At 54.8% G+C, this 167,774-nt stretch carries 144 protein-coding genes and 2 tRNA genes (1 of these 146 only partly in view); 62 read left to right on the top strand and 84 right to left on the bottom strand.

All coding sequences use genetic code 11. The features are described from left to right. Positions 1 to 93: 93 nt before the first annotated feature. The 4 genes from ACQKLP_RS21725 to ACQKLP_RS21710 form a co-directional block, all read right to left on the bottom strand. Positions 94 to 1,092 (bottom strand): DUF2167 domain-containing protein, encoded by a 999-nt coding sequence (locus ACQKLP_RS21725; RefSeq protein ID WP_427325058.1) that lies wholly within the window; start codon positions 1,090 to 1,092, stop codon positions 94 to 96. Between the two features lie 31 nt (positions 1,093 to 1,123). Continuing rightward, complete coding sequence (locus ACQKLP_RS21720) at positions 1,124 to 1,564, bottom strand: hemerythrin domain-containing protein (protein WP_427325057.1); 441 nt, start codon at positions 1,562 to 1,564, stop codon at positions 1,124 to 1,126. Continuing rightward, complete coding sequence (locus ACQKLP_RS21715) at positions 1,564 to 2,850, bottom strand: prolipoprotein diacylglyceryl transferase (RefSeq protein ID WP_427325056.1); 1,287 nt, start codon at positions 2,848 to 2,850, stop codon at positions 1,564 to 1,566. The genes ACQKLP_RS21720 and ACQKLP_RS21715 overlap by 1 nt, the downstream gene beginning before the upstream one ends. A gap of 144 nt (positions 2,851 to 2,994) precedes the next feature. Continuing rightward, the gene (locus ACQKLP_RS21710) at positions 2,995 to 3,408 is read right to left on the bottom strand and encodes a BrxA/BrxB family bacilliredoxin (RefSeq protein WP_126248878.1); all 414 of its coding nucleotides are present in this window, start codon (positions 3,406 to 3,408) and stop codon (positions 2,995 to 2,997) included. 219 nt (positions 3,409 to 3,627) lie between these two features. Here ACQKLP_RS21710 and ACQKLP_RS21705 point away from each other — a divergent pair, with 219 nt between their 5' ends. Then, positions 3,628 to 4,068, top strand: coding sequence for an Hsp20/alpha crystallin family protein (locus tag ACQKLP_RS21705; RefSeq protein WP_341840543.1), 441 nt, complete (start codon positions 3,628 to 3,630; stop codon positions 4,066 to 4,068). Positions 4,069 to 4,357: 289 nt separating this feature from the next. Then, entirely contained in the window at positions 4,358 to 5,089 is a 732-nt protein-coding gene (locus ACQKLP_RS21700; protein WP_427325055.1) for a hypothetical protein, read from the top strand. On the opposite strand, the gene ACQKLP_RS21695 is transcribed toward ACQKLP_RS21700, so the two are convergent. The 3 genes from ACQKLP_RS21695 to ACQKLP_RS21685 all read right to left on the bottom strand — a co-directional run bounded on the left by ACQKLP_RS21695 (position 5,090) and on the right by ACQKLP_RS21685 (position 8,386). Continuing rightward, a complete protein-coding gene (locus tag ACQKLP_RS21695) occupies positions 5,090 to 5,512 on the bottom strand; it encodes a nuclear transport factor 2 family protein (RefSeq protein ID WP_427325054.1) in 423 nt (140 codons plus the stop codon). A 527-nt stretch (positions 5,513 to 6,039) separates the two neighbouring features. Continuing rightward, entirely contained in the window at positions 6,040 to 7,440 is a 1,401-nt protein-coding gene (locus tag ACQKLP_RS21690; RefSeq protein WP_341840546.1) for an arginine decarboxylase, read from the bottom strand. A gap of 316 nt (positions 7,441 to 7,756) precedes the next feature. Next, positions 7,757 to 8,386, bottom strand: coding sequence for a WbqC family protein (locus tag ACQKLP_RS21685; protein WP_427325052.1), 630 nt, complete (start codon positions 8,384 to 8,386; stop codon positions 7,757 to 7,759). 329 nt (positions 8,387 to 8,715) lie between these two features. On the opposite strand from ACQKLP_RS21685, the gene ACQKLP_RS21680 reads away from it, so the two are divergent. After that, a complete protein-coding gene (locus tag ACQKLP_RS21680) occupies positions 8,716 to 9,171 on the top strand; it encodes an LEA type 2 family protein (RefSeq protein WP_427325051.1) in 456 nt (151 codons plus the stop codon). Between the two features lie 813 nt (positions 9,172 to 9,984). After that, the gene (locus ACQKLP_RS21675) at positions 9,985 to 10,497 is read left to right on the top strand and encodes a hypothetical protein (protein WP_427325050.1); all 513 of its coding nucleotides are present in this window, start codon (positions 9,985 to 9,987) and stop codon (positions 10,495 to 10,497) included. A gap of 8 nt (positions 10,498 to 10,505) precedes the next feature. Here the strand turns inward: ACQKLP_RS21675 and ACQKLP_RS21670 are convergent, their stop codons facing one another. Then, on the bottom strand, positions 10,506 to 10,880 hold the full coding sequence (locus tag ACQKLP_RS21670) for a heavy-metal-associated domain-containing protein (protein ID WP_341840549.1): 375 nt from the start codon (positions 10,878 to 10,880) through the stop codon (positions 10,506 to 10,508). 54 nt (positions 10,881 to 10,934) lie between these two features. Then, positions 10,935 to 11,570, bottom strand: a complete 636-nt coding sequence (gene pyrE, locus ACQKLP_RS21665) for an orotate phosphoribosyltransferase (protein ID WP_427325049.1) — start codon at positions 11,568 to 11,570, stop codon at positions 10,935 to 10,937. 47 nt (positions 11,571 to 11,617) lie between these two features. Here pyrE and ACQKLP_RS21660 point away from each other — a divergent pair, with 47 nt between their 5' ends. Beyond that, complete coding sequence (locus tag ACQKLP_RS21660) at positions 11,618 to 12,253, top strand: NUDIX hydrolase (protein ID WP_427325048.1); 636 nt, start codon at positions 11,618 to 11,620, stop codon at positions 12,251 to 12,253. Next, the gene (locus ACQKLP_RS21655) at positions 12,250 to 12,969 is read left to right on the top strand and encodes a class I SAM-dependent methyltransferase (protein WP_427325047.1); all 720 of its coding nucleotides are present in this window, start codon (positions 12,250 to 12,252) and stop codon (positions 12,967 to 12,969) included. The genes ACQKLP_RS21660 and ACQKLP_RS21655 overlap by 4 nt, the downstream gene beginning before the upstream one ends. Here ACQKLP_RS21655 and ACQKLP_RS21650 read toward each other — a convergent pair whose 3' ends face one another. From ACQKLP_RS21650 to ACQKLP_RS21635, 4 genes are read right to left on the bottom strand one after another with little or no spacing between them, the layout of a single operon-like run. After that, positions 12,970 to 13,410: a hotdog fold thioesterase gene (locus ACQKLP_RS21650; protein ID WP_427325046.1), complete on the bottom strand. Its 441-nt coding sequence runs from the start codon at positions 13,408 to 13,410 to the stop codon at positions 12,970 to 12,972. A gap of 13 nt (positions 13,411 to 13,423) precedes the next feature. Further along, positions 13,424 to 13,906, bottom strand: a complete 483-nt coding sequence (coaD, locus tag ACQKLP_RS21645) for a pantetheine-phosphate adenylyltransferase (RefSeq protein WP_427325044.1) — start codon at positions 13,904 to 13,906, stop codon at positions 13,424 to 13,426. Between the two features lie 10 nt (positions 13,907 to 13,916). After that, a complete protein-coding gene (locus ACQKLP_RS21640) occupies positions 13,917 to 14,480 on the bottom strand; it encodes an RsmD family RNA methyltransferase (protein WP_427325043.1) in 564 nt (187 codons plus the stop codon). Further along, positions 14,471 to 15,367 (bottom strand): DUF3822 family protein, encoded by an 897-nt coding sequence (locus ACQKLP_RS21635; RefSeq protein WP_427325042.1) that lies wholly within the window; start codon positions 15,365 to 15,367, stop codon positions 14,471 to 14,473. Before ACQKLP_RS21635 ends, ACQKLP_RS21640 begins: the two co-directional genes overlap by 10 nt. Positions 15,368 to 15,512: 145 nt before the next feature. Between ACQKLP_RS21635 and ACQKLP_RS21630 the strand changes: the two genes are divergently transcribed. Then, a complete protein-coding gene (locus ACQKLP_RS21630; RefSeq protein WP_427325041.1) occupies positions 15,513 to 16,847 on the top strand; it encodes an MATE family efflux transporter in 1,335 nt (444 codons plus the stop codon). Between the two features lie 5 nt (positions 16,848 to 16,852). On the opposite strand, the gene ACQKLP_RS21625 is transcribed toward ACQKLP_RS21630, so the two are convergent. The 5 genes from ACQKLP_RS21625 to ACQKLP_RS21605 form a co-directional block, all read right to left on the bottom strand. Further along, positions 16,853 to 17,608 carry a hypothetical protein gene (locus ACQKLP_RS21625; protein ID WP_427325040.1) on the bottom strand — a complete coding sequence of 252 codons (756 nt, stop codon included), beginning with the start codon at positions 17,606 to 17,608 and terminating at the stop codon, positions 16,853 to 16,855. 108 nt (positions 17,609 to 17,716) lie between these two features. Then, positions 17,717 to 18,067: a dihydroneopterin aldolase gene (locus tag ACQKLP_RS21620; protein ID WP_427325039.1), complete on the bottom strand. Its 351-nt coding sequence runs from the start codon at positions 18,065 to 18,067 to the stop codon at positions 17,717 to 17,719. A gap of 56 nt (positions 18,068 to 18,123) precedes the next feature. Further along, positions 18,124 to 19,071: a thioredoxin-disulfide reductase gene (gene trxB / locus ACQKLP_RS21615; protein WP_427325038.1), complete on the bottom strand. Its 948-nt coding sequence runs from the start codon at positions 19,069 to 19,071 to the stop codon at positions 18,124 to 18,126. 44 nt (positions 19,072 to 19,115) lie between these two features. Beyond that, on the bottom strand, positions 19,116 to 19,940 hold the full coding sequence (locus ACQKLP_RS21610; protein ID WP_427325037.1) for a DUF4249 family protein: 825 nt from the start codon (positions 19,938 to 19,940) through the stop codon (positions 19,116 to 19,118). Between the two features lie 162 nt (positions 19,941 to 20,102). Next, the gene (locus ACQKLP_RS21605) at positions 20,103 to 20,960 is read right to left on the bottom strand and encodes a sigma-70 family RNA polymerase sigma factor (protein ID WP_109698810.1); all 858 of its coding nucleotides are present in this window, start codon (positions 20,958 to 20,960) and stop codon (positions 20,103 to 20,105) included. 392 nt (positions 20,961 to 21,352) lie between these two features. On the opposite strand from ACQKLP_RS21605, the gene ACQKLP_RS21600 reads away from it, so the two are divergent. Beyond that, the gene (locus tag ACQKLP_RS21600) at positions 21,353 to 22,369 is read left to right on the top strand and encodes a threonine aldolase family protein (protein ID WP_427325036.1); all 1,017 of its coding nucleotides are present in this window, start codon (positions 21,353 to 21,355) and stop codon (positions 22,367 to 22,369) included. A 74-nt stretch (positions 22,370 to 22,443) separates the two neighbouring features. On the opposite strand, the gene ACQKLP_RS21595 is transcribed toward ACQKLP_RS21600, so the two are convergent. From ACQKLP_RS21595 to ACQKLP_RS21560, 8 genes are all read right to left on the bottom strand, one after another. Beyond that, complete coding sequence (locus ACQKLP_RS21595; RefSeq protein ID WP_427325035.1) at positions 22,444 to 22,965, bottom strand: hypothetical protein; 522 nt, start codon at positions 22,963 to 22,965, stop codon at positions 22,444 to 22,446. Between the two features lie 244 nt (positions 22,966 to 23,209). Next, a complete protein-coding gene (locus tag ACQKLP_RS21590; protein WP_427325034.1) occupies positions 23,210 to 24,571 on the bottom strand; it encodes a TlpA family protein disulfide reductase in 1,362 nt (453 codons plus the stop codon). An 80-nt stretch (positions 24,572 to 24,651) separates the two neighbouring features. Then, complete coding sequence (locus tag ACQKLP_RS21585; RefSeq protein ID WP_427325032.1) at positions 24,652 to 26,166, bottom strand: PKD-like family lipoprotein; 1,515 nt, start codon at positions 26,164 to 26,166, stop codon at positions 24,652 to 24,654. Positions 26,167 to 26,175: 9 nt separating this feature from the next. Further along, entirely contained in the window at positions 26,176 to 26,940 is a 765-nt protein-coding gene (locus tag ACQKLP_RS21580) for a DUF4843 domain-containing protein (RefSeq protein WP_427325031.1), read from the bottom strand. Positions 26,941 to 26,959: 19 nt separating this feature from the next. Then, on the bottom strand, positions 26,960 to 28,453 hold the full coding sequence (locus ACQKLP_RS21575; protein ID WP_427325030.1) for a RagB/SusD family nutrient uptake outer membrane protein: 1,494 nt from the start codon (positions 28,451 to 28,453) through the stop codon (positions 26,960 to 26,962). A 21-nt stretch (positions 28,454 to 28,474) separates the two neighbouring features. Beyond that, a complete protein-coding gene (locus ACQKLP_RS21570) occupies positions 28,475 to 31,783 on the bottom strand; it encodes a SusC/RagA family TonB-linked outer membrane protein (RefSeq protein WP_427325029.1) in 3,309 nt (1,102 codons plus the stop codon). Between the two features lie 239 nt (positions 31,784 to 32,022). After that, positions 32,023 to 33,156, bottom strand: a complete 1,134-nt coding sequence (locus ACQKLP_RS21565; RefSeq protein WP_427325028.1) for a FecR family protein — start codon at positions 33,154 to 33,156, stop codon at positions 32,023 to 32,025. Positions 33,157 to 33,217: 61 nt separating this feature from the next. Beyond that, positions 33,218 to 33,778 (bottom strand): RNA polymerase sigma-70 factor, encoded by a 561-nt coding sequence (locus ACQKLP_RS21560; protein WP_427325066.1) that lies wholly within the window; start codon positions 33,776 to 33,778, stop codon positions 33,218 to 33,220. A 210-nt stretch (positions 33,779 to 33,988) separates the two neighbouring features. Here ACQKLP_RS21560 and ACQKLP_RS21555 point away from each other — a divergent pair, with 210 nt between their 5' ends. Together ACQKLP_RS21555 and ACQKLP_RS21550 are read left to right on the top strand one after the other, a co-directional pair. Continuing rightward, positions 33,989 to 36,625, top strand: coding sequence for a valine--tRNA ligase (locus ACQKLP_RS21555; RefSeq protein ID WP_427325027.1), 2,637 nt, complete (start codon positions 33,989 to 33,991; stop codon positions 36,623 to 36,625). Positions 36,626 to 36,677: 52 nt separating this feature from the next. Continuing rightward, the gene (locus ACQKLP_RS21550) at positions 36,678 to 37,175 is read left to right on the top strand and encodes a hypothetical protein (protein ID WP_427325026.1); all 498 of its coding nucleotides are present in this window, start codon (positions 36,678 to 36,680) and stop codon (positions 37,173 to 37,175) included. On the opposite strand, the gene ACQKLP_RS21545 is transcribed toward ACQKLP_RS21550, so the two are convergent. Beyond that, complete coding sequence (locus ACQKLP_RS21545) at positions 37,172 to 38,224, bottom strand: AI-2E family transporter (protein WP_427325025.1); 1,053 nt, start codon at positions 38,222 to 38,224, stop codon at positions 37,172 to 37,174. The genes ACQKLP_RS21550 and ACQKLP_RS21545 overlap by 4 nt on opposite strands. Positions 38,225 to 38,234: 10 nt before the next feature. After that, on the bottom strand, positions 38,235 to 41,060 hold the full coding sequence (locus tag ACQKLP_RS21540) for a hypothetical protein (RefSeq protein WP_427325024.1): 2,826 nt from the start codon (positions 41,058 to 41,060) through the stop codon (positions 38,235 to 38,237). A gap of 132 nt (positions 41,061 to 41,192) precedes the next feature. On the opposite strand from ACQKLP_RS21540, the gene ACQKLP_RS21535 reads away from it, so the two are divergent. Further along, positions 41,193 to 41,537, top strand: coding sequence for a HesB/IscA family protein (locus ACQKLP_RS21535; RefSeq protein ID WP_423737932.1), 345 nt, complete (start codon positions 41,193 to 41,195; stop codon positions 41,535 to 41,537). Positions 41,538 to 41,856: 319 nt separating this feature from the next. On the opposite strand, the gene secDF is transcribed toward ACQKLP_RS21535, so the two are convergent. Further along, positions 41,857 to 45,003, bottom strand: a complete 3,147-nt coding sequence (gene secDF / locus ACQKLP_RS21530; protein WP_427325023.1) for a protein translocase subunit SecDF — start codon at positions 45,001 to 45,003, stop codon at positions 41,857 to 41,859. Between the two features lie 224 nt (positions 45,004 to 45,227). Here secDF and ACQKLP_RS21525 point away from each other — a divergent pair, with 224 nt between their 5' ends. The 3 genes from ACQKLP_RS21525 to ACQKLP_RS21515 all read left to right on the top strand — a co-directional run bounded on the left by ACQKLP_RS21525 (position 45,228) and on the right by ACQKLP_RS21515 (position 48,495). Next, positions 45,228 to 46,442 (top strand): serine hydrolase, encoded by a 1,215-nt coding sequence (locus ACQKLP_RS21525; RefSeq protein WP_427325022.1) that lies wholly within the window; start codon positions 45,228 to 45,230, stop codon positions 46,440 to 46,442. Between the two features lie 31 nt (positions 46,443 to 46,473). Continuing rightward, a complete protein-coding gene (locus tag ACQKLP_RS21520) occupies positions 46,474 to 47,181 on the top strand; it encodes a DUF4397 domain-containing protein (protein WP_427325020.1) in 708 nt (235 codons plus the stop codon). 123 nt (positions 47,182 to 47,304) lie between these two features. Further along, a complete protein-coding gene (locus ACQKLP_RS21515; protein WP_427325019.1) occupies positions 47,305 to 48,495 on the top strand; it encodes a pyridoxal phosphate-dependent aminotransferase in 1,191 nt (396 codons plus the stop codon). Between the two features lie 75 nt (positions 48,496 to 48,570). Here the strand turns inward: ACQKLP_RS21515 and ACQKLP_RS21510 are convergent, their stop codons facing one another. Both ACQKLP_RS21510 and ACQKLP_RS21505 read right to left on the bottom strand, forming a co-directional pair. Further along, complete coding sequence (locus tag ACQKLP_RS21510; RefSeq protein WP_427325018.1) at positions 48,571 to 49,287, bottom strand: LytR/AlgR family response regulator transcription factor; 717 nt, start codon at positions 49,285 to 49,287, stop codon at positions 48,571 to 48,573. Further along, the gene (locus ACQKLP_RS21505) at positions 49,284 to 50,306 is read right to left on the bottom strand and encodes a sensor histidine kinase (RefSeq protein WP_427325017.1); all 1,023 of its coding nucleotides are present in this window, start codon (positions 50,304 to 50,306) and stop codon (positions 49,284 to 49,286) included. Before ACQKLP_RS21505 ends, ACQKLP_RS21510 begins: the two co-directional genes overlap by 4 nt. A 212-nt stretch (positions 50,307 to 50,518) precedes the next feature. On the opposite strand from ACQKLP_RS21505, the gene ACQKLP_RS21500 reads away from it, so the two are divergent. Continuing rightward, positions 50,519 to 50,971 carry a hypothetical protein gene (locus ACQKLP_RS21500; protein WP_427325016.1) on the top strand — a complete coding sequence of 151 codons (453 nt, stop codon included), beginning with the start codon at positions 50,519 to 50,521 and terminating at the stop codon, positions 50,969 to 50,971. Positions 50,972 to 51,012: 41 nt separating this feature from the next. Here ACQKLP_RS21500 and ACQKLP_RS21495 read toward each other — a convergent pair whose 3' ends face one another. The 5 genes from ACQKLP_RS21495 to nusB all read right to left on the bottom strand — a co-directional run bounded on the left by ACQKLP_RS21495 (position 51,013) and on the right by nusB (position 54,107). Then, entirely contained in the window at positions 51,013 to 51,675 is a 663-nt protein-coding gene (locus tag ACQKLP_RS21495) for a hypothetical protein (RefSeq protein WP_427325015.1), read from the bottom strand. A 24-nt stretch (positions 51,676 to 51,699) separates the two neighbouring features. Then, positions 51,700 to 52,287: a dephospho-CoA kinase gene (coaE, locus tag ACQKLP_RS21490; RefSeq protein ID WP_427325014.1), complete on the bottom strand. Its 588-nt coding sequence runs from the start codon at positions 52,285 to 52,287 to the stop codon at positions 51,700 to 51,702. A 71-nt stretch (positions 52,288 to 52,358) separates the two neighbouring features. After that, complete coding sequence (gene yajC / locus ACQKLP_RS21485; RefSeq protein WP_427325013.1) at positions 52,359 to 52,718, bottom strand: preprotein translocase subunit YajC; 360 nt, start codon at positions 52,716 to 52,718, stop codon at positions 52,359 to 52,361. 36 nt (positions 52,719 to 52,754) lie between these two features. Next, positions 52,755 to 53,204: a DUF1573 domain-containing protein gene (locus tag ACQKLP_RS21480; protein ID WP_427325012.1), complete on the bottom strand. Its 450-nt coding sequence runs from the start codon at positions 53,202 to 53,204 to the stop codon at positions 52,755 to 52,757. A gap of 6 nt (positions 53,205 to 53,210) precedes the next feature. Beyond that, entirely contained in the window at positions 53,211 to 54,107 is an 897-nt protein-coding gene (gene nusB / locus ACQKLP_RS21475) for a transcription antitermination factor NusB (protein WP_427325011.1), read from the bottom strand. A 321-nt stretch (positions 54,108 to 54,428) separates the two neighbouring features. Between nusB and ACQKLP_RS21470 the strand changes: the two genes are divergently transcribed. From ACQKLP_RS21470 to ACQKLP_RS21425, 10 genes are all read left to right on the top strand, one after another. Then, positions 54,429 to 54,713, top strand: a complete 285-nt coding sequence (locus ACQKLP_RS21470; RefSeq protein ID WP_126248948.1) for a co-chaperone GroES — start codon at positions 54,429 to 54,431, stop codon at positions 54,711 to 54,713. Positions 54,714 to 54,761: 48 nt separating this feature from the next. Further along, on the top strand, positions 54,762 to 56,399 hold the full coding sequence (gene groL / locus ACQKLP_RS21465) for a chaperonin GroEL (protein ID WP_427325010.1): 1,638 nt from the start codon (positions 54,762 to 54,764) through the stop codon (positions 56,397 to 56,399). 115 nt (positions 56,400 to 56,514) lie between these two features. Further along, a complete protein-coding gene (locus tag ACQKLP_RS21460; protein ID WP_427325009.1) occupies positions 56,515 to 57,042 on the top strand; it encodes an FKBP-type peptidyl-prolyl cis-trans isomerase in 528 nt (175 codons plus the stop codon). 12 nt (positions 57,043 to 57,054) lie between these two features. Further along, positions 57,055 to 57,555, top strand: a complete 501-nt coding sequence (locus tag ACQKLP_RS21455; RefSeq protein WP_341840590.1) for an FKBP-type peptidyl-prolyl cis-trans isomerase — start codon at positions 57,055 to 57,057, stop codon at positions 57,553 to 57,555. Between the two features lie 138 nt (positions 57,556 to 57,693). Beyond that, positions 57,694 to 58,269 carry an RNA polymerase sigma factor gene (locus ACQKLP_RS21450; protein WP_427325007.1) on the top strand — a complete coding sequence of 192 codons (576 nt, stop codon included), beginning with the start codon at positions 57,694 to 57,696 and terminating at the stop codon, positions 58,267 to 58,269. Between the two features lie 51 nt (positions 58,270 to 58,320). Continuing rightward, positions 58,321 to 59,277, top strand: a complete 957-nt coding sequence (locus ACQKLP_RS21445) for a FecR family protein (protein WP_427325006.1) — start codon at positions 58,321 to 58,323, stop codon at positions 59,275 to 59,277. A 243-nt stretch (positions 59,278 to 59,520) separates the two neighbouring features. After that, positions 59,521 to 63,015, top strand: a complete 3,495-nt coding sequence (locus ACQKLP_RS21440) for a SusC/RagA family TonB-linked outer membrane protein (RefSeq protein ID WP_427325005.1) — start codon at positions 59,521 to 59,523, stop codon at positions 63,013 to 63,015. A gap of 11 nt (positions 63,016 to 63,026) precedes the next feature. After that, positions 63,027 to 64,421 carry a SusD/RagB family nutrient-binding outer membrane lipoprotein gene (locus ACQKLP_RS21435; RefSeq protein ID WP_427325003.1) on the top strand — a complete coding sequence of 465 codons (1,395 nt, stop codon included), beginning with the start codon at positions 63,027 to 63,029 and terminating at the stop codon, positions 64,419 to 64,421. A gap of 113 nt (positions 64,422 to 64,534) precedes the next feature. Continuing rightward, positions 64,535 to 65,965, top strand: a complete 1,431-nt coding sequence (locus ACQKLP_RS21430) for an L-serine ammonia-lyase (protein WP_427325001.1) — start codon at positions 64,535 to 64,537, stop codon at positions 65,963 to 65,965. A 63-nt stretch (positions 65,966 to 66,028) separates the two neighbouring features. Continuing rightward, positions 66,029 to 66,574 (top strand): hypothetical protein, encoded by a 546-nt coding sequence (locus tag ACQKLP_RS21425; RefSeq protein WP_427325000.1) that lies wholly within the window; start codon positions 66,029 to 66,031, stop codon positions 66,572 to 66,574. A 65-nt stretch (positions 66,575 to 66,639) separates the two neighbouring features. Here the strand turns inward: ACQKLP_RS21425 and ACQKLP_RS21420 are convergent, their stop codons facing one another. Beyond that, on the bottom strand, positions 66,640 to 67,542 hold the full coding sequence (locus tag ACQKLP_RS21420; RefSeq protein ID WP_427324999.1) for a peptidoglycan DD-metalloendopeptidase family protein: 903 nt from the start codon (positions 67,540 to 67,542) through the stop codon (positions 66,640 to 66,642). Positions 67,543 to 67,596: 54 nt separating this feature from the next. On the opposite strand from ACQKLP_RS21420, the gene ACQKLP_RS21415 reads away from it, so the two are divergent. Together ACQKLP_RS21415 and ACQKLP_RS21410 are read left to right on the top strand one after the other, a co-directional pair. Then, the gene (locus ACQKLP_RS21415; protein WP_427324998.1) at positions 67,597 to 69,150 is read left to right on the top strand and encodes an acyl-CoA mutase large subunit family protein; all 1,554 of its coding nucleotides are present in this window, start codon (positions 67,597 to 67,599) and stop codon (positions 69,148 to 69,150) included. A gap of 32 nt (positions 69,151 to 69,182) precedes the next feature. Further along, positions 69,183 to 70,088 carry a methyltransferase domain-containing protein gene (locus ACQKLP_RS21410; protein WP_427324997.1) on the top strand — a complete coding sequence of 302 codons (906 nt, stop codon included), beginning with the start codon at positions 69,183 to 69,185 and terminating at the stop codon, positions 70,086 to 70,088. Positions 70,089 to 70,166: 78 nt separating this feature from the next. On the opposite strand, the gene ACQKLP_RS21405 is transcribed toward ACQKLP_RS21410, so the two are convergent. The 13 genes from ACQKLP_RS21405 to ACQKLP_RS21345 form a co-directional block, all read right to left on the bottom strand. After that, positions 70,167 to 71,303 carry a redoxin domain-containing protein gene (locus tag ACQKLP_RS21405; protein ID WP_427324996.1) on the bottom strand — a complete coding sequence of 379 codons (1,137 nt, stop codon included), beginning with the start codon at positions 71,301 to 71,303 and terminating at the stop codon, positions 70,167 to 70,169. A gap of 22 nt (positions 71,304 to 71,325) precedes the next feature. Beyond that, a complete protein-coding gene (locus ACQKLP_RS21400) occupies positions 71,326 to 72,846 on the bottom strand; it encodes a RagB/SusD family nutrient uptake outer membrane protein (RefSeq protein WP_427324995.1) in 1,521 nt (506 codons plus the stop codon). A 10-nt stretch (positions 72,847 to 72,856) separates the two neighbouring features. After that, the gene (locus tag ACQKLP_RS21395; RefSeq protein ID WP_427324994.1) at positions 72,857 to 76,309 is read right to left on the bottom strand and encodes a SusC/RagA family TonB-linked outer membrane protein; all 3,453 of its coding nucleotides are present in this window, start codon (positions 76,307 to 76,309) and stop codon (positions 72,857 to 72,859) included. A 206-nt stretch (positions 76,310 to 76,515) separates the two neighbouring features. Continuing rightward, entirely contained in the window at positions 76,516 to 77,676 is a 1,161-nt protein-coding gene (locus ACQKLP_RS21390; RefSeq protein WP_427324993.1) for a FecR family protein, read from the bottom strand. Between the two features lie 112 nt (positions 77,677 to 77,788). Further along, positions 77,789 to 78,376 carry an RNA polymerase sigma factor gene (locus ACQKLP_RS21385; protein WP_427324992.1) on the bottom strand — a complete coding sequence of 196 codons (588 nt, stop codon included), beginning with the start codon at positions 78,374 to 78,376 and terminating at the stop codon, positions 77,789 to 77,791. Positions 78,377 to 78,499: 123 nt separating this feature from the next. Beyond that, positions 78,500 to 80,704, bottom strand: a complete 2,205-nt coding sequence (locus ACQKLP_RS21380) for a S46 family peptidase (RefSeq protein WP_427324991.1) — start codon at positions 80,702 to 80,704, stop codon at positions 78,500 to 78,502. 105 nt (positions 80,705 to 80,809) lie between these two features. Next, on the bottom strand, positions 80,810 to 82,216 hold the full coding sequence (lpdA, locus tag ACQKLP_RS21375; protein WP_427324990.1) for a dihydrolipoyl dehydrogenase: 1,407 nt from the start codon (positions 82,214 to 82,216) through the stop codon (positions 80,810 to 80,812). 161 nt (positions 82,217 to 82,377) lie between these two features. Then, positions 82,378 to 83,037, bottom strand: a complete 660-nt coding sequence (locus ACQKLP_RS21370) for a LolA family protein (RefSeq protein WP_423737909.1) — start codon at positions 83,035 to 83,037, stop codon at positions 82,378 to 82,380. 101 nt (positions 83,038 to 83,138) lie between these two features. Beyond that, a complete protein-coding gene (locus ACQKLP_RS21365; RefSeq protein ID WP_427324989.1) occupies positions 83,139 to 85,769 on the bottom strand; it encodes a DNA translocase FtsK 4TM domain-containing protein in 2,631 nt (876 codons plus the stop codon). 42 nt (positions 85,770 to 85,811) lie between these two features. Further along, positions 85,812 to 86,903 (bottom strand): alpha/beta hydrolase, encoded by a 1,092-nt coding sequence (locus ACQKLP_RS21360; protein ID WP_427324988.1) that lies wholly within the window; start codon positions 86,901 to 86,903, stop codon positions 85,812 to 85,814. Positions 86,904 to 87,113: 210 nt separating this feature from the next. Further along, positions 87,114 to 87,500 (bottom strand): DUF423 domain-containing protein, encoded by a 387-nt coding sequence (locus tag ACQKLP_RS21355; RefSeq protein ID WP_427324987.1) that lies wholly within the window; start codon positions 87,498 to 87,500, stop codon positions 87,114 to 87,116. Then, entirely contained in the window at positions 87,493 to 87,999 is a 507-nt protein-coding gene (locus tag ACQKLP_RS21350; RefSeq protein WP_427324986.1) for a shikimate kinase, read from the bottom strand. Before ACQKLP_RS21350 ends, ACQKLP_RS21355 begins: the two co-directional genes overlap by 8 nt. Beyond that, on the bottom strand, positions 87,996 to 88,637 hold the full coding sequence (locus ACQKLP_RS21345; RefSeq protein WP_427324985.1) for a 4'-phosphopantetheinyl transferase family protein: 642 nt from the start codon (positions 88,635 to 88,637) through the stop codon (positions 87,996 to 87,998). Before ACQKLP_RS21345 ends, ACQKLP_RS21350 begins: the two co-directional genes overlap by 4 nt. A 67-nt stretch (positions 88,638 to 88,704) precedes the next feature. Here ACQKLP_RS21345 and dcd point away from each other — a divergent pair, with 67 nt between their 5' ends. Further along, positions 88,705 to 89,241 carry a dCTP deaminase gene (gene dcd / locus ACQKLP_RS21340; RefSeq protein ID WP_341840612.1) on the top strand — a complete coding sequence of 179 codons (537 nt, stop codon included), beginning with the start codon at positions 88,705 to 88,707 and terminating at the stop codon, positions 89,239 to 89,241. Between the two features lie 87 nt (positions 89,242 to 89,328). Here the strand turns inward: dcd and ACQKLP_RS21335 are convergent, their stop codons facing one another. From ACQKLP_RS21335 to ACQKLP_RS21325, 3 genes are all read right to left on the bottom strand, one after another. Further along, positions 89,329 to 90,561 carry a serine hydrolase domain-containing protein gene (locus ACQKLP_RS21335; RefSeq protein ID WP_427324983.1) on the bottom strand — a complete coding sequence of 411 codons (1,233 nt, stop codon included), beginning with the start codon at positions 90,559 to 90,561 and terminating at the stop codon, positions 89,329 to 89,331. Between the two features lie 124 nt (positions 90,562 to 90,685). Further along, positions 90,686 to 91,915 carry a TlpA disulfide reductase family protein gene (locus tag ACQKLP_RS21330; RefSeq protein WP_427324982.1) on the bottom strand — a complete coding sequence of 410 codons (1,230 nt, stop codon included), beginning with the start codon at positions 91,913 to 91,915 and terminating at the stop codon, positions 90,686 to 90,688. A 10-nt stretch (positions 91,916 to 91,925) separates the two neighbouring features. Continuing rightward, on the bottom strand, positions 91,926 to 92,597 hold the full coding sequence (locus tag ACQKLP_RS21325; protein ID WP_427324981.1) for a YggS family pyridoxal phosphate-dependent enzyme: 672 nt from the start codon (positions 92,595 to 92,597) through the stop codon (positions 91,926 to 91,928). Positions 92,598 to 92,801: 204 nt separating this feature from the next. On the opposite strand from ACQKLP_RS21325, the gene ACQKLP_RS21320 reads away from it, so the two are divergent. The 3 genes from ACQKLP_RS21320 to ACQKLP_RS21310 all read left to right on the top strand — a co-directional run bounded on the left by ACQKLP_RS21320 (position 92,802) and on the right by ACQKLP_RS21310 (position 96,141). Beyond that, positions 92,802 to 93,941 carry an acyl-CoA dehydrogenase gene (locus ACQKLP_RS21320; protein ID WP_427324980.1) on the top strand — a complete coding sequence of 380 codons (1,140 nt, stop codon included), beginning with the start codon at positions 92,802 to 92,804 and terminating at the stop codon, positions 93,939 to 93,941. 34 nt (positions 93,942 to 93,975) lie between these two features. Further along, positions 93,976 to 94,923, top strand: coding sequence for an arginase (locus tag ACQKLP_RS21315; RefSeq protein ID WP_126249084.1), 948 nt, complete (start codon positions 93,976 to 93,978; stop codon positions 94,921 to 94,923). 414 nt (positions 94,924 to 95,337) lie between these two features. Next, positions 95,338 to 96,141, top strand: a complete 804-nt coding sequence (locus ACQKLP_RS21310) for a hypothetical protein (RefSeq protein ID WP_427324979.1) — start codon at positions 95,338 to 95,340, stop codon at positions 96,139 to 96,141. Positions 96,142 to 96,157: 16 nt separating this feature from the next. Here ACQKLP_RS21310 and ACQKLP_RS21305 read toward each other — a convergent pair whose 3' ends face one another. Beyond that, a complete protein-coding gene (locus ACQKLP_RS21305; protein WP_427324978.1) occupies positions 96,158 to 97,237 on the bottom strand; it encodes a DUF3810 domain-containing protein in 1,080 nt (359 codons plus the stop codon). Positions 97,238 to 97,260: 23 nt separating this feature from the next. Between ACQKLP_RS21305 and ACQKLP_RS21300 the strand changes: the two genes are divergently transcribed. Next, the gene (locus tag ACQKLP_RS21300; protein ID WP_427324977.1) at positions 97,261 to 98,148 is read left to right on the top strand and encodes a fructosamine kinase family protein; all 888 of its coding nucleotides are present in this window, start codon (positions 97,261 to 97,263) and stop codon (positions 98,146 to 98,148) included. Here the strand turns inward: ACQKLP_RS21300 and ACQKLP_RS21295 are convergent. Next, positions 98,145 to 100,580 carry a PAS domain S-box protein gene (locus ACQKLP_RS21295; protein ID WP_427324976.1) on the bottom strand — a complete coding sequence of 812 codons (2,436 nt, stop codon included), beginning with the start codon at positions 100,578 to 100,580 and terminating at the stop codon, positions 98,145 to 98,147. The genes ACQKLP_RS21300 and ACQKLP_RS21295 overlap by 4 nt on opposite strands. A gap of 232 nt (positions 100,581 to 100,812) precedes the next feature. On the opposite strand from ACQKLP_RS21295, the gene ACQKLP_RS21290 reads away from it, so the two are divergent. The 3 genes from ACQKLP_RS21290 to plsX are packed head-to-tail and all read left to right on the top strand — an operon-like array spanning position 100,813 to position 102,578. After that, positions 100,813 to 101,352, top strand: a complete 540-nt coding sequence (locus ACQKLP_RS21290; RefSeq protein ID WP_341840623.1) for a DUF177 domain-containing protein — start codon at positions 100,813 to 100,815, stop codon at positions 101,350 to 101,352. 33 nt (positions 101,353 to 101,385) lie between these two features. After that, positions 101,386 to 101,580: a 50S ribosomal protein L32 gene (rpmF, locus tag ACQKLP_RS21285; RefSeq protein ID WP_109698752.1), complete on the top strand. Its 195-nt coding sequence runs from the start codon at positions 101,386 to 101,388 to the stop codon at positions 101,578 to 101,580. Positions 101,581 to 101,627: 47 nt separating this feature from the next. Next, positions 101,628 to 102,578 (top strand): phosphate acyltransferase PlsX, encoded by a 951-nt coding sequence (gene plsX / locus ACQKLP_RS21280; RefSeq protein ID WP_427324975.1) that lies wholly within the window; start codon positions 101,628 to 101,630, stop codon positions 102,576 to 102,578. 81 nt (positions 102,579 to 102,659) lie between these two features. Here the strand turns inward: plsX and ACQKLP_RS21275 are convergent, their stop codons facing one another. Genes ACQKLP_RS21275 through mazG form a run of 3 tightly spaced genes read right to left on the bottom strand, consistent with a single transcriptional unit; the run spans position 102,660 to position 107,778 of the window. Next, positions 102,660 to 103,187, bottom strand: a complete 528-nt coding sequence (locus tag ACQKLP_RS21275; RefSeq protein WP_427324974.1) for a hypothetical protein — start codon at positions 103,185 to 103,187, stop codon at positions 102,660 to 102,662. A 50-nt stretch (positions 103,188 to 103,237) separates the two neighbouring features. Continuing rightward, entirely contained in the window at positions 103,238 to 107,008 is a 3,771-nt protein-coding gene (locus ACQKLP_RS21270; RefSeq protein WP_427324973.1) for an ATP-binding protein, read from the bottom strand. A 5-nt stretch (positions 107,009 to 107,013) separates the two neighbouring features. Then, positions 107,014 to 107,778, bottom strand: coding sequence for a nucleoside triphosphate pyrophosphohydrolase (gene mazG, locus ACQKLP_RS21265; RefSeq protein ID WP_427324971.1), 765 nt, complete (start codon positions 107,776 to 107,778; stop codon positions 107,014 to 107,016). A 158-nt stretch (positions 107,779 to 107,936) separates the two neighbouring features. Between mazG and ACQKLP_RS21260 the strand changes: the two genes are divergently transcribed. Next, positions 107,937 to 110,180 (top strand): Tex family protein, encoded by a 2,244-nt coding sequence (locus tag ACQKLP_RS21260; protein ID WP_427324970.1) that lies wholly within the window; start codon positions 107,937 to 107,939, stop codon positions 110,178 to 110,180. A 48-nt stretch (positions 110,181 to 110,228) separates the two neighbouring features. Here the strand turns inward: ACQKLP_RS21260 and ACQKLP_RS21255 are convergent, their stop codons facing one another. The 5 genes from ACQKLP_RS21255 to ACQKLP_RS21235 form a co-directional block, all read right to left on the bottom strand. Further along, positions 110,229 to 110,744 (bottom strand): hypothetical protein, encoded by a 516-nt coding sequence (locus ACQKLP_RS21255; protein WP_427324969.1) that lies wholly within the window; start codon positions 110,742 to 110,744, stop codon positions 110,229 to 110,231. A gap of 10 nt (positions 110,745 to 110,754) precedes the next feature. Then, a complete protein-coding gene (can, locus tag ACQKLP_RS21250; protein ID WP_427324968.1) occupies positions 110,755 to 111,384 on the bottom strand; it encodes a carbonate dehydratase in 630 nt (209 codons plus the stop codon). 21 nt (positions 111,385 to 111,405) lie between these two features. Further along, positions 111,406 to 112,185, bottom strand: a complete 780-nt coding sequence (locus tag ACQKLP_RS21245; protein WP_427324967.1) for an enoyl-CoA hydratase-related protein — start codon at positions 112,183 to 112,185, stop codon at positions 111,406 to 111,408. A 21-nt stretch (positions 112,186 to 112,206) separates the two neighbouring features. Continuing rightward, on the bottom strand, positions 112,207 to 113,127 hold the full coding sequence (locus tag ACQKLP_RS21240) for a DUF3667 domain-containing protein (protein WP_427324966.1): 921 nt from the start codon (positions 113,125 to 113,127) through the stop codon (positions 112,207 to 112,209). Positions 113,128 to 113,296: 169 nt separating this feature from the next. Continuing rightward, a complete protein-coding gene (locus tag ACQKLP_RS21235; RefSeq protein WP_427324965.1) occupies positions 113,297 to 114,301 on the bottom strand; it encodes a DUF3667 domain-containing protein in 1,005 nt (334 codons plus the stop codon). Between the two features lie 117 nt (positions 114,302 to 114,418). Between ACQKLP_RS21235 and ACQKLP_RS21230 the strand changes: the two genes are divergently transcribed. The 5 genes from ACQKLP_RS21230 (at position 114,419) to ACQKLP_RS21210 (ending at position 117,982) form a co-directional block, all read left to right on the top strand. Further along, the gene (locus tag ACQKLP_RS21230) at positions 114,419 to 115,249 is read left to right on the top strand and encodes a hypothetical protein (RefSeq protein WP_427324964.1); all 831 of its coding nucleotides are present in this window, start codon (positions 114,419 to 114,421) and stop codon (positions 115,247 to 115,249) included. A gap of 75 nt (positions 115,250 to 115,324) precedes the next feature. Next, positions 115,325 to 115,397, top strand: a tRNA-Gly gene (locus tag ACQKLP_RS21225). Between the two features lie 92 nt (positions 115,398 to 115,489). Then, positions 115,490 to 115,578, top strand: a tRNA-Leu gene (locus ACQKLP_RS21220). 746 nt (positions 115,579 to 116,324) lie between these two features. Then, positions 116,325 to 117,137 (top strand): HipA family kinase, encoded by an 813-nt coding sequence (locus ACQKLP_RS21215; protein WP_427324963.1) that lies wholly within the window; start codon positions 116,325 to 116,327, stop codon positions 117,135 to 117,137. Next, positions 117,134 to 117,982 carry a DUF3037 domain-containing protein gene (locus ACQKLP_RS21210; protein ID WP_427324962.1) on the top strand — a complete coding sequence of 283 codons (849 nt, stop codon included), beginning with the start codon at positions 117,134 to 117,136 and terminating at the stop codon, positions 117,980 to 117,982. The genes ACQKLP_RS21215 and ACQKLP_RS21210 overlap by 4 nt, the downstream gene beginning before the upstream one ends. A 181-nt stretch (positions 117,983 to 118,163) precedes the next feature. Here the strand turns inward: ACQKLP_RS21210 and ACQKLP_RS21205 are convergent, their stop codons facing one another. Beyond that, positions 118,164 to 118,622, bottom strand: coding sequence for a GIY-YIG nuclease family protein (locus ACQKLP_RS21205; protein WP_427324961.1), 459 nt, complete (start codon positions 118,620 to 118,622; stop codon positions 118,164 to 118,166). Between the two features lie 368 nt (positions 118,623 to 118,990). On the opposite strand from ACQKLP_RS21205, the gene ACQKLP_RS21200 reads away from it, so the two are divergent. Continuing rightward, a complete protein-coding gene (locus ACQKLP_RS21200) occupies positions 118,991 to 119,515 on the top strand; it encodes a Crp/Fnr family transcriptional regulator (RefSeq protein WP_427324960.1) in 525 nt (174 codons plus the stop codon). Here the strand turns inward: ACQKLP_RS21200 and ACQKLP_RS21195 are convergent. Continuing rightward, the gene (locus ACQKLP_RS21195; protein ID WP_427324959.1) at positions 119,512 to 121,005 is read right to left on the bottom strand and encodes a hypothetical protein; all 1,494 of its coding nucleotides are present in this window, start codon (positions 121,003 to 121,005) and stop codon (positions 119,512 to 119,514) included. The genes ACQKLP_RS21200 and ACQKLP_RS21195 overlap by 4 nt on opposite strands. Before the next feature lie 94 nt (positions 121,006 to 121,099). On the opposite strand from ACQKLP_RS21195, the gene ACQKLP_RS21190 reads away from it, so the two are divergent. The 5 genes from ACQKLP_RS21190 to ACQKLP_RS21170 all read left to right on the top strand — a co-directional run bounded on the left by ACQKLP_RS21190 (position 121,100) and on the right by ACQKLP_RS21170 (position 126,429). Continuing rightward, complete coding sequence (locus ACQKLP_RS21190; protein ID WP_427324958.1) at positions 121,100 to 122,449, top strand: hypothetical protein; 1,350 nt, start codon at positions 121,100 to 121,102, stop codon at positions 122,447 to 122,449. An 11-nt stretch (positions 122,450 to 122,460) separates the two neighbouring features. Then, positions 122,461 to 122,760, top strand: a complete 300-nt coding sequence (locus tag ACQKLP_RS21185) for a hypothetical protein (RefSeq protein WP_427324957.1) — start codon at positions 122,461 to 122,463, stop codon at positions 122,758 to 122,760. A gap of 18 nt (positions 122,761 to 122,778) precedes the next feature. Continuing rightward, positions 122,779 to 123,360 (top strand): hypothetical protein, encoded by a 582-nt coding sequence (locus ACQKLP_RS21180; RefSeq protein WP_427324956.1) that lies wholly within the window; start codon positions 122,779 to 122,781, stop codon positions 123,358 to 123,360. Between the two features lie 11 nt (positions 123,361 to 123,371). After that, positions 123,372 to 125,126, top strand: a complete 1,755-nt coding sequence (locus ACQKLP_RS21175; protein WP_427324955.1) for an O-antigen ligase family protein — start codon at positions 123,372 to 123,374, stop codon at positions 125,124 to 125,126. Positions 125,127 to 125,232: 106 nt separating this feature from the next. Then, positions 125,233 to 126,429 (top strand): cytochrome-c peroxidase, encoded by a 1,197-nt coding sequence (locus ACQKLP_RS21170; RefSeq protein WP_427324953.1) that lies wholly within the window; start codon positions 125,233 to 125,235, stop codon positions 126,427 to 126,429. Positions 126,430 to 126,440: 11 nt separating this feature from the next. On the opposite strand, the gene ACQKLP_RS21165 is transcribed toward ACQKLP_RS21170, so the two are convergent. From ACQKLP_RS21165 to ACQKLP_RS21145, 5 genes are all read right to left on the bottom strand, one after another. Continuing rightward, the gene (locus ACQKLP_RS21165) at positions 126,441 to 127,451 is read right to left on the bottom strand and encodes a redoxin domain-containing protein (protein WP_427324952.1); all 1,011 of its coding nucleotides are present in this window, start codon (positions 127,449 to 127,451) and stop codon (positions 126,441 to 126,443) included. Between the two features lie 158 nt (positions 127,452 to 127,609). Then, positions 127,610 to 128,704: an acyltransferase family protein gene (locus ACQKLP_RS21160; protein WP_427324951.1), complete on the bottom strand. Its 1,095-nt coding sequence runs from the start codon at positions 128,702 to 128,704 to the stop codon at positions 127,610 to 127,612. Positions 128,705 to 128,805: 101 nt separating this feature from the next. Beyond that, positions 128,806 to 129,339, bottom strand: coding sequence for a GNAT family N-acetyltransferase (locus ACQKLP_RS21155; RefSeq protein WP_427324950.1), 534 nt, complete (start codon positions 129,337 to 129,339; stop codon positions 128,806 to 128,808). A gap of 34 nt (positions 129,340 to 129,373) precedes the next feature. Beyond that, on the bottom strand, positions 129,374 to 129,784 hold the full coding sequence (locus tag ACQKLP_RS21150; RefSeq protein ID WP_427324949.1) for a DUF3592 domain-containing protein: 411 nt from the start codon (positions 129,782 to 129,784) through the stop codon (positions 129,374 to 129,376). Then, the gene (locus ACQKLP_RS21145) at positions 129,781 to 130,218 is read right to left on the bottom strand and encodes a DUF3592 domain-containing protein (RefSeq protein WP_427324948.1); all 438 of its coding nucleotides are present in this window, start codon (positions 130,216 to 130,218) and stop codon (positions 129,781 to 129,783) included. The genes ACQKLP_RS21150 and ACQKLP_RS21145 overlap by 4 nt, the downstream gene beginning before the upstream one ends. A gap of 194 nt (positions 130,219 to 130,412) precedes the next feature. Here ACQKLP_RS21145 and ACQKLP_RS21140 point away from each other — a divergent pair, with 194 nt between their 5' ends. Both ACQKLP_RS21140 and ACQKLP_RS21135 read left to right on the top strand, forming a co-directional pair. Beyond that, positions 130,413 to 130,811: a VOC family protein gene (locus ACQKLP_RS21140; protein WP_427324947.1), complete on the top strand. Its 399-nt coding sequence runs from the start codon at positions 130,413 to 130,415 to the stop codon at positions 130,809 to 130,811. Then, on the top strand, positions 130,808 to 131,938 hold the full coding sequence (locus ACQKLP_RS21135; protein WP_427324946.1) for an epoxide hydrolase family protein: 1,131 nt from the start codon (positions 130,808 to 130,810) through the stop codon (positions 131,936 to 131,938). The genes ACQKLP_RS21140 and ACQKLP_RS21135 overlap by 4 nt, the downstream gene beginning before the upstream one ends. A 3-nt stretch (positions 131,939 to 131,941) precedes the next feature. Here the strand turns inward: ACQKLP_RS21135 and ACQKLP_RS21130 are convergent, their stop codons facing one another. Further along, positions 131,942 to 134,407, bottom strand: a complete 2,466-nt coding sequence (locus ACQKLP_RS21130) for a TonB-dependent receptor domain-containing protein (RefSeq protein ID WP_427324945.1) — start codon at positions 134,405 to 134,407, stop codon at positions 131,942 to 131,944. Between the two features lie 178 nt (positions 134,408 to 134,585). Continuing rightward, positions 134,586 to 135,035 (bottom strand): SRPBCC family protein, encoded by a 450-nt coding sequence (locus tag ACQKLP_RS21125; RefSeq protein ID WP_427324944.1) that lies wholly within the window; start codon positions 135,033 to 135,035, stop codon positions 134,586 to 134,588. A gap of 248 nt (positions 135,036 to 135,283) precedes the next feature. On the opposite strand from ACQKLP_RS21125, the gene ACQKLP_RS21120 reads away from it, so the two are divergent. Beyond that, positions 135,284 to 136,117 carry a maleylpyruvate isomerase family mycothiol-dependent enzyme gene (locus tag ACQKLP_RS21120; protein ID WP_427324943.1) on the top strand — a complete coding sequence of 278 codons (834 nt, stop codon included), beginning with the start codon at positions 135,284 to 135,286 and terminating at the stop codon, positions 136,115 to 136,117. A gap of 5 nt (positions 136,118 to 136,122) precedes the next feature. Here ACQKLP_RS21120 and ACQKLP_RS21115 read toward each other — a convergent pair whose 3' ends face one another. Genes ACQKLP_RS21115 through ACQKLP_RS21105 form a run of 3 tightly spaced genes read right to left on the bottom strand, consistent with a single transcriptional unit; the run spans position 136,123 to position 139,277 of the window. Continuing rightward, complete coding sequence (locus tag ACQKLP_RS21115) at positions 136,123 to 137,043, bottom strand: gliding motility-associated C-terminal domain-containing protein (protein ID WP_427324942.1); 921 nt, start codon at positions 137,041 to 137,043, stop codon at positions 136,123 to 136,125. 22 nt (positions 137,044 to 137,065) lie between these two features. After that, positions 137,066 to 137,926: a hypothetical protein gene (locus ACQKLP_RS21110; RefSeq protein WP_427324941.1), complete on the bottom strand. Its 861-nt coding sequence runs from the start codon at positions 137,924 to 137,926 to the stop codon at positions 137,066 to 137,068. Positions 137,927 to 137,930: 4 nt separating this feature from the next. Beyond that, positions 137,931 to 139,277 (bottom strand): immunoglobulin domain-containing protein, encoded by a 1,347-nt coding sequence (locus tag ACQKLP_RS21105; RefSeq protein WP_427324940.1) that lies wholly within the window; start codon positions 139,275 to 139,277, stop codon positions 137,931 to 137,933. A 365-nt stretch (positions 139,278 to 139,642) separates the two neighbouring features. Between ACQKLP_RS21105 and ACQKLP_RS21100 the strand changes: the two genes are divergently transcribed. From ACQKLP_RS21100 to ACQKLP_RS21075, 6 genes are all read left to right on the top strand, one after another. Continuing rightward, a complete protein-coding gene (locus ACQKLP_RS21100; protein WP_427324939.1) occupies positions 139,643 to 140,230 on the top strand; it encodes an RNA polymerase sigma factor in 588 nt (195 codons plus the stop codon). Positions 140,231 to 140,319: 89 nt separating this feature from the next. Beyond that, on the top strand, positions 140,320 to 141,315 hold the full coding sequence (locus ACQKLP_RS21095) for a FecR family protein (RefSeq protein ID WP_427324938.1): 996 nt from the start codon (positions 140,320 to 140,322) through the stop codon (positions 141,313 to 141,315). Positions 141,316 to 141,357: 42 nt separating this feature from the next. Then, positions 141,358 to 144,849 (top strand): SusC/RagA family TonB-linked outer membrane protein, encoded by a 3,492-nt coding sequence (locus ACQKLP_RS21090; protein ID WP_427324937.1) that lies wholly within the window; start codon positions 141,358 to 141,360, stop codon positions 144,847 to 144,849. A gap of 12 nt (positions 144,850 to 144,861) precedes the next feature. Then, positions 144,862 to 146,244: a RagB/SusD family nutrient uptake outer membrane protein gene (locus ACQKLP_RS21085; RefSeq protein ID WP_427324936.1), complete on the top strand. Its 1,383-nt coding sequence runs from the start codon at positions 144,862 to 144,864 to the stop codon at positions 146,242 to 146,244. A gap of 48 nt (positions 146,245 to 146,292) precedes the next feature. Beyond that, positions 146,293 to 147,354 (top strand): TlpA family protein disulfide reductase, encoded by a 1,062-nt coding sequence (locus ACQKLP_RS21080; RefSeq protein ID WP_427324935.1) that lies wholly within the window; start codon positions 146,293 to 146,295, stop codon positions 147,352 to 147,354. Continuing rightward, positions 147,354 to 148,598 (top strand): amidohydrolase family protein, encoded by a 1,245-nt coding sequence (locus ACQKLP_RS21075; protein ID WP_427324934.1) that lies wholly within the window; start codon positions 147,354 to 147,356, stop codon positions 148,596 to 148,598. The genes ACQKLP_RS21080 and ACQKLP_RS21075 overlap by 1 nt, the downstream gene beginning before the upstream one ends. A gap of 64 nt (positions 148,599 to 148,662) precedes the next feature. On the opposite strand, the gene ACQKLP_RS21070 is transcribed toward ACQKLP_RS21075, so the two are convergent. The 6 genes from ACQKLP_RS21070 to ACQKLP_RS21045 form a co-directional block, all read right to left on the bottom strand. Continuing rightward, positions 148,663 to 150,654: an FAD-dependent oxidoreductase gene (locus tag ACQKLP_RS21070; protein ID WP_427324933.1), complete on the bottom strand. Its 1,992-nt coding sequence runs from the start codon at positions 150,652 to 150,654 to the stop codon at positions 148,663 to 148,665. Positions 150,655 to 150,669: 15 nt separating this feature from the next. Continuing rightward, positions 150,670 to 152,115: a RagB/SusD family nutrient uptake outer membrane protein gene (locus tag ACQKLP_RS21065; RefSeq protein ID WP_427324932.1), complete on the bottom strand. Its 1,446-nt coding sequence runs from the start codon at positions 152,113 to 152,115 to the stop codon at positions 150,670 to 150,672. Positions 152,116 to 152,142: 27 nt separating this feature from the next. Then, positions 152,143 to 155,406, bottom strand: a complete 3,264-nt coding sequence (locus tag ACQKLP_RS21060; protein ID WP_427324931.1) for a TonB-dependent receptor — start codon at positions 155,404 to 155,406, stop codon at positions 152,143 to 152,145. Between the two features lie 279 nt (positions 155,407 to 155,685). After that, positions 155,686 to 156,849, bottom strand: a complete 1,164-nt coding sequence (locus ACQKLP_RS21055) for a FecR family protein (RefSeq protein ID WP_427324930.1) — start codon at positions 156,847 to 156,849, stop codon at positions 155,686 to 155,688. An 88-nt stretch (positions 156,850 to 156,937) separates the two neighbouring features. Further along, positions 156,938 to 157,534: an RNA polymerase sigma factor gene (locus tag ACQKLP_RS21050; RefSeq protein WP_427324928.1), complete on the bottom strand. Its 597-nt coding sequence runs from the start codon at positions 157,532 to 157,534 to the stop codon at positions 156,938 to 156,940. Between the two features lie 139 nt (positions 157,535 to 157,673). Further along, entirely contained in the window at positions 157,674 to 158,489 is an 816-nt protein-coding gene (locus ACQKLP_RS21045) for a class I SAM-dependent methyltransferase (protein WP_427324927.1), read from the bottom strand. Between the two features lie 195 nt (positions 158,490 to 158,684). Between ACQKLP_RS21045 and ACQKLP_RS21040 the strand changes: the two genes are divergently transcribed. Together ACQKLP_RS21040 and ACQKLP_RS21035 are read left to right on the top strand one after the other, a co-directional pair. Next, positions 158,685 to 159,560, top strand: coding sequence for a helix-turn-helix domain-containing protein (locus ACQKLP_RS21040; protein WP_427324926.1), 876 nt, complete (start codon positions 158,685 to 158,687; stop codon positions 159,558 to 159,560). Between the two features lie 37 nt (positions 159,561 to 159,597). Continuing rightward, entirely contained in the window at positions 159,598 to 160,602 is a 1,005-nt protein-coding gene (locus ACQKLP_RS21035; RefSeq protein ID WP_427324925.1) for a hypothetical protein, read from the top strand. A 36-nt stretch (positions 160,603 to 160,638) separates the two neighbouring features. Here the strand turns inward: ACQKLP_RS21035 and ACQKLP_RS21030 are convergent, their stop codons facing one another. Beyond that, complete coding sequence (locus ACQKLP_RS21030) at positions 160,639 to 161,502, bottom strand: sugar phosphate isomerase/epimerase family protein (protein WP_427324924.1); 864 nt, start codon at positions 161,500 to 161,502, stop codon at positions 160,639 to 160,641. 315 nt (positions 161,503 to 161,817) lie between these two features. Here ACQKLP_RS21030 and ACQKLP_RS21025 point away from each other — a divergent pair, with 315 nt between their 5' ends. From ACQKLP_RS21025 to ACQKLP_RS21010, 4 genes are all read left to right on the top strand, one after another. Continuing rightward, positions 161,818 to 162,594, top strand: coding sequence for an alpha/beta fold hydrolase (locus tag ACQKLP_RS21025; protein WP_427324923.1), 777 nt, complete (start codon positions 161,818 to 161,820; stop codon positions 162,592 to 162,594). A gap of 220 nt (positions 162,595 to 162,814) precedes the next feature. After that, the gene (locus ACQKLP_RS21020) at positions 162,815 to 164,974 is read left to right on the top strand and encodes a sigma-54 interaction domain-containing protein (protein WP_427324922.1); all 2,160 of its coding nucleotides are present in this window, start codon (positions 162,815 to 162,817) and stop codon (positions 164,972 to 164,974) included. A gap of 251 nt (positions 164,975 to 165,225) precedes the next feature. Continuing rightward, positions 165,226 to 165,981, top strand: a complete 756-nt coding sequence (locus ACQKLP_RS21015) for an SDR family oxidoreductase (RefSeq protein WP_427324921.1) — start codon at positions 165,226 to 165,228, stop codon at positions 165,979 to 165,981. Between the two features lie 235 nt (positions 165,982 to 166,216). After that, positions 166,217 to 166,576, top strand: a complete 360-nt coding sequence (locus ACQKLP_RS21010) for a YciI family protein (RefSeq protein ID WP_427324920.1) — start codon at positions 166,217 to 166,219, stop codon at positions 166,574 to 166,576. Positions 166,577 to 166,648: 72 nt separating this feature from the next. Here ACQKLP_RS21010 and ACQKLP_RS21005 read toward each other — a convergent pair whose 3' ends face one another. Beyond that, positions 166,649 to 167,428 (bottom strand): succinate dehydrogenase cytochrome b subunit, encoded by a 780-nt coding sequence (locus tag ACQKLP_RS21005; protein ID WP_427324919.1) that lies wholly within the window; start codon positions 167,426 to 167,428, stop codon positions 166,649 to 166,651. Between the two features lie 27 nt (positions 167,429 to 167,455). Beyond that, positions 167,456 to 167,774 carry the end of an NAD(P)/FAD-dependent oxidoreductase gene (locus ACQKLP_RS21000; RefSeq protein ID WP_427324918.1) on the bottom strand. It continues 962 nt past the right edge of the window, so the window shows 319 of its 1,281 coding nt (coding positions 963-1,281); its start codon lies off the right edge, out of view — the gene reads right to left on this strand; its stop codon occupies positions 167,456 to 167,458.

The following is a 167,774-nucleotide window of genomic DNA, read 5'->3' as shown; positions in this document are numbered from 1 at the left end:
GTACCTGGATGCGCCGCAAAGCCACCGCGTGCTCGAAGAGCTGTGGGGAACCCCGGCGCCGCGCGCTTCATTATATATTACGTACCTCCCTGATCAGGATTTCTGCACTTCTTCTCCCTGCGGTTGCTCCGCCAACTCCGGCGCCGCTTCCGTCGCCACTTCTTCTTCCTTCCTCCGGCGGCCCCTGATCCATTTCCACAAACCGGCACCGGCGGCAATCAGCCCCATCACGATCAGTTTCCCGAATTTCGCCAGGATGGCGAAGAACCCAACCTTAGCCAGCACCTTTCCTGCTACCAGGCCACCCACCGTCCAGGCGGCCACTTCATCCACCTTCGGATCGAAATCCGCATAGGCATGGCCGCTTTCAAATGTGGCGGATTTCAAAATCCCGGGGATGTTTTTCTTGATCTCCGGCAACTGGTCCATCGTTCCGATGGCGCTCATCACCAGCACGCCCTTACGACCCAGGATGCGCAAATGGTAGTTGAGCGTACGCTTCTCCGCGTCGCTCGCCTGCAGCTCCATGGCCCAATGCAACGTTTTCGTATTCGAATCGTAGAAAGGCGCCGCCGCCCATCCGATGGTACTGATCGTCTGCAATCCCTGCTCCTTGCGCAGCTTGTTGGACGCTTCGTCGTCTTCCTTCATGCCCTTGAGCACGTCGTCATAGTCCATCTTGTCGGCATCCTCGTCTTTCACATATCCCATTCCGTCGAAACTGATATCGAACGCCCAGGAAGCATCGTCCAGCGGACCGTACTGCTCGGGGAAGATCATGCCCATGGTTTCGCCTTCGAGGTTTCCCCACAGCTCTTCGAGCACGCGGTGGCTTTGCGGCGCATCCAGGTACTTGAAACCTTTCGGCACCTCAAGGGTAACCCCGTGCGACAAGGTGATCTTACCGGTTTGGTACTTGAAGGTTTTGTGGACGGAATCGCGGTATTGCTGCACGGCGGCGGCAATTTCCGCTTCGGAGGCTTCGTCCGTTTGCTCCTGCCCTTCGCCGGCTCGTGGACCGCTCGTGTCCAGCTGCGCGAATGCAGTCGAGAATGTGGCCATACATGCGGCCACCAGGGTAACAGTTCTCATGGTATGAGGGATTTTGATTTGGTTTTGATCTTTATTCTTCTTTCCCTTCGTCCAGCCGCAGGTTGGCGATGACGTCAGGCAATAATTCCTGCATTTTTTCGAAAACGGTCCGTTCTTCTTTGCGGATATGCGCTTCCAGCGCCCTGGCCAGCTGGTCCATCCCTTCCACCAGATCGCTGCTGTCTACCAACGCGCTGTACATCCCGGAAATAATGCGGTGCTCTTCGGCCAGTTCGTCGATCATCACGTCCAGCTCCGGTACGGATCCGCGGCATTGCTCGAACAGGTGATCTTCTTTCTGGATATGCGGCACCATCGTTTCCTGGAATACTTTGACCATGTACTTCATCTTCGACGCAGCATCGAGCGGGAACCCCTCGTACGGCGCCGCATCTTTCTTGAGATAGCGGCACACGAAAAGGAGTGTTTTATGCTCGTGCGACAGCGGTATGAGTTTCGGATGGCGTTGCATTATGCAGGATTTTTGGAGGTGGGCGCCGTTTTACGGGCGTACCAGATCAGTGCGGCGCCACCGATCACCAGCAAGCTGGAAATCAGCTCCGCCTGTGTGGGGTGGAAGCCGAAAATGTCGTATTTGGTGTTGACGCGGATCTTTTCCACGAAAAATCTTTCCAGTCCGTTCAGAATGAGATAGATACCGAAGATCACGCCGGGTGTGGTCACCTTCTTACGGATGCCCATGAGCACGAGGAAGAACGCACCGCAGACGATGATCTCGTATAACGGTGTCGGGAACACGCCAACCGGTAGCGCGCTGCAATACTCCCCTTCGCAACCGGGCAGCCGAACGCCGTCGTTCACGACGTTGTGGGGATAGTTATAGGCCACGAACCAGTCGGGCAGGAAGCCCAGTGCCGCGGGTTTCGGATAATATTTGTGGGGCACGTGCTCGATGGAGCCGAAGTGCCGGCTGAAGTATTCGGTTTCGCGCTCCATCACCTGCTGGTATTGCGCCGGCGCCACCTGCTCGATCTGGCCGGCGGCATTGGTAATGTAGGCGCTGTTGTTGATGCCCCAGTCGCCGTCGCCGGAAAACTGGCAACCCATCCTCCCGATCGCATAAGCGAGCATGAGGGCGGGCCCGGCACTGTCTACCAGGTGTTTCCAGTTGATCTGTTTTTTGGCGGCGTAGCGGATGATGACATAAGCCGCTACGATGAGCCCTCCGTAAAAGGTGAGCCCGCTGGCGGAAAACAACGACCCCCAGGGATCGGCGGTGAATTCGCTCCAGTTTTCCAGGTTGTGGAAGATCTTGGCGCCGATGAGGCCGGCCACCGCCGCCTGGATGGTGAAGTCGGGAACGCGCTGGTGCGGCCAGACTTTCACTTTTACCTGCCGCGGCGTGGGCAGTGCCTTTTTCTTCTTCGTATAATATTTATAATACGCCATCCCGGCGGCTACGAGAAGCCCTCCGACGAGACTGCCCTGGGCCGACAACAGGTACTCCCTGAAATCGCCGATTTTGCCGAAAGCGCCGAAAAATTTGAAACCGATGATGAAACCGATGACTGCACTAACGAGCAGATCGGCCACGGATGCGGGCTTGCCTTCGATGATGGTTTCGTCTACCGGTTGCAGCAACCCGAGCTTTTCACGCCGGCGCAATTCCGACGTAAGCACCCAGGCAGCAGCCAGGAAGGCCAGCGCCACGAAGAAACCAAAGGTCTGAACGATTTTAAGTTTGGGCAGCTCTACCCCAAAAAGATCCCTGAACGCGTAATATAAGTTAGGATACATAGGCGAAAAAAAAATGGTGATCTGAATTTTCCTATGAACAAAGCCGAATCAGTCAGTCGGAAAATCAAACCACCAAGTTACATTGCAAATATGAATTTCCCATTAACCGGCTTAAAAAACCATGTAACGGGAAGCAACAAACGATTAGCAGTACTCGTCAAAAGCAGCCACCAGGTTGGTTGCGATCATTTGGGCGGAACGGCCCTCGATCATGTGGCGCTCAATGAAGTGTACGAGCTGACCGTCTTTGAAAAGCGCGATGGAAGGCGATGACGGGGGGTAAGGCAACAGGTGCGTGCGGATCTGCTGAACGGCGGCACTGTCGAACCCGGCGAAGGAGGTCGTCAGTCTATCCGGCTTCTTCTCGCTGGCGGCAACGGCCATCAGTACGCCCGGACGGGCGGTACCGGCGGAGCATCCGCAAACGGAATTGATCACCACCAGGGTGGTACCTTCCTGTTTCAATGTTTCTTCCACTTTCTCGGGAGAAAGCATTTCCTGAAATCCATTATCTGTTAATTCTGCCTTCATCGGCATCACGAGTTCCGCAGGGTACATATATTTTAGTTTTGTACAAAGGTAATATTATATCGAGATACTTCAATTAGTTCATTATTTTTGTCATTTTGTCCGGAAACAACAAACCAATTTGACATTTTGTCCGGTAAATTCGCCAAAAACTGGCTTTTTAACCGATTTCCGGCATTGGTATCCCATTTGATCTGTAGGAAGCGTAACCGTAAAACAAAATGGTTTAACGCATAAAAGATAATAAGTATGACACTCGTAAAATTCAATCAGCCCGCTAAAACCTTCCATGGTCTTGTAGACGAACTGTTCAATGGTAAATTCCTGAACAGGGATTTTGCCACCTCCGATTTCTACGGCGCATCTTACGCCCCGGTGAACATCTCCGAAACGAAAGATGGCTATGCTTTGGAAATCGTAGCCCCCGGCTTCGCCAAGGAAGACTTGAAAATCAAGGTCGACGGCCCTACGCTGACGATCAGCGCCGAAAAGAAAGCCGAAACCAAAGACGAAAACGAAAAACACCTTCGCCGCGAGTTCAGCTTCCGCTCCTTCTCCCGCTCCTTTACGCTGGATGAGAAAGTGGACGCTTCCAAAATCAACGCGAAATACGATAACGGCGTCCTGCATCTGACCCTGCCTAAAAAAGAGGCCGCACAGGAAACCGTAAAAGAAATTATAGTTGCATAAGGGTTAGGAATAGTTGCGATTTGTTGTGATTTGAATTCATAATACAAATACAACAGTAAAGAGGGCCGCCTTGTCTAAGGCGGCCCTTCGTTTTTAACGGCTCCGAAACTCCCACAAAAGTTCCATTCCCCGGCGCGGAAATCCTATTACCTTGTGTATGAGCTATTTATTGGAATATCCCCTTTTTATGTCAGCAAATAAGAGCAGCAAACCTACATTGTATACTGCCATTTACAACGCTGTGTGCGGAATGGTCACGGGAAAGCTTATACGCAAATCGGCCTGCGCCTTGGAACATGCGCGCATCTCGATGGTTTTCGACTACATTTTCTTCTACACCCTGATGCTGCTGCCCATTATGGCGGCACTGGTATTCCTGCAAGACCTGCCCAATCTCATCATCACCACCTCGTTCCTGCTCGCGTTCCTGTTCTGTGGAGGGCTCATGTATTCCGGCGCGCCATATACGATGGTGGGCATCATGGCGGCTTTGAGCACCTTGCTCATCCCCATGGCCTGCTCGTTCATGAACGATATGGACCTATCCCCCATTTATGCTATCCCCTGGCTCATGGCCTGCATGCTCGGATATTTCATTCTGCCCCTGCGCGCTTCGCTGTCCATCATGGCGGTCCTTTTCGCATACCTGGGCGTGGTGGCCTGGATGAAGCTGGATAATTTCCGCGTCAGCTTCCCGCCAACCTATTCGGCGCTGGACCGCTATATCGCCACGCCATTCCTCATGCTGGGGTACTTGCTGATCATCCTGCGGGTATGGGGCGTGTATTTCCGGAACATTTTCCGCCTGGAGCGGGAGCAGACGCTGCAGAAGCAACAGGAGTTCTCGGCGCTGGTGAACCAGAACCTCATCAAGCAGTTCCTGCTCGTTAAAGGCCTAAGCCGCTCGGGGAAGATCGATTTCATGGAAGGGAATACCGATCTGATCGACGCCCGTTTCAGCGAGATCGAGAAACAGTGCGAATCCGCCATCCAGTTCCTCGGCCAGCAACCGGAGCCCTGATCAGGGACAGTTTTCTTTCCGGCGGGTATCTACCAGGTAAAGGACCTTCCATCCACCGGCGGATTTATACAGCTGGAAGCTGTTCACCCCGCAATGACTGTACTTTTCACCCAGGTAAAACTTGTAGGGCGTCCATACGCTGGCCATCGGCCCATCCACCAAAACCTGCCCAAACTCGATCCGCTCATCCCACACGTCCGTGTGAGGCTTTCCTACAGCTGTTATAAAGTCCTGCGCGGGCATCGTATGCACCTTTATCTCCCCTGTTTTGGACGCTGCAACGGTCTGCATCAGGGCCGCATCATGGAAAACAGCCTTTACCAACGCGCTGTCGCCCCGCTTCATCCCTTCAAACAGTTGCCTGACAACGCTTTTTACGGCTTCGGCGTCTGAATCCTGCGCCGAGCTTCGATAAGAACACATTATTAAAATTATCAAGGGGACAATTCGCCGGAACGGCATGGGATTGTTTTTTGATTGTTGGCACATGTATTTTGAGGTTTTAAAAACGGCTGTAACGAAAAAATTGTAAAAAAGTTGTTAAAAGATACAACTAAGTGGTATTTGCGGCAGCAAGAACGGTTCCTATTTTTGATAATAATAAATCCATCGTAACCTATTGCCTCTATACTGAAATGTTCCAATTCCCGCATACCTTGAAATGTCCCTTTTACCTTATGCCATGAATATTCCATTTCATCCCTAACGCTATGAATGTTGGATCAATCTATCCTATGAAATTATAGGCTCTCCTCCTGGAGAGCCTATTTTTATGGTGTTATCCGTTTTAACGAAAGGCGGAAAGAGCGGCTATCGGTCACTTAAATTACGAACCGGGTACGGCTTGGCCGGGCCCAAAATGGACGAGCGGTCGAATTCCGGGGAGGGCATAAAAAACGAAACCCCTCGGAGAACCGAGGGGTTTTTAAGTGGATTACTAACCCATATTTTTAATAACCCAAAATTTTCAGCATGCTTTGAGCGGTTTGCTCTTTCGCGTATAGCCAATCTTTTAATTGTCCGTTTTTGTCGTGCCCGACGATCACGTGCTTGGGCGACGGGATGAGGCAGTGCTTGATGCCGCCGTACCCGCTCAGCTGGTCCTGGTACGCCCCGGTGTGGAAAAAACCGATGTACAGCGGTTCCTGTTCGCCGGTCAGCTTCGGGAGGAACACGGCGTTGATGTGTTCTTCCGAGGTGTAGAAATCGTACCCATCGCAGGTGAGCCCGCCGAGGTGCACTTCCTGGTACTCCTGGTCCCATTTGTTAATGGGCAGCATGAGGAACTTCTCCCCGATGCCCCAGGTGTCTGGCAGGGTCGTGATGAAAGAGCTGTCGATCATGTACCAGGCTTCACGGTCGTTCTGCATTTTCTCGCCGAGCACGGAGTAGATCACTGCCCCGCTTTCGCCTACCGTGAAGGAACCGAATTCCGTATAGATGTCCGGCACCGGTACTTTGTTCTTTTTGCAAACGCTCTTGATGTTGGCTACGATCTCGTTTACGATGTAAGCGTAATCATAGTCGAACCCGAGGGAGTGCTTGATCGGGAAGCCGCCGCCGAGGTTGATGCTTTCCAGTTCCGGACAGATCTTCTTCAGCTGGCAATAGAGGTTCAACACTTTGTTGAACTGGCTCCAATAAAATATATCGTCTTTGATGCCCTTGTTCATAAAGAAGTGGAGCATCTTCAGTTCGAACTTCGGATTTCCTTTCAGCTTGTCCACGTAATATTCGAGGATGTCGCTTTTGGCGATGCCGAGGCGGGAGGTGTAAAAATCAAAGGTGGGCTCTTCCTCGGCGGCGATACGGATACCCAGTTTAACGGGATCTTTGGTCCGCACGAATTTGGAATAGTCCTCCAGTTCCTCCTTGTTGTCGAGCACCGGGATCACGTTTTTGAAACCGGAGTTGATCAGCTTGGCGATGGCCCGGGTATAGGTCTTTGTTTTATACCCGTTGCAGATCACGAAGGTTTCCTTGTTGATCTTCTTACGTTCATAGAGCTTGTTAATAATGTCTATGTCGTAAGCGAACGACGTTTCGATGTGGACGTTCTGCCGGAGCACCTCGTCCATGATGAACGAAAAGTGAGAACTTTTGGTACAGTAGCAATAGTAATAATTGCCATCATACTTGTTCTTCTTTATCGCATCCTGGAACATCTTTTTCGCCCTGCTTACCTGCATCCCGATCTTGGGAAGATAGGTCAGTTTGAAAGGGGTGCCGTATTTGTCGATCAGCGCCCGCATGTCCAGCCCGTTGAAAAACAGGTTATTCTCCTTCACATCGAATCCTTCCTGAGGGAACTCGAAGGTCTGGTTAACCAGGTCCGTGTAGGTGTTGTTCATTTAAATCTGTGAATGAATTTCTAAGGTCAAAAAATTAATACACAATAAATGAGCTGGAAACTTCTGGTTTTAAGTTGAAACAAGTCACAACACACCTACGTAAGTCGTTCCCCAGCAAAATCGGATGCAAATCTACTATTTTGTTCCAATGGATTCCCAAAAAATTTCGATCTTTTTTACGAATGGGGAATAACATTGTTATTATACTGTACAGCAATCACTTATACTATATTACATAAAGTATTTAATTAGCTGGGAGCAGCTTTTCCGGCGCGGGAGGCCCGGGGTTGACATTTCTTTTACAATCCCTTCATAATCATTTCAGTAACTCCAAACCCCTTTTCCCTTCACAGAATAACAGATCGAGGATGCTAAGGTTCGGCAAAAAGCCGGTCCTTTCCCCAAAAACCTGGGTGTATTCGACGGGATTTTCCGGGACCTGGCCGGGGACCATTTTATCGCGGAAGTCCAGGATGGTGGTATCATTATTATAGTCCTTCTCAAAAGCGTCCGTCATTTCCACGAGAGGCGCAAACCCGAGGGCGCGGTTGGCGAACTCGAAGCAGGCCAGGTTCCAGTCGAGCAGATATTCAAATTCCTTTTCATATAACATTTCCAGTTCCGGCTCGAAATATTCGAACCATGGGGAACGGCGGTAAGCGGAGGTGAGGGTTTTCCAATGGAGTTGCTGCCAGGGCTCGAGGTTGGAAATGCGAACGTCTTTCATGACGGTCCGCTGGTTTTTTCCTTTCACGAGCGGAACACTCAAAAGGATCATTCCGTTGGGCCCGGCGATGTAGCAACGATTACGAAAACTGACCTTCTGATAGTGCTCCATGCGCTCAAAACGCACTTTTTCGCATTCAATTAAAGTTTTATAGAAGCTGATAGGCGGAAAATATTGACTTTCAATGAGTAATATTTTGCTTTTCTGCTGTTCTGCCATACTGTCTATTTTAATTTTCCGGTGATGTAAATCCACATGAAATGGGCGGTTACAATTAAATAAAAAGCTTTTGTTAATACACTTCAACTTCTTGATTAACAGCTCATAGAATTTTAATAAATATGCTATTAATATTAGCAATCGCTCAATTCACGTAAAATGTTAAAAGTCAACAAAAATACTAAAGATATTAGTCTAAAAAATCGCTGATTTTTGACTGATTTTATTTAAAGTAAAATTTCAAGTAGACGGGCCGCTCCCAGCCCGGTTTTTAACTTAATTTTTGGAGGGATTTGTCGTAGGTTTGGTGGAAATTTTCAAACGCCGTCATGAAGCAGGTAACCTGGTATTTTATGATCCTTCTCGTTTGGGGTGGGGTCAGCGCATGTGGAAAAATGAAGGACCTGGAGTTTATCCGGGTCGCGAGTTTCGATATGGAAAATCTGAGCTTTTCGAAAAGCACGGTCAAAATCGAACTGGCCTATTACAACCCGAACAATTTTTCGCTCCGGTTGAAAGATGCCGAATTCGACGTTTTTCTGGACGACACGAAAGTTGGCCATTCTTTACAGGACACCTTAATTGACATCCCGGCGCGCGATACTTTTTATTTTCCGGTAAAGCTCCAGGTCGAAATGGGGAATGTTTTCAAGAACATGCTCGGCGTTTTGGCGAACAAGGAGGTAACTATTAAAGCCGCCGGAAATTGCAAAGTCGGCAAAAAAGGGGTGTATCTTCCCTTCCCGATCCGCTGCGAAACGAAACAGAAACTCGACTTTTTCTGATGGAACAACTGAATTTTTGGGACCAGCTTATTTCGGTTTTTGCGCCGGCCGTTCAATTTCTCGCGACGTGGTTTTTCGGATTTTGACGCTTTTTTTTTCAAATTCCGGCATCTGGCATCCAGCGTATTTTACACCTGATTTTTATATTTCGACAATTCGAACTACAGTAATTAAAGCCATCCTTTCCGGGTGGCTTTTTTGTTTTCCGTGCGATTTTATGATATCGCTGCCAGCTTTTCCGGCACCCTGTCCACCGGATTTCGTCCTTGGTTTTACCGGTTTAAGCGCCGGGAAAGCGGTCTATCCCACCCTGAAAAACCCATTTTCCGATCCCAAAATCCAATGGTCATGACGTCAAAAATGAGTTTTTCAACGCCCATTTTCTCATCATAATTACCCGATTTTCTGTCTTTCAACGACGCCTAGACCGTCGAAACCAATTCGGAAATGCCAATTTTATTATTCGGATGACGGATCGATCGGCCGTCGAAAACCCGTCTGCCCGACTTCAAAAACCTGCCGGAAATCGTTGATTTGGGACACTGCTTTGAAGAAGGTAAAATTGTACTTTTCGAGGATCGGGGTATTTTGAAGGCTGCTCTTCCCCTATCGATCGGGCTCACTTTTTTTGCACAGGAATTGAGGTGCAGGGGGATTTGTGCCACACAAAAGCGGCTATCCGAATCAATCCTATTCGCCGTTTTTGAGGGTCAAAATTGGGCAATACCAGGAAATTCCAGGTCGATCTCCGGAGGTTGGCGACCTAAAAAACCACCGAACGCAGTCAATCAATTTCGGTATTTTGCCTGGATCATGAACCAGTCTTTCGCCCAGCTGATCCGAAATTTACCCGTCACAATCGCGTTTTCTTTACTGATGATTTGGTGTATTGCCGGCCCGGTGGAATTCAATCTTACCATCTATTTGCCGATCAAACTGCTGATCATTCTCGTCATTTTTATCGTATCCGTCCCCCTAATTGACGCGCTCGTCCGGAAAAAATATACTGTAAATGACGCAGCTTTCATCCGCGCGCGACCATTAAAATGGCCTTTTTCCCTCCGCCGGGAGCGCCGGTTCTATGAAGTATCCACTCCTTTCCGACTCAAAATCGCCAGTAAAATTGGGTTGAAAAACCGCCCGACCGCATCCAAAATCCGCTTTTACCGGAGCTTTTTAGGTATTTATAGACCCTTTGATTTCCTATCCTCCGGCTTCAGATTAATGATTATTCTCACATCAGAATCATCCTTCACCTTTTGCCCTGACTCCGCCGGGCACAAAAAAAACCGCTCCGGCAAGCCGGAGCGGTCGAATTCGGTATAATTATATAACTAGTGTTTCTTCTGGACAGGGCCTCCACCGTCTTCCGGTTTCTTGCAGCACTTGGGCAGGTCGTTGTAGGAATCCGCATTGGCTGTCACATCGTCCGCATCGTACCCAACGTTCGCAATGGCGGTCTTGATGTTCTCGATATTGGTGCGGTCGGTAAAATACTTCACCGTCGCTTCCTTCTTCTTCACGTCCACCACCATGGATTTTACCCCCTCTTCTTTCAGGAAATACCGCTGGATCGCGTCTTTGCACATATTGCACTGAACGGAAGGCACCTTGATCTTCGCCGTTACCAGCGTTCCTTTCTTCGCCTGGGCCATCGCGGAACCAGTCACAGCCAGCAGCAGCACCAGCATCATTTTAATGATACGCATAGGATGAATAGTTTTTAATCGCTCACAATATACGATTTCATCGCAATATATCGGCTATTTCCCCCACACATCGGGAGCCGTGCGCCAGGCTTGCAATGTAGCCTGTTCGTCGGGGCCCACCTGGCCTTTTTCCACCGCCAGTTCGATCAGGGCGGCGTAGTTGCTCAGGGAACGGAAGGGAACATTCGCCGATTCGAAAGCCTTCACGGCGATATCGAACCCGTAATTGAAGATAGACACCATCCCGATCACTTCGCCTCCCGCTGCGCGGATCGCCTGCACGGCTTCCAGGCTGCTTTTGCCGGTGGAAATCAGGTCTTCCACCACCACAACCGGCTGGCCCGGCTGCAACACCCCTTCGATCTGGTTGCCCATCCCATGCTCTTTCGGCTTGGAACGCACATAGATGAACGGCAGTTTCAGCTGATCGGCCACCATGGCGCCATGCGGGATGCCCGCCGTTGCCACGCCCGCGATCACCGCGGCTTCCGGCCATGTCTCGAACACTACGTTGCAAAGCTCGGACTTAATATAATCCCTGACATACGGATAAGACAATACTTTGCGGTTATCGCAATAAATCGGGGATTTCCAACCCGAAGCCCAGGTGAAAGGCTGGGCAGGGCTCAGTTTTACGGCTTGTATCTGTAACAGTTTCTCTGCTACCTGTTTTTCGCTGATATTGTTCATAACGGCGCAAAAGTACGATGAATAATGCAAAGGATTATTTTTGCGGCATGGAAACACCGATACATATATATATTAATGAACGCCCGCTCCTGATCGCCGGCCTCCATACACCGCTCCCCGCCGAATTTACAGGCGCCACCACGCTTTTCGATCCGCCCGCGGCCGAAATCGCCCAAACCATCGCCCTGCTGGAAAAGAACCAGCTCCCGGCCGTCGTGTTCCGCACCGGCGAAGCCGATGCCCTTCTCGAACAGGTCAAAAGCCATTTTACGGTACTCGTGGCAGCGGGTGGCCTGGTCACCAACGAAGCGGGAGACATCCTCCTCATGTTCCGCCGCGGCAAGTGGGACCTTCCCAAAGGTAAACAGGACGACGGCGAAACCCTCGAAGCCTGTGCCCTTCGCGAAGTCCAGGAAGAAACAGGGCTTTCGAACGTCACTCTCGGCCGCCTCATCACCGAAACCTACCATTATTATTCCCTCAAAGGAAAAAACATACTCAAGCACAGCTACTGGTACCGCATGCACTTCTTCGGCACGGAGCTCACCGTTCCCCAGATCGAGGAAGACATTATGGACATCCAGTGGATCAAGCCGGAGCACATCGCCCGGTACATGCCCTACTCTTACCAAAACATCGTGGACGTGCTCACCAAAGCCGGCTACACCGCCCAACCCTCATGAGCGCCCGGTCCCACTACGAAAACCACCTCGCCGCGTTCTACGCCTGGATGTCGGGGAATTTCGAAACGAAGCAACAGGAGCAGCAGGACTGGTTTTCCGGCCACGGCGTGCACCCGCGCGGCAACAAGGTGGCCATCGACCTGGGGGCCGGTCACGGCCTGCAGTCGGTTTCCCTGGCGAAGCTGGGGTTCACGGTGTTTGCCGTCGATTTTAACCAGCACCTGTTGTCTGAACTGAACGCCCGGGCCAAAGGGCTCCCTATCCGCACGGTGCTGGCCGACCTGAAAAATGTGCCGCAATACGCCACGGAAGCCGAGCTCATCACCTGTATGGGCGATACGCTCACGCACCTGGACAGTACCGAAACCGTCCGGGACCTTATCCGGCAATGGTCTGCGCTGTTACCGGCCGGCGGGCGCATTGCCCTGTCGTTCCGCGACCTCACGGAAGAACTCTTCGGCGAACAGCGGTTCATTCCGGTTAAAGCAGACGATCAGCGGATCCACACCTGCTTCCTGGAATACGGACCGGGATTTGTGCGGGTGTACGACCAATTGCTGGAAAAGCAGCACGGGGAATGGGTACAGAAAGTGAGCAGTTACCGGAAACTGCGTATGGGAGCGGATTTGGTGAAGGAAATGCTCGCAGGTGCGGGATTCCGCGTCGTGCAGCACGACGTCATCGCCAGGATGCAGTACCTGCTGGCGGAAAAATAATTACGCTTCTTTTCTTTTGGCCAGCACGGCTACGGTCAGCCGGCTTACGCAGACCAGCTTGTGATGGTCGTCGGTAATGCGGATGTCCCACACATGCGTGGCGGAGCCGATATGCAGCGGTGTGGCGATGGCGTGCACATACCCTTCGCGGACGCCGCGGACGTGGTTGGCATTGATCTCCAGGCCTACGCAAATCTGTTTTTCGGGATCGATGATCAGCGCGGAAGCCACGCTGCCCACCGTTTCCGCGAGCGCGGCCGATGCGCCGCCGTGCAGCAACCCGTACGGTTGCACCGTGCGATGGTCTACTGGCATCATTGCGCGCAGGTAATTCGGGCCAATCTCGGTAAACTCCATCCCTACCCAGGCGCCCATGGTATTGCGACCGTTCTCGTTCAGTTGGTCCAGGGAAATGTCCAGCGAAAACCAGATGGGTTTCATAGCCAAAGTTTTATTAAGAAAGTTTGGAATATTGGAGGGAAGACGACACCTCTTTCGGCAGGAACTGTGCCGCATCGCCGCCGTTCCGGATCACGTCGCGCACGAGGGTGCTGGCGATGGTCGAGAATTCGGGGGAGCAGGTCAGGAAGATGGTTTCCACTTCGTGGTCCATTTTGCGGTTGATGTCGGCGATCGCTTTTTCGTATTCGAAATCGGCTACGTACCGGATGCCGCGGAGGATGAACCGGGCGCCGATCTGTTTGCAGAAATTCACGGTCAGTCCTTCGTACGACGTCACTTCCACCGTTGGCTGGTCTTTATAAATCTCGCGCAGCCATTCCACGCGCTGTTCCACCGAAAACATGGGCACTTTGCCGGAATTGACGCCGATGCCGATCACGAGCTTATCGAAAAGCGGCAGGGCACGATCGATGATATCGGTATGGCCGAGCGTTACGGGATCGAAGGTACCGGGGAAAAGACAGATTCTTTGCATATGGTTTACGTTAATCGGCGGAAGGGGTTTTCAGTTCCTCCCGGTTGATGAAAATAGTAAAGATCGTGGTGCCATAGTGCCGTTCCGCGCGGAAATAGGGATAATGACGGAAATCGTTCCTGCGGGTATGTTCCAGCACGAACCATCCTTCTTCCTTCAGCATGCCTTTTTCAAAAACGAGCGTCGGCAACGCTTCCATGTTGCCCAGTTCGTAGGGCGGGTCGGCGAAAATGAAATCGAACGGGGCGCCGCCTTGCTGGAGGTATTTGAAAGCGTCCATCTTCACGATTTGCGTGCTTACGTCCAGCTGACCGGCTGTTTTGGCGATGAAACCCGCCATGGTATTGTCTTTCTCCACCACCGTCAGGTTCGTGGCCCCGCGGGAGGCCAGTTCGAACGTGATGCTGCCCGTGCCGCCGAAAAGTTCGAGGCAGCGCAGCCCGGTGATGTCGAGATTGTTTTCGATGATATTGAAAAGGCCGCCCTTCGCGATGTCGGTAGTGGGCCGTGTATGCGGCATGTTGGCAGGCGGATGGATGCGGCGCCCGCCCAGTGCGCCACCGATTATACGCATAACGCCAGGGCGTAAAGATTAAAGAATTGATGAGACGGCATGTCTACCATCTTCGGAATGTAGAGGAACCCGTCGGGCCGGTAAACCCATTCGATGCGCGGCAGGAACCGGCTGAGCTCGATGAAAACCTGTGAATCTTTCGTGAGCGACCCGCCGATCTTGATGCGCGACTTCAGCTCGCTGAGGCCCAGCTGCCGGAGGCTGTTCACGATATAATACACGATATCGAGGCCGCCACGGTGGGCGTATTGGTGCTGCATGAGCAATTGTCCGCCGGCGAAAATGGTCAGGGTAAACTGTTGCGCCTGCACTTCGGCATAGGCGATGCCTTCCGGCGCGGTGTGGTCCGCATCCTGGCGATAAGCCTTTAGCAAGGCGGTGTTGGCATGCGCCACATCGTCTGTCGAAAACTCCTTGCGCAGGAACCCCAGCATATCCTTATCCACCGAAAACACGTTCACCAGGCCCATATCCGGCAGTTCATCGGCCAGTACCGCGTCCTGCGTTTTGTGGGGCAGCGCGGCCTGGAGATAATCCTTCCGCAGCTGCTGCTGGTAAAACTCCCGCGGCACGAGGGTATTCTCTGCCGAGGAGAAAGCGAGCAGCACTTTCTTGAAAGCGGTGAAAAGCAGCCTGTCGGCGTCGAAGATCTGTTCGATCATTTCGAGGTCGGCCATGGCAACGGTCCTGGGCTGGTAGCTGTAGCTCTTCAGGGCCAGGAACTTGCGCTGCAGGGGCGCGAGCACGGCATAGCTGAATGTGCCGGAACCGATCATCACCAGCAGGGTGCAGGTGGTGAGGTCCGTTTCCAGCAGCGTCGCGTCGTCTATCGCGTAGGTGGGTTGTATGGTATATGCCACGGGCATGATCTGTCTGTTATTCCGCACAATAATAGTTAAAAATGTTGAGAACCACGGCCGCCGGGGCCTGCAAGATGACCCGCGGAGGCCCCGGAGGAATCGTTTTCGTCATTAATTCCTTGCCGCCGCATCCCAAACCGTTATTTTTGCCGGGTTTTTACGGTTTAACTATATGCAAGTCGAAGTAACGAACAGGCAGATCATCAAGATCGCCGGCCCCATATGTCTTTCCCTGATCCTGCCGCAGATCAATCACCTCACCAATGCCGCCTTCCTGGGGCACCTGGGCGAGTTCCCCATCGCGGTGAACGGCATCGCGGGGATTTATACGCTCGTCATCTACATGATCTCCTACGGGATCACGAACGGGATGCAGGTGATGTTTGCCCGGCGGACGGGCGAGCAGAACATCGCGGGCATGGGGCCCATTTTCAGCAACGGGCTGGTCCTGTCCATGGGCATGTCGCTCCTCGGTATCCTCATCACGGAAACCCTCGCCCCCGCGTTCTTCCGCGCTTCGCTGCACGACCCGCACATAATCGAGGCGGCGTCGGAGTTCACGCGCATCCGGATCTGGGGGCTCCCTTTCCTCATGCTCATGCGGCTTTGCACTTCTTTATATATCGGTACCGGCAACACGAAGCTGCTGGTGATCATTTCCCTTTTCCAGGAAGTCACCAATATCGTGTTCGACTACGGGCTTATTTTCGGTAAACTGGGCCTCCCCGCGCTGGGGCTCAATGGCGCGGCCTACGCCTCCATCCTGGCGGAGATCGCGGGTTTCGCAGCGGCCTGGGTGCTGCTCCTCATCGGTAAGTTCAATGTCAGATACGAGCTGTTCGCCCGCCTGCGGCCCACCTGGAGCGGTTGCCGGAGCATCCTGGTGATTTCCGCGCCGCTGGTCGTGCAATACCTGTTCAGCATCGGCAGCTGGCTGATCTTCTTCATATTCATCGAGCACCTCGGGCAGCGCCCCCTGGCCATTTCCAATATGATGCGGAGTATTTTCGGGCTGTTCGGGATTTTCACCTGGGCGTTCGGTTCCACCTGCAACACCATGGTTTCCAACCTGATCGGCCAGGGCCGGGAAAACGAGGTCATGACCATGGTCAAAAAGATCGCGAAGCTGTCCGTCCTCTGTTCCATCGCCATCTGCATCATTATCAGCATTTTCCCCACGCTTTGGCTGCGGATCTATACGACAGACGTTTCCCTCATGACCGAGGCCCTTCCGTCCATGTACGTGTGCATGGTGGTGATGATCCTCGCGTCCGTGACCGCCGTGGTGTTCAACGGCGTAACGGGAACGGGCGATACGCGGATCAACCTCGGCATCGAGATCATTGCCGTGATCGCATACCTCACGTATTGCGTGGTGGTCATAGAAAAGATGCACAGCCAGCTGCACTGGGCCTGGTTTGCGGAGTTCGTCTACTGGACGTCGATGGGCTCGCTGGCCTGGCTGTACCTGAAAAGCGGGCGGTGGAAAGGTAAAAAGCTGGCGTAGGGCCGTTATTGCATACTGTCGAGGAGCTTTTTGCACTCGGCTTTGTAGCCGGAATCGTCCTGGTAAATGGGCCGGAGGCGCATGGCTTTATTGAGGATTTCCATGGCCTGGGTTTCCTGGTTGTTCTGCCGGAAAGCGATGGCCAGGTCGAGGTAGTTGAGGATGAAGCCCGGCGTAAGCTGCCGGCATTTCTCGTAATTGGCGATCGCGTCTTCCAGCGTAGCGGCCGGCATTCCGCCGAAAAGCACCTTGGCGGCGGCTTTTTCGATGGAACTGAGGTTATAGATATCGAAATTCCATTTACCGAGCAGGTGGAAGGCTTCGCCGTAATCAGGCTTGAACTTGATGGCCAGGTCTACGTACTTCTTCACTTCCCTGGCGGCGGCCACTTTCTCCTTGGCGCCGGAAATCTGCGCGATGCGTGCCCAGGCAAGGGCCATGGCGTAGTTGGATTCGGGGTTCTCGACGTCCACCTTCATGGCTTCGTAAGCGAATATCTTCGCGTTGTTGAACCATTCCATTTTGGCGGATTTATCTTTCTGGCGGGCGCCTTCGCGGCTGCAGATGAGGCTGCTCTGGTTGAGGGCGGTCACGTTGCCGGGGTCTGCCTGGAGGATGTCTTTATATTGTTGCAGCGCCTCGGTCTCCTTCATTTGCAGGGTGAGCTGTTTGGCCTGGGCGAGCGATTCCTCGACCGTTTGGCTGAACGAAGCGAGCGCCAGCAGGGAGGCGCAACACAGTAAAAAGGTTTTCTTAAGCATAGGAACGAATTGAATTTAACAGGTCCCCAAAAATAAGGATTTTCCCAGCCCGGCCGCATGGTGGACATGGTTTCTACACGGGCGGCCGGAAATATAACGTTGCCGGCCTCAGTATTGTTTCTCCAAAGCCACGCAGGAGTAAGCCAGGTCTCCTCCGAACGGGGGCGCCTGCTTCCGCAGCGTCACCTTCGAATAGCTGATGACCGGAAAACGCGCCTTCACTTTCACGGAAATATCATGCACCACCTGTTCCAGCAACTGCTGCGGTACTTCCATCACTGCCTTCGAAATGGAAAACAGCGCTTCATAGTTCACGGATTCACCCAGCTGCGAAGGGTGTTCCGGCTCGGGCAACTGCACGAGCACGTCCAGCACGAAATGATTGCCGATGATGCGTTCCTGTTCGTAAAACCCGTGATGGGCGAAGAAACGGACGCTCTCCAACGCAATGGTCAGCATATGAAAAGATTAAAAGGAAAGGGCCGACGTTCCATCGGCCCTTTCGTATGTAAGATTTAGTGTCCTTTTGCGGAAAGGTAACGCTCGGCATCGAGCGCGGCCATACAACCGCTGCCGGCGGCCGTTACGGCCTGGCGGTAGTTCTTGTCCTGCACGTCTCCGCAAGCGAAAACGCCTTCCACGCTGGTTTTGGTGGTGCCGGGGATCGTTTTGATGTATCCCTGCTCGTCCATGTCCAGCTGGCCGTTGAAGATGCCGGAGTTCGGCTGGTGGCCGATGGCCACGAAGAACGCGCTCACGGGGATCGTTTTCTCTTCTTTGGTCTGGGTATTGAGGATGCGAACGCCTTCCACTTTATTTTCGCCTACCACTTCGAGGGTTTCGGAATTCCAGTATACCATGATGTTGGAGGTTTTGAGGACGCGGTCCTGCATTACCTTCGACGCTCTCATTTCGTGACGGCGCACGAGCATGTGTACATTGGAGCAGATTTTGGAAAGATAGAGGGCTTCTTCGGCAGCGGTGTCTCCCGCGCCAACGATAGCTGCTTCCTTACCGCGGAAGAAGAACCCGTCGCACACGGCGCAGGCGGAAACGCCGCTACCGTTGAGTCGCTGTTCGGACGGCAGGCCCAGCCATTTGGCGGAGGCGCCGGTGGCTATGATGATCGCATCGGCGGTGATGGTCTTTTCTTCATCGATGACAACCTTGTAGGGCTGCGACGAAAAATCTACGGAAGTGGCCATGCCATAGCGGATATCGGCTCCCATGCGGGCGGCCTGTTTTTCGAAGTCCACCATCATTTCCGGGCCCTGGATACCTTCGGGGTAACCGGGATAGTTTTCCACTTCCGTGGTGATGGTGAGCTGGCCTCCGGGCTGGATGCCCTGGTAAAGGACGGGCTTCAGGTTCGCTCTGGCGGCATAGATGGCTGCGGTGTACCCTGCGGGGCCGGAGCCGATGATCAGGACATGTGCATGTTCCTGGTTAGTGTTGTTTTCCATGCTGTTGTTTTCTGCTTGTTGGTTTGGTTTGGTTTTGATTTCGATTATTTAGGGATAATGATCCTTTCATATGTTACGCTGTAGCCACCCCAGTACCCTTTGGCGTTGGAGACGTTCCCCTTGGCGCGGGCCCCCGGCCCGAGGGGGTCTGCCCCTTTGGCCCAGGCTGCGCCTGCGCTGCGCCAGAAGTCGTACGTGTTGTGGTCTACGTTACAGAATTTCAGCCACACGGTGTCCCCTTTCGCCAGGGCGCCTTGCGGGGCGCCGCTCCTGTCCATCCCTTCTCCCAGCTGCACTTCGATGGTGCCTTTGCCAAGGGTTTCGGACGACAGCGGGTGCATGCCCGGCAGGTAATCCCCTCCGTTGCGGGCGGTGAAGTACCGGGCGTACCCGGTGGCGCTGCCGGTGAGGCGGGCCTTCAGTCCTGCTGGTCCCCACCAGGCCGAATCGAGCCGGAGGCGGACGGCGGGGATGGTGGTCATGGCGCTGAGGGTTTTTCCTTCCGAACGGATCGTCAAGGTATAACTTTTACCGTTTTCCCCGCGAAAAGCGTGTTGCCATTGCGCGGTGTCTACGGTATATACCCAGAACGGCCGGCCGGCGGCGTCCGTCAACCGGTATTCCCGCAGCGTTTGCGACTGCGGGCCGTTGGAGACGGAGATGACGGCGCCGTGCACCCATTCCCCGGCGGCCGGCGTTCCCGCGAAATAGGCGGGGTCGGCGCTGAGCATGACCATGGGGTACCCGTTTTCTTCGATGATGCCTTCCACGACGGGGAGGTTTTCTTCGGTTGACTGTCCTTTCTGTTCCTTTTCACAAGCCGATCCCATCAGATAGAGGAGGACCAGTGTAAAAGATGCCTTTCGCATAAGATTGCAAAAATAAAGGGTTGGGAGGAGAATTACGAATAGGGAAGGTATGAAAGGCATCTATGGGCCTATAACCGTTCTCTATGGGGTATAAAAAAAGCATCCCGCCGTTTCATAGGCGGGATGCTTTTATCCCAGAATCAATTAATTAATAGGTGTCGATTATCCCAAGTAGGATTTCAGTGCGCCGCTGTAGCGGGCTTTTTGGAGGCGTTTGATGGCCCTTTCCTTGATTTGGCGGATACGTTCCTTCGTCAAATCATACTTCTGTCCTATTTGTTCGATCGTTGCGCCGTTTTCGCCATCCAGACCAAAGTAAGCGTTCACGATTTCCGCTTCGCGGGGGCTCAGGGACTTGAGCACGCGGCGGATTTCTTCCCGGAGCGAATCCTGCATCACATCATCATCCGTCACGTCGCCACCTTCCAGGAGGTCGCCCATGGCTACGTCTTCCGCTTCGTGTACCGGAGCGTCGAGAGACATGTGGCGGGTATTGCTCTGGAAGATATTGTTGATCTCCGACTCGGACATTTCCAGGATTTCGGCGAGCTCTTCGGTAGAAGGTTCGCGTTCGTTTTCCTGTTCGAATGCCATGTAAGCTTTATTCGCTTTGTTGTAAGTGCCGATTTTATTCTGCGGCAGGCGGACCAGACGGCCTTGCTCTGCCAAAGCCTGCAGGATGGACTGGCGGATCCACCATACGGCGTAAGAGATGAATTTGAAACCCTTGGTTTCGTCGAACCGTTGTGCCGCTTTGATCAACCCTAAATTGCCTTCATTAATGAGGTCGCTAAGGCTTAAGCCCTGGTGCTGATATTGTTTGGCGACGGATACAACGAACCGGAGGTTCCCGGTCGTCAATCTTTCGAGAGCGCGCTGGTCCCCCATTTTAATACGTTGGGCCAGTATCGTCTCTTCCTCTGGAGTTAACAAAGGGATCTTCGAGATTTCCTGGAGGTATTTTTCTACCGCCTGCGAATCACGATTGGTGATCTGGGTGGCAATTTTAAGTTGCCTCATATGACTAAAAGTATTGGTTTACGAATATTATACTAACAAGCCGAAAGATAATTTTGTTGTAACATTTAAATGGTATATCTTACACGGTTGCGAAATTAGCCTGCAAAGATCGTGCTAATCCCCCACTCTTCCAAATATCACTGATATGGTTTTGATCTTGGGTTACGGACCGGGGTAAGATGCCTGTTACGCATTCATTGTCAATGATCGGGCACATTGTCATAACGGCATTTCTGCTTGTTCACTATAACAAAGTACATTGTATAAACGGATTTTAATAGCTTTTTAGTCGCTATTTTCAAGGCTTTATGCAAATTTTAACAATTGAAAAATATCTCAATTCAAATTAATATTCTCTCTAATTTATTCATCTTCTCATTGCAATTTTTTCAATGGATTTCAGAAGCGACACATTCACACAACCCACCCCTCCCATGCTGGAGGCCATGCTGAAAGCCCCCACGGGCGACGATGTTTTCGGAGAAGACCCTTCCGTCCGCGAATTGGAAGCCAGGATGTCAGCCCTTTTTGGCATGGAGGCAGCCCTTTACTGCCCTTCCGGCACCATGAGCAACCAGATCGCCATCAAAGTGCACACCCGGCCCGGCGATGAAGTCATCTGCTCTTCCCTCGCCCACGTCTATATCTACGAAGGTGGCGGCATCGCCTTCAACTCCGGCGCCCAGGCCCGCCCCATCGAAGGCGACCGCGGCATGATCTCCGCCGCCGATGTGGCAGCGGCCGTCAATCCGACAGACGATGACCACAAGGCCACCACCTCCCTCGTTTGCCTCGAAAACACCTCCAACCGCGGCGGCGGATGCTGCTACGACTGGGACGAGATCCTCCGCATCCGCGAAACCTGTAACCAGCACAACCTCCGCCTTCACCTCGACGGCGCCCGCCTGTTCAACGCCCTCCTCGCCACCGGCCAACCGGCGGCGGATTACGGGCGTACGTTCGACAGTATCTCCGTTTGCCTCAACAAAGGCCTCGGCTGCCCCATCGGGTCCGTTCTGCTGGGATCGAAAGATTTCATCCGCGAAGCCAAACGCGTCCGCAAGAAACTCGGCGGCGGCATGCGGCAGGCCGGGTACATGGCCGCAACCGGCATCTATGCGCTCGATCATCATATCGACCGCCTCGCCGAAGACCACGCACACGCCAAAACCATCGCGGCGGCATTGCTGGAACAGTCGTTCGTCGGGCATATGCTCCCCGTGGAAACGAACATCCTCATTTTCGACGTGCATGGCGACTGGACGCCCGTCAAGTTCCGCGATTACCTCGCCAAACACGGCATCCGCGTCATGGCCATCTCTCCCACCCAGCTACGCATCGTCACCCACCTCGGCATCACCGCCGATATGGTGAAGCATACCGTGGAAGTGATCCGGTCGATGTCGTGATGCACGGATAATAAGAAGACAATCGGAACGGCCGGCCGGGTGAACCCTGGCCGGCCGTTCGCGTGTTAAATTTTTTATAACGCTGCGATGCCGTAATAGCGCAACACTGCGGCATAATCGCTGTAATCCACCGGCGCAGCCTGGCGCGCGTTCGTGAAGGTATTTCCCGGCACCAGAAAGACGCGGACCTTCCGGAATTTCACGGGCGTTACGTAAGGCGCGCCTGCGGGCGTCATGAGGCGGATGGCCAACGTGTATGCCGATGGCGAAGCGGCCGACTGATAGATCAGGAAACGCGTTTCGTAAGTGGCCCCGGAACCTACGCCGGGCATGGGATACCAGGCGCTTTCCAGCTCCGCTTCGGGATTGTAGTACACGAGGATCAAACTGGAATCCACTTTCCCGCGGGATACGTTGAGCGTTAGGTTGAGCGCGGTGGTTACGGTTTGCGGCCCGAAATTGAACACCGAAACGTCGGCGTTGCCGTCTTTCCCGTTGTCGCCCTTAGGGCCGGGATCACCTTTTTTGGAACATGCGGTCAGCAATACGAATACAAGGGGTAACAAGGTGCGGAATGTAATTGGAAACTGCTTCATAATCGGTTATATATGTGTTTTTGTGTGCGCTGGGGGTAAACATTTCGGGACCGGGACTGCACGGAATTCGGGGATCGGGCGCAAAGATATCGTGTATCTGCATCCACCGGCTACCAGAATGAAAACCGGCGCGATTTATTTCATTTGCGGCGTTGAAATCGGAATAGCCGGAAATCATTGATAAAAAAAGCGGCGCCAAAATTAGCGCCGCTGTCTGGTCTGTCATTTCAATCAAAATCTTCTATTATTTCGCTTTTGCCGTTTCCAGCAGCAGTTGCTTCAGCTCGGGCGTTGAAGGGCGCGGCGCGTCTACCGTTACGATAGCGCCCTGTTTGTCAAACACGAGGAACCTGGGGATGCCGGTGATCCTGTAATAATCGGTGAACTCTTTCCAGCCGCCGGCAAACAGTTGAATGCCGCCTAGCTCCTCCTTCTTCACGAAATCTTCCCATTTCTGCTTATCCTTTTCCACGTCCACCGAAATGCTCACGATCTGGATATCCGTATTGCCATGCAATTCCTCTTCCAGCTTTTTGAGGTGAGGGATCTCCGCCTTGCAGGGGCCACACCAGGTAGCCCAGGTGTCGATCAATACCACTTTACCTTTCAGGCTTTCCATGGTCACGGTTTTACCGTTGATGTCGGGATAGGAGAAGTTGAAGGATCTGGCGCCCTTCGCGAAAGAGGCCAATCCCATTTCCGCGCGTTTATACCGCGCTTTCAGCGAGTCGGTGACCAGCAGGTGCTGATAAGGCTTCATGGCATCGATGAGCGCAGACTGGTCGCGGTAACCACCGAGGCCGTTTACGAGGAAAAATCCCTTCAGCGTATCGTTCTCCAGTCCTTTCATCATTTCATCCTTGCCCGGTTTTACGCCTGTTCCCATAAGCCGGTACATGGAGTAGGCGTTCATCCGGCGGAGGCCGTCGCCCAGCTGGAGCACGCGGGTATCCGCATATTTGCCGGGTTGAACGATCTGGTGGTAATAGGCAGGATAATCTTCCTTTTTCGGATGTTTGGTGCGGGGCATGAATAGGAAGTTGACAGCCGCCGCGTCTACGTCATTTACTACGAGGTAGCGCATCAGCTCGTCGAACCGCTTGTTGCCGCTGCTTTTCATGGATTTGCGGAAAGCTTCGAACTTCGGGATGAAGGATTCGAAGATGGGAAAGAAATCTTCATAAGTGCCGCGGTACTGGATGCCGCTCCACGACGGGATGGCGATATCGTCGTACACGTTTTGCCAGGCCATGAGGGCCTGGTTTTCTTTGGAGCCCCCGCGCACGGCGGCTTTCGGTCCTTTAATGTCCATCTCGATGGTGGACGCGCCCTTCACGTAAATGCGATGGCTGAGGTTGTTCACGTTCGCGTTGTCGGACACGTAATAAAACCCTTCTTCCGGATCGGCCACGGCGAATGCGAAAGTTCCTGCGGCGGAGGTTTTCACGGTGGCCACCTGTGCCATGGCGCCGTCTTCCGCGCGGAAGAGGTACATGGTCTTAGGGTCTTTGGCGTCCGTAACGCCCTGGATGTAAGTAGTGGGCGGGATGGCGGCGAAGCCGTGCAGGGAAGCGGCCATCGCAGCCAGGAGGCATATTTTCTTCATGATCGTACTTTAAAAAGAGTGCAGGCTTTGCGGCCTGCACCTTCGTGGATTTTATATGACTGGTTTCTGATGCTGCTGCATTACAGGTTGTTGGCGCGCGTCCTGAAAGCGATGCCCACCGGTTCGGCGAACCCGCCATGCGCGATGGTGGGCGTCACCTGCGGCGTGGCGCCCTGGTTGTTGGTCTTGAAGAACCGCAGGGTACCGCCCGTCTCGGGTTTCGCCGGGTTGAAAGTGGCCACCAGCAGGCTGCCGCGGTAAGGCTGGTACATCGGTACTTTGTCTGTCACGTTTTCCGGGAAATACATGTACGTGATCCTTTCCCCGAAATCCTGTACCAGCTGTTCCCGGTTGGCATCTGGCAGATATGCGTAGAGCTTGCTGCCGTTGCTGTAGTAAAGGGTAGCGTGAGTAGGATCGGTGGCGATGTATTTCGCCGCCGCGAAATCGGCGCCTACGTTCATCTTCTGGAAAATCGGCTGGTTGCCGGTTGCGATGTCGAACATGGAATACCAGTAATCCCCGGCAGCGTTTTTGAACACCGCGAAGGTATTGCCGCCGTATGCGTTGCGGCTCATCCAGACGAGGTCCATCTTCACATCGCTGAAGTCGAACTTCGCGGAAGAGGATGTAACGAGCAGGCTGGCGTAGTTTTCCTTGCCGGTAGACGTAATGCCGACGCGGGCGAAGCGGCGTTTCTGGGTGTCGAACATGAGCAGGTAGTCGGAATACAATGTTTTCACGAAGCTGAAATGCTTGCTGGGCTTGAAGGGGAAGGGCTCGTCCTTCACGTGGTTCGACGGAGCGTTCAGGATAAACAGGGCAGTATTGGTATAGATGTAGATGTCGTCGTTGAGGTACATCGCGTAGCTCCATTGCAACGACCAGAACGCTTCCGGCGCGAATTTCTCCGGCAGCTTGCCGAAGCAGAGGAAGGAAAGCGCCTTGTTGGCAGACCATTTCAGGGTATTCCGCTCCAGCGAGTTGGTGCCGGTGGTGGTAGAAATGAAGAACTGGTAATCGGCGTTCTTGCTGGCGGTATGCATGCCCAGGGGCTTGCCGATAGGCCGGGGATAATCCGAATTGAAGGCGGTGAGCACATCGGCATACAGCTTTGTCGAATCGGGATTGGAGCCGTTGAACGCGAGGAGATCGAGCCGGGAGGAATCGCCCAGCGCACCCAGCACGAAGAACCCTTCATAAGCGGCGGTGGTCACGGTCAGTTTGAACTTCTTTTCGAACCCGACCTTCGTCTGCTTATCGGTCACATAAAAAACCGCTTTGTAAACGCCTACGTTGAGATTGTCTACCGGTTTGTTGAAATTGCGCGTGTTATTGATGGTCTGCACGTTCGTCGGCGTCAGCTCCACCACCCATTTGTAGGCATAGCGCGCGGTATCGGAACCATCGCCCGCGTCTTGCGTGAAATTGATCTCGGGCCGCAGTTTCAGCGTGTCGCCGAGTTTGGTGAATACTTCTTCGGGCAGCGTGATCGCGGCTTCGTTGATCGGTTTATAGTCGTAATTCCCTTTGTCTTTCATGCACGCGCTTCCCAGAACGGCGGCTGCGGCGGTAAGGAAAATATATTGCTTCATGTTGATGAATTACTGGTTAGCGATAAAGGACCCCATGGTCATTTTAGACCCGTCTTCTTCGAAAACAGGCGTTCCGGCGGCATCCATGTCTTGCAGGTAACGGTGCATGGCGTTGGCGCCCGACGTCACGAAATTGATGTTGGAAGTGGGGCCGTACGGCGGGTTGAAATCCGCTTCGAAATTGAACCCGAACAGGTCGGTCATCAGTCTTGCCTTTTTCGCGGTGAATACCCCGAAATATGCGTCCAGCCACCTTACCGGCTGAATGGCGCGGGCGGTCACGAACACGCGGAAAACATGGAACGGGATGATCCGGTTGTCTACTTTCCGGCTGGCCATATCGGTCTGGAAATACTGGTTCGGCACCAGTTTCAGGCGCATCAGGAGGTTATTCGTTTTCATATCTTCCGTACGGAACAGTTTAACGAACAGCGTATCGTTGAGCGAGTTGGCCCGGATCACGGCGGATGCGATGCTCATATGCTTGCCGAATTCCGCGGTGGAACCGGTATCCGCGATGACGTCGAACGCCCGGTCGACCGGTTGCGCCTTTCCCGCTACGCTTACCGGGATGGGCAGGACCACGGTATCGCCCTTCACGTACATGAACGTAAAGTTGATGGAATCGAACGGTGCCGGTTCCCTGCCGGTTGTTCCACGCGCGCTTTTGAAGTAAATGGTATTGCCTTCGTCGTAATGCACGAGCGGCGATTTCTCGCAAGCTGCCAGCATCGTGGCCACGGCCACCGGTAACAGGTATAATAATTTTTTCATTATGCTGATGGATTGAAGGTTATTGGTAATAGCTTTCACTTTCCGGCAGAGGCACCACGTACTGCGTGCGGGTCATCGTCTGGAGGTTGGCCGTGCCGGTCGATCCCGTGCCGCTGGCTTTGAGGATGCGCGCGGTGTTGGTGCGCTTGTAGTAGAAGAACAATTGTCCTTCCCCATACATTTCCTTCGCATACTCCTTCTGGATTTCCGTCTGGCGGTTGGTCGTCAGCGGATCTTCGGTAAGCCCCCGCGCACGGCGCACCGTGTTCAGCAGCTGGAACCCGGTAGCATCGTCGGGCGCGCATTCCGCAGCGATGTAGTAGATCTCGCTTTTGCGCAACATCGGCATCCGGAAACGGAACTGCACGTTCACGCCATCCACGTTATTGAATTTGCGAAGGGTTTTATACCCGAAAGTGGCGCCGGGCGGCACGTCCCACCAGCTGAAGTTCCGCAGCGTGGAAAACCGGTAGTCCGTCTGCACCTTACCTTCGTAGGTATTGTTGAGGCGGGTGGTATTGGGCGCCCACATCACGTCCGATTTTACATCGCCCCCGTACAGCTTTCTCGACCAATCGTACAGATTCGGCACGTTCAGCGAAAAGATCACTTCGCGGCTGAAAGTCCTGTCGATGGGATTGGCGGCCGTATCAGCGTTCATCCAGGGGAATTCGCCGTCCATTTTGCCGATGAGCTCCGTAGCCACTTCATACGCCGCTGTTTTCGCGTTGCGGTACAGCAGCGCGCGGGCCTTGAGGGCTTTGGCGGCGTACCAGTTCATGCGCAGGTTGCGCATGCGGGTATAGTCCAGCCCATCGTTGAGAATCTTGTCCTGCTTGCCGGTAGTCAGCACCGGGTCTGCGCCGAGATGCGCGATGGCGCGGTCGATATCGGTCAGCACGCTGTCCATCACTTCGGTGGCGGGCATGACGGGCTTTACGTTGGGCGTGGCGGTGGTATAATACGGAACGGAAAGCGCCGTGCTGTCTGTGAGGTAAATGGGACCGAAGACGCGCAGCATATCGAACTGGATCATGGCACGCAGCCCGTACAGTTCCCCGCGGTACAGCTTTTCTTCCGCCGCATCGAGCACGTTGGGATATTTGTCGAGATTGACGAGGAACATGTTGATGTTCAGCACCGTCCTGTAAGCCTGGGTCCAGGCGTTCAGCATCTGCTCTTTCAGTGTCGGGTTGGCGTAGTCATAGTTTGCGTAAGGCAGCGCGGGCGTGCCGTTGGAAACGCCGGCCGGGCCGCCGCCGGTATTGAGGATACTGCCGGAATACAGCTGCCCCAGCGCATCGATGGCCGTCATGGTCATGTATTCGCCGTAGAGCGATTTCGCGGCCACGTTGCTGTAGATGCCATTAAGGGAGTTGCGGATGTTGTCGGGATTGGTGAACACCTTGTCTTCCAGTACGCGGTCGTTCGGCTCCACGTCTACCCACTTTTTGCAGGAGGAGAAGAGGGCCAGTGCGCCGAGTACGTATATGCTGATGAATGTTTTTTTCATGTTGATGTAGCTTTTTCTCGTTTAGAAACTGGCGTTAACAGAGAGTGAACCGGAGCGGGTGAACGGGTATTCCGTACCTCTTTCGGCCCTGATGGTGGACCAGCGCACGAATTCGTTCATGTAAGCGTTGACGCGCAGGTTTTTCAGGCCGAGTTTGCTGATCCATTTTGCCTGGCTGAACTCGTAGCCTACGCTGATGGATTCGCCGGAAAACGTATTTTCCTTTTGCACGAAACGGGACGTCACGTACGTCTGGATCGTTGATCCGCCCAATTCGCCGAAGCTCCGGAAATCCGCGATATCGCCGGGTTTCTGCCAGCGGTCGTACAGCGCGCGGCGGTCCTGGTTCAGGTATACGCCTTCCGCATCGATGTTTTCCACTTTATCGAACAGCGCGGTATTGATGGTTTGTCCGCCGAGGCGATAACGGAAGTTCACGGAGAAGCTGAACCCTTCGTACATGAAGCCCGTTCCTACCACACCTTCCACGGCGGGCCTGGAGGAGCCTACCTTCCGGAGGTCTTTCGCGTCATAGATAATGGTCCGGTCGCCATTGAGCTTCAGGAACACTTCCTTTCCGCTGCCGGGATCGATGCCCATGGAGCGCACAGACCAGAGGTCATATTGACTGTACCCGTCCTGGTAGCGGCGGAACTGCGATTCGAGGAGGGAATCGCTGGCGAACTTGCTGTTTTCCTGCTCGAGGGAGTTCCCCAGGCCGGCGAACTTGCTGTTCTGCCAGATGCCGTTCAGCGTCACGATCCAGGATGCGCGGCGTTTTACGTCAGACCAGGGCGTGATGCGCGCGGTCACTTCCACGCCGGAGTTGCGCAGGCCGCCCATATTGATGTTATAGGTTTTGTAACCGGTGGAGGGCGGCATGGTCAGCGGCACTACCATATCGTCCGTATACTTCTTGAAATAGTTCACTGTGGCGTTGATCCGCGATTTGAAGAGCGACAGGTCGAAGCCCATGTTGGTGTTGGTGGTGATGGGCCACATCAGGTCGGGGTTGCCCACGGTGCCCAGCTCGAGCGATTGCCCCATGGCCACATTGTACAGCGCCGCGTAGGTGTACACCGAAGTGGAGCCGAGGCCGGTGTAGCTTTGGTTACTGTTGGTACCCGCGTTGATAAAGAGTTTCAGGCGGTTGATGACGGGGATCGCACGCATGAAGGGCTCGTTGTGGAGGTTCCAGCCCGCACCCAGCGACCAGAACGCATGTTCAGACTGGTTGGAGCCGAATGAAGTGGAAGCGTCGTACCGGAACGATGCGTCCGCCAGGAACCGGTTCTGCCAGGTATAGTTACCGGAAGCGATGCCGGAAGCCGAACGGAAAACGGCGTCTACATAGGCCGGCAATTTCTTCTCGGTATCGTAGCTCGTCCCTGTGCCCGGATTGCCGTTGCTGCCAAAGGGGAAGCCCCGCACGATAGTGGTGAGCCCGTTCGTTTTGGATTCCGTAGCGTCTCCGCGAAGGTTGAACGACACCTGGTGCCCGCCGCGGAGGATTTTACCGTAGTTCAGCGTGAGGTAGCTCTGCCAGGAGGTTTTGCTGGATTCCTTCGAAGTAAAACGGCCTTTCAGGTCGTTGACCATCTGCTCGAACTCCGCGTTCCTCGGGTCTTTGAAGCTTTCATCGTTGCTGTTGTCTACCGTAAAGCTCACACCGGCGATCGCCTGGAGCCCGTCGGCGATGTTATACTGGACGGCCAGGTTGTCGGTAAAGATCTGCTGCTTGCCCATGCTGTAACTGCGCAGGGTAGCGTCGTACAGCGGGTTGCGGACGTTATTGGTCGCCTTCCGCCCGTCTGAGGTCATTTCCAGGAACTTCGAAACATTGCCCTTCTCGTCATACATTTTGTAGTACGGGTTGGTATGCGCGAAATCCTTGAAATTATAGGGCGATTCGTCCGATTTCACACCGGTGAAGAATGCCTTGTTCGAGATATTGAATTTGCCTTTGCGGTAAATCAGGTCGAGGTTCACGCCGTAGGTGTTACGGCCGGAACCTTTCATCACGCCTTCGTTGCGGCGATAGTTGGCACCAATGCCGTAGCGCACAACATCGTCCCCACCGTCTGCATATACGGAATGGCGCTGGGAGAACGCGTTTTTCAGCGGCGCTTTCAGCCAGTAGGTATTAACACCCTGCGCCACGAGGCCCATGCGGCGGTTGTACATACTGTCCAGCTCGAGCTGGGTGGGGTTGCCGAGATAAGCCTTGTACCGGCCCGCGAGGCGCTCGAACTCCAGTTTCTCTGCCGCGTTCATGAGGTTGTAATCGCGCAGGTCGGGAGAATCGAAAGTAAGGTCGGAGGTATAGGAAAGGCGCATCTGGCCGGGCGTAGGCTTGCGGGTTTCGATCACCACCACGCCGTTGGCGGCTTTGGCACCGTAAATGGCGGTGGAAGCGGCGTCTTTCAACAGGGTGATGCTGGCCACGCGGTTGATGTCGAGGTCCACTACCTGTTGCAGCGTCACTTCGAAACCGTCGAGGATGAATAAAGGCTGGTTGGGATCGATGCCCAGTTGGGAGTTGAAGGAGGAGATACCGGTCTGGCCGCGTACTTCCACCTGCGGACGGGCATTCGGATTGGAGCCGAAAGCGTTGTTGGGCACCACGTTGAACGAGGGGTCCAGCGTGCGGAGGGATTTCACCACATCCTGGTTACCGACGGATTTCAATTGTTCGCCGGTGAAGGTGGCGGTAGCGCCCGTAAAGCTTTCCTTTTTACGGTTGAACAGACCGGTGGTGATCACCACTTCCTCGATCTGCTGCGACATGCGCTCCAGCTGAATATTCAGCTTCGCGCCCTTCACCGCCATTTCCTTCTGTTTGAAGCCGATCATCCGGACGATGAGGGATCCGTCTTCCGGAACGTTCTTCAGGACGTAATTCCCTTTTTCGTCGGTGTACGTGGCGTTCTGCGTGCCTTTCACGACAACAACGGCGCCTTCCACGGGCTGGCCTTTATCGTCTGTCACGCGGCCGCTCACGTCGGTGTTTTGCGGTGCCTGGGCGGTAGCTTTGCGAATGGGCGCGGCTTTCACGACGATGTACTGCCCCTGGCGCGACCAGGTAAGGGGTTGATCTTCGAAACTGGCGTTCATCGCCTGTTCCAGCGGAGCATTGCTCACGTTCAGCGTTACCGGTTTGGCGGCCTGGAGCTCCGTTTTCGTGTACACGAAGCTAATGCCGGTCTGTTGCTGCACCTTTCGGAAAATCAGTTCCAGCGGTGCGTTTTTTTCCGCCAATGTGACGTTCTGCGCCATCAGCGCAACGCTCCCCTGCAAGCATAAAAGCAGGGTGATCCAAAATCCTTTCATGTGCGTTTTGAGTTGGTTGATTAAAAAAGTTCACCCGTGCGCCGCATCACACATGCAGCGCCCCGTCTCCCGTTCCCGGGAGAAAAAATTCGTCCTTCCTGTTACATGAACCGGCTGATGCGGTTAGAAAAATGTTGTACCTGTTCCCCCCTCTGCGATGCTATTGTCCCCGAATGTCTCTAAAGTCCTTGTTCTGTCTGAATGATATATATGTCGCTAGTCCGATTTTCCCGATTCAATTATGGCTTCACCGTCACGCGCTTTCCGTTGACCATGAAATGCACGCGGTTGGTCATTTCCAGCAGCTTCAGAATGTCTTCCAGCTGCGCATCCCTGGGGATGTCCGCCACGAAGAGGTGCTGAATATCGCCCTGGTATTCCGTTTCTATATCGTACCAGCGTTCGAGCTGGCGCATAATGGTTTTAATGTCTGTGCCGCGGAAGCGGAAATAGCCGTCTTTCCACGCCGTGGCGGCTTCCAGGTCGGCATCGTGAATGGTCACGTTCCCGTCGTTTCCTGCAACGGCCTGTTGGGAAGGCCGCAGGATAACGGGGTTGCCGCCTGCGCTGAATTGCACCTTGCCGGAAACGAGGGTGGCTACGATGCGGGGGTCGGTTGTATAGGCGGATATGTTGAAAGCCGTGCCCAGCACGCGAATGGCGGCTTTGTCGTTCACGCTCACCACGAATGGCTGCGCTTCGCTGGCTTTTACTTCGAAATAGGCTTCGCCGGACACGGTCACTTTTCTTTCGTTTTCCGTAAACCGGGCGGGGTAGCGGATGGAGGATGCGGCGTTCAGCCAGACTTTCGTACCGTCCGACAAGGTGAGGCGGAATTTGCCGCCGGCCGGGGTTTTGAGGGTGTTGTAAACGGGCTCACCGCTGGCGGCGCCTTCGTCGTTATAGGTCAGCGCATCGCCTCCTGCGGCCAGCAACGCTCCGCCCTGGCTGGGGGGCAATGTACCGGCGGAATCGCCCAGTACTACCACTTGTCCGTTGGCGAGGGTAAGGGTAGCCACGTCCCTGGCGGGCTGTGGCGCGGGCAACTGCTTCACGCGGGTGGCCAGCTGGGGCTTTTCGGGCTGGAGCATCCACCAGGCCGCACCGGAAAGCAGGATAACGGCTGCCGCAGCGGCGGCGCGGCGCACCCAGAGGCGGCGAACCGGCGTGGTTTTCAGCGGTGCGATACCCGCGTTCTCAAACACCTTCGCCAGCATCTGCACGCGCATGGCTTCGTCTTCCTCCGCGTCGGGAACGGGGGCCGGTTGCTGCTGCATACTGTTGTAATAGGCGTCCAGCAGGCGCTTTTCTGCGTCTGTGGCGGTGCCGTCCAGGTAGCGGTCGATCAGTGTGGCTAAGGTTTGCTTGTTCATCGCTATGTACTTTAGTACCACTCATGCGGCGGTACCCTACGGTTGATAAAAAAAATTTTCCTCAGGGGACGATGGTGAACATGGCGTCGCGGAGGCGGGTGCGAAGCACTTTCAGGGTGGCGGTCATTTTCTTTTCCACCGTTTTCACGGAAATCTCCATTTTCACAGCGATTTCCCGGTAAGGGAGCTTTTCTTCCCGGCTCAGGAGGAAGATCCGCCGCGCATCTGCCGGCAGCGAAGCCAGGATCTCGCGCACGAGCCCGTCCAGCTCCTTGAAAAGCAACGGCTGCTCGTCGAGCAGTTCGGAAGAGGTTTCCATCAAACGGTCGTAAAAACGCTCGTCGATCTTCTGGTCGCGGATGGCTTTGAAAACCTGGAAACGGATGGCCTGCTGCAGCCAGGCGTTGGGATAAGCGATCTCCAGCTCGTGCCGGCGCACCCAGAGCTGGGTGAAAACGTCCTGCACGAGGTCGCGGCTCACATCGTCGCGGCGGAGAATGTTCAGTGCGGTAAGGTAAAGGTTACGGTAATGACGGTTGAAGAGTGCGGTAAATGCTGCCGCATCGTTGGCTTTGATGCCCAGCATCAAATCATGGTCGGTATTTTGCGCATAACTCGTCATTTTCAACAAAAACGCCACAAGTTACCTTGTTATTCGACGTATAATGCGTATTATTTTGCAGATTTCCGGTACTTTTTTCACAAAATACGCGTTCCAACACCTATCTTGAAAAGAAAATCGGCCGATCCGGGCAAATATGCCCCTGAAATTCGGAATACATCCGATATTCAATATTTTTGCATGCCTAAAACGACATAGCCTGATAATCTGATGGAACTATCGAAGAATTATATGCCTGCTTCGGCAGAAGACAAATGGTACCAATACTGGATGGACAAACAGTATTTCCGTTCCGTACCGGACGGCCGTCCTCCTTTTACGATCGTGATCCCCCCGCCGAACGTGACCGGGGTATTGCACATGGGCCATACCCTGAACGAAACCGTGCAGGACATTCTTACCCGCCACGCCCGCATGAGCGGTTTCAACGCCTGCTGGGTGCCGGGTTCCGACCACGCGTCCATCGCCACTGAAACCAAGGTGGTGAACATGCTGAAGGAAGAGAAAGGTATCGAGAAAAGCCAGCTCACCCGCCAGGAATTCCTCAAACATGCTTATGAGTGGAAGGAAAAATATGGCGGCATCATTTATCACCAGATCCGCAAACTGGGCTGTTCGGTAGACTGGGACCGGGTGACCTTCACCATGGACCAGCACTATTACGACGCGGTGATCAAGGTGTTCGTAGACCTCTACGGCAAAGGACTTATCTATCGCGGTGCGAGGATGATCAACTGGGACCCCAAGGCCAAAACCGCCCTTTCCGACGAGGAAGTGGAATATAAAGAGATCAACGGCAAGCTGTACCACGTGAAATACGCCGTGGTGAACGCCGCCGGCGAAGCTACCGGAGAATTCATCACCATCGCCACCCAGCGCCCGGAAACCATCATGGGCGATACCGCGATCTGCGTAAACCCGGACGATGCGCGTTATGCCCATCTGAAAGGCCACTTCGCCGTGGTGCCCCTGGTTAACCGCAAAGTGCCCGTGATCTTCGACGAATACGTAGACAAGGAATTCGGTACCGGCGCCCTCAAAGTGACGCCCGCTCACGATATCAACGACTACAACCTCGGCCTGAAACATAACCTCGAAGTGGTGGATACCCTCAATGACGATGGTACCCTTTCCGCCGCGGCACAGGTATTCGTAGGCGAAGACCGCTTCCGCGCCCGTAAGAAAGTGGTGGCGGCGCTCCACGAACAAGGCCTCCTCGTAAAAGAGCAGGAATACACCACCCGCCTGGGTTACAGCCAGCGCAACCCGGACACCGTCGTGGAACCGAAGATCTCCACGCAGTGGTTCGTGAAAATGTCCGAGCTCGCCAAACCCGCACTGGATGCGGTTGTGAGCGGAGAAGTGCGCATCCATCCCGGAGACCGCTTCCTCGCTACCTACAAATACTGGATGGAGAACGTGAAAGACTGGTGTATTTCCCGCCAGCTCTGGTGGGGCCAGCAAATCCCCGCCTGGTACGACGAGCAGGGCCAGTTCGTAGTAGCCGAAACGCTCGAAGCGGCGCTCGGAAAATACGAAGCCACCTACGGCAGTCGCCCCGCAACGCTGCGCCAGGACGAAGATTGCCTCGATACCTGGTTCTCTTCCTGGCTCTGGCCCATGGAAGTGTTCAACGGCATCAGCGATCCCGGGAACGACGACATCAACTACTATTACCCCACTTCCGTACTGGTGACGGGGCAGGATATCATTTTCTTCTGGGTGGCCCGCATGATCATGGCCGGCCTGGAATACAAGCAGGAGAAACCCTTCTCCGACGTGTATTTCACGGGCATGGTGCGCGATAAGCTCGGGCGCAAAATGTCCAAATCACTGGGCAACTCCCCCGATCTGCTCGATCTCATCGAACGCTTCGGGGCGGATGCCGTACGTTTCGGCATCATGATCGCTTCGCCGGCGGGGAACGACCTGCTGTTCGACGATTCCAGCTGCGAGCAGGGCCGCTTCTTCAACAACAAGATGTGGAACGCGCTGAAGCTCGTAAAAATGTGGACGCCGTCGGAAAACACCGGCGCGCCCGTTCCCGAATTCGCCGTGGAATGGATGGAAAGCCGGCTCAACGAAGCGCATGCCGAAGTGGAGAAGCTCATCAAGGACTTCCGCCTGAGCGAGGCGCTGAAAGTATTGTACAGCCTCATCTGGGACGATTTCTGCTCCTGGTACCTCGAGTGGATCAAGCCCGGATTCGAACAGCCGATCGATAAAGGCGTGTACGACAAAACCATCACGTACTTCGAGCAGCTCCTGCAGCTCCTCCACCCCTTCATGCCGTTCGTGACCGAAGAAATCTACCACCTGCTGCGCGACCGCTCCGCGGGCGACGACGTGGTGATCAAACAGTTCCAGGCCCCCGGCAGCGTGAACGCCGACCTGCTGAAAGAAGGCACCCTGGCGCAGGAGGTGATCACCACCATCCGTGACGCGCGCAACAAACAACAGCTGAAACCGAAGGATACGATCAAACTGTTCGTGGAAACGCAGGACAGAAAAGCTTTCCAGCGGATCGAAAGCATCCTCGCCAAACAGCTCAACGCAGATGAATTCGGTTACACTGCCGAAGCCATCGCCGGCGCTGCGGCCATCGTGGTGGGGACCGACAAGTTCTACATGGTAACGGAAAAAGAAGTGGACCCTGTAGCGCAGAAAGCCCAACTGCTCAAAGACCTCGCCTACCAGCAAGGTTTCCTCGCGGGTGTGGAGAAGAAACTGCAGAACGAAAAATTCGTGGCCAACGCCAAACCGGAAGCCGTGGAATCCGAGCGCAAAAAGCTCGCCGATTGCCAGGCCCGCATCCAGGCCATCGAAGAAAGTCTCAAACTGTTATAATATTCAGGATCGTCCGGCGTTTACATAGCCGGACGATCCTTTTTTTTGCCCTATGACGAAGCAATTGCTGCTCACGCTTGCACTGTTCACCGGAATCTCGGCCACCGCGGCCGCGCAATCCAAACCGAAGCCGCCGGCCAAACCGGCGAAGCCCGCTGCTGCCACCACTTCGGCTGCCGATAAAAAACTGCGTTTCCGGACCACCTGGGGCATCTATCTCTGCGATTCCATTCCCCGCCCGGAAGTCCTGAAAATATTGGATTCCGCGCTTGTGGTGCGCGATCAGAAAAACAATAAATTCCCCGTCGTTTCTTTTGATTTTCTTTATGAAGCGAAAGAAGCGTATCTCAACGATACCACCAGCCAGGTCGCGTTTTACACGGAAACCACCGGCGATTCCTTTACGGGCGACCGCCTCTCCGACCTCTGGAGCAACCGCCTGAAGGAAACCGTCCAGAAAGGCGAATCCCTCATCTTCTCCAACATCGTTATCAAATACACGGAAGACAAATTCTACCGCGTACCGGAGCTCCGCATCACCGTCCGCTAGTCTTCGTTCCCCATGATCATGCCCCAGGGGCGCATGTTCGGGATTTTGTCGAACACCACTTTCAGCAATGCCATCGCCGGAATGGAAATGAACATTCCCGCGATCCCCCAGATCATACTGCCGATAAACACGCCCAACAGCGTCACCATGGCGTTGATAGACACCTTCGACCCCACGATCCTCGGCAGCAGCACGTTCGCATCCAGCAAATGGATCCCGAACATGAGGGCCGCGGCCCAGAACGCCTGTCCAGCCGTGCCCGTCGTCAATGTCACCAACACCGTCACCAAAATCGTCAACACCATCCCCACGTATGGTATGATGTTGAAAATAGCGCCCAATGTGCCCAGCAGCACGGCATATTTCACACCGAGGCACAGCAGCGCCACGATGTACAGCGTAGCTACCACGAGCATTTCGATGAACAATCCTACCACATAGCTTTTCACCACCACGCGGCTGTGCGCGATCACTTCCCGCACTTCGCCGGCGAATTCCGCACGGAACAGGCGCAGCAAAAACTGCACGAGCAGCCGGCGGTAATACAGGAGGAAAAAAGTATACAGGGGAATGAAAACGAGGAAGATGAGGACGGAAGAAACCGACGTCACGGCGTTCACCACCAGCTGTGACAGCGAAGCGATGCTCTTGGCGGCGTTTTCGTTGATCCAGGCGATCTGCTGGTCGGAATCCACCTTGAATTTATCGTCGACCCAGATGGTCAGATCGTTGGCCATCACCATGAGCCGTTTTTCAAGCATGGGCAGGTCGGAAACGAAGGTGGAAGTTTGCCAGGAAATGAAGTACAGCATCCCCGCCATGAAAAACACGAAAATGAGGACGGACAGTCCGGCAGCCGCTCCCCTGGGCAGTTTCAGCTTCTCCAGCCCCTGCGCCAGCGGCAGCAGCAATATCGCGAAGAGGAAACCGAAAGCCACCGGCGCCAGGATGTCTTTCGTCGTCCGCAGGATCACGACGATAAGGACGAGGCTGAGCAAAACATGGCTCAGTTTCATGTAGAAAGGCGGCTTGACGAAAGGTTGACGCATGTACGTTTTTTTAGTATGAAAAGAGTTGCTGCAAGGGAACGATCAACTCGAAACGCCCTTTCCGCGAAGGATCGCCGGGATTGTCGTTGAACAGGTGACTGTAGCGCATCCCGAACGTGAAAGGCAGCACATTCCCGATTTTGGTATCGAAGAAAAGTTCCCCGCCGGCCGATGCATAAGTAACGTGGCGGCGGTTCCGAAAGTTGAATGCAGTCATGAAGTCGTGGAAAACGTTGGCCCTGACCCGCGAAAAATACAGCAGGTTGGCGAATCCCCAATCCGGGTACACCAGCGGGAAATGATAGTTCGACCCCACTTTGAAAACATGTTGGAAAAACGGCTTGCTATATCCCCGCGCATAGCTGAAAGGGTCGCTGAACGCGTACCGCAGGCTCGTGTCCTTCTGCAGATATGACAGTTGCACCACGATGTTGTGCGAATTCCGGAAACCGGGGAAATACAGGTCGGCCCGCCCGAAAAACTGTTCGGCCGGAATGTTGTTCACCGATTTGCTGTACCGCATGGCGACCGACTGCCCGAAATGCGAGTAGATCTGCTGCAGGGCCTTCATCCGCTGGTTCGAGAAGCTGAAGCCGAGATCGAGGTACTGGAGGTTGTTGTCGCGGAACTGGTACTTGCTGTTGCCGGCCCGGGTGCGTCTTACCTGGTGGAAATCCGCGCTGAGCGTGAGGCCGCGGTAGAATTTCCCGGAGCTGAGGCGCAGGGGCAGGCTCATGCCGCCGTACCAGTCCAGCTCGTTCCACCGCACCTGGATGGTATCGTTGATGTTGACGTACCGGTCTGATTTGTAATCGCCGCCGGCGCGAAGAACGGGGAACCATCCGGCCCAGGCTACCTGCCCGCCTACCGACGGACTGCTCTCATTGCGGTTATATCCGGCGCCGATGCGGGTTTGGAGCGTCCCGAGCACGTTTTCCCCCAGGAGGTACCATCCATAGTCCGGATCGTCGATCACCGGAAGCCAGCTGTGAAAATTGAATAAACGGTGCCCTTTGGCGTATTTCCGGACGTTTCTCCCTTCATCCCTTACCTCGGCCAGCAGATTGCCGCCCTCCCCGAAATCGGGCTGTAACCATGGTTTTTGGAGATCGGCCGCGGGGTCGATGGGTTCCCCGGCATTGAGGGGCATGGAGAGGAGCTTGAAGCCGCTGGCGGTGAATTCGCTGAAAACGAACTTCCCGTCTGCCACGGCCAGATGATGCACACCGTTGGCGCGGTGCGAATGGCGGCGGACGGTGCCTCCGCCCAGGGGTACGCTGTAAATATCGTCGACGTCGGCAAAGGCGGCCGTAAAATAGACCGTATCGCCCTGGACCACCGGTATGCCGATGGCTTTCATGGAAAAGGGAACGAGCGTTTCCGTGTTCCCGCCGGCTACGGGCTGTTTAACGATGGCCATACGGCCGGTGCTGTCGCGCACGGCGGTAACGATCCACTGATCGTCGTCCGTGAATTTCGGGTAGGTGTAATACCAGTTTTCGGGGTTGGGCAGGCGTTGCATGACCTGGCCCGTTCCGGCATCGAGGATTTCGAGGCTGTAACGCTGTTCCGGGGTAAGCGCGGCTACCACTACGGATTTCAGGTTATGTGAAAGGTCTGGCGAAAAGCAGCGGCGCTCATGTTTCAGGACATGCCGGTTATGGAGGGAACCAGGCTTGTAAATCACCACTACCGAACGCTCGTCGGCCCCCCAGCGGGCGCTGTAGCGGCTTTCGGTCCAGAGCAGGTGCCCGCTCCGGTAGCTGAAAAAATTATCGAAACCCGCCCCGGGAGCCGTCATCCGGAACGCGCGGGGCCGGTCGCCCCCATAAATATTGTAAAATGCGGGAATGGTTTGATAGGAATTGTGGAGCACCACGAGCCCGCCTTTCCCGTCTGGATAAACGTACCTGAAATTCTCCACCCCGTTGTTTTTGGTGAGATGGGTGACGTTCGGGTTGAGCGTATCCGCGGGCTCGGCCTGCGGACTGTCCCAGTTTTGGCGGTAATGATCGTAAGAAGCGCGGAAGAAAGCGGCGGCGTTCTTGCCGGTGCGGCGTTTGAGGCTTTGGGAGAAAGGATAAAATACCCCGCGGAAGCGGACCGCATCGTCCGTTACGTCTTTCCAGAAATCGCGCCCATGCTGCAAACGGCCGTAGCTGGTCATGAGGTAGCCCGTTTCATAATGATCGGGCATGTACCGGCGGTAGGAACCATTCCTGACCTGCATGTAGGTGTAATCCTTTCCGGCGAGCGACAGCGCCCGGAACCCGTCGAAAAACGCCGGGAGCCGGCCCCTGCCCTGCTCGCTCATCGCCGTTTCGGCCACTACGGCATCGCCTTCCCAGAACCAGTTCGGTACGGCGATATTGGTGATGGCGGCCTGACCAAGTTCCCCGAAAACATAATATCCTGCCTTGCTGATGCCTTTGCGGAAATTGTTGTTCTGGACGACGTGGCGGTATTCGTGCAACGCCAGCTGATCGGCCCAGTTGAGCGAACCGAGGTCGGAGGAGTTGGGCGGCGGCGTGAGGTAAAACACGGAGCGGAAGGGCCCCAGCTGCACGAAACCATTGCTCTGCATCGTTTCATGCTGCAATACGATACTGACCTTCCGCACCGCAGGCCCCAGCGTTCCGGTGTGCGACCGGGCGATATGGTGGATGACGTCGGCCACCCGCTTCCCCTGGGTTTCCAGGCCGGCGGGGAAAATCACGCGGACCGTATCCGAATCTACCTGCCGCCATTTCAGGGACGGCCGGTTGCCACCGAACTGCTGTGCGCCCGCCGAGTGGGCAAGGGATATGGCCAGGGCCAGGCATAGAAAGTAACGCATATGTAAAAGCGGGTTGAGCACCGCGCAACAAATTACATACAAATTTCAGATAATAGCGTTGCGGGGATGACTTCAACGTGACAACGCTTTTTACCCATTTTTCCGTATTTTTGTATTCAAATTTTTCGATAAATGGACACAATCACACAAGCACCTATAAAATTGACCGGCGGGGCCGTAAAAGAATTGAAAAGGCTCATGGCCGAAGACGGATTCGATTCCGCGCAGTACCTGCGCGTGGGCGTGAAGGGCGGCGGATGTTCCGGCCTTTCGTACATCCTCGGTTTCGATGCCAAAATGGATGGCGACGATACGTATGAGATCGAAGGTATCCCGGTGGTAATGAAGAAAGCCCACGGGCTGTACCTGCTCGGCATCGAGATCGATTTCGCGCATGGCCTCGAAGCGCGCGGGTTCACTTTCAACAACCCGAACGCTTCCTCCAGCTGCGGCTGCGGCACTTCCTTCGCCGTATAACGAGGTGCAGAACTTTTTAACAGGTGATCAATGAAGCATGGCTTTGTTGGTCACCTTTTTTTATGCGCCCCTCTCCCGGGGAAATCAACATCCATCTTAAACAGCAAGCTGTAAACGATTATCAGTATTTTCTGACGATTTGTGTAGACCTATAGCACCATCCACTATAGATACAGTACTGCTACAGTAAGGATATAGTAGGGATACCGTACTGTAACCGTACTAAGTGGGCTCCAACAAGGCCCGCTACCATCTTAAAAAGAAAAAGGGTGACCAGGTTCCTGGTCACCCTTTTCGAGTATGTTGGATATTATCCGGCTTATTTACCGCGCACTAACGGGGGCGCTTTTTCAATCACAACGGACTCACGCTCCTGGGAGAGGGTGTTCTTCTTGTCGAAGTCTACCAGGATGGGGGCCGCTACGAAGATGGAAGAGTAGGTACCGGTCAGTACGCCGATGAGCATCGCGAATGCGAAACCACGGGTCACCTCGCCACCGAAGATGAAGAGGATGAGGATGGTGAGGAATACCGTCACGGAAGTCATGATGGTACGGCTCAGGGTTTCGTTGATCGCGCGGTTGATAACGACCTTGGTTTCCAGCCCCTTCGTGTTACGGAAGGTTTCACGGATACGGTCGAACACGATCACGGTATCGTTCATCGAGAAGCCGATCACCGTCAGGATGGCCGCGATGAAGTGCTGGTCGATCTCCAGTGCGAAGGGCACGAAGCCACGGCAGAAGGAGAACACGGCCAGGGTCACGAGTACGTCGTGCAGCAGCGAGAAAATGGTACCGATAGAGTATTGCCATTTGCTGAAGCGCAGCAGGATGTACAGGAAGATCACGATGATGGAAAGCACGGTCGCTTTCACCGCACCCTGACGAAGGTCGTCGGAGATGGTCGGTGCCACGGTCTGCGAGCCCACGAGGTATTTAGACTCGAAGGTAGCCTGGTCGGGCTTGCTGTCGTAGAACGCCTGCAGGCCCTGGTGCAGTTTCACCAGCGCGTCTTTCGCCGCTTCGTCGGAATTCTCCTCGATGCGGTAAGGCGTCGTGATGTTCAGCTGGTTGTTTTCACCGATGGTTTTCACAAAAGTCTCGGACTCGTATACTTTATTCAGCGCTTCGTGAACCGCGGTACGCTCGATCGGTTTATCGAAACGAACGGTATAGCTGCGGCCGCCGCTGAAGTCCACACCATGGTCGAAACCATTGATGAAGGAACCTACTCCCAGGATCATGACGATCGCGGAGATCACATAAGCGATCTTGCGTTTGCCAACGAAATCGAAGCTGGCGTGCTTGAAGATCCTGCGGCTGAGGGGGGTGAAGTATTCGAAGTGGCGTTTGCGCTTCATCCAGAAGTCCGTCACCATGCGGGATACGAGGATACCGCAGAACAGGGACAGGATCAGACCGATGATCTGGGTGGTGGCGAAGCCAAGCACGGGGCCCAGACCGAAGTAGAACAGGATGATAGCGGTGAGCAGCGAGGTCACGTGACCGTCGAGCACCGGTGCGTAGGAACGTTTGTAACCGTCCTCAACCGCCTGTGCATAGGTTTTGCCCTTGCTCAGCTCATCCTTGATACGTTCGAATATAATTACGTTGGTGTCTACCGCCATACCGATCGTCAGTACCAGACCTGCGATACCCGGCATGGTCAGCGTTGCACCGAGCGACGCGAGGATACCAAAGGTGAACAGGAGGTTGAGGACCAGGGCGATGTTGGCCACCCATCCGCCGGTGTTGTAATACACGAGCATGAGGATGAAGATCACCGCGAAGGAGATGATGAAGGATTTGGCACCTGCCGCGATGGATTCCTGACCGAGGGTCGGGCCTACCACCTGCTCCTGCACGATTTTGGCGGGGGCGGGCATACGGCCGGAAACCAGGATATTGGCAAGGTCCTGCGCTTCTTCCAGCGTGAAGCTGCCGCTGATGGAGGAGATACCGTTGGGGATCTCGGTGCGGATGGAAGGAGCGGTGTATACTACGTTATCGAGCACTACGGCCACGTAGTTGAAAGTTCTCGGATCGTCGGGGTTGGCGGGCTTCAGCGAGCGGGTCAGGTTGCGCCAGTCGCGGGTACCTACTGCATCCATGGTCATGGATACTTCGGGCGCGTGGTTGTCCTGTCCGAAATCGGCTTTGGCGGCAATCACCCTTTCACCCGTGATTTTCGCTTTCGGGTTGGAGGGGTTCACGCGAACGCCGTACACCTGCAGCGGCTGGCTGCGGTCTTCTTTGTTTGCGGGACCGTAGAGGAAAACGAGGTCTTTCGGCAAAGCGGCTTTCACGGCCGGCATTTCCAGGTATTTGCGGAAAATGGCGGTATCGGAAGCGGAGATGAAGCCGAGGGTAGAGCTGGGGATGATACCTTCCGTCTGCGTGGCATTGGGGCGGAACACCGCGAAGAGCGGGTTTTCCTTCATGGCCTGTTGCTGCAGGAGGGCGGCGGAGTCGTTACCGGCTTTGGCAACGTCTTTAGACAGCATGCTGCTCAGGGAAGCAGTGTCGCCGGCGGCGGGTTTCGCTGCGGCCACGGCTGTGGAGTCGGTCGCTTTGGTGGTATCAACAACAGGTGCATTGCCCTGGGCTTTGCGGATGGCCTCGTTCATGGGGGTCAGCACGGTCATGTAGAACTCGTCGCTGTTTTTGTAGGTTTCCCGGAACTCGAGGTTGGCGCTGGCCTGGAGGTATTGACGTACGCGGTCTGCATCGTCCACACCCGCCAGTTCCACGGAAATGATGCCGCGGTTCTCGTCGAGGTTGATGGTGGGAGACGCTACGCCGAATTTGTCGATACGGTTTTGCAGTACCTTATACGTATTCTTGATGGCTGCTTTGGCTTCCGTGCGGATTACGTTCAGCACTTCGTCGTTGCTGGAGTTGAACGTAACGTTTTTCAGCTGGGCGTTGGCGAACACGGCCGACAGTTTGCCGTTCGGGTTCTTTTCCTTGTACGCTTCGCCGAACAGGGTCACGAAATCGGACTGGCTGTTCTTCTTGCGCTCGCGGGCTGTGGCGATGGCTGCGTTGAGGGCAGGATCGTTGGGGTTGCCGGCCAGGGCGCGGACAACGTCTTCCACGCTCACTTCCAGTACCACGTTCATACCTCCTTGCAGGTCGAGGCCCAGGTTGAGCTGCTTTTCTTTAGCCTTGATGTAGCTGGTGTTCCAGGGGAATCCCGCAATCTGCTTGCCACTGGCGCTATCCAGCTTTTGGTCCACACGATCTTTGATCAGGTCGTTCAGCGTATCCCCGTAAAGTGCCTGAAGCTCTTTGTTACCGGGATATTTCGTTTCGGCGGAGGGATTTTGGCGGGCAACGTCAGCTGCGGCCTCAGCCTTCATCTTCTTCTCAAAGTTCCGCACCACGAACGTGAAGGACAACTGATACAAAGAAATAAGGATCAGGGCGGCAGTAAAAAATCTAACCAGTCCTTTTAGTTGCATTTTCTTTTCGGATTATTAATACTAATTTTTAAAGAGTTGCAAAGATAGAATTTAAATTGATATATTAAAGCCCCGTCCAAAACAGCCATAAAATCACTATCTGGTTGGTTTTGAGCGGGATTTCGCATTTAAATTTAAACGCTATGCAGCAACGGATTTTGTTGGCGTCTGCAATATTGGTTTTTTTTGCGAACTGCCAAACTTACCGGGGAAGAAATTTCCATATGAGACATTCCAGCCCAGACAAATACCTGGATTCCCTGCTGGCGGCCAACTCGGCCCGCCTGGGGCCTGCTTTCGCCGATCCGGCCGCTTTCCGGGTGGAGATTTTCTATACGCGGATCGACCGGGACGCCCGGAACCGCCCCCATCTCACGGAGCACCACTGGCCCCAGGCCCCCTCCTCCTACTTCTATCCCGCCTCCACCGTAAAGCTTCCCGCCGCCCTCCTCACCCTCGAAACCCTCCACCGGCTGGGCATCCCCCGGGATGCGGACATGCTCACCGATTCCCTCCCCGGTATCTCGGGCGCCACCCTGACAGACTCCTCCTCGCCCACCGGGAAGCCATCCGCAGAACATTATATCAAAAAAATATTCCTCGTCAGCGATAACGACGCTTTCAACCGGCTTTACGAATTCCTCGGCCAGGAAGCCCTCAACGCCGGCCTCCACCAAAAAGGATACCCCGATTCCCGCATCATCCACCGCCTCAGCATGCCCCTCACGCCCGAAGCCAACCGCCAGACCAACGGCGCCCGCTTCCTCCGGAACGGGAAATTGCTGTACGCCCAACCGCCGCGGAATTACGAAGGCCCCGTTCCGGGGACCCCGCCCCGCGGGCCCGAACAGGCCGGGAATGCGCATTACGCGGGCGACAGCCTCATAGCGGCGCCGTTCGACTTCTCCCGGAAGAACCGCCTGCGCCTGGGAGACCTCCACCACATCCTTCAAAGCATAATTTTTCCGGAAACTGTAACATCCCGTGAGCGATTTCGTTTAACGGAGGACGACTACCGGTTTTTATACCGGTATATGTCGCGCCTCCCGACGGAAAGCGAAGGGAACGATCCGAAATTCGACACGGGGGAGTTTCACCGTAATTATACCAAATACCTCATGGGCGGGGCCGACAGCAGCATACGGCTGCCGCCGGGGTTGCGGATATTCAATAAATCAGGCTGGGCATATGGCTTTCTGACAGATGTCGCGTATTTTGCGGACTTTGCCAACAACATAGAATTCCTGCTGTCTGCCAGGGTGTATGCGAATACGGACGGCATTATCGGAGACGATACTTACGATTACGAAACCATCGGCAAACCGTTCCTCCGCGAACTGGGCGCCATTATTTATGAAACGGAACTGAATCGGGAAAGAAAATACGATCCGGACCTGCAACGTTATCAAGAGGGAAAAACAAGACTTCATATACCGTAACAAATCAATGATCATAAAAACCAAAGAGCGCATGGTAACCAAAATGAGCCGTTTATGGACACTGGCGGCAATGACCGTAGCTGTGACAGGATTCACCTCCTGCCTGAAAAACTCGAACCCGGAACCGCAAAAGCCCGAGACCTTCATCGCTTTTGTGAATTCACTGGCCACTCCGTACGGGATGGACATCTTTATGGACGGTACTAAAATCACCAACGAAAAGATCGAATACGGGATCGCCACCGGCACCCGTTTCAACCCGAAAAACTACAAGTTCGATTTCAAGAAATTTGGTTCGGACAGCATGCTGTCTACCATCACCGCAGTTTTCGATACATCCCAGTTCACTTCGCTTTTTGTTTACGGCACACAGGCTGCAGGCGCAGAAGTGCTCCGCATCCGGGAAGACTGGTCTAACCGCTCCACCGAAAAAGCGAACATCCGCTTCTTCAACTTCGTGCCCGAATCCGGCCAGGTAGACGTGTTCTTAGGCACCACCAAGGTATTCTCCAGCCGTAGCTACGAAGACTTCCTGTCTCCCTACAACACGACCTGGACGGCTACCGAACTGGGGCAGCACACCATCACCGTGAAAACGCCCGCAGGTGCGGAACTGGCAAAGCTGGACGCAGCCAACCTCAGCGCGCGCGGCGGGTTCTACAACATCTATTACCAGGGCGTGAAAGATTCCACCAGCGGCAATCTGAAGCCGAGAGTGAAATTCACGCCGTATCAGTAACCAGCTGATCCATACACGTTTTTTACAGCATTCCGGGACTGGGTTCCCGGAATGTTTTTTTTATGCCTCCCCTCTCGTTTTTTTGCTGTAGGTTTGCCGCGGTCAACCCAAAAAATAGTACCCATGCAACTAGCAGAAAGATTAACGCGGATATCCGTTCCGCAAACCATCAGAATGGCCAAACTCAGCCGGGAACTGAAAGCCCAGGGCATTGACATTGTGGACCTCAGCATCGGGGAGCCCGATTTCGATACGCCGGAACACATCCGCGAGGCCGCCAAAAAAGCCATCGACGAAGGGTATACCCACTATACCCCCGTGGCCGGGTACCTCGACCTCAAGCAGGCCGTGGCCCACAAGCTCCAGCGCGATAATGGCCTGGAATACACCGCAGACCAGATCGTGGTGTCTACCGGCGCCAAGCAATCCATCGCCAACGCCGTGCTCAGCATCGTGAACCCCGGCGATGAAGTGATCATCCCCACGCCTTACTGGGTCACCTATTCGGAACTGGTGAAACTCTGCCAGGGCGTCGTGAAATTCGTGCCCTGCGGCATCGAGAACAATTACAAGATCACGCCGCAGCAGCTGGAAGCCGCCATCACGCCCAAGACCAAACTGTTCATGTTCTCTTCCCCCTGCAACCCCACCGGCTCCGTGTACTCGCACGACGAACTGGCAGGCCTGGCGGCAGTATTCGAAAAACATCCCCAGATCTTCATCATTTCAGACGAGATCTACGAATACATCAACTACGTGGCGCCGCATACCAGCATCGCTACTTTCGGCACGCTGAAAAACCGGACGGTGATCATCAACGGCCTCAGTAAAGGCTTTGCGATGACCGGCTGGCGCCTCGGCTACCTGGCCGCCCCCACCGAGATCGCCAAAGCGGCAGACATGGTGCAGAGCCAGTTCACCTCCGCCACCTGCTCCATCACCCAACGCTGCGCCATTACGGCCCTCCGCGGCCCGCTCGATACGGCGCAGGACATGGTGAAAGCCTTCGGCGAACGCCGGGCATTCATCTTCGACGCCCTCAAAAACATCCCCGGCCTGCACGTCAACCTGCCGGACGGCGCTTTCTACATGTTCCCCAACGTCAGCGGTTTCTTCGGGAAGCAATACGAAGGCGAGCGCATCGAGAATGCGGACGATCTCTGCATGTTCCTCCTCCATAAAGCCAACGTGTCCGTAGTTTCCGGCGCGGCTTTCGAACAGCCGCAATGCATCCGTATTTCGTACGCTACCAGCCTCGACCGTATCCGGGAAGGCATGAAGCGGATGAAGGAATGGCTGGCCAAACTGCAATAAAATTCTTTAAGCAGAAAAAGGGTGTCTCAAAAGTACTTGAGGCGCCCTTTTTATTGTTTAAATACGATTTGTGTGTCATAATGACATTTTAGCAATCACGTCCGCCAGTTGATCCTTATATCCGGAACTGACAGGCAATTCCCTGCTGCCGAGGATAGCCCGCCCGTCCGTTATTTTGTCGACATGATGGATATTAATGATGTATGAATTATGTATGCGGACAAAAAATGCGGGCAACCGGGCTTCCAATTGTTTCATCCGTTTGTAAATCATTGCGGTACCTTCCCTGTGCACCACCGTTACGTATTCCTTGAATGCCTCGAAATAAAGAATCTGGCTGTACTGCATTTTTAACAGGGTTTTGCCGGATTTAATAAAGATGATACCTGCCTGATCTGTACTGTTTTCTGGCATTGCCGCGGTTTTTACCGGCAGCAGCAGCTCCCTCGCTTTTTCAGCTGCCTGCATGAACCGTTTGAACGTGATCGGCTTTAGCAGGTAATCCAGCGCATTGTAGTCATATCCTTCCAGCGCGTATGCGGAAAAAGCGGTGGTAAATATAACCCGCTGGGCTTTGGGCAGCATGGCGGCCAGTTCCATTCCCGATAGTTGCGGCATATGGATATCCAAAAAAATCAGGTCTACCTGATGCGAATCCAGAAATGACATGACCTCAAACGCATCGTAACAGACCTGCCGCAATTCAAGGAAGGGCACTTTCCGGATATGGTCTTCCAGCAATTTTACGGCATTGGGCTCGTCGTCGGCAATGAGGCAACTGATTTTATTCATAGCGGAATCATTAAATGTACTGAATAATAATCTCCCGTTTCCATGGCTGTGAGCCGGAAGCTGCTGCCATACAGCAATTGCAGCCTTGCCCGGAGGTTCTTCAGGCCGCTACCGGCCCGATCGGGAAACCTTTCATTCATCAAACGGTTGCGCACGTTTATCTCCAGACTGGCGGGCAGTACCTGGATGTGTAGTTCCAGGAGATTGTTGTCGCTACGTTTATTGACGCCATGTTTAAACACGTTTTCTATCAATGGGATCATGAGCATGGGAGGGATTTTTATCTGTCCGGGTTCGCCATCGACCCGGATGTTGGTCTGGAGCGGCCGGTGCATCCGCATTTTTTCCAGGTCGATGTAATCGAGGATAAATTGAATATCCGTTTTCAACCTGATTGCCTTTTTATGCGCCTGATCCACGAAATAACGCATGATATTCGAAAGTTTCGCGAGCAGCTCCGCCGTTTCCGGCGATTGCCGCTGGGCCACGAAATAAATATTGTTGAGGGTGTTGAACAAAAAATGCGGTTGTACCTGGGCCTTCAGTAAGTCGCGTTCCACTTCCGCAGTGTACTGCCGCAGCCGTTCCTGTTCCTTCCTTACCGTAAAATAATCCATCGCGAGCCTGAAAATGACGCTGAAAAGATAAGTGGTGAGAGAAGACACTGCGAAAAGCGTGTACAACTGGATGGGCGTACTCTGGTCCTTTGCATCGGGCAGCAGCAGGCGCAGCATATGATATCGGGCCGTAACCCTGATGAAACAAACCAGGGTCAGCAACGCCAGCACAGCGAGAGCATATGCCACCTTCCGCCCTTTATGCAACAGGCGGGGCATGAGCCACAAGGCGTTTCCATAGATAATAGCCGCCGCGCAAAGGAGATTGATGCCGGCTGAATATGCCGCCCAAACAGGATCGGCCGTCTGCAGATAGGAGCTGAAAGTCGTCAATGCAACGATCAGCCATACTGCCAGCTGTGCCTGCAGGAGCGTAATGTCCCTCCCGAATATTTTGATCATCCCGCCAAATTTAACAAGAAAGCGGCTTGGGTACACGGCGGTTTCAACACATGGCCTGTTTTCGTCAACGGATGGATCGTTGAAGCTCTTCCCCAAAGGGTTAAAAATACAGCGGCACCTGTTGAATCGGCTTCCGGCACGGATAGAAGTCATCTAATTTTCCGGCGGAAACCAACATATTTCATCCCAAAATTTTGCAAATGATAAAAAACATGATGAAAGCAAGCCTGCTACTTGCAGCTATCACCGTTATGGCGGGAGCATGCTCCAAAGACGACAAGCCCGGAGATCCGCCAGGACCGTCCGGCGGCAAGAGCATGAAGTTGACCATCACCACTACCGGTCTGCAGGCCGGCGACCATCTGACCATGAACGTGGCTGGCTCCACCATCTCCGGCACCGCTAAAACGCTGTACAAACTCAATAACATTACGCAGGAGAACCAGCCCGCCTTTAATGTGGATCAGGCAAAACTGGCGGCCGGCCCGGTGGTCATCGAATCGGTGGTCCCCTTGTTTGTTACGTCCGTTTCGGTGGGGGGATTCAGTGCCCCGGGGCATAGTTTCACCGTAAAAATAACACCTGTTATCGACGGAAAGGAGCAGGCGGCGGTCTCTAAGGCTTTCACGACCCAGGCTTCTTCACAAACCTACCGGTTTGAATAAGCCAGGCGTCGAAGCCGTTGCAGCGGGACCATACAGATCCGTCATTGGTGATGCTGATGAAGGGTATCTTTCTGGTTTGATGCAGGTAATGTGTCCAGATACTCTTTATAACGCCGCTTGACGTAGATCCCCAGCTCGTAGGCCGTTCCGGAAGTCAGGAGCTCCGCCGGCGGGCGCGTCTTGTCCACGAACGCGTCGAGGCTGTCGCCCCGCAAGGGAATGAACCGTGCCACGGCTTCCGGGCTGTAGTACTTCCGGAAAAACCCTTCCTGCTGCACCACGGTGATGCGCCGCCGGAAAGCCTCATTGCGGTTGTTCTTCCCGAAAGATAGCAAGTCTGCCATCGCTCCAATATCGAGCCCTATGCCGGCCACCTGGTGCTTGCGCCCGTCTGCCCCTACAACCGTATTACCCGGCTTTGTCTTGTCGAACTGGAAAACATTGCCCAACCTGGGCTGTTGCACACCGCGCAACAGGCGCTCCATTTCCAGCGAATCCTTCCCATAATTCGTCCCTCTTTTCGTGAACGTCTTCAGTTGGATGCGCCGCATGGAATCGGCGGTGCGCGCGGGCACCGTGTCCGTCAAACTTAATTGCGGACGTACATACCCGGTATACGGGAATGCCGGCTTTTTCGGCGCTTCCTGTGCGGAAACCGCGGTGCAGTACATGGCGCCGCAAAGCGTTATCAGGCGGGGATTCATGCCCCGAAGCTAACGGATGCCGTTCTAAGAAAAAGTTAAAAAAGTTTCGTGCAGGGCCAGCACCTGCGGGATGACCAGTTGCTGTTCGTCGTTATATACCACATAATCGGCCAGTTTCCGCTTGATCTGCTCGTCGAGCTGCTTGTGCATCCGGGCGATCACCGCGTTGCGGTCGGTACTGTCGCGCTGCATGACGCGTTTGATGCGGAGGGCTTCCGGGGCGTACACGGTGATGACTTTATCGACGTGGTGGAAAGATTCGGTTTCGAACATGAGGGCGGCTTCCTTAATGACATAGGGGGCGTTCTGCTGCCGGGCCCAGGTTTCGGAATCGCGGATGGTGGCGGGGTGGACGAGGGAGTTGAGGACATCGAGCTCCTCCTTGTCGTGGAACACGATATCGGCGATGTGCTTGCGGTTGAGGGAGCCGTCGGGGAAATACGCCGCGTCGCCGAAATGGCGGCGGATCTGTTCGGCGAGCTGTTTATCGCGGACCATGATGTCTTTGGCGGCTTCGTCGGCATAAAAAACAGGGATGCCGAGAAGGGCGAAGATCTTCGCCACGGTGGTTTTTCCGGAGCCGATGCCGCCGGTGATTCCGATGATGCGCATGAAAAGCAAAATAATAAAAAAAGAGAAGGCGGGAAGCCTTCTCCTGTGATGTTTCCGTAAAGACCGGAAAATTATTTGGCAGCGTCGGCAGGTTTGTTCTGCGCGTTGGTGTATTCCATGCTGATGGCGGAACGCTCCATGGTGAAGAAGGTGCCGGGGCTCACTTCTACCTGAAGGGTGCCGTTGTCGTTGATTTTCTTCACTTTACCGTGGATACCGGCGATAGAAACTATTTTATCGCCTTCACGGAGGCTGTCGATGAACGTTTTCTGCGCTTTTGCCTTTTTAGTTTGCGGGCGGATCATGAAGAGCCACATAACGAGGATCATGCCACCGAAGAAGATCATGCTGCCCCAGCCGCCCATGCCGCCGCCCTGTGCGCCGCCGGCGGGGGGCGTCATCAGGAATACGTTTGTTAAGAAGTTGTACATCTGTATGTGTTTATTTGATTTGAACGGTTAAAGTTACTATTTCTTTGCCACGATCTCCGCTGTAATGCGCGGGCCGGTGTTGGCGGCGGGTTCCGTGTTGGCTTCGATGAAGATTTCCTTTTCGGTGTACCCTTCCGGGCGGCCTTTGGAATCGAATTTCACCTGGATGTATGCGGAATCGCCGGGGCGGATGGGCGCTTTCGGCCATTCGGGGATGGTGCATCCGCAGGAGGCCTCGGCGCGGGTGATCAGCAGGTCGCTGCCGCCGATGTTCTTGAACTTGAAGGAATATTCGACCACTTCGCCGGCCACGATCTTGCCGAAATGATGCACGGTTTTCTCGAAAGAGATGACGGGCTTGGCGCCTGACGGGGTGTTTTTAACCACGGTCGGGCTGTCGGCCGGCGCTTTGCTGCCGCTTTGGCTGTTGTTACAGGCGCCGAGCGCGAGCACGGCGGCGAAAAAGACGGGAAAGGTCGCTTTCATGGTCGTTTATTTACGGTTACGGTCCGTTTTCTCGATCAGGTTAGCCTGGGTGAGATCTTTGAGGATATTATCGAGGATGCCGTTGACGAACTGCCCGCTTTGCGGCGTGGAGTAGGCTTTGGCCAGGTCGATATATTCGTTGATGGTCACTTTCGTGGGAATGGTGGGGAAATAGAGGAACTCGCAGACGCCCATTTCCATCAGCAGCATGTCTACCGCGGCGATGCGCTCGGGGTCCCAGTTCTGGAGCTTGGGCCGGATGAGCTCCAGGCAGTGGTCCTTTTTATTGAGGACGGTGCTGAGGAGATCGCGGGCGTATTCCAGTTTTTCGCGGCTGATGAGCTGGAGGAAATTGAAAAGCTGGGGCTTGGAGAGGTAGTTGCCTACCAGGATGCCCATCATGTCTGCATCATCGCCCCAGTGGAGGAAATTGTCTTCCATGTGCTGGATGAACAGTTCGTTTTTCTCCAGTATATCGGAAAAAATGAATTCCACGATGTGTTTTTCGGAGGCTTTATCGCGCGAGGGGGTGGCGATATATGTTTTATAGGCTTCCGTTTCGGTGAGCTGGTTGTAGAGCTTGCGGGTGAGATCGGTGTCTTCCAGGCGGCGGAGCTTCCAGGTGTCCATGTTCACGAGGAACCCTTTGTCGTTGAGCACCTGGAACACGAAATCGTTCCCTGCCACCTTGGTGTTCACGGCGAGGTCTTCGGCGCTGGGCAGGTGCTTGGAGGCCCGCTGCTGCGCGTCCGTCTCCGCATACTGGGCCACGCGGGCCATAGAGTACAGGAGATAGGTGAATACCTGGCACGTCTGGTCCAGTTTCTCATTCAGCAAACTCATGGCAGTGCCCGGTTTCACCGTTTCCTGCTCCATGGTGTCCATGGCATACAGAGTTTGCATTACTTTTACCCGGATATTTCTTCTACTGATCATGTGTACGCTTAGGAAAATGGCCGCAAATCTACTGTTTTACAGCGACTTTATAAAAAATACTTCCGGCCGCCCTCCCCGGGCTGCCGCAAACTGCCATCTGCGGGCGGCTGACAGGCCAAAAATGAAAAAATGTCATTTTCTGGCGGTGCCGTTTGAAAATAAGTATCTTTGGAACCTGAAAATTTGACCCGAAATCCGTTTGGCACAATCTCTGTCAGGAGAACAACCGCCGGATTTCCCGGCAAACCGGATCATTTATAAACTCATCTTTTTAAAAATAGAATCAAAATGGCTAAAAGCAAATTGAGTATCAAACCTCTGGCAGACAGGGTGATCGTAAAACCCGCAGCAGCTGAAGAAAAAACCGCAGGTGGCATCATCATCCCCGACACGGCTAAAGAAAAACCGCAACGCGGAACGGTGGTAGCAGCCGGCCCCGGTAAAAAAGATGAACCCGTGAGCGTGAAAGTAGGTGACACCGTGCTGTACGGCAAGTACTCCGGTACCGAAATCAGCCTCGAAGGAGAAGACTACTTGATCATGCGCGAATCCGACATCCTGGCTGTGGTTTAATCCAGCCCTGAATTTTAACCTTCACGACCAAAGAAAATTTATACGACTATGGCAAAGCAAATATTCTTTAATACCGACGCCCGCAACAAAATGAAGAAAGGCGTCGACACCCTGGCAAACGCGGTTAAGGTAACCCTCGGCCCCAAAGGCCGTAACGTAGTGATCGAAAAGAAATTCGGCGCTCCCGGCGTAACCAAGGACGGTGTTACGGTAGCTAAAGAAATCGAACTGGAAGACCCCATCGAGAACATGGGCGCTCAAATGGTGAAGGAAGTTGCTTCCAAAACCGCTGACATCGCCGGCGACGGTACCACTACCGCCACCGTGCTGGCCCAGGCCATCATCGGCGAAGGCCTCAAAAACGTAGCTGCAGGCGCTAACCCCATGGACCTGAAACGCGGTATCGACAAAGCCGTGAAAGCCGTGGTGGAAAACCTGAAAAAACAATCCGAAAAAGTTGGCAACGACAATAAAAAGATCGAACAGGTAGCTGCTATCTCCGCTAACAACGACAGCGAGATCGGTAAACTGATCGCCGAAGCCATGCGCAAAGTGACCAAAGACGGCGTTATCACCGTTGAGGAAGCGAAAGGCACCGAAACCACCGTAGAAGTGGTAGAAGGTATGCAGTTCGACCGTGGTTACCTCTCCCCCTACTTCATCACCAACAGCGAAAAAATGCAGGCCGAGCTGCAGAATCCCTACATCCTGATCTACGACAAGAAGATCAGCACCATGAAGGACATCCTGCACATCCTTGAGAAAGTGGCCCAGCAAGGCGCTCCCCTCGTGATCATCTCCGAAGACCTCGAAGGTGAAGCACTGGCTACCCTGGTGGTAAACAAACTCCGTGGCACCCTGAAAGTAGCCGCCGTGAAAGCCCCCGGCTTCGGCGACCGCCGCAAGGAAATGCTGCAGGACATCGCTACCCTCACCGCAGGTGTAGTCATCTCCGAAGAGCAGGGTTACAAACTGGAAAACGCCGACCTGACTTACCTCGGCCGCGCTGAATCCGTAACCATCGATAAAGACAACACCACCGTTGTAGGCGGTAAAGGCAAAAAAACCGACATCCAGGCCCGCATCAACCAGATCAAGTCCCAGATCGAGGTAACTACCTCCGACTACGATCGTGAGAAACTGCAGGAACGCCTGGCCAAACTGAGCGGCGGCGTAGCCGTGCTCTACGTTGGCGCTGCCACCGAAGTGGAGATGAAAGAGAAGAAAGACCGTGTAGACGACGCCCTGCACGCAACCCGCGCTGCCGTTGAAGAAGGCATCGTTGCAGGTGGCGGTGTAGCGTTCATCCGCGCGATCGAAGGCCTCGACAAAATCAAAGGCGAGAACGAAGATGAAATGACCGGTATCGCTATCGTTAAACGCGCGATCGAGGAGCCCCTCCGCCAGATCACCGCTAACGCTGGTATCGAAGGTTCCATCGTGGTACAGAAAGTAAAAGAAGGTAAAGGCGACTTCGGTTTCAACGCCCGCACCGAAACTTACGAGAAAATGCTGGCCGCCGGTGTAATCGACCCCACGAAGGTTTCCCGCATCGCCCTGGAAAACGCCGCATCCATCGCTGGTATGCTGCTGACCACCGAATGCGTGATCGCCGACAAACCCGAACCGAAATCCGCTGCTCCCGCAATGCCGGGCGGTGGTCATGGCATGGGCATGGATTACTAATCCAACCCGTTCCGAAATATTCCCATCCCGTCCCCGCGCTTTTGCCGGGACGGGATTTTTGTATATTGTAACATTCCGGCCCCCGGCGCCGTTAAAGGTTAAAATCGCGTAACCGATGCTGTTGATTAAAGGATTACGATTCCGAAATGTGCTGACCGCCCTGTGCCTCGTGGCGCTGGCTGGAGCGATGGCGGGCTGCGCCAAAGAATCGCTCGAAAGCCAGTCCAGATTCGCGGACGACGTTTCCAGGGACATGGAAACCGTACGTACCTGGCTCATCCAGCATAAAAAAGATTCCGGCACCGTGCTCCACCCGAGCGGGATCATTTACAAGATCATCGACCCGGGAGACCGTTCGGATACCATCGACCTGGAAGAAATTCCGGTGGTGACATTCACCCGCCGGCTGTTCCCGACCGAGCAGATCGTGGAAGCCGCCCCCCTCCCTACTTCGTTCGACAATCGCAAATTGAAAGATCATATTCCCGGCTGGCGCATCGGTCTTCCCCTTATCTCGAAAGGCGGCCGCATCCTCATGTATATCCCGGCCCGGCTGGCATTCGCCAACATCGGCATCCCCGGCAGGATCCCGCCGAATTCCATCCTCATCTGCGACGTCACCTTAATCGATATCAGAAAATAACCATTCAACAGTATGAAGAAAATTTACCTTGGCCTGATCGCCCTGGCCGGCATCACCCTGGCCGTAGCCTGCAAGAAAGATAAAGACGACCAACCGCCTTACGACTATGATAAACAGGCCGCCATCGATGAACAGACCATCAAGGATTATATCGCCAAAAACAACCTGACCGGCTTTCAGCGCGATACGACCGGGGTATACTGGAAAGTGCTGCAGAATGGCGAAGGCGGGGATACCATCAAGCTGACCGACCGTTTCAACATCTCCTACAAAGGCTGGCTGCTGAACGGCACCCGGTTCGATTCCGCCAACACCACCACCTTCGACGACGTGCGCCTCGGCACCACCGGCCTCATTCCCGGTTTCAAAGTGGGCTTGCAGAAAACGACCAAAAAAGGGAAAGTGCTGTATTTCATTCCCTCCGTGCTGGGATACCGCAATGCCGACCGCGGGACCATTCCGCCGAACAGCGTGCTGAAGTTCGAAGTAACGCTGAACAACTATTACTATTGATCCGGTAAGAATTCCCCTTAAACATATCATGCCCGCCCGGTTACGACCGGAGCGGGCATTTTTCATTCCGCAGAAATTGTAGTACATTTAGAAGGACCACTATCTAACGCTTTTTTTCCGGTACTATTCCCCGTCGGCATGCAACGATCGCCCGTTCATATCGCCCCTTCCGTAATGCAGGAGCACAGGTTCCTGGAGGTTTTCCGTGACCAGGAGGCCCGCCTCTTCGCGCTCGCCCTGCGCATGACGAAATCCGCCGAATTTGCGCAAGACCTCGTGCAGGAAACTTTCCTCAAACTCTGGGAACACCGCGAACAAATGCCCGACATCCGCAACATGGACGCCTGGCTCTACCGCGTGATGGAAAACAGGCTGATGGACTTCCTCCGCAAAGCCGCGGCCGACGAACGTTTACGGGAGCGGATCTGGAGCGCCCTGGCACAGGAGCCCCCTTCCCCCGCCACCATCACCGAAGCCCGGGAATACCATGCCCTCGTTTCCAAAGCCATCGATCAGCTTCCACCCCAACGACGGCTGATCTACCGCCTCAACCGCGAAGAAGGCATGAGTTACCTCGAGATCGCCGATGAACTGAAAATCTCCCGCCACACCGTCAAAAACCAGCTTTCCTCCGCCCTCCAGGCCATCCGCGCCTTTCTCGTCAAAACCACCGGGCCGCTTTCTGTTCTCCTGACTTTTTTTTATTTCCGATAGGAACATTTCCCCGCTGCTCCGTCTTCCTTTGATACACACCCCATTCTACGTATGGAAGAACGGATACATTACCTTTTTAAACGCTATCGCGACAACGCCTGTACCCGGCAGGAATATGAAGAATTCTTCGCCCTGCTGCAACAGGCAGACCACGACGAGGCCGTTCGCCAACTGATCCGGCAAGCCTGGAACAGCGACGAAGAACTGCCGCACGCCGAAACGTACGTCAACCGCCGCGGGCGCCTCGTGCACCCCGCCGGCCGGCAGCTGCGGCTCGTGAAAATGGCCGTGGCAGCGGCGCTCGTGGCAACTGTGACCACCGCCGCCTGGCTGCTGTACCCGCGCTCCGGCAACTCGGGCCCAGCGGCCATGACCGGGCAACAGACGGCCCGCAAGGAAACCCGGCAGCTGTCCCTCCCCGACGGCACCCAGGTTTGGCTCAATACCGCCAGCACACTGCGATACGCGGAAGACTTCGGGCGAAAGGCCCGCACCGTCTATCTTTCAGGTGAAGCCTATTTCGATGTGGCGCATAATGGCGAACTGCCGTTCATCATCCACACCGGTAATATTTCCACCACCGTGCTCGGAACGGCTTTCAACATCCGCGCATATCCCGGCCAGGCAGACGTGATCGTGGCCGTGAGCAGCGGGAAGGTAAAAGTGCAGTACGGGAAAGAAAAATCGGCCACGCTCACCGGCGGACAACTCGTGAAAGTACGGCCGGAATTCATCCATGACGATGCGCCAAGAAGCATCGCCACGAAAGACGCCGCTCCCTGGAAAGACGGCAACATGCTGTACGACGGAGAAAAGCTGGCCGACATCATCAGCGACCTCGAACGCACCTACGACGTGCGCATCCGGCTGGCACGGCCGGCTTTGGGGGAAGAACCGGTATCTACCGAGTTCCGGCGCGACGTTGGCGCGGAAGCGGCCTTGAAAATACTGTGCAAATTGACGGATAGCCGGCTCACGCTGGCAGATGGGACCTATTTAATTCATTAACCAAAATCTGAAACGATGACAAAAAGCTACAAGCGATTGTCAGGCTAGCGCCAGAAAATGCGGAGAGCCGCTCCGATTGCGACCCGGCTGCGGCTCCTCCTGCTTTTCAATAATCCCTATTCGGTAATTATTAAACAATTCAAAGCTATGAATTTGTATGTAGAAAACTGCATTTTCATCGACCCCTGCTTGGAAAAAAGACAGCCCCCAAAACCCGGGCCGTCTCGTCTCAACTGGTTGATTATGAGAATATCCATCCTGGCCATCTTATTGACTTTCAACGGAATCCTCGTTGCGGCCGACGGCGCGGGGCAGGATATCCGGAAAGTCATCGTTTCCGTAGACCTGAACAACGTTTCGCTCCGCCAGGCGCTGCGCGAGATCGGGTCTTTGGCCGACTGCTCCTTCACCTACAAAACCCGCGACCTCGAAGGCTATGGCAACGTCACGTACCGCGCGGACGGCATTCCCGTCGGCAAGTTGCTCGACGCACTGTTGCTGCCCAAGGGTTTGCGGTATGAACAGCTGGACGACCACATCGTTATCAAGAAAATCCCCCCGGGCAACGCCATCGAAGCCATTCCTGCGGAAGCTCCCGAATTCGACGGCGGCATCCGCGGTATCGTGCGCACTCCAGACGGGCGGCCCCTGCCCTTTGCCACCGTGCAGATCGCAGGCACCTCGCAGGGCACCGTGGCCGACGACGAAGGCAGGTACAGCATCGGCGGGCTCAAATCCGGGACTTACACGCTCAACGCCAGCGCCATCGGGCATAAAGCGCAAACCGTCACCGTTACCGTAACGGACGGGTTCACCGTCGCCGATTTTACCATGGAAGCCAACGACAGCCAACTGTCTGAAGTAGTGGTGACCGCCCTGGGCATCAAGCGCGACGAGCGGTCGCTCGGCTACGCGCGCCAGGGCGTGAAGGGCGAGAACCTCACTTTCACTAAAGAACAGAACGTGCTGGGATCGCTCGCGGGCAAGATCGCGGGGGTGCAGGTGACCGGGGCCTCCGGCGCCAGCATGGGCGGCACGCAGAAAATAAAGATCCGCGGCGTCAACTCGCTATCGGGCGCCGACCAGCCGCTCATCGTGATCGACGGTACACCGATCTCCAACGCCAACTTCGCGGATTTTGACGGAGCCGATTACGGGAACCTGGCGCAAGACATCAATCCCGAAGACGTGGAAAGCGTGGAAGTGCTCAAAGGCCCCGCGGCATCGGCGTTGTACGGCATCCGTGGCCAATATGGCGTGATCATGATCACCACCCGCAAAGGCAGCAAAGGGCCCAAGAAAGTGAACGTGACGCTCAATTCCGCCTTCTCCATGGAAAAGGCCGGCAACTTCATGCCCATGCAAAACATCTACGGCGCCGGCAATTCGCAGACCTGGAAAACGAACGCGGCCGGTGAAAAAGTCGTGCAAATGGACTGGGATGAAAGCTGGGGAACGAAGATGGACGGAACGCCCGCCCGCCAGGTGTTCAGCTACTACCCCATGGACCCCGATTACGGCAAACTGACGCCGTTCGTGGCCCATCCGGACAATGTAAAAGATTACTACGAAACCGGCTATACGTTCAACAATGGCGTGAGCGTGACCGGCGGCAATCAGAATACCGCCTTCCGCCTTAGCTACAACAATACCAGCATCGGCGGCATCGAGCCGAATACCTGGCTGAAGCGGAACAACCTCGGGTTCAGCGGCTCGCTGGACCTGTTGCCCAACCTCACCGTGACCACCAACCTGAACTACGCCACCAACCAGGCGCAGCGCCCGAAACAGGGATCGGAAGACGGCGCGAGGTTTATGGTACAGTGGTTCCAGCGGAACATGGACATGCGCCGGCTGAAAGCTTACAAATACCCCGACGGCCGCATGCTGGGTTGGAGCATCGCCGTACCAACGGCCGCCAATCCCGAACCCTCGCTCACCAACTGGAACAACCCGTATTTCCTGGCGTATGAAAGTCCTGCCAACGACGGCCGCGACCGCTTCTTCGGCGACGTGGGGCTGACGTACGAGATCATTCCCGGCCTGAAGCTCAGCGGATTTGCGCGGGGCGACATGTTCACGCAGAACATCCAGACGCGGCACGGGTTCGGGGGGATAGGCGATCCGTTTTACTCGATCGGCAAATACCAGAACACGGAAATGAACTACGAATTCCTGGCGCAATATTCCAGGAACTGGAACGATTTTTCGCTGAACGCCAACTTGGGCGCGAACAGCTACCGGCGCCAATACAGCTATATGTACGGCGAAACGGTGGGCGGGTTAACGAGCCCGGACTGGTTCAACCTCGAAGCGTCCAAAGACAGGCCGGTGATCGAGAACTATTACAGCGAGAAAAAGATCCGGAGCATGTACGGCCTCGTTTCTTTCGGGTATAAAAACCGTTACTTCCTGGAAGCCACGCTCCGCAACGATAATTCTTCCACCCTCATCCAGGACAACAATTCCTACTGGTACCCTTCCGTTTCCGCGAGCTACGTGTTCAGCGACGACCTGAAATGGAAACCGCTTTCCTACGGAAAGCTGCGCCTCAGCTATGCGCAGGCCGGCAGCGATCTCAACGTGTACGAGACCAGCAACAACTTCGGCGTGGGAACGATCTACACGTTGCCCGACAAATCGGTGGTGAACACCCTCTACGTCCGCGACCGGCTCATCAACCCGAAAATCGAGCCATCGTTCGCGCATTCGTACGAAGCAGGTGTTGACCTGAAATTCCTCAACAACAGGATCGGCCTGGATTTCACATGGTACCTCCAGAAAAACGTCAACCAGATCATCAACCTGCCCCTTTCCAGCACCGGCGGGTTTGCGACCACGATCATCAACGCGGGGCTCATCCGGAACAAGGGCTTCGAAGTAGCGCTGAGCGCAACGCCGGTCGTAACCAAAAACTTCACCTGGCAAACCGTCTTCAACCTGAACCGCAACCGGAATATGGTAGTGGAGCTCGCGCCGGGACAAAACGTTTTTCCGCTGGACAATACGCGGTACTCGCAGGTGGACAGCTACCTGAACTCCTATGTGGGCGAGCCTTTCGGCAGCCTGATAGGGAAAGCTTACCAGCGGGATTCCGCGACGGGCAAGATTTTGCTCGGCGATAACAACATGCCTCTGTACACCTCGGCCACGCACAACTTCGGTTCCGTATTGCCCGACATGACGGGCGGATGGCAGAATACGTTCAAGATCGGGAAGTTTGACGTGGGCGCAATGATCGACTGGCAGAAGGGCGGGCAGTTTTTCAGCCGCACCTGGATGCTGGCCCACAAAACCGGGATCGCTCCGGCCACCGCCGAAATCAACGACAGGGGCAAAAACGTGCGCGACCCGGTATCTGAAGGCGGCGGGGTAAAAGTGAGCGGTATTTCCGCTACCACCAAACAACCCGTGGAAGCTTATGTGGAGGCCAGGGCCTACTGGCGGAACGTGATGGGCACGCATGTGTATGAAGAATGGCTGGAAGACGCGACCTACGTGAAATTGCGCGAAGTGCGGATAGGCTATACGTTCAGCAAAATGATGCTCGGCCGGTTGCCTGTTCAGAGCATCAACCTCGCCTTCATCGCACGGAACCCGGCCATGATTTATCAAAAAGCCCCCAAAGGCCTGGATCCTTCCGAGCTTTCGACCGGCGCCACGTCTATCAGCTGGCGCGAAAGCGGGCAGGCCAACACCGTGCGCTCTTATGGTATGAACCTTATTGTGAACTTTTAATGCCGACCGTCATGCGAAACATCCAAATACTGCTTTTATCCGCCCTCGCGCTGGCCGGCTGCAACAAATTCGGGGACATCAACGTAAACCCCAACCTGCCGTCCAAAGCCTCCAACACGCAGCTCATCGCCAATGCCCAGCTGGCGCTACCACTGACGCAGGAAGTGCCGCAGGGCGAGTTCCTCGCGCAATTCCTCATGGAAACGCAATATGTGAACCTTTCGCTCTACACCGAGCCGTCTGCCAGCTTCTATACATTGTACCACGATCCGCTCATGAACCTGGAGCGCGTGCTCACCAAACCGGAACAGCTGCCCGACGATGGGCCCATGGCCAACCAGCTGGCCGTGGCCAAAGTATTGAAAGCGTATTATTTCTGGCATATCACCGACCGCTGGGGCGACGTCCCCTACAGCCAGGCGCTCAAGGGAGAAACCGACAACACGCCGGAATACGACAGCCAGGAATCTATCTATACCGCGCTCCTGGCGCTGCTCACACAGGCTTCCGGAGAATTCGTGGCGGGCGATATCACGAACGACGTCATCTATGAAGGCGACATCGCCCGGTGGAAAAAACTTTCCAATTCGATCCGCCTGCTGATGGCATTGCGCATGTCCGAGGTAAATCCGCAAAAGGCCCGCGATGAATTCGGGAAAGCCCTGGCAGCCGGCGTTATGGAAGAAAACGACGACAATTTCGTGTTCCATAACCTGCCCGAAGCCAACAACGAAAGCTTTTGGTACGACCAGTGGACGCGGCAGCGCCGGCAGTGGTGGTCGCCCTCCGAACTGCTCGTCAACACCCTCAAGGCGCCCAATGACCCGCGGTTAGGTATTTACGCCACGGCCAATGCGGACGCGGGTGTCTATGTCGGATTGCCCTACGGCAGCCTCGATGGCGCTACGCTCTCCAAATGGTCGCTCCTGGGAACGGCCGTGCGCGAGCAGGACGCCCCCGTTTACCTCGTCACCTATGCGCAGGTGCTGTTCGCACTCGCGGAAGGCGCCAAACGCGGATGGATCGCGGGGAGCGACGCCAAGGCGAAGGAATACTACGACCAGGCGGTCACGCAGTCGATTTTACAATGGACGGGCAGCACTACAGGCGCTGCGGCGGTGATCGCACACCCGAGTGTAGCCTACGATGCGGCAAACGGCCTCCGGTCGATCGCCACCCAGCGCTGGGTGCACCTGTTCATGCACGGCTTCGAAGCCTGGGCCGAATGGCGGCGCACGGGATTCCCCACGCTTGTTAAAGTGGACGGGAAAGACGTGCCCACACGACAGGCCTACCCTTCAGACGAATCATTCAATAACGGCGATAATTACCGCGCTGCCATCACCCGGCAATTTGCCGCCGCGGGCGACAGCCAGTACGGAAAAGTCTGGTGGGACAAGAACTGAGGCTTACAACAAAAAAAACGGAAACGCCATACGGGAACACGCGCTGCCAGCTTTGGCGGCGCGTTCCTTTTTGTGCCTTCAAACCCTTAACTTTGAAGGCTAAACCTGATATTGTGCCACACGAGTGCATTTCCGTATTTGACATATTCAAGATCGGCGTAGGCCCGTCCAGCTCCCATACGCTGGGCCCCTGGCGCGCCGCCATGCGTTTCCTCGACGAAATGAAGACACAGGGCAAACTGGATGACATCCGCAAATTGACGGTGCTCCTGTACGGCTCCCTTGCCAAAACCGGGCATGGCCACGGTACGGACATCGCCGTGCTGCTGGGGCTTTCCGGAGACGATCCCGTTACTTTCGACGTAAACCAGATCGATCCCAAGATCGACGGCATCCGCCGTAACCGGCAGTTGCACCTTCATGGAGACCGGTTTATCGACTTCGATCCCGTTACCGACATCGCATTTCTCTACGAAGAATCCCTCCCGTACCATCCCAACGCTTTGACCTTTCTCGTCACCCTGCAAAACGGCGAGCAGCTGGCGGCCACGTATTACTCGATCGGCGGCGGTTTTGTGGTGAAGGAAGGGGAAAACGGCGGGGGAAGCGGCAGCAGCGTAGACCTGCCTTTCCCCATCGATACCGCGCGGCAATTGCTGCAATGGTGCATCAAAACCGGTTTTTCCATTTCCGAACTGGTGATGGAAAACGAGCACGCCTGGCGTAGCGAGGCGGAAACGAAAGCCGGCGTCATGAAGATCTGGGAAGTGATGCGCGACTGCATCTACCGCGGCTGCCACACTACCGGCGAACTGCCCGGCGGCCTGAAAGTGGGGCGCAGGGCGGCGGCGCTGAATACGCGGCTGCTCGGGGGGCGAACGTACAACGACTATCATTCCTGGGTGGAGGCGATCCGCGCGGGCGGACAGCATTTTTCCTATACGCTCGACTGGGTGAGCTGTTTTGCCCTGGCCGTGAACGAGGAAAACGCTTCTTTCGGCCGGGTGGTGACCGCACCTACCAACGGCGCTGCAGGCGTGATCCCCGCGGTACTGCAATATTATATCACCTTTTGCGACGGTCTCCACGAAGAGCGCATCCTGCAATTCCTGCTGTGCGCGTCGGAGATCGGGAGCATTTTCAAGAAACGGGCGACCATTTCTGCCGCCATGGGCGGATGCCAGGCGGAAATCGGGGTATCGTCGGCCATGGCGGCTGCCGCGCTCACGGAATGCCTCGGCGGATCGCAGCGGCAGGTACTGATGGCGGCGGAAATCGCCATGGAGCACCATCTCGGCCTTACCTGCGACCCCATCGGCGGGCTCGTACAGGTGCCCTGCATCGAGCGGAACACCATGGGGGCCATCAAGGCCATTACCGCCAGCCAGCTGGCCCTGCAAAGCAACCCCGAACTGGCGAAAGTGTCGCTGGACGCGGTGGTGAAAACCATGTGGGACACGGCGCTGGACATGAATTCCAAGTACAAGGAAACCTCCGATGGCGGGCTGGCGGTCAATATTCCCATCAGTTTGCCGGAATGTTAACGGAAGAATCCTTTACAAATAACAAATTCCTATTATATTTGTAATTCTAAACGTCACCCGATTATGCCGACAAGTAAGGAATTGTTATTTATTTTGATCATCGCCGGTGCGGTGGTGCTCCTGGTATGGACCATTAAAGATCTCGTGAAGAAGGGGGAAAAGCAGGATAAGGAGGGGAAGGAAGACAAGAAAGCGGAGCCGAAGGGCGAGAAATCGTCGGATATCGTGCTGCCGTTGCAGTTGCAGGCGTACGAGCGCATGATCCTTTTCGTGGAGCGCATTGCGCCGCAGAACCTTATCGGCCGTGTGAACCAGCCGGGTTTTACGGTGCTCGACATGCAGATCGGCCTGGTTTCGAACATCAAGTCGGAATTCGATCATAACGTGTCGCAGCAGATATACGTGGCGCCCCTGGCCTGGGAAGCGGTTAAAACCGTGAAGGAACAAACCATTTCCATCATCAACCAGCTGGCCCTGAAACTGCCGCCGGACGCGCCTTCCATCGAGCTGAACAAGCAGATCCTCGAGCTGTTCATGCAACAGCCGGAATCGCCTTCAGACATCGCTGCGGAGATCATCAACTCGGAAGCGCGAAAACTGATGAAATAGTTACGGAAGATATGTGATCCATAAAAAAAACGGCCCTGCGATGCGGGGCCGTTTTTTTTTATATCTCAGGTGTGTTTTTTCCGGATCATTTCGTTGAGCAGATAACCGTGCCCGTTAAAGTGGATATACAGCGGTTCGGACGCGTACCAGGGCTTTCCTGCCTCTTTCCGGTGCACCTGGATATGGAGGTGCGGTTCCGTACTGAAACCGGAATTGCCGACGCAGCCCAGCGGTTCGCCCGTTTTCACTTCGTCCCCTTCCTTTACCAGTACGCTGCCCTGCCGGAGGTGCCCCATGAAAACGTAATACCCGCCTGCGTCGATGAGCACCATGTTCGTGTTTTTAGGGCCGCGCTTCATGTTGGGCGGGATGTTGTCGGGATCGTCGCCATTGGCGCGGATGACGCGGCCGGAGCAGGGCGCATAGACCGTATCGCCGAAGATGGCGTAATCTTCCAGGTTTTTGGAAAACACTTTGCTGGCGCGGTTTCCCCAGTTGTTGAGCCGCACGATGTCCATTGCGTAAATAGCCCCGCGCAGGCTGAAATGGAATACGTTCGACGGTAATCCCTTCCCGCCCTGCAACACGAAATAGCGGCCTTTCTGCAGGGGAAAATCAAGCTCCACGGTGCGCGGCGTGCCGGTGGTACCGGTAAAATACAGGACCACGGCGAGGGTCAGCACCACGAACATCGTTAACCGGAAAAACGGTGAACGCGCGGGCTTGACAGGGTTACGGCGGAAGAGGGACCATCCGGTGACACACACGTATAATCCCCCGAAAATATATTTAAGGTAAATGCTCCCGTACACCCAGGTGCCGTAGAGGTATACGAATGCCGCCAGCGAAAGGGAAAACAGGATGGTGTAAAGCGCGTCGGGGAAGGGCAGCCGTGCGCCGCGGCGCATCATCAGCAAGCTCAGCAACGCCATTCCAATGGTGAGAAACAACAACAAATAAGGAATCATGGCCAGTCAACAAAATTTCCCGCAATTTATCGTTTTTAACCTAACATTGTGAATATGGAAAAGCCAATCAAGACCGATTCGGGGATCGAAATCCGGCCGTTATATGCCACGCCGGTACCGATGGACGAGCTGCCGGGCCGCTTCCCCTTCACCCGGGGCATCCACGCCACCATGTACCGCGATAAACTCTGGACCATGCGCCAGTACGCGGGTTTCAGCACAGCCGAGGAATCCAACAAAAGATATCATTTCCTGCTCAGCCAGGGCGTAATGGGGCTCAGCGTCGCGTTCGACCTGCCCACGCAGATCGGCTACGATTCCGACCACGCCATGGCGGAAGGGGAAGTAGGAAAAGTAGGCGTTGCCATCGATTCGCTGGAAGATATGGAAACGCTTTTCGCCGGCATCGAACTGGAGAAAGTCTCCACGTCCATGACCATCAACGCCACGGCGTTCATCCTTCTTGCGTTCTACATCGCCCTGGCGAAGAAACAGGGGGCCGACCTGTCGAAGATTTCCGGTACCATTCAGAACGATATCCTCAAGGAATACGCCGCCCGCGGCACTTTCATCTATCCGCCGCAGCCGTCCATGCGGCTGATCACCGATATTTTCGATTATTGCAGCCGGGAAGTGCCGAAATGGAATACCATTTCCATCAGCGGCTACCATATCCGCGAAGCGGGCGCCAACGCCGTGCAGGAGCTGGCTTTCACGCTTTCCAACGGCAAGGCTTATCTGAAAGCCGCGCTGGAAAAGGGGCTCGACATTAATGTGTTCGCCAAGCGCCTCAGCTTTTTCTTCAACGCGCATAACCATCTGTTCGAAGAAGTCGCCAAGTTCCGCGCGGCGCGCAACATGTGGGCGCATATCACCCAAAACCTCGGCGCCACCGATCCCAAAGCGCAAATGCTGCGCTTCCATACCCAGACCGGCGGCTCCACCCTCACCGCGCAGCAACCGCACAACAACATCGTGCGCGTGGCCGTGCAAACCCTCGCCGCCACGCTCGGCGGCACGCAGTCGCTGCACACCAACGGCTACGACGAAGCCATTTCCCTCCCCACGGAATCCGCCGCCCGCATCGCTTTGCGTACACAGCAGATCATCGGTTACGAAAGCGGTATCGCCGACACGGTAGACCCGCTGGCCGGTTCGTATTACGTGGAGGCGTTGACGAAGGAAGTGGAGGAACGCGCCTGGGAACTCGTTCATAAGATCGACGCCATGGGCGGTTCCGTGAGCGCCATCGAGCAGGGGTTCATCCAGGACGAGATCGCCAGAAGCGCCTATCAATACCAGCAGGAAATCGAGAATAACGAAAAGATCATCGTCGGCGTGAACAAATTCACCGTGGAAGAAGCCTCAGATACCGAGGTATTCCGGATCGACGACAGCATCCGCAAGCTCCAGTCCGAAAAGCTGGCCTCCCTCCGCGCCCGCCGCAACAACGAAAAGGTGAAATCCTTGCTGGCGGCCATTTCGGAGCGGGCGAAAACGACCGAAAACCTCATGCCGCTCGTAGTGGAAGCCGTGGAACATTACTGTACCCTCGGCGAGATCGCCGATACGCTCCGGAACGTTTGGGGAGAATACAAGGGGATATAATTTTGTTATCTTGCAGCCAGTTTTCTAACCACATGAATCGGATCGACTACCAGCAATGCCCGGTTTGCCAATCGGACCGCATCAGCTACAAGCTGACGGCAAAAGACTATACCGTATCTCAGGAAAAATTCGATATCTGGGAATGCGCCGCCTGCACGGCCCGCTTCACACAGCACATTCCTCCTATCGAAGCCATCGGCGCGTATTACCAATCGGCCGAATACATTTCGCATTCGGATACCCGTGAAGGGCTTATCAACAGGATGTACCACAGCGTCCGCAAGATCACCATGCGCTCCAAGCAGAATTGGGTGAAAACGGCGGCCGGCGTGAAATCCGGTAACCTGCTCGATATCGGCAGCGGCAGCGGCGCGTTCCTGCACCATATGCAACTGCTGGGCTGGAACGTGACCGGCCTGGAGCCGGACGCCGGCGCGCGGGAAACTGCCCAAAAACTGTACGGCCTCGATACGCGCCCGGTACACGAATTGTTCGAGCTCGGGGAAGGACAGTTCGATTGCATCACGATGTGGCATGTGCTCGAGCATGTGCACGACCTCCAGGGTTACCTGGAGCGGATCCGGAAGCTCCTGAAGCCCGGAGGCGCCCTGCTCATCGCCGTTCCCAACTACACCAGCACCGATGCCCGCCTCTATGGCGAGTTTTGGGCGGCATACGATGTGCCCCGCCACCTGTACCACTTCTCCCCCGTTTCCATGGACGTGCTCATGCAGCGCCACGGATTTTCCATCCGGCAAAAGTACCCCATGGTGTTTGACGCGTTTTATGTAAGCCTGCTCAGTCAGAAATACAAAACGGGGAAAGACGGCCTGATCGCCGGCGCGTGGAAAGGCTTCCGCTCCTACTGGAAAGCCTGGCGGCATGTGAACAAATGCAGCTCGATCGTGTACGAGATCAAGCCTGCCGAAGCATCCTGACCACACTTCAAATGACATAGAAAAAGCCCGTCCGGTTTTACCGGGACGGGCTTTTTCGTATATCGCTTACCGTTATACCTAGTTCAGGACTTCCGCCAGTTTTTTCTCCAGCGCCTCGCCACGAAGGTTCTTCGCGATGATTTTGCCTTGCGGGTCTATCAGGAAGTTCTGCGGGATGCCGCGGATGCCGTAGAGGCGCGCCACTTCATTGTCCCAGAATTTGAGGTCGCTCACCTGCGTCCAGGTCAGCTTGTCGTCTGCGATCGCTTTCAGCCATTTGTCTTTGGCGTTGGGCTGGTCGAGGGAAACGCCGAGCACGGTAAAGTTCTTGTCTTTGTACTTTTCGTACGCCGCTACCACGTGGGGGTTCTCGGCGCGGCAGGGGCCGCACCAGGAGGCCCAGAAATCGATCAGGGTGTATTTGCCGCGGAAGTCGGCCAGTTTCACCGGCTTGCCTTCGGTATCGTTCTGGGTGAATTCGGGTGCCTGTGCGCCAACGGCGGTCTTTTTCCAGCCATCGATCGTTTTGGCGAAATTTTTACCGTTTTCGGAAGACTGGACCGCGGGGGCGAGGGATTTGTAATATCCTTCGATCTCGTCTACATTATCGGGCAGGGAGCCGGCGAATTGCTGCAGCACGTCGATGGCGATGGGCGATTTCGTATTCGCTTTGATGAACACCAGCTGGGCTGCCTTTTCTTCTTTGCGGATGGCATCGTATTTGGCGTTCATATCCTTCTGAAAATCAGCACCTTTCCGGGTTTCAGGGCTTGCATCGCTCCATTCCTTGTTTACCACTTCGTATTTATCTTTCGCGAATTTGGTAGCCTGCTGATAGCGGGAGAAATCGGCATTGAGCGGGCCGCCTTTCACGGTAGCTTCTTCGAGGCCTTTGGCGCTTTTAACGGACACGTCCCCTTTTTCGAGGTACAGGTTGATCATGTCGTATTTCATGGCTATGGCTTTGCCCGGAACGGGGATCGCGCGTACCACGAGCGTGCCGCGAACGGCGGAGGGAACGGTGCCCTTGAACGAGAAAGCACCGTTGGTCAGCTCAGACGAATCGGTGACGTTGGTGGCGCCTTTACGGTAATAAAGGTACGCCCGTGAAGCTTCTGCGGGGTTTTCGATCTGCCCCTTGATCTGGAACGGGATATCCTGTGCCAGCATCGTCAGCGGCAGCAGCATACCTGCGAGGGTGAGGGTTTGTTTCATATTGAATGTGCGGTTTTAGTTGTCAAAACGTTCTGTTGTCCAGCGGTACGTTCCAATGCGGATTATACTGCAAAATGGTATTGGCGATGTTCATGATGAAAAAATCGGAATCGATGGCGGCTTCGAAGGTTTCCGTTCCGACTTGGTGGACGATCTTCGTTTTCTGCCAGGGTTTTCCGGCGTCGAGCACGAGGCGCTTCAGGTCCAGGAACCGTTTGATCCCACTGGCGGGCAACTCCCTGCGGCGCTCCTTCAGTACTTCGGCGATCACATCGTCTTGCGCACCCACGCCCAAAGGCGGCGTTCCCGTCTTGTAACGGTATTTACGGAGCAGGTTCAGATCGGCAACGGCTTCGGCCAGCTTGCCCGTCCGCGCATAAGCTTCCGCGCGCATCAGCAACACTTCCGGATAGGTGAAACCCGACGTCAACTGTGTCTTCGACCCGCGGTAAAACTGTACCCGCTGGCCGTCATCGTAATTTACGCCATTATACGATGTTTTGTACCCGGGAGCGGTAAGAAAGTAGTAAGTATACCGCAAATCCGTCTGGGCATCGAAAAGCCCGATGAACTCGGCAGACGGGTAGCTGGACGAAGAGCGCCCCGCTCCCCTGTCTTCCGACCGGTACAGCAGCATTTCCCGGTTATTGTTGGCATCCAGGAAGTTATCCTGCGCTTTGATGGTACTGCTGAGGATGTTGCCGGGGTTCGTCCAGCTGAAACCATTGTAATCGTAGATCACCCGGTCTGGCCCGCCATTGGCCGTGGCGCCCGTCCATGCGAGATTGGCGTAATGCGCCACGCTGTCGTACCGGCGGGTGAACAGGTGATAATACGCGAGCATGGCCTGCACGGCGGTTTTGTTGGCACGCGTGGGCCAGTTGGTGGCGGCCGGCGCATCGGGGAGCGCGGCATGCAGGTCTTTGGCGGCCAGCTTGAACACCTCCTCCTGCGTCGACAAATCCACCATCGGCGCATTGATGTCCGCATTCGTGAGATACGGGATCGTACGGGTGTTGTTGGCCGTTCCGGGTTTATAAACCGGGCCGTACACGAGGTTATGCAGGAAATACTGGAACCCTCTTCCCGCGCGTGCCTGCGCCAGCACGGCGCGGGCATATGGCAGGTCTTCGTTGCTGATGGACTTCAATCCACCGATACCGTCGATGATATTGTTGTAATACGCCGCCGCGCGATAGGTGCCCCAATCCCAGAAATAATCCGAAGTATTGGGGTTGCGGTACGGCTTGCGGAAGGTGTACGCGTAAAAACGGTCGATATTGGGATGGTTATTGGCCTTGTACGCCACTTTGGCGATCCCTTCAGACAGTTCGAGGTTATCGTTCAGATACCCGATCATACTGCCCCCGTTGTTATCGAGGAAAATGTACTGGGCCGTGCCGGTATTGTCGAGCAACTTGTCGAAATCAGCCACCTCGGAAGGGATCAGCTTCCCTTTGGGTTTTACGTCGAGGAATTTGTTGCAGGAAGTAAGGGCGCATCCTGCGGCGACGATCGTTATGATAGAACGTAATTTTGGCATGCTGTCGGTTTTAAAGGGTGAACATGATACCCACATACAATTCGGGGCGCAATGGCAGGGTGGTATATCCCTGTTCGGTAAATGCGCCCGTTCCGCCGGAAGTGTTGATATCGGAAATCTCCGGATCGCGGCGGTCGCTGTTGGCGGTGATCATCACCAGGTTGCGCGACTGGAAATACAGCTTGCTGTCTTTGATGCCCGCGCGTTTCAATAACTGCTTCGGCAGTGTGTAGCTCAGCGTCACATCGCGCAGCTTGAGGAAGTTGGCGCTTTCCACCAGCACATCGCTGTACGGGAAATAGAACATATCCATGTTCCAGGACGTGAGTTTCGGATAGATGGTATGCGCTTCGTCGCCGGGTTTGCGCCAGCGCTCGGCTACGTGTTTGTTAATGTAGTTGGAACCGGAGAACGCGTCTTTCCGCAGCACGTTGCCGGTGCGGGCGATGATCATGAAAGACAGGTCGAACTGGCGGTAGCTGAGGGTGTTCGTCATGCTCATGACGTACGGCGGCCGGAGGGTGCCTGCGTACACGAGATCGCCGACTTTCGCGTTCCCGCCGCCGGTCAGTTTCCCTTCCGCATCGTAGAACTGCGCCACGCCGTTATTGTCGAGCCCGGCATAGCGATAGGCGTACAGCGCGTCGAGCGGGTCGCCTTCCTTGCGGATAGCGCCGTTCGTGAGGCTGGAGGGATAAATGTAATTCACGTTGTATTCCTTCACCGTATTCTTGTTATACGCGAAAATGACCTGCGCGTTCCACACGAAATCCTTCCGCTTCAGCACATCCGATTCCAGCGAAACCTCGATGCCCTGGTTCAATATCTTGCCGGCGTTCTTGATCTGGCTGGTGAACCCTTTCGTGGGGTCCATCGCGTCGGAGGCCAGCACGTCCGTACTGAATTTGCGGTAATAGTCGAGCGTCATCCGCAGGCGGTTACGAAATACCGCTACGTCCGTCCCCAGGTTCAACACGTTCGTTTTTTCCCAACGCAGGCTGTTGTTCGGCGGGGAAGTAATGGAGTAGTTGATATCACCCACAACGGAAGAAAACGAGCCGGGCGTCACGATGAGGAACGGCCCGCTTTTGAGGGATATGTTCCCGTTGATACCGTAAGAGCCGCGGATATTGAGCTTGTCGATCCAGGCAACGTCGAAGAATTTCTCTTTCGCCAGCTTGTAGGTGCCGCCCACGCTCCACAGGGGCTTGTACCGGAACTTGGGATCGGTGCCGAAGAAATTCGTCTGGTCGAGCCGGATGCTGCCGCTTACGATAAAGCGGCTGTCGTATTCGTAGGAGCCGTTGGCGTACCAGCTTACGAACCGGTTGTCGTTAAAGGCGTATGAGCCGATAGTGGCCGATGGACGGCCGCTTCCGAGCATATCGCTGTTGTACACGCCGGCATTGTAATCGGCATGGTTGAAGGTATTGAAGGTGCCCGCCTGGTCGTTGTACCCGAAGCGCGTGGGATAGGCGTTGTTATCGGTCACGGTTTGACTGATCTCCATCCCCGCGATGGCCGCCACGTAATGTTTCAGCCCGAGGTTGCGGTTGAAGCCCAGTTGGCCGCGCAGCATGTAGTATTGCGACATCCCCCGCGATTCGTTGACCATTCCGCCATCCGGAATATAATGTTTGGCCGGGTTGGCGACGGACGTGGCATCGTTGAAACCGATCCGCATGCGATAGGAATTCTTGTCGTAAACAGACCGGCTGTTGGTATACGATCTCGACCAGTTGCCGCCCAGTTCCGCCGTCAGCCCGTCGGTGATGGTAGCCTGGATGTTGCCGCCGAAACGGGCCAGGAGGGATTGTGTGCGGGTGGTTTCGAGGGTAAGGTCTTCGAGGGGATTATAATACGCTGGTTTCAGGCCGGGGAAAGTGGCATACCGCTCGTCGCGCCGGATGTTGCGGGTGAAGAGCCGCGCCGGGTCGCCGTTTTCGTCTACCACCGCGCTGTACGGCTGCACGAGCGAAGTGGACGTGAACGCCAGCAAGTCTGACCACTGCCGTACCGGCGATTTGGAGGTGGCGTAATTGATGTTCGTGAACAGGCTCACACCGATGTTTTTGACCGGCCGCCAGTCGTTCTTGAAATCGAGGATCATGCGGTCGTCGCTGCTGCCTACGGTGTTACCCTGGTTGGAAATGTAGCGCAGGGCCGCGTTGAGCGAGTTTTTATCGCTGCCGCCGGAGAGGGAGATATTATGTTGCTGGCTGAACTGGTGACGGAAGTATTCCTTCTGCAGCATTTCGCCGGTGTTGGTATTGCGCAGCGTCTGCAGGCGGTCTTCGACCTGTTTGTCGGTCAACCAGCCCTGATTTTTGGCCAGCAGCAGGTAGTTGACTTCGGTGAAGGAGCCGTATGCGTTATAGCTGTTGAGATACGAGTTGGGGTCCTGGTTGAAGAGGTCCGTTTCCGCATCGATGTAATCGGCGGCCGAAGCGCGGTTGAGGTAGGAAACTTCCGGCCGGAGCGTGATGCCGGTGGAACCACGGTACTGTACGCGCATGGTGCCGGGGCGGCCTTTCCGGGTGGTGATCACGATCACGCCGTTGCTCGACCGGGCGCCGTAAATAGACGCGGCCACGGCATCTTTCAGCACGGTAATGCTTTCGATGTTGTCGATGTTGATGCTCTCGAGGTCTCCCTGCGTAGGGTAACCGTCTACCACCAGCAGGGGCTTGGTTTCGGCATTGATGGTAGATACCCCGCGGATTTCCACATTCCCTTCTTTGGTCACCACCACGCCCGCGGCCTGCCCTTCCAGTGCGGCCCTGAGATCGGGCCGGAGCTTGGCTTCCAGCCGGGTGGGGGAAATGAAGGAAAAGGAACCGGTGGCCCTTTCCGCGGAAATGCTCTGGTAGCCGGTGTTCACGACCTGTACCGCTTCTAGCTTGCTGGGAACGGCTTCCAGGCGCAACGTAACGGCCGATCGCCCGCCCAGCGCCACTTCCTGCCGGGTAAACCCGATAGAGGAGAAGACGAGCACGGCATTCGGGGATACGTCAGTCAACGAGAACTCACCGTTTTCGTTGGTTTGCGTTCCCCGGTCGGAACCTTTTACCTTGACGGATACCCCGGGCAAAGGCGCCCCGTTCACGTCCGTCACACGGCCATTCACGGTAATAAACTGTACTTCCGCGGGCGTTGCGGGGTATAACCGCGGCATCGCCAGGAGGATGATCGTTTTGTCTTCGATAGCGAACCGCAGGCCCTGGGGCTCCAGCACGTCTTCCAGCACCTCCTGTACAGACGCGGCCCGGGCACTGTAAGTTACGGGCACGGTGCGTTGCAGCAGGTTGCTGTTATAAAAAACGATGTAGCCGGACTGTCGCTGGATAGCTTTGAAAACCTCCGTCAGCGGTGCATTACGGACGGTCAGCGTCACTTTTTGAGAGCTGGCGGCGGCGCTTACATGCAGGAAGCCGATCAATAAAAGACTGGTTGATAATTTCATAGCTCTCCACAAAACTTTGTGTTGGTACAAAGCATCAAAAAAAAGCATAGATTTGACTTTGGTGATAAAAATTGGTTAGCGTCAATTGTATCGCCCCCGGCCGGTCATGTTAGCGCATCACCGGCCTTTTTATATCGGGCAAATGGTTGGTGTCGGGAATTACATTTGGTCGATAAGCATTTCGTTTTTTATAGTTAAAAAATGATTTATTGAATAACGGTGATGACCCGTCCCTCCACTTTGAATTTCACCTGGTAGCGTTCCAGGATCTTCAATACGCTGGTGAGGGGAAGGCTCCGTTGCATGCCGCCGCCAAAGCGCAGATCGGCTGCATCGGTTTCGTATTTTACTTTCACGTCGTACCACCTTTCCAGTTCTTTCATGACGGTTTTGATGCCGGCATCGCTGAAGCTGAAATACCCGTTCTTCCATGCCACGGCCTGTTCCACGTCTGCCGGCGAAATGCGGATGCGCCCGTTCTGGCTCACCGCCTGCTGGCCGGGGCCCAGCTGTTGCCGGTTCACGGTTACCGCGCCTTCCAGCAGGGTTACCGTCTGCGAGGGCTCCCCTTCGTAGGCCGACACGTTGAAGTGCGTGCCGGTCACTTTCACGTCCGTTCCTCCCGCAGCCTTTACCACAAAAGGCTTCGAGGCATTCCTGGCCACTTCGAAATACGCTTCGCCCGTCAGTTCCACCACCCTTTCGCTGTCTAAAAACGCAGTGGGAAATCTCAGCACGCTGGCCGCATTCAGCCAAACGGCCGTACCGTCGGGCAGGGTGAGCCGGAACTGGCCACCGCGGGGCGTTGTGAGCGTGTTCCAGGCAAAAACTTTGTTCGACCCTTCGTCTTCATACGCCACTTCGCCGCTCTGCGTCTTGCTGATACGCGTGCCGCCCTGTTGCGCGAGTTGCCCGTCTGCAGCCGTATCCAGCACTATCACCTGGCCATTGGCCAGCATGAGCGAGGCGTGATTGCCGCCCGGCGGGACATCGTTTTTATATCGCCCGTCCATCGAAACCGCCGCCGGCGGCAGTTTCTCGCGTTGCAGCCCGAAATATTGCCATCCTGCAACCGCCAGCAATCCTGTTACCACAGCCGCTACCGCCCATTTCTTCCAGCTGCGCCGCATTGGCACCACCGGAGCGCCCCCATCGGCATCCAGGATCCGCTGCCGCACGGCCTCCCAGCGTTCAGGATCGTACTCCCCGCCGCCGGCCGATGCGTTCATCATATCGGTCAGCAGCGCTATGAAAAGAGCTTCATTTCCTTCATCCTGCAACAACGCGTGGAGTTCCTCCGTTTCCGCCGCAGACATGCGGCCATGGAGATGCAGACCAAGTAAATGCCTCAGTTTATCTTCCTGCATAAATTCGTAAGTTCATTTTGTGGAATAGTGCCAGTCGCCCGGGGCTTACAACCCCTCCGTTATATAAGAATCCGCCGCAAAAGAAAAGGACCTATCCTTCCCAAAAAAAATTTCAACGGCAGAGAAACAGCAGCAGCGGAATGATCCGCCCATGCTTCGCCAGGTACGCTCTCACATCCTTCAAAGCCAATACCAGCGTATTTTTCACGGAATTCGGGGAAAGCCCCAGTTCAGCCGCGATCTCCGGGATCTTCATGCCCAGTTGCCTGCTCATCGTAAACACGCGCCTGCGCTGCCCCGGCATTTTCGATACCGCCTCGCCGATGAGCCTGGAGGTTTCGCGCATCGTCAGCTCCGCCTGCAGGCTGTCATCGCCCTCCTCCTCCCCCACTGCCGCGCCCGCGCGCAGCCGCATTTGCCGCGCTTCCTTCCGCATCCATGTATAGCATTCGTTGGCCACTACCTTGTAAAGCCAGGCTTTCGGCTGTTCTACTTCCGGCAGTTTATCACGGCTGAGCCACACGCGCAGAAACGAAGCCTGCACCACTTCCTCGGCGGCGGCCTGCTGCTTTACCATGCGGAGTATGAACGGGAGGAGCGCCGAAACGGTGGTACGGAACAGTATGCCGAATGCTTCTTCGTCTCCTTCACTGATCCGGTTAAACAGTTGGTTGATGTTAATAGGCGAAAGTTGGTCCATGTATGCGCTGTGTCGTCCGGTTAAGTGCTGTTGGATAAAAGTACTGAAAATGAAGTATGTTTTTCCGCAGCTGCAAAAAAAAGCCGGTCTTCGCAGACCGGCTTTCCTTCCCGAATGTATGCGTTACGCCGCCTTCCTGCGAACGGGCACAACTTTCGATTTCTTCGGATGCACGAGTTTCATTTCTTCCACCAGGTGCGTGGCCCCGGCGAATTTGTCGACTACGAAAAGTACGTAGCGAATGTCTACCATGATGTTGCGGCAGATAGACGCGTCGTAGTTGATGTCGCTCATCGTGCCTTCCCAGGTGCGGTCGAAGTTCAGGCCGATGAGGTTGCCGTGCGCGTCCAGGGCGGGACTGCCGGAATTGCCGCCGGTGGTATGGTTGGAGGCGATGAAGCACACCGGCATTTTGCCGTTTTGTCCATATTGTCCGTAGTCCTTACTGGCGTGGAGCTGGCGGAGTTTCTCCGGAACGTCGAACTCGTAATCGCCCGGTTTGTATTTTTCCATGACGCCGTCGAGCGTGGTCATGAAATCATATTCCACGGCGTCGCGGGGAGCATAGCCGCCCACTTTGCCGTAGGTAAGGCGCAGGGTGCTGTTGGCGTCGGGATAGAAGCGCCGGTCTTTCAGCACATCCATCTGCGCCTGCATGTAGCGGCGCTGGAGGCGGTTGATGTCTGACTGGATGGCGTCGTGCGGTTTGCTGACCAGTTCGGCATAGCCGTTTCGCAGGCCGATGAGGAGCCTGGTGGCAGGGTCTTTCCAGATATCGGTGGCCACGGTGGCGTAGGGCCGGTCGAGGAATGCTTTCAGCGCGTCGTAGCTGGTGAGCGCCGATTTGCCGAAGATATTGTCTGCCGTGGTTTTGCCGTCTTTATTCGTTTCCATCCAGATCTGGTAACCTTCGCCGCCGATCTTGTTGGAGGGCACTTCCTTGAAATACAGGTCCAGCAAAGCCGTGGTCACGTCTTTGTCTACCGCGGTGCTGTAGTTTTTGAAAGTGGGCTCGGTGGAAGCGAGGAATTTGTCGCGCAGCGCGGGATATTCGGCTTCGCCTTTCGCACGGACGTCCTGCATGAGGTTCACGACGTTGTTGGCCATGTTGAGGATTTCCGTGTTGCGGACGAGCTCGGTATAATAATCGCGGGCCACGGCATAGGGTGCCAGGTCGTCGTACAGTTTGTTGAGCGAATCCAGCAATCCGCCGTATTCCTTGCGCAGCGCGGGATTGGCCTGTACGCCTTCGGTGAAGCGCTTTTCATACGCCAGTTTCCGCTGGATGCCCCCGGTCTGCTGCACGCCCTGCATCTCGCCGATCCATTTTTTCCAGGCGTTGGCCATAGACGCCTGTTTGGCGGCATATTGAATCTTGATCTGGCTGTCTTTGCGCATATACCCGTCGATCACCTTGAGCGCCGCATCGCGCATGCCAACGCGCGCAGGGTCCTGCCCTTCCACGGTCAGCTGCATGGCGCGGGAAGGCAGGTATTCGTTGGTGCGGCCGGGGAAGCCGAACACCATGGTGAAATCGTTTTCCGCTACACCGTCCAGCGAAATGGGCAGGAAGTGTTTGGGCTGCAGGGGCACGTTTTCCAGGCTGTATTCGGCGGGTTTATTGTCTTTCCCCGCATAAACGCGGAACATGGAGAAGTCGCCCGTATGGCGGGGCCACATCCAGTTATCGGTATCGGCGCCGAATTTGCCGATGGAAGACGGCGGTGTGCCTACGAGGCGGACGTCTTTATAGGTTTCGGTCACGAAGAGGAAATATTGGTTGGCTTCGAAGAAGGGCTTGATGAGCACTTCCTGCCAGGATTCCTTTTTCGCGGAAGACTTGATGGCTGCGAGGTTTTTGTCGATGGCCGACTGCCGGCCGCGCTCGTCGAGTTCTCCGCCCACGCCGGCGAGGGCTTGTTTGGTTACGTCTTCGATGCGGACGATGAAGGTGGCGGTGAGCCCGGGATTGGGGAGCTCTTCGCGCTGTGTGCGCGCCCAGAAGCCCCTGTCGAGGTAGTTATTTTCGAGCGTGGTGTGTTTCTGGATGGCGTCGTACCCGCAATGGTGATTGGTGAGGAGGAGGCCTTTGGAGGAGATGATCTCGCCGGTGCAGAAACCGCCGAAGCTCACGATGGCATCTTTCAAACTGCCCTTATTCACGTTGTAAATATCGGACGCGTTGATTTTCAACCCCATTCCCTTCATTTCTTTCTCGTTCAGCGAGCCCAGCAGGTGGGGGAGCCACATCCCTTCCGTAGCGGAAGCGGAGATATGGGTGGCGATAAATGCCCCCAGCAGCAGGTATAGCTTAAAAGTTTGCCGCATAAGTTTGATTTGGTGAAACAAAGCGGCAATTTAAGGAAAGCGCGCAACATGAAAAAAGGGCGTCCCGATGAACCGGGACGCCCTTCCATATGCGGTAATAAACTATTACAGGTGGATGGCTTCGCCATAAGCCGCCTCGATGGCATCTTTAACCGCCTCGGCCATGGTCGGGTGCGGGTGGATGCTGTTGAGCACTTCCTGGTAAGTGGTTTCCAGGGTGCGGGCGGTAACGGTCTGCACGATGGCTTCCGTCACGTTCGCACCGATCATGTGGGTGCCCAGCCATTCGCCGTATTTGGCGTCGAAGATCACTTTTACGAAACCTTCGGTAGCGCCGGCGCCAACGGCCTTGCCGGAAGCGGTGTAGGGGAATTTGCCCACTTTCACTTCATAACCGGCTTCTTTCGCCGCTTTCTCGGTATACCCTACGGAAGCGATCTCAGGCGCGCAATAGGTACATCCCGGAACGTTGTTGTAGTCGACAACCGCGGGTTTGTGGCTGTATTTCTTTTCGTTGTAGGCGATGGCTTCCACGCAGATGATCGCTTCGCGGGAAGCAACGTGCGCGAGGGCCTGGCCGGGAACGATGTCGCCGATAGCGTAAACGCCGGCAACGTTGGTGGCGTAGTATTTATCGACCAGTACCTTGCCCTTGTCGGTTTTAACGCCGAGGGTTTCGAGGCCGATGTTTTCGATGTTGGAAGTGATACCCACGGCGCTCAGCACAACGTCTGCTTCGAGGGTCACTTCGCCGGAAGCGGTTTTCACCTTGGCTTTTACGCCGGTTTTGGTAGCTTCAACGGCTTCTACGGAAGAGTTGGTCATCACGTCGATGCCTTTCTTCTTGTAGATTTTCTCCAGTTCCTTGGAGATATCTTCGTCTTCAACCGGCACGATGCGCGGCATGAATTCAACGATGGTCACTTTGGTGCCCATGGTAGCATAGAAGTAAGCGAATTCCACGCCGATGGCGCCGGAGCCTACTACGATCATGCTTTTGGGCTGAGCGGGGAGGTTCATGGCCTCGCGGTAGCCAATCACGGTTTTGCCGTCGATCTTCAGGTTCGGCAGCTCGCGGGAGCGGGCACCGGTGGCGAGGATGATATGTTTGGCTTCGTGAACGGCGGTTTTACCATCTTTGTCGGTTACTTCCACCTGTCCTTTCGCTTTCAGTTTACCGTTGCCGAGGAGCACGTCGATCTTGTTCTTCTTCATGAGGAACTGAACGCCTTTGCTCATTTTATCGGCCGCGCCGCGGGAACGTTTGATCACCGCGGGGAAATCAGCTTTCGCATCGCCTACGGTCACGCCGTAATCTTTGGAATGCTGGATATATTCCATTACCTGTGCAGATTTCAACAATGCCTTGGTTGGGATACATCCCCAGTTCAAACAGATACCGCCCAAATTCTCCCGTTCTACTATCGCTGTTTTAAAACCCAGTTGAGAAGCCCGGATAGCCGCCACGTATCCACCGGGACCGCTACCAATTACGATTACGTCGTATGCCATATTGCTTGATTTTTAAAATAAACGTGGCAAATGTAGTAAAAAAAAGGAAAGTTACCCATGATATCCGCCCAGACATGACAATGCCGGGATACTCGGCCCAACGGCCATAAAAAAGGGCCCCCTTGCGCAGGGGGCCCTTTTCATATCTTCCGTAGCCGTAATTACCTGAGGTCCACCACCTCAACACCGGGATGCTTCTTGGCGTCGAAGGTGAACATATCGTCGGTCACCGCGCCATTGGGCTGGAAACTGTTGATCTCGTAAGTATAACGGTTGCCGTTTTTCTCGAACACTTTCATGCGCGCCAGCGTCTGCGTCTTCTTGTCCACATCGATCAGCACTTTGAAGAAAGGCTTCGATTTGTCGGTCGGGGTAAGCTCGATATTCTGCAGCACTTTCCCTTTCTCGCTGGTTTCGCCGTTCAGTTTGTACAGGAAATCCTTGTCGTAGAAGTTGGTGAAGATCTTCGCCGGCGTCATGCCCTGGCTGCTTTGGTCCACATTATTGATGGTCACCTCGTTCACGTCTTTGGCGTAGGTCCAGGAAGTCTTGTTGTCGCTGATGATCTCCTGGTCGCCCATCACCACCTTATATTTCGTGCCTTTTACGTACACCGAGCCCTTTTTGGAGTCGGACACGCTGTTATTGGCACCTTCCACTTTCAAAACGAAATTGGCGATAACAGATTTGAGGGACTTGAACTTCTTGCTCACGTTGTCGAGCACCACCTTGGCCTTCGGATCGCTTTTGCCCGTCTGTGCCATGGCGCCGCCCATCAGTCCGCAAAGGACCAGCCCCGTAAATACCGTTTTCTTGATCATTCTGTTCATTTTAAGTTTATTCTCAGGTAAGATAGACAAATGTTATGCCGACACGTTTAAATCCTCCTGTTAAAGAAATGCAAAATTATTACAAAATATGCTTATAACATACTATTCAGGATCTCTTCGAGGTCGGCTTCCGTTTTCACGTTCACTTCCCTGGCCTTGCTGCCCATGTTGGGCCCCACGATCCCGGCGGCTTCCAGCTGGTCCATGAGCCGGCCCGCCCTGTTATAGCCCAGTTTCATGCGGCGTTGCAGCAAAGACGTGGACCCCTGCTGGTTTTGCACGATCACGCGGGCAGCTTCCTCAAACAGCGGGTCCCGGTCGGCCAGGCTGAAATCCTTCCCTTCCATGTCTTTCTCGTCGATATATTCCGGCAGCAGGAACGCATCCGGGTAGCCGCGCTGTTCGCCGATGAATTCGGCCACAGACTCCACTTCCGGCGTATCCACGAAGGCGCACTGGAGGCGCACCACCTCGCCGTTGAAGGAAATGAGCATGTCCCCCTGGCCGATCAGCTGCTCCGCACCGCCGGTATCGAGGATGGTGCGGGAGTCGATCTTCGAGGAAACCTTGAACGCGATACGCGCCGGGAAGTTGGCTTTGATGGTACCGGTAATGATATTGACGGACGGGCGCTGCGTGGCGATGATCAGGTGGATGCCCACGGCACGCGCCAACTGGGCCAACCGCGCGATCGGCATTTCCACTTCCTTGCCGGCCGTCATGATCAGGTCGGCGAACTCGTCGATCACCAGTACGATGAATGGCAGGTAGCGATGCCCTTTCTGCGGATTGAGGCGGCGTTGGGTAAACTTGGCGTTGTACTCGCGGATATTGCGCGTACCTGCTTCTTTCAGCAGGTCGTACCGCAAATCCATCTCGATACAAAGCGCATTGAGCGTATGCACCACCTTTTTGGTATCGGTGATGATGGCGTCTTCCTCACCCGGCAGCTTCGCGAGGAAGTGCTTCTCGATGAGCTTGTACAGGCTCAGCTCCACTTTCTTCGGGTCTACCAGCACGAATTTCAGCTGGGAAGGATGTTTTTTGTACAGCAGGGAAACGAGCAGGGTATTGATACCCACCGACTTACCTTGCCCGGTAGCGCCCGCCATGAGCAGGTGGGGCATTTTGGCGAGGTCGGCGATGAAATTCTCGTTATCGATCTTTTTACCGATGGCGATGGGCAGGTCCATCTGGCTATGCTGGAATTTATCGGACGCGAGCATGTTGCGGAGCGAAACGATAGTTTTCTTCACGTTCGGCACCTCGATACCGATGGTACCGCGGCCCGGGATGGGCGCGATGATACGGATACCGAGCGCGGAAAGGCTCAGTGCGATGTCGTCTTCCAGGTTTTTGATCCGGGAGATGCGCACGCCGGCCGCCGGTACGATTTCGTACAGGGTAACGGTGGGGCCCACGGTGGCGCTGATCTTCTGGATGGAAATATCGTAGTTCTTGAGGGTGTCGATGATCTGGTTCTTGTTCTTTTCCAGCTCCGACGCGTCTTGCACGATCTTGTCCGACCCGTGGTTTTCCAGCAGGTCGAGCGCGGGGTATTTATAGTCGCGCAGGTCTAGCGTGGGCTCGTAAGGGTCAACTGGCACCGCTTCGCGGACGGGCACGATCTCTTCCACTTCCTCGTCTGTCGGGTCTTCATACACCGGTTTGATCTCGAAGGCTACGTCTTCCACCACCCTGGGTTTGCGGGGGGCAGGCGGCGGGATGTCGAGCGGGATGGGTGCGGGCTCCGGATCGGGCAACGGTTGCGGCGGCGGCGCATCGTCGTGGATGGTGAGCTTCAGCTCTTCCAGCGCCAGGTCTTCTTCCGGTTCGGGCATGGCGAACGGCGGAGGGGTGGTGGCGAAGGGGGCCGTTTCTTCCCTTTCGATCAGCTGTAACGCCGGATCGAACGCTTCTTCTTCCTCTTCTTTGAAAACGGGCGGGGCATCGCCTTTCAGGCCGTTGTAGCGGTCGTTGATGGAAGGCGCGTTCCGCAGGTCTTCCACTTCCCCTTCATCTTCCGCCTCTTCTTCCGCATAGGCCGGCATGACCGGTTTGGCGGCTTTGGCCTGTTTTTCGGGCCATTTGAAATCGAGGTTGAATTTCCAGATGAGCCAGCAGATGCCTGCGGTGATGAGCAGCAGGCCGGTGCCGGTTTTCCCGAGGAAACCGCTCACCCATTTATTCAGCGCGTCGCCCATGGCGCCGCCCCAGGGGAAGGCCGATTTACCGGAAAGGAAAGCGAACGTCATGCTGAGGAAAAGCAATCCGAAGATGATGTATTTCACATTCCGCCAGAAGCGGAAAACCCTCCGCCCCACGATGAAATTGATGCCTACGATAAAGAAAAAGTAGGTGAACAGGTACGACGCCACGCCGAACCCTTTATAGAAAAACCAGTGCGACGTAAATGCGCCCAGCCTTCCCAGCAGGTTGTCTACATCCACATCGTCGCGGAAAAGCACGGAGGAGGAATAGCGGAATACCTTGTCCTGGTCTTCTTCCCAGGTGAAGAGATAAGACGTGAACGCGATGAAACAATAAAGGGCCAGCAGCAGGAAAACGGCGCCCAGCACTTTGTGGGTCCGCTCGTCCTTCACCAGTTCCCGCACTTTCACTTCCGGCTCCTTGTCGGGCTTGAGCACGTCGGGATTGGGGGCCGGGGCCTCTTTCTTCTTTTTTGGTTCTTTCTTCTCTGATTTCAGTTTGTTACCTGCCATAATCGAATTCAAAATTAAACTATAGCCGGGCAATCGCGGAAATTATTTCCGCAGGCCGGTTTGAAGCCGTATCCAGTTGGATATTTCGCTGAGCACGGCTGGTGATATGGTTTCCGTCAGCCGTCCGTATTCCTGGACCTGACAGCTTTTACATGTTTGGAAAAGATGGTTGAGCCCGGGCATTTCGCGGACATCCGCATTTTTAATGCCGTTCTTCCATCCCGGAAGATGAACGCTGCTGATTACCTGCACGTCTTTATCGCCGTTGAGCGCCAGCACCGGACATTTCACTTTGGCAAAATAGGGTTTTGGATCGAAACGGACGATGGAAAGGTATTCAGGGGTCAGATATTGTGATGAAACCTGTTGGATGAACGTCCCTTCCTGCATGTTTTTCCGGATATTCGGGTTGTCGTCGTATTGCGCTTTGGCGTTGCTGCGGATGCGGGCCCTCAGTGCAGCGGTGTCCTTTTCCTGTAAAATGGCGTCCATCATCCTGCGCTGGTAGCCCAGCTGTTGTTGCAGGATGGAATCGCCGACCTGGAATTGCGTGAGGATCGCTTCGGTCTGGCTCATGATCAGCTCGTCTCCCCCGACGCCGGGCCCCGCCATGGAAACGAGGAACTTTACCGCGGGGTTTTCCGCGGCCAGTATCACTCCGATGGCCCCGCCTTCGCTGTGCCCGATCACCCCGATCTTTTTCACATCCACGTCCGCCCTGCCTTTCAAATATTCCAGCGCGGCGGCGGCGTCTCTTGTAAACTCCGCGATGCCGCTGCCTTTCATACTGCCGGTGCTCTCCCCTACCCCGCGATCGTCGTACCGCAACACGGCGATACCGTTGCGGGTCAGGTAATCGGCGATGACAAGGAAAGTTTTATGACCGAACAAGTTGCTGTTCCGGTCTTGCGGGCCGCTGCCGGAAATGAGGACCACGGCCGGGTACTTCCCTGGCTCGAACGGGCGGGTGAAACTGCCCGCCAGCGAAAGACTGTCTTTCCGGTTGGGGAAATACACGTTTTCGGCGTGATAGGGATATTTGGGCTTGGGTTCCTGGGGGCGCTCCTGCCCGTAGGCTGCCGAAGCCGCTACCAGCAAGGCCAGCACGAAATGGAGTTTGTGCAAGATCGACATGTGTGAATGATTTGCAGGTTTGTTGGACGCGGGTCCTTATGCAAAATATATGCAGGAATTGTGAATCCAGCAAAATGATGTGACCGGGAGGGGATTTCCGGACGCCCGCGGGTTGCCGGGCGCCCGGGCCGTGGCACGGCAAAAGCCGCGTCCCTGTTGGCAAGTCGCATATTTTCATAGGCCCCGATTCCGGGAAACGACTAAAAAAGATTATTTCTTAAGAATTCCCACCAGCAGGCAAACCCACCCGGCGATGAAGAGCAGTCCGCCCACGGGCGTGATGGCGCCGATGCCGCGGAGCCCTACGGTTTCGGTGGCTTTCAGCAACGTGAGCACGTACAGCGAGCCCGAGAACAGGAGGATGCCCCCGAGGAAGAGGCGCCCGGCCCATACGAGTTGGGGCGACGGTACATGGGCGTAGAGGATGCCTACGGCCAGCAGTGCGAACACGTGGTAGAACTGGTAGGTGACGCCGGTCTGGAACGTGCTCACGGTTTCGGGCGGCACGAGTTCCTTGAGCTTGTGCGCGCCGAATGCGCCGAGGACCACGGAGAGGGCGCCGAGGGCGGCGGCCCAGACTAAAAACGATTTATGCATGGTGGATCAGTTTGTCAAAAGTCTCCAAAGTTATCTCATCGTCACTGATGATCACCTGACTTTGCTCATAATAGGGCTGGCGTTCCAGTAATTTTTTCTCGGTGAAAGCGGCCAGGTCTTCCGGCGTAAGGTCCTGGATGAGGGGGCGCTTGTGCTGTTTCCGCTGGAGGCGCTCTACCATAACGGCAACGGAAGGATTGAGCCAGATCGTTTTACCGGCTTCGTTCATGAAATCCATGGTGTCGGAGAAACAGGGCGTTCCGCCGCCGCAGGAGATGAGGAAGCTGTCGTTATCAAACGCCAGTTCGCGCAGCAGCCTGCTTTCCAGCTCGCGGAAATAGGTTTCGCCTTTGGTGTTGAAGATATCGGCGACCGGCATGCCTTCGTACTCCACGATCACATCGTCGAGGTCGAAGAACGGCAGGTTCCAGTGGGCGGCGAGCTGCTTGCCCCAATAGGATTTTCCGGCTCCCATAAAACCCAGGAGAAAAATTTTCATGGCTCGTTCGGTTGTTTGTTTTCGCCGGCCGTCCAGGCGAGGCATAGGTTATTGTCGATGATATATTGCATGTTCAGGCAGGCCATCCTGTCTTCCTTGAGGAAATCGCAGACGAGCATGCCCGTTTGCTGCAGGGGGAAAGCCTGGAGTTGCATATTGGCTTTGAAATCGAGCCCGCCGAGGCCGTACCATTTGTAAACGGCTTCCTTGGCCGACCAGCAAACGGTCTGGTGCTCCAGTTTCCGGATGCCGGAGATGAACTGCTGTTCGCGCTCGGCGAGGAATTTGTGGGCTACCCGCCCGATTTTGGGCTGTACGTTTTCGATATCGATGCCCACATGCTCGCGGGTGCTCACGATAGCGGCGGCAAAATCGCCGCAATGCGAGATGGAAAAATAATAAGGATTTCCCGGAATATACGGTTTTCTGCTGTCGAGCACCCTTATTTCATGCACGGGCAGGTCGGGGAACAGTTCCACGAGCAGGTAACGCCCCGCAAAATGCTGGAGGCGCTTGTGCGGATGGTGAACGCCGGGGTCGATGTTCACCCTTTCCCTGAAAAACCCTTCTTCTTCACCAATTTTCCACACTCCCAGCCGGGTGGCGGGATCGATTTGTATCGTTCGTATTAAAGCCATAAATTCGCCGCTTAAACGCGAATTTAACGGGAATTAAGCAACCGGCCTAACCTAAACACCATCACGCATGATCTTGTCTGACAAAAGAATTCTGGAGGAAATTGAAAAGGGCACCATCGTGATCAGCCCTTACGACCGGAAATACCTCGGTACCAACTCGTACGACGTGCACCTGGGCAAATACCTGGCCACGTACGCAGACCGGGTGCTGGACGCCCGCCGGCACAACGAGATCGTGCATTTCGAGATCCCCGACGAAGGTTTCGTGCTGCAGCCCAACACCCTCTACCTGGGCGTTACCCTCGAATACACGGAAACCCACGCCCATGTGCCCTTCCTGGAAGGCAAAAGCAGCACCGGCCGCCTGGGGATCGATATCCATGCCACCGCCGGCAAAGGCGATGTAGGCTTCTGCAACACCTGGACGCTGGAGATCTCCTGCGCCCAACCCGTCCGGATCTACCACGGCATGCCTATCGGACAGCTCATTTATTTCGTGGTGGAAGGCCAGATCGAAACGCTTTACAATAAAAAAGGCAACGCCAAATACAACGGCCGCACCGTCCGCCCCGTCGAATCCATGATGTGGAAGAACGAATTCTAAGCCGGAACGATATTGCCAAAACGGGCTGCACCCTTCGGGGATGCAGCCCGTTTTATTTACGTCCGGCAGGCATTCGGTGTACTGCAACTATTCCAGCGCCCCGTACGCCAGCACCCTGAATTTCCGCACGAACTCGCCGTACCAGGCGTACGGGCTCACGTTCGTGAACACCATCATCACGATCCCTTCTTTCGGGTCGATGGTATATTCGGAACAGTAAGCGCCGCCCCAGGTGAGGGAACCGGGTGTAGCCTGGTCGCCATAGCGCGTGTCTTCCGTAATGATCTGCAGGCCCAGCCCGAACTTGTCGTTCCTGTCCCACACAAAACTGTTCCCGATCTGGTTCCGGCCCATGAGCTCAACCGTTTTGCGCGACAGCAGCCGCACATGATTGAAGCTTCCGCCGTTCAGCACCAGCTGGCAAAGCTTCGCGTAATCCGCTACCGTGCTTACCAGTCCGGCGCCGCCGAGATATAAGGTTTGTTTCCCGGCGATGGGAAACGTCCGGTTGGAAACGCTGCCGTGGAGGGTCAGCGGCGCATCCATCTCCCCTTTGGCGTACATTTCCACCAGTCTGCCCGCCTTTTCTTTCGGCAGGTAGAAATAAGTATCGTTCATCCCGAGGGGCCTGAAGATCCGTTCGTGGAAAAAATCTTTCAGGCTCTTGCCGGAAATCACTTCCACGATCCTTCCCGCCACGTCCGTATTGTACCCGTATGTGAACTGCTCACCTGGATCGTGCGTCAGCGGGCGTTTCGCCACCTGTTTGATCAACTCCTCCGTCGTCAGCCCGTTCAGATCGCTGAGATAAACGTTCGGCTCCTTGACGGTGGGGTGCTGGTAGGGAATCCCCGCGGAATGCGACAGCAGATGCCGGATCGTAGGGGGCGTTTTCGGCGGACGGGTGCCGCCGTTGCCGTCAAGCACCTGCACGTCTTTGAATTCCGGGAGGAATTTGGCGATGGGATCGTCCAGGAAAAGGCGCCCTTCTTCGTACAGCATGAGCACGGCGACGGTGGTTACCAGCTTGGTTTGCGACGCGATGCGGAAGATATCGTCCGTCCGCGCCGGGGTTTTCTTTTCGAGATTACTGAACCCGAACGCTTTGTTATGCACGATCTGCCCTTTCCGGGCGATGAAGGTGACGGCGTTGGGCGCCAGCCCGCGGGCAACGGCGGCTTCGAAAAAGCTGTCGATCCGATGGAGGCGCTCCGCCGAAAACCCGGCAGCCGCGGGCGTGGTGGCGTTGCGGAAAGTTTGCTGCGCGGAAAGCGGTACGGTCATCATCACCGCTCCCAGCAAGACAAGGAAAGATTTCATAAACGTGTATGCTTGTACTTTAAGCGTGAAATATAGGCAGAAAAGCACATTTTTCCGACTGCTCCGGCACAAAAAAACCGGGCGCCCCATGCGCCCGGTCCTCCTTTTATTCGTTTGGTTTGCATCAATCCAACAACCTGTCCATCAATGCATTGAATTCCCTTTTATAGGTTTCGTAGTGCTCTCCCGTACCCGGGCCGTTAAACCCGGTATGCACTTCCACCACCTTGCCGCTCCGGTCGAGGTAAATGGTGGTCGGGAAGCCTTTCAGCCCCGTCAGTTGCGGCAGCGTCTTCTCCGTTTTCTGCGGATCGGCAGGCGTTACGCCGGTAATGAGCACGGGCCAGGTGACGTCGAACCGCTTTGCGAAACCTTCCGCGGCCTTCTTCGATTTCTCGAAATCGGTGGTGCGCTCATACGCCAGCATCACGATTTCCACGCCCCTGTCCTTGTTCTTTTTATACCATTCGCTCAGGTACGCGGTTTCGTCCATGCAATTGGGGCACCACGATCCCGAAACCTGAACGATCACGGCTTTGTTCCTGAAACGCTCGTCCTGGATGGATACGGGCTTGCCGTCGAGATCAGGGAATTTGAAGTCGAGCTTGGTGCCGGGCATTTTCACGGTATTGAGCGTGGTAGCGTCCTGCAGGCGGGCCGAGCTGTCTTTCCGCGCGCTGAACTGCTGCTTGGCAGTGATGCCTGCCAGGAAGCGGCCGCCACTGAGCGTGGAGTCGTTTTCGATATGCGCGGTAAACAGGTAGGCGTGCGAGCCGTCGAACGTCGAAAGTTTAAGGGAATCCCCGTCCACCACGCCCTGGAGATAACGGTAATCGCCAGACGGAGTGAGGAACGTGCCGGTTACCTGGCTGCCCTGCTGCGAGAATTCGCCGATGGCGAAAGAACTGTCTTTCCCCGGCTCATCGTAAAACCAGGTGGGCCAGCGGCCGGAAATGTTGCGGGTAGCGGGTTTCGTAACCGCGAACCGGTCGGATTTGCCGGGCTGCGCATAGAAATCGATGTCTACGTCCTTATCTGCAAGGTGGCGGATCCATTTCCCTTTCAGGCTGCCGTTGAGGTATACCGCGGCTTTGAATTCCGAATCGAAGAACGGCATGCGGATGAAAACGGAATCGCCTTCCATGTTCACTTCATCTACCCGCATCCTTTCGCCGGCATTGGTGACGTAAATGATCTGCGAACCGGCGCTGTCGGCCACCTCGAAGTTGAATACGATCTGTCCGCCGTCTGCGCGGTTCAGCTGCGCCTGCCAGGGGCCTTTGGTGAGGCCCGCCTGCCGGGTGGGCGTGCAGGCGCTGAACGCAACGGCGGCTATCAATAAGGTCCTTTTCATGTTGTTGTTTTTATGCATAATTCCTGGCGCCGAAGAGCAGGCTGCCGATGCGGACGAGCGTGCTGCCTTCTTCCAGGGCTATTTCGAAATCTCCGCTCATGCCCATAGACAGTTCGCGGAAGGTGTCCGTTCCTTTGAAAAACCGGTCTGCCACCGCCACCTGCAATGCTTTCAGCTGGCGGAACTCGCGGCGTACCTGGGCGAGGTCGTCGGTATTGCTCGCCATGCCCATGAGCCCGGCGATGCGCACGTTGGGCAAGCCGGCGGCGTTTTCCAGCAGGGCGTTCAGCTCCGCTTCGTTCAACCCGAACTTCGTTTCCTCGGTAGCGATATGCACCTGGAGCAGGCAATCGATCACCCGGCCGTTTTTGGCGGCCTGCTTATTGATCTCCTGGAGCAGTTTAAGGCTGTCGACCCCGTGCACCATGCTCACGAACGGAGCGATGTATTTCACCTTGTTGGATTGAAGATGGCCGATGAAATGCCATTGAATGTCTTTGGGGAGAAGGCCTTCCTTTTCCACCATTTCCTGCACGTAATTTTCGCCGAATATCCGCTGGCCGGCATCATAAAGGGCCTGGATAGATCCGGCAGGTTTGGTTTTTGATACGGCTACCAGCTGTGCGTGAAAGGGTTGGAGCTTTTCCTGCACCTGGCGGTAGTTGGTTAGATTCACTGCCATCATCCTACAAAAATAATAGACTTTTCTGACATGCAGACAAGTTGGTTTAGGATTTCCCCAATAAACGGGGGGAGTTTCTGTTAAAATATTCAACGATTCGGGGGAAAATCGGGATGGCTTTTAATTCTGCTGCACTGATTTTTTTGAATGCCTAATTTAAAATAGGTTTGTAAACACCTATCAACTATCAAAAATTCAATTGACATGCATTTTCAGTTAACGGAAGAACATCTGATGATACAGAAAGCGGCGAGGGACTTTGCGGTGAATGAATTGCTGCCGGGCGTGATCGAGCGCGACGAGCAGCAGAAATTCCCGGCGGAGCAGGTCAAAAAGTTGGGTGAGCTTGGGTTTCTGGGCATGATGGTGAGCCCCGAATATGGTGGTGCCGGGCTGGACACGGTTTCGTACGTGCTGGCGATGGAAGAGATTTCGAAAATCGACGCGAGCGCTTCCGTGGTGATGAGCGTGAACAACTCCCTGGTTTGCTGGGGACTGGAAACTTTCGGAACGGAAGAACAGAAAAGGAAATACCTCGTGCCGCTGGCCAAAGGCGAGATCATCGGCGCATTTTTGCTCAGCGAGCCGGAAGCGGGGTCTGACGCCACATCGCAGCGGACCATCGGGGAAGACAAAGGCGATCATTACCTGGTGAACGGTACCAAGAACTGGATCACCAACGCCAATTCGGCCAGCGTATACCTCGTGATGGTGCAAACGCATCCGGAGCTGGGCAGCAAAGGCATCAACTGCCTCATCGTAGAAAAAAATACGCCCGGCATTTCGCTCGGCGCGAAGGAAAATAAACTCGGCATCCGCGGAAGCGATACGCATAGCGTGATGTTCCAGGACGTGAAGGTGCCGAAAGAAAACCGGATCGGGGAAGACGGTTTCGGGTTCAAGTTCGCCATGAAGACGCTCGGCGGCGGCCGTATCGGCATTGCTTCCCAGGCTTTGGGGATCGCCAGCGGCGCGTTCGAACTGGCCCTGAAATACAGTAAGGAAAGGAAAGCCTTCGGCAAGGAGATCTCCCAGCACCAGGCCATACAGTTCAAACTGGCAGACATGGCCACCAAGATCGAAGCCGCCCGCCTCCTCTGCCTCCGCGCAGCATGGGAAAAGGATAACCATCTCGACTATACCCTCAGCGGCTCCATGGCCAAAGTGTTCGCCTCAGAAACCGCCATGTGGGTAGCCACAGAGGCAGTACAGGTACACGGCGGTTACGGTTACGTGAAAGAATACCACGTAGAGCGCCTCATGCGCGACGCGAAAATTACACAGATCTATGAAGGCACGTCTGAAGTACAGCGCATCGTGATCGGCAGGACCATCCTCGGCTGATTGCCCGCTTCAGCGGCCCACACCAAAACAATGTATGAAAAACATCAAGATCATTGAAGTCAAATCCGAAATCGGCGCAGGCACACGCGGCGCCAGCCTGGGAGTAGACGCGATCAAGATTGCAGCACTCGATTTCATGAGCAATTTTTTCGTCCACTTCCCCACGGAAGAAATCGAGACGGAAAATAAATTACTGTTCGAACCGATCGAATCCCCCTACGCCAAGCGCATCAAAGGCACCATCAACATGTATGAACGGGTCAGCAAATCCGTTTGCGATACCGTGAAGGCAAACTGGTTCCCCGTTGTGCTCTCCGGCGATCACAGCACCGCCGGCGCCACCATCGCCGGCCTCAAGCTCGCAAGGCCCAAAGCCAAACTGGGCGTGATCTGGATCGATGCGCACGCCGATCTTCACACCCCTTACACCACGCCTTCGGGCAACATGCACGGCATGCCGCTCGCCGCTTCCATCGCGGAAGATAATATCGAGAATAAAGTGCATGAAGTAGACGACAACACCGTGAAACTCTGGGGCGCGCTGAAAAACATCGGCAAAATCGCCCCGAAAGTACTCCCGGAAGATATCGTTTTCATCTCCCTGCGCGATTACGAAAAGGAAGAAGATCACCTCATCCGCAAATACGGCATGAAAGTGATCACCACCAACGAAGTACGCCGCAAAGGCGCCGAAGCCGTGGCCAGGAGCGTGTTCCGCTATCTCCACGACTGCGAGTACATCTATGTTTCGTTTGATGTGGACAGCCTCGACGCCTCCATCTCCCGCGGCACCGGCACCCCCGTGAGCAACGGCCTCCGCGAGCGAGAAGCCGAAGACCTTATTTCCAAATTCATGCAGCACCGCAAGATCTGCTGCTTCGAGATCACGGAAGTAAATCCCACCCTCGACCGCGAAAACCTCATGGCCGAAATCGCTTTCAACATCCTCCAGCGCAGCGTGAACGTGCTGATGATGAACTGATACCCCGGCGGCGGCGATAGCACCATCGCCGCCCCTTCATTCCTGCAACCACATAGCAGTCAGTCTTATATCGTCCCCCGAATAAATTTTAAATAGCCATAAATCCCCATCACGGCTATTGTTTTAAGATGATTTTATCTATATTCGCTAAGCTCTTTTTCAGGAAGCCAGTACAATGTTTGAATACAATAGCCCGGCCCATTATAACATCTTACTGAAGATTTAGCGTAGAAGACAAGACCCCAAGCCACTTCCTGTTAACCCGTCATCACACCTCCCTGTTACCGCATACCTCTACACTGTAGTCATTAACCTTCAAAAGTTTTCTATGAACGCAACTTCACTGATGCTTGCATGCCTGTTCACGCATGCCGAATTCGGATTTCCCTGTAAGTAACCCTTAAAACAATGCATATGAAACCACTCATCCCTAACCCGATCTGTTTACTGATCATCGCCACCAGTCTTTGGCTCACTGGTTGCCACCGGTACAACGAAATGTATCCCGTGATCCGCGGTTGCAAAATCGTGAAGATGAAAGGGGGCCTGAACAACGGCGATTCGCTCGTCTTTTCCTACAACCAGAAAGGCGATCCCAAAAGCATCATCCGCGGCTCCGTAGGCACGGGCGCGCCCAACCACTTTTTCGGATATGACAGTAAAGGCAGGATGACAGATTTCTATGGCGTCTATGAAGCGCCCAATCCCTATTTCGAAATCTGGCACCGGTATCATTTCGATACGAAAAACCGGATCGTCACCGACACCACTTATTCGTTCGGCTACATCGGCCCCGGCATCCCGGTGCCGCCGCCGCATGCGGAAGCATTGTATGTCGGCAATGTTTCGACGTATACATACGACAGCAGGAACCGGATCATCAAATCCACGGACTTCTATGGCCTCGCCACATTCGTCACGGCGTATTACACGTACAACAGCGCAGGGAATCTTGAAAAGATCGTACGGGAATCGAACGGTACCAGCTCCACGGAAACTTTTACCTACGACAACAAGGCCAACCTGCGCGGCACGCATCCCGCCTGGCAGTTCCTGGACAGGGATTACAGCGTGAACAATTCCATTTCCGTGCAATCGTACAACCAATTCGGGTTGCCGGTGGAAGCTGATTTCAGCAGGCATGGCTACAACGGTAATTTCGCGACCATACCGATCACTGCCACCACGATCACGTACGATTGCCGGCACGGCCATTGAAGCGGCGCTCCGCCGTTCACTTGATATGGTAATACGACATGAGCCAGCCTACCACTTCACTGTAGCTCCGGATGCCGTGGCGCTGATTGTTGGCTTTGAGGTAGGAATCATAGAAGACGGCGGAGTAATCGTCTATCGGGCCTTCGAACTGTTTGTAAAAATCCATGATCCGCTGCGCGTCCGCCCGTATGCCGGGATGCGTCCTGTTCCATACGAGGCGCGACAGCGGCGGGTCTCGCCGTGCCAGTCGCCGTATGGTATACAGCAGCATTTCGAAATTCGCGGCGTACCGGAACCGCGGGTCGGGATACCGGCTTGCGGCCAGGTACCCTACGAAGTTGGCGTCTTCTTCCGGCGCAAAACCCACCTGGTGGGCGATCTCGTGGCAGGTCACGAACGGCACCTGGAACGCCGGGACCGTCACATTTACCTGGGCTTCGTTGGTGAAGGGGTTCAGGTAGCCTGTTACCCCGAGATAATTCAGGTATTTCCCGAACATGGACCTTTTCACGGAGGGCGGGGCGTACCGCAGTTCCGGCAAGTCTTTTGACAGCAGGTCATACGCCTTTGCCGCGTCGGCGAACACATGGCTCGGCAGGGTGTCTGGCGGAGCGGGCAGTGCGTCCAGTTCCGCGCGGTCGCGGTTGGTGAGGCGAACGAGCGTATCGGCCAGGAGGTACAGGTCGGCTTTCGTGTACGGCTGCACGGAGAAGCCGAGGTCTTTCACCATGCTGGAGCGCTGATAATGAGCGCCCCAGAACAGCAGGAAGGTGAAATACAGCCAGCAGAGGGAGGCCGCGGCTTTGAGGAGCCCGTATCCCAACGCTTTCCACTGGCCGGTAAATAGCCGCCAGATCGTCGTTAGCAAAAAAATAATGCCGATTATAACCCAAACGCAGTAAATTACATCGCCTATGCTGCCCGTGAATCGACCGAACAATTTTCTTAACAGGGTACTCATGAAATCGTACCACCTATGAAAGTAGATCCCTGCCAGCCACCCGTCCGAAGAGACCGCCCAGCTCAGCAGGACGATGCACGTCAGTCCAACGGCTATTGATATCAGTGGTTTTCCGAACCGGTATTCTTTTTCCATTTTTAGTGTAAGCAGAAAGGAACATGTTAGACTTTAGCATTCAACAGGAACTTGAAAAGTCCCTCACCAGGCACCTGCAACTATCCGTGAAATTACAGATTATTCACGCAGAGCGGATACACGGGGGAGACATCAACGAAACTTTTCGCATGGATACGTCGCAGGGCCGGTATTTCCTCAAGCTGAACGATGCGGTAAAACACCCTGAAATGTTTGCGCGGGAATTGTGCGGACTGGAAGAATTGCGCCAGGCGGAAGTGATTTCCGTTCCCCGCCCCGTTTGCAGCGGCACCGTCGGCAACCGTGCTTTCCTGGTCACTGAATACGTAGAGAAGGGCGCCGCGGCGCCGGATTTCTGGGAAAATTTCGCGGCTTCGGTGGCGAGGCTCCACCAGCAGACAAGCCCCTGGTTCGGGCTGCCTGCTTCCAATTACATCGGCTCCATCAAGCAATACAACACCCCTTATTCGAACTGGGCCGTTTTTTACGCCATGAACCGGCTCCTGCCCCTGGCGAAAATGGCGTACGATTCGCACCGGCTCGACAGCTCCCTCATGCAACGGCTGGAAAGCGTTTGCCGCCGGCTGCCGGAGCTGTTCCCCGAAGAGCCGCCCGCATTGCTGCACGGCGATCTCTGGAGCGGCAACTTCCTCGTGTCTTCCGGCGGCCGCGCCTGCATCTTCGACCCGGCCGTTTATTACGGGCACCGGGAGATGGACATGGCTATGACACGCCTGTTCGGCGGGTTCGATACCCGATTCTACTATACTTACCAGGCCATCCATCCGCTGGAGCAGGGCTGGCAGGAACGGTTGCCGCTTTGCCAGTTGTACCCGCTGCTGGTGCATCTCAACCTTTTCGGCGGAAGTTATTATTCCGACGTGAAAGATGCGCTGGAGCAGTTCAACTAGATCTGGCCGCCGCGGGCCATGAAGGCCTGCATGTTCTGCAATTCTTTTTCGATGATGGGGAAGAAACCGTTTACCTCTTCCACGATCTCGCCCAGCAAGGCGGGCAGGGTATCGAGGTTTTCGTTGTTGCGCAGGAGGTTTTCCATGGTTTCCAGTTTGGTGGTGATCCAGGTCAGCCCTACCATGGAGAAGTTGGGCTTGATTTTGTGCACCTGGAACCGGAGCGTGTCCCAATCGCCCGCATCCGCCACTTTCCTGATCTTTGCGAGTTCTTCACGAATGGTGAGCACGTATATGTCGAACAGGTCGATGGCATACCCGATGTTGCTTTCGTACAGCGTATTCAGGTATTTTACGTCCAGAGACGGGTTGAATTCGTATCCGCTTATATTTTGCACTTCCATAATGATTTCGGTTTCGTCTTCGTTCAGGTACTTGTTGAGCACCTGCAATAACTGGTCTGGCGTATAGGGCTTGGTCAGGATCTCCGTGATGCCGATGTTCCGTGCCAACGCCAGCGTGCTCGGCATGGCGGTGGCCGTGGTGGCGATCACGGGCGTGGCCACGTTGGGCCGCGTTTCGTCTTCCCGGATCTTGCGCGCCAGCTCAAAGCCGTCCATCCCCGGTATCCGGATGTCCATCAGCACGAGGTCGAACTGCCGCGACTCCAGGAAATACAGCGCGTCCGGGCCGTTGGTGGCCAGTTGGTGGTTGATCTTGTATTTTTCGAGCAGGCTGAGGATGTACTTGAGGTTCATGGGATTATCTTCCACCACCAGCACCCTGGCCTGCCCGAAATCGATCCGGGCGTATTTGTTTTCCGCGTCCTGCCCGCCGGGCCTCGCCAATGGCCGCCGGGTGTCGATGAACGGGAGCGTAAAGGTAAAACAAGTGTTGTATTCTCCTCCCTTGTCCACCGAAATGCGCCCGCCCTGGAGCTCTACCAGCTGTTTGGCGATGGCCAGGCCGAGGCCGGTGCCGCCATATCGCTCGCGGATGTCTTTCTCCGCCTGTTTGTAGTTCTGGAAGATGAGCTCGAGCTTGTCTGCCTGGATGCCGATCCCCGTGTCACAAACCTGGAACCGGAGCCAGAGTGCGTTGCCCTGGACGTCTTCCAGCTGCACTTTGATGGCAATTTCTCCCTCTTTCGTGAATTTTTCCGCATTACCTAACAAATTCATGAGGATCTGGTTCAACAGCATGTCGTCCCCGATCAGCAGGGAATCGATGCGCTTGTCCAGCTCCAGGGTCACCTGGATGGGCCGTTGTCCCAGTTTCATCTGGAAGGTATGTTTCATGCTCTGTACGAGCTCGCGGAGGTCGAATTCCCGGGGATGCACTTCCTGTTTCCCGGCTTCGATCTTCGAAATGTCGAGGATGTCGGTGATGAGGCCGTGGAGGATGCCGGAGGAATGCTTGAGTATCTTGATGTATTCCTTCTGTTCGTCGTTAAGCGCCGTTTCTTCCAGGAGGTGGGCCATGCCGATGATGGCGTTGAGGGGCGTCCTGATTTCGTGGCTCATGTTGGCGAGGAACTCCTTTTGGGTCCGCTGCGCTTCTTCGGCGGCCTGTTTGGCCAATTCCAGCTCGCGCTGCAGTTGTTTCTGGGGGGTAATGTCCATATGAATGCCCACTCCGCCGACGGCTTTCCCGTCGCGGTCGTAAATGTTCCCCGAGCTGGCGATGACCCATTTGCGGGAGCCATCCTTCAGCACGATTTCCATATCATATAATAAGGCCACTTTCTTTTCTACCCGGTAGCGCCGCAGGTTGCGGGCATATTCCCGGTTTTCTTCGGGCACAAAGATGTCTGTGATGTTATAACCGATCAGTTCCTCTTCGCTGTATCCGGAAAGGCGGCAAAAGCTGTCGTACACCTTTACGATATTGCCTTCGAGGTCGGTTTCGCAGAGGGCGGCGTTGAGGTTGTCGAGGATGACGCGGTATTTCTCGTCTACGCGGCGTAGCTCTTCATCGGCGTGGCGGTGGCGGGTTACGTCTACGATCTGCCAGATGCTGCCGGCGAAACGGGGGCCGTCGTACACGGGGATGTAGCTGATTTCGTAGATTTTGCCGTTGCGGAAGGGGAGCTCCCACCCGAAATAGGGTTTCCGCTTCTTCCGTAACTCTTTCATTTTCAACTCAAACGAGTCAGCATCATAGACTTGCGGCGTAAAATAGGCGATCATGCCCCGGAATGTCTGGTCGAGTTGGTTACCTTTGTACTTCCCGGCCTGGAAAACGTCCATGAACTGGTCGTTCCCCCAGACGAAGCGGTGGCGTTCATCGGTGACGAGTACGCCGGCGTTGGTGCTGCGGAGGAATACGGCGATGGAAAGTGCGAATATGGAGGGGGTATCCCCGATGTTGGGCGGGGCAATGGTAAGTGAGTTCGGTGGCTGTTTCCGGCCTATTCTGCCTTTTTGTGACATATCATCCGGGGAATAGGGGGAACTGTAGGATTTCATAAGGCATTTGCAAAAAATGTTGATGCGCGCGCAAATGAAGTTAGTAAAATTTGACGCAACTAGCTAACTGTAAATATCTGATATTTTTATATAATTTGATATATAAAAAGGGCTTGTGCATCAACAAAAGTATGAAATTTTTGCTTTTGGAAATATTTGTTTACCTTTGCATCCCTCTAAAAGGGAGGATTTTGATATGAAGCATCTCCGCGAATTTGACATAGCATTTGTAGGTCTGACGCCAGGGGTGCATACATTCCAATATCAGATCGACGACAGTTTTTTCGAGAAGCTGGGTGCTGAGCCGGACTTTTCGAATTGTCACGCCACGGTCAACCTTCAATTGGACAAGAAAGCGGGATTTTTCCTGCTGAAGTTTGAAGTGGGGGGTAAATTGACGGTGACTTGCGACAGATGCGGACAGCCATTCGAGCTCCAGCTCTGGGACGATTTCAACCAGGTGATCAAGCTGGTGGACAACCCGGAAGAGATGAACGCGGACGAAGATCCGGACGTGACTTATATCAGCCGTACGGAAAGCCATTTGAACGTGGCCGACTTCATTTACGAGTTCATCAACCTGGCCATTCCCATGCAGCGCATCCATCCGGATGATGCCAGCGGGAAAAGCGGGTGCGATCCGAAAGTCCTCGAGATGTTGGAAAAAATGAAACAACAGGGCGATCAGCAGACCAACCCGATCTGGAAAGGATTGGAAAAGTTCAGAGATAATTAACAACTACGTATTCAATTTTAAAAATTAAATAAGATGCCGAATCCTAAACGCAGACATTCGCAACAAAGATCAGCTAAGAGAAGAACTCATTACAAGGCATTTGCTGAAACTTTAAGCACCGACAGCGCTACCGGCGAAGTGCACCTGAGACACCGTGCTCATTGGGTAGAGAACAAACTGTTCTACAAAGGAAAAGTTGTTTTGGAAAAACAAGCTGCTGCTAAATAATAATTTTTACTAATTTTACCCCCGAGCACACAGACAAAACACAGTTCATGAGAATCGGGCTTGATATGATGGGTGGCGACTATGCCCCCGCAGAAGCAGTAAAAGGAGTTAAGTTATTTTTAAGCAAAGCATCTGACGCACATCTGATGTTGATTGGTGATGAGCAGGCCTTAACACCCCTCCTCGCAGAAGCAGCGTTAGACCAGTCAAGATATACCGTTGTTCATTCATCCCAGGTAATCGGGATGAATGAACATCCTACCAAGGCGCTGAAAGAAAAGCCGCATTCTTCCATCTCCATCGGCTTTCATCTCCTTCAAAACAAAAAGATTGACGCTTTCATCAGCGCCGGCAACACCGGGGCCATGATGGTAGGCGCCATTTATTCCATTAAGGTCATCGAAGGTATCCAACGGCCCACCATCTCCACCATCCTTCCCCGGGAAGACGGTTCTACCGGCCTCCTGCTGGATGTGGGCATCAACGCCGATTGCAAACCCGAGAACCTCGTTCAGTTCGCCATCCTCGGATCGCTGTATTCCAAATACATCCTGGGGAAAGACAAACCGAAAGTAGGCCTCCTCAACCTCGGTGAAGAAGAAGGCAAGGGCAACCTCCTCGCGCAGGCTACCTATCCCCTCCTCAAGGAAAATCCCCTCATCAATTTCGTCGGCAACGTAGAAGGCCGCGATGTCTTCAAAAACACCGCAGACGTGATCGTTTGCGAAGGTTTCACCGGCAACGTGGTCCTCAAACTGGCAGAATCGTTCCATGACATCGCCGTAAGGCGCAATATCAAGGACGAATACCTCGAACGTTTCGACTTCGAGCAATATGGCGGTACGCCCGTTCTCGGCGTGTCTGAGCCCGTTATCATCGGCCACGGCATCTCCGGCGAACGCGCTTTCTCCAACATGATCGTGCTCGCAGAACAGATGATCCAGACCAAACTGCTGGAAAAAATCCGCGAAAGCTTCGTGGTTACGCCGGAAGCGTAGTTTACGCCCGCAACAAGACACAAAAAATATTCGAAGGGCCGCCCGGTGGGTAGGCCCTTTTTGTTTTTCCGGCGCCCCCGCTCACCTCCTGAACATCGGCAACGGACGCAGCGGGTGCCGCAGGAAGTGCCGCAACGCCCTCCTCAGCAGGAACCCATGGAAGCCCAGCAACGGATATGCCCTCACCAGGGCCGCCAGCACGGGTTTCGGGATACCGAACGTCTTCAGTTGCAGGGAAACGTCTATCCAGTCCGCCCGCCTGAAAATCTCGACCGAAGGCCAGCGGACAGTTGGATACCGGCTCACTTTGTGGTGCCAGAGGATCATGGCTTCCACTTCATCCGCCATCGCCCCCAGCCCGTGTTCCAGCAAATAACTGCGGCTCTCCCGCACCGAAGGCGGCAGGTAATCGAACGTACCGGCCGTCCAGATTCCGATGTCGTGGAACGCCGCGGCGATAGCGTATTGCCGTTCCCGGGCGGGATCGGCGTCCAGCTGGCGGCACGCCAGGTACACCCGGTGCGCATGGTTGCGGTAACGGTCGTAATCCTTGCCCAGCGGGGCGCGGTAAATTCCCAAAATTTCTTCTATCAGGGGATGTGGGCGCATACTGCAAGGTAAACCCGTTCCCTGCAGGGAATGTTGTACGGATGCGGGGATTATGCGTACGGAAGGTTTTGCTGGTCGGCCACCAAAGGCAGCCTTACGAAGAAAGTGGTGCCCATGCCCGGGGAAGTCCTGAACCAGATCTCGCCCCCGGCCTGCTCCACGATGTTCTTGCTCATGGCCAGGCCCAGCCCCGTGCCCGAAGATTTGGTCGTGAAGTTGGGCACGAAGATCTTTTCCTGCGCTTCCGCCGTGATGCCGGCACCGTTGTCGATCACCTCCACCACCACCCAATGCGGCCCTTCTTCCTTCATGCTGATGGCTACATGGCCCTCCTGCCCTTCCGGGATGGCCTGGATGGCGTTTTGCAGCAGGTTCGTAAATACGCGGTTGATCTGCGTTTTATCGGCGTCGATGAGGTAAGGTTTGTCCTGCCGGCCGAAGTAAATATGGCATTCCGGGCTGCTCATGTACAGCGATGTGAGGGATTGCAGCACTTCGCTGAGCGAGAACACTTCGTTGTTCACTTTCGTGATATGGGCGAACGCCGCGAAGTCGGACGCAATGTTGCTCAGGTGCTCGATCTGTTCTACCAGCGTGTTGGCCACGTTCCGCGAAAGCGCCTTTACATCGGGCGAATCGTTGGCGATGGCGCGTTGCAGGTACTGGATGCTGAGCTTCATGGGCGTGAGCGGGTTCTTGATCTCGTGGGCCACCTGCCTGGCCATTTCGCGCCAGGCGCCCTCCCGCTCGCTTTTGGCCAGCATGGCGGCGCTCACTTCCAGCTTCTGCACCATCTTGTTGTATTCGTTCACCAGCAGCCCGATCTCGTCGTTATTATCCCAGCTGATGGCTTCGTTATGCTGGCCGAGGTTCACGCTGCGCAGTTTTTCGGTAATGAGGGAGAAGGATTTGGTGATGGTATTGGAGATCAGCAGCACGAGGATGCCCGCCATCAAAAAGATAAATGCATTGATCGTGATCAGCGCCACCAGGAAAGTGGAGATCTGCTGCCGCAATTCGTTTTCCGTGGCGAAGTAGGGCACGTTCAGATACGCGAACACTTCTCCCTGGCTGCGCATGGGCACATAGCTGCTGATGTACCGCATCCGCCCGATCTTTTCCTCCTGGATGAACTGTATCCGGCTGCGCTGCGCGAGCTCGTAATACGCCATGGGATTGATCCCCGGGCTCAATAACCCCTTCTCGATCATCAACGGCTGCGTAGTGAGCTGGAGCCGCCCTCCCGTATCGTAAATATTGATGTCTACATTATGTTCCCGCGCAATATCGCCCACGGCGACCGATAACCGGGAAGAGAAAATGGAATCGTAGATCATGCCCATTTCGTCGAACTGACGATGGTTGTAAAACACTTCCTCCATGTCTTTCCCGATGCTCTGCACCGTTTCGCTGAGCTTCTGCGCATTCTCCGCCCGGTACCGGTTGATGAAAAACAGGATGGTAGCGAGCCCCAGCGCCAGGAACGAAAACGCAACGGCGAAGATGATCGTAGTCTGCACTTTGGTACGGATGCTGAGATTGAGCATCGCCCTGAGGCTGGCAACCTGCAGCCGCGCCCTCACCAGCAGATCCACCAGGCTGTAAATCGCGATGATCAGCAAAAAGAGGCAGAACATATAAGCGAACAGCGTGATGAACTCCAGGAAAATCCGGGTTTTCTTCACCACCATCACCAGCTTGTCTTTCGACGCTTTGTAATACAGCAGCGAATACCCGCCGTCATCCTCATACACCACATCCGTAACGGGCGTTTCCGCGGCACCGAGACGGGTCTTGAACGGAAAACTGCCGTGATTGGTGACCAGCAGCATCTTGTCGTACACCGCCCAGGAATACTGGTCGGTATTCTCCTGCCCGTCGAGGCGGTTACCGTCGATGAGCAGTTCCGGGTACAGCCTGTCCTGCTGCGCGATCTCGGGCTCCGAGCGGACTTCGAAGAAAAGGTATCCCATCGGCCCTTCTCCACCGATATATTCTTTTTTCCCGATGTAGCTGTAATCGCGGAAACTGCGCTCGTCGTAATAAAGGTCTTCTCCCAACACATGCGAAAGGGTGTTGCCCATGATGCGGTTCTGCAGATCGTTGAACGGCACGCCTTCGTTGTTGTAGAGGATTTCGCCTTCGGCGTCGTAGGTATAGAAAAGAACGTTGAAGCGGTTTAAATACCGTGCGAAGTATTTCTCGCGCAGCAAGGCATCGAGCTTGCGGCGGCCTTCGCGGGTAGGCTGGCGGAAGAACGCCTGTGCGTCGGGGTCCCTGGCGAGCCGGTCGCCCGCGTCGTTGAGCAGCGTTTCCATATACGGATCGCGCTGTTTGGACAGGTTTTCGGCGACGCGCAAGCGTGTGCCCAGCTCTTTCTGGTTGTTGTAATAAACGAGCACCGCCGAGGTGGTGACGGTCATCATGAGCATCCACATAATGAACGGCAGCGATGCGGAAGCGTTGCTGAAGCGGTTCTCCAGCCAGTCGAGGATGGCCACATAAGCCAGCAGCCAGAGCATCAGCACTACCGACGCGCTGAAATCGGGCAGGTTGTAGCGGAACGCGAGCCAGATGAGGCCCACCAGCGCCAGGGAAATGTATTTCGTTTTATACTGGAAATCGGTGAGCTGGTTAAGCAGATAGTTGACGATCTGGGAGAAGAACAGGAAGCTGATGGCGATGAAACCGAGGCTCATGCTGCCGATCACGCTGTATTCGTTGAGGGAGAAGAAGTTGGTTACGTCGTACGAGATCTTGGAGTCGATCACCAGGCTCCGGATGAGATCGAGGAGGAATTGCCCGGCGATGAACATGCCCAGGCCCGCGGCGCCGATGATCACCCATCCCTGCCACTTTTTCCGCAGCACGGGCGGGTGGATGGTGCGCACGTGCTGGCGGAAGAAGAGGATGAGCCAGAACGTGAACAATACGTTGAGGGAAAGGTCGCCCAGGGATTTGAACACATCGTCTTTCGCGTAGATCGTGGGCTGGAAGAGGTTCAGCGTGCCCAGGTCTATGGGGAAGGGATATAAATACGTAAGTATCCGGAACGACAGCACGACCACGAACAGGAAGAGGAACCCGTAGATGGGCGTGAGCTTGCGCGCCATGAGGGAGGCGAAGAGATTGATGAAGATGAACACGCAGATGACGCCCAAAGTGAGCAGCAGCACGCTCGCCAGGCTGGGAGCGGCTTCCGTCTTGTTGGGGTCGTAATGGAGGAAGAACAGGATGTTCTTGTCCATATCTGCCACGGGAAGGCCGGGCGGTTTGGGCTGAATGGTGTATTCCGGGCCGATGGCGGGCCTTCCGTAGAACGATGCGCCGAGGTAATCGTTGTTGATGGCGTATTCCTCTTTGACGGGAAGCAGCCCTACCAGCCATTTCCCCGGGGCCACGCGGTAGTTGAGGACCACGTACCAGCCGTTGGCCATTTTGCGGAAGCTCGCCCCGGGTCGGGTGGCTTCTGGGGCGGGGGGCTCCACGGTGTTGGTGCTCCAGAAAACGAGTTGCATCCGTGTATCGGCGGAGTCGTAGGCGAACAGGTGGTAGCTTTCGCCGTAGGTCTGTTCGAGGGTTTGGCGGCTGTAATCGCCGCGGAAGAGGCTGTTGACGATGGCCGTGTCTGCCGTCAGTTCCCGGAAATCGGACTGCCGGCTGCGGATATCGCTTTCCAGGCTGCGCTGGACGCCGTGGGGGGACGAATAGTAGCTCCAGTAGTTATTGAACAGGAACGCGAAAGTGAACAGCCAGGCCGCGATGATGAGCAGGTAGCCGTTCCGCAGGAAGAATAGCCGTATTTCCTTGATATCCAGCATGTCTGTTATTCGCCTTCCTTGATTTTATTCCAGAGGCCGTCCATTTCGGCGAGGTCCATATCGGTGAGTTTCCGGCCCTGAGCGCCGGCCATTTCCTCCATGCCGCGGAACCGGCGGATGAATTTCTTGTTCGTGCGCTCCAGGGCGTTTTCGGCGTCGATCCCCAGGAAGCGGCTGTAATTGACCAGGGCGAACATCAGGTCGCCGAATTCGGCTTCCATGCGGTCTTTATCGTTGGCTTCCACGGTTTCCATGAGCTCGGTGGTTTCTTCTTCCACCTTTGCCCAGACCTGTTCGCGGTTTTCCCATTCGAAGCCCACCTGGCGGGCCTTGTCCTGCAGCCGCATCGCCTTCACGAGCGCGGGCAGGCTGCGGGGAACGCCGCTGAGCACGGATTCCTTCCCTTCCCGCATCTTCAGCTTTTCCCAGTTCTGCTTCACTTCGTCCTCATTTTCCACTTTCACGTCCCCGTAAATATGCGGATGGCGGGCGATGAGCTTCTCGCAAACGCCGTTGATGACGTCGGTGATATTGAATTGCTGCTTTTCGGCACCGATTTTGGCGTAAAACACGATATGGAGGAGCAGGTCGCCCAATTCCTCCTTAATGCCTTTATAGTCTTCGTCGGTGATGGCATCGGCCAGTTCATACAGTTCTTCGATAGACAGCTGCCGCAATGTCAGCATGGTCTGCTTCCTGTCCCACGGGCATTTCTCCCGCAGGTCGTCCATAATCTGCAATAATCTGTTAAAAGCTTGGTCCGGCTGCATAATTTTAAATATGAATGTTCCGCTGCTAAGAAACGGAAAAATAATGGAAAATACGGATTTGGGGGCTGGCGGGGGGCGATGGTGTTAATTTCTTTTTCTTGGTTGAACAGGCAATTTCTTTAGATTTGCGGCCTTAGAAAAATCACAAAACGTAAGATATGAATCCGAAACACGTGGCGCTCATTTCTGCCGAACTGAACATTTCGATGGGGCAGGCTGAGAAAACCATGCTCCTTCTTTCAGAGGGCTCGACCGTTCCCTTCATCAGCCGTTACCGGAAAGAGCAGACGGGCAGTCTGGACGAGGTGCAGATCGGAAAGATAGAGGATCTTGGCAAACGCTACCAGGAAGTGGACGACCGCCGGGCCACCATTCTCAAGACCATCGCCGAGCAGGGCAAACTGACGCCGGAACTGGAGGAGAAGATCAATGCCACCTGGATGCTCGCGGAGCTGGAAGACATCTATCTCCCCTATAAACCCAAGCGCAAGACCCGCGCCACCCAGGCTATCGAGAAAGGCCTGGAGCCCCTGGCGGAAATCCTCCTGCTGCAGGAAAACGGCGACACCGAAGAGGCCGCCAAAGCCTTCCTCAACGAGCAGGTAGCCAGCACGGAAGAGGCGCTCAAAGGCGCGCGCGACATCATCGCCGAAAGGATCAACGAAAACGCAGAGCTGCGCGACAAACTCCGCAAGCTCTTCACCCATACCGCCAAGTTCAGCTCCAAAGTGATCGAGGGCAAGGAAACGGAAGGCGTGAAATACAAGGACTACTTCGAATTCAACGAAGAACTGACCTCCATCCCCTCCCACCGTGTGCTCGCCATCCTCCGCGCCGAGGCCGAAGGCATCCTGTTCGGCAGCATCGCGCCGGATGAGGAAGAGGCCAAAGGCATCGTGCACAAGCAGTTCGTGACCGGCAACGGCCCCGCTTCGCAGCAGGTAGCCAAAGCGGCAGACGATGCGTACAAACGCCTCCTCCGCCCCTCGCTGGAAAACGAATCCCGCTCCGGCGCCAAGGAAAAGGCCGATACCGAAGCGATCGAAGTGTTCGCCGAGAACCTCCGCCAGCTGCTCCTCGCCGCGCCGCTCGGCCCCAAAGCCGTGATCGCCGTAGACCCGGGGTACCGCACCGGCTGTAAAACCGTTGCGCTCGACAACCAGGGCAACCTCCTCGATAACGACGTCATCTTCCCCCTCGAGAAAAACTACAAATCCGAAGCGGCCGAACAGCTGCTGAAGAGCTGGGTAAAGAAATACGACGCCGCCGCCATCGCCGTAGGCAATGGTACCGCAGGCCGCGAAACCGAAGAATTCATCAAAAAAATCGATTTCGGTAAGAAAGTGAACGTATTCATGGTGAACGAAAGCGGCGCATCCGTGTACTCCGCTTCCGAAGTAGCCCGCGAAGAATTCCCCGACCACGACGTTACCGTCCGCGGCGCCGTATCCATCGGCCGCAGGCTCATCGATCCCCTCGCCGAACTGGTGAAGATCGACCCGAAAGCCATCGGCGTAGGGCAATACCAGCACGACGTTAACCAGAGCCACCTGAAACAAAGCCTCGACCGCGTGGTAGTGAGCTGCGTGAACAACGTGGGCGTGAACCTCAACACCGCGTCCAAACACCTGCTCGCCTATATCTCCGGCCTCGGCCCTTCCCTGGCGGAAAACATCGTGAAATACCGTAAAGAGAACGGCGCTTTCAAAAACCGCCAGGAACTGAAGAAAGTGAGCCGCCTGGGCGATAAAGCCTTCGAACAGTGCGCCGGCTTCCTCCGCATCGAAAACGGCGACAACCCGCTCGATAACTCGGCCGTTCACCCCGAACGCTACGCCCTCGTGGAAGCCATCGCCGCCAAACAGCAATGCACCGTGGCGGAACTGATCGGGAAAGACGATCTCCGCAAAAAGATCAACGTCAAGGAATTCATCACCGAAGAAGTAGGCCAGCTGACCGTGGAAGACATCCTCAAGGAGCTTGCCAAGCCCAGCCGCGACCCCCGCGACGAGATCGCCATCTTCGAATACGCAGAAGGCATCAAATCGATGGACGACGTGAAGCCCGGCATGACGCTCCCCGGCGTGGTGACCAACATCACCGCCTTTGGCGCCTTCGTAGACATCGGCGTGAAACAGGACGGCCTGGTGCATATTTCGCACCTCAGCAACAAGTTCATCAGCAACCCCAACGAAGCCGTGAAACTCAACCAGAAGGTAACGGTAACGGTACTGGAGGTAGACATCGCGCGCAAACGCATCTCGCTGTCCATGAAAGACAGCAGCGCCCCCCAGCAGGGCGGTGGCGGCGGACAGCGGCGCGAACAACGCAAACCCGCGAAGGAAGAGCCGTTGAACGATTTCCAGGCCAAACTGGCGGCGCTGAAAACCAAATTCAAGTAATCCAATCGAAATAAAAAAAGCCCGGTAACGATCGTTACCGGGCTTTTTTTATGGTGCTGATTCGAATTTCATCATCCATTGCAGCAGCTTTTCCGGGTAGGCGGAATCGCCTCTTTCCCCGTACAGCTTCACCACCTTGTTCCGCGCTATGCCGACGTAGATCACGTCTTTCTTCATATCGATGGCGATCGCGGCTTCTTCTATGGTGCAGTTATGCGGTTGGCAACCTTCATTGAACAGCACGCTGTTTTCGACTTCGATGGGCGGCGTAGTGCCGTAGCGGACCACAAAATCCTTTTCCTCCGCTCCCAGCATCGCTTTCAGGCGGTCCTTCAACGGCTGTTTCAGCAGCAGCTTTACGTCTGCCGCATATTTCCCGTTGTATTGCTCGAACGATTTCCAGGACTCCACCAGCGCGGGGATCACGGCGGTGTCCGTGAGGGTGATCATCGTATCGGTGGGCGTCATGACCACGGAATCGGGCGCGTGCGCGCCGCTCTTTTCCGGTTGTTGCGACTGGCAGGCGGCCACGAGGGTTACGGCCAGGAGAAATCCGTACTTCATATGCTGCGCTTTAGAGGTGGTACTCGTACAGCGGATCAATATGCGTGCCGGGGTCCATGTCGAACACGGGATTGATGAGCCCGTCTTTCAACCCATACACCCAACCATGCAGGTAAGGCCTTTTATGTTTGTGCCATGCTTCCTGGACGGTGATCGTTTTGGCGAGGTTCATCACCTGCTCTTTCACGTTCAGTTCGATGAGGCGGTCTACCTGCTGATCGGCATCTTCCAGCGCGTCGATCTCGTCTTTATTGAAACGGTATACGTCTTTGATATGCTTCAGCCAGGGATTGATGATGCCGAGGTTCTGGTTGCCCATGGCCGCTTTTACCCCGCCGCAGCCATAGTGGCCTACTACGAGGATATGTTCCACTTCCAGCACTTTCACGGCGTATTCGAGCACGGTGAGGAGGTTCATGTCGGTATGCACGACCATATTGGCGACATTACGGTGCACGAAGATCTCGCCCGGCTCGGTATTAGTGATCCGGTCTGCCGGTACACGGCTGTCGGAACAACCGATCCAGAGGAACTTGGGGGCTTGCTGGTCTTGCAGGCGCTTGAAAAAATCCTTGTCCTGCTCTACCATCCTGGCGGCCCATTCCCGGTTGTTTTTCAGTAATTCTTCAAATGGTTGCATACTCGTTTGATTTTTATATGGTTATTTGCCTGTGAACACGGGCTCTCTTTTTTCCATGAAAGCCTTCATGCCCTCTTTCTGGTCTTCCGACGCGAAGAGGAGGTAAAAATTCTTCCTTTCGAAATGCAGGCCTTCTTCCAGGGTGCTGTCGAACGCGCGGAGCACGGATTCCTTGGCCATTTTCACGGCCAGCGGACTTTGCTTCGCCACTTCGGCTGCGAGGCGGAAGGCTTCTTCCAGGTACAGTTCTACCGGTGCGATGCGGTTGATGAGGCCGGCTTGCAGGGCTTCCGTCGCCGAGATGAACTTTCCCGTCAGTACCATTTCCATCGCCAGTGCTTTGCCAACAGCGCGGGTGAGGCGCTGTGTGCCGCCGGCGCCGGGCATCACGCCGATTTTTATTTCCGGCTGGCCGAATTTCGCCGATTCGCTGGCTACGATCATATCGCAGAGCATGGCCAGTTCGCAACCGCCTCCCAGCGCAAAGCCGCTGACGGCGGCGATGATGGGCGTGCGTACTTTCTTGATGCCGTCCCAGATGGTAAACTGGTCCACATTATACATATCGATCGCCGAGCGGCCGGCCATTTGCTTGATATCGGCCCCTGCGGCGAAGGCTTTTTCGTTGCCGCCGAGCACGATACAGCGGACGTTTTCGTCGGCATCCAGCTGCTGGAGCGCATCGCGCAGTTCCTGCATGAGCTGGAGGTTGAGCGCGTTCAGTTCTTTCGGCCGGTTCAATTGCACGTACGCGATATGTGGCCGCTCCTGCGGCGAAACGATGATGAATTCGGGGGTCATTGGTGTATGATTTTGAGCTGATTATGTAATTGCTAAAATAAAGAAAAGGAATAACAATAACACGATCGCCGAGCCTAAAGCATATGCTATCAGCACACCAATAGATTTGACCAGCGCCTTACCGAAGGAAACCTGGTAGGTGTTGCGGAGCGATAATACGAGGTAAATGAAGATGAGCAACACCAGCCATTCGTAATAATCGAACCCGTGGAAGGGCATTCCGATCAGCATGGCGAGGATCCCCAGCATGAACACGAACGTGTGCATGTGGATGGAGAAGATGGCGTGATCGCCGTAGACGAGGTCTTTGCGGCGGAAAAACCAGCCCAGCAACAGCGCGAAGAACGGCAGCAGCAGAAAGAACATTTTGGGATAGCTGTGGAGGAATTTATCCTGGATCGCATATCCTACGTTGACGCCGTATTTGTCGCGCAACTGGAGGAACCGGATGATGGTCTTTCGTTTGAACCAGTTATCGCGTTGCTCTTTGGTGAATGTGCTTTGGAGGGAATCGTATACATGGGCAGCGTTGTCCAGCGAATCCTGTCCGATCAGCGCGAGCGCATTCGCGTCCGCAAAAGCCTTCGCCGTGTCTTCCGGCGCTATTTTACCGGAATCGAGCCTGCCACGGATCTTTTCCGCGGTATTGACCAGGCCGCCAAATACGGCTTTCTGGGTCGATTTTTCATGCGAATTCTCCCGGGCGTACGGATCGTGATGGCTGGTGGTCATCGCCGCGAGCAGGAAGAACACGAATGAAGTGAAAACATACAGGCGGATGGGGTTCACGAACGTCTGCCGCTTCCCTGCGATATATTCCTTCGTTACCTTTCCGGGGTAAAAGAAGAGATATTTCAGCGTGAGGAGGAGCTTGGAATCATAATGCGTGATGTCCTGGAAAAAATGGCCCACCAGGTGCCCGAACGACTCCTTGGTATCCACGTTTTCTTGGCCGCAATGGCCACAAAATCGGTCCGGCACTTCGTGCCCGCAGTTGAGACAGGTTTTGTCCTGCCGAAGGTGTTGTGTTTTCACGTGTAAGCTGAGACAGGTTAAGGCGGGGTCAAAGATAGACAAAATGACCATTCCCTGATACCTTTCCCTTCCGCCCCTACGAAATCACGAACATCAGGACGATAAAGGCGAGCCCTACGAGCGCCGTGCCGATGGCGTACGCCGCCACGATCCCCAGCGATTTCCAGAAGGCCGTCGAAAGGCGGACCTGGTAAGCGTTGCGCAGCGCGAAAACGAAATACGCGTACACCGGCAGGACCATCCATGCGTACAGCGAATCATTGTGGATGAGCAGGTTCAGCAGGATGCCGATAATGCCGAACTGGAAAATAAAAGTGTGGAAATGGATGGAAAAAATAGCGTGGCTGGCATACATCCAGCCTTTGCGGGAAAAGAACCATTTCAGCAGCAGCGCAAAGAACGGCAGCAGCAGGAACATGAGCTTGGGATAATGATGGACGAGCTTGTCTTCCAGCACATTATCCATATTTCCCCCATACCGGTCGCGCATCTGGAGCACGCGCGTCTGCATCTTCCGCTCCCACCAGGGCTCCCGGAGCTGCGGCGGCAGCGACTGCTGGACGGAGTCGTACAGATGGGCGGAATTGCGGATGGATTCGTCGCCCATGATGCGGAGGATCTCGGCCTGTGTGCGCACCTTGAACGTGTCCTTTGCCGGCACTTTCCCCTCTTCGATCGATTTGGACAGCCTTTGCGACACCTGGTACATCGAGTCCAGTTTCCGCTTCTGTTCCACTTCCATGGTGCGCTCGTAGGGATTATCGTGCTGCCCCGTGAGCCCCATCATGAGGAAGAAAACGAAGGACGTGAAAACGTAGAGCCGGATGGGGTTGACGTACGTCAGCCTTTTGCCCGCCATGTATTCCCGCGTGAGCAGGCCGGGGTAGAAAAAGAGGAATTTAAGGGTGAGGAGGAATTTGGAGTCGTAGTGCGTGATGTCCTGGAAAAAATGGCTGACCAGGTGCCCGAAAGACTCCTGGGTTTCCACGTTTTCCTGGCCACAATGGCCGCAGAAACGGTCCGGCACGGGGTGGCCGCAGTTGAGGCAGGTCTTATCCTGCCGGAGGTGTTGCGTTTTCACGATAGGGTTGAAGTCAGGTTAAGTATGTTAAATATAACCAATTTGATTTTATCTGCCCGACATACGTTTTGCAAAGCCGCGAACGTTTGTACATTTGCGAACACTGACAATCGAGATATGCGCATCCTTACTACCATATGCCTTACCCTTGCCCTCGGCGCCGCCCGCGGGCAGCATTATTACCAGGACGTCATCAGCACGGGCCAGACAGCTGCCACCATGGCGCAGTTCAAAGCCAACAAGGTGACGGGCCAGATCGTCCGCTCGCTGGATGCCAACCAGGAAACCGACAACGATTTCATCTGCGTGCGTACCACGCAGCCCCCTTATCAGAAGCTCAAAGCCGTGACCCAGAGCCGCAACAGCGGCCGGTCGGTGCTGACGAGCACCTTTGCCGGCAACGGCCGTCTGACGCGGACGGTAGACAGTACCGACAATGCCATTACCACCGTTCAATACCGCTATACGGAACAGGGGCTCCTGGCCGAAGTGGAGTCGGGCGTTCGCGGGCGGGAAGACAAGTACCGCATGCAGGAGCGCCATCGCTATGAATACGATTCCACCGGCAGGTTGCAGCGGATGGTGCTGAAGAAAGGCGGGCCCGATTCGGTGATCGTGATGTTTAAAACGGACAGTGCGGGACGGGTAACGGAGGAAATGGAGCCCGGCCGCCAGCGCATCTATTACAACTACGACGCGGCAGGCCGGTTGACGGATGTGCTGCGCTATTATCCTTCCCGCAAAAGGATGTTGCCCGATTATACTTTCGAATATGGCGCCGATGGAAAACTGGCGGCGATGACGGTGGTGACGGTAGAGACGGGCGACTACCTCATCTGGAAATACGCGTACGACGCGAAGGGATTGCCGTTGCGTGAAGACTGCTATGGCAAAGGGTTAGAGCTGCTCGGGCGGATCGCGTACAAATATGAATTCGCAGAAAATTGAAAAAAGATTTTGCAGAATTAAAACAATTCCTATCTTTGCAATCCCAACGAAAAAAGTTCTTATAAAAATAATCAAGCGGAAGTAGCTCATTTGGTAGAGCACGACCTTGCCAAGGTCGGGGTGGCCGGTTCGAGCCCGGTCTTCCGCTCAGAAATCAGAAGTTCCAAACTGTTGCAAAGCGGTTTGGAATTTTTGTTTACAGATATTTGTGGATGTTTCTTTACATTTACAAATGAGGATACCCGGGTGGTGGAATTGGTAGACACGCCGGACTTAAAATCCTGTTCGCTGCAAGGCGAGTACGGGTTCGACCCCCGTCCCGGGTACCATCGGGGATAACCTCCTCAAGATTTTCGGGTTGCTCTATATCGGGGCAACCCGTTTCTTTTGTTTTCTGGTAATTATCTATTAGCGCGGGATGCCCCCGAAAGTTCTACATCGATGTCCACCAAAAGTGATCCAAGTTGGAACTCCACTTATATAACTTATAATTCCCTCGAATATCTCATTTATCGTAACTAGTTTTTAATTTAGTGAGTAAGCGAACTGCTTTTCTTTTTATGCCGTTATATCTCCACTAGATGCATACGGTTTCCCTTTCTGGGCTTGAAGGTCTATATCGTGGTAGGACAAATTGGAAAACCTTTTTTTTATATGTGATCAGTTCGATTTTAATATCTATACAGTGTTCTTCCAGCTTGACTAATCTCTATTGTATGTCTGCCAGTTCAGTTTGATTCACGTTTAATACGGTGGCCCCGTGCTACAGGGCTTCCCATATTTCCTGTTCACTGACTTCAATAATGGCCTGTTGTACTTGCGGCGAGAAGAAAAGATCGTTCAGAGTGGCATAGAATACATAATGCCAGGATAACAAAGTAAGTTACTAACTAAAGCGATTTCGATTACTCATAGTCAACAATAAACTCAAAAACGCAAATCTCTGATAGTCAATTGTAAATATTCATTAACTTCTAAAACATTATTGAGAACCGAATGATAATTATTTTATCTTTGCAAACTCTTAATTTGGCTTTTTTATTCGGATTATTTTTCATATATTAATACAATATAAATGCCCAAAATTACTGATGATTCCTTTTATCTACCTGAAATCTATCCAACAAACTTTAATGATAATCTGAATAATAGTGCGAATAAACCAATCCTAATAAGCGGCTTAGATAAAAGGACTGGAGATAGAGATGATTATGTAGTTAAGTTAAGGGCAGCCGAAAGGATGCAGGGGTTTGCTTTTATGCGAGAACTATTAGGATCATTTATAGCATTACAATTAGATATCAATACTTTCCATCCTGCAATTATTGATATTTCTACCGAATTTTTAAGCCTCCTGATTGGCAATGATGCATATGGCGTTGCTCAAAAAAGTATAGGTTACAATTTTGGCACCAAATATGAAAAAGCTGGTTTCGTACCGATATTAACTCAACCTTTGAATCAGAGTCAACTTAATCATGCCCAAAACATATTTCTGTTTGATTTGTTAATTCAAAATAATGACAGAACGGATTTAAAACCTAATATGCTAACAAATGGGACGGAGATTATGGTTTTTGATCACGAACTAGCATTTGGATTTATCTATGACATTTTTCCTGGCAAACCTGGAACATTTAGGGAAAGTGACCGAAAATGGATTAATAACCATTGTTTACTCAAACTTATTTCTGGAAAAGGCTACGATTTTGAAAGTTTTGAAACAAAGCTTGAATCAATTGATGAGGATTTCTGGAATAAGGCATGGGAGTTGATACCAAATGAATGGCGAGACGGAGATAACTTCATCAAGATAAAAGACTATATTTCAGCTACAATAACAAACAAGAAAGAATTTACGGAAGAATTAAAATTAATAATGTCATGATAACCTATCAATATCAAGTCTTACGTTTTATGCCAGATAGGGTAAATGGTGAGTTTATCAATCTTGGCATAATTGTTTTTGAGCCAATTGAAAAACAGCTTTCAAGTAAATTCATAATTAAGGGTTCTCGTGCCTCTTCGCTTTTCCCCAATATTAACTCTCGTTTTTTGTCAAAAACTCTCAAAACTTTACAAGTAGAAGCTAGCAATATTTCCAAAAGTTTAAGAACTGAATTGGTATTTTCTGAAATTATCCAACTCGACGAAATTACTCGAAAAATACTACCTAAGGACGATAGTTCACTATTCTTTACTGAAACAAAAAAAGGGTTTGATTTAAGTATCGAAAAGGCATGTAACGAGTTATTCAAAAGGTTCATTTTACAGAATGAAGATGACGATATCAAGGATTCAATTTCCGACAAAGAAGTGTGGAGTAAAATGTATCGTGAGTATTTCGACAGCATGGGAATTTCATCGCATTTACACTCACATACTATCAAAACTAGCAATGACGAACTTGAATTTGAAAAGGCATGGAAAAATGGGAAATGGAATTTCTTTGAATCTGTTTCTTTTAACTTAACACGAACTGACACAATAAAAAATAAAGTATACAAGTGGGTTGGTAAAATTGACGAATTGAAAACTTCCAAGGAACCTGTTACACTTTATATTCTTAGTGCAATTCCAGAATCAAATAAAGAGATCAAGAATTTCATTTTTGAAAAGCTTGGAAAATATCATGATAAAAAAACTGAGGTTGAATTGGTTACTCTTCAAAACCTCCCGAAAGTAGCCTTAAAAATAAAGAAGGAAATAGAAGCTCATAATTCCAAAAATTGATAGCCAAGTAATCAACTTTATCATATTGTCAGCTATACTAGCTAGAAAATTTCTTTTGTTGACACCTACATTCAAAAGATAATTAAGGTAAGTTAATTGAACTATAGCCTGCGATAGTTCAATTAACTATTTGATGGCCACTTGAACCATTTTATCCATCCCAGAATAATTTCGCTTAACTTCAAGATAATACATTCATGTATTTTTTGAATACTTGATTTGACGACCTGTTAGTTTTAGTAAATTCTATTACATGCTTTATAATTTTCTTAGTCCCCTTAATATTAAGTAGAACATGCCCTTCTAAAGTTGCAGCTTTGATAAGTTGAGATTCCAAAATATCAAGTCTTTTATCAGCCTTGCCTTCCATTTCACAAAACATAAGCATTTTACTTCCCTTTAGAAAATTACTCATCCCTACCATAAGCGGCACATTACGCAAGAATTGCTGCTCTACCCTTTTCTTAAGATTCTGAGCCTTGCCAATATACATTATACGAATATTATTGCCATGTTGGTTGTAGAAGAAATAACAACCCGGCTTTCCCGGGATCTTATCGGTATCTGCCCAATATATGCGATTCTCCTTCAAATTGGACTTCAATTTCATGGGAGTTCCCCAACTTGCTTTAATTTTCATAGTTCCATGGGATTATCTGAATCACACCTAATTTAATAAATATTATTGATTTTAAGCCTCTTATTGATTCGACATCTTTGTTTACAATATAATTGCTCTCTTGTTTACGATTACAGCAACTGCTAACACAGCTTCTTTAATTAAAAAATTTTATAAAATATATAATAATAAATCTCTTACTCGACCCCACAATAAAAACGAAAAGGCTTCCGCGAGGAGGCCTTTGTTGTTTCCCCCACACAATCACCACCTTCACATCGCCCCTCACCTCCCATCCACACCAAAAACGAAAATTTATTCCTAATTTAGTTGAAACCCGACCCGATATGTATGATAAGCTATTTCCGTTGTTGAATAGCATACACCCCATGTCCCCCGAACTCGAGCAGCACCTGAAGTTAATCCTCGTCACAAAAGAGGTCCCGAAAAAAACGACGCTGCTCAAACGGGGACAAGTATGCGAACACGTTTATTTTATCGAAAGCGGCATGCTCCACTGCTTCTACGAAAAAAACAGTGAAAAAATCACGTCCTGGTTCATGAAAGAAAACGACGTGATCATCTCCGCCAAAAGTTTCTATATGCAAACCCCCAGCGAAGAATCCATCGTAGCATTGGAAGACACCCTCGTCCATGGCATCACCTACCAGCAACTGCAAGACATCTACAGCAAACACCTGGAATTTAACGTGATCGGCCGCGTCCTCACCACCAAATATTACATCCAAAGCGAAGAACGACTCTACTCCCTCCGCAAAGAACGCGCACGCGACCGATACCTCTCACTGCTGGAAACGCAGCCAGACATCATCCGCCGCGCCCCGCTCAAACACGTTGCCTCCTATCTCGGCATCAACATGGAAACGCTCAGCCGCATCCGTTCCAGTATCTAATACCAGACCTGCGTGTTGTTCCGGTACGCGAATATCCGCTCCAACCGCCTGGGGCCGCCCGTTTCCACCAGCCGGTACAGGCCGCCCGACGGCACATTCCGGAATTCAATGACGGAATCCCGCGAACAGGACTTTTCGGCGACTTCGTGCCAGTTATTGTCTTCCCCCAGCGCAAGCAACGTGTATTTCCCCTGCTTGCGGACCCACTGCTCGCTGCCGGTATTCAGTTTTCCTAGGACCATCGTTTGTATCGCCTGCGGATCGGGACGGGGCTGCACCGTTCTGCCCGCGGAGTCCAGGACGAATATCCCGCCGCTGAATTGCAGCGCATCCGTGAAAGTAGCCAGGCGATAAACGATGTCGCGCCCCATGTCGGGAAATGTCACCTGGCCATTGCGCACCGGCGCCCAATACACGGGCACCCATTCCCCATAGTCGAACACGCAGATATACGCGATACCCGCACTGGTATTGCCGATGGGCAGGGTAACATCCCCGACGGGATTATGCTCCTTCGTTACATCGACCCACTGATCATTACGGAGAAAATCCAGCAGAAAATCCTTCTCCTGCACATGCGGCTTGATCTGCCGGCTCCAGCTGCCGTGATTACGGAATGTAAGCCGGAAGACCTTCGCGGCCCTGTCGAACCGCCGGCCCGGCCCCGGTGTCATTTTCCGTTCTTCGTTGTTCCAGTAAACATCGCCGGCATGGCTGCCGTTTTTGCTTCCCCAGAAAGGCACGATGTCCACGGTGGCGGGGATGCCGGTGCTGCGCAATGCATAAGCGTTAAAGAAGGAGCCCTTTTTACATCCGCCTTCCCCGGTCAGCAGCAACTCTTTGTAGGAAGGGTCTTCCGTGATCCGGATGCGGTCTGGCCCATACCTGAACCAGCGGGACGCGGTGTTCACGATGAGGTCGTAATAAAATTCCTTGCTGCTGGTCAGGAACTTGTCGCCCGGCGATTTGCGGTTCTTTTCCTCCCAGGCCTTCACGAGGGAATCGGCTTTTTGCCGCAAAGACGCGCGCCAGTTGTCCGGGAAATCCTGGTGGACCTTGTAAGGCAACAGATAATCGAGGAATACCTCTTTCGGGATATCCTGGTTCCAGGGATACCGCTTCCATTCGGCCACTGCAGCATCGATCTCGCTTTCGAGGAATTCGGGACGGATGAAGGCCGCATCTTTTTCCGGGATACCGCCGGCTTCCAGTTGCCGGTCCTGCAAAAATGATAAAAGACTTTCCACGTTGTGAAAGGAATCTATGGGGTAATGGGTGGGTTTTCCGCTGGAAGCGTCTATGATCGCAGGCTGGTCCGACCATTGGCCGGGCATCTCCCGGAGCAGGTAATGCAGGGCTTCCAGCTTCAGCGAATCCGCCGGGTTGGCCGAGTAGCGTTTTTCGAGGGAGCGTACGTCCGGCGAACCGTTGCGCCGGCCGCAAGCCATGCATGAAAACAACAGTAGCAAACAAACAGGGAAGTATTTCATGATATGAATGTAATCGTTACCCGGCCGTTGAAATATTGATTTTTATCAAATATTTCAACCCCTTCCCGACTATACTTTTGCCAAAACCTCAATTATGAAGAAATTTGTATTGTTACCATTAATCGCACTCGTACTGGTCACCTACTTCGCCTGTACAAAGAACGAAGCCCCGTTCACCCCCGAATCCTTTAAAGACCCGTTCGTAAGCGAAGCGGCGAATTTCCTGAGGGGGCAGGTTTCCGCGTCGGAGTTCGAATCGTTGGACCTCCAGGGTTATTCCCTCATGAAAAAGAATGAAACAGAAGTGATCGGCGTACGCTTCAATGTGAAAGGGAAAGACGGCAAGCAGTTCGCCGTAGTCGGCAAAACCGCCACGGGCCTTACCGGCAACTGGGTGGATGTATCCGAACTGAATGCAAGCGCCAGCAAAAACGGTACGCTCGCTACCCGTTCCTTTTCCGGGGACAAACGCTCGGACGTTTCCTTCACGGAAGGCCGCGTTACAAAAGTCAACAGCACCGTCAACGGAAAATCGAAAACGACCGTATTGCGGTACGGTCCCAATGGCGAACGCCTGAAAACATCCACCGGCGCGAGGATTTCCGGTCCGGATTCCGAAGAAGGGATTTGGCTCCCGGAAGTAACGGTAGTCGGGTACTACAACAATTACTCCGTAAGCTATTTCAGCCTGTTCTATTACTTCAACCAAAACCCGTCTTACACCTACACCTATCAAACTACCGATCCCTATATCTACGGATATGGCGGCGGCGGTGGCGGCGGCAGTTCTTCCGCAGTAGTGGAACTGGCTCCCGTGGAAATCCTCAGCGGCCCCAGCATTGATCTCAACAAACGTATCAACTGCTTCGGCAACGTGCCCACCAACGCCAGCACCACCTATTCCATGACCGTCTATACCGACATCCCGGAAGACGGCAATCCCAGCACCGTGCTCTATGGCACCAATCCCGGCCATGCGTTCGTAACGCTGACGAAAACCAACGGCTCCACAACCGTCAGCCAGACCTTCGGCTTCTATCCCGCAAACGGCCTCAAAAGCATCACCTTCGATAACGTGACCAGCAAAATCGTGAACGACGCCTCGCACGAATACAATGCGAAGATCACCATCCCCAGTATGACCGAGGCGCAATTCAACAACGCCACGTCTACGGCATTGACAAAATCCGCTAATTCATATGATCTGAATGATTATAATTGCACAGACTACGCCGTCGATATTTTCAACTCCGTATCGGTCCCCGGTTTCAGCCCGCTGAGCATCCCCGACCATGTGGCACCGGCAGGTGTCAATTACAAAACAACGCCCGGCGGATTGTACAAGGCGCTGAACCAGCTGAAAACGGCCGGCGGCTCCATGGCCCCGTACATTACGGTGGGTGTGGACGCCAATGGCGGAACAAGCGGCGGAGAGTGTAACTAAATAAAACGCTTGTGAAGAAAGGACTACGGATATTCATGATCCATTTGGGGATTTTCGGGGTGTATTTCGCGGCAACGTCGTTGAAGTTCATCTTCGAAAAATCCCCAAACCCTACCGGGCATGGCCTGCTCATGGCAGGCTGCATGCTCGTCCATTTCGTTGCGGGAACGATGTGGATCGCGGCGCGCCGCAAAACCTTATCCCGACCGGCCATCATCGTCCATTTTTGTGCGCTGACCCTGCCCATGGTCTTGTTCATCGTGTTCAGCCCGGCTGTTTATGGTTGGCTATGGGAATGGAGAGGCAATTGATCACCTAATTTTCAAACTATGAAAACACCCAACAAATTCCTCATCGCCTGTATCCTGTTGATGACCGCCGGAAAGGCGGCGATGGCGCAGATCCGGTTCGAAGGGTATAGCCAGGATGACGCGAAAGCCCCCATCCACCAGTTGTACCGCTTCCTGAAAGACGCGCCTACAGATCTCCGGCTGCCCGAAGAAAACCTCCAGCCCTCCAAAGCGCCGCTGTACGACAAGGTGCTCGCATCTTATTTCGACAATGCCGCCATGGCCCGGAAACTCGGCGAAAGAGATGTAGACGTACGGATCCAGTACCAGGCGCTGTACGGCATCGATAAAAGCATCGACCAGGTGCCGGCAGATTCTGTGTTCGCCATGCCGGCCGGGTATTACTACGACCGTTACCCGAAAAACAAACCGGCCGATCAGGCCGACTGGGCCCAACGTTACGTGGTAGGTTATATCATCGACGGTAAACATTATCCGATGCTGGACGTTTGCCTCGCCGGCAACCAGCGCTTCGCCTATATCATGCCTTACATCTACTTCGACCGCGAGAAAGGCAAAGTTGTCGAGGAATTCGCCCTCCGCCACCGGAAGCCATCCTAATACTCCCGAAATTGAACCGGAAACTGATCGCAGCCCTGGAATTGGGATACGTTGCCAGTGTATTTATGCTCTGCATGTTTTATGCTTTGTATAAATACACTTTTTCTTTCAACTACCAGCAGATACCGGAGGGCGGGCATTACCTCGCGCTGCCGGTCATCGCCGGTTTAACGGCTTTATTCGCAGTTTATAAGGCGGTCAGGCATGCGAGACCGGAATACGTGACCGTGGATGGCCTTGTGATGTTAGTGCTCGTTGTTTCCGAGGTGCTGATTGTAACCGGTAGCGGATGGTATAACCTGCATAACGAAGTTTGGGTCAACACTTTTTGCGCGTTGTCGGTTTACCTGTTGCTCAGGCTCGGTGGACAATCCGCATTTCGCAAAGTCATCGTTCCCATCATCCTCCTGTTTTTCCTCATCGAGTTAAGTTTTGGATACACTTTGCTGTTCACCCACTTTGGCTCCGGGCGTTTGCCCCTGCTGATCACGGGGCACCTGGAAAATTCGGGGATGTACGCCATTTACCTGGTGCTGCATTTCCCGCTCGTCCACTATTGGGTATCCGCCAACATAAAAAACGGGCAGGCAAAATGGGGGATACAGGCGGTGGTCATTGCCGCAGCGGGAGTACTGGTATTGATCGTACAGTCGCGGGCGGCGATGATCGGTGCGGCATGTTATGGTATCCTGCTGATGATGGATGTCCCCTTTTGCCGGAAGCACAGGAAGAGGATCTTGTTGGCAGGTGTCGTGGTGCTGCTCTTACTCGCAGCAGGGCTCATTTTCCTGAAGCCGGGCTCCGCTTTCGGGCGGTTTATCATCTGGAAAATCTCTTTGGGGCACTGGCAGGAATATATCTGGACGGGAATCGGATATGGCCGGTTTCCCGTTGCTTATCCATCGTGGCAGATTAGTTATTTCGAATCGCTGCCCGTGCCGGCGATATCGGAAGTATTGTCGGCGGATGAGGTGTATGTCGCCTATAACGAGCCGTTGCAATGGCTGACGGAAACCGGGCTGCCGGGGCTCGCGGTACTGTTGTATGGTATTTGGCGCCTGATATCCCGTCAACACGAACAGCAGGCGCTGCTTCCCCGCCAATTGCAATCCACACTGCTGATCCTGCTGGTGATGAGCCTGTTCTCCTATCCCCTGCATGTGAACGCGATCCTTGTATTGGTATCGGCGATCATGGCCGGTCTCGCCCCGCTTACATTCCGGAGATGCAATTTGCCGGGCTTGCGATGGGGGAAATTCGGCCTGGCCGCCTTGCTGCCGGCGGTAACGATCGTTTCCACAAACACCTACCGGGTTGTGAAACATTGGAATGGTTTGCAGGAAGATGTCATGATTACTGAAAAAGAACGTGTTGCCGCCTACGACCGGCTTTACCCGGCGTTGACATACAACCCGCATTTCCTGCTCGACTATGGCATCCTGCTACTCTCCCAACAGGATGAAAGGGCGGTGGAAATATTGGAGGAAAGTAAAAGCAGACTGATCACTGTCGCCGTGCTGAACGCCCTGACGCAGGCATATGAAAGCCGAGGGAACATGCAAGCAGCCATCTCCAACGCTGCCGCATTGGCCTATTTCGTGCCTTATAAGTTTACTTACCGGAAAAACCTGATGGACTTGTATCTCAAAGCCGGTTTCCCCGAAAAAGCCCGCGAAACGGCCAGGTGGATCGTTGCCATGCCAGTCAAAAAAGACGATGAAACGGTGGTGAATATCAAAAGGATCGCGGGCTCCCTGCTGGAGTGACCTGATCAGCTATATCCCGGCTACCTGCCAGTTTTCCACTCCCGAAAATAAAAGATATTTTCCTCGTTATTTATTATCTTGACCGCTACAAACTGATAAGCAACCTATGCGCCCAGGCCCCCGTTATGCCATTATGCTGCTCGCCGGCGTTGTAACCGTCAACGCCTGCCATTCGCCCGACAAACCCGCCGGCCAAACCGCCGTGGCCGAAAAACGAGCGCTCCCCGGCCTGGGGACCATCGATGCGCTGCCGCTCTCCTACCGCTCGCCCGCCGACAACCCGTCCACCACCGAAAAAGTGGAGCTGGGCAGGCTCCTGTTCTACGATCCCGTACTTTCAGGCGGCAAAGACGTGGCCTGTGCCACCTGCCATCATCCAGATTTCGGGTATGCGGAAAGCATCGACCTGTCGATCGGCGTCAACGGGAACGGGCTGGGAGAAAAACGGCGCTTCAGGGATGGCAACCACATCCCTTTCACGAAACGCAATTCCCAATCGCTCCTCAATACGGCCTTCAACGGCATCGGGCCCGACGGGAAATATACGCCGGAAGAAGCCCCCATGTTCTGGGACCTCCGCGCAAAAGGCCTCGAAGAACAGGCCGCCATGCCGGTAAAGACTTTTGAAGAAATGCGCGGGCATGATTTCAGTGAAGATCAGATTGCGGAAGAAGTGATACAGCGCATCAACGGGATCCCTCGATACCGGCGGCTTTTCAAAACGGCGTTCCCCGAAAGCAAAGACATCACGCTCACCGACATCACCAAAGCCCTCGGCGCATTCCAGCGATCGCTGACGGCCGTGAATTCACGGTTCGACCAGTACATGCGCGGCGACCGCACAGCGCTTTCCCAACGCGAAGTGGAAGGTATGCAGCTCTTTATCCAATCCGGCTGCGCCCGCTGTCATAGCGGGCCCATGCTTTCAGACTTCAAGCCCCATGTACTGGGCGCTCCCGACAACGAAAAACTGCCGGCACCCGATTCCGGGTTTCAACGCAGCTATGGTTTCCGTACGCCCACGCTCCGCAACCTCCGGTTCACCCGGCCTTACCTGCATAGCGGAAAGCTGCAGACCCTCAACGAAGTGCTGTTTTTCTACGAAGACCTCCACGGCAAACCGTTGCGTAACCCGCAGGTAGACCGCTCACAGCTCGATCCATTGGCCGCGGCGGTGCGGTTGGAGTTCAAAGACATTAATACTATCGTGGAATTCCTCAATACGCTGAACGATCCCAACTACGACAAAAAGGTGCCCGCGTCCGTGCCAAGCGGGCTGCCGGTGGGCGGGAACATCCAATAAAGAAGCGCGCTCTACAATGCGTTCAGGTACCGCATCATCAAATCATGATGCTGCTCCGAATATCCGCTGATGATTTCCAGGATAAGGCCGTCTTTCCCGATCAGGAACGCACGCGGCAAGCCCTGGATGTTGTACGCAATCGCTACAGGACCGTACATCCCCGAAAGTGCTGATACATTTATCCAGCTGATCCCGTCGGTTTTTGATGCGTTGTCCCAATCTTCCCGCTTCGTATCGAGGTTGTAAGAGAATATCTCGAAGCCCTTTGCTTTGTAGGCTTGATACAGGCTTTGCAATTGCTTGTTGCTCTGGCGGCAGGGGCCGCACCATCCGGCCCAGAAGTCCAGCAGCACCAGTTTGCCTTTCAAATCACTTAAGCGCACGCTTTTCCCATCCAGCGTTTTCCCGGTAATTTCGGGGGCTTTCATGCCTGTTTTGAGGGTATGGGTAGATGCGAAATTCTTCAGCACCTCACCATTGCCGCTCTTGCCGATGCTTTCGGGAAATCTTTTCAGCGCAAGCCGGATACTGTCTTTGGACATGGCATTCCGCAGGAAGTAAAGCTCCTGCATCAGAGGATAAGAAGGTTCCAGCGAAAAGACCTGCCGGATGCGGATCTGCTTGATGGAGTCCGACAAAGCTGCAACACGGGCGATCAACACCGTCCTTCTCTCCTCCTGCTTTTCCTTTTCCACGCCGGCGAACAAGGCCTCTTCCCGGGCATACAAAGGGCTCAGCACATCGTCGATCACCTTTGCCTGCGCATTTACTTTTGAATGAAAAACGGCCCCTTTCGCCAAATCCGAAATATCTCCGGAGAATCTGATATGGCCGCTTTCTATCCAGATAGACCGGTATTGCCATGCTTTTGTGCGGATCCTGAAGACCGTGGGTTCGCCGATCTCCCCTTTAAAATGCACCACCCCGTTTTGTATACGGGCCGAATCCAGGAATGGCGCCTTGCCCAGGCTCGCGAGGTAAAAAACAGTTCCTTCTTCGAACCCGGTCAGATTTCCGGTCAACTCAAACTTTTGCAATTTGGATTGCGCCGAAACGCAACACGGAACAAACAGGAGGAGCAGGAAGTATTTGAGCATCAGGAGGTATTTCGGAATAAGTTACTCAAAAAACTACAATAATGCATGCAGTAAAATGGCCTTAATAAGTTTACGGCCGATGATTACAGACGCGCGAGGCGTGCCTTGCGCCGGTCGTTCAAATATTTCCTCACAGGGATATCGTAGTACCGCATCACGAAATAAGCAAACGCGACCAGCAACAGCACACTACCAACGATGATCATCGCCAGCTGCGCCCCTTCGGGCTTGTGTTCCGTGTAATAATTCCCGAACATCCACAATGCGGCGTAGTGCGTCATGTACAGCGGGTACGAGATCTTCCCGGAAAAATCGCACAGCTTTTGCAGGCCCGGTTGCAACTTCGCGCCAGCGCCCAGCGCCACCAGCAACGGGAAGTAAAACAGCACCACCAGTGCTTCGGACAGCCAGTTCCACGAAGAGAAAGGCATGAGAAATGCCAGCGACAGCAGGATGGACAAGCCCGCGAATCCCAGCCTGTTTTTGATGATCCAGTTGGAGCGGTAAATGAGGAGTCCCGCCAAAAAGGAATACGATATCCGCGCGCAACCGTCCCAGAACGTGGGGCCGCTCCAGCCGCCCAGCAAATTGCCGGCACGGAAGCTGACCCAGCAAATCCCCGCCGCGGCGATTACTGTCAAAATGATGATGTACACGCGCTTGAGCCGGCATAATACGAATGCGTACACGATATTGGCAACATATTCCCAAAACAGCGACCAGGAAGGCGCGTTGAAACTGAAAAGGTTAAAACCGCGGTCGGCGATCACCGGCAGCGGGACCATGAGCATCGAACAGATAAATACCATAGCGATCAAACCGGTATCGTAGGTTTCGGGATGACCGCCGAACGGATCGAACAGAAACGCCAGCAAACCCAGTACAGACCCTAATATCACGAGCGGATGCAAGCGGATGATCCTTGATTTGAAGAATTCGGATATGCCCATTTTGGCGATGCGGCCGTCGTACGCATACCCGATCACGAAGCCGGACAAACAGAAGAAGAAATCCACTGCCAGGAACCCGTGCCCGATAAAGTTCTGCGCCGGATCTGTGAATACCCATTCCATGAAATGGAAAATCACAACGGCCAGGGAGGCGATGCCGCGAAGACCGTCGAGAATCACGAAATGCGGCCTGGTTTGCAGTATGGTGGTGGTTTTGCTGGTATCCATTTCCGTTCGTACGCCGCCTGGTTTGGCTTACATGCATGGGCGGGGGCTGCCAAATTATCTAAAAATTGCTACCATCGCAAGTTGGGCGGGAGGAAATAGCTTCAAAGGCGGATGATCATGTGAATGTCTTTCGGTTCCCTGCTGAAAAGGGCCTCGTCCGGCTTCCCGGCAAGTGCGCTCCCGTTACGGCGGTAAAACGAAACCGCAGAGCGGGTTTCGGTGGACGAAACATACAAATACGCAGCGCCCCGCTTCCGCGCTTCGCCGGCCAGCCGTTCGAGTATCTGCGTACCGATCCCCTGCCGCCGGTATCCCCGCGAAACATACATCAGCTCCACAGCCAACTGGTTGCCGGCCTCCCCGATCCACGTGTGCCCCAGCACGCCGAACCCCACCAGCACACCGTTGCTGAAGGCGCCGGCAGCGAACCCGCCTGCATCGAGCGTAGCCATGTACCGCTCCTGCAGTTCACGGAGCGCATCCGCGTCCCAGGAGGCGCAGTCGATATAGGTTTCCCTGGCCGTCAATTCACCGTTTTGCATCTCGTACAGCAAGTCTATGACCTCCGATCGGTCGATCTGCGCCAGCAGCGGAGCTTGCGCGGCAGTCATGATTTCGTGGGAAATGGGAGCCATGGTCCGGTGTTTTATCCAAAGGTAAGGAGGTATATCATCCCCCAAAATATCCGCGCAGCAAAAAATACCCCCCGCCAACAACCAGCAGGTCCACCGCCACGGCCATCAATCCCAACGGCCAGCCGAACACCCGCCAGTACCGCAGGAACGTCACGGATTCCGGATGGGCAGGATCGAAAATAAACATCGCTTTCTCCCCTACTTCCCAATTGGCGGGCGAAGATGAAGTGCCATGCCGGTAAGTGATCGTTCCCTGCGCCCGCGTGGGTATCTCGAAAACCGGGTAATACAGGTTGCCGTCCGCATCCTCGAGCTCAGCAACGCGGACAACCGTTCCCTCCGCCCGCTCGCCGGACCTCACAAAACGGAGGCTTTGCTTCAAAGCCGCCACGGCTGCGATCAACAGCAAAATTCCCACGATCACGAATATGGAATAAACGATCATCTTTCCCGGTTTGATTGCATTTGAAAATTATCCGATCGCCGGGCCCGGAACAACGGCCGCAGCCAGAAATACCCTATCCCGAAAATGAGCAACGGCAAAGCGATCACCAGGTACAGCAGCGCCCAGTTGAACAACCAGAAATATTGCAGCATTTTCGCGGATTGCGGATCGGCAGGGTCGTACAGGAAAATGGCCTCCTCCCCGATCGCCCAGGCCGAAGGATTGCTGGCCGCCGCATGGTGATAGCGGACCGGCGCGTCCCCGCCCGTTTTCAAGGTGAACACCGGCGAAAATGCGCCATCAATTTCTTCCAGGGAAGTGACGGTACCGGTAGTCCGCTGGCCACGGCCGATGAAATCGAGGGACCGCTTTAATTGGTAAAACGACACGAGCAGTAGTATAATGCCGGTTAACAGGTAAATTTTGTACAGCATAATCAGCAGGTTCGTGCATCGCCCAGACAGTTACCCGCCTTGCGACACCGGTGGTTTTTCATTTCAGGACCGTTATCAAATATAATGCTGTTGCGCGAAACCTCCGGAAAAACGTTATTTTTAATATGGAATAAACGGCTGTATGCCGCCATCAGCCTTCAACGGGACCATTTCAACATCCAAATGCCATTGCTATGAAAACACAGTTATCCACGTTTCTCACTTTCCAGGATAATAACGCCGAAGCGGCCATGAACTTCTACATCAGCCTGTTTGCCGACTCGAAGGTTATCGACATCCATCGGTACGGGAAGGAAGGGCCGGGGAAAGAAGGGTCTGTCATGACCGCTTCGTTCGAGCTTAACGGGAAAGCCTTCCGTTGCAGCGACAGCTTCGTCAAGCACAACTGGAACTTTACGCCCGCAATTTCCATTTGGGTCGATTGTAAAGATGAAAACGAACTGACGACCCTTTTCACGAAGCTCTCCGAAAACGGGTCGGTTTACATGCCCTTGAACAATTACGGGTTCAGCCGTCAGTTTGGCTGGGTCGGCGACCGGTTCGGGGTTACCTGGCAATTAAATCTTGCATGATGGCACAACCTTATCCAATCAATATTCCGCCTGCCGTGCTGGAAGACCTGAAATCCCGGCTGGCGAAAACGATTTGGCCGGGAGAACTGGCGGATGCGGGCTGGCAATACGGTGCGAGCGAAGCTTTCCTCCGGTATCTCTGTCAATATTGGCAGCATGAATTCGATTGGGAAAAACAGGAGGCATATTTACGTACTTTTTCCCATTTCAAAACCACGATAGCAGATTCCGGCATTCACTTCATCCATCAGAAAGGAGCCGGGAAAAACAGCTTACCGGTTTTGCTGATCCACGGTTTTCCCGATTCGTTCGTACGGTTCCTGAAAATCATCCCGCTGCTGACCAGCGCCGATGCCGACGGGTTTTCGTTCGACGTGGTGGTGCCTTCCATTCCCGGGTTCGGATTTTCCGACAAGCCCGTCGAACCCGGCATGCACCCGGAGCGGATCGCCGGATTGTTCGCGAAACTGATGGCGGAAGAGCTGGGATATACGAGCTTCCTCGTCCATGGCGGCGATTGGGGCAGTACTATCACAGAACAGATCGCGCTGAAGCATCCGCAGCTGTTGAAGGGGATCCACCTCACCGATGTGCCCTTCCGTCATTTGCTGAATATGCCACAGGAGCAGCTGAGCCCGGCCGAAACCGATTACCTTTCCCGCGGGAAGCAATGGCAGCAGCAGGAAGGCGCGTATGCGGCCATTCAGAGCACCAAGCCGCAATCCCTCGCATACGGGATGACCGATTCTCCGGCGGGCCTGGCGGCGTGGATCATCGAGAAATTCCAGTCCTGGAGCGACTGTAACGGCAACCTGGAAAACAGTTTTACGAAAGACGAGCTGTTGACCAATCTTACCATTTACTGGGCTACGCAAACGATCCCTTCTGCGCTCGGGATATACTACCAGGCCATGCATGCGCCGCCATCTCCCTTCCGGAAAATCGACATCCCCACAGCGATGGCCATTTTCCCGAAAGACCTCGTGCCCGCGCCACGCGAATACGCGGAAAAGGTCTTCGCCATCGAACAATGGACGCAAATGCCTGCAGGCGGGCACTTCACCGCCATGGAGCAGCCGGAACTGCTGGCGGATGACCTTCGGAAATTTGCAAAAACGCTACGATAAATTTTAGAATTCTTTATCCCCGATCTCGCTGGCCGGCAGTTTGGATTTGCCGCTCAACCGGTTGAGGTTATACCCGAGATGGATGAGGAACACGTCTGTTTCGTAAATATAACTCGTGGTGGTATAAAAATCCCGGCCGCTTGTGGTGATCCGCTGGCGCTGGGTTTTCCGCATGCCAAGATCGATGTTCTGCCACTGCAGCGTTGCGGAGAAACGGCCGTCGAAGAACGACTTTTTAAGTGAGGCGTTGGGCACCAGGAACCGCGAATCCTCGCCTTGCGCCGTGGGCCTGACAGACAGGTAGTTGATATTGGCCTGCATGCTCCATCCGTCGCCCAGTTTGAAATTGGAATTCGTATTGATGGAATATACCCAGTCTTTATTGTTGACGGAGGAAGTAATGCCCAGGATCGTGAGATCGCCTTTGATCTTGTAGTTATACACGTTTCCGCCGATGTACAGGCTCCACCATTTTACCGGCTCCAGGTTCGCACCCGCTTCCAGCCCGAAAACAGTAGCCGCTTCGGCATTGGTAAATACCCGGTTCAGAATGGTATCGGCGTATACGCTGTTGACCCGTTGGATGGGATTCTTAATGTGCTGGTAATACAACGTCCCGAATAACGAGCCTTTCTTGAAATTGTGCACCGCTCCCAGCTCCACAAGGTCGATAAACGAAGGCAACAGGTCGGGATCTCCCTGTTCAAGGGTTTCGGAATGCTCCCGTTCCGGGATGGGGTTCAGTTCATAGTTGTTCGTACGCTGGATCCGTTTACTGTAACCGGCCTTGACCTTCCAATCCTTGTTGATGGCGTATAACAGGCTGGCAGAAGGGAAAAGGTTGGAGAGGTCGAGCCGGTGCGGCGCCGGGTCGTAAGACAGCCACACCGTTCTGTCGGCATATTCATATCGCAGTCCGCCCTGGTATTCCAGTTTTTCCCGCTTTCCCGAATATTGCGCGTATACTGAATGGATCCGGTTGGCGGCGGAAGCGGAGCCGCGGAAGCGATCGGCATCCGGTTGGGATGTGGCGGGCGTTACGAAGTAACCGAACGTTCCTTCCTGCGTGTCGTGCCGGAACTGGTATCCGCTTTCGAGTTTACCTTTTCCGATAGGGATCGCATGATCGAGTTTGAGCCGGTACCCTTTGATAGGGTTTTCATATGGATTGTACACTTCCTGCAAAACTTCGCCGGTTTCCGGGTATGCCAGGTTTTTGTTGCGTGTATTGCCGTAGAGCCGGGCATTTTCGAATAAAGCGGAAGCCGAAAGGGTGGATTTGTTCCGGAACGTATGCGTATAATCTAAATTTCCCAGGAAAAAATTCCCGTACCGGGTCTGAAGGTTCGAATTGAAATACGTGGTTTCCCGCACCAGTTCCCCATTGCCGATCTGGGACGCGGAATTATGGTACAGGATATCCGCCAAACGGGCCTGGTACCGTTTCCCGACGAAAACGCCAGCCGAAACGGTATTGGCCGAATCCGGCGAAAATGTGGCGGATGCGCGGCCTGCATAGTTGTATTTGTCGAAGCTCCGTTCTCCGTTCGACGGGAAATGGGTAAGCGTTCCGGTTGTAAAATTTTTTGTATAGACATCCCCTTCCCGGTAACCCGCATTATCGTTCCTGGTGTAGTTACCGCCTGCAGATACGTCCCATTTCCCTTTTTTGAAATTTACGGTGAGGTCGCCGCCGAAACGCTTCGGTTTTTCCTTATTGCCATGATCGCCCGTACTGGGCAACCCGCCCATAAGGTTCGCAGCCATGGAAAGCCCGTCGGTAGCGCCCTTTTTCGTCGTGATATTGATGATGCCGCCCTTCCCGTCCGGGTCATACTTTGCCGATGGCGCGGTGACCAGCTCGATGTGCTCAATGGCATTGGCAGGAAGCTGGCTCAGCACGGTACGGGCGTCTGTCACCACCGGTTTCCCGTTGATAAGCACCAAAAAATTCGAGGAACCGCGTACACTGATGCCGCCTTCGCCATCCATCGAAACGGAAGGGAGGTTCTTCATGACGTCCATGGCGTTGCCGCCTTTCGCCGCTTCGAACTGTCCTGCACGGTACACCTGCTTGTCGATCCGGTTGATGGCGTTCTGCTGCGTGCCTGTTACGTTCACCTGGTTCAACATGGCGCTTCCGGGGTCCATCAACAGAACGCCCAGGTCTACCCGCTGGCCTGCCGATACGCTGACGTTGCCCACGAAACGGGTTGTGTATCCCATGAACAATATCCGGAGATAGTAATTGCCCGGAGCGAGTTTTTCCAGCACGAAAATCCCTTTCGCATCCGTGAGGCTGCCGGCCACCAGGGAGGAGTCGCTGTTCCTGAACAAAGAAACGCTGGCATATTCCAGCGGCCGGTTGCCGGATTTGTCGTTGACGGTCCCGGTAATGGAAGCTTTTTGCGCCCAAACGGCTTGCGTGGCCAACAGTAAAATGGAAAGGAAAATAAATCTGCAGTTCATCCCGATGTGTATAAATCGCCGACAAGGTAATGATCTCCCTCCAAATTACAGATAGGCCGCAACCGGCAATGGCGGAAAGTTCCGCCGCCGGTGCTTCCCGCCACGGGAAAACTTCAGCAATAAAAAAAGCGGAAAAACATCGCTGTCATTCCGCTTATCCGCCGACCGTCTTTCCGGATCAAGCGTCCGGGATCTCGGGCTCTACGAGGCGGGTCAGTTTATCGAGCGACTCCTGCCAGCCGAGGTAGCAGAATTCCACGGGGATGGCTGCGGGAATGCCTTCCTGTTTGATATTGATTTCCGTACCGGCCACGGTTTTCTTCAGCACCACAGTAGTGACCATTTCGCCGGGCAGGTTGGGATCATCGAACTGATCGGTGTATTTCAGCAATTCGTTCGGCTTGATTTCCAGGTACTTGCCGCCGAAGGAATGGCTGTTCCCCGTTGAGAAATTGTGGAAAGACATCCGGAAGGTGCCGCCTGTTTCGGCTTTCATTTCGTGCACGGTGCAAAGGAAACCATACGGGGGCAGCCAGGAAGCGATGGCCCGTTCGTCGGTGAATGCGCGGAAAACTTTCTCCGGCGTGGTTTTCAGCATGCGGTGTAATGTTACGGTATTGCCTGACATACATTCGTTTTTTGGTCCCTACTCTTTTGGCTTTTCGGTGCCGCCCGTTTTTTACAGTGGTGGCTGCTCCACTTACCATACAAAATTGGTGGTAAAAACCGACTTCCGCAGTGGCAGGATGCGACAAAACCGGGGTAAATTGCGACTGCGGCGAAATGCTCCCCAATTGCCGTAATTCCCGGAAATTCGTTAGTTTCCCGTTGCCCTCCCGGGCATTTCATCCGGAAACACAGCTCAATCATCCAACAATGTCTATCCAACAACCCGTCTACGTAGCACACCTGTTGCCCGTGCTCGATACCAAACTTTCTGAATTACTGCGGTCGCTCACGCCAGACGAATGGCAGGCGCAAACGGTGGCGAAATTGTGGAAGGTGAAAGACGTGGCGGCGCACCTGTTAGACAGTAACATCCGTATCTTATCCATTTTGCGGGACGGGTATTTCGGAGAACAGGCCAACATTCCATCCCGGCAAGACCTCCTCGATTTCCTGAACGGGCTGAACGCGGATTGGGTGAAGGCGATGAAGCGCGTAAGCCCGTCCATGCTGATATTTCTACTGGAAACGACCGGAAAACCCTTCTGCGACTATCTCCAGCAACTGCCGCCCTCCGGGCCGTCGCTCCTGAGCGTGGAATGGGCGGGCGAAACCGAAAGTAAGAACTGGATGGAAATTGCGCGGGAATACACCGAAAAATGGCTCCACCAGCAGCAGATCCGCGATGCGGTGCACAAGCCCGGCCTCATGACCCGGGAACTTTTCCATCCGTTCATCGATATTTTCATGCTGGCGCTGCCCCATACTTTCCGCAACACACCGGCCGAAACCGGTACCGTCGTACAACTGACGATTTCTTCCGACATCGGCGGCAGCTGGCACCTGCTCCGCATTGCAGATAAATGGGTGCTATCCGATCCCCCTTCCGGAACGCCTGCAACTACCATCACCATCGATCCCGATACGGCCTGGAAGCTGTTCTCGAAAAGCCTCCGCCCCGGCGATGTGCACGGCAAAGTCGGGATCACCGGTGATCCGGCGCTGGGTGAAACCGCCCTGTCTATGGTCTCCGTCATGGCCTGACAACCTTATCGCAGCACCGTAACATTCCCTTTGAACAGGTGCCATTCTCCCGCAGCATCGCGCACCCGCAGAACGTACACGTACGTGCCCACTTCCTGCCCCTGCGCATCCCACCGCTGCTGGTAATTCTTTTGCGTGAACACGACGTTCCCCCAGCGGTTGAACACCGTCAACTCATTGTCTGGGTACCGTTCCAGGCCGATGATACGGAAACGGTCGTTATGCCCGTCGCCATTGGCTGTAAAAGCGGTGGGGATGAACAGCGGCATCACCTGGAGCAGGTGCGTGGCGCGGTTGTTGGCGGGCACGCTGTCTGGCTGCGATGCCGTTACCGTAGCCGTATTCTCGATCGGGCCGGTTTTGCCGGCTTTCGCCAGGATGGTGAGCGTCGCGCTTTCGCGTGCGGGCAGGATGGGGATTTCCCAGATTACCTGGTGCCGGCCGGATTGGTAGGACGCGGTCCCTTTGGCGGGCGGCTGCAGCCTGTCGAACGACAGCGCCGCGGGCAGGGCGTCTGTAACAATGATACCCGTGGCGGTGGCGGGACCGTTGTTGGTGACGGTGAGCAGGTATGCAACGTTTTGTCCGCCCAGCAACTGGCGTGCATCGGCCGATTTGCTGATGGACATGTCCGTCCCCTGCTGCCGCGGCCCGGTGGGCCCGGTGAGGACCACGGGGTCAGAGGGGTCGGAGGCGCAGGCATCCGGGCCATTGAAAGCCACGACGGTGTAGGTGCCTGGCTCAACGGTCGTATGCGCGACACCGTTAGCTCCCGCAATGGGGAGCCCATTCCGGTACCATTGGTATCGCGTGGCACCGGAAGCGGCAGCGATGAGCCTGGCGGGCCTGTCCGGGTCTACGGGCCTTGTCGGCGGACCGGATTGTGCCATGGCTACGGCTGCGCTCCCGGTGAGGAAAGCGGTCAATATGCGGGATTTCCGCCGCATGTTACTCGATGCTGATCGTCGGTTTGCCGGCTTTCTTGTATTCTTTCACGACAACGGTGTTGGTGCTGGTGCCGCTGTACAATGCAGGCGCAGTATAGGTGCAGGCGGTTTTGGCAGCATAATTCACGTCGAGCGCAACGGAATAGGTTTCCGCGTGGCCCGGGTTGGCCGCGGCGGTGAGCGTATAGCTGTCTGCGTTCCCGACGGTGGTTTTAACGCTGGAAGCGTCCACTTTAGACCAGCTGTACTGCAGCTCGAAATCGTCTATGGTCAGCGCCGGCAGTTGGGTACCGGTGATGGTGCGCGGCGTGGCGTCGAATGCTACGACGCTGGTAAAAACGAAGGCATTGGGGCCAGTGGGGGCGCCATTCTCGGAGCAATAGCTTACGCCTTCCGCATCCGTTTTATTGACGCGGGGCGTCACTTTCAGCGGCGGCAAAACATACACCGTGAAATAGGTAGGGTCGGCCTCGCAACCCGTGGCCGCGCCGATGGTGGCCGATACCCGGTAGATATGCCACCCGGGAGACGCATTGGTAACGTTGGCCTTGTTCGGCGCACTGCCTGCGGTCATGGGCTGGAAGGTGGTACCGTCGGTATTCATTTCTTCCCAGGTGTAATTCGTGTACGGCAGGTTGTTTTCCGGATCGGTGGTCGTAGACGCCAGTGTGAACGTGGACGACCCGGTGCAGAACAGGGTGCTTCCATTATCGGTGGACGTCCCCTGCAGATAATTGCCGCCGTTTTTGAATAGCCCGGCCGGCGTCGAGATCTTGGTTTGCGCTGCGGCGTTGTTCGCCATGAGGAAGCATCCTGCGAAAATCAGGCATGTCCATGTAAAGTTGCGGAGTTGTGTGCTCATATGATCAGGGATTGTTTTGAATAGTTAATGCAGGCGATGCGGCTTTCGGCATTACGTTCACCGTTGCCGATGCCTGCGTTTCGGAATTCGTGCAGCCGGTACGCTGCGCTTCCACGTAGAAAGTGTAATTACCGGGCGTAGTGATTACCGGCGTGACGCTGTTGCCCGTACCGATAAAGGTGGTGCCGTTGTACCAGCGGTACGTGGCGCAGGATTCCGGCGAATTCACCGACAAGGAAATGCCTGACACCTGCGTGATGCAAACGGGATTGGGCCCGGCGGAACCGTTGAGCGTAAAGGCGACAGAAGGTTGCGGGGCAACGCGGGTAACGTCGAGCAGTTTGAGGGTGAGCAGCACGCCGGCAACGGCGCTGAGCTTGATCTCCACCCGGTCGAACGATCCGGCGATGGCGGCGGTGAGGATGTTGACGGGGCTCCCCGGCGCCAGGAGCCGCAGCTGCAGCCCGGTGGCCGCGCTGGTGATGGGCGACCCTACGGGCGTGCTGCCCAGGTAAGGCTGGATGCTGAAATTCCCCAGCAGCAACAGGTCGAGCAGGGAGCCGCCCTGCCTTTCGATCATGATGCGGACGGAGTCTCCCGGCACCGAAGCCGCATTGAAAACGACGGTCTCGTAAACGCTGCCGGCGGCGTTCACGCCCATATTGAGCACCGCGGCGCTGGTAAGGTCCGCATCCACGGCGTTCCATTCATTCGTCACGGAACCGACGCCTACGATATTGAGCGCCGGGATCACGCCGCTTAATACATCCACAACGCCGTTGCAGGCGATTGAATTATTGGTGTTTTTATAGTAATAGGCTTCGTAGACTTTCATGCTGTAGGCCACGCCGATGCCGTTCACGGTGATCACGACCCCATCGAAATTCTGGCTGGGAACGAAAGACAGTTCCATCGTGGCGGTACCGTTGACGAGGCCGAGGAGTTGCGGGTCGTCTAGTTTTTCCGTGGCGATATTGACTTTGGTGCCACCTGGCCCGTTGTAATATCCCTGGATGGTGAAACTGGGCAACAGGGCGAGAAAGCCGCTGAATGTGGACACTTTCAGGTAAACGCGCGTGCCTCCGTTTACCTTCTGCTGGAAACCCAGCCATTGTTTGGCAGGGGTCAGCAATCCCGCCGTAAGGGTGGACGAGGTGGTGACGTCCCCGCCAACAGCGTCGGTTTCATTGGTTACGTTGCCCGACTTTTCGGATGAACTGGCATATTGCCGGACCTGCCGGGTGCATTGCGCACGGGCCATCGCCGGCCAGGCGAGCCAGATGAGCAGCAATATTTTGCCCAGGAAATGTGAAGCGCGGAGAAAATATGATTTCGAAGGATACGGCCTCATAGGCGGGATACGGCTGCGCGGGGATTATAGCGCCCGCTGTCATACGAAATAACCGATTATACCGCTGCGGGGATGTCGTGAATGGAGAATGAACAAAGATGGATGAAGGATATGCAAAATGAACAAAATGAACAAGATAAGTTTTTAGCCATTAACAAATCATTCCATTCAAATTATGCGTGATTGATTTTTTCAATTAATTAATATTTATCATGTTCATTCCTGGCGTAAGAAAACCTCCGTTCCGGCGGCCATAACTATGATCCGGGGCCATCGTGCCGATGTTATCGGATACACTTTCTCACCTGCGGAATATGGCGAAAAGTGTTGCCTCCCCCTTTTCCGGACACGAAATTCCCTATCTTGTGGGGAAACAAACAGACCAGCAGACCAAAGTCTTATCCTTGCATATGTTCGATGAGCGCCACATCTGGGCCAGGTTTTGCGAAGGGGAAAAAGCAGCCTTCCGGGAATTGTACGACCATTTTTACACGCGGATGTTCGTGTGGGGATGTAAATGGTTGAAAGGGGAAGAGGCCTTTGTCAGGGATACGTTGCATGATTTCTTCATTTATCTCTGGGAACGGCGCACCCGTCTATCCCAACCCGCCAATCTCCCCGCCTACCTGCTCACGTCCTTCAAACGCCGTTTGACCGAAGGGTGGGAAAAGGAATTGCAGTCTTCCGGGCTCGACAACCTGGCCGATCAGTCCGGATCCGATATAACCGAAGCGGAAACGTTCTCCGCGCAGTTCGCCCTCGTGCAGGCGGCATTGGCCAACCTTTCGCCAGCGCAGCGCGAGGTGATCGAAATGCGGTACCTCGCCGGCATGAGCCCCGAACAGATCGCCGCCCGTAAAAACACCAGTCTCCGCACGGTGTACAACCTCATGCACCGGGGCATCACCCAGCTCCGCCGCCAGGTGGGCAGCCAGCATTTGTTCTTCCTCTGACCCCATCTTCCATCCACCGAAAAAAAAAATTTTCGAACCGCGTGGTAAATCCGTCCCGGTTTTGCCTCTGTCTTGTCAAAAGAGGCTCCATGGGGGAATTTACGGCTGCAAAACTGGCCACGCTACCATCTTTCATCAACTACTGCCACGGTACCGACCGCGCCGATGCCGCGTATTGGGAACGCTATCTCGGGGAACATCCCGAAAAAGCGCCCATGATCGCCGAAGCCCGCGAGCTGGTCAACATCGGCAGCTGGATGGTGCGTGGTGAAAAAGAAAAATCAGCCGCCCTCGACCGGCTCGATGCCTACCTGGGCACACCGGTTGTTGCACGCAGTCGCCGGCGTTACCTCCCCTATGCCGCAGCGGCCGCATCCGTGGCAGCCCTCATCGCCGCGGCGATTTTCCTCAACCGGCCCAAACACGCGCCCATCGCGCCCGTCATCGAAACCGCCGCGCAGAACGCCCGCAAGAACCTTGTATTGCCGGACAGCAGCGTTGTGCTGCTGGAACATGGCGCGTTGGTGGAACTGGAAAATGGCTACGGCAACCATCGCCGCCTCATACGGCTGGAAGGCACCGCCTATTTCAAAGTGGCCGAAGATCCCCGCAAGCCCTTCAGCGTATTGGCGGGAAAATACCTGATCACTGCACTGGGCACGTCGTTCCGCGTGAGCATCCGGCCAGACAGTTTGCAGGTCTTGCTGGAAGAGGGTAAAGTGAAAGTGGAATATGTTGCCGGTAAAAAACCGGAGCTCATCGCCGTGCTCGGTCCATCCGACCGGCTCGATCTCCGCCCGGGCGCCACCGCAGCGCCGCAGCGCGGCACATTCCGGGCAGCCGAGCTCCACACCTGGAAAGCAGAAGAAATCGTATTCGACAATACGCCGCTCACCGAGGCCGTCCGCCAGCTGGAAGCGGTATATAATATCCGGATAGCGTTGCAGGATTTCGACCCGAACAAGGAGACCTTCTCGGGGAGGTTCCGCAATGACCGGCTGACCGAAGTGCTAGAAGTGCTTTGCTTTACATTAAACAAACGATATGAGATAAACGGGGATTCTACCGAGATCATTATTCATTAATCAACCAACATAGCAAGCGTTATGCAATGTATTCGCCGACTGTTGTCTTCACGGACGACGCTACTCTTTATTGCCCTTACCTTACCGGGCCAGCTGCTGCCTACGCAGGTGCTGCACGCCCGCCAGCAGGAAACGGCCGGTTTCCGGAAGGAACCCGTCGAGAAAGTTTTCAAAACTTTGGGCGCCCGGTACAAGGTCCGCTTCTTCTATTCCGGTTCCGTGGCCGCGAAGAACGCCATCATTTCCATGCCGCAAAACACCCGCAGCCTTGAAGAAGCGCTGCAGTACCTGACGGAACATTATGATTTCCTTTTCCGGCAGCAGGACAATATGATCAGTGTGAGCCTGAAAAGCGCCCGCTCGCTGGACCCCGTGTACCAGGAGCGCGTAGTGAAAGGACGCGTGGGCCTGCTCGATGGCGACCGGATCATATATGCCCCAGGCGTCACCGTTCGCGAAAGCGGCACCACCAGCGCCACCATCACCGATGAAAAGGGATATTTCAATCTCAAACTGAAAGGCAACTCGTCGCAGCTCATCATCAGCTATCTCGGATACGAGACCAGCCAACAGGAAGCAGGCGCCAACACTATGCTCAACGTGACGCTGAAGCCCGCTGCCCAGGCCATCCGCGAAGTGGTGATCTCCACCGGCTACCAATCCCTCGCGAAGAAAAACACCACCGGCGCTTATTCCTCCCTTTCCCCGCAGGAGATCGAGCGCAGGAGCAGCCAGTCGCTCAACCAGATCCTGGAAGGCAGCATCCCCGGACTTACGCTGGCCACACGGTACACCGGCCTGGCACGCGACCGCCAGTCGGCCGGCGTGGACCTGCAGATGCGCGGCGGCAGCGCCATCGCCGTGGAAAGGAACCAGCCGCTGATCGTGGTGGACGGGTTCCCGGTGAACCAATTGCCCGATAACATGAACGACGTGGAAAAGATCGACGTGCTCAAAGACGCGGCAGCCGCGGCTATCTGGGGCGCGCGCGCTTCCAATGGCGTGATCGTGATAACGACCAGGCGTGGCAAAGACGGGAAAGTCCGCATCAACTACGCCGCCAACACCTACTTCACCCAGCGGCCCGACTTCTCGAAGCTGCATCGCGCTTCCGCGACAGATGTCCTGGATTACGACAAGGAATTGTACGATAAAGGGTATGTTTTCCCGGCGATGTTCGCGGGCGGCACCAACGGCTATTCCCCGTCTTTCGACCTGCTCCTCCGCCTCGACGCCGGTGATATCAGCCAGTCTGACTACGCCCGCATGCGCGACTCCCTGGGCGGCATTTCCAACCAAAGCCAGATCCGCGACGGGCTCACCCGCACCGGCATCCGGCAGAACCATTACCTTTCGTTTTCCGGCGGTAGCGACCGGTATCGTTATATGATCTCTGGATCGTACGACAATAACAAATCGAACTTCATCGGCAACAAGGAAGAGCTCTTCCAGCTCAACGCCCGCAACGATATCGAAGTAACCCGCAACTTCAGCGTGAACGTAGACATCAACGCCATTTCCGGCAGTTCGAAAGCCGCCGGGGCTTCCAATTTCGATGTCCAGCAATTGCCGCCATACCAGTTGCTGCGCGACGAACAGGGCAATTACATCCGCGAATACATCTCGTTCAATAAAGGCTCCAACGACGAGATCGTAAAAATGGGGTATCTCGACAACGGCAGAAACCTCATCGAAGAATCGCTGCTGGCCGATAACCTGACCAAAAAATTCGGCATCCGCGCGAAAGCGGGCGCGGTATGGAAAATCTGGAAAGGCCTGACGGTCAATTCGAGCTTCCTGTACGACCGGTTGAAATCCAGCACCAGGAAGATCACCGATAAAGACGCCTATGCCGCCCGTTCCTACATCAACCGCTACGCCAACGTGGAAAACGGGAAGGTGATTTTCAATATCCCTGTCGGCAACATGCTCGACCAGTCGGAAACCTCCTACAACAACTGGGCGTGGCGCTCACAACTGAACTATTCCACGCTGATCGATTCCAAACACTTCATCAGCGCGATCGCCGGTTTCGAAATGAAGAAAAACGTCACCGACGGGTTCAGCTTCCGGAAATTCGGGTACGACGACGAGCTGTTGGCCTGGCAATACATCGACCAGAAAAAACTCGCACAGCCCGGGTTGATCTGGTGGAACGGCAGCGGGCTCGCATCTTTCGACCCCAACAGCCTCGACCGGTTCAGTTACAATGACGTGCGCGAACGGTCTTACTATGGGACTGCCGTGTATACTTACGACGACCGGTATACCTTCACCGGCAGCTACCGGGTAGACCAGTCGAACATGTTCGGCGCCGATCCCAAATACCGCCGCACCCCGTTATGGTCTGTGGGTGGCGCGTGGAACGTGGCCGAAGAAAACTTCTTCCGCGTACCGGCCGTGAGCATGCTGAAACTCCGCGTTACCGCGGGCCTCACGGGCAACTACGACCGCGAGACCACGCCGCTGCTGGTAGCCACCCGTACCTTCCAGGCCGCCCTGGCGGATTATCGCGCACGCGTCAACTACTACAACCCGAAACTCCGTTGGGAACGCACGCGTACCATCAACGCCGGGCTTGACCTCGGATTACTGAAAGACAGGTTCCAGGTGTCGGTAGACGTGTACAACCGTTATGGGTACGACCTGCTCGGCAGCGTGCTGCTCGACCCTACGGTGGGCTTCAATACGTTCAAGATCAACGCATCGAAGATGACCAACAAGGGTGTAGACCTCGCCATCCAGGCCAACATTATCGACGGGAAGGGATTCCGCTGGTCGTCGCGCCTGAACGCCGGTTTCAACAAAAACAAGATCACCGACAACAAGATCCAGGACAGCAACCCTGCCATCAGCCGGGTGAGCGGCGGCGGCACGTATGTGGAAGGTTACCCGCGCGAAGCATTCTGGAGCTACCGCTGGGCGGGGCTCGACGAGCGCGGCAATCCGCTCGTGTATGGAGACAACAACGAGAAAGTGAAGCAGGCCGTGCTCTCTTCGCTGGTGAACAATGGCGTATACAGGGCGCCTTATTCAGGAGGGTTTACGAACATCTTCTATTACAAGGACCTCTTTGCCAGCGCGTTCCTGACATACAACTTCGGCAACATCATCCGCCGGTATACGCCGGATATGAACGGGCTCGCCTTCGGCACCAACTACGACGCACGCGTGTCTGAACGTTGGCGCAAACCCGGCGACGAAGCCGCTACCGACCTGGCTTCCATCACCCCTTCCTGGGACCCGGCCGATTTCTATGACGGCCGCGAACGTGCGATCCAGTATTCCACCAACAGCGAGATCCCGGGCGGGTACATCCGTCTCCGTGAGGTGCAGCTCGGATATAAATTGCCTTCCACGCTTATCAAGCGCACCTTCATGAAAAACGTTTCGGTTGTAGCGCAGATGAACAATGTGGCGCTGTGGAAGAAAAACAAATTCGGCATCGATCCCGAAGCGGTAGACCCGGTGACGGGAACGTATTTCCTGCCCGAACCGCGCGTAACTACATTGACTTTAAGGGTTGAACTGTAAAAAATGAAGCACATGAAAAAAATCACGCTATATATCGCCGCGGCGCTTACCCTCACGGCAGGCGGCTGCAAAAAATTCCTCGACGTTACGCCGAAAGGCAGGATCCTTCCTACTACCGTGGCGGATTATGAACTGTTCATGAACGACGTGGTGCTGGCCGATGCGGGTTACATCAGCCCGGAATTCGCGACAGACGACCTTCTTTTCAGCGAAGAAAACGCGCGTCTCGTGGCCCGCACTACCAAAATTTATCTCTGGCAGAAAGAAACGATGCTGGTGACGGAAGACGATAGCGAATGGAGCCGCATCTACACCAATGTATTCAATTGCAACCTGGTGCTCGACAAGATCGACGGTGCCACGGAAGGCACGGCGGAAGATAAAGCCCGCATCAAGGCGGAAGCCAAGATCCACCGGGCATGGGCTTTCTTCCATCTCGCCAATATCTACGGCAAGGAATACACGCCGGCTACAGCGGGCAAAGACCTGGGTACTCCCCTGCTGCTGATCCCCGACCTGGAAGCCAAAACCACCCGCGCCACCGTGCAGGCCATGTATGACCAGGTGCTCAAAGACCTGAACGACGCCCTCGCCACCGCTTCGCTGCCCGATGTGGGCCGCAACTACGTTCATCCCGGGAAAGCCGCGGCCACAGCACTGATGGCCCGCGTACAACTGTACATGGGGCATTATGCCGAAGCAAAAACCTTCGCCGAAAAAGCGTTAACCTACAACGCTACACTGCTCGATCATAACACCTTCTCTTTTTCCAACCCGGCGAAGCCATACAGCGGCGTCAAAAACAAACCGGCCGCGGAACTCAACCCCGAAAACCTCTTCCCGCGCACCAACGGACAAACCGGTACTTTCACGCGGTTCATGATCTCTCCGGAACTGCTGGGCATCATCGGCGAAAAGGACCTCCGTTACGTATTCGCATTTACCCGTATCCCGTTCTCGGCTTCTACACCTGCCGGCATCTATCCGGATTACCTGCGGTTCCCGGTGAACTTCAGCATCGGGGTACCCGAGATGATGCTCATCAAAGCCGAAGTGCTGGCCCGCAACAATCAGAAAGACGAGGCCGTGGCCCTGCTGAACACCCTTCGCCAGAAGCGCTTCAAACCCGAAGATTATGTGCCCCTCGCGGCGGCGAACGCAGACGAGGCGCTGCAACTCGTACTCCGGGAAAGAAGACTGGAACTGCTCTACAAGGGCGTTCGCCTGTTCGACCTGAAGCGCCTGAACCAGGACCCGCGCTTCAAAAAAGACCTCGAGCGTACGCATAACGGCCAAACCTACCGCCTGCCCGCCGGTTCGCCTAACTACCAGATGGAGATCGCGCCGAAGATCATGCTCATCAACCCTGCCATTCTTCCCAATATCAGAAACTAACCATTCATGCCCGGGGTACACAGTGCCCCGGGCTTAACCCGTTCCCACATGAAAAAATCATTGTTCACCGCCGCCTTCCTCGCCGCCGTTTCCAGCGGATTTGCCCAGCAGCTGCGGATTTCCACGCCCCTGCATGCCGACGGGTCGAAAGTGACGATCTACCGCGAATGGCCGGCACGCCAGCTCATCGATACACCGCTCGTGAAAGACGGGCGCATTTCCATCCGGTTGCCCGGCAACGGACGGGCCGTGTATTCCGTTCAACTGCGGAAGCCCTGGGCCAGCGCTACCGTATTCTCGTCCCGCCAACCGATAGACGTCGTTATCGGGAAAGACACACAGGTAGTCGTAAAAGGTGACGCGGTACTGCAGCAACTCATTGCCTTCGAAAAAAGCCTGAAGCCGCTGGAAGCCGAGTGGAGCAAACTGGGCGCGGAATACGGCAACGAGCAGGACATGGAAAAGAAACTCGCCCTCAATGCCGCCACCAACCGCATGGCCACCGAAGTGCAGGATAAACGGCTCGCCTTTGCCCTGAAGCATTCCGGCAACCTCGCCGGCGCCTGGAGCGCTTACCAATACGCCTTTGCATGGACGGATGCCTCCCTTTCCAGGCTCATCCCCTCCTTCCGCCAACATCCCTGGGCCTCGGCCACGCTGGCAAAGCTGGAAGAAAAGCAGGCAGAAGCCGCCAGCAACAATATGACCGGACAAACCGCACCGGCGTTTTCCCTGCGCTCCATCAACGGAGACCTCGTGTCGCTGGAAAGCCTGCTGGCAACTAACCGATATGTGCTGCTCGACGTATGGGCATCGTGGTGCACACCCTGCCGCGCAGGCAACCGCAAGCTCGCGCCGCATTATGCCGCGCTGAAGAAAAAAGGCATTGAAATCGTTTCCATTTCGGTAGATGAAAAAGACGAGCTCTGGCGGAAAGCCGTGGCGGCCGATAACATCCCCTGGCCGCAGCTGGTAACGCCGGAAGGCATGAAAAGTCCTGTTGTGGAGGCATACAAGGTAAAATCGCTGCCCGCTACCTTCCTCATCGACCCATCCGGGAAAATCATCCGGCAGCATGTGGAATTACCTGAACTCGAAAAAATAGACTGATGCGATACGCTGTTTTGATTGTATTGAATTTTATATGCGGGACGGGCGCTTCGGCACAACAGCTCCTCCTGAAGAACGTGACCATCATTGACGGCGATGCCGCCGTGCAACCGAGACGCGCATCCGTGCTCATCAACAACGGCGTTATCCGGGAAATCTACACCAAAGTTCCCCGGAAACTCCCCAACACCGAAACGATCGACTGCTCCGGCAAATTCCTCGCACCAGGCCTCGCAGACGCACATGTTCACCTGGCCACCGCTGTAGACGAAGACCTTTCCAAAGCGCGACGGGAGACCGACAGCATTATGGAGAATATGGTGCGCCACGGCATTACCTCCGTCCGCGATATGGCCGGAGACGCGCCCTACCTCGCCGCGCTGAAGCGCGACGTGCATTCCGGCAAAACCATCGGGCCCGATATCTGCTACGCGGCACAGTTTGCCGGGCCGGGGTATTTCGACCTGGTCCGCCGGTCGGGGCGAGACGGTGATCTGGGCAACAGCGCCTGGTATAAAGCCATTTTCCCGGGTGTGGATATAACCGCCGCCATAAGAGCCGCGCGCGACGCGGGCGTTACCGGCATCAAGATCTACGCCGACCTCAGCGCCCAACAACTCCGCGACATCACTACCGCCGCCCACCAGGCGGGATTGCAGGCCTGGAGCCACGCCGCCGTGTTCCCCTGCAAACCGGGAACGGGCGTGGAAGCAGGCGTCAACAGCATGTCGCACGCCAACGACTTCGCGTTCCAGCAGCTTCCCGGAGATACGCTTGAGATCGGCAAAGCCTGGGGCGCGCTGTACAAAAAGGATTTCCGGCTGGATACGGTTGTGATCGAAAAACTAATGCAGCGCATGGCCGTCAAATCCATCTTCCTCGACCCCACCGTTTTCCATGCCGAAAACAACAAGATGCACAGCGCCGCCATCGTCACCCGGATCGCACATCGCAACGGCGTGAAAATAGTGACCGGCACCGACTGGATCTATCCCACGACCGGCGAAGTACCGCTTTTGCAGGAAATGCTGCTGCTCCAGCAAAAATGCGGGATGAATGCGGCGGAAGTCATCCACGCGGCCACGCTCAACAGCGCGAACGTATGTGGCCAGTACGACCGGGGCCGGGTGCGCCCCGGCATGCGGGCAGACCTCCTGCTCCTCGGCGCCGACCCGCTGCAAGACCTTCGCGTGCTGTTCCGGCCCCTGCAGGTGTTCCTGAAAGGCAAACCCATCCTTCAATAGATAGTGGTCAAATAAGAAAAGCCCGCCGGAATGGCGGGCTTTTTTCTATGATATTGATCAAAATCTACTGCACCGGAATAAACAGCACCGCATCCGCGATCACAACCCCATCCGCTCCGTCTGTCGTGATTTCCACATATCCTTTTCCTCCTTTGGTGAGCTTCACCGTGCCCAGGTCTACCCACTCTCCCGACGTCTGTCCTTCCACCTTCACCGCATCCGCCGCAAAATCCAGCGGCTTCACGGACTTTCCGTCGGTCGACATTCTGATGCTGGTATGCCTGGCCATGTCTGCCTGTTTAGGCACATAGGAATACACCTTGTACATGCCGCTGCGCACCACTTTCGGCGTGAAGCGCACCGTGCCGGCGGCGCCTTTCTCCGACACGTATGCCGACGGGCCGTACGCGCCGCGGTTGATCTTCTTCCAGTTGCCGGTCACGGTCACCTGTTGCTGATCGTCGTTGTCTACGAGGATCTCCGCCGTGGCGTTGGTAGCCAGCGGCCGCGCGCGCAGGGTTTCCCGGAGCTTGGCCACGTCTACCTGCTGCACTGTCTGATTCGCATCGATAGCCATGGATGCGGCGGTGGCCGCCGATTGGCCCAGCACCATGAACACCGGCTCCATGCGGATGGAACCGTATGCGATGTGGGAAGCCGACAGGCAAATGGTCACCAGCACGTTCCCGCAATCTTCCGCTTTCGGGATGATGGAACGGTACGAAATAGGATACGGCCCGAATCCGCCGATCTGCACATCGCCTTCGTTCTTCACCATACCGTCTACGATAATGCGCTGGCAGTTGTGGGAATCCATGGTATAAGCGGCCATGCCCACGCCATCGTCGACCGTATCGCGGCCTTCGCAATTGGCCTGCGTCATCACGTAAGCCCCCACCATGCGGCGCGCTTCGCGGACGTACATCTGCGGCGACCAGTTGCCGAATTCCACATATTCGTCTTTCGGATAGCCCCACTGCAACATTTCCTTGCGGAGATTCTCGGGCATGCGGGGATCGTGGCCGATGAAGTACAGCAGCCCTTTATTGTACAGCTCGTGCGCTTTCGTGATGTTGGCGCGGGTGGCGTAGTCCGCTTCGGGATAATTCCAGTTCATACCGATCATGTCGGTGGAAAAGGAACCGTTGTTGTTGATGTCCGTCTTGTGGTTGGGCATGCGGTCGAATTTGAGGATGCCGTTGAGATTGCCCGGTTTGATGCGGTCCACCACGCGCAGCAGCAGTTCGTAGCGTGTAGAGTCATATCCTTCCGGCCGGGTGATGGGCACCCTGTTTTCGGGTTGGTTGGACAGGCAGATGCGGAAGTTGTACGCCTGCACTTTTTTGTCGCCCGTGCCCTGGGCCGCCAAAGGCTCGGTACTGATGCCCCAGAGCACGCCGCTGTTGGGATCGCCCGGGATTTTGTAGGGATCGATGCCTTCGGGGAACTGGTGCTTGTCGCGCAGTTGCACACCGTTGTATGTTTCGCCGTACTGCGCGTTGGCTTCGCGGCCCACCGTGTAGGAAATGCCGGCCAGCGCGAGGAGGTCGCCTTCGTAGGAGCAGTCGATATACATTTTCGCGCGAACGGCGGAGACTTTGGGCGCCCCTCCCACGGAGGATTCCAGTTGTATTTCCGTCACCTTTCCGCCCGATTTTTCCGCTTTGGTGATACGATGGTCGTACACGATATCGAGCGCCGCTTCCTGGACATATTGCTTAAATACTTTTTCGGCGACGGAGGGTTCGAAGATCCAGGTCTCGAACTTCCCGTAATGCTTCCCGATCCGGCGGTAATAATCGCGGGAAATACCGGAAATGGCGTATTTGTTACCGATGTCGGTATAGCCTAATCCACCGGAAGTGAGGCCGCCCAACCGTTTGCCGGGTTCGATCACCACTACGGATTTATTCATCTTCTTGGCCGTGTATGCAGCGATCACGCCGGCGGAGGAGCCGCCGTACACACAAATGTCCACTTCCCTCACCTGCTGCGCCATTACGCTGCCAGGCAATGCCAGCAGGCAATAGAGTACTGTCTTTCTGATTGTTTGCATCTTTTTTCAATTGGATTAGTAACCGGGATTCTGATCCTTCACGGGATCTATGGCTTTGTTATAATTCGTTTCTATCACCGGGATCGGCCAGAGCAGATGCCTGTCGGCCATCGTCTTTCCTTTCCCGGCCAGGATGGTCTGTTTGGCGATGCCGAGCCGCTTCAGATCGAGCCACCGCTTCGACTCCCCGCAATTTTCATACCCGCGTTCGCGCACTACCAGGTCGATGAACGCCTGTTTGCTGCTGTAGTCCGCCAGTTTGAAATCTACCGCCGGATCAGCTGTCAGGGGATTTTTTCCGTAAGCCCTGCGGCGCACCATATTCAGCTTCTCCATCGCGTCGGCATTGGGCGCACCCGCTTGCGCCACGCATTCCGCGTAAAACAGCAGGATGTCGGCATAGCGGTACATGGGATAATCGTTCCCCCCTGCCGAAACCGCCTGCTTGTCCTTGAACTTCTTCAGGAGGATGGTGGTAGACCCGAGGCCGAACGTTTGCGGGTACCAGTTAAATGTATAGCGCAGATCGTTCTTATCCCAGCTTTTGATGAAAGGATTTTGCTCGGAATCGCTGTAAAAAGTATAATATCCCCCCGGCGGATAAAACCCGGAATTGGGGTAATGGCAGTACATGGGATATGAAAACCCTTGTCCATTGGGCACCCGCGCATATTTCAGGTAGAAAATCTCTTCCGTTGAAGTAGAAATGTCTGCGCCGAACACTTTCTCGAAATCTTCCGCGACGTCCACTTTCACGAGACTGAATTTCCCGGAGTTGATGATATTCCCCGCCATGTCGCGCGCTTTATCGTACTGGTGGAGGTTCATATACACATCCGCCAGCAGCGCCCTGGCTGCCGATTTCGACGGCGCGCCGCTCAGCCTCGGGTTATCCGGCAATTTCGGTTCCGCCCATTCCAGGTCTGCCAGGATGAATGCATACACCTGCTCCTTCGAATTGCGCGCCAGCTCCCGGTCGTTCATGTTCTTTTCATCGCGGAGCGGCACACCGCCCCAGTTGCGGACGAGGTAGAAATAGTTGAGCGCACGCAGGAATTTGGCTTCGGCCAGGTACACATCCACCTGCGCCGGCGACAATTTCTTCCCCAGCGGCGCCCTTTCGATGACGATGTTCGCATTGCGGATGGATTCGTAAAAAGCGGCCCACATATCGCCCACGCGGGTCACGTTGGTTTGGTCGAGCCCCGTGAAATCGTTCAGCGGCGCGTGGCTGCCGCGGCCGTACATGTATTCGGTGTAAATCTCGTGCTGGCATTCGTACAGCGCGCCGAGCGTGCTGCCGCGGCGGATGGGCACGTAAATGGCGTTGAGGCCGGCTTCCACTTCGGCGGGCGTGTTATAGAACAGTTCCGCTGCGATGGACTGCGGCTTTTCTTCGAGCGCGTCGGAACAGCCCGCCATCACCAGCATCGTTAATATCAGTATTGCAATTTGTTTCATAATGGTGGATTGGAAGATGAAAAATGATCAGAACCCGCAGCGGATGCCCACCGTTACCGATTTGCTCATCGGGTAGATGGAATAGTCGATACCTTGCGAGATGGAGTTGGAGCCGCCATAGGCGTTCACTTCCGGATCGTACCAGGAATATTTCGTGAAGGTGATGAGGTTCTGGCCGCTCACATACACCTGTGCGGAACGGAACCATTTCGCCATATTGGAAACGGGCAGGTTATACGCCAGCTGGATGTTGCGGAAACGCAGGTACGATCCGTCTTCCACGAACCTGGACGACATGTTGGCCGTCAGCGTCCGCGTGATGCGGGGATATTTGGCGTTGGTATTCTGCGGCGTCCAGTGGTTGTCGTATACCTCGCGGGGCAGGTTGAGGCCCATACCGAGGTCCAGCGCGCCAACGCGGTTCAGGTTGAACAGGTCGTTGCCCTGCGAGCCCTGGATGAAAACCGTCAGCTCGAACCCTTTATACGAGGTCACGGAATTGAGGCCGTAGATGAAATCCGGGTTGGGATCGCCGATGAAGGTTTTATCGGCGGCGTTGATCATCCCGTCTTTGTTGATGTCTTCGTACTTGAGGTTCCCCGTTTCCGTGTACCCGATTTCCTTATACCCGTAAAACACGCCCAGGGGCTTGCCTTCGCGGAGAATGTTGATGAAATCCTGTACGGAACCGGTGTAGAACGTTTCGCCGTTGATGTCTTGCCCGTTATACAGCTTCAGCACCTTGTTCCGGTTCAGGCCGAGGTTGGCGCTGAGGTTCCACGACACTTCACGCGCCTGGAACAGGTTCGCTTCCACCCCGATCTCGAAGCCCTTGTTCTCGATCTCGCCTACGTTCTGCACGGTGGTGGCATAGCCCATCGACACGGGCAGCTTCACGTTGTTGAGCAGGTCGCGGGTCTTTTTATGGTACACGTCGAAAGTGACGCGCAGGTTGTTTTTCAGGAATGCCGCATCCACGCCCAGGTCTGCCTGGCGCGTCACTTCCCAGCGGAGGTCCCCCGGCAGCGTGGCCCCTGGCGCAAACCCGATCCCCAGCTGATCACCGAAAATGGTATTGAGCGACCCGAGCTGGCGCAACGTGGAATACGGCCCGATAGACGGGTTGCCCGACAATCCCCAGCTGGCCCGCACCTTCAGGTCGGAAATTACTTTGGAGCTTTTCAAAAACGGTTCGTTGGAAGCTTTCCAGGCGATGGCGGCCGACGGGAAATTCTCCCACTGCTGCCCGTCGGAATAGCGGGAAGAACCATCTCTGCGGATGCTCGCCGTCAGCAGGTATTTATCCTGGAAGGAATAGTTCACCCGGCCGAGGTACGACAGCAGCGCCCATTTCGCGTAACCGGAAGCAGGGATACCCGGCGTGAGGGCGCCCTGGAGGTTACCCGTGTTCACCACATTGGAAAGGAATCCCGTCCCCGAACCGTTCATGCTCGTCGAAACCTTGTCCTGGTACGTAAAACCCGCCATGGCCGTAATGGAATGATCGCCGAAGGTGTTGGTATACGTTGCCACGTTCTCGTTCAGCAGGCTCGTGTATTGCGAAGTATACACCGCAGCATTGCCGACGTTGTTCGTGGTTGGCTCGATGTTCTGGAACTGGTCTGTCCGGTCGTTCAGATTGTCTATCCCGCCGGAAATGCGGATGGAAAGGCCTTTCATCGGTTTGATGGTCAGCGCCGCATTGGCCAGCACACGATCGCCCTGGATTTTGTCTGTCCGTTCATTGATGAAAACGAGCGGATTGATAATTACGTTCGAGATAAAGGGATACGCCGTGTTCAGGCGGCGGTAGCTGCCGTCCGGCAGGTAGGGCGAAAGCGAAGGCGGCGCCATGAGCATGCCCGAGATCAGGTCGCTCCCGCGGTTGCCGAGCCCGGAATTCTGGCGGGCGCTGTTGAGGCGGGTGAGGATCGTGTTGACAGACACGCTGAAAATCTTGCTGATATCGTGCTCGATGTTACCACGGAGGTTATATCGTTTATAGTCGCTCGTTTTCACGATCCCGTCCTGCAGGAACGCGGAGCCAGACAGTGAGAAGCGGGTTTTATCCGTTCCGCCGTTGACCGTGGCGCTGAAATTGTAGATCGGCGCGGTGCGCAGCACGATGTCTTGCCAATCTGTACCTGGATTTTTACTCAGACTGTCGATATGCGCGGGCGTGAAATATTCTGCCACACCGTCGTTGCGGGCCTGTTCGTTATAGAGGAGCGCATATTCGCGGGCGTTCATGAGGTCCATTTTTTTGGAAACGAACTGCCAGGTGTATCCCGCGTCGATGTCCACTTTCGTCCGTTCCCCTTTCCGGCCGCCTTTGGTGGTGATCATCACCACGCCGTTGGCGCCACGGGAGCCGTAAATGGCAGTGGAGGATGCGTCTTTGAGGATTTCCATCGACTCGATATCCGCATTTTGCAGGAAAGTAGGATTGCCGTCGTACGGGAAACCATCGATCACATACAGCGGTTCGTTGCCACCGAGGATGGAGTTGGTACCGCGGATGCGGACGGAAACCCCGCCGCCCGGGGAGCCTCCGTTCTGGATCACGCGAACGCCTGCCGCACGGCCGTTGAGCGCCTGCATGATATTGGTGGACGGGAATGCGTTGATCTCTTTGGATTTCACCTGGCTGAGGGAACCGGTAAGGTCGCTCTTGCGGACGGTACCATAGCCCACTACCACGAACTCATCCGCACTGGCGGCCTGCGCCGAGAGGGTGAATTGCATGGGTTGCTCGATCAGCGCGGTTTTCTCGGCGCTCTTAAACCCGATGTACGTGACTTCGATCACGGTCCCCCGCGCCACGCGCAGCTTGAAATAGCCTTCCGCATCGGTTACCGTGCCCTGGGAACCGCTGCCCTTCACGGCCACCGTGGCACCGGGGAGCGGCGCGCCGTCGGTGTCGAGCACACGGCCGGTGATATTGAGCATCGTGTCCTGTACGAACACTTTTACGGGAGACAAGGGCGAGAAAACGGTCCGCCGTTCCTTGATGACGATATTTTTCCCGATGATCGAATAGGAAAGCGGCTGGTCTTTGAGCACCAGTTCCACGGCTTCTTCCAGCGGAAGGTTGTTCGCCTTCACGTTGATGCGCGGTGCTTTGTCGATCAGCAGATGATCATAAAAAAATACATAGCCCGTTTGTTTCTCGATCGTCCGGAAGAGTTTTTCGAGAGAGGCGTTCTTTTCCGAAAGCGAGACCTGCTGCGCCAGGCTTTTTGCGCTCACCTGCAGGCACGCAGCGAATAGCAAAATTGCGGAAAACTTCATACACAACAGCGTTTTGTAAATCCATCGCCGCGTAAAATACCGCGTACAAATAGCACTAATTTGCATAATTTTGGTTTGTTAGGGTAATAAAAATCCCGCCTGGCTGAAAGGCCAGGAACGTGGAATGCCGTGGAAATCCATTTGTCATGGTTTGCCCTTACATCCTTGCCGGCCCCGACTGCCATCGGGTCCGGTTTTTTTATGGGCGCAACCGTTTACGGAGAGATTATGTCGGTTTTTTCTTCATAACGATTTTAACGGTGGAATGATGATTGATGATTATGGTATAACGATGATCTTTTTCCCTTCTATCCTGAACCGGACGCCGCTGAGCTCCAGGATTTTCAATACGTCTTTCACACTGCTGCTCCGCTCGATCTTACCGCCGAACTCACGGTCGGGAACAGCGCCTTCGTAGGAAATTTCCGCGTCGTACCACCGCCCCACCTGGCGCATGACGCCGGGCAGCGATTCGTGGTTGAAATGGAAATACCCGTTCTTCCAGGCCACCGCTTCCTCCACGTCTACCCCATCCTGGATGCTCATGTTCCCTGCGGGATGGGCGGTAACCTGCTGGCCGGGACGCATGTTCAGCGAATGCCCGCCCTGGTCCACTTTCACGGCGCCTTCGAGCAGGGTGGTGCGGACGGTGGCTTCGTCTTCATACGCCATTACATTGAAATGCGTGCCCAGCACCTGCACCGTCATGTCTTTCACCTGCACGCGGAACGGCTGCTGGACGTTCTTCGCGATCTCGAAATACGCCTCGCCCCGAAGTTCTACCACGCGCTCCTTTCCGTTGAAGGCCGTCGGGAACCGGAGCGACGATGCGGCGTTCAGCCAAACGGACGAGCCATCGGGCAGGATGATGCGGAATTGTCCGCCGCGGGGCGTGGCCAGGGTATTATAGGCCACTTCTCCCTGCGCGCCGGTGCCCTGGTAAGCCAGTTGCCCGCTGTCCAGCTTGATGACCTGCACATTGCCCTGGCTGGCGATGGCGCCATTGCCGGCCGTATCCAGCGTGATGGCCTGGCCCCCCGCGAGGTACAGCACGGCCTTGTTGCCGCCGGGGACCACCTGCAGCTGGGCTTCCCCGTCTGCCACGACGGGTTGGGGCCCGGAAGTGCGCATCCAGAAAAACCCGACGGCGGCGATCGCCAGTACGGCCGCCGCAGCCCAAACGGGGTGCAGTTTCCGGACGATGGATCGCTGCGGAACGGGTTTGCCGCTACCGGAAAGGATGCGGTGGCGGATGGCGTCCATCCGCGCGGGGTCTGCCTGGCCGTGCGCAGATTTGTCGCGCAGCATGCCGCCCACGGCCTGCTCCCATTGCCGGCGCATGTCCGGATCGCCGAGCGAGTCCAGCAGCCGGGAAGCTTCTTCCTGGCTCAGCTCTTCGTTCAGGTAACGTTTGAGTAAGTTGGAAAATGTCTGTTTGTCCATAACGTGCGATCGGGTTGCCGGCAGGGCCGGGTCGTATGGTAAAGACGCATAGCTCCGCGAAAGGGAGGTGCCGGAATAAAAAAATATTTCAGGAAAGGAAAATCAGCGCCCAAAGCGCGCTCATAGCTCCGGAGGGATGGTTGGAGAGGGTTTTGCGCAGCGTGGCGATGGCCTGCACGATATAACTTTTAATGGTGATCCGCGAAACGCCCATGGTGGTAGCGATCTCTTCGTGCCGCATCCCTTCGAACCGGCTGAGGGTGAACGCCCGCTGCTGTTGCGGCGGCAGTTGCCGGATGGCGGTCATCACGCATTGTTCCAGTTCGCGGAATTCCGCCGCATGATCGGCCTGCTGGCCGCCGCCTTCGTGGAGGAACTGGAGCACATATCGCCGGTAAGCGTCTCCCGAAGCGAGTTTGCGGAAACGGGTGTAGATGAGGTTGCGGGCCGTGATGAAAAGATACCCTTCCAGCCGCGCCACTTCCGGCAGCTCCGCCCTTTTTTCCCAGAGAATGGTGAACACGTCCTGCGCGATGTCTTCCGCCATGGAAGCGGATTTGGTGAGGGCCAGCGAGGTGGAGTAAACGGCATCCCAATACCTGTCGAACAGCGTGCGGAACGCCCCTTCGTCGCCACGGGCGAGCCCGCGCAGCATTTCGCTATCGCTATGTGGAATTTCGTGCATGACCGGTAAAAGAAATTGGCTGATCTACTGTCGAAATAAAATTAGTAAAAATTCCGAAGCCACAAATTATTATAGCCCCGGCAAAAAACCGGGGCTATGTGCAATATGCGGGACCGTTCCCAAATCCGGTGAGGAAATGCTATCTGCGGTTGACGGTTACTTTCAGGAACGTGGCGGGGATCAGCGTAGTGCCGGCCGAGCCGCTTTCGTTCTTTTCATTGAACAAGGTTTCCAGCTCCTGTTGCAATTCGGCCGATTTCCCTTTTTTCTCCGCAGCTTCGTAGGCATTCATGGTGGGGCCGTAAAACTGCCGGAAGCGGTCGAGGAATTCGGCGGGCGAACAATCGATCCCGAAATGGAAGGTTTCCCTTTCGAAGGAAATATCGTCCCCCGACACGCCGGCGTTCACGAAACGCTGCTTCACATGGTCTTCCAAGCCCCAAAGCATCGGGCTCACGAAACCCTCGGGCGGCGGCGGTGTGTAGGCGGAACTGATCTTCAATATCTGCGCCACCAGTGTCGGATCTCCCGGGATCCAGTTGCCCATCACGATCCGGCCGCCGGGCCGGGTCACGCGCACCAGCTCGCTGGCCACGTCTTGCGGTTTGGGTGCGAACATGGCGCCGAAAATGCTCACGGCCAGGTCAAACTGCTGATCGCCGATCCCTTCCAGGTTAGTGGCATCGCCTTCGCGGAACTCGATATTGGTGAGCTGCTCCGCCTCTGCACGCCGCTTTCCCGCCGCCACCAGGTTGCTGGCGATATCGACACCGAGCACATCCGCGCCCAGCTTCGCTTCGGGAATGGCCGTGGTACCATCGCCACAGCCAAGGTCCAGCACCTTCATGCCCGGGGTAACACCCAGCCGGGATACGAGCGCCGCACCGCTTTCGCGCATGCTCTCCGCAATTTTAGTGAAATCGCCTTTCTCCCATAACGCTTTGTTTGGATTCATTTTGATTGGATTTTAACATGAAAAAATTCGTGTCGCCACGATTGGGGTTTATTAAATGTGTATTATTTGGGGTGATGTTGACAAATGCGAAATTAACTACAAACAGGCGGCGGGACTTGACTTCCGGGTCCAAAGATTTGACTTAAAAGCTCAGCTGCGGGGAATTCCGGAATTTCAGTAAATTTAAGGATAATTATGCTCAACTTCTTTGAACGCGTATTGCAGCATCCCCAATTCTACCGCCAGTTCACCTGCGGCCAATCGCTCATTACCGCCTTCAATTGCCCCATGGAAGCCCGGCTCATGCAATCGCGCTTCGCGGATTTATGGACGCAGTACAATTATCTGTTTTATGTAATCGACGGAGAGAAAACGTGGCATACCGCCAGGGGGGCGTATCATATCCGGAAAGACAGCTGCGTATTCGTCCGCAAAGGCGGGTTTATCCTCGAGCAGATCATGGATACCGGGTTTTGTGTGGTCCTGTTCTTCATACCGGACGCGTTCATCTGCGAAACCCTCCAGGCCCGGTCCAAACCGCTGCCCATGTACCAGCGCCATTATGAGCCGGTCATGCTCCTGGAATCCAGCGAAAAACTGAAAGGCTTCTTCCTGTCCATGTCCGCCTATTTCGCCGAAAAGCAGGATCCCGACCCTGCGCTCCTGGAACTCAAATTCCGCGAGCTGGTGCTCAACATCGCCGACAATCCCCTCAACCAGGAACTGCTCTCCTATTTCTGCTCCCTCATGCACGGGCCGCGCGGCATTCAGCTGGAACGCGTCATGGAAGACAATTTCTGCTTCAACCTGAAACTGGATGTTTACGCCGAACTGAGCAACCGCAGCCTCTCGGCGTTCAAAAGGGATTTCGGAAAAACCTTCGGCACCACGCCCGGCAAATGGCTGCTGGAAAAACGATTGCAACATGCGCGCATCCTCCTGAACAACCGCGACAAATCCGTCTCCGACGCCGCTTTCGAAAGCGGGTTCGAAAGCCCTTCGCATTTCAGCCGCGCCTTCAAGTCGCGCTTCGGCCAATCGCCCGCAACTTTGAAAGGGAACGCTTCGTAAATCCCTGCCGGAAAACCATTTATCTGACAATATGCTTATGCGCAACCTGACTATTATCCTCCTGCTCATTATCAGCAGCTCGCTATCCGCCACCTCACAATCCATTCCGCCCGGCATGAAAGGCGTACCGGCATGGTTCTCCGCGTGGGACTTCGTTTGCGCCCATAAATTCGGCTCGTCTCCCGGAACGCCCGTCATCTTCCTGTACGACGATTCCCTGTATTATTCGACCGCCCCGGTAGCCGCTGGGGACAAGCGTTTTCATTGTCCCGGCCCAGGGGGAAAAACGCTGGAATGGTATACCGGCGCGCATAACGGAACGTTGCGTATCCCCGATAGACAGCTGGTGCCGCTGGGCCTCATGTCTTTCGCCGCGGCGGATTCGGCCGGTCATCCGTTCTTCGTGATGGCCGTCCCCGGTTTCTGGGAAAAAGCCGGTGTGCAAAGCAAGGAGCTGGGGCTGGACAAGCTCATCACCGCCGTGTTCCTCCACGAATTCGCGCACACCCGCCAGCAGCGGGGCATGGGCGCTACGGTAACCGCCATCGAACAAAAACATCCATTCAAGGACCCGCCACTGTCAGACGATATCGTACAACATACGTTTTCCAGAGACAGCGCGTATACCGACAGCTGGAGAAAGGAAACCGACCTGTTTTACCAGGCCGCATTCCACGCCGATAAACAGGCCAGGAAAAAACTAACCTGCGATGCGTTGCGGATGTTGCACGAGCGGCAGGCCCGTTATTTTACCGGCGACAAACAGATTTTACGCGAGCTGGACGATATTTTTCTGACGATGGAAGGATTGGGGCAATTTTCGGGGCTGTACTGGCTGCAACATCCGTCTGGCGGAGGTTTCAAATATGACATCGCCGTGGAAGGGATGCGGCGGAAGCGGAATCAATGGTCGCAGGAAGAAGGGCTCGCCATGTTCCTCGTCCTCGATCAGACCGATAGTAAAAAATGGCCGCGGCAGGTGTTGTCTGACGAGCCGCGGACGATCGTGGAATTACTGCATTCGGCATGTGGTTGCCCTTAAAAAAGAAAGCGGGAAGCCAGGCTTCCCGCTTTTTGATTATGCGAATTTTTTAGTGTCGAGGTAGCGATGGCTTTGTTCGATGCCTTTGAAGATATCGCCCTTGCTTTCGTCCTGCTCCACGAACCATTCCTTCAAACCCGCCTTTTTGCGCGCGGCGAAAATACGGTCGAAATCGATGGAACCGTTGCCCACTTCCGTAATGTCTTCCGAACCTTTTTCGAGGTCTTTCACGTGCCACAGCGGGAAGCGGCCGGGGTATCTTTCGAACCAGGACACGGGGTCCTGTTTCGCTTTCACCGCCCAGTAGAGGTCCATTTCCATGTTCATCATGGCAGGATCGGTGTTTTTGAGGAGGTATTCGTATAAGAGGGAGTCGTTATATTTCTCGAATTCGAAATCGTGGTTATGATAAGCGAACCGGATGCCGGCGGATTTGGTTTTCTCACCGGATTTGTTCAGCAGATCGGGCAGTTGCGCGTAGAATTCGCCGGTCCTTTCTTCGGGGAAGAGGTAAGCGCAGGCCATATATTTTGCGCCGATGGCGTGCATGTCTTCCACGGCTTTGTCCCAACCGTCGAGCAGCGTGCCTTTCATTTTCATGGCATGGCCGGGGAGATGGTGCGAGCTGAGTACCTGCATGCCAGTTCCCGACAGAATGGACTTGAATTCCGATACGCTTTTACCGAAGAAGGTGCCGTTGTAGCCGTAAATCTCCAGTTTGTTGTACCCGAGTTTGGACAGGCGTTCCAGGGTGCCGGGGAGGTCTTTCGCGACGGCATCTCTCACCGTATATAGCTGGATGCCCAGTTTTTTGGAGGCCGAAGGACTGGCCCAGAGGGAGGAGGTCGACAGTCCGGCTGCGCCGATCGCCAGCGATTTGATAAAATTTCTTCTTTGCATGTAGAGTAGATATGATTTGGGTGATGATAGACGCCGGGCCCACTGTTCAGACCCGATCCACATGCAATGATAGAAAAAACCCTTTGTATTTGGCGCCGTAAATCCCTGCAGACCGGGATAAATATTTTTCCTTGGGCCTCCGGGCCGGAAAGTATCATTTCCTGCCCTTTTGCGAAAAAACGAAATACAGCGCGCGCTTTCGCGGATTAACGGAATCCGGTGGCAGGGAAATCTCCCGGATTTTCATGAACGATTCTCCATCAATTATTTAGGGCATTGGCGTGCCACTTGCAAAGTACAGGCAAACTTCAAAGTATGTCTATCATGAAACAAACCTTCGCCGCCGCAATCTTTTCCGCGGCCGCATTGCTGGCCCCCTCGCAAGACGCGCAGGCCCAGGCTGCCCCCAAAGGCGTAAAAAACATCGTGCTCGTACATGGCGCCTTCGCCGACGGCTCCAGCTGGGCCAAAGTGATCCCCGGGCTGCAGGCCGCCGGGATGAACGTGATCGCCGTGCAAAACCCGCTCACTTCCCTGGAAGACGACGTAGCCGCCACCAAAAGGGCCATCGCATTGATGGACGGGCCGGTACTCCTTGTGGGCCACTCCTACGGCGGCATGGTGATCACCGAAGCCGGGAACGACCCCAAAGTGGCCGGGCTCGTCTATGTGTGCGCGCTCATCCCGAACGATGGACAATCCGCCACCGATGTAGGAGCCGCCTTCCCCGCCGCGCCCGGCAACGCCGAGATCAGGCCCGATGCAGCAGGGTTTCTCAGCCTCACCCGCAAAGGCATCCGCGAGCATTTCGCACAAGACCTTCCCATGCAGGAACGCGACGTGATCTTCGCGACGCAAACGCCCTGGGCAACCAAAGCCACCGTCACCAAAATCTCCACCGCCGCCTGGAAATCCAAACCCTCCTGGGCGATCATCGGCACCGAAGACCATATGGTTACGCCTCCGCTGGCAAGGGCCGAAGCGAAAATGATCAACGCCAAGACCTCCGAACTGAAAGCAAGCCACGTCCCCATGGTATCCATGCCCAAAAAAGTAACCGACATTATCCTGGGCGCCGCCCGGGAACTGTAACCGGACTGCAACATCCCCATAGCATGTAAATGGATCAACCCGGGCCTTTGTGCCCGGGTTGATCGTTTTTGTGGAGATGGACAACGATTTCCATCATACTGATTGTCAGCAATTTACATTGAAAACATAATTTTCCGGCTGGATTTTGTCCAATTATGAATTCCCGATTGTTTTTAGAACGAGACCCATGATTTAAAACTTCAAAAATCTGTCCATTAGCATGAAGACTTCAACTACCAACACCGCCGCCCCCGGCCGAAAAACCTTGATGGTAGCCGGTTACACGAACGAGCGCCCGCATTTCCCCGAATTGGGCGGCCAAATCTCCGAAGCGCGCGAGCAACGCTTCATTCCAGATTTTTACAGTGAGATCGCGGCCGCCCGGTCGCGGAACGAGCTCTCCCGCGCTTTGCGCAACGGGATGAAAGGGATACCATCGGCCGGAGGGTTCCTCGTCCAGCAGGTCCACAGCGATCAGACAACTACCAATTACATATACGACGAATCGCTCGAAACCGTCGACAGCGCGCTGGTCCGGGAACTGGTAACGGCGAAGCTGCCCCTGCGCGACGGGTTGCAGGACCGTGTACTGCAGAGCGAAATCCCATTGTTCTTCAGCGTCAGCACGGAAATCGCACGGGGCAACGATGCGCCGTATCTGCAGATATGGAAGAAAGCGGGGATCCAAATCGTGACGGGAACGGCGCTGCGGACGGGAGACCAGCAGCCCGGCATACTCTGGTTGGGCGTTGCGGACATCGATATGCCGCTGCTGCAGGGGATTTGCACGCATGTTTCCATCGCCATGTCCAACATCACGATGAAGGAAGAGCTGCTGCGCCGGGAAACGGAAGCCGCTTTCCTGCATACTTTCAGCCGCGAAATTGCCGCCATCCGCACCAAAGACGATCTCCAATCCGCGATCTCCCAGGTTTTACATAACGTCCTCAACATCCGGCTGGCCATCATCCGGACCATCGACGCCGACGGCGAAACTTTATCTCCCTACCTGTTCGACGAAAGCATGGTGGGCGACCAGGTGGAGGGGTTCCGTTCGCTGATGGCGCGGAAATTAGATATCCATCACCCGCTTTCCGCGCTTGTGTTGCAAAACGGAGGGCCAGTCGTATTTAACGTTTCGGAGGAAGCGGCCAAAGGAGCGGAAGAGCCGATCGTCCGTTTCTGGGAATCGTTGGGGATGGAGCAGGCTTTCGGCGCCCCCCTTCGCATGGGCGACACCAATATCGGCACGCTCTGGCTGTTGACGAACGAAGTAAATATGCCCGTGCTCAACAGCATCTGCGCACAGATTTCCATCGCCATTTCCAACATCCTGGCGAATGAAAAATTACTGGCTTACAAACAGCAACTGGAGAACGAAAACGATTACCTGCGCGAACAGATCAAAACAATCTACGACTTTTCCGGGATCGTGGGCAGCGGTGCGCAAATGCAGAAAGTCTACCGGCTCATCACACAGGTGGCGGCATCGTCGTCGACCGTACTGTTGACCGGCGAAACGGGGACCGGCAAGGAGCTCGTTGCCAGGGCGGTCCACAACGCATCGCCCCGGAAAAGCAGGCTCATGGTAAAAGTGAATTGCGCCGCGCTGCCGGCGCACCTCATCGAAAGTGAATTGTTCGGGCATGAAAAAGGTGCGTTCACAGGAGCGATAGACCGGCGTATCGGGAAGTTCGAGCTGGCTAACAACAGCACGCTTTTCCTCGACGAGATCGGAGAAATGCCGCTGGAATTGCAGGTAAAACTGTTGCGCGTGTTGCAGGAACGGGAACTGGAAAGAGTGGGCGGAAAGTCGACGATCAAGGTGGACGTGCGTATCATCGCCGCCACCAACCGTGACCTGGAAGCGGAAGTGCAGGCCGGAAGGTTCCGTGCCGATCTATTTTACCGCCTCAATGTATTCCCCATCCACCTGCCGCCGCTGCGGGAACGGGCGGAAGACATCGAGCCCCTGGCCAATGCGTTCATCACGAAATTCAGTAAGCAAAACGGCCGAAAAATCAGCGGCATTTCCGCCAAAGTGCTGAAAGCGCTCAAAAGTTACCATTGGCCCGGCAACGTCCGTGAACTGGAACACCTGGTCGAACGCGCCATTCTCCTCAGCGAAGACGCCACCATTCGCGAAGTGCATCTGCCCGATCGTGCGCGGCCGGAAAATGAAGTAGCGCTCCCGCACGCAGCTTTTCCCCAAACACTGGAACAGATCGAAAAATCGTACATCATCGAAGTCCTGAAACGCTGCGGTGGCAAGATTTCCGGCGTGGGCGGCGCTGCGGAAGTGCTGGAACTTCCCGGCACCACGCTGCATTCCAAAATGAAAAAACTCGGCATCCTCAAAGCCGATTACTTCAATAATTAAGACCCGCACAACGAAACACCGGCCGGAACCTTCGCGGTTCCGGCTTTTTCATGCGCGCAACTTCCACGGTATTTCGCGGAACGTCCCGCTTTACGCTGAATAACGTCAATGAAAAACGCCTTATCATAACATATCGATTTGATTATCAACATTTTAAACCAATGGCATTTCGATTGCCTGAAAGCATGCATACCGGCATGGCACATGCGAATCCGGTAGCAACATACATACAAACGTCAAAATATCAACGTATGAAAATCGTAGTAATCGGCGGGACCGGACTGATCGGTTCCAAAACCGTAGACCGCCTGCGCAAGGAAGGGCATGAAGTGATCGCAGCATCGCCCGCATCGGGCGTGAACACCATCACCGGCGAAGGGCTTTCCGAATGCTTGAAAGGTGCGGACGTGGTGATCGACGTAGCGAATTCGCCCTCTTTCGACGACGGCCCCGTCATGGAATTCTTCCAGACTTCGGGCCGCAACCTGCTGGCCGCCGAAGCGAAAGCCGGGGTGAAACATCATATCGCATTATCGGTAGTAGGTACCGAAAGACTGCAGGAAAGCGGCTATTTCCGCGCCAAAGCCGCACAGGAAGACCTGATCAAAAAATCCGGCATTCCCTACTCCATCGTCCACTCCACCCAGTTCTTCGAATTCCTCGGCGGCATCGTCGCCTCAGCGGCGAAAGGCGAGAACATCCATCTTTCGCCCGCTTCCATCCAGCCCATCGCGTCTGACGACGTAGCTGCGGCGATGGCAGACGTGGCCACTGGTGCGCCGATCAATGGCATACTGGAAATCGCAGGCCCTGAAAAAGTGAGCCTTTCCTCCCTGGCCGCGCGCTACCTCCGCGAAGTCGACGATCCGCGCACAGTGGTTTCTGACGTAAACGCAAAATATTTCGGTGCCATGCTGAACGACCAATCGCTCGTTCCCGGCCCCAACCCGCGCATCGGCCGTACCGACTTCGGTACCTGGTTCGCCACGCGCCCGGTGAAGAATTAGGGTGTAAAGGTTGTACCCGGTGCTGATTGTAACGAAGATGACGGGTGTCAGCTCGCTGTGGCTGTTGTAACTGGCATGCGTTTTCCACCCGTTCGCGCATGAAGCCCACCTAACGCCGGCGCGGCCCCCGTATCCGCGACATCCGGTCAACAACGCAGCGACACACCAGCACCCCGTACACCACTGCCCATCATCCATCCAAACATCAATCCGTCATATTTTAAACAACATAAACATGCAAGAGTTCCTCCTCGTGATCCACAGAGATCTGACCAGCGCCCATCCCAAACCCAGCCCCGAGCAGATGAAGGAAGCCCTCAAACCTTACCAGGAATGGGTGGCAGGCATCGCCGCGCAAGACAGGCTGGTAGCGCCTCCCAAACGTTGGGACGTAGACGGAAGGGTGATCCGGTTCGACAAACAGAAAGAACAGGTCCAGAGCGGCCCCTATGCAGAAGGCAAGGAATCCATCGGCGGGCTTTTCCTTATCAAGGCGAAAGATTACGACGAAGCCGTTGCCCTCGCCAAAGGCTGCCCCATCATCCAGTACGGTGCCATCGTGGAAGTACGCATGGCCATCCCGCCGGTTGCATAACCCGGCCAGCAAGCCAAGCGAAAAAAGCCTTTGCAATTCGCAAAGGCTTTTTCTTTTTTTTATCCCTATAATTCAAATCAGGCTCCTGATATAAAATACGACCGGCATCGACGCGAAAGCGATGGGAATGATGACCGCAAACACCCAGACGCCGATAAACCTTATCATCGGCGTGTATTTTCCGTGTGCGATCCCGGCAGACTGGAACGCGCTCTGGAAGCCATGGTACAAATGATACGATACCGCCACCATGGCAAAAAGGTACAGCACCACATACCAAAGCAGGCTGAAACTTCCGGTCACGATCACGTACAGATCTTTCACCCGCACGATCTCCGTATCGCCTTCCGTCAGCACCGCATATTCGAACTCCGGCGAGGCGGGATAGTAAGCGGTGGAAGTGATGCGCCCGTCTGTAAGGTCTTTCCGGTATTCGCGGTACATCCCTTTCGTGAACATGTACCGGCCCCAGAAATTGCTCATGTGGATGACGAGGAACAGGAAAATGATGCTTCCCAGCAAGCCCATGTTCAGCGAAGCCCAGCTGGACTTTGCTTTCGAAGTAACAGCGTACTTCACCGGCCGCGCCCGCCTGTTCTTCAGGGTTTGCACGATCGCATACCACGCATGGACGAGGATACAGGCATAAAGGACGTACGCGATGGCCGTCACCGGCGGAAAATGCGTCATGAAATGCGCGTAGATGTTGAAGGTGTATCCCTCATCTCCCGCAAACAGCGTAAGATTGCCGCCCAGGTGCACGATGAGGAAAAGGCAAAGGAACAGTCCTGTCATGGACATGATCAGCTTTCTCCCCAAAGACGAGCGGAACAGTAATTTAAAATTCATCATGGTAATGCAGGTTGTGGAACAGCCGCCTCAGCCCCGGTTTTCGCGGTTCCCCGGCCGGAAGATCAGCCGCAGGGCCTGGTCGCGGGTTGCATAGGCAACGGCCCAGTTATAAAGCGTTTTGATTTTGTTGTTGTAATTAACGAGCGATATGACGTGGATGAAAAGCCACCCCAGCAATCCGGCCAGTCCACCCAGATGCAGCTTGTGCCGGAAAAGGTCTGCCACGGCGAATTGCCGGCCGATGATCGCCATATCTCCCCGGTCGAAATACCGGAAAGGCTGCATGGGCTTCCCTTTCGCCAGGCGCAACAGGTTCTTCGCCAGTGTTTTCCCCTGCTGGATGGCG

This window comes from Chitinophaga sp. NPDC101104, assembly GCF_050277495.1.
Lineage (GTDB): Bacteria > Bacteroidota > Bacteroidia > Chitinophagales > Chitinophagaceae > Chitinophaga.
Note: the sequence above shows the minus strand (reverse complement) of the source record. Positions and strands in the feature narration are given on the sequence as shown.

Excerpts from the sequence above, each read along its gene's own strand:
- ACQKLP_RS21695 (WP_427325054.1), bottom strand. The coding sequence starts at position 5,512 with ATGTGTTCTTATCGAAGCTCGGCGCAGGATTCAGACGCCGAAGCCGTA.
- ACQKLP_RS21260 (WP_427324970.1), top strand. The coding sequence starts at position 107,937 with ATGAATCCGAAACACGTGGCGCTCATTTCTGCCGAACTGAACATTTCG.
- ACQKLP_RS21630 (WP_427325041.1), top strand. The coding sequence starts at position 15,513 with ATGCAAGTCGAAGTAACGAACAGGCAGATCATCAAGATCGCCGGCCCC.
- ACQKLP_RS21565 (WP_427325028.1), bottom strand. The coding sequence starts at position 33,156 with ATGAACAAGCAAACCTTAGCCACACTGATCGACCGCTACCTGGACGGC.
- ACQKLP_RS21480 (WP_427325012.1), bottom strand. The coding sequence starts at position 53,204 with ATGAAAGCGACCTTTCCCGTCTTTTTCGCCGCCGTGCTCGCGCTCGGC.
- ACQKLP_RS21315 (WP_126249084.1), top strand. The coding sequence starts at position 93,976 with ATGAAAAACATCAAGATCATTGAAGTCAAATCCGAAATCGGCGCAGGC.
- ACQKLP_RS21055 (WP_427324930.1), bottom strand. The coding sequence starts at position 156,849 with ATGGACAAACAGACATTTTCCAACTTACTCAAACGTTACCTGAACGAA.
- ACQKLP_RS21590 (WP_427325034.1), bottom strand. The coding sequence starts at position 24,571 with ATGAAGAAAATATGCCTCCTGGCTGCGATGGCCGCTTCCCTGCACGGC.
- ACQKLP_RS21155 (WP_427324950.1), bottom strand. The coding sequence starts at position 129,339 with ATGGCTCCCATTTCCCACGAAATCATGACTGCCGCGCAAGCTCCGCTG.
- ACQKLP_RS21670 (WP_341840549.1), bottom strand. The coding sequence starts at position 10,880 with ATGCGTATCATTAAAATGATGCTGGTGCTGCTGCTGGCTGTGACTGGT.
- pyrE (WP_427325049.1), bottom strand. The coding sequence starts at position 11,570 with ATGAACAATATCAGCGAAAAACAGGTAGCAGAGAAACTGTTACAGATA.
- ACQKLP_RS21420 (WP_427324999.1), bottom strand. The coding sequence starts at position 67,542 with ATGATTCCTTATTTGTTGTTGTTTCTCACCATTGGAATGGCGTTGCTG.
- ACQKLP_RS21010 (WP_427324920.1), top strand. The coding sequence starts at position 166,217 with ATGCAAGAGTTCCTCCTCGTGATCCACAGAGATCTGACCAGCGCCCAT.
- ACQKLP_RS21500 (WP_427325016.1), top strand. The coding sequence starts at position 50,519 with ATGATGAAAGCAAGCCTGCTACTTGCAGCTATCACCGTTATGGCGGGA.
- ACQKLP_RS21525 (WP_427325022.1), top strand. The coding sequence starts at position 45,228 with ATGAGACATTCCAGCCCAGACAAATACCTGGATTCCCTGCTGGCGGCC.
- ACQKLP_RS21385 (WP_427324992.1), bottom strand. The coding sequence starts at position 78,376 with ATGGACCAACTTTCGCCTATTAACATCAACCAACTGTTTAACCGGATC.
- ACQKLP_RS21130 (WP_427324945.1), bottom strand. The coding sequence starts at position 134,407 with ATGAACTGCAGATTTATTTTCCTTTCCATTTTACTGTTGGCCACGCAA.
- ACQKLP_RS21210 (WP_427324962.1), top strand. The coding sequence starts at position 117,134 with ATGATAACCTATCAATATCAAGTCTTACGTTTTATGCCAGATAGGGTA.
- ACQKLP_RS21180 (WP_427324956.1), top strand. The coding sequence starts at position 122,779 with ATGAAAACACCCAACAAATTCCTCATCGCCTGTATCCTGTTGATGACC.
- nusB (WP_427325011.1), bottom strand. The coding sequence starts at position 54,107 with ATGCAAACTCTGTATGCCATGGACACCATGGAGCAGGAAACGGTGAAA.
- ACQKLP_RS21085 (WP_427324936.1), top strand. The coding sequence starts at position 144,862 with ATGAAAAAAATCACGCTATATATCGCCGCGGCGCTTACCCTCACGGCA.
- ACQKLP_RS21410 (WP_427324997.1), top strand. The coding sequence starts at position 69,183 with ATGAATCGGATCGACTACCAGCAATGCCCGGTTTGCCAATCGGACCGC.
- ACQKLP_RS21620 (WP_427325039.1), bottom strand. The coding sequence starts at position 18,067 with ATGCTGACCATTGCGTTGGAGAGCGTCCGTTTCTTCGCCCATCACGGG.
- ACQKLP_RS21555 (WP_427325027.1), top strand. The coding sequence starts at position 33,989 with ATGGAACTATCGAAGAATTATATGCCTGCTTCGGCAGAAGACAAATGG.
- groL (WP_427325010.1), top strand. The coding sequence starts at position 54,762 with ATGGCAAAGCAAATATTCTTTAATACCGACGCCCGCAACAAAATGAAG.
- ACQKLP_RS21650 (WP_427325046.1), bottom strand. The coding sequence starts at position 13,410 with ATGAAACCCATCTGGTTTTCGCTGGACATTTCCCTGGACCAACTGAAC.
- ACQKLP_RS21170 (WP_427324953.1), top strand. The coding sequence starts at position 125,233 with ATGCGCCCAGGCCCCCGTTATGCCATTATGCTGCTCGCCGGCGTTGTA.
- ACQKLP_RS21655 (WP_427325047.1), top strand. The coding sequence starts at position 12,250 with ATGAGCGCCCGGTCCCACTACGAAAACCACCTCGCCGCGTTCTACGCC.
- lpdA (WP_427324990.1), bottom strand. The coding sequence starts at position 82,216 with ATGGCATACGACGTAATCGTAATTGGTAGCGGTCCCGGTGGATACGTG.
- ACQKLP_RS21390 (WP_427324993.1), bottom strand. The coding sequence starts at position 77,676 with ATGCAGGAAGATAAACTGAGGCATTTACTTGGTCTGCATCTCCATGGC.
- ACQKLP_RS21310 (WP_427324979.1), top strand. The coding sequence starts at position 95,338 with ATGAAACCACTCATCCCTAACCCGATCTGTTTACTGATCATCGCCACC.
- ACQKLP_RS21190 (WP_427324958.1), top strand. The coding sequence starts at position 121,100 with ATGAAGAAATTTGTATTGTTACCATTAATCGCACTCGTACTGGTCACC.
- ACQKLP_RS21710 (WP_126248878.1), bottom strand. The coding sequence starts at position 3,408 with ATGTACCCTGCGGAACTCGTGATGCCGATGAAGGCAGAATTAACAGAT.
- ACQKLP_RS21495 (WP_427325015.1), bottom strand. The coding sequence starts at position 51,675 with ATGAATCCCCGCCTGATAACGCTTTGCGGCGCCATGTACTGCACCGCG.
- ACQKLP_RS21065 (WP_427324932.1), bottom strand. The coding sequence starts at position 152,115 with ATGAAACAAATTGCAATACTGATATTAACGATGCTGGTGATGGCGGGC.
- ACQKLP_RS21270 (WP_427324973.1), bottom strand. The coding sequence starts at position 107,008 with ATGCTGGATATCAAGGAAATACGGCTATTCTTCCTGCGGAACGGCTAC.
- coaD (WP_427325044.1), bottom strand. The coding sequence starts at position 13,906 with ATGCAAAGAATCTGTCTTTTCCCCGGTACCTTCGATCCCGTAACGCTC.
- ACQKLP_RS21610 (WP_427325037.1), bottom strand. The coding sequence starts at position 19,940 with ATGCGAAAGGCATCTTTTACACTGGTCCTCCTCTATCTGATGGGATCG.
- secDF (WP_427325023.1), bottom strand. The coding sequence starts at position 45,003 with ATGCAACTAAAAGGACTGGTTAGATTTTTTACTGCCGCCCTGATCCTT.
- ACQKLP_RS21035 (WP_427324925.1), top strand. The coding sequence starts at position 159,598 with ATGCGCAACCTGACTATTATCCTCCTGCTCATTATCAGCAGCTCGCTA.
- ACQKLP_RS21330 (WP_427324982.1), bottom strand. The coding sequence starts at position 91,915 with ATGAAAAGGACCTTATTGATAGCCGCCGTTGCGTTCAGCGCCTGCACG.
- ACQKLP_RS21305 (WP_427324978.1), bottom strand. The coding sequence starts at position 97,237 with ATGGAAAAAGAATACCGGTTCGGAAAACCACTGATATCAATAGCCGTT.
- ACQKLP_RS21015 (WP_427324921.1), top strand. The coding sequence starts at position 165,226 with ATGAAAATCGTAGTAATCGGCGGGACCGGACTGATCGGTTCCAAAACC.
- ACQKLP_RS21715 (WP_427325056.1), bottom strand. The coding sequence starts at position 2,850 with ATGTATCCTAACTTATATTACGCGTTCAGGGATCTTTTTGGGGTAGAG.
- ACQKLP_RS21025 (WP_427324923.1), top strand. The coding sequence starts at position 161,818 with ATGTCTATCATGAAACAAACCTTCGCCGCCGCAATCTTTTCCGCGGCC.
- ACQKLP_RS21605 (WP_109698810.1), bottom strand. The coding sequence starts at position 20,960 with ATGAGGCAACTTAAAATTGCCACCCAGATCACCAATCGTGATTCGCAG.
- ACQKLP_RS21690 (WP_341840546.1), bottom strand. The coding sequence starts at position 7,440 with ATGAACAACACCTACACGGACCTGGTTAACCAGACCTTCGAGTTCCCT.
- ACQKLP_RS21040 (WP_427324926.1), top strand. The coding sequence starts at position 158,685 with ATGCTCAACTTCTTTGAACGCGTATTGCAGCATCCCCAATTCTACCGC.
- ACQKLP_RS21580 (WP_427325031.1), bottom strand. The coding sequence starts at position 26,940 with ATGAAAAAATTATTATACCTGTTACCGGTGGCCGTGGCCACGATGCTG.
- ACQKLP_RS21540 (WP_427325024.1), bottom strand. The coding sequence starts at position 41,060 with ATGCGTTACTTTCTATGCCTGGCCCTGGCCATATCCCTTGCCCACTCG.
- ACQKLP_RS21290 (WP_341840623.1), top strand. The coding sequence starts at position 100,813 with ATGAAGCATCTCCGCGAATTTGACATAGCATTTGTAGGTCTGACGCCA.
- coaE (WP_427325014.1), bottom strand. The coding sequence starts at position 52,287 with ATGCGCATCATCGGAATCACCGGCGGCATCGGCTCCGGAAAAACCACC.
- ACQKLP_RS21195 (WP_427324959.1), bottom strand. The coding sequence starts at position 121,005 with ATGAAATACTTCCCTGTTTGTTTGCTACTGTTGTTTTCATGCATGGCT.
- ACQKLP_RS21135 (WP_427324946.1), top strand. The coding sequence starts at position 130,808 with ATGATGGCACAACCTTATCCAATCAATATTCCGCCTGCCGTGCTGGAA.
- yajC (WP_427325013.1), bottom strand. The coding sequence starts at position 52,718 with ATGTACAACTTCTTAACAAACGTATTCCTGATGACGCCCCCCGCCGGC.
- ACQKLP_RS21370 (WP_423737909.1), bottom strand. The coding sequence starts at position 83,037 with ATGATCAAGAAAACGGTATTTACGGGGCTGGTCCTTTGCGGACTGATG.
- ACQKLP_RS21510 (WP_427325018.1), bottom strand. The coding sequence starts at position 49,287 with ATGAATAAAATCAGTTGCCTCATTGCCGACGACGAGCCCAATGCCGTA.
- ACQKLP_RS21355 (WP_427324987.1), bottom strand. The coding sequence starts at position 87,500 with ATGCATAAATCGTTTTTAGTCTGGGCCGCCGCCCTCGGCGCCCTCTCC.
- ACQKLP_RS21575 (WP_427325030.1), bottom strand. The coding sequence starts at position 28,453 with ATGAAAAAAACATTCATCAGCATATACGTACTCGGCGCACTGGCCCTC.
- can (WP_427324968.1), bottom strand. The coding sequence starts at position 111,384 with ATGCAACCATTTGAAGAATTACTGAAAAACAACCGGGAATGGGCCGCC.
- ACQKLP_RS21140 (WP_427324947.1), top strand. The coding sequence starts at position 130,413 with ATGAAAACACAGTTATCCACGTTTCTCACTTTCCAGGATAATAACGCC.
- ACQKLP_RS21570 (WP_427325029.1), bottom strand. The coding sequence starts at position 31,783 with ATGAAAGGATTTTGGATCACCCTGCTTTTATGCTTGCAGGGGAGCGTT.
- ACQKLP_RS21450 (WP_427325007.1), top strand. The coding sequence starts at position 57,694 with ATGCAACGATCGCCCGTTCATATCGCCCCTTCCGTAATGCAGGAGCAC.
- ACQKLP_RS21435 (WP_427325003.1), top strand. The coding sequence starts at position 63,027 with ATGCGAAACATCCAAATACTGCTTTTATCCGCCCTCGCGCTGGCCGGC.
- ACQKLP_RS21535 (WP_423737932.1), top strand. The coding sequence starts at position 41,193 with ATGGACACAATCACACAAGCACCTATAAAATTGACCGGCGGGGCCGTA.
- ACQKLP_RS21255 (WP_427324969.1), bottom strand. The coding sequence starts at position 110,744 with ATGAAGTACGGATTTCTCCTGGCCGTAACCCTCGTGGCCGCCTGCCAG.
- ACQKLP_RS21395 (WP_427324994.1), bottom strand. The coding sequence starts at position 76,309 with ATGAAATTATCAACCAGTCTTTTATTGATCGGCTTCCTGCATGTAAGC.
- ACQKLP_RS21070 (WP_427324933.1), bottom strand. The coding sequence starts at position 150,654 with ATGCAAACAATCAGAAAGACAGTACTCTATTGCCTGCTGGCATTGCCT.
- ACQKLP_RS21325 (WP_427324981.1), bottom strand. The coding sequence starts at position 92,597 with ATGGCAGTGAATCTAACCAACTACCGCCAGGTGCAGGAAAAGCTCCAA.
- ACQKLP_RS21030 (WP_427324924.1), bottom strand. The coding sequence starts at position 161,502 with ATGCAAAGAAGAAATTTTATCAAATCGCTGGCGATCGGCGCAGCCGGA.
- ACQKLP_RS21720 (WP_427325057.1), bottom strand. The coding sequence starts at position 1,564 with ATGCAACGCCATCCGAAACTCATACCGCTGTCGCACGAGCATAAAACA.
- rpmF (WP_109698752.1), top strand. The coding sequence starts at position 101,386 with ATGCCGAATCCTAAACGCAGACATTCGCAACAAAGATCAGCTAAGAGA.
- ACQKLP_RS21360 (WP_427324988.1), bottom strand. The coding sequence starts at position 86,903 with ATGTCGATCTTGCACAAACTCCATTTCGTGCTGGCCTTGCTGGTAGCG.
- ACQKLP_RS21245 (WP_427324967.1), bottom strand. The coding sequence starts at position 112,185 with ATGACCCCCGAATTCATCATCGTTTCGCCGCAGGAGCGGCCACATATC.
- ACQKLP_RS21075 (WP_427324934.1), top strand. The coding sequence starts at position 147,354 with ATGCGATACGCTGTTTTGATTGTATTGAATTTTATATGCGGGACGGGC.
- ACQKLP_RS21515 (WP_427325019.1), top strand. The coding sequence starts at position 47,305 with ATGCAACTAGCAGAAAGATTAACGCGGATATCCGTTCCGCAAACCATC.
- ACQKLP_RS21415 (WP_427324998.1), top strand. The coding sequence starts at position 67,597 with ATGGAAAAGCCAATCAAGACCGATTCGGGGATCGAAATCCGGCCGTTA.
- dcd (WP_341840612.1), top strand. The coding sequence starts at position 88,705 with ATGATCTTGTCTGACAAAAGAATTCTGGAGGAAATTGAAAAGGGCACC.
- ACQKLP_RS21230 (WP_427324964.1), top strand. The coding sequence starts at position 114,419 with ATGCGCATCCTTACTACCATATGCCTTACCCTTGCCCTCGGCGCCGCC.
- ACQKLP_RS21405 (WP_427324996.1), bottom strand. The coding sequence starts at position 71,303 with ATGAAACAAACCCTCACCCTCGCAGGTATGCTGCTGCCGCTGACGATG.
- ACQKLP_RS21705 (WP_341840543.1), top strand. The coding sequence starts at position 3,628 with ATGACACTCGTAAAATTCAATCAGCCCGCTAAAACCTTCCATGGTCTT.
- ACQKLP_RS21335 (WP_427324983.1), bottom strand. The coding sequence starts at position 90,561 with ATGAAATCTTTCCTTGTCTTGCTGGGAGCGGTGATGATGACCGTACCG.
- ACQKLP_RS21445 (WP_427325006.1), top strand. The coding sequence starts at position 58,321 with ATGGAAGAACGGATACATTACCTTTTTAAACGCTATCGCGACAACGCC.
- ACQKLP_RS21625 (WP_427325040.1), bottom strand. The coding sequence starts at position 17,608 with ATGCTTAAGAAAACCTTTTTACTGTGTTGCGCCTCCCTGCTGGCGCTC.
- ACQKLP_RS21460 (WP_427325009.1), top strand. The coding sequence starts at position 56,515 with ATGCTGTTGATTAAAGGATTACGATTCCGAAATGTGCTGACCGCCCTG.
- ACQKLP_RS21675 (WP_427325050.1), top strand. The coding sequence starts at position 9,985 with ATGAACCAGTCTTTCGCCCAGCTGATCCGAAATTTACCCGTCACAATC.
- ACQKLP_RS21020 (WP_427324922.1), top strand. The coding sequence starts at position 162,815 with ATGAAGACTTCAACTACCAACACCGCCGCCCCCGGCCGAAAAACCTTG.
- ACQKLP_RS21640 (WP_427325043.1), bottom strand. The coding sequence starts at position 14,480 with ATGCGTATAATCGGTGGCGCACTGGGCGGGCGCCGCATCCATCCGCCT.
- ACQKLP_RS21600 (WP_427325036.1), top strand. The coding sequence starts at position 21,353 with ATGGATTTCAGAAGCGACACATTCACACAACCCACCCCTCCCATGCTG.
- ACQKLP_RS21380 (WP_427324991.1), bottom strand. The coding sequence starts at position 80,704 with ATGCGGCAAACTTTTAAGCTATACCTGCTGCTGGGGGCATTTATCGCC.
- ACQKLP_RS21150 (WP_427324949.1), bottom strand. The coding sequence starts at position 129,784 with ATGATCGTTTATTCCATATTCGTGATCGTGGGAATTTTGCTGTTGATC.
- ACQKLP_RS21440 (WP_427325005.1), top strand. The coding sequence starts at position 59,521 with ATGAGAATATCCATCCTGGCCATCTTATTGACTTTCAACGGAATCCTC.
- ACQKLP_RS21545 (WP_427325025.1), bottom strand. The coding sequence starts at position 38,224 with ATGCGTCAACCTTTCGTCAAGCCGCCTTTCTACATGAAACTGAGCCAT.
- ACQKLP_RS21725 (WP_427325058.1), bottom strand. The coding sequence starts at position 1,092 with ATGAGAACTGTTACCCTGGTGGCCGCATGTATGGCCACATTCTCGACT.
- ACQKLP_RS21320 (WP_427324980.1), top strand. The coding sequence starts at position 92,802 with ATGCATTTTCAGTTAACGGAAGAACATCTGATGATACAGAAAGCGGCG.
- ACQKLP_RS21045 (WP_427324927.1), bottom strand. The coding sequence starts at position 158,489 with ATGAATCCAAACAAAGCGTTATGGGAGAAAGGCGATTTCACTAAAATT.
- ACQKLP_RS21685 (WP_427325052.1), bottom strand. The coding sequence starts at position 8,386 with ATGGCAGAACAGCAGAAAAGCAAAATATTACTCATTGAAAGTCAATAT.
- ACQKLP_RS21350 (WP_427324986.1), bottom strand. The coding sequence starts at position 87,999 with ATGAAAATTTTTCTCCTGGGTTTTATGGGAGCCGGAAAATCCTATTGG.
- ACQKLP_RS21365 (WP_427324989.1), bottom strand. The coding sequence starts at position 85,769 with ATGGCAGGTAACAAACTGAAATCAGAGAAGAAAGAACCAAAAAAGAAG.
- trxB (WP_427325038.1), bottom strand. The coding sequence starts at position 19,071 with ATGGAAAACAACACTAACCAGGAACATGCACATGTCCTGATCATCGGC.
- ACQKLP_RS21455 (WP_341840590.1), top strand. The coding sequence starts at position 57,055 with ATGAAGAAAATTTACCTTGGCCTGATCGCCCTGGCCGGCATCACCCTG.
- ACQKLP_RS21585 (WP_427325032.1), bottom strand. The coding sequence starts at position 26,166 with ATGAAGCAATATATTTTCCTTACCGCCGCAGCCGCCGTTCTGGGAAGC.
- ACQKLP_RS21595 (WP_427325035.1), bottom strand. The coding sequence starts at position 22,965 with ATGAAGCAGTTTCCAATTACATTCCGCACCTTGTTACCCCTTGTATTC.
- ACQKLP_RS21145 (WP_427324948.1), bottom strand. The coding sequence starts at position 130,218 with ATGCTGTACAAAATTTACCTGTTAACCGGCATTATACTACTGCTCGTG.
- ACQKLP_RS21660 (WP_427325048.1), top strand. The coding sequence starts at position 11,618 with ATGGAAACACCGATACATATATATATTAATGAACGCCCGCTCCTGATC.
- ACQKLP_RS21400 (WP_427324995.1), bottom strand. The coding sequence starts at position 72,846 with ATGCCAAAATTACGTTCTATCATAACGATCGTCGCCGCAGGATGCGCC.
- ACQKLP_RS21520 (WP_427325020.1), top strand. The coding sequence starts at position 46,474 with ATGGTAACCAAAATGAGCCGTTTATGGACACTGGCGGCAATGACCGTA.
- ACQKLP_RS21560 (WP_427325066.1), bottom strand. The coding sequence starts at position 33,778 with ATGACGAGTTATGCGCAAAATACCGACCATGATTTGATGCTGGGCATC.
- ACQKLP_RS21125 (WP_427324944.1), bottom strand. The coding sequence starts at position 135,035 with ATGTCAGGCAATACCGTAACATTACACCGCATGCTGAAAACCACGCCG.
- ACQKLP_RS21275 (WP_427324974.1), bottom strand. The coding sequence starts at position 103,187 with ATGCGCCCACATCCCCTGATAGAAGAAATTTTGGGAATTTACCGCGCC.
- ACQKLP_RS21345 (WP_427324985.1), bottom strand. The coding sequence starts at position 88,637 with ATGGCTTTAATACGAACGATACAAATCGATCCCGCCACCCGGCTGGGA.
- ACQKLP_RS21120 (WP_427324943.1), top strand. The coding sequence starts at position 135,284 with ATGTCTATCCAACAACCCGTCTACGTAGCACACCTGTTGCCCGTGCTC.
- ACQKLP_RS21295 (WP_427324976.1), bottom strand. The coding sequence starts at position 100,580 with ATGTCACAAAAAGGCAGAATAGGCCGGAAACAGCCACCGAACTCACTT.
- mazG (WP_427324971.1), bottom strand. The coding sequence starts at position 107,778 with ATGCAGCCGGACCAAGCTTTTAACAGATTATTGCAGATTATGGACGAC.
- ACQKLP_RS21505 (WP_427325017.1), bottom strand. The coding sequence starts at position 50,306 with ATGATCAAAATATTCGGGAGGGACATTACGCTCCTGCAGGCACAGCTG.
- ACQKLP_RS21425 (WP_427325000.1), top strand. The coding sequence starts at position 66,029 with ATGCCGACAAGTAAGGAATTGTTATTTATTTTGATCATCGCCGGTGCG.
- ACQKLP_RS21080 (WP_427324935.1), top strand. The coding sequence starts at position 146,293 with ATGAAAAAATCATTGTTCACCGCCGCCTTCCTCGCCGCCGTTTCCAGC.
- ACQKLP_RS21160 (WP_427324951.1), bottom strand. The coding sequence starts at position 128,704 with ATGGATACCAGCAAAACCACCACCATACTGCAAACCAGGCCGCATTTC.
- ACQKLP_RS21110 (WP_427324941.1), bottom strand. The coding sequence starts at position 137,926 with ATGAGCACACAACTCCGCAACTTTACATGGACATGCCTGATTTTCGCA.
- ACQKLP_RS21550 (WP_427325026.1), top strand. The coding sequence starts at position 36,678 with ATGACGAAGCAATTGCTGCTCACGCTTGCACTGTTCACCGGAATCTCG.
- plsX (WP_427324975.1), top strand. The coding sequence starts at position 101,628 with ATGAGAATCGGGCTTGATATGATGGGTGGCGACTATGCCCCCGCAGAA.
- ACQKLP_RS21060 (WP_427324931.1), bottom strand. The coding sequence starts at position 155,406 with ATGAAGTTTTCCGCAATTTTGCTATTCGCTGCGTGCCTGCAGGTGAGC.
- ACQKLP_RS21095 (WP_427324938.1), top strand. The coding sequence starts at position 140,320 with ATGGGGGAATTTACGGCTGCAAAACTGGCCACGCTACCATCTTTCATC.
- ACQKLP_RS21005 (WP_427324919.1), bottom strand. The coding sequence starts at position 167,428 with ATGATGAATTTTAAATTACTGTTCCGCTCGTCTTTGGGGAGAAAGCTG.
- ACQKLP_RS21300 (WP_427324977.1), top strand. The coding sequence starts at position 97,261 with ATGTTAGACTTTAGCATTCAACAGGAACTTGAAAAGTCCCTCACCAGG.
- ACQKLP_RS21200 (WP_427324960.1), top strand. The coding sequence starts at position 118,991 with ATGTCCCCCGAACTCGAGCAGCACCTGAAGTTAATCCTCGTCACAAAA.
- ACQKLP_RS21205 (WP_427324961.1), bottom strand. The coding sequence starts at position 118,622 with ATGAAAATTAAAGCAAGTTGGGGAACTCCCATGAAATTGAAGTCCAAT.
- ACQKLP_RS21050 (WP_427324928.1), bottom strand. The coding sequence starts at position 157,534 with ATGCACGAAATTCCACATAGCGATAGCGAAATGCTGCGCGGGCTCGCC.
- ACQKLP_RS21215 (WP_427324963.1), top strand. The coding sequence starts at position 116,325 with ATGCCCAAAATTACTGATGATTCCTTTTATCTACCTGAAATCTATCCA.
- ACQKLP_RS21680 (WP_427325051.1), top strand. The coding sequence starts at position 8,716 with ATGAAGCAGGTAACCTGGTATTTTATGATCCTTCTCGTTTGGGGTGGG.
- ACQKLP_RS21470 (WP_126248948.1), top strand. The coding sequence starts at position 54,429 with ATGGCTAAAAGCAAATTGAGTATCAAACCTCTGGCAGACAGGGTGATC.
- ACQKLP_RS21105 (WP_427324940.1), bottom strand. The coding sequence starts at position 139,277 with ATGAGGCCGTATCCTTCGAAATCATATTTTCTCCGCGCTTCACATTTC.